The organism is Fulvivirga sp. AWR4_260 (assembly GCF_056158185.1).
The window spans coordinates 700,494-931,179 of record NZ_JBSWSU010000001.1 but is presented as its reverse complement, the minus strand read 5'-3'; the positions used below and the strand labels follow the sequence as shown (position 1 = coordinate 931,179).

General features: G+C 36.1%; 197 protein-coding genes and 2 tRNA genes (2 of these 199 only partly in view). 129 read left to right on the top strand and 70 right to left on the bottom strand.

The features are described 5' to 3' along the window. The 7 genes from ACXACQ_RS03975 to ACXACQ_RS03945 all read right to left on the bottom strand — a co-directional run. A protein-coding gene (locus ACXACQ_RS03975; RefSeq protein WP_474974630.1) for an aminotransferase class V-fold PLP-dependent enzyme crosses the window boundary here: on the bottom strand, nucleotides 1–441 show its 5' end (the start). The gene continues 711 nt to the left of window position 1, outside the view; only the first 441 of its 1,152 coding nucleotides appear in the window; the start codon lies at nucleotides 439–441; its stop codon lies beyond the left edge, outside the window. Nucleotide 442: 1 nt separating this feature from the next. After that, on the bottom strand, nucleotides 443–1,225 hold the full coding sequence (locus ACXACQ_RS03970; RefSeq protein ID WP_474974629.1) for a hypothetical protein: 783 nt from the start codon (nucleotides 1,223–1,225) through the stop codon (nucleotides 443–445). Then, nucleotides 1,218–3,965: a triple tyrosine motif-containing protein gene (locus ACXACQ_RS03965; RefSeq protein WP_474974628.1), complete on the bottom strand. Its 2,748-nt coding sequence runs from the start codon at nucleotides 3,963–3,965 to the stop codon at nucleotides 1,218–1,220. The genes ACXACQ_RS03970 and ACXACQ_RS03965 overlap by 8 nt, the downstream gene beginning before the upstream one ends. 109 nt (nucleotides 3,966–4,074) lie before the next feature. Further along, nucleotides 4,075–5,424, bottom strand: coding sequence for an NADP-specific glutamate dehydrogenase (gene gdhA, locus ACXACQ_RS03960; RefSeq protein WP_474974627.1), 1,350 nt, complete (start codon nucleotides 5,422–5,424; stop codon nucleotides 4,075–4,077). Nucleotides 5,425–5,464: 40 nt separating this feature from the next. Then, the gene (locus tag ACXACQ_RS03955) at nucleotides 5,465–6,769 is read right to left on the bottom strand and encodes a peptidoglycan DD-metalloendopeptidase family protein (protein ID WP_474974626.1); all 1,305 of its coding nucleotides are present in this window, start codon (nucleotides 6,767–6,769) and stop codon (nucleotides 5,465–5,467) included. A gap of 25 nt (nucleotides 6,770–6,794) precedes the next feature. Continuing rightward, nucleotides 6,795–9,611: an excinuclease ABC subunit UvrA gene (gene uvrA / locus ACXACQ_RS03950; RefSeq protein ID WP_474974625.1), complete on the bottom strand. Its 2,817-nt coding sequence runs from the start codon at nucleotides 9,609–9,611 to the stop codon at nucleotides 6,795–6,797. 52 nt (nucleotides 9,612–9,663) lie between these two features. Further along, on the bottom strand, nucleotides 9,664–9,960 hold the full coding sequence (locus ACXACQ_RS03945; protein ID WP_474974624.1) for a hypothetical protein: 297 nt from the start codon (nucleotides 9,958–9,960) through the stop codon (nucleotides 9,664–9,666). Nucleotides 9,961–10,237: 277 nt separating this feature from the next. Between ACXACQ_RS03945 and ACXACQ_RS03940 the strand changes: the two genes are divergently transcribed. Genes ACXACQ_RS03940 through ACXACQ_RS03920 form a run of 5 tightly spaced genes read left to right on the top strand, consistent with a single transcriptional unit; the run spans nucleotide 10,238 to nucleotide 13,952 of the window. After that, nucleotides 10,238–10,837: an RNA polymerase sigma factor gene (locus tag ACXACQ_RS03940; RefSeq protein ID WP_474974623.1), complete on the top strand. Its 600-nt coding sequence runs from the start codon at nucleotides 10,238–10,240 to the stop codon at nucleotides 10,835–10,837. Continuing rightward, on the top strand, nucleotides 10,812–11,048 hold the full coding sequence (locus ACXACQ_RS03935; RefSeq protein WP_474974622.1) for a hypothetical protein: 237 nt from the start codon (nucleotides 10,812–10,814) through the stop codon (nucleotides 11,046–11,048). The genes ACXACQ_RS03940 and ACXACQ_RS03935 overlap by 26 nt, the downstream gene beginning before the upstream one ends. 6 nt (nucleotides 11,049–11,054) lie before the next feature. Beyond that, on the top strand, nucleotides 11,055–11,699 hold the full coding sequence (nth, locus tag ACXACQ_RS03930) for an endonuclease III (protein ID WP_474974621.1): 645 nt from the start codon (nucleotides 11,055–11,057) through the stop codon (nucleotides 11,697–11,699). A 14-nt stretch (nucleotides 11,700–11,713) separates the two neighbouring features. Further along, complete coding sequence (locus ACXACQ_RS03925; RefSeq protein ID WP_474974620.1) at nucleotides 11,714–12,880, top strand: glycosyltransferase family 4 protein; 1,167 nt, start codon at nucleotides 11,714–11,716, stop codon at nucleotides 12,878–12,880. Between the two features lie 34 nt (nucleotides 12,881–12,914). Further along, nucleotides 12,915–13,952: a DUF4421 family protein gene (locus ACXACQ_RS03920; RefSeq protein ID WP_474974619.1), complete on the top strand. Its 1,038-nt coding sequence runs from the start codon at nucleotides 12,915–12,917 to the stop codon at nucleotides 13,950–13,952. Nucleotides 13,953–13,994: 42 nt separating this feature from the next. Here the strand turns inward: ACXACQ_RS03920 and ACXACQ_RS03915 are convergent, their stop codons facing one another. The 3 genes from ACXACQ_RS03915 to ACXACQ_RS03905 all read right to left on the bottom strand — a co-directional run bounded on the left by ACXACQ_RS03915 (nucleotide 13,995) and on the right by ACXACQ_RS03905 (nucleotide 16,998). Then, complete coding sequence (locus tag ACXACQ_RS03915) at nucleotides 13,995–15,545, bottom strand: Rne/Rng family ribonuclease (RefSeq protein WP_474974618.1); 1,551 nt, start codon at nucleotides 15,543–15,545, stop codon at nucleotides 13,995–13,997. Between the two features lie 241 nt (nucleotides 15,546–15,786). After that, on the bottom strand, nucleotides 15,787–16,629 hold the full coding sequence (locus tag ACXACQ_RS03910) for a tetratricopeptide repeat protein (RefSeq protein ID WP_474974617.1): 843 nt from the start codon (nucleotides 16,627–16,629) through the stop codon (nucleotides 15,787–15,789). Between the two features lie 66 nt (nucleotides 16,630–16,695). Further along, the gene (locus ACXACQ_RS03905; protein ID WP_474974616.1) at nucleotides 16,696–16,998 is read right to left on the bottom strand and encodes an HU family DNA-binding protein; all 303 of its coding nucleotides are present in this window, start codon (nucleotides 16,996–16,998) and stop codon (nucleotides 16,696–16,698) included. A 111-nt stretch (nucleotides 16,999–17,109) separates the two neighbouring features. Between ACXACQ_RS03905 and mutY the strand changes: the two genes are divergently transcribed. From mutY to ACXACQ_RS03845, 12 genes are all read left to right on the top strand, one after another. Next, entirely contained in the window at nucleotides 17,110–18,216 is a 1,107-nt protein-coding gene (mutY, locus tag ACXACQ_RS03900; protein WP_474974615.1) for an A/G-specific adenine glycosylase, read from the top strand. Between the two features lie 49 nt (nucleotides 18,217–18,265). Continuing rightward, entirely contained in the window at nucleotides 18,266–18,724 is a 459-nt protein-coding gene (gene ssb / locus ACXACQ_RS03895) for a single-stranded DNA-binding protein (protein ID WP_474974614.1), read from the top strand. A 38-nt stretch (nucleotides 18,725–18,762) separates the two neighbouring features. Further along, nucleotides 18,763–20,106 carry a gliding motility-associated protein GldE gene (gene gldE, locus ACXACQ_RS03890; protein ID WP_474975038.1) on the top strand — a complete coding sequence of 448 codons (1,344 nt, stop codon included), beginning with the start codon at nucleotides 18,763–18,765 and terminating at the stop codon, nucleotides 20,104–20,106. Then, nucleotides 20,078–20,680: a gliding motility lipoprotein GldD gene (gldD, locus tag ACXACQ_RS03885; protein WP_474974613.1), complete on the top strand. Its 603-nt coding sequence runs from the start codon at nucleotides 20,078–20,080 to the stop codon at nucleotides 20,678–20,680. Before gldE ends, gldD begins: the two co-directional genes overlap by 29 nt. A 68-nt stretch (nucleotides 20,681–20,748) precedes the next feature. After that, nucleotides 20,749–22,845, top strand: a complete 2,097-nt coding sequence (recG, locus tag ACXACQ_RS03880) for an ATP-dependent DNA helicase RecG (protein WP_474974612.1) — start codon at nucleotides 20,749–20,751, stop codon at nucleotides 22,843–22,845. A 57-nt stretch (nucleotides 22,846–22,902) separates the two neighbouring features. Next, a complete protein-coding gene (gene tpiA / locus ACXACQ_RS03875; RefSeq protein ID WP_474974611.1) occupies nucleotides 22,903–23,664 on the top strand; it encodes a triose-phosphate isomerase in 762 nt (253 codons plus the stop codon). Between the two features lie 6 nt (nucleotides 23,665–23,670). Then, nucleotides 23,671–24,516, top strand: coding sequence for a 50S ribosomal protein L11 methyltransferase (gene prmA / locus ACXACQ_RS03870; RefSeq protein ID WP_474974610.1), 846 nt, complete (start codon nucleotides 23,671–23,673; stop codon nucleotides 24,514–24,516). Nucleotides 24,517–24,639: 123 nt separating this feature from the next. Further along, nucleotides 24,640–29,412, top strand: coding sequence for a hypothetical protein (locus ACXACQ_RS03865; RefSeq protein ID WP_474974609.1), 4,773 nt, complete (start codon nucleotides 24,640–24,642; stop codon nucleotides 29,410–29,412). A gap of 99 nt (nucleotides 29,413–29,511) precedes the next feature. After that, nucleotides 29,512–30,162, top strand: coding sequence for a glycerol-3-phosphate 1-O-acyltransferase PlsY (gene plsY, locus ACXACQ_RS03860; RefSeq protein WP_474974608.1), 651 nt, complete (start codon nucleotides 29,512–29,514; stop codon nucleotides 30,160–30,162). A 385-nt stretch (nucleotides 30,163–30,547) separates the two neighbouring features. Further along, nucleotides 30,548–33,676 carry a SusC/RagA family TonB-linked outer membrane protein gene (locus ACXACQ_RS03855; protein ID WP_474974607.1) on the top strand — a complete coding sequence of 1,043 codons (3,129 nt, stop codon included), beginning with the start codon at nucleotides 30,548–30,550 and terminating at the stop codon, nucleotides 33,674–33,676. 14 nt (nucleotides 33,677–33,690) lie between these two features. Beyond that, on the top strand, nucleotides 33,691–35,280 hold the full coding sequence (locus ACXACQ_RS03850; protein ID WP_474974606.1) for a SusD/RagB family nutrient-binding outer membrane lipoprotein: 1,590 nt from the start codon (nucleotides 33,691–33,693) through the stop codon (nucleotides 35,278–35,280). A gap of 21 nt (nucleotides 35,281–35,301) precedes the next feature. Beyond that, nucleotides 35,302–36,282, top strand: a complete 981-nt coding sequence (locus ACXACQ_RS03845) for a DUF1735 domain-containing protein (RefSeq protein ID WP_474974605.1) — start codon at nucleotides 35,302–35,304, stop codon at nucleotides 36,280–36,282. A gap of 51 nt (nucleotides 36,283–36,333) precedes the next feature. Here ACXACQ_RS03845 and ACXACQ_RS03840 read toward each other — a convergent pair whose 3' ends face one another. The 5 genes from ACXACQ_RS03840 to fumC all read right to left on the bottom strand — a co-directional run bounded on the left by ACXACQ_RS03840 (nucleotide 36,334) and on the right by fumC (nucleotide 42,666). Further along, complete coding sequence (locus ACXACQ_RS03840) at nucleotides 36,334–37,854, bottom strand: GH3 auxin-responsive promoter family protein (protein ID WP_474974604.1); 1,521 nt, start codon at nucleotides 37,852–37,854, stop codon at nucleotides 36,334–36,336. A 69-nt stretch (nucleotides 37,855–37,923) separates the two neighbouring features. Beyond that, the gene (gene lptB, locus ACXACQ_RS03835; RefSeq protein WP_474974603.1) at nucleotides 37,924–38,655 is read right to left on the bottom strand and encodes an LPS export ABC transporter ATP-binding protein; all 732 of its coding nucleotides are present in this window, start codon (nucleotides 38,653–38,655) and stop codon (nucleotides 37,924–37,926) included. A 14-nt stretch (nucleotides 38,656–38,669) separates the two neighbouring features. Continuing rightward, nucleotides 38,670–40,376: a single-stranded-DNA-specific exonuclease RecJ gene (gene recJ, locus ACXACQ_RS03830; RefSeq protein WP_474974602.1), complete on the bottom strand. Its 1,707-nt coding sequence runs from the start codon at nucleotides 40,374–40,376 to the stop codon at nucleotides 38,670–38,672. 83 nt (nucleotides 40,377–40,459) lie between these two features. Continuing rightward, on the bottom strand, nucleotides 40,460–41,098 hold the full coding sequence (locus ACXACQ_RS03825) for an Ezrin/radixin/moesin family protein (RefSeq protein ID WP_474974601.1): 639 nt from the start codon (nucleotides 41,096–41,098) through the stop codon (nucleotides 40,460–40,462). 167 nt (nucleotides 41,099–41,265) lie between these two features. After that, nucleotides 41,266–42,666 (bottom strand): class II fumarate hydratase, encoded by a 1,401-nt coding sequence (gene fumC, locus ACXACQ_RS03820; protein ID WP_474974600.1) that lies wholly within the window; start codon nucleotides 42,664–42,666, stop codon nucleotides 41,266–41,268. Nucleotides 42,667–42,862: 196 nt separating this feature from the next. On the opposite strand from fumC, the gene ACXACQ_RS03815 reads away from it, so the two are divergent. The 4 genes from ACXACQ_RS03815 to ACXACQ_RS03800 all read left to right on the top strand — a co-directional run bounded on the left by ACXACQ_RS03815 (nucleotide 42,863) and on the right by ACXACQ_RS03800 (nucleotide 47,112). Next, nucleotides 42,863–43,582 (top strand): LiaF transmembrane domain-containing protein, encoded by a 720-nt coding sequence (locus tag ACXACQ_RS03815; protein WP_474974599.1) that lies wholly within the window; start codon nucleotides 42,863–42,865, stop codon nucleotides 43,580–43,582. Nucleotides 43,583–43,593: 11 nt separating this feature from the next. Next, nucleotides 43,594–44,640 (top strand): sensor histidine kinase, encoded by a 1,047-nt coding sequence (locus ACXACQ_RS03810; RefSeq protein ID WP_474974598.1) that lies wholly within the window; start codon nucleotides 43,594–43,596, stop codon nucleotides 44,638–44,640. Continuing rightward, nucleotides 44,637–45,389: a LytR/AlgR family response regulator transcription factor gene (locus tag ACXACQ_RS03805; RefSeq protein WP_474974597.1), complete on the top strand. Its 753-nt coding sequence runs from the start codon at nucleotides 44,637–44,639 to the stop codon at nucleotides 45,387–45,389. Before ACXACQ_RS03810 ends, ACXACQ_RS03805 begins: the two co-directional genes overlap by 4 nt. Nucleotides 45,390–45,579: 190 nt before the next feature. Beyond that, the gene (locus ACXACQ_RS03800; protein WP_474974596.1) at nucleotides 45,580–47,112 is read left to right on the top strand and encodes a S8 family serine peptidase; all 1,533 of its coding nucleotides are present in this window, start codon (nucleotides 45,580–45,582) and stop codon (nucleotides 47,110–47,112) included. Between the two features lie 77 nt (nucleotides 47,113–47,189). On the opposite strand, the gene ACXACQ_RS03795 is transcribed toward ACXACQ_RS03800, so the two are convergent. Beyond that, nucleotides 47,190–47,720, bottom strand: a complete 531-nt coding sequence (locus ACXACQ_RS03795; protein ID WP_474974595.1) for an RNA methyltransferase — start codon at nucleotides 47,718–47,720, stop codon at nucleotides 47,190–47,192. An 89-nt stretch (nucleotides 47,721–47,809) separates the two neighbouring features. Between ACXACQ_RS03795 and mutS the strand changes: the two genes are divergently transcribed. The 3 genes from mutS (at nucleotide 47,810) to ACXACQ_RS03780 (ending at nucleotide 52,293) form a co-directional block, all read left to right on the top strand. Then, nucleotides 47,810–50,419: a DNA mismatch repair protein MutS gene (gene mutS / locus ACXACQ_RS03790; RefSeq protein ID WP_474974594.1), complete on the top strand. Its 2,610-nt coding sequence runs from the start codon at nucleotides 47,810–47,812 to the stop codon at nucleotides 50,417–50,419. Nucleotides 50,420–50,551: 132 nt separating this feature from the next. Next, complete coding sequence (locus tag ACXACQ_RS03785) at nucleotides 50,552–51,490, top strand: acyl-CoA desaturase (RefSeq protein WP_474974593.1); 939 nt, start codon at nucleotides 50,552–50,554, stop codon at nucleotides 51,488–51,490. A 146-nt stretch (nucleotides 51,491–51,636) separates the two neighbouring features. Continuing rightward, the gene (locus tag ACXACQ_RS03780; RefSeq protein ID WP_474974592.1) at nucleotides 51,637–52,293 is read left to right on the top strand and encodes a hypothetical protein; all 657 of its coding nucleotides are present in this window, start codon (nucleotides 51,637–51,639) and stop codon (nucleotides 52,291–52,293) included. A gap of 53 nt (nucleotides 52,294–52,346) precedes the next feature. On the opposite strand, the gene ACXACQ_RS03775 is transcribed toward ACXACQ_RS03780, so the two are convergent. From ACXACQ_RS03775 to ACXACQ_RS03755, 5 genes are all read right to left on the bottom strand, one after another. Further along, a tRNA-Leu gene (locus ACXACQ_RS03775) sits at nucleotides 52,347–52,431 on the bottom strand. Nucleotides 52,432–52,510: 79 nt separating this feature from the next. Beyond that, nucleotides 52,511–52,583, bottom strand: a tRNA-Gly gene (locus ACXACQ_RS03770). Nucleotides 52,584–52,679: 96 nt separating this feature from the next. Continuing rightward, a complete protein-coding gene (locus tag ACXACQ_RS03765; RefSeq protein ID WP_474974591.1) occupies nucleotides 52,680–53,021 on the bottom strand; it encodes a phage holin family protein in 342 nt (113 codons plus the stop codon). Nucleotides 53,022–53,038: 17 nt separating this feature from the next. Continuing rightward, a complete protein-coding gene (locus tag ACXACQ_RS03760) occupies nucleotides 53,039–53,245 on the bottom strand; it encodes a YtxH domain-containing protein (protein WP_474974590.1) in 207 nt (68 codons plus the stop codon). Nucleotides 53,246–53,262: 17 nt separating this feature from the next. Then, nucleotides 53,263–53,763: a YkvA family protein gene (locus ACXACQ_RS03755; RefSeq protein WP_474974589.1), complete on the bottom strand. Its 501-nt coding sequence runs from the start codon at nucleotides 53,761–53,763 to the stop codon at nucleotides 53,263–53,265. A 172-nt stretch (nucleotides 53,764–53,935) separates the two neighbouring features. Here ACXACQ_RS03755 and ACXACQ_RS03750 point away from each other — a divergent pair, with 172 nt between their 5' ends. Beyond that, on the top strand, nucleotides 53,936–55,309 hold the full coding sequence (locus tag ACXACQ_RS03750) for an exonuclease domain-containing protein (protein WP_474974588.1): 1,374 nt from the start codon (nucleotides 53,936–53,938) through the stop codon (nucleotides 55,307–55,309). Here ACXACQ_RS03750 and ACXACQ_RS03745 read toward each other — a convergent pair. After that, on the bottom strand, nucleotides 55,299–55,994 hold the full coding sequence (locus ACXACQ_RS03745; RefSeq protein ID WP_474974587.1) for a metallophosphoesterase: 696 nt from the start codon (nucleotides 55,992–55,994) through the stop codon (nucleotides 55,299–55,301). The genes ACXACQ_RS03750 and ACXACQ_RS03745 overlap by 11 nt on opposite strands. A gap of 206 nt (nucleotides 55,995–56,200) precedes the next feature. Here ACXACQ_RS03745 and ACXACQ_RS03740 point away from each other — a divergent pair, with 206 nt between their 5' ends. The 3 genes from ACXACQ_RS03740 to ACXACQ_RS03730 all read left to right on the top strand — a co-directional run bounded on the left by ACXACQ_RS03740 (nucleotide 56,201) and on the right by ACXACQ_RS03730 (nucleotide 61,792). Beyond that, a complete protein-coding gene (locus ACXACQ_RS03740) occupies nucleotides 56,201–57,193 on the top strand; it encodes an AAA family ATPase (RefSeq protein ID WP_474974586.1) in 993 nt (330 codons plus the stop codon). Between the two features lie 215 nt (nucleotides 57,194–57,408). After that, nucleotides 57,409–58,701: a hypothetical protein gene (locus ACXACQ_RS03735; RefSeq protein WP_474974585.1), complete on the top strand. Its 1,293-nt coding sequence runs from the start codon at nucleotides 57,409–57,411 to the stop codon at nucleotides 58,699–58,701. Nucleotides 58,702–58,915: 214 nt separating this feature from the next. Next, complete coding sequence (locus tag ACXACQ_RS03730; protein WP_474974584.1) at nucleotides 58,916–61,792, top strand: TonB-dependent receptor; 2,877 nt, start codon at nucleotides 58,916–58,918, stop codon at nucleotides 61,790–61,792. A gap of 30 nt (nucleotides 61,793–61,822) precedes the next feature. Here the strand turns inward: ACXACQ_RS03730 and ACXACQ_RS03725 are convergent, their stop codons facing one another. Continuing rightward, a complete protein-coding gene (locus ACXACQ_RS03725; RefSeq protein ID WP_474974583.1) occupies nucleotides 61,823–62,233 on the bottom strand; it encodes a lysozyme inhibitor LprI family protein in 411 nt (136 codons plus the stop codon). A gap of 452 nt (nucleotides 62,234–62,685) precedes the next feature. Between ACXACQ_RS03725 and ACXACQ_RS03720 the strand changes: the two genes are divergently transcribed. From ACXACQ_RS03720 to ACXACQ_RS03655, 14 genes are all read left to right on the top strand, one after another. Next, the gene (locus ACXACQ_RS03720; RefSeq protein ID WP_474974582.1) at nucleotides 62,686–64,278 is read left to right on the top strand and encodes a GAF domain-containing protein; all 1,593 of its coding nucleotides are present in this window, start codon (nucleotides 62,686–62,688) and stop codon (nucleotides 64,276–64,278) included. 156 nt (nucleotides 64,279–64,434) lie between these two features. Then, the gene (locus tag ACXACQ_RS03715) at nucleotides 64,435–65,343 is read left to right on the top strand and encodes a TIGR01777 family oxidoreductase (protein WP_474974581.1); all 909 of its coding nucleotides are present in this window, start codon (nucleotides 64,435–64,437) and stop codon (nucleotides 65,341–65,343) included. Between the two features lie 65 nt (nucleotides 65,344–65,408). After that, a complete protein-coding gene (locus ACXACQ_RS03710) occupies nucleotides 65,409–66,167 on the top strand; it encodes an LOG family protein (RefSeq protein WP_474974580.1) in 759 nt (252 codons plus the stop codon). Nucleotides 66,168–66,304: 137 nt separating this feature from the next. Then, a complete protein-coding gene (locus ACXACQ_RS03705; RefSeq protein WP_474974579.1) occupies nucleotides 66,305–67,276 on the top strand; it encodes a lytic transglycosylase domain-containing protein in 972 nt (323 codons plus the stop codon). 97 nt (nucleotides 67,277–67,373) lie between these two features. Then, nucleotides 67,374–67,709, top strand: coding sequence for an arsenosugar biosynthesis-associated peroxidase-like protein (locus ACXACQ_RS03700; RefSeq protein ID WP_474974578.1), 336 nt, complete (start codon nucleotides 67,374–67,376; stop codon nucleotides 67,707–67,709). 14 nt (nucleotides 67,710–67,723) lie between these two features. Further along, nucleotides 67,724–68,779, top strand: coding sequence for an arsenosugar biosynthesis radical SAM (seleno)protein ArsS (gene arsS, locus ACXACQ_RS03695; RefSeq protein WP_474974577.1), 1,056 nt, complete (start codon nucleotides 67,724–67,726; stop codon nucleotides 68,777–68,779). 51 nt (nucleotides 68,780–68,830) lie between these two features. After that, nucleotides 68,831–69,649 (top strand): purine-nucleoside phosphorylase, encoded by an 819-nt coding sequence (locus ACXACQ_RS03690; RefSeq protein WP_474974576.1) that lies wholly within the window; start codon nucleotides 68,831–68,833, stop codon nucleotides 69,647–69,649. A 5-nt stretch (nucleotides 69,650–69,654) separates the two neighbouring features. Next, nucleotides 69,655–70,626 (top strand): arsenosugar biosynthesis arsenite methyltransferase ArsM, encoded by a 972-nt coding sequence (arsM, locus tag ACXACQ_RS03685; protein WP_474974575.1) that lies wholly within the window; start codon nucleotides 69,655–69,657, stop codon nucleotides 70,624–70,626. Nucleotides 70,627–70,721: 95 nt separating this feature from the next. Then, a complete protein-coding gene (msrB, locus tag ACXACQ_RS03680) occupies nucleotides 70,722–71,198 on the top strand; it encodes a peptide-methionine (R)-S-oxide reductase MsrB (protein ID WP_474974574.1) in 477 nt (158 codons plus the stop codon). 113 nt (nucleotides 71,199–71,311) lie between these two features. Next, entirely contained in the window at nucleotides 71,312–74,173 is a 2,862-nt protein-coding gene (gene uvrA, locus ACXACQ_RS03675) for an excinuclease ABC subunit UvrA (RefSeq protein WP_474974573.1), read from the top strand. Between the two features lie 223 nt (nucleotides 74,174–74,396). After that, a complete protein-coding gene (locus ACXACQ_RS03670) occupies nucleotides 74,397–75,707 on the top strand; it encodes an NAD(P)/FAD-dependent oxidoreductase (protein ID WP_474974572.1) in 1,311 nt (436 codons plus the stop codon). Nucleotides 75,708–75,710: 3 nt separating this feature from the next. Beyond that, a complete protein-coding gene (locus ACXACQ_RS03665; RefSeq protein WP_474974571.1) occupies nucleotides 75,711–75,971 on the top strand; it encodes a hypothetical protein in 261 nt (86 codons plus the stop codon). 99 nt (nucleotides 75,972–76,070) lie between these two features. Beyond that, a complete protein-coding gene (locus ACXACQ_RS03660; protein ID WP_474974570.1) occupies nucleotides 76,071–77,114 on the top strand; it encodes a sensor histidine kinase in 1,044 nt (347 codons plus the stop codon). Further along, nucleotides 77,111–77,830 (top strand): LytR/AlgR family response regulator transcription factor, encoded by a 720-nt coding sequence (locus tag ACXACQ_RS03655; RefSeq protein ID WP_474974569.1) that lies wholly within the window; start codon nucleotides 77,111–77,113, stop codon nucleotides 77,828–77,830. Before ACXACQ_RS03660 ends, ACXACQ_RS03655 begins: the two co-directional genes overlap by 4 nt. Before the next feature lie 4 nt (nucleotides 77,831–77,834). On the opposite strand, the gene ACXACQ_RS03650 is transcribed toward ACXACQ_RS03655, so the two are convergent. Continuing rightward, on the bottom strand, nucleotides 77,835–78,212 hold the full coding sequence (locus tag ACXACQ_RS03650; protein ID WP_474974568.1) for a hypothetical protein: 378 nt from the start codon (nucleotides 78,210–78,212) through the stop codon (nucleotides 77,835–77,837). A 118-nt stretch (nucleotides 78,213–78,330) separates the two neighbouring features. Next, nucleotides 78,331–79,464: a radical SAM family heme chaperone HemW gene (hemW, locus tag ACXACQ_RS03645; RefSeq protein ID WP_474974567.1), complete on the bottom strand. Its 1,134-nt coding sequence runs from the start codon at nucleotides 79,462–79,464 to the stop codon at nucleotides 78,331–78,333. 32 nt (nucleotides 79,465–79,496) lie between these two features. Here hemW and ACXACQ_RS03640 point away from each other — a divergent pair, with 32 nt between their 5' ends. The 8 genes from ACXACQ_RS03640 (at nucleotide 79,497) to porN (ending at nucleotide 88,973) form a co-directional block, all read left to right on the top strand. Further along, nucleotides 79,497–81,206, top strand: coding sequence for a ShlB/FhaC/HecB family hemolysin secretion/activation protein (locus tag ACXACQ_RS03640; RefSeq protein ID WP_474974566.1), 1,710 nt, complete (start codon nucleotides 79,497–79,499; stop codon nucleotides 81,204–81,206). Between the two features lie 30 nt (nucleotides 81,207–81,236). Beyond that, nucleotides 81,237–82,373 carry a DUF4271 domain-containing protein gene (locus ACXACQ_RS03635; RefSeq protein ID WP_474974565.1) on the top strand — a complete coding sequence of 379 codons (1,137 nt, stop codon included), beginning with the start codon at nucleotides 81,237–81,239 and terminating at the stop codon, nucleotides 82,371–82,373. A 30-nt stretch (nucleotides 82,374–82,403) separates the two neighbouring features. Continuing rightward, nucleotides 82,404–83,180, top strand: coding sequence for a uroporphyrinogen-III synthase (locus ACXACQ_RS03630; RefSeq protein WP_474975037.1), 777 nt, complete (start codon nucleotides 82,404–82,406; stop codon nucleotides 83,178–83,180). A gap of 116 nt (nucleotides 83,181–83,296) precedes the next feature. Then, complete coding sequence (locus ACXACQ_RS03625) at nucleotides 83,297–84,253, top strand: PorP/SprF family type IX secretion system membrane protein (protein ID WP_474974564.1); 957 nt, start codon at nucleotides 83,297–83,299, stop codon at nucleotides 84,251–84,253. A gap of 197 nt (nucleotides 84,254–84,450) precedes the next feature. Beyond that, complete coding sequence (gene porK, locus ACXACQ_RS03620; RefSeq protein ID WP_474974563.1) at nucleotides 84,451–85,524, top strand: T9SS ring complex lipoprotein PorK/GldK; 1,074 nt, start codon at nucleotides 84,451–84,453, stop codon at nucleotides 85,522–85,524. Nucleotides 85,525–85,585: 61 nt separating this feature from the next. Then, a complete protein-coding gene (gene porL, locus ACXACQ_RS03615) occupies nucleotides 85,586–86,416 on the top strand; it encodes a type IX secretion system motor protein PorL/GldL (RefSeq protein WP_474974562.1) in 831 nt (276 codons plus the stop codon). Between the two features lie 49 nt (nucleotides 86,417–86,465). Further along, nucleotides 86,466–88,052 (top strand): type IX secretion system motor protein PorM/GldM, encoded by a 1,587-nt coding sequence (porM, locus tag ACXACQ_RS03610; RefSeq protein WP_474974561.1) that lies wholly within the window; start codon nucleotides 86,466–86,468, stop codon nucleotides 88,050–88,052. Between the two features lie 18 nt (nucleotides 88,053–88,070). Beyond that, complete coding sequence (gene porN / locus ACXACQ_RS03605; protein ID WP_474974560.1) at nucleotides 88,071–88,973, top strand: type IX secretion system ring subunit PorN/GldN; 903 nt, start codon at nucleotides 88,071–88,073, stop codon at nucleotides 88,971–88,973. Between the two features lie 53 nt (nucleotides 88,974–89,026). Here porN and uvrC read toward each other — a convergent pair whose 3' ends face one another. From uvrC to porW, 3 genes are read right to left on the bottom strand one after another with little or no spacing between them, the layout of a single operon-like run. After that, nucleotides 89,027–90,823: an excinuclease ABC subunit UvrC gene (uvrC, locus tag ACXACQ_RS03600; RefSeq protein WP_474974559.1), complete on the bottom strand. Its 1,797-nt coding sequence runs from the start codon at nucleotides 90,821–90,823 to the stop codon at nucleotides 89,027–89,029. Nucleotides 90,824–90,829: 6 nt separating this feature from the next. After that, the gene (locus ACXACQ_RS03595) at nucleotides 90,830–93,157 is read right to left on the bottom strand and encodes a transglycosylase domain-containing protein (protein WP_474974558.1); all 2,328 of its coding nucleotides are present in this window, start codon (nucleotides 93,155–93,157) and stop codon (nucleotides 90,830–90,832) included. Between the two features lie 4 nt (nucleotides 93,158–93,161). Beyond that, nucleotides 93,162–95,750 carry a type IX secretion system periplasmic lipoprotein PorW/SprE gene (gene porW / locus ACXACQ_RS03590; protein WP_474974557.1) on the bottom strand — a complete coding sequence of 863 codons (2,589 nt, stop codon included), beginning with the start codon at nucleotides 95,748–95,750 and terminating at the stop codon, nucleotides 93,162–93,164. A gap of 198 nt (nucleotides 95,751–95,948) precedes the next feature. Between porW and ACXACQ_RS03585 the strand changes: the two genes are divergently transcribed. The 17 genes from ACXACQ_RS03585 to ACXACQ_RS03505 all read left to right on the top strand — a co-directional run bounded on the left by ACXACQ_RS03585 (nucleotide 95,949) and on the right by ACXACQ_RS03505 (nucleotide 112,632). After that, nucleotides 95,949–96,818 (top strand): M23 family metallopeptidase, encoded by an 870-nt coding sequence (locus ACXACQ_RS03585; protein ID WP_474974556.1) that lies wholly within the window; start codon nucleotides 95,949–95,951, stop codon nucleotides 96,816–96,818. Nucleotides 96,819–96,833: 15 nt separating this feature from the next. Next, on the top strand, nucleotides 96,834–97,283 hold the full coding sequence (locus ACXACQ_RS03580) for a bactofilin family protein (RefSeq protein ID WP_474974555.1): 450 nt from the start codon (nucleotides 96,834–96,836) through the stop codon (nucleotides 97,281–97,283). Further along, nucleotides 97,228–97,479, top strand: coding sequence for an AtpZ/AtpI family protein (locus tag ACXACQ_RS03575; RefSeq protein ID WP_474974554.1), 252 nt, complete (start codon nucleotides 97,228–97,230; stop codon nucleotides 97,477–97,479). Before ACXACQ_RS03580 ends, ACXACQ_RS03575 begins: the two co-directional genes overlap by 56 nt. Continuing rightward, complete coding sequence (locus tag ACXACQ_RS03570; protein ID WP_474974553.1) at nucleotides 97,476–97,853, top strand: DUF6168 family protein; 378 nt, start codon at nucleotides 97,476–97,478, stop codon at nucleotides 97,851–97,853. Before ACXACQ_RS03575 ends, ACXACQ_RS03570 begins: the two co-directional genes overlap by 4 nt. Nucleotides 97,854–97,968: 115 nt before the next feature. Further along, nucleotides 97,969–99,063: a F0F1 ATP synthase subunit A gene (atpB, locus tag ACXACQ_RS03565; RefSeq protein WP_474974552.1), complete on the top strand. Its 1,095-nt coding sequence runs from the start codon at nucleotides 97,969–97,971 to the stop codon at nucleotides 99,061–99,063. A gap of 36 nt (nucleotides 99,064–99,099) precedes the next feature. Further along, nucleotides 99,100–99,288 carry an ATP synthase F0 subunit C gene (atpE, locus tag ACXACQ_RS03560; RefSeq protein WP_474974551.1) on the top strand — a complete coding sequence of 63 codons (189 nt, stop codon included), beginning with the start codon at nucleotides 99,100–99,102 and terminating at the stop codon, nucleotides 99,286–99,288. A gap of 88 nt (nucleotides 99,289–99,376) precedes the next feature. Beyond that, nucleotides 99,377–99,877 (top strand): F0F1 ATP synthase subunit B, encoded by a 501-nt coding sequence (locus tag ACXACQ_RS03555; RefSeq protein WP_474974550.1) that lies wholly within the window; start codon nucleotides 99,377–99,379, stop codon nucleotides 99,875–99,877. A 5-nt stretch (nucleotides 99,878–99,882) separates the two neighbouring features. After that, entirely contained in the window at nucleotides 99,883–100,443 is a 561-nt protein-coding gene (atpH, locus tag ACXACQ_RS03550; RefSeq protein WP_474974549.1) for an ATP synthase F1 subunit delta, read from the top strand. 17 nt (nucleotides 100,444–100,460) lie between these two features. Continuing rightward, nucleotides 100,461–102,041: a F0F1 ATP synthase subunit alpha gene (gene atpA / locus ACXACQ_RS03545; RefSeq protein WP_474974548.1), complete on the top strand. Its 1,581-nt coding sequence runs from the start codon at nucleotides 100,461–100,463 to the stop codon at nucleotides 102,039–102,041. Nucleotides 102,042–102,088: 47 nt separating this feature from the next. Further along, a complete protein-coding gene (atpG, locus tag ACXACQ_RS03540) occupies nucleotides 102,089–102,967 on the top strand; it encodes an ATP synthase F1 subunit gamma (protein WP_474974547.1) in 879 nt (292 codons plus the stop codon). 105 nt (nucleotides 102,968–103,072) lie between these two features. Continuing rightward, the gene (locus ACXACQ_RS03535) at nucleotides 103,073–103,900 is read left to right on the top strand and encodes a UbiA prenyltransferase family protein (protein WP_474974546.1); all 828 of its coding nucleotides are present in this window, start codon (nucleotides 103,073–103,075) and stop codon (nucleotides 103,898–103,900) included. A 2-nt stretch (nucleotides 103,901–103,902) separates the two neighbouring features. Then, nucleotides 103,903–104,556, top strand: a complete 654-nt coding sequence (locus ACXACQ_RS03530) for a class I SAM-dependent methyltransferase (protein WP_474974545.1) — start codon at nucleotides 103,903–103,905, stop codon at nucleotides 104,554–104,556. 135 nt (nucleotides 104,557–104,691) lie between these two features. Continuing rightward, nucleotides 104,692–107,298 carry a PAS domain S-box protein gene (locus tag ACXACQ_RS03525; RefSeq protein WP_474974544.1) on the top strand — a complete coding sequence of 869 codons (2,607 nt, stop codon included), beginning with the start codon at nucleotides 104,692–104,694 and terminating at the stop codon, nucleotides 107,296–107,298. Between the two features lie 42 nt (nucleotides 107,299–107,340). Next, nucleotides 107,341–108,507, top strand: a complete 1,167-nt coding sequence (locus tag ACXACQ_RS03520) for a GNAT family N-acetyltransferase (protein ID WP_474975036.1) — start codon at nucleotides 107,341–107,343, stop codon at nucleotides 108,505–108,507. Nucleotides 108,508–108,525: 18 nt separating this feature from the next. Then, the gene (locus tag ACXACQ_RS03515; protein WP_474974543.1) at nucleotides 108,526–109,089 is read left to right on the top strand and encodes a YqaA family protein; all 564 of its coding nucleotides are present in this window, start codon (nucleotides 108,526–108,528) and stop codon (nucleotides 109,087–109,089) included. 120 nt (nucleotides 109,090–109,209) lie between these two features. After that, nucleotides 109,210–112,203: an AsmA family protein gene (locus ACXACQ_RS03510; RefSeq protein WP_474974542.1), complete on the top strand. Its 2,994-nt coding sequence runs from the start codon at nucleotides 109,210–109,212 to the stop codon at nucleotides 112,201–112,203. A gap of 84 nt (nucleotides 112,204–112,287) precedes the next feature. Continuing rightward, nucleotides 112,288–112,632, top strand: a complete 345-nt coding sequence (locus tag ACXACQ_RS03505) for a hypothetical protein (RefSeq protein ID WP_474974541.1) — start codon at nucleotides 112,288–112,290, stop codon at nucleotides 112,630–112,632. 22 nt (nucleotides 112,633–112,654) lie between these two features. Here the strand turns inward: ACXACQ_RS03505 and ACXACQ_RS03500 are convergent, their stop codons facing one another. The 6 genes from ACXACQ_RS03500 to ACXACQ_RS03475 all read right to left on the bottom strand — a co-directional run bounded on the left by ACXACQ_RS03500 (nucleotide 112,655) and on the right by ACXACQ_RS03475 (nucleotide 117,492). Continuing rightward, on the bottom strand, nucleotides 112,655–113,161 hold the full coding sequence (locus tag ACXACQ_RS03500) for a TlpA family protein disulfide reductase (RefSeq protein WP_474974540.1): 507 nt from the start codon (nucleotides 113,159–113,161) through the stop codon (nucleotides 112,655–112,657). A 458-nt stretch (nucleotides 113,162–113,619) separates the two neighbouring features. Beyond that, nucleotides 113,620–114,204: a GDP-mannose pyrophosphatase NudK gene (gene nudK, locus ACXACQ_RS03495; protein ID WP_474975035.1), complete on the bottom strand. Its 585-nt coding sequence runs from the start codon at nucleotides 114,202–114,204 to the stop codon at nucleotides 113,620–113,622. Then, nucleotides 114,194–114,550 (bottom strand): DUF4406 domain-containing protein, encoded by a 357-nt coding sequence (locus ACXACQ_RS03490; RefSeq protein WP_474974539.1) that lies wholly within the window; start codon nucleotides 114,548–114,550, stop codon nucleotides 114,194–114,196. The genes nudK and ACXACQ_RS03490 overlap by 11 nt, the downstream gene beginning before the upstream one ends. Nucleotides 114,551–114,624: 74 nt before the next feature. Continuing rightward, a complete protein-coding gene (locus tag ACXACQ_RS03485) occupies nucleotides 114,625–115,104 on the bottom strand; it encodes a Crp/Fnr family transcriptional regulator (protein ID WP_474974538.1) in 480 nt (159 codons plus the stop codon). 491 nt (nucleotides 115,105–115,595) lie between these two features. Then, a complete protein-coding gene (locus ACXACQ_RS03480; protein WP_474974537.1) occupies nucleotides 115,596–116,579 on the bottom strand; it encodes a TlpA family protein disulfide reductase in 984 nt (327 codons plus the stop codon). A gap of 544 nt (nucleotides 116,580–117,123) precedes the next feature. Beyond that, nucleotides 117,124–117,492, bottom strand: a complete 369-nt coding sequence (locus ACXACQ_RS03475) for a hypothetical protein (protein ID WP_474974536.1) — start codon at nucleotides 117,490–117,492, stop codon at nucleotides 117,124–117,126. Nucleotides 117,493–117,927: 435 nt separating this feature from the next. Here ACXACQ_RS03475 and hemH point away from each other — a divergent pair, with 435 nt between their 5' ends. Next, nucleotides 117,928–118,944, top strand: a complete 1,017-nt coding sequence (hemH, locus tag ACXACQ_RS03470; RefSeq protein WP_474974535.1) for a ferrochelatase — start codon at nucleotides 117,928–117,930, stop codon at nucleotides 118,942–118,944. Between the two features lie 41 nt (nucleotides 118,945–118,985). On the opposite strand, the gene ACXACQ_RS03465 is transcribed toward hemH, so the two are convergent. The 4 genes from ACXACQ_RS03465 to ACXACQ_RS03450 form a co-directional block, all read right to left on the bottom strand. Next, on the bottom strand, nucleotides 118,986–119,864 hold the full coding sequence (locus ACXACQ_RS03465; protein ID WP_474974534.1) for a polysaccharide deacetylase family protein: 879 nt from the start codon (nucleotides 119,862–119,864) through the stop codon (nucleotides 118,986–118,988). Between the two features lie 51 nt (nucleotides 119,865–119,915). Beyond that, on the bottom strand, nucleotides 119,916–121,055 hold the full coding sequence (locus tag ACXACQ_RS03460; protein WP_474974533.1) for a cysteine desulfurase family protein: 1,140 nt from the start codon (nucleotides 121,053–121,055) through the stop codon (nucleotides 119,916–119,918). A gap of 9 nt (nucleotides 121,056–121,064) precedes the next feature. Beyond that, nucleotides 121,065–122,456: a phosphoglucosamine mutase gene (glmM, locus tag ACXACQ_RS03455; protein ID WP_474974532.1), complete on the bottom strand. Its 1,392-nt coding sequence runs from the start codon at nucleotides 122,454–122,456 to the stop codon at nucleotides 121,065–121,067. A 305-nt stretch (nucleotides 122,457–122,761) separates the two neighbouring features. Further along, the gene (locus ACXACQ_RS03450; protein ID WP_474974531.1) at nucleotides 122,762–122,989 is read right to left on the bottom strand and encodes a hypothetical protein; all 228 of its coding nucleotides are present in this window, start codon (nucleotides 122,987–122,989) and stop codon (nucleotides 122,762–122,764) included. A gap of 83 nt (nucleotides 122,990–123,072) precedes the next feature. Here ACXACQ_RS03450 and mazG point away from each other — a divergent pair, with 83 nt between their 5' ends. The 7 genes from mazG to ACXACQ_RS03415 all read left to right on the top strand — a co-directional run bounded on the left by mazG (nucleotide 123,073) and on the right by ACXACQ_RS03415 (nucleotide 134,292). After that, a complete protein-coding gene (gene mazG, locus ACXACQ_RS03445) occupies nucleotides 123,073–123,897 on the top strand; it encodes a nucleoside triphosphate pyrophosphohydrolase (RefSeq protein WP_474974530.1) in 825 nt (274 codons plus the stop codon). A gap of 95 nt (nucleotides 123,898–123,992) precedes the next feature. After that, nucleotides 123,993–125,540: a glycine--tRNA ligase gene (locus ACXACQ_RS03440; RefSeq protein ID WP_474974529.1), complete on the top strand. Its 1,548-nt coding sequence runs from the start codon at nucleotides 123,993–123,995 to the stop codon at nucleotides 125,538–125,540. Between the two features lie 3 nt (nucleotides 125,541–125,543). After that, nucleotides 125,544–126,359, top strand: a complete 816-nt coding sequence (locus tag ACXACQ_RS03435) for a zinc-dependent peptidase (RefSeq protein WP_474974528.1) — start codon at nucleotides 125,544–125,546, stop codon at nucleotides 126,357–126,359. A 116-nt stretch (nucleotides 126,360–126,475) separates the two neighbouring features. Next, nucleotides 126,476–127,810 (top strand): deoxyguanosinetriphosphate triphosphohydrolase, encoded by a 1,335-nt coding sequence (locus ACXACQ_RS03430; protein WP_474974527.1) that lies wholly within the window; start codon nucleotides 126,476–126,478, stop codon nucleotides 127,808–127,810. Between the two features lie 158 nt (nucleotides 127,811–127,968). Beyond that, nucleotides 127,969–130,320, top strand: a complete 2,352-nt coding sequence (locus tag ACXACQ_RS03425) for an efflux RND transporter permease subunit (RefSeq protein WP_474974526.1) — start codon at nucleotides 127,969–127,971, stop codon at nucleotides 130,318–130,320. A gap of 24 nt (nucleotides 130,321–130,344) precedes the next feature. Continuing rightward, the gene (gene ileS, locus ACXACQ_RS03420; protein WP_474974525.1) at nucleotides 130,345–133,641 is read left to right on the top strand and encodes an isoleucine--tRNA ligase; all 3,297 of its coding nucleotides are present in this window, start codon (nucleotides 130,345–130,347) and stop codon (nucleotides 133,639–133,641) included. Then, nucleotides 133,642–134,292: a lipoprotein signal peptidase gene (locus ACXACQ_RS03415; RefSeq protein WP_474974524.1), complete on the top strand. Its 651-nt coding sequence runs from the start codon at nucleotides 133,642–133,644 to the stop codon at nucleotides 134,290–134,292. 3 nt (nucleotides 134,293–134,295) lie between these two features. Here the strand turns inward: ACXACQ_RS03415 and ACXACQ_RS03410 are convergent, their stop codons facing one another. The 3 genes from ACXACQ_RS03410 to ACXACQ_RS03400 form a co-directional block, all read right to left on the bottom strand. Then, nucleotides 134,296–134,811, bottom strand: a complete 516-nt coding sequence (locus ACXACQ_RS03410; protein ID WP_474974523.1) for an AAA family ATPase — start codon at nucleotides 134,809–134,811, stop codon at nucleotides 134,296–134,298. Continuing rightward, nucleotides 134,808–135,401, bottom strand: coding sequence for a nicotinamide riboside transporter PnuC (pnuC, locus tag ACXACQ_RS03405; protein WP_474974522.1), 594 nt, complete (start codon nucleotides 135,399–135,401; stop codon nucleotides 134,808–134,810). The genes ACXACQ_RS03410 and pnuC overlap by 4 nt, the downstream gene beginning before the upstream one ends. Before the next feature lie 65 nt (nucleotides 135,402–135,466). Next, the gene (locus ACXACQ_RS03400) at nucleotides 135,467–136,123 is read right to left on the bottom strand and encodes a septal ring lytic transglycosylase RlpA family protein (RefSeq protein ID WP_474974521.1); all 657 of its coding nucleotides are present in this window, start codon (nucleotides 136,121–136,123) and stop codon (nucleotides 135,467–135,469) included. A gap of 125 nt (nucleotides 136,124–136,248) precedes the next feature. On the opposite strand from ACXACQ_RS03400, the gene guaB reads away from it, so the two are divergent. After that, the gene (guaB, locus tag ACXACQ_RS03395; protein ID WP_474974520.1) at nucleotides 136,249–137,718 is read left to right on the top strand and encodes an IMP dehydrogenase; all 1,470 of its coding nucleotides are present in this window, start codon (nucleotides 136,249–136,251) and stop codon (nucleotides 137,716–137,718) included. A gap of 164 nt (nucleotides 137,719–137,882) precedes the next feature. Then, a complete protein-coding gene (locus tag ACXACQ_RS03390; RefSeq protein WP_474974519.1) occupies nucleotides 137,883–140,708 on the top strand; it encodes a T9SS type A sorting domain-containing protein in 2,826 nt (941 codons plus the stop codon). Between the two features lie 67 nt (nucleotides 140,709–140,775). Here ACXACQ_RS03390 and ACXACQ_RS03385 read toward each other — a convergent pair whose 3' ends face one another. Genes ACXACQ_RS03385 through ACXACQ_RS03370 form a run of 4 tightly spaced genes read right to left on the bottom strand, consistent with a single transcriptional unit; the run spans nucleotide 140,776 to nucleotide 145,401 of the window. Continuing rightward, nucleotides 140,776–141,369, bottom strand: a complete 594-nt coding sequence (locus ACXACQ_RS03385) for a NifU family protein (protein WP_474974518.1) — start codon at nucleotides 141,367–141,369, stop codon at nucleotides 140,776–140,778. A gap of 50 nt (nucleotides 141,370–141,419) precedes the next feature. After that, nucleotides 141,420–142,847 carry a dicarboxylate/amino acid:cation symporter gene (locus tag ACXACQ_RS03380; RefSeq protein ID WP_474974517.1) on the bottom strand — a complete coding sequence of 476 codons (1,428 nt, stop codon included), beginning with the start codon at nucleotides 142,845–142,847 and terminating at the stop codon, nucleotides 141,420–141,422. A gap of 15 nt (nucleotides 142,848–142,862) precedes the next feature. Next, nucleotides 142,863–143,942 (bottom strand): chorismate synthase, encoded by a 1,080-nt coding sequence (gene aroC / locus ACXACQ_RS03375; protein WP_474974516.1) that lies wholly within the window; start codon nucleotides 143,940–143,942, stop codon nucleotides 142,863–142,865. Nucleotides 143,943–143,961: 19 nt separating this feature from the next. Next, the gene (locus ACXACQ_RS03370; RefSeq protein ID WP_474974515.1) at nucleotides 143,962–145,401 is read right to left on the bottom strand and encodes a BatD family protein; all 1,440 of its coding nucleotides are present in this window, start codon (nucleotides 145,399–145,401) and stop codon (nucleotides 143,962–143,964) included. Nucleotides 145,402–145,569: 168 nt separating this feature from the next. Here ACXACQ_RS03370 and ACXACQ_RS03365 point away from each other — a divergent pair, with 168 nt between their 5' ends. Both ACXACQ_RS03365 and ACXACQ_RS03360 read left to right on the top strand, forming a co-directional pair. Then, on the top strand, nucleotides 145,570–145,755 hold the full coding sequence (locus ACXACQ_RS03365; RefSeq protein WP_474974514.1) for a hypothetical protein: 186 nt from the start codon (nucleotides 145,570–145,572) through the stop codon (nucleotides 145,753–145,755). A gap of 157 nt (nucleotides 145,756–145,912) precedes the next feature. Then, nucleotides 145,913–146,353 carry a hypothetical protein gene (locus ACXACQ_RS03360; RefSeq protein ID WP_474974513.1) on the top strand — a complete coding sequence of 147 codons (441 nt, stop codon included), beginning with the start codon at nucleotides 145,913–145,915 and terminating at the stop codon, nucleotides 146,351–146,353. A 23-nt stretch (nucleotides 146,354–146,376) separates the two neighbouring features. Here the strand turns inward: ACXACQ_RS03360 and queG are convergent, their stop codons facing one another. Then, nucleotides 146,377–147,312, bottom strand: a complete 936-nt coding sequence (gene queG, locus ACXACQ_RS03355) for a tRNA epoxyqueuosine(34) reductase QueG (RefSeq protein WP_474974512.1) — start codon at nucleotides 147,310–147,312, stop codon at nucleotides 146,377–146,379. 11 nt (nucleotides 147,313–147,323) lie between these two features. Beyond that, entirely contained in the window at nucleotides 147,324–148,352 is a 1,029-nt protein-coding gene (gene ruvB / locus ACXACQ_RS03350) for a Holliday junction branch migration DNA helicase RuvB (RefSeq protein WP_474974511.1), read from the bottom strand. 128 nt (nucleotides 148,353–148,480) lie between these two features. Here ruvB and ACXACQ_RS03345 point away from each other — a divergent pair, with 128 nt between their 5' ends. From ACXACQ_RS03345 to ACXACQ_RS03320, 6 genes are all read left to right on the top strand, one after another. Beyond that, the gene (locus ACXACQ_RS03345; protein ID WP_474974510.1) at nucleotides 148,481–149,518 is read left to right on the top strand and encodes an FAD:protein FMN transferase; all 1,038 of its coding nucleotides are present in this window, start codon (nucleotides 148,481–148,483) and stop codon (nucleotides 149,516–149,518) included. Then, on the top strand, nucleotides 149,518–150,261 hold the full coding sequence (locus ACXACQ_RS03340) for a class I SAM-dependent methyltransferase (RefSeq protein ID WP_474974509.1): 744 nt from the start codon (nucleotides 149,518–149,520) through the stop codon (nucleotides 150,259–150,261). The genes ACXACQ_RS03345 and ACXACQ_RS03340 overlap by 1 nt, the downstream gene beginning before the upstream one ends. 56 nt (nucleotides 150,262–150,317) lie before the next feature. After that, nucleotides 150,318–151,067 (top strand): ZIP family metal transporter, encoded by a 750-nt coding sequence (locus tag ACXACQ_RS03335; protein WP_474974508.1) that lies wholly within the window; start codon nucleotides 150,318–150,320, stop codon nucleotides 151,065–151,067. A 140-nt stretch (nucleotides 151,068–151,207) separates the two neighbouring features. Continuing rightward, entirely contained in the window at nucleotides 151,208–153,106 is a 1,899-nt protein-coding gene (acs, locus tag ACXACQ_RS03330; RefSeq protein WP_474974507.1) for an acetate--CoA ligase, read from the top strand. A 176-nt stretch (nucleotides 153,107–153,282) separates the two neighbouring features. Further along, nucleotides 153,283–154,452, top strand: a complete 1,170-nt coding sequence (locus ACXACQ_RS03325; RefSeq protein ID WP_474974506.1) for a T9SS type A sorting domain-containing protein — start codon at nucleotides 153,283–153,285, stop codon at nucleotides 154,450–154,452. 73 nt (nucleotides 154,453–154,525) lie between these two features. Beyond that, nucleotides 154,526–155,509: an ABC transporter ATP-binding protein gene (locus ACXACQ_RS03320; protein ID WP_474974505.1), complete on the top strand. Its 984-nt coding sequence runs from the start codon at nucleotides 154,526–154,528 to the stop codon at nucleotides 155,507–155,509. A gap of 20 nt (nucleotides 155,510–155,529) precedes the next feature. Here ACXACQ_RS03320 and thrC read toward each other — a convergent pair whose 3' ends face one another. The 6 genes from thrC to ACXACQ_RS03290 form a co-directional block, all read right to left on the bottom strand. Continuing rightward, on the bottom strand, nucleotides 155,530–156,819 hold the full coding sequence (gene thrC / locus ACXACQ_RS03315) for a threonine synthase (RefSeq protein ID WP_474974504.1): 1,290 nt from the start codon (nucleotides 156,817–156,819) through the stop codon (nucleotides 155,530–155,532). A gap of 3 nt (nucleotides 156,820–156,822) precedes the next feature. Beyond that, nucleotides 156,823–157,746, bottom strand: a complete 924-nt coding sequence (locus ACXACQ_RS03310) for a homoserine kinase (protein WP_474974503.1) — start codon at nucleotides 157,744–157,746, stop codon at nucleotides 156,823–156,825. A gap of 6 nt (nucleotides 157,747–157,752) precedes the next feature. Beyond that, nucleotides 157,753–160,203: a bifunctional aspartate kinase/homoserine dehydrogenase I gene (gene thrA / locus ACXACQ_RS03305; protein ID WP_474974502.1), complete on the bottom strand. Its 2,451-nt coding sequence runs from the start codon at nucleotides 160,201–160,203 to the stop codon at nucleotides 157,753–157,755. A gap of 400 nt (nucleotides 160,204–160,603) precedes the next feature. Beyond that, nucleotides 160,604–162,982 carry a ribonucleoside-diphosphate reductase subunit alpha gene (locus tag ACXACQ_RS03300; protein WP_474974501.1) on the bottom strand — a complete coding sequence of 793 codons (2,379 nt, stop codon included), beginning with the start codon at nucleotides 162,980–162,982 and terminating at the stop codon, nucleotides 160,604–160,606. A 45-nt stretch (nucleotides 162,983–163,027) separates the two neighbouring features. Then, the gene (locus tag ACXACQ_RS03295; RefSeq protein ID WP_474975034.1) at nucleotides 163,028–164,005 is read right to left on the bottom strand and encodes a ribonucleotide-diphosphate reductase subunit beta; all 978 of its coding nucleotides are present in this window, start codon (nucleotides 164,003–164,005) and stop codon (nucleotides 163,028–163,030) included. Nucleotides 164,006–164,407: 402 nt separating this feature from the next. Further along, nucleotides 164,408–164,911, bottom strand: coding sequence for a hypothetical protein (locus tag ACXACQ_RS03290; protein ID WP_474974500.1), 504 nt, complete (start codon nucleotides 164,909–164,911; stop codon nucleotides 164,408–164,410). Nucleotides 164,912–165,124: 213 nt separating this feature from the next. Between ACXACQ_RS03290 and rplU the strand changes: the two genes are divergently transcribed. The 9 genes from rplU to ACXACQ_RS03245 all read left to right on the top strand — a co-directional run bounded on the left by rplU (nucleotide 165,125) and on the right by ACXACQ_RS03245 (nucleotide 178,298). Next, nucleotides 165,125–165,439, top strand: a complete 315-nt coding sequence (rplU, locus tag ACXACQ_RS03285) for a 50S ribosomal protein L21 (protein WP_474974499.1) — start codon at nucleotides 165,125–165,127, stop codon at nucleotides 165,437–165,439. Nucleotides 165,440–165,497: 58 nt separating this feature from the next. After that, the gene (gene rpmA / locus ACXACQ_RS03280; RefSeq protein WP_474974498.1) at nucleotides 165,498–165,755 is read left to right on the top strand and encodes a 50S ribosomal protein L27; all 258 of its coding nucleotides are present in this window, start codon (nucleotides 165,498–165,500) and stop codon (nucleotides 165,753–165,755) included. Nucleotides 165,756–166,172: 417 nt separating this feature from the next. Next, nucleotides 166,173–169,412 carry a SusC/RagA family TonB-linked outer membrane protein gene (locus tag ACXACQ_RS03275; RefSeq protein ID WP_474974497.1) on the top strand — a complete coding sequence of 1,080 codons (3,240 nt, stop codon included), beginning with the start codon at nucleotides 166,173–166,175 and terminating at the stop codon, nucleotides 169,410–169,412. Nucleotides 169,413–169,430: 18 nt separating this feature from the next. Then, nucleotides 169,431–170,873 (top strand): SusD/RagB family nutrient-binding outer membrane lipoprotein, encoded by a 1,443-nt coding sequence (locus tag ACXACQ_RS03270; protein ID WP_474974496.1) that lies wholly within the window; start codon nucleotides 169,431–169,433, stop codon nucleotides 170,871–170,873. A gap of 24 nt (nucleotides 170,874–170,897) precedes the next feature. Continuing rightward, nucleotides 170,898–172,220, top strand: a complete 1,323-nt coding sequence (locus tag ACXACQ_RS03265) for a hypothetical protein (RefSeq protein WP_474974495.1) — start codon at nucleotides 170,898–170,900, stop codon at nucleotides 172,218–172,220. A gap of 137 nt (nucleotides 172,221–172,357) precedes the next feature. Then, nucleotides 172,358–175,009, top strand: coding sequence for a TonB-dependent receptor (locus tag ACXACQ_RS03260; protein WP_474974494.1), 2,652 nt, complete (start codon nucleotides 172,358–172,360; stop codon nucleotides 175,007–175,009). A gap of 2 nt (nucleotides 175,010–175,011) precedes the next feature. Beyond that, nucleotides 175,012–176,100, top strand: coding sequence for a DUF4249 family protein (locus tag ACXACQ_RS03255; protein WP_474974493.1), 1,089 nt, complete (start codon nucleotides 175,012–175,014; stop codon nucleotides 176,098–176,100). Between the two features lie 3 nt (nucleotides 176,101–176,103). Further along, entirely contained in the window at nucleotides 176,104–177,195 is a 1,092-nt protein-coding gene (locus ACXACQ_RS03250) for a DUF4249 family protein (RefSeq protein WP_474974492.1), read from the top strand. A gap of 5 nt (nucleotides 177,196–177,200) precedes the next feature. Beyond that, nucleotides 177,201–178,298, top strand: coding sequence for a DUF4249 domain-containing protein (locus ACXACQ_RS03245; protein WP_474974491.1), 1,098 nt, complete (start codon nucleotides 177,201–177,203; stop codon nucleotides 178,296–178,298). Nucleotides 178,299–178,315: 17 nt separating this feature from the next. Here the strand turns inward: ACXACQ_RS03245 and ACXACQ_RS03240 are convergent, their stop codons facing one another. The 4 genes from ACXACQ_RS03240 to ACXACQ_RS03225 all read right to left on the bottom strand — a co-directional run bounded on the left by ACXACQ_RS03240 (nucleotide 178,316) and on the right by ACXACQ_RS03225 (nucleotide 184,749). Continuing rightward, entirely contained in the window at nucleotides 178,316–178,942 is a 627-nt protein-coding gene (locus ACXACQ_RS03240) for a rhomboid family intramembrane serine protease (RefSeq protein WP_474974490.1), read from the bottom strand. Between the two features lie 76 nt (nucleotides 178,943–179,018). Next, nucleotides 179,019–180,422, bottom strand: coding sequence for a dihydrolipoyl dehydrogenase (gene lpdA, locus ACXACQ_RS03235; protein WP_474974489.1), 1,404 nt, complete (start codon nucleotides 180,420–180,422; stop codon nucleotides 179,019–179,021). Nucleotides 180,423–180,469: 47 nt separating this feature from the next. Next, on the bottom strand, nucleotides 180,470–182,005 hold the full coding sequence (odhB, locus tag ACXACQ_RS03230) for a 2-oxoglutarate dehydrogenase complex dihydrolipoyllysine-residue succinyltransferase (protein ID WP_474974488.1): 1,536 nt from the start codon (nucleotides 182,003–182,005) through the stop codon (nucleotides 180,470–180,472). A gap of 23 nt (nucleotides 182,006–182,028) precedes the next feature. Then, nucleotides 182,029–184,749 carry a 2-oxoglutarate dehydrogenase E1 component gene (locus ACXACQ_RS03225; protein ID WP_474974487.1) on the bottom strand — a complete coding sequence of 907 codons (2,721 nt, stop codon included), beginning with the start codon at nucleotides 184,747–184,749 and terminating at the stop codon, nucleotides 182,029–182,031. Between the two features lie 266 nt (nucleotides 184,750–185,015). Between ACXACQ_RS03225 and ACXACQ_RS03220 the strand changes: the two genes are divergently transcribed. The 5 genes from ACXACQ_RS03220 (at nucleotide 185,016) to ACXACQ_RS03200 (ending at nucleotide 189,589) form a co-directional block, all read left to right on the top strand. Next, complete coding sequence (locus tag ACXACQ_RS03220) at nucleotides 185,016–185,561, top strand: 30S ribosomal protein S16 (RefSeq protein WP_474974486.1); 546 nt, start codon at nucleotides 185,016–185,018, stop codon at nucleotides 185,559–185,561. A 9-nt stretch (nucleotides 185,562–185,570) separates the two neighbouring features. Further along, complete coding sequence (gene rimM, locus ACXACQ_RS03215; protein ID WP_474974485.1) at nucleotides 185,571–186,095, top strand: ribosome maturation factor RimM; 525 nt, start codon at nucleotides 185,571–185,573, stop codon at nucleotides 186,093–186,095. 1 nt (nucleotide 186,096) lies between these two features. Further along, on the top strand, nucleotides 186,097–186,774 hold the full coding sequence (trmD, locus tag ACXACQ_RS03210; protein ID WP_474974484.1) for a tRNA (guanosine(37)-N1)-methyltransferase TrmD: 678 nt from the start codon (nucleotides 186,097–186,099) through the stop codon (nucleotides 186,772–186,774). A 148-nt stretch (nucleotides 186,775–186,922) separates the two neighbouring features. Further along, on the top strand, nucleotides 186,923–187,276 hold the full coding sequence (rplS, locus tag ACXACQ_RS03205) for a 50S ribosomal protein L19 (protein WP_474974483.1): 354 nt from the start codon (nucleotides 186,923–186,925) through the stop codon (nucleotides 187,274–187,276). Nucleotides 187,277–187,489: 213 nt separating this feature from the next. Then, a complete protein-coding gene (locus tag ACXACQ_RS03200) occupies nucleotides 187,490–189,589 on the top strand; it encodes a GAF domain-containing protein (RefSeq protein ID WP_474974482.1) in 2,100 nt (699 codons plus the stop codon). Between the two features lie 35 nt (nucleotides 189,590–189,624). On the opposite strand, the gene dusB is transcribed toward ACXACQ_RS03200, so the two are convergent. Continuing rightward, complete coding sequence (gene dusB / locus ACXACQ_RS03195; protein ID WP_474974481.1) at nucleotides 189,625–190,620, bottom strand: tRNA dihydrouridine synthase DusB; 996 nt, start codon at nucleotides 190,618–190,620, stop codon at nucleotides 189,625–189,627. Between the two features lie 425 nt (nucleotides 190,621–191,045). On the opposite strand from dusB, the gene ACXACQ_RS03190 reads away from it, so the two are divergent. The 5 genes from ACXACQ_RS03190 to ACXACQ_RS03170 all read left to right on the top strand — a co-directional run bounded on the left by ACXACQ_RS03190 (nucleotide 191,046) and on the right by ACXACQ_RS03170 (nucleotide 195,056). Continuing rightward, on the top strand, nucleotides 191,046–191,978 hold the full coding sequence (locus tag ACXACQ_RS03190; RefSeq protein WP_474974480.1) for a lysostaphin resistance A-like protein: 933 nt from the start codon (nucleotides 191,046–191,048) through the stop codon (nucleotides 191,976–191,978). Nucleotides 191,979–191,985: 7 nt separating this feature from the next. Next, nucleotides 191,986–192,195: a putative signal transducing protein gene (locus tag ACXACQ_RS03185; RefSeq protein ID WP_474974479.1), complete on the top strand. Its 210-nt coding sequence runs from the start codon at nucleotides 191,986–191,988 to the stop codon at nucleotides 192,193–192,195. Continuing rightward, nucleotides 192,176–193,009 carry a phosphatidate cytidylyltransferase gene (locus tag ACXACQ_RS03180; protein ID WP_474974478.1) on the top strand — a complete coding sequence of 278 codons (834 nt, stop codon included), beginning with the start codon at nucleotides 192,176–192,178 and terminating at the stop codon, nucleotides 193,007–193,009. Before ACXACQ_RS03185 ends, ACXACQ_RS03180 begins: the two co-directional genes overlap by 20 nt. Nucleotides 193,010–193,075: 66 nt before the next feature. Beyond that, nucleotides 193,076–194,350: a Glu/Leu/Phe/Val family dehydrogenase gene (locus ACXACQ_RS03175; RefSeq protein WP_474974477.1), complete on the top strand. Its 1,275-nt coding sequence runs from the start codon at nucleotides 193,076–193,078 to the stop codon at nucleotides 194,348–194,350. 49 nt (nucleotides 194,351–194,399) lie between these two features. Next, complete coding sequence (locus ACXACQ_RS03170; RefSeq protein ID WP_474974476.1) at nucleotides 194,400–195,056, top strand: phosphatidylserine decarboxylase family protein; 657 nt, start codon at nucleotides 194,400–194,402, stop codon at nucleotides 195,054–195,056. A 47-nt stretch (nucleotides 195,057–195,103) separates the two neighbouring features. On the opposite strand, the gene ACXACQ_RS03165 is transcribed toward ACXACQ_RS03170, so the two are convergent. Both ACXACQ_RS03165 and ribD read right to left on the bottom strand, forming a co-directional pair. Continuing rightward, nucleotides 195,104–195,586 carry a GAF domain-containing protein gene (locus tag ACXACQ_RS03165; protein ID WP_474974475.1) on the bottom strand — a complete coding sequence of 161 codons (483 nt, stop codon included), beginning with the start codon at nucleotides 195,584–195,586 and terminating at the stop codon, nucleotides 195,104–195,106. Beyond that, entirely contained in the window at nucleotides 195,579–196,610 is a 1,032-nt protein-coding gene (gene ribD / locus ACXACQ_RS03160) for a bifunctional diaminohydroxyphosphoribosylaminopyrimidine deaminase/5-amino-6-(5-phosphoribosylamino)uracil reductase RibD (protein WP_474974474.1), read from the bottom strand. The genes ACXACQ_RS03165 and ribD overlap by 8 nt, the downstream gene beginning before the upstream one ends. Before the next feature lie 39 nt (nucleotides 196,611–196,649). On the opposite strand from ribD, the gene prmC reads away from it, so the two are divergent. Beyond that, nucleotides 196,650–197,528: a peptide chain release factor N(5)-glutamine methyltransferase gene (gene prmC, locus ACXACQ_RS03155; protein WP_474974473.1), complete on the top strand. Its 879-nt coding sequence runs from the start codon at nucleotides 196,650–196,652 to the stop codon at nucleotides 197,526–197,528. On the opposite strand, the gene ACXACQ_RS03150 is transcribed toward prmC, so the two are convergent. Genes ACXACQ_RS03150 through ACXACQ_RS03115 form a run of 8 tightly spaced genes read right to left on the bottom strand, consistent with a single transcriptional unit; the run spans nucleotide 197,508 to nucleotide 204,364 of the window. Beyond that, entirely contained in the window at nucleotides 197,508–198,104 is a 597-nt protein-coding gene (locus ACXACQ_RS03150) for a hypothetical protein (protein ID WP_474974472.1), read from the bottom strand. The two genes, prmC and ACXACQ_RS03150, sit on opposite strands and share 21 nt — an antisense overlap. After that, complete coding sequence (locus tag ACXACQ_RS03145; RefSeq protein WP_474974471.1) at nucleotides 198,105–198,896, bottom strand: Rossmann-like and DUF2520 domain-containing protein; 792 nt, start codon at nucleotides 198,894–198,896, stop codon at nucleotides 198,105–198,107. Nucleotides 198,897–198,924: 28 nt separating this feature from the next. Continuing rightward, complete coding sequence (locus ACXACQ_RS03140) at nucleotides 198,925–201,462, bottom strand: heme lyase CcmF/NrfE family subunit (RefSeq protein WP_474974470.1); 2,538 nt, start codon at nucleotides 201,460–201,462, stop codon at nucleotides 198,925–198,927. A gap of 23 nt (nucleotides 201,463–201,485) precedes the next feature. Continuing rightward, complete coding sequence (locus ACXACQ_RS03135) at nucleotides 201,486–201,896, bottom strand: cytochrome c maturation protein CcmE domain-containing protein (protein WP_474974469.1); 411 nt, start codon at nucleotides 201,894–201,896, stop codon at nucleotides 201,486–201,488. A gap of 49 nt (nucleotides 201,897–201,945) precedes the next feature. Then, on the bottom strand, nucleotides 201,946–202,200 hold the full coding sequence (locus ACXACQ_RS03130) for a CcmD family protein (protein WP_474974468.1): 255 nt from the start codon (nucleotides 202,198–202,200) through the stop codon (nucleotides 201,946–201,948). A gap of 2 nt (nucleotides 202,201–202,202) precedes the next feature. Further along, nucleotides 202,203–202,853 carry a cytochrome c biogenesis protein CcsA gene (gene ccsA, locus ACXACQ_RS03125; protein ID WP_474974467.1) on the bottom strand — a complete coding sequence of 217 codons (651 nt, stop codon included), beginning with the start codon at nucleotides 202,851–202,853 and terminating at the stop codon, nucleotides 202,203–202,205. A 12-nt stretch (nucleotides 202,854–202,865) separates the two neighbouring features. After that, a complete protein-coding gene (locus ACXACQ_RS03120) occupies nucleotides 202,866–203,522 on the bottom strand; it encodes a heme exporter protein CcmB (RefSeq protein WP_474974466.1) in 657 nt (218 codons plus the stop codon). Next, nucleotides 203,519–204,364: a hypothetical protein gene (locus ACXACQ_RS03115; RefSeq protein WP_474974465.1), complete on the bottom strand. Its 846-nt coding sequence runs from the start codon at nucleotides 204,362–204,364 to the stop codon at nucleotides 203,519–203,521. Before ACXACQ_RS03115 ends, ACXACQ_RS03120 begins: the two co-directional genes overlap by 4 nt. A 113-nt stretch (nucleotides 204,365–204,477) precedes the next feature. On the opposite strand from ACXACQ_RS03115, the gene ACXACQ_RS03110 reads away from it, so the two are divergent. The 19 genes from ACXACQ_RS03110 (at nucleotide 204,478) to ACXACQ_RS03020 (ending at nucleotide 225,334) form a co-directional block, all read left to right on the top strand. After that, nucleotides 204,478–205,500: an NAD-dependent epimerase gene (locus ACXACQ_RS03110; protein WP_474974464.1), complete on the top strand. Its 1,023-nt coding sequence runs from the start codon at nucleotides 204,478–204,480 to the stop codon at nucleotides 205,498–205,500. Further along, nucleotides 205,497–206,750, top strand: a complete 1,254-nt coding sequence (locus tag ACXACQ_RS03105; protein WP_474974463.1) for a nucleotide sugar dehydrogenase — start codon at nucleotides 205,497–205,499, stop codon at nucleotides 206,748–206,750. The genes ACXACQ_RS03110 and ACXACQ_RS03105 overlap by 4 nt, the downstream gene beginning before the upstream one ends. A 5-nt stretch (nucleotides 206,751–206,755) precedes the next feature. Further along, entirely contained in the window at nucleotides 206,756–207,778 is a 1,023-nt protein-coding gene (galE, locus tag ACXACQ_RS03100) for a UDP-glucose 4-epimerase GalE (protein ID WP_474974462.1), read from the top strand. A gap of 43 nt (nucleotides 207,779–207,821) precedes the next feature. Then, nucleotides 207,822–208,688: a glucose-1-phosphate thymidylyltransferase RfbA gene (rfbA, locus tag ACXACQ_RS03095; RefSeq protein ID WP_474974461.1), complete on the top strand. Its 867-nt coding sequence runs from the start codon at nucleotides 207,822–207,824 to the stop codon at nucleotides 208,686–208,688. Then, a complete protein-coding gene (gene rfbB / locus ACXACQ_RS03090; protein WP_474974460.1) occupies nucleotides 208,688–209,716 on the top strand; it encodes a dTDP-glucose 4,6-dehydratase in 1,029 nt (342 codons plus the stop codon). Before rfbA ends, rfbB begins: the two co-directional genes overlap by 1 nt. A gap of 111 nt (nucleotides 209,717–209,827) precedes the next feature. Beyond that, nucleotides 209,828–210,895 carry a GDP-mannose 4,6-dehydratase gene (gene gmd / locus ACXACQ_RS03085; protein WP_474974459.1) on the top strand — a complete coding sequence of 356 codons (1,068 nt, stop codon included), beginning with the start codon at nucleotides 209,828–209,830 and terminating at the stop codon, nucleotides 210,893–210,895. Nucleotides 210,896–210,902: 7 nt separating this feature from the next. Then, nucleotides 210,903–211,835, top strand: a complete 933-nt coding sequence (locus tag ACXACQ_RS03080; protein WP_474974458.1) for a GDP-L-fucose synthase family protein — start codon at nucleotides 210,903–210,905, stop codon at nucleotides 211,833–211,835. A gap of 140 nt (nucleotides 211,836–211,975) precedes the next feature. Then, complete coding sequence (wecB, locus tag ACXACQ_RS03075; RefSeq protein ID WP_474974457.1) at nucleotides 211,976–213,088, top strand: non-hydrolyzing UDP-N-acetylglucosamine 2-epimerase; 1,113 nt, start codon at nucleotides 211,976–211,978, stop codon at nucleotides 213,086–213,088. After that, nucleotides 213,081–214,289 (top strand): UDP-N-acetyl-D-mannosamine dehydrogenase, encoded by a 1,209-nt coding sequence (gene wecC / locus ACXACQ_RS03070; protein ID WP_474974456.1) that lies wholly within the window; start codon nucleotides 213,081–213,083, stop codon nucleotides 214,287–214,289. The genes wecB and wecC overlap by 8 nt, the downstream gene beginning before the upstream one ends. 19 nt (nucleotides 214,290–214,308) lie before the next feature. Then, nucleotides 214,309–215,076, top strand: coding sequence for a hypothetical protein (locus tag ACXACQ_RS03065; protein ID WP_474974455.1), 768 nt, complete (start codon nucleotides 214,309–214,311; stop codon nucleotides 215,074–215,076). Continuing rightward, a complete protein-coding gene (locus ACXACQ_RS03060) occupies nucleotides 215,076–216,584 on the top strand; it encodes an oligosaccharide flippase family protein (RefSeq protein ID WP_474974454.1) in 1,509 nt (502 codons plus the stop codon). Before ACXACQ_RS03065 ends, ACXACQ_RS03060 begins: the two co-directional genes overlap by 1 nt. An 8-nt stretch (nucleotides 216,585–216,592) precedes the next feature. Beyond that, entirely contained in the window at nucleotides 216,593–217,702 is a 1,110-nt protein-coding gene (locus ACXACQ_RS03055; RefSeq protein WP_474974453.1) for a polysaccharide pyruvyl transferase family protein, read from the top strand. Between the two features lies 1 nt (nucleotide 217,703). Continuing rightward, nucleotides 217,704–218,624: a glycosyltransferase family 2 protein gene (locus ACXACQ_RS03050; protein ID WP_474974452.1), complete on the top strand. Its 921-nt coding sequence runs from the start codon at nucleotides 217,704–217,706 to the stop codon at nucleotides 218,622–218,624. A 1-nt stretch (nucleotide 218,625) separates the two neighbouring features. Next, entirely contained in the window at nucleotides 218,626–219,672 is a 1,047-nt protein-coding gene (locus ACXACQ_RS03045; RefSeq protein ID WP_474974451.1) for a glycosyltransferase family 4 protein, read from the top strand. 1 nt (nucleotide 219,673) lies between these two features. Further along, a complete protein-coding gene (locus tag ACXACQ_RS03040) occupies nucleotides 219,674–220,987 on the top strand; it encodes an O-antigen ligase family protein (protein ID WP_474974450.1) in 1,314 nt (437 codons plus the stop codon). Beyond that, a complete protein-coding gene (locus ACXACQ_RS03035; protein WP_474974449.1) occupies nucleotides 220,984–222,081 on the top strand; it encodes a glycosyltransferase family 4 protein in 1,098 nt (365 codons plus the stop codon). The genes ACXACQ_RS03040 and ACXACQ_RS03035 overlap by 4 nt, the downstream gene beginning before the upstream one ends. Beyond that, the gene (locus tag ACXACQ_RS03030; RefSeq protein ID WP_474974448.1) at nucleotides 222,053–223,306 is read left to right on the top strand and encodes an O-antigen ligase family protein; all 1,254 of its coding nucleotides are present in this window, start codon (nucleotides 222,053–222,055) and stop codon (nucleotides 223,304–223,306) included. Before ACXACQ_RS03035 ends, ACXACQ_RS03030 begins: the two co-directional genes overlap by 29 nt. Beyond that, nucleotides 223,254–224,216 carry an NAD-dependent epimerase/dehydratase family protein gene (locus tag ACXACQ_RS03025; RefSeq protein ID WP_474974447.1) on the top strand — a complete coding sequence of 321 codons (963 nt, stop codon included), beginning with the start codon at nucleotides 223,254–223,256 and terminating at the stop codon, nucleotides 224,214–224,216. Before ACXACQ_RS03030 ends, ACXACQ_RS03025 begins: the two co-directional genes overlap by 53 nt. 59 nt (nucleotides 224,217–224,275) lie before the next feature. After that, complete coding sequence (locus ACXACQ_RS03020) at nucleotides 224,276–225,334, top strand: MraY family glycosyltransferase (protein WP_474974446.1); 1,059 nt, start codon at nucleotides 224,276–224,278, stop codon at nucleotides 225,332–225,334. Here the strand turns inward: ACXACQ_RS03020 and cysQ are convergent. Then, nucleotides 225,331–226,095 (bottom strand): 3'(2'),5'-bisphosphate nucleotidase CysQ, encoded by a 765-nt coding sequence (gene cysQ, locus ACXACQ_RS03015; protein ID WP_474974445.1) that lies wholly within the window; start codon nucleotides 226,093–226,095, stop codon nucleotides 225,331–225,333. The two genes, ACXACQ_RS03020 and cysQ, sit on opposite strands and share 4 nt — an antisense overlap. Before the next feature lie 79 nt (nucleotides 226,096–226,174). Between cysQ and cysC the strand changes: the two genes are divergently transcribed. The 5 genes from cysC (at nucleotide 226,175) to ACXACQ_RS02990 (ending at nucleotide 230,634) form a co-directional block, all read left to right on the top strand. After that, on the top strand, nucleotides 226,175–226,771 hold the full coding sequence (gene cysC / locus ACXACQ_RS03010; protein WP_474974444.1) for an adenylyl-sulfate kinase: 597 nt from the start codon (nucleotides 226,175–226,177) through the stop codon (nucleotides 226,769–226,771). A 7-nt stretch (nucleotides 226,772–226,778) separates the two neighbouring features. After that, nucleotides 226,779–227,684, top strand: a complete 906-nt coding sequence (gene cysD, locus ACXACQ_RS03005; protein WP_474974443.1) for a sulfate adenylyltransferase subunit CysD — start codon at nucleotides 226,779–226,781, stop codon at nucleotides 227,682–227,684. Nucleotides 227,685–227,770: 86 nt separating this feature from the next. After that, nucleotides 227,771–229,051 carry a sulfate adenylyltransferase subunit CysN gene (gene cysN, locus ACXACQ_RS03000; protein WP_474974442.1) on the top strand — a complete coding sequence of 427 codons (1,281 nt, stop codon included), beginning with the start codon at nucleotides 227,771–227,773 and terminating at the stop codon, nucleotides 229,049–229,051. Nucleotides 229,052–229,053: 2 nt separating this feature from the next. Beyond that, nucleotides 229,054–230,079, top strand: a complete 1,026-nt coding sequence (gene pheS / locus ACXACQ_RS02995) for a phenylalanine--tRNA ligase subunit alpha (RefSeq protein WP_474974441.1) — start codon at nucleotides 229,054–229,056, stop codon at nucleotides 230,077–230,079. A gap of 120 nt (nucleotides 230,080–230,199) precedes the next feature. Continuing rightward, nucleotides 230,200–230,634 carry a Rieske (2Fe-2S) protein gene (locus ACXACQ_RS02990; RefSeq protein ID WP_474974440.1) on the top strand — a complete coding sequence of 145 codons (435 nt, stop codon included), beginning with the start codon at nucleotides 230,200–230,202 and terminating at the stop codon, nucleotides 230,632–230,634. Nucleotides 230,635–230,643: 9 nt separating this feature from the next. On the opposite strand, the gene ACXACQ_RS02985 is transcribed toward ACXACQ_RS02990, so the two are convergent. Then, nucleotides 230,644–230,686 carry the end of an AAA family ATPase gene (locus tag ACXACQ_RS02985; protein WP_474974439.1) on the bottom strand. 923 nt of this gene lie beyond the right edge of the window, so the window shows 43 of its 966 coding nt (coding positions 924–966); its start codon lies off the right edge, out of view — the gene reads right to left on this strand; it ends in the stop codon at nucleotides 230,644–230,646.

Genomic DNA, 230,686 nt, shown 5'->3' with positions numbered 1-230,686 from the left:
AATATGCGTTAAAGCTATAAGCTTCACTTGCTTTTCTTTACAAATTTTTTCTAAAGCTATTGTGTCTATTTCTCCATCAGCATTAGCAGGCGCTACTATTATATCGATGTTTTTAGTTGCTTTAACTAATAGGTAAGAGATGAAATTACTGGCATATTCACTGTTAGAAGTAACAATAACATCGCCAGAGTGAAATTGAATAGAAGAAAATGCTCGTTGCCAAGCCACTGTAGCGCTTTCTGCGAAAGCAATTTCTTCAGGTTCTGCATTGATTAGCTTTGCCGCTTCGGTGTAAAACTGTTCAAATTCACTATGGTAGGCCGCTTCAGTTTCATATCCTCCATAGTTGGCTTCATCTTGCAAATATTTTATTTCAGCATCCACTGCTTCAGGTAGTATAAGAGAAGACCCGGCATTATTAAAATGTATGTTTTTATTCATGTTAATAACTCGTTTTTTCAAAGGAAGTAAAGACTTCTTCTGGTAACTCGTTGTATACTTTTACATCAAATGGGCCAAGCTCATTGGACCTGTTAGAAGAAAGTAATACACCTTCATATTCTTTGTAATTATCCCATGGCCAAACAGCGGATGCAGAATCTTGTGAAGCTTTATTGTAATAAGCCCACTGTTTTACTAAATGATCATTTACATCTACATATACAAGGTATTTGTTGTCGGGGGTATCTCCTACATTACTGAATGTCAACTGTAGTACATCGGCACTGATGCCTGTAAGTGTAGTGTCCATGCCATTATATTTTAACTGTACACCACTGTCTTTTAATTTAAATGGCATTACTAACCAATAAGAATCATTGATCCATATACTCTTAGCTTCGTTTAAGAATGTTTCTTTCTTGGTTTCGTCAGTCACTTCAGTGCCATTCTCGCTTACCTTTCCTTCCATATTTTCTATGTCTAGTAAATAAACAAGTTGTTTGTCGGGGTTGTCAATTCGTACTTTATTGTCAAACTTATCCCAGATGAGGTGTCTTGTACTTCCGGGCCGGCCGAAATCCCAGCTAATAAAGTGCAACTGATCGTAATTTTTCCTCCCTCCCATGGCTATCATTACACTATCAGCTAGGTCAATGGCTTTGGGGTCTGAGTGTGCTGCATCAAACCCTCTGGCAGCGGGGTTTGCATTTTTTTCGGAAGAGCTGTTCTGGCAGGCACCAGCGGCTATTGCAACGAAAGCTAAGATGGGTATAAGTTTATTCATTTTGGGTTTTCTTTTGTTCTTTTAAATCTTTAACAGAGATAAAGTCTAAAACTCTGACATCTTTTTCTCTAAAAATATATTTTCTTAATAATCCTTCTACAGGTAAAATGATGATGGCTATTATGATTTGTATAATAAAATCAATTACTGGTGAGCTGAGGCTAAATTCATTTTCGGCAGTAGTTTGTATAAATTCTATAATGATAATTAAGGTGAGTAAACCTAGAATTCTACTTAAAATGGGGTATTTATAGCCAATTTTCCTCAGGTTTATCGAGAGTAACAGAATGAGTGAAAGCACACAAAACTCCATGACATAAAACCATGGTCTTTTCCAGTAAGGAGGAATTATTTCAAATGAAATAGGTGCTGAGTTATTAATTTGGCCAAAAATATTTTTTGACCTCACGTGTAACTTATACTTCCCGTCTGGGAGGTACGGAAAATCTATAACATTATAGCTAGGTGACCACTCAGACCATTTCTTATTTAGCCCTTCTAATTTATATTGATATTGGATATCTATAATGCCGGAATATTCGGGCTGAATGAATTCAAACATCAACTGACTATTTTGTTGATCAAATACTAATTCTGGTGTAGGCATTACCTCTTCCGAATTTGATTTTATATCCTTGAGTAGAAGTTGATAATTTTCGTTTGTGAGGTATCCTGAGTTGGTGGCTACTTTGTAAAGGTCTCCGTTATCAGTAATTACCCAAAAATTACCATCTTCTGCGTCCAAATCAATAAATGTGATATCTTTAAAGGCACTCAGCATGTCAATTTTTTGCGATCCAATATTACTTGCCAAGGTCTTCCATTTAGTGCCGTTTTTAACCCAAATATGATCGTTGCTGCCATGCAAATATCGAGCAATACTATCTCCTTTTGTTACCTGTTGAAGTTTTTCGGCTTTAGCATCTAAAGCGTATATGCCATTTTTATTGATAAAAAGTAAGCTGTCTCCATGAGCTACTCCATAAGTTTCGTAGTAATAAGGGTTGTCAATTTCGTACTCATCTAGGCTTTTGATATTGTTGCCCTGCATGCTTATCCAATAAAGCTCGTCCATGCCGCAGAACCAAACCCTATGTTTGGTATCTTCAAAGATATAATGGACATCATCTTTAAAGTCATCAAAAATATTGATTTCTGTATGCGGAGGTGCTAAATCAAATACTTGAAGGCGGTCGTTAAAGGTGCTAGCAAATATCTTATTATAATTTTTACTGATGTACGAGGTCCTTATCGGAGCAGAGCTTATGCGGATCGCTTCATTTGATCTTATTTCAAATAAACCATCTAATCCGGCACAAAAAAGTTGACCATTGGCCTCTTCAAGAGAAAATACATTGGACTCTACGTTATCAATTTTTTTATAGATGTATTGTATAGATTTTAGCTCTTGTTCTATTTCTTTTTTGAGGTGCGTAACCGTTTTGATTTCCGACCTGCTGGTGGCCTCTTGTTTAGCTTCTGGGTGATTTACCTTTTCTGTCTCTTCTTTTTTGTGTAAAAAAGAAAACAGGCCCTTTTTCCTTTTAGAGTCATCATTTTGGCTAGACTCTTCCTTCTCTAGTGTGGGCGTAGCAGGCTTGTTGTGTTTAATGATTACTTGCTCAGAAACTTCAGTATATTTAATGATGTCGTTATAATTCCTGACTTCATCTAAATAAAAGACTCCAGTTGTGGTACCTACAAATAATTTGCCGCGGTGGTTTTTTACACATAAAACCTTGCCTTTCAAACCTGGGTAAAGGTTATAATTTTGAAAAGGCATATAAGGAGAAATACGAGTCATCCCTCTGCTATGAGCTACCCAAACACCCTTATGCGTGTCTACTGCCATGGCCAGCACTTGGTTGTCTGGTAGGCCAGATTGGTAATTAATTATTTTAGTTACTTTTTCTTTTATAGGGTTTATAAACACAATACCTCCTCGAAGTGTGCTAATAGCGCACAAAGTATCTGTTAGCCAAAGGCCATTTTGAATGTCGTTGTTCTGTAAATATTCGTGATCGAGAGATTCAGTAATATTTTTAATGCCTTGCAGTGGAGTATACACAAAAAGCTCGTTCGTAGTAGTGCCTATTAAATACTGCTGTCCATTATTGTTTTTGTTAATAAACCTCAGGTTTAAGCCAGTCAAAGCTTTGCTTTTGGGAGATACTAGTTTTTTATCTTGTAGCAGTTGAAAGCCCCCTTGAGAGCTTTGAATGTATATGTGATTTTCAAATTCAAATAAGTCTTCTAATTCTCCTTGGTATTTGGGAGTTATTACTTCGTGATGGCTATTGGTTAAATTATATCTATAAATGTGCCTTGCATTTATCGCATATAAAAGCCCATCTTTTAAAAGTACTTTGGATATGTCCGTGGCGTTAAATTGGTCAGATAGCGAATGATATTTGAATTTATATTTATCATCCCTTTTTATCATGCCGAAGCCACTGAGGCCCCCTGTATATATATTGTTGCTACTGTCTAGAACTATAGATACAGTGGCTGATGGTGTTTTTATAAAGTCCCAGTTTTTACCATCAAATCGTAATACACCTGTTCTGTTGGCAATACAGATAATGCCATGGCTATCTTGAGCAATGTCAAAATTGATATTGTCGAAAGTTTTACCAGTAGGGGTGTAGTGGGTCAGAAAAAAATTACCTTGCTGGGCTTTTAACTTGCTGAAACCTAGCCCTAAAAGGATTATAAATAAACTAATTAAAGCTCTTTTCACGATGGCTTAATACCTGATTTTGTGTAAAATACAGAAAGTAATCGCATAATATCAATAAAAAACCCTGAACTTATGAGCTCAGGGTTTTTTATTTATGATAATGGCATGCTTATATAATGCCTTGAGCGATCATAGCATCAGCAACCTTTTTAAAGCCATAAATGTTTGCACCTACCATATAATTATCTTTATGGTTGTAGGCTTCTGCTGCAGCTAAACTGTTATCATGAATTTTTTTCATAATGCTTTTTAGCTTTTTATCTACTTCTTCTTTAGACCAGTAGCTGCCCATATAATTTTGCATCATTTCTATGCCTGATGTGGCTACTCCACCTGCATTTGAAGCTTTTCCTGGAGAGTATAAGATATTACTGTCCAATATTACTTCTATGGCATCAGCCTCCAGAGGCATGTTAGCTCCTTCACCAACTAACTTTATTCCGTTCTTTGCTAAATTCTCAGCATCTTTTTTATTCACCTCATTTTGGGTAGCGCACGGAAAAGCTAAATCCGCTTTGATGTCCCATAAAGGGTTGTTTTCTTCTCCCTTTTTAGTTTCGGTGTATTTTGCTGAAGAGTATTTGTCTGCATACTCTTTAATTCTTCCTCGCTTCTTGTTTTTCAATTCTTTGATGAACTCGAGCTTTTCTTGATCTATACCCTCTTCATCATAAATAAACCCAGAAGAGTCAGATGCAGTAACTGGTTTGGCTCCTAAGTGTAATAGTTTTTCAATAGCATGTTGCGCTACATTTCCAGAACCTGAAACTAAACAGGTTTTGCCTTTAACACTATCGTTTTTAGTGTTTAGCATGTTTTCTGCAAAGTAGATAAGCCCGTAGCCAGTTGCTTCCGTTCTTAGCAAACTACCTCCCCAGCCCACTCCTTTACCAGTAAGTACGCCTGTAAATTCGTTGTTAATTTTTTTGTAAGTACCGAACATGTAGCCTATTTCTCTACCGCCTACACCAATGTCTCCTGCAGGTACATCCACCCTATGGCCTACATGATGATTGAGTTCTATAAAAAAGTTTTGGCAAAACCTCATGATCTCGCCATCAGACTTACCTTTAGGATCAAAATCAGATCCTCCTTTGGCACCGCCCATAGGCAAACCTGTTAATGCGTTTTTAAGAATTTGCTCAAACCCTAAAAACTTAAGTATTCCAGGGTATACAGAAGGGTGAAATCTTAAACCTCCTTTATAAGGTCCAAGGGCACTATTCATTTGCACTCTGTAGCCACGGTTAACTTGCACTTCACCATTGTCATCCACCCAAGTAACTCTAAAAGAAACTAACCTTTCAGGCTCTAGCATTCTTTCGAGTATTTTATGTTTTCTGTACTCAGGGTGTTTATCAAGTACAGGTTGTACGGAATTAATTACTTCTTCGGCAGCCTGATGAAACTCAGGCTCTCCTGGGTTCTTTTTCTTTACAAACTCCAGTATATCAGACATATTATTTTTTGTTTTTTTATTAGTAAAGAGCTTTTACTCTTTAAGATATAATTAACCAACCTGTTTGCCCAGACATTGTTTTTACGTATTTAAAATTCTGATATTCAGCAAGTATATCTATATGCTCGTTGGCTTCGATATATCTTATTGGCACAGCATCTTCTTGTATCCCAGACAAAAGCATGTTGGCTTCATCCAATTTTATACGGTGACCATCTCCTAAAGGGTTCAATAAATTTTTGTATATATACCCCTTTAAATGATTGGGTAAAGTTATGAGGTACCAATCATTAGTTTGACCTGTTATTTGTAAAAAAGTATTTTCTGTGATTTGAGAAATGATTTTGGATTTTGTGCTTGGCGAAAGGCGTATATTGCCTTTTGCTACAGTAAGTTTTGAAGGGGATAAAAACCTAGATGTGTCTATATTAAATGACTTAATTTGCGCTGAAGCGGTTTTCACATAAGGTAAAGGATCACGGCTGCCATTCTTATAAATCCCAAAATGAAGATGAGGAGGAGTGTATTTTGCATTTCCGGTATTACCTACCAAGCCTATTGTATCTCCTATATTAATTTTTTGGGCACTACTTACTAATTGCTGGTTTAAATGAGCAAAATAATACGAAAGATTTCTTTTAGAGTCTCTTAGCCATACTACTTTTCCGCCTAGTCCATTGAGGCCTACGCGGGTTATGAAACCATTTGCAGGAGCAATAACAGGGGTATTGGCTTGGGCAAAAATATCTATGCCTTCATGGCTTCTATTGCCTCCATCACGAGGGTCTCCGTAAATACTGCCAATGGAGCTGTTACTGGCACCAGCTACAGGCATCTTTAAGGCAGGGTGAAAGCTAATCTTTAAATCATAGAAAAGGTCAATTAAGAGTTCTGGTTGCACCCGAATAAGGTATTTGCCAGTGCTGTTAATTTCGTAACTGATCTTATGAGTAGAATCAGCATGGGCAACACGTGTCCACTCTTGGCTCTTTAGTTGAAATAAATCTATAAAAAGAGAGCCGGGTTTTTGTGTTGAAACATTGCATTGTACATTGATTACCTGACCTTCTTTGGCTTTTAACTGGTAAGATTTGGCGTCAGGTGATGATGCGCTGAAATAGCCCTTTTCTTGATAAGGTGTGTTTATTTGTAAAGAATCTTGCAGGGCATTATTTCCAGCCTGCAGCCACCTTTTTGCCAAGGCGGTTTTGGTTAAGTCTGCTTTTTCTAGAGACTTGGTGTATTCTTCATAGGGAGAAGTCCTATAAAATGCTTGTTTGATTCCGTTTAATCCACTGCATCCGGTGAGTAAAAGCAGTACAATAACTGAAGTTAATATTCTCATGCTGCTTATAACAGCAGCATGAATTTTAAAGTTTGTCTTTTAAAAAGTCGGCCGTGTAATTCTGTTTTAATTTTGCCATTTCCTCGGGTGTTCCTTCAAAGCAGAGCGTTCCTCCGTTTTCGCCACCTTCTGGCCCTAGGTCTATTATCCAGTCTGCAGATTTAATCACCTCCATATTATGCTCAATAATCAGCACGCTGTTACCTTGTTCAACTAAAGCGTTGATCGAGTTAAGTAATTGGCTAATGTCATGGAAGTGTAAGCCTGTAGTCGGTTCATCAAAAATGAAAAGTATATGATCCTTTTTATCTCTGCTGTTTTTTCCTAAATAATAGGCCAGCTTTACACGCTGTGCTTCACCTCCACTTAAAGAGTTTGAAGATTGGCCTAGTCCGATATAACCTAAACCAACATCAGCTAGTGGTTGTATCTTATTCAGTATACTGGTTTTTCCATTAAAGAAAGTGATGGCTTCTGATACGGTTAGGTCCAGCACATCGGCAATATTTTTCCCTTCGTATTCTATCTCCAAAATCTCTTTTTTGAAGCGTTTTCCTTTGCAGCTTTCGCAGGTGAGGTAAATGTCAGCCATAAACTGCATTTCAATTTTCACTACGCCCTCTCCTTGGCAAGTTTCACAACGGCCGCCATCTACGTTAAAAGAAAAGTGACTCGGCTTGTAACCACGCTGCTTCGCTAAAGTTTGGTCAGCAAATAATTGCCTGATGGCATCATAAGCTTTTACGTAAGTAACAGGGTTGGAACGAGAAGATTTTCCGATCGGGTTTTGATCTACAAATTCAATTTGTGTTACTTTTTCATAATCACCTTCTAGGTGGTCAAATTTTCCTGTAGCATCTGAAACGGTACCTAATATTTTGCCTACTCCAGGGTATAGAATTTTTTTAACGAGGGTGGATTTACCTGATCCACTAACTCCAGTAACCACTGTTAGTACACCCAGCGGGAAATTTACGTTTATGTTTTTGAGGTTATTTTCTCTTGCTCCTATAACCTTAATGCCGTCTTTCCATTTTCTTCTTACGGCAGGTACGGGTACGCCCTCTCTCCCCAACAAATAGTTTGCTGTATGTGAGTTGGAGTTTTCTAGTTCGGCATGTGTGCCTTGGAAAATTAATTCTCCTCCGTGTACCCCCGCATCTGGGCCAATGTCTATAATCTGATCAGCGGCATTCATCACCTCTTCTTCATGCTCTACCACAATTACTGTATTCCCCATGTCACGTAATGACTTGAGAACGCCTACCAATCGTTTGGTATCACGTGGGTGAAGTCCAATGCTCGGTTCATCTAATATATACATAGAGCCAACCAAGGCGCTTCCTAATGAAGTAGCTAATTTAATCCTTTGAAACTCACCACCAGATAATGTGGCTGTCATTCGGTTTAGTGTTAGATAACCTAAACCAACTCTTTCTATATATGATAACCTATTATTAATCTCTTTTAATAGCCTTCTAGCTATGGCTTCTTCGTGCTCTGTAAGGTTGATATTGTCAAAAAACTCAATTACACGCGCTATAGGCATTAATACTAAATCTGTAATTGATTTGTCGTTAAGTTTAACGTAAGATGCATCTTTACGCAAACGTGTTCCTCTACAGTCAGGGCAAACAGTTCTTCCTCTGTATCGAGAAAGCATTACTCTGTATTGAATTTTATGTGTTTTAGATTCTAGAAATTTGAAGAAGTCATTTAATCCTTCAAAGTATTTATTACCAGTCCATAAAACCTCTTTTTCTTTTTCAGAAAGTTCAACATAAGGTCTGTGGATAGGAAAATCAAATTGAATACCATTTTTCAACAATGGAGCTAACCATTTTTTCATGGTTTCACTTCTCCATGGTGCAATGGCTCCTTCATAGACCGAAAGGTTTTTATCAGGTATTACTAGATCAGGGTCAATGCCCAATACTTTACCAAATCCTTCGCACGTACGACAGGCTCCGTATGGGTTGTTAAAACTGAAAAAATTAACATTTGGCTCTTGAAACTTAATGCCATCTTCTTCAAACCTGTCAGAGAATTTCTTTACCTCTATGCCTACTAAGTGAGTAGTACAGTCGCCTATGCCTTCAAAATATGCCGTTTGCACAGAGTCAGCCATTCTGTATTGAGTGTCATCATCATTATGTTTGACTACAGCTCTATCTATAAGTATTTCTACTGCTGATTTTTTAGATATGCTTTTGGGGTTATCTGTCAATTCTTCAATGAATTGCACCTCTCCATCTACCAGCACCCTAGTATATCCCTTGCTCAGTAATATTTTAAGTTCTTGCTCTACAGATCGTTCTTGTTGAGGTTTTAGAGGGCAGCTAATCATCACTTTAGTGCCTTCCTCATGTCCCAAAATATAATTCACTACATCTGCTACACTATCTTTAGATACCTTTTTGCCACTTACAGGTGAATATGTAATCCCTACGCGCGCAAATAATAGTTTGAGATAATCGTAAATTTCTGTGGTGGTACCTACCGTAGACCTAGGGTTTCTTGTATTTACCTTTTGCTCAATAGCAATAGCAGGGCTAACTCCTCTTATGTAATCTACTTCGGGCTTTTCCATACGGCCAAGAAACTGACGGGCGTATGAGCTTAAGCTTTCCACATACATTCTCTGGCCCTCAGCAAATAAGGTGTCAAATGCTAATGAAGATTTTCCAGAGCCGGAAAGACCTGTAACTACTACCAGTTTATTTCTGGGTATAGCTACGCTAAGATTTTTTAAATTATTTACTCTTGCCCTTTTTATGATGATGTTTTCTCGAGGGTCGAGTTGGTCAAGAGCTTCGGTGTTAGTAGGTGTAGTATCTTGCATATTCTTGGGCAAAGATACTACACAAATGATATATTAGAAATGTTTCTAATGTTTAACCTTCAAAATCTGGGTCATAATCATCCCCTACATTGATATCATCATCGTCATTACCATCATTATCATCATCGATATCAAGATCGTATTCGCCTTCACTATTTCGGGTCACTGCAATTTTTACCAGATACATGGTGTCTTCAGTTTCTAAAGGAACAGCAAAAAATGGTTCATTCTTAGCGTTGTTCAAGCGCATCAAGCTGTTCTCGAAACCATCAGGATACCTTTTTTTAAGTAAGCTTTTTAAATCTAAATCTAGACTTTCCAGACTTTTGATTACTCTTCTTTTTTCCATTTTGAGTTAGCCTTGATCTATATCTCGTCAGTTTTTAATTTGAGGTGGAAATGTAGTAAAAGATTTCACTACGACTAAAACTTTACACTGAAAAATTTAATGTTTAATTAAAAAAAAGTTAGGGGAGTAACCTTCAACTAATTAAAAATCTTGAATTTAATATTGCTTGTTATGGCTATTTTTTTTTACATTTGAGATTCAAGTTTTACATTTCCCACAATTAATCTTAAAAGCGACAATATGATATAAACCTCTACGTTAACTAAATGTAATCTTAATGGAGAAGTATAGAATTAGTGATAGCAAATTGGTATCGCTGTATATGCAAGGTAACGAAGAGGCTTTTAAACAGTTGCTTGACAGGCATAAGTCGCGTATTTACACTACTATTTATCTAATAGTAAAAGATAATTACATCGCTGAAGACTTATTACAAGAAACTTTCGTTAAAGCTATAAATACCATTAAAGGAGGCAGGTATAATGAAGAAGGTAAATTTTTACCTTGGATTACCAGAATAGCTCATAACCTTTCAATTGATTATTTTAGAAAGGAAAAGCGTTATCCTACATTAATACTTGAAGATGGGAGTAATGTGTTTAATACACTCGAGTTTTCTGAAGACTCTGTAGAATCGTATCAAATAAAGCAGGATACTCATTCTAAAATCAGAGATTTAATTCAGGAGCTGCCCGAATCTCAGAAGCAGGTCTTAATAATGAGGCACTATATGGATATGAGCTTTCAGGAAATTGCTGAGCAAACTGGTGTAAGCATTAATACCGCCTTAGGAAGAATGCGCTATGCGCTTATTAACTTAAGGAAAAAAGTAAAACAATATAATATTGCCTATGATCAAAACATTTACCCAAGATGATGTAGTAAGATTCATATATAATGAGACATCTGCTGTTGAAACTGAAGAGCTTCAGCAAGCGATTATCTGCGATGCAGAATTAAATGATTTTTACGTAGATATGCTATTGATGAAGAAAGAACTTGATAATAGCATGAAAACCCCTTCGGATAAGGTGGTTAGTAACCTGATAAATTACTCAAAATCTCTAAATTTGCATTCCAATCATTGATGTGGGATGCAGAGAAAAGAAAGATATCAGGCGTTTATAAAATATTTTACTGAGCATCAGCCAGAAGCTGAGACTGAACTCCACTATAGTAACCCATATGAGTTATTGGTGGCGGTTATTTTAAGTGCTCAATGTACCGATAAGAGGATCAATCAGGTCACACCTGCACTGTTTGAGGAGTTTCCTACACCCGAGCATTTAGCAGTAAGTAACTTTGATGAACTGTTTCCTTATATCAGGTCAGTCTCATACCCTAATAATAAAACCAAACATTTATTAGGGATGGCCAAAATGCTTGTAGAAGAGTTTGATTGTGTAGTGCCTGCAGATGTAAAAACACTGCAAAAACTACCAGGTGTGGGAAGAAAAACAGCAAATGTAATTGCTTCAGTAATTTATGATCAGCCAACTATGGCAGTGGACACTCATGTTTTTAGGGTGTCTAAAAGGTTAGGGTTGGTTAATCAGAATTTAAAGACCCCGCTAGAGGTAGAAAAGCAACTTGTAAAACATATCCCTGAAGAATATATTGCTCGAGCACATCATTGGCTTATTCTTCATGGAAGGTATGTTTGTCTCGCCCGTACTCCAAAGTGTATGGAGTGTTCCCTGACTAACTTTTGCCGCTATTTTGAGAAAAATTATAGCTAGGCACATTAGGTCGTATGCGAATCAGAATTATTCACCAGTATTATAAAACCCCTGATGAAGGTGGGGCGTTGCGCTCTTATTACATTTCTCAGTACTTTGCCTCATTGGGCTATACCGTAGATGTAATTACAGCTACCAATGAAGGAAAGTGTTTGAGGGCTATGCATGGAAGTGTAGAGGTTCATTATTTGCCTGTTTATTATACTAATCATCTTACTTTTTGGAGTCGAGTACATGCATTCTACCGGTTTGTAACAAAGTCTTTGTTACTCCTAAAAACTTTGCCACAGGCTGACCTGAACTACGTAATTACCACGCCCCTTACTACAGGTGTTATAGCGCTGTACGCTAAGCGGAAGTATAAAACACCCTATTGTTTTGAAGTGGGGGATTTGTGGCCCGAAGCTCCAATACAACTTGGCGTTATTAAAAACCCATTTTTAAAGAAGCTAGCTAGGTACCTAGAAAAGAAAAGTTATGGGGGCGCGAGTAAAATTGTGGCGCTTTCTCCGGATATAGCTGAGGTTATTAAAAACAGAAATACAGGTAAGCCGCTACAGGTAGTTACTAATATGTCTGATGTTGATTTTTTTAAACCAGAAGTAAAATCCGAACATTTAAAAAAGAAGTATAAAACAACGGATAAGTTTGTAATTACTTATGCGGGCACTGTAGGTATGGCCAACCGGCTTGAATACTTGGTGGCTGCAGCGAGAGCGATGAAAGATAACAATGAAGTAATCTTTTTTGTGGTGGGAGCTGGCGCTCAGTGGGCGTACATGAAAAGTCTAGCTAGTGATTTAAATAATATTAGATTTTTTGAATTTGTAGATAAGCAAGGTGTAAAAGAGATAATGAACGTTACGGATGCTGTATATATTTCATTTGACCAAGTACCAGTATTAGCCACAGGTAGCCCTAATAAGTTCTTTGATGGGATAGCCGCAGGAAAGATTATATTGCTCAACTTTAAAGGATGGTTAAAGCAGTGTGTAGAACAAAATAAATGTGGCACATATATTGATCCTGAAAAGCCTGAGGAGTTTTTCAGTATGATAAAAATGTATGTTGATAATAGTGATTTGCTGGAGAAAACTCAAGCCAATGCTAGAACGCTGGCAGAAACTGAGTTTAATAAAATTATACAGTTAAAGAGATTACAACAATTTTTAAGTTTATAACGTTGTTAATTATTGCTTATTGATTGATTTTCAAATGAATAGAAAGTTTTTGACGTGTGGATTGATGATGATGATTGGGGTGCTGTTCTGTACAGTGTCTTATGGCCAGGGTGATTCCACATTCGTAAAATCTTTTCCTAATAAGTTTAACATGAAAGTCTTTGGTAGTGATAAGATTTTAAGGGTTGACTTAAATAATAACGATAATTCATCAGTCCAATACTTTCCTAATAATCAAGGTGTGCTTGGTGTGGGGGTGTACATGTTTGATATAGGTTTGGAGTTTGCTGTTAAAGTTCCTGATTTTCTTCAGCGTGATGAAAAGCAATTTGGAGTAACTGATTTCACAGATTTTCAAGGGAATATTTACGGTCGTAAATGGTGTTTTGATATCACATATCAAAAATATAAAGGCTTTTACATAAATAACCCTGAAGTTATATTTCCTGACTTTAATAAAACCAGTATCTACCCTTATAGGGGTGATATGGCGGTGAAAAAGATTATTTTAAATGGAATACATATTTTTAATAATGATAAGTTTTCATTCAGGGCAGGTTATAACCAATCAGAAAGGCAAATTAAGAGTGCGGGTTCATTGCTAATGCTTACTTCCTTTAACCGTACTGAATTTAAGGCGGACTCAGCTTTGCTACCTATCCAGATAGAGCCAGAGTATGGTGTAGATGCTGGTTTTAAACAAGGAGATTTTAGTACCTTGTCATTTTTGCCTGGCTACGGTTATACGTATGTGAAAAAATACTTCTATGTTAATGTGAATGCTGCAGCAGGCATAGGTTTGCAATATCAGGAGTATGAGCTAGATCAAAAAGAGCAGAAAGACTTTGTATTGGAGTCTAAAGTAAACCTAAGGGCTTCTCTTGGCTACGACCATGATAACTTCTTTTTTGGTGCGGCAGCTATTTATGATAATGGCAGCATGAATTTACAAGATGCCACAATACAAAGTGCCAGTGGTAATTATAAGGTGTTCTTTGGGTATCGATTTGGTGAGTTCGGTGTTTTGAAAAAGTACAGTATTAGGCAGGCGCTTGAAGCTGTAGGATTATAAAAAAAATGATATCATAGCATCAGTAGCCATGATATCACTTCTTTACATTTCAATTTCTTCTCCAAATTTGTTTAAAAATTGGAATTCTGTTACTCCGAGGGAGGAGTCTTCAATCATTTTTATCCACTTAAAGTATTTCAAGAACCACTTTGTTCTTCTTGAAATAGCCCCTTGTGTGAAATATGCATAAATGAAAGGGTGTAAAACTATCGTGATTCCCTTGTCATTTTGCTTAGTCATTAAATGGTCTACAGTCCTTTCGATCTGATCAGACACTAAAATTGATGCATTTATTTTACCTGTTCCCTGACATGTAGGGCATAACTCACGTGTAGTAATGTTCATTTCAGGTCTTACCCTTTGGCGGGTAATTTGCATCAACCCAAATTTTGATAGAGGTAAAACTGTAAACTTAGATCTGTCACTCACCATTTCTTCTTTCATGGTTTTGTAGATCAGTTTTTTGTTTTCAGCCTTTTTCATGTCGATAAAATCGACAACTATTATACCTCCCATGTCCCTAAGCCTTAGCTGCCGGGCAATTTCTTTAGCGGCTTCTATATTTACAGATACTGCCGTGGCTTCCTGATCTTCTTCGCGATTAGACTTATTACCGCTATTAACGTCAATCACGTGCAGAGCTTCTGTATGCTCTACTATAAGATAGCCACCCCCTCTTAAGCTTACTGATTGGCCAAATGCAGATTTTATTTGGCGCTCAATACCAAAGTTTTCAAAGATCTTTGCTTTGCCATTATATAGTTTAACGATCTTCTCTTTATCGGGAGCTATAGTCTTAATATAAGACCTCACTTCATTGAGAATGTCTTTATCGTCAATGTATATACTGTCAAATGATTCATTTAAGACATCACGAAGTATTGCAGATGCCTTACTCATTTCGCCAATGACTTTTTCTCTTGGCTTGGCGGCTTTCAAGGATTTAATCCCTTCGTGCCAAATGTTTAAAAGATTTCTTAAATCTAAATCTAACTCCCTTACATCCTTACCTTCTGCTACAGTTCTAATAATGACACCGTAATTATCTGGTTTAATGGATGAAACTAGTCTTACTAGTCTTTTGCGTTCTTCACTGCTTGCTATTTTTTTAGAGATATTTACCGTATTAGAAAATGGTACAAGCACCAAATATCTCCCTGCTATTGACAACTCACAGGATAGCCGTGGCCCTTTGGTTGAGATGGGTTCTTTTACAACCTGAACAAGAATTTGCTGATTTTTGGAAATAACACTACTGATTTTTCCATGCTTGTCTATGTCAGGCTTTAAGCTGAATTTTTCCAGCTTACTAGACGTGTTCTTTTTGGAAAGCGCACGTTTTGTAAAATCATGTAGAGAACTGAATTTAGGACCAAGATCAAGATAATGTAGGAATGCATCTTTTTCGTAGCCTATATCTATAAAGGCTGCATTTAGCCCTTGCACAACTTTTTTAACTGTGCCGAGGTATATATCCCCTACATTAAATTGATTTCCATCTTCATCTTGATGGAATTCAACCAGGTTTTTGTCTTTTAAAAGGGCTATACGACATCCATTCTGAGTTGAATTTATTATTAATTCATTACTCAAAACTTTATATTTTGAAGTTAGTCATAACTAAATATGATGTGTATAAAAAAAATTATCCGACCCCAAATTCCATTTAGGGTCGGTTAAAAAAACCTAGTAAGATTATTTTTTCTTATGTCTGTTTTTTCTTAATCTCTTCTTTCTCTTGTGAGTAGCAATCTTATGTCTCTTTCTTTTCTTACCGCAAGGCATATCTTTAAAAGTTTATTTCCAACCTAAGTTGAAATGGTTAAACAATATTTTATTTAAGTTCTTCTAAATAAGAATCAACGGTGGCTTGCACCTCTGGGTCCTTACTTAGCGATTTTACTAATTCAAACTGCTCTTTAGCTTTCTCTCTATTGCCTGTTTCAAGGTAGCTCACTCCTAAGAAAAACTGTCCCTGCATATTTTCAGGGTATTTTTCTGTTAACTGACTAAACCTTTCTACAGCTTTGCCATATTGGTTAGACTGCATTGACAATACACCCAAATTGAAAATAGCATCTTCATTTTCTGGGTCTGCCTGAAGTATTTCTCTCAACATTGTAATCCCTTTCATAGGGTTTGATGTAGAAAGATGAGTCATAGCTACTTTGTTTTTAGCAGCTAAATTATCAGGCGATGCATCTAATACCTTATTTAAATATTCTCTGGCTTTTTCTCCCATTTCGGCTCTTTTTTGCGGGTTCATCGCAAACCCATAAGCCTCATAATAGGTGTTGCCAGCACGTAGCCAATTGGCTTCGTTTGGAATATTCTCAGCAATTATTTCAATGAACTTAGCTGCGCTATCGTATTTATTGATACTTAGATACAGCTCTGCCAAAGAGTCTGCAAAGATAGTATTTTTTTCATTAACATCACTATCGTTGATAGTAATCTTTAATTTATCAATTTTTTTCTGTATTTCAGCAGGCGTTTTTTGCGTGTGTACGTCTGTGAGATTTTCTTCTGAAGGGGTGTTACTGTGGGGGGTGTTTTCAGTAGCACTGTTCTCAGTTAATTTGTTATCTTCATTGTCTACAACAACTTTAGGTAGGCTAAAAATAATAACCACTAGCAGAACAGCGCTTACAAATAAAATTATCCGTGTTTTTAGCATTGCTATATGTTTAAAAATATAGGCAAAAATACAAGGATATTATTCAAATAGGAAAAAAAGAGGCTATTAGCTGTTAGCCTCTTTTACTTTATCACTGGTTTTAATTTTTTCAACAAATACTTTTGAAGGCTTAAAACTAGGAATGAAGTGTTCGTCAATAACTATAGCAGTGTTTTTGGATATATTTCTAGCGATTTTTTTCTTACGCTTTTTGTTTACGAAACTTCCGAAACCTCTTACATATATATTATTGCCCTCAGACATCGCATTTTTTACAATATTGAAAAATGCTTCTACGGTTACTGATACGTCTGACTTGTCAATTCCAGTCTTGTCTGATATTTCTGATATTACTTCTGCTTTTGTCACTTATTTATATGCTTTTGGGTTAACTAAAAATTACTTAAACTGTATATTGGCAGCAAATTTAGGGTGCATAGGGAGATATAAAAATTAAATATGTAAAAAATCTAACGCCCTATGTTTAGCCTAATAAGAGGAAAAATAGGTATTGTGAATAGTAAAGAATTTATAGAAGAAATCACGGATTGGTATAAAAATAATAAAAGAGATTTGCCTTGGCGTCATACTCGAGATCCGTTCAAAATATGGCTTTCAGAGATTATTTTGCAACAAACCAGAGTAGCTCAGGGCTTGCCTTATTATTTAAAATTTATAGAGGCCTTCGAAAGCGTTGAGGGGCTGGCAAATGCTGAAGAACAGGAGATTTTACGGCTATGGCAGGGGCTGGGATATTACTCAAGGGCCAGAAACTTACATAAGTGCGCAAAGGAAATTGTAAAAAATTGTAACAAAAACTTCCCTTCTGACTATGAAAACCTCTTGAAATTGCCCGGAATTGGTAAGTATACTGCTGCTGCTATTGCTTCTTTTTCTTATAAAGAAAAGGTGGCCGTGGTGGATGGAAATGTATATCGTGTGTTGTCCAGAGTATTCGGTATAGACGAAGATATTGCTAGTGGAAGGGGGCAGAGATTTTTTCAAAAATTTGCCAATGACTTAGTGCCTTCAAAAGACCCTGATATTTACAATCAGGCAATCATGGAATTTGGTGCACTGCAGTGTACACCCAAAAGTCCGGATTGTAGTAATTGTATATTTAACGTAGACTGCTATGCCAGACAGAATAAATTACAAAGTGATTTACCTGTGAAAACAAAAAAGGTGAAGGTAAAGGAGCGTTTCTTTAATTATTTTGTCTTTATTAATGAGGCCGGTCATGTACTGATGAAACAACGTTTTGGTAATGATATATGGAAAGGACTTTATGATTATCCTTTGCAAGAAACGGAGAGCTTTATTGATGCTCCTATTGAACTTATAGATTTTCCTTTGGTTCAGGGGATGAAATCGTTTATCGAATCAGTGGAAATAAGTGAAAGTTATAAACACGTACTTACACACAGAAAGATTTTTGCCAGATTTTTTGCACTGAAATTAAAATCTTCTGAAGAACTATATCATATTATTGAAAAAAATGAGCTGAGGTGGTACAGTGCCGAAGAAGTAGATGAATTGCCTAAGCCAGTTTTAGTTTCGCGCTATTTGAATGATGCTAATTTTTAGCTAGATTTAAGAAACATTCTTACTTTTGCTGAAAGTGTAAATTAATAATATGTCAGGAGTAAATAAAGTTATAATAGTAGGAAGATTAGGAAAAGATCCAGAAGTTAGGCATTTAGAAAGTGGCGCATCAGTAGCCAATTTCCCTGTGGCAACTTCTGAGACATATAAAGATAGACAAACAGGTGAGCGTAGAGAACAAACGGAGTGGCATAATGTAGTGCTCTGGCGTGGCCTTGCAGATATAGCTGATAAATACCTTAATAAGGGAGATATGATCTATATTGAGGGAAAACTACGTACACGATCTTGGGAAAAAGATGGAATAACTAGGTATACAACTGAAATTGTAGGAGATAATATGACCATGCTTGGATCTAAAGGCAGTGGTATGGAAGGAGGAAACAGTGGTGGTGGAATGTCATCAGGTGGAGCAATGGGCGGATCTTCTTCAAGCCAGTCTTCTGCTGATATTTCTATGGATGATGATACTGATGATCTTCCATTCTAATTTATTTTTTGTTAAATCTAGATAAGTAATTGGAAAGCATAGACGAACCTCCGAGTCAGATTTTATTAACTGCATTATTTAGCGAACAGGTGTGGGTATACCTTGCCAGTGGATTAACGCTGTTTATACTCATTGTTCTCTCAGCAATTATAAGTGGCTCAGAGGTAGCTTTTTTTTCATTGTCAGCAAAGGAAATTACTGATTGCAAAGAAAGCTCCCTCCCTTCTGATAAGCGGATAGTAACGCTTATAAAAAAACCTCAACAATTATTAGCTACCATTTTAATAGTTAACAATTTTGTTAATGTCGCCTTCGTAACTCTTTCTACGTTTGTGATGTGGGAAATTGTAGGCTCTAAAACTACTGAAGGTAAGGCTGTAGTAGTATTGACATTTGTAACTACGGTAGTTATTGTCTTTTTTGGAGAAATTTTACCCAAAGTATATGCTACTCCAAATAATCTACAGTTTGCCAGGTTAGCCTCATCTTTATTAAGAGTAGCTACAGCTATTTTTTCTCCTTTATCCATTGTGTTAATGTCTATATCTAATGTTATAGAAAAGAGGTTTCACAAAAAAGGGTATGATATATCAGTAGAAGAGCTTCATCATGCATTGGAGTTAACCACTACCGATGAGGAAACCACTGATGAGGAGAAAGACATTCTAAAGGGAATTGTAAATTTTGGTACGCTTTCAGTAAAGCAAGTGATGCGATCGAGAATGGACATTACTGCTTTTGATATTGAAATGGATTTCCATGAGCTTATGGATAAAATTAATAAATCAGGTTTTTCCAGAATACCTGTTTATGCAGAAACCATTGATAAAATTGAAGGTGTACTATATATAAAAGACCTACTGCCCTATGTGGATAATGATGAAAACTTCGAATGGAAGACATTATTAAGACAAGGGTTTTATGTGCCCGAAAATAAAAAAATTGATGCTTTGCTGAGAGATTTTCAGGAAAAGCGTGTGCACATGGCTATTGTAGTGGATGAGTACGGAGGCACTTCTGGGTTAATTACTTTAGAAGACATTATTGAAGAAATAGTAGGTGAAATTAATGATGAGTTTGATGATGATGATGTGGTTTATAGCCAAATGGATGATTTCACTTATGTGTTTGAAGGTAAAACCACATTAAACGATTTTTGTAAGATACTTGAAATAAATCCTCTTACTTTTGAAAAGGTAAAAGGAGAAAGTGAATCGCTGGGAGGGCTATTATTAGAAATAAATAATAAATTGCCTTCTGCTGGTGAAAAGATATATTTCGACCGCTACATATTTACAGTAGTAGCTGTAGATAATAAGAGAATAAAAAAAGTGCGTGTTTTAATAAAGGCAAATGAAGAAGAGGGCGAAACTACTGACTAGTTTATGTTTAGTTGGCTTTACAATGTTGTTAGGATGTGAAAATACCTATATTCCCAAACCCAAGGGATATAACAGGTTTGACTTGCCTCCTCATGAATATCAAACGCTGGCTGATACACTACCCTACTCTTTTGAGTTTTCAAAACATGCTAAAATTTTAAGAGATACTTCGTGGATTTCTGATCGTTTCTGGATTGAAATATATTATCCAGAGTATAAGGCAGATGTTAACATTACTTACAAAGTGGTGGATAACCTTGATTCTTTAAAGGGCTATCTTCACGATGCTTATTTCTTAACCGCTAAGCATCAGATTAAGGCTTCGGCTATTAACGAAACCATTACTAAAACACCTTTAGGCAAAACAGTAGTTTATGCTGAACTAGAAGGTGATGTGCCAAGCCAATTTCAGTTTTTTACTACCGATTCTGTTAAAAACTTCTTTAGAGGAGCATTATACTTTAATACAGAAGTTCAGAATGACTCCTTAAGACCAGCCATTGAATATGTAAAGTATGACATTGTGCATATGATGAATACATTAAAATGGAATGATAGGGTTAATATAGAATAAGCTCATTAATATAGTGGTGGTTTTTGTGCCGCTATGTTTTTGTTTTCATTAGCATATTCTTTTTTCGCATGCAACAAAGCTTCTTCGATACTAAAATAGAGTTCTTAAAAGGCGTTGGTCCGCAAAAGGCAACCCTTTTGAATAAAGAGCTAAATATATTTACCTATGGAGACTTGGTGCAACATTACCCTTTCCGGTACGAAGATAGAACCCAGTTTTATGATATTCGTGACCTGAATGGGAATATGCCCAATGTTCAGATAAAAGGACGAATCAGGCACATTGAAACTATTGGTGCGGCTCGTAAAAAAAGGCTGGTAGTTCATTTTAAGGACGATACTGGAGAGATAGAGTTAGTCTGGTTTAAGGGTATTGACTGGATTTTAAAAAAGCTACAGCCGGGAGTAGAATACTTAGTTTTTGGTAAGCCAAATACGTTTGGATCGAAAGTAAGTATTGCTCACCCAGAAATAGAATTGCTGGCTCAGCAGAAAGAAGGGGAAAGTTACCTGCACCCTGTTTATGCCACTACGGAGTTACTAAAGAAAAAATACCTTGACTCCAAGGCCATAAGTAAACTTCAAAGAACATTATTATTACAGGCTCAGGATAAAATTCATGAAACATTGCCTGATAATATTCGGTCTGATTACAAATTAGTATCGAAGAAACACGCTTTAATAAGCATACATTTTCCTAAAGACCATAATGGTTTACAAAAGTCATTATTTAGGTTAAAATTTGAAGAGCTATTTTATGTGCAGCTGAGGTTGTTAAAGCTGAAAATAGCTCGCTTTGATAAATTTAAAGGCGCTGTTTTTCACAATACAGAACTGCTCACACAGTTTTATAATGACTACCTCCCCTTTCCTTTAACTGGAGCTCAAAAGCGAGTGATTAAAGAGATATATGGAGACATGAAATCTGGTCAGCAGATGAACAGGTTGCTACAGGGCGATGTGGGAAGTGGTAAGACCATAGTGGCTTTTATTTGTATGTTGCTGGTGGTAGGTTCTGGTAGCCAGTGTGCTATGATGGCTCCTACCGAAATTTTGGCCACTCAGCATTATCAGGGACTAAAAGATTTTGCTGAGAAGATGGGCATTACCATAGCACTACTAACAGGCTCAACTAAAAAGAAAGAACGAAAAGTTATACATGAGGCACTGCTCAGCGGTGAACTCCATATTTTAGTAGGTACGCATGCTCTTCTTGAAGATGTAGTTCAGTTTAAATCTTTAGGATTAGCTGTGGTAGATGAGCAGCATCGTTTTGGTGTGGCTCAGCGCTCTAAATTATGGCAAAAAAATAAGTCATTTTACCCACATGTATTGGTAATGACTGCAACGCCAATTCCCAGAACATTAGCCATGACTCTGTATGGAGATTTGGATGTTTCGGTAATTGATGAGTTACCCGCTGGTAGAAAACCGATTAAAACCGTACATCGTTATGATGCCAATCGACTGCGTGTTAATGGTTTTATGAAAGAGCAACTGGACCTCGGCCGGCAAGTCTATGTTGTTTATCCTTTAATTGAGGAGTCTGAAAAGCTTGACTTAAAACACCTGATGGATGGCTACGAGAGCATTGAGCGTGCTTTTCCGGGGGTGCAAATTAGTGTGGTGCATGGTAAAATGAAGCCGGATGCTAAGGATTTTGAGATGCAGCGTTTCTTAAATAAAGAGACAAAAATTATGGTGGCTACCACAGTAATTGAAGTGGGGGTAAATGTGCCAAATGCCTCGGTAATGGTTATTGAAAATGCCGAGCGATTTGGTTTAGCTCAGCTACACCAGTTGCGTGGGCGGGTAGGCCGAGGAGCCGAACAATCTTATTGTATCTTAATGACTGATTATAAGCTCAGTAAAGACGGGCGAGTGAGAATTGATACTATGGTAAGAACTAATAATGGTTTTGAAATAGCAGACATGGATTTGAAATTGAGAGGGCCAGGAGATTTAATGGGGACACAGCAAAGTGGGGTGCTCGATCTCTTAATAGCAGACTTAGGCAAAGATGGAGCTATCTTGCAGGCTGCTAGAGACGCGGCTTCAGCATTGCTAAATGCTGACCCTGAACTTTCAAAACCAGAAAATAGAAATATTAAAAGGCAGGTTGATTCCATGAAAAAAATGGCTATCAACTGGAGTAGAATTAGCTAATATTCTAAATAGATTATAAATATTATCTTTGTATTTCAATATAAAAAGATCAACTAAATGCGACAAAAAATAGTAGCAGGAAACTGGAAAATGAATAATACTTTAGGCGAAGGTTTAAAGTTGACTTCAGAAATAGTAAATATGGTCAATGATGAGGTAAGTGGTGATGTGAAAGTGATTTTAGCACCTCCGTTTCCTTATTTGACAAAAGTAGAAGGTTTGGTGAAAGATGCAGAGAAAATTTCTGTAGCAGCACAAAACTGTAACGAAAATGAAAGCGGTGCATATACTGGTGAAATTGCCGCGCCTATGATTGCTTCAGTAGGAGCTGAATATGTTATTTTGGGGCATAGCGAAAGAAGAGAATATTTTGCTGAGACCAATGAGCAGTTAGCCAAAAAAGTAGATATCGTACTGAAAAATGGTCTTAAGCCAATTTTTTGCTGTGGAGAATCTCTTGAAGTTAGAGAAAATGGTTTATTCAAGGAGTTTGTTAGCAATCAAATAGAAGAGAGCCTTTTTCATTTGCACGAAGATGAGTTGAAGAAAGTAGTAATAGCTTACGAACCCATCTGGGCTATAGGAACAGGAAAAACAGCATCTACAGATCAAGCTCAAGAAATGCATGCTGTAATTCGTGAATTATTGGCAGAAAGATATGGTGCTGATGTGGCAGAGAGCATTTCTATTTTATACGGAGGTAGCTGTAAGCCAGGTAATGCTCCTGAATTATTTGCTTGTAAAGATGTAGACGGAGGACTTATTGGTGGTGCATCATTAAAGTCTCGCGATTTCTTAGATATTATTAAGTCGTTTTAAGCGTAGATGGGAAGAGGAGCAGACTTTATAGGGGTTAGATTTGTTTGTGAAGAACCCTTTACTGAAATATTAGTAGCTGAGCTCGGTGAGCTCGGCTATAATTCCATGATGGAGACTGAAGATGGAATAGAAGGTTATATTGATAAGGATGATTTCATTGAAAACGATGTTAAAGAGTTACTAGAGCGTTATCAGTCCGTGGCCAATATTACCTACTCTTGGGAACAAGTAGTAAGTCGAAATTGGAATGAAGAGTGGGAGAAGAATTACGATCCTATAAATGTGGATGGTCAATGTTTAGTAAGAGCAACCTTTCATCAACCAGATCCTTCTTTTCCTTATGAAATTATTATAAACCCCAGAATGTCTTTTGGAACAGGCCACCATGCCACTACTTACCTAATGCTTAAAACGCAGATGGAAATAGACCACAAAGGCAAGCGAGTTTTAGATGCGGGTTGTGGTACAGCAATTTTGGCCGTGATGGCTGCAAAATTAGGTGCAGAGGAGATACTTGGATACGATAATAATTCTTGGAGTACTGATAATGCTCCTGAAAATGTAGAGCTTAATGGCTGTACAAATATTACCATTCAGGAGGGAATCATATCCACTATAGATATCGAGGGAGAATATGATATTATATTGGCAAATATTAATAAAAATGTTCTTCTTGAAGAGGTAAGTGAATATGTGAAATACCTTAAACCTGAAGGGTATTTAGTGTTGAGTGGGTTTTATGAACACGATAGCGATGATATATTAAACGTTGCAGTGCAAAGTGGATTGAAAGAGATGGGCCGAAAAGAAAGAAATAACTGGATGGCTATCAAATTTCAAAAAACTCAATAATCGTTAATTTTTTTAAATCAGTTCGTGTTACTAATATCATTCATAAATGTATTGCTTTCAGTATATTACAGTTCTGAGTAGATATAATCAAATATGTGGATAAGAGTGCGTTACCTGTTGTTTGTGGCTTTATTTATCAGTTTCAATGTTTTTTCTCAAAATCAAACTGAAGAAGTAAGTCAGGATACTTTGAGAAATTTGTTGAACGATGCAAATGCCAAACAAGTACTTGGAATAAGTAATGAGTTTCAAATGGCTTGGGTGAAACTTCCTGCTGATCAGCAAGATAAAATCATTAAACAGGTAGCTCTCATTTTAAATACCCCTACCATTAATAAGCAAACACGAACTGCTTATTTTGATGCTGTGGCACAAGGAGCTAATGCATCTCAAGAAGGTTTGACGCATATGTCAAACTATATAGAGGTTACCAATAAAGTTTTGGAACACTACTCTCCGGCCCAAATCCTCAGTTATTTTGAAAAAATGAATGTTTTTTTCAAAGAGCGTAGTCTTTTTTATGCCAACTCTAACAAACTACGGGTGGTTGGTGGTAATTATACCCTTGAATACGTAGAGCTGGCAGAACCTGAGCCAGACATCATTTATACAGAGCCTGAAGTAGAAGAGGAAGAATCTGACGATTATTTTGATGATTGGGATGATGAGCCTACAGATGATGATTGGAATACCGAATGGGAAGATGAACCTGAAGATGATTATCTGGAAGATGAACAAATGGTGGATGCCATTAGAGGTGAGGTAGATATGCCAATAATAGAGGGGCCTGTAATAAAATTTACTGATATTGAACTCAACTTTGTAACTCCTTATGATTCTGTTTTTGTTCAGTCTACTGCAGGTACATTTGCGCTAATACCCGGACAGTTTATCGGGGATGGGGGGCGTTTTGATTGGAGCATGGCTGGGCTAAGTGCAGATTCTGTTTATGCAGAATTTAACCAATATGCTTTAGATGTACGCAAGCCTATACTGAAGGTGGAGGGTGCCAAGCTTAATTATAAAGGTAAACTTAAAGAACCTGTAGAAGGAGTTTTTGAATATAGAAGTTCAAAGCACGATACCACTACTGACGCTCATTACCCTAAGTTTATATCTTATTATAATAATATTATTCTCAATAGCTGGGGGCCAGACATGAGTTATATGGGTGGTTTTTCTATGAATGGAAGCAAAATAAATAGCGCCTCCATTATGGACGGGGAGGCTATTATATATGCCAATCATAATGATGAGCGTAGATTTAAAGCGCGTTCACACCTCTTTAATTTTGAAGATTCTGTGGTAACAGCTAAGCGAGCTGCAATAGTCATATACCAAGGTATGGACTCTATTCATCACCCGGCAGTACGCTTTAGGTATGATTATAAGAATAAGAACCTTGTACTACAAAAAGATAAGGGCGGTTTTAGAAATACCGCTTTTACAGCTACATATTTTAATATAGATTTTACTGCAGATATAATCAGGTGGGACTTAAACTCAGATAGTTTAAATGCTTCAATAATGGATGCTCGTAGAATTGTACCTGCCTATTTTGAGTCTACGGACCATTATAATTATGAAGATTACCGTGGGTTAGGAGATGACATTTACCCATTTAACCCCTTAGCAATTGTAGTTTCTTATTCTCAGAAAAAACATGTTCAGGAGTTTTATATCGATGAACTAGCCAGATATACTAAAAGGGACACCAAGGTGCTCAACGGTGCTATGATGTTTTTGGCCCAGAAAGGATTGATTGGTTATGATGCTAAGAAGGGCTACGTAACCATGAAAAGCAAAGCGAGGCACTTATATAACTCTAGGTTTGGACGAAAAGATTATGATAACATAATAATTACTTCAGTAATACATAATGAGCCTAACAGTACTATCAACTTTGCTGATAACTATATGAAAGTTAGAGGAGTAGAGTTTTTTAAAGTAAGTGATTCTTTAAATGTGGTTATTGAACCTGATAGCAGTGAGATTACTATTCAAAAGGACAGAGGAATTTTATTTAATGGAAAAATTACTGCCGGTAATTTTGAATACACCGGTACGGATTTCCGATTTAAGTATGATAGCTTTCTTATTAATATGGATAAGATTAACTCTATCCAGTTTTACGTTCAGGAAGAGAACAGCCGTGGAGTAAAACTCAGAAAGAAGGTAGATAATAATATGGTGGCCGTTCCTGAAGATTCATTAGGAGATGACTCGGGTGCTACATTGGGTACATTATATATTAATAGACCTAATAATAAATCTAGCAAAATAAGAGATACTAATTACCCTAAGTTTAATGCTGGGCAAGGTGCTGTAGTATATTTTGACAAGCAAGATGTACTAGGAGGTGCCTATAATAGAGCATTGAAATTTGAAGTTCCACCCTTTGATATTGATAGTTTGGGAGGTGAAGACCCTTCTTCTATTGAGTTTGAAGGTAAGTTTCAGTCAGGAGGTATATTTCCTGAATTTGAAGAGCGGCTCGGGATCATGAAAGATAACTCCATGGGTTTTGAGCATAATGTTCCTTCGGAAGGGTACCAGCTTTATCATCAGGATGCAAAATTTTATAACCACCTGAAGCTTGATAAAAAGGGATTGCAGGGTAACGGTAAAGTAGAGCATTATACTAGTGATTTAGTAGCTGAGGAATTTATCTTTTACCCTGATTCTGTGGTGACTCAAAATGGTGATTATATGGACACCAAAGAAATGGAGCATAATGGTGTTATATACCCGCAGTTTTCTGCTAAGAATTATAAAATGAAGTGGCTGCCACTTCAGGATAGTATGCACATTAGTAATAACGATGCACCGCTTGATTTTTATAATGAAACCGCTTCATTAGATGGGACAGCCACAGTTACAGGAACCGGTGTTTATGGTAAAGGACTTTTGGATACTAGGCATTCTGAGGCAAAATCAGATAATATTAACTTTCAACATGATCGTTTTTCAGCTCGTCATGCAGATTTTAAACTAAAATCTGATAACCCAGAAAAACCTGCAATGGCGGCTAATGATGTGCTCATTAGGTTTAATTTGGCCGAGAACTATGCTGTTATAAGACCAGAGGTTGAAGGAGAGGCGGCATTAGAATTTCCTTATGCTCAGTTTAAAACATCAATAACAGAAGCAAGGTGGGATTTAAATGAAGAAAAAATTACCATGAAGAAGCCTGATGATGTGCCTTTGGAGAGTTCTTACTTTTATACCACCAGAAAAGAACTAGACTCTTTAAGGTTTAATGCTACGGAGGCCGTCTATGATATTAAAACATCTGACCTAAAGGTGAGTGGTATACCTTATATTGTGGTGGCAGATGCTAAAATCACACCAGATAATAACGAAGTGTTGATCTTAGAAAATTCTAAAATAGGCACCCTTACTAATACAACAATAGTTTTGGATACCTTAAATGGTTACCACACCCTTACGGATGGGGTAATTGATATTATTTCTAGAAATGAGTTTACCGGCTATGCCACATATAGTTTCGTAAATGCATTGAATGATACAGTGCCAGTAAGAATGGAAAACTTCCACCTAGAAGAGATTCCCGTTAAATCTGGTAGAAGAAAAGAAGTTTTAGAAAAACATACCGTGGCCAATGGTTCGGTAGGTGAAGAGCAAAATATCATTATCTCACCAGGAATGTTTTATAAAGGTGATATGATTCTATATGCTCACCGACCTGGTATGGAGCTTAGTGGATACATTAAATTGGATATTCACGAGGCAGGATACAATACTTGGATAGAGCACACTAGTACTGGAGAGCAAAAAGAAGTAATGATTGACTTCTCTAATGGAATTACCGAGGAAGGGCATATACTTGATGCTGGTATCATTTCTTCAATAGAAGATAATAGTCTGTACAATATATTTATTGAGGACAAACGTATTGAAGATGACGAATACTTTTTCAAGCCATCAGGTTTGCTTTTTTATAATAAGGAGAAGAACGAGTACGAAATAGCTGATACTAGCAAAGTTTCTGGAAACACTTTGGCTGGTCGTGTATATGCATATAATCAGGATACTAAAGATGTAAGGTTCGAAGGCCCTGCAACATTCATTAAGCCAACAGAGGATTTTGTGTTGAATAGTGCTGTGCTGGGTTCTGGTAATATGGATGAAGAGAAATTTGATCTTAATGCTTTAATGACTATCAACTTTGCTCCCGTTCCTAACCAGGCATTTGAAATTATGGCTGCGGATATTACCGATGTTATTACAAATTTAGGTGCGCCCGAAGGCCTTGGAGATCAGACAGAGTTGCTGTATAAATTAGCCGAAATTATAGGAGAGCGAGCTACCAGAGAGTATGAAAAACTGTCAAAGGAAGAACATGTGAATTTGGGTGGATTTGCTAAGGAGACTAGTACTCAAATGATGTTTTCTAATATTGATATGAAGTGGTCGCCAGAATATACCTGCTTTTACAGTGAAGGGAACTTGGGGCTTTCTAATATTTTACGAACAAATATTAATGCATCTCTAGAAGGATTTATGGAAGTAGGAAAAACCATTGATGGATTTCCGTTATTTAATTTATTTGTCAAAGCCTCCCCTGCATCTTGGTTCTTTTTTAGTTATGAAGATAACCAGTTGCTAGTTTACAGTTCTAATAACACTATCAATGAGGTCATAAACAAGAAAAGTAATGGTGCTAAAGCCAAAATAGGCGAATTAGTATTTGCTCCTGCTGATGAAACTGAAACTTTGAATTTTATAAACCGCTTTAGGTTGCAGTATTATGGCATCGATGATGTGTACAGTTTAGATGCAGAAATAGAGCAAGATGAAGTAGACTTGCCAGCTGATGGATTTGGTGGAGTAAGTGAACCTGAGGAGTCTTCTGATGACGATGATGGTTTTTAACCAGATTTTGGCAGCTCGATTTTTTTTATATCTTTGAACTTATACGTTAGAAAGTGAGTTTTATAGAACTTGCTTTAATTTTAAACCAAACTTTATAATATGATTGCAGCAATAGCTATAGGATTAATTTTGTCGTATTTCCTTGGATCCGTTCCCTCAGCAGTTTGGCTTGGTAAAGCTATTCATGGGGTTGATGTAAGAGAGCATGGCAGTGGTAATCCTGGAGCTACAAATACATTTCGAGTTTTAGGTAAAAGAGCGGGAATTATAGTAATGCTTGCAGACATAGCAAAAGGTATGGCTGCAACTTCATTAGCTGTGATTCTGATGAATTTGCAATTTATAGAAGCGCAAAACCTTGTAACATATAAACTTGTATTTGGAGTTGTAGCAGTAGTTGGGCACATATTCTCCGTATTTTTGAATTTTAAAGGAGGTAAAGGCGTAGCTACACTGTTAGGAATGATGATTGGCATTCAATACGAAGTAGCACTAGTTTGCATTGTGGTGTTTTTAATCACTCTACTCGTATCTAAGTACGTGTCGTTGTCATCTATTATAGGAGCGCTATCATTTCCTACACTATTACTATTTGTACCTAGGTTCAAAACTAATGAACCCTTGTTGGTTATATTCGGATTCTTCTTATTCATAGTAATTGTTTGGACTCACAACAAAAACATTAGGAGGATAATGGAAGGTGAAGAGAGTAAAACCTATCTGATTAAATCTCAAAAGAGAGACGATTAACATCATTCTAATCATAAGATATTGAAAGGCTGTCCATTAAGGATAGCCTTTTTTGTTTAGTAGTGATTTGTCTCTATAGGATATTGCGTAATAAATAGCTGGTTTTTTACTGAAAATGCATTTAATATATTGCTAAACGCTTTTTGTGTGAAATAAAATTTTCCACATAATGAAATTGCGTTTAAATTTAATCTAACTAATATTTATACTATTAAAATTGTTACTTGAATACAATTAAATTGTATTTAATGCTACTTATGCTTTACTCAATCGATTGATTATCAATCGATTGCAAAAAAAATAAAGGTTAAAATTTTAATCAATTTCTGTTTCTTTTTATAAATTGGTTGCTGCCTTAGATTAAATTTTAACCGAACAAAGCAAAATGAGAAAGATTTTACTAGTTAATCTATTTCTGATTTTTGCACTCTGCTCTGCAGAGCTGCAAGCTCAGTCTAGAACAGTCTCCGGTAAGGTTTCCTCCATTGAGGATGGATCACCTTTGCCTGGGGTTAATGTTATTTTGAAGGGAACTTCTAAAGGAACAGTTACTGATATTAATGGTAGCTATAGTTTAAGTGTTGATGGAGAAAAAACATTGGTTTTTTCCTTTATTGGACTAGCCACTGAAGAAGTTCAGGTAGGCAGCAGATCTGTTATTGATGTACAGATGTCTGCTGATGTGCAGCAATTGGGCGAAGTAGTAATTACTGCTGGTGGCCAAGAAGCTCGTAAAAAGGAAATGGGCTATAATTCCATGACCTTAAAAACGGATGAGTTGACAGTAGCGAAACCTGTGAATGCCGCTCAAGGACTTACAGGAAAAGTAGCGGGACTGCAAATAAACACTACTACAAGTGGTGTAAACCCTAACGTAAGGGTTGTTTTAAGAGGAAACCGCTCTTTAACGGGTAATAACGAAGCTTTAATTGTTATTGATAATGTAATTGTTCCTAATGATGTGCTAGGTACTTTAAATCCTCAAGATATTGAAGAGATGACAGTACTTAACGGGTCAAGTGCAGCGGCAATATATGGTTCTGCTGCTACCAATGGAGCTTTAATTATTACTACTAAGAAAGGTTCTTCAGGAAAACCTAAAGTAACCTTATCACACACGGTTAACCTAGAAAAGGTTAGTTTCTACCCTGAAATGCAAAATCAGTTTGGTTCTGGTTATGCTGGTGGTTACCCTCATCAATATGTTGCTTATGAAAACCAACAATACGGACCTGCATTTGATGGTTCTATGGTGCAAATAGGAAAGCCGTTGGAAAATGGAGATGTGCAAATGGTTCCTTATTCTCCTACTGATGCTAAAAAAGACTTCTGGGAGACAGGTGTTACTAACCAAACGGATTTCTCTATTTCTGGAGGTTCTGAGAAGTCAACACAATATCTATCGGTTCAATATCTAAAAAATAACGGTACTACCCCTGAAGATGAGTATACTCGAGCTTCATTTAGGTTAAATGGTACTCAAGAAATGGGCGATAATTTTGAGGTTACTTATAATGCAAATTATATCAGAAACAAATACGATATAACAACTGCAACATCTTCTATCTACGATAACTTGTTGCAAACTCCAGCTCATATTCCCTTAACAGACTATGAAGATTGGGAAAATAATGAGTTTGCTAACCCTGATGGATATTACAATGCTTATTATGATAACCCATACTGGACTATTGATAATAACAGAGAAAAAAGACAAGACAACTATTTTATAGGAAATCTTCAGTTAGATTACAACCCTTTAAAGTGGTTAGACTTAACTTACAGAATTGGTGTTACCTCTCGTACAAGAACTGCTAAGTTTGAATTTGGCAAGTTTACATTCTCTGATTACACCAAAGAAAATTGGACTAGTAAAACAGACATTGTTGGTGGAGTAAATGACAATAGTTTTTCATCTACTCAGGTATTATCCGATTTACAGGCTCATTTTAAAAAGTCTGTTGGAGATGACTGGTTCTTCGGTCTATTAGTAGGTAATCAGGTAAGAATAAATCAGTCTAAAGCTATAAGCATTGGTGGAACTGGTATTGCAACGCCTGGCTTATATAACATCAGTAATAGGTTGGGACAACCATCGGCAGCAGAAGGTAATTACGAAGCGAGACAAGTGGGAACTTATGGTCAGTTCAAAATTGGATTTAGAGACTATTTATTCTTAGAGGCAACAGGCCGAAATGACTGGGTTTCTATATTAGCGCCAGAGAATAGATCATTTTTCTACCCTGCAGTTAATGCATCATTCGTAGCTACTGATGCCATAGGAGCATTGCAGTCTAGCAATGTATTGGATTTACTAAAGCTAAGAGCTGGCTGGTCAAAAGTAGGCCAGGTTAACTTAGGTGATAGTGAAACAGACTTCGGAGCTTACGCTTTACAGGCTACATTTGGACCATCTAATGGCTTTCCATATGGAAGTTTGCCTGGGTACACTGTGGGGAACAGAATTGTTTCACCAAGTTTAAAGCCTGAGATTACAAAAGGCATAGAAGTAGGTACTGATTTCACATTGCTAGATGGAAGAATTGATGGTAGTTTAACTTACTATAAAACTAATACTACTGACCAAACAGTGCCTACAGGGGTAAGTACTTCTACTGGATATAGCAGCTACTTGCAAAATACAGGTGAGGTGAGTAATCAGGGAGTGGAAACACGTTTAACTGTAGGTGCCTACAGATCAGATAATGTAGAGGTTTCTTTTAGTGGTAATTATACTTATAATAACAATAAGGTAGAATCAATTAGTAGTGACTTAAGTCGACTGCAATTATCTTCTGGAGGACAGGCTCAAGTTTACGCTGTGGAGGGAGAATCGTTCCCAGTGCTGATAGGTACTGTTTATGAAAGAGATGATCAGGGAAGAATTATTGTAGATGCCGAAACAGGATATCCGTCTGCTTCTTCTACCCCGGTTAATTTAGGTAATACAGCTCCGAAGCACAGATTAGGTTTAACTGGTGAAGTAAAATATAAGCAATTCTCATTCTCAGTTTTATTTGAATATAGAGGTGGTTATAACATTCTGTATAACGGAGGAAGCAGTTATGACTTCTCTGGTTCATCAATCACAACAGCTTATTTTAATAGAGAAAGATTCGTGATTCCTAACTCTTCTTACGAAGACCCAGAAAACCCAGGAACTTATATTGAGAACACCAATATCACAGTTGAAGATGGTGGGTCAACTTTCTGGACTAGCGGTAGCTATAGAAGAAATATAGCTGAGAACTATGTAGTATCAGGTGATTATTGGAAGTTAAGAGAAGTGGCTATAAGATATACTTTCCCTTCTGCATTATTAAAAAAGACAAATTTTATAGAAAGTGCCAGCTTAACGCTACAAGGAAGAAACTTGTTTTTGTGGACTCCTAAATCCAACATTTATACAGACCCTGATTTTAACTTTAGTGATGGCAATGCTATAGGTATAGTTACGCTTTCTGCAACTCCGCCTACAAGATTTTATGGAGCTACTTTATCACTAACATTCTAAATGAGATTTTACTGATGAAAAAACTTAAATATATAATTTATGGAGTTCTGCTGATGGCAGTTACTTCCTGCGATGATTTTCTTGGGGATAATGAAAACCCAAACACTCCAACAGAGGCTTCACCAAATATTGTATTACCTAATGCATTAACTAGTACAGCTTCAGTAGTACGATCAATGAATTCTGCTGCAGGTTGGGTAATAGGTAATACCGTAAATGCTGGTGGTTTTGGTGGTTGGGGTGACGTTGTATATTATAACTATACAACAGGTAGTCATTCTGGGCAATGGGCCAGTGTGTATGATGATCTTAATAACTATAAATATATTCTAACACAATCAGAAGGAGAGCCAACACTAGCTTACTATCAGGGAGTGGCAATGATAATGATGGCTTATGATTATCAAATGTTAGTGGATTTTTATGGTGATGTACCTTATACCGATGCACTACAGGGAGTAGATAATTTGTCTCCTGCTTATACAGGACAAGAGGAAGTGTATCAAGACTTGGTTTTAAATTTAAATGAGGCTATTGAAATTCTTACAACTTCTGAGAGTGCTAATTCAATAGATGGAGTTGATGTGATTTTTAACGGGAATGTTAAAAAGTGGGCTCAGTTTGCTAATACACTTAAATTGAGGATGCTGATGAGGATGTCGGATGCAGCTGGCTTGTCATCATTTGTAGATATGCAATTTCAAAATTTCGATCTTTCTTTAGGTTTTATAGAAGACGATGTGCTCGTTAATCCGGGTTATGGGGCAGTAAATGGTCAACAAAACCCATACTGGGAAGCTTATGTACAAAATGCATCAGGTACAGCATCAAGCTCTGGAAGATCACAAATTCCTAGTATTTATATTTTTAGTTTCTATGATGGGACTAGAATTGATGATGCAGGAAGAGGTCAAGTTATTTATAGAGATTTTGATGACACGCCTGTAGGGCAGTTAGGAGAATTGACAGATAACCCTAACGCACCATCTTCTCCTAATCCAGCTTGGCTTATGACAAAAGAGGATGAAGTTCCCGAGAGTGATAGAGTAGGTGTGCTGAAAGGTGCTAACGCTGGTTCTCCTTTAATGCTTGTTGCAGAGGCAAAATTCTTAGAAGCTGAAGCGATACTCGAAAATAAATTGGCTATAGGTGGATCTGTGAAAGATGCGTTTAACGAAGGAATAAAATCTTCTTTCAAATACTTGTATAAAAACTCTTCAAATTCTGTACCTGCTAGATACAATATAGATTCATTATATGATGATTACTTAACGGCAAATGCATCTAATGTATTAGTAAATATAGATTCAGCAATTACTGCAGATCAAAAATTGGAAGCCATAATTACTCAGAAATATATAGCTCTTAATTTTGTTCATGCACAAGAGGCGTGGTCTGAGTTTAGAAGAACTGGTTATCCTTCTATTTCTGAAGGTTCAACCAATGCAGAGGAAACATTTGCTTCAATATTATCTACTTCTACTAGGGAAGATAAGCTTCCAATAAGGTTTTTATACCCTGATACGGAATTTCAATTGAATGGAGCTAATGTTCCTCCGGGCATTAATCAATTTACTTCTGCAATATTTTTTCAGAAAAACTAACCTCTAAACGCATTGATGGATATGAAAAAAATAAGATTAAAATATTTAATGGTTTTATTAGGGGTGACAAGTGTTATTACATCTTGTTTAGATGAAGACCCCTTCGTAGATCCTGCCGATACTGAAGGCATAATTGAGCTTTTTGATATAGGCAAAATTGAGACTAATCCGGGGGGAAGTAGTTTGCCTCATGCTTATCTGAATTCTTATGATATCGTAGAAGAAGGCGATTCATTAGGTATTATAGTTAGTTATTCAGGGGCTTATTCCGCTCCGGAAGATTTAACTATAACTCTAATAGAGGATGATAGTTTATTGGCTCAGTATAATAGAGATAATGAAACAAGCTATGTGAAATTGCCTGATAGCTTGTATGCATTGCCAGCAGGAGGGTATAACTTTAGAATTCCTAAGGGTGAGAAAAAGGCATCTATATCTATTTGGGTTGATGCATTTAATTTTGATCCTAGTGTTACGTACGCGTTGCCTTTGGTGATTGAATCAGCATCACAAGGCACAATAAGTGGTAACTTTAATAAATCACTTTACCTAGTGAATGTTAAAAACAAATATGATGGTATCTATAAGCTGAGATTTTACTTTCAGACTACCAGATCTGGGTTGGATACCACTCAAGTTTGGGAGTGGCCTGGAGATGTTCAATTAAGAACTACGGGTGCTAATACAGTAGACTTATTTGATGATTGGGGATATGAAGAGTTTTATCATCCAATCAGAACTAGTGCTGGTGGGTGGTCTGCCTACGGGTCTGCCTCACCTAAATTTGCTTTTGATTTAGAAACTGATAAGGTAATATCCGTATCTAACCATTGGTTGAATCCATCTAATGGACGTGATTTTACAATAGATGATCCAACAGTGACAAAAGAGTCATATTTTGAGGAATCAACTCATAATGTTTATGCTCAATTTGTAATGACACAATCAGGATATCCGAATGTTAATATTACCGATTCATTAATATATGTAGGTCCTCGTTAGTTGTAACTAACTATTTATAAGACAGCCAGCGCGAGAGTGCTGGCTGTTTTTTTATGCTTTTACCAATTGCAGCAAGCTGTCTATGTACTCTCTGTGGTTAGATAGCCTAGGTACTTTATTTTGGCCTCCTAGCTTTCCTCTTTGTTTCATCCAATTATAAAAAGTACCCATTTCTGCGCTATGTATTATTGGGCGAAGTAGAGCCATATCTTGATACCTCTTGGCATCATAATCTGAGTTAATCTCTCTTAGTTTATCATCTAAATATTGGGTGAATTCTTCCATATCATTAGGTGTGGTCTTAAATTCTATAACCCATTCATGTCCGCCTTTATTTCCTTCATCGAAGTAGATGGGAGCTGCAGTGAAATTATCGATGATTGCATTTGTTTTCTTACAGGCATATGCAATGGCCTGCTCGGCATTCTCAATAATTAACTCTTCTCCAAAAGCATTAATAAAATGCTTTGTCCTTCCTGATATTTTAATTCTATAGGGGGATGTAGAAGTAAACTTTACCGTGTCTCCAATATTATACCTCCATAGGCCTGCGTTAGTAGTGATAAGCATAGCGTAATTCTTTCCTACCTCTACTTGGTCTAAGCTTAATGTAGTAGGGTTTTCTTGTCCATACTCATCAAAAGGAATAAACTCATAGAATATGCCATAGTCTAACATTAATAGTAGCTCATCAGAATCTTTTTGGTCCTGAATTCCAAAGAACCCTTCTGATGCATTGTATGTTTCCAAATAGTTCATGTCTGAACTCGGGATAAGCTTCTTAAACAGCTCTCTATATGGAGTGAATGAAACTGCACCGTGAAAAAAGACTTCTAGGTTAGGCCATACCTCCAGTATGTTTTCTGTTTGCTTCAGTTCTAAAACCCGTTGAATTAAAAGTATTGTCCATGTTGGAACCCCCACTAAGTTGGTCACATTTTCTTCAGCTGTAATTGCCGCCATCTTTTCAATCTTTTCTTCCCACTTGTCCATCAAGGCTACCTCTAGCTTTGGAGTTCTTATTAACTGAGCCCATAGCGGTAAATTTTTCATTATTACGGCAGAAACATCCCCGTAATATGAATTGGCCTTTGGGTCATAATTATTGATTTGATGGCTACCTCCTATCGTAAGACCTTTACCTGTAAACATTCGAGTTTCAGGATAATTATTAACGTAGATGGATATCAGGTCTTTACCTCCTTTAAAGTGACAGTCTTCCAATGCTTCTTGCGAAACAGGGATGAATTTACTTCGGGCATTGGTGGTTCCCGAAGATTTTGCAAACCATGTGGTTTCTGTAGGCCATAGCACATTTTGTTCGCCACGCATTACTTTATCTACATATGGGAATAGCTCTTCGTATGTGTGCGTAGGAACTCTTTCTTTATATTGACTATAGCTCTTTATTTCATTAAAATGATAGCTTTTGCCAAAGCTTGTGTTTTTAGCCTGATCAATTAGTTTTTTTAATAACTCGGCCTGTACATCATGAGGGTATTTGATGAAAAGCTCTATATCATGTATTCGCTTTTTCATCACCCATGTTAATATGGAGTTTAGTATGTCCAATTTCTGGTTAGTTTTAGTAGTAGGTTATTACCTTAAAAATAAGAAATTAGGCACTGTAAAAGTTATGGATTAAACCTTTCTTTTTAATTCAAAATGCTGACCAAGGTATACTCTTCTTACCTGCTCATCGGCAGCCAAGTCTTCTGCAGAACCTGCTTTTAATAGTTTACCTTCAAACATAAGGTAGGCCCTATCAGTGATAGATAACGTTTCATTTACGTTGTGGTCGGTAATGAGAATACCTATATTTTTCTTTTTTAGCTGTGCTACAATGGTCTGTATCTCTTCTACCGCAATAGGGTCTACACCGGCAAATGGCTCATCTAACAGCACAAATTTAGGGTCTACAGCCAATGCACGAGCGATTTCTGTTCTTCGCCTCTCCCCTCCAGATAATACCATGCCTAAGTTTTTGCGCACATGTGTTAAGCTGAATTCTTCTAGTAAAGCTTCGCATTTTTCTTTCTGCTGGGCTTTAGAAATATTGAGCATTTCTAATACTGCTAAAATATTTTCTTCAACAGTTAATTTTCTAAATACCGATGCTTCTTGCGCCAGATAACCGATCCCTAATTTAGCCCTGCGGTACATAGGGAGTTCCGTAATGTTGTCATCTTCTAAGTAAATGTTGCCCTCATTAGGTTTAATGAGCCCCACAATCATGTAGAAAGTTGTTGTTTTTCCTGCTCCATTTGGACCGAGTAAACCTACAATCTCTCCTTGTTCTACTTTAACAGAAACATTATTAACAACAGTACGTTTCTTATATTTTTTAATCAGATTATCTGCACGTAATATCATAAATACAAAATTAACTATTCAAACTTTATATCTCTTAATTTTAATTGAATAGACTTTCGTCCCATGTAATTATTTTCTTCTACTGAGAAAGCCATATTAAAGGGAATTCCATTTTTAATAACGGGTTCGTGTTCAGCAAGGTTAAATCCAATTACATCAAAAGTACTTTTATTACCCGCCTGCTCGGCTATGAATTTAAGGTGTTTGCTTTTCAAAATTCTCAAAGACCTTGCCACTTTTACTTCTTTGGCCAGAAAAACGGGGGTATGATTTTCAGGGCCAAAAGGGGCCATTTGTTTTAAAATGTTAACAAACTTTGAGGTGATGTTATCAAAATTTAGTTCGGTGTCAATTTCTATAAGTGGTGTTAGCAATTCTTCAGGTATTGTATTTGAAACCACCTCTTCGAACTTTCTTTGGAAATCAGCTACTTTATCTATCTCTAAAGTAAGGCCAGCGGCATACTTGTGACCCCCAAACTGGTTTAATAATTCACTGCAGCTAGAGATGGCTTCGTACACATCAAAGCCTGGCACTGACCTGGCTGAGCCCGTAGCTTTCCCGTTAGATTGTGTCATGATAATTGTTGGCCTATAGTATGATTCAATACAGCGCGAAGCCACAATGCCTATTACTCCTTTGTGCCAATCATCTTTGAATAGAACGGTGGTTTTGGCCGTTTTAAGTAAATCATTTCCTTCAATCATCTGTAATGCCTCTGCAGTAATTGACGAATCAAAATCTTTTCTTAGCTCATTTTTTAAATGAAGTTTATCTGCAAAATGTAATGCCTCTTCTTCTGAGTCTGCCAACAATAGTTCTACTGCAGTGGTAGCATGTGAAATTCTACCAGCTGCATTTATTTTGGGGGCTAGACCAAAAACTATACTTGTGATAGTAATATCGTCTTTCATGTTAGCCAGGCGCATTAGAGCTTTGATGCCTGGTCGAGCGTGCTTTTCTAAATACTTAATACCTAGTGCTGCTAATGTTCTGTTTTCACCTGTTATGGGCACTATATCAGAAGCAATACTAACTACTACTAAATCTAGAAAATTATATGGGTCTGTGTGCCAAGTAGGGTTTTTGCTTACCAGAGCTTGCATCAGTTTAAAGCCAATGCCACATCCTGGAAGCTCTTTGTAAGGGTAATTGCAATCACCTCTTTTAGGGTCTAACACGGCCACTGCCGGAGGCAAAGCTTCTCCTGGGTTATGATGATCACATATTATAAAATCAATATTGTAAGACTTAGCTCTAGCAATGAGATCAACAGATTTGATTCCGCAATCTAGGCATATGATTAAGTCAATGTTGTTTTCATGGGCCCATTCTATTGATTGAGCTGAAATACCATAGCCTTCTTTATATCGATCAGGAATATAAAATTCACAGTGGTTATAGAATGAATTCAGAAAGTGGAACATCAAAGCCACAGAGGTGGTACCGTCTACGTCATAATCTCCATAGACAAGTATATTTTGTTCATTAGCTATGGCCGCTTCTACCCTTGCTACTGCCTTATCCATGTCTTTCATTAAGAAAGGATCATGAAGCATAGCCTTAGTAGGGCGAAAAAAGTCTTTGGCCGAATCGAAATCGGTGATGCCACGCTGAGCTAGGATAGTGGCAATGGGTGTGCTTACATTAATGCTGGCGGACAATTCTGAAGTTATAATATCATCTGGTTGTTGTTTTATTTCCCACCTATTGTCTAGCATGTAATAATATAAATTTTAAAAAATAAAAAAGCAGCACAATTGTACTGCTTTTTATGATATCAATAATTAAAGCTTTCTATTTATTATTCTGCAGGGCTGTCAGAAGCAATTACACCTTCTAAAACATCTTTAATAGGCACTCTTACACCGTCTTTGTAGGGTACAATCCAAGCATCTTTTACACCCATTTCTCTTAGATATTTCTTGAAAGTATCAGCTTCCCAGTAATCTCTAAACTGGCCTAAAGTAATTTTCTGCATTCCATCTTCACTTTCGCCACTGAAATTCTCGTTGTTATCAAAGTATTTAGATAAGTCTTTATTTCTAAAGGCTCCTACCTGTACTTTAAATACAACGCCATTCACCATTTTACCACCAGCATCAGCAGGGGCAGAAGGGTTGGCTTTTAAAGATTTTAGCTCGCTACGTGCAGCAGAAAGATCACTTCTTAGCTTAGACAGGTCATCCTGCATTTCACTAATTTTAGCATCTTTATCGCTTATAGTTGACTGTAAGCTGCTGTTTTCACTTTTTAGGCTGTTTACCTGAGCTTCTAACGCTTGGCCATTCTCCACAATTTGCTTTAGTTGCTCTGGGTTTTTCTTGTACTCTTTCGCTTTATTCTTCCATTCTTTAGCCTCATCTTTAGAAAGCTGCGCTTTGGTTTGTACCGTAGCAGCTATCGCTAGTACTAAAGTGAGCAATACAGTTAACTTTTTCATTGGTATCTAATTTAGTTTAAAAGCCTCCTGAAGTTGTTATTTTCTTAGTTTAGTTATGCTTTTTGTGAAATAAAAATTCAACTTCGGCTTAATTTTCAGACTTTGAATACTTTAGTTTGAATCAAAAATCTCGAAAATATAGTCAATATAATTAAAATATTAAAAAATTACTTTTTTAAGCTGCCAACCATGTCTTCGGGTTTTACCCATTTTCCGAACTCTTCTTCGGTCACATAGCCTGATTTTACAGCTTCTTCTTTTAAGGTAGTGCCATTTTGGTGCGCTGCCTTTGCTATTTTTGCTGCTTTCTCATAACCGATGTGTGTGTTCAAAGCTGTTACTAACATTAAGCTATTATTAAGGTGTTGCTCAATGTTTTTGTAGTTAGGCTCAATGCCTACAGCACAGTTTTCATTAAATGAAATACAAGCCTCTCCTATTAGTCTGGCAGACTGTAAGAAGTTATAAGCCATTAATGGTTTGAAAACATTTAGCTCGTAGTGGCCTTGAGTTCCACCAACGGTTATAGCTACATCGTTACCCATAACCTGAGCACAAACCATGGTTAAAGCTTCGCACTGTGTTGGGTTTACTTTACCTGGCATGATAGAAGAACCCGGCTCATTGGCAGGGATGTTGATTTCGCCTATGCCAGCTCTTGGTCCTGAGGCTAAAAGACGAATGTCATTAGCAATTTTGTTAAGAGAAACTGCCAGTTGCTTCAATGCACCGTGAGATTCTACAATGGCATCGTGAGCGGCTAAAGCTTCAAATTTATTTTCTGCACTGATAAATGGTAGCCCAGTGAACTCAGCAATTTTTTCAGCTACCAAATCAGCATAACCTTCTGGTGTGTTAATTCCTGTACCTACAGCTGTTCCTCCTAGAGCTAACTCAGATAAGTGCGCTAAAGTATTTTTTAATGCTTTAATACCATGTGTTAGTTGAGATACATAACCAGAAAATTCTTGCCCAAGAGTTAAAGGAGTAGCATCCATCAAGTGAGTTCTACCGATCTTAACTACATCTTTAAATTCTTCTGATTTTTGCTTTAAAGTGTCTCTTAAAGTTTCAACACCAGGTATAGTTGTTTCAATCACCATTTTATAACACGCAATGTGCATTCCAGTAGGAAATGTGTCGTTAGATGATTGAGACTTATTTACATCATCATTCGGGTGAATGATTTTTTTATCATCATTAAGGTCTCCACCGTTTATAACATGAGCTCGGTTAGCAATTACCTCGTTGGTGTTCATGTTAGACTGTGTGCCAGATCCAGTTTGCCAAATTACTAACGGAAACTGGTCATCATGTTTCCCTTCTAATATTTCATCACAAGCTTTAGAAATAAGATCCCTTTTCTCCTCACTAAGTACACCTAAAGCATGGTTAGTATGTGCTGCTGCTTTTTTAAGATAAGCAAAACCATACACTACTTCCAATGGCATACTTGCCGCTTCTCCTATTTTAAAGTTATTTCTGGAGCGCTCAGTTTGTGCTCCCCAATATTTATCACTGGGTACTTTTACTTCCCCCATAGTGTCTTTTTCTATGCGATATTCCATGATTGATAGGGTTCTGTTTTAATCTGCGGCAAAAATATGAAATTATTCCTACCTATGATTTAGAATCGCTTTTATATAACTGATTTACTCTAAAAAGTTCGATGTTTACCGGTATCTCTCCGTTGTTAGCCGATTGGCTCCAACTTATTAACTATTTTATGGGTAAAATTGAATAAGAATTTAAAACACTAATACTATGAGTGAACCCGTAAGAGATCGCAGATTTTGGCTAGGTATCATATTAATAATTGTAGGAGGTACTTTGCTTTTGTCTAATTTAGATATTGTGCCATACTATATTAAGCACATGGTTATTAACTGGAAGACCCTTTTAATGGGCATTGGGTTATACCTGATGTTGGCTAAGAAAAAAGTGGAGTCTGGTTTAGTGGTATTTTTAATTGGAGCAGTTTTTTGGGCAAGTGATTATGACTTATTCGATATTAGCAACATATGGCACATCTTCTGGCCGGTAGTCATTTTGGCGGTGGGTATCTCGTTGGTAATGCGGAAAACATTATCAGGAGGCTCATCTCACACAGATTATTCCGATGAAAAAAAAAACGACTTAAACTACCTGGATGATTTTGCGATTTTTGGTGGACATGATATAGTTATCGATAGTCAGCAATTTAGAGGAGGTAGAATTACGGCTGTCTTTGGAGGTTCTAATATTGATTGTAGAAATGCAGAACTAGCCGAAGGTAGCAATGTAATAGATGTTTTTGCCATGTTTGGAGGTGCTTCTATTGTGGTACCTCCCGATTGGACAGTAATTGTTGAGGTGTCTGCAGTGCTGGGTGGTTTTAGCGATAGGAGAAATAGGGCTTTGAGGGTAGTGCCCGATTCAAGTAAAGTTTTAGTGATTAAAGGTTTTGTGTTGTTTGGTGGAGGAGATGTGAAGCTTACTAAATAACACTTGGCCTTATGAAACATCCTCTAATAGGCAAAGCATTATTTATATATGCATTGGTGTGGCTGGTTATTATTCTGGCACATACTTCTATTCTGCATTTTCATTATAAGATACCATTATTAATATCTGGTGCAGATGCCATACTAGCCAATGTGCTTATGGCAAGTATTGGGCTAAGTTACTGGTATGTAACTCAATTTGTTTCTCCTTCTAATCAAGGAATGACAGGGAGTATAATTAGTCATGCACTAGCAGTATTAATTACTATCTCTGCCATTAATGTAGGAAGCGTTACTCTTCTTACTCAAATATTTTCCTCGCAGTCTTCTTATATTCTTTTTTTGAATGGAACCATAATTGGGAGAATAGTAATAGGTACGCTTTACCTGTCTTTAGTATTGTTGGTGTATTACTTGCTCGATTACAACTCTGACCTTAAAGAAAAGGAAGAGCATGAGCTGCAAATGCAGCATTTGCTGAAGCAATCGGAATTGGAAATGTTAAAGTTTCAGATTAACCCCCATTTTATATTTAATAGTCTTAATTCCATTAGCTCATTAACTATTACCGATCCTGAAAATGCAAGGGAAATGGTGATTAAGCTATCAGACTTTTTGCGTTCATCTTTGGGTAAAAATGCTCCTGAAAGCCACACTTTGCGTGATGAGCTTTATCAGATGTCACTTTACCTCGATATTGAAAAAATAAGGTTTGGAGAAAGGCTTAAAGATAATAGAGAGGTGGAAGATAAATGTCTGGATATGAAGCTTCCTAATATGATATTGCAGCCTCTTTATGAAAATGCTATTAAATTTGGAATCTACGAAAGGCTTGGAGATTTGCATGTGACTACTGAGTGTAGCTGTGAAGATGGTAATTTGAGTATATCAATTTCTAATGATTATGATTCGGAGTGTGTGCCGCAAAAAGGGAAAGGTATTGGTCTGAAAAATGTGCGTAACCGGCTGGAGTTGATTTATGGACTTAATGGTTTAGTTACAATTAAGAAGCAACGTAAAATTTTTACTGTTAAAATATTAATTCCTCAAACCTTATGATTAGAGCGATAATTGTAGACGATGAAAAACTAGCCAGAGATGTTATTAATGCTTATTTGAAAAAGCATACTGATGTTGAAGTTGTAGCCCAATGTGATAATGGGTTTGAAGGTATAAAGTCAGTAAATGAACTAAAGCCCGATTTAATTTTTCTGGATATCCAAATGCCTAAATTAACCGGCTTTGAAATGCTTGAGTTACTAGACCATAAGCCGGTGATAATTTTTAGCACCGCTTTTGATCAGTTTGCTTTACAGGCTTTTGAGAATAATGCTTCTGATTATTTATTAAAGCCGTATAACCAATCACGGTTTGATGTTGCCCTCGAAAAAGCAAAAGACAAATTGAAGGGAGGGCAGGATAAAAGTGAAGATAAGATACTGGATGATTTGGCGCAGGTGAGAGAGGCTAGTGGCGAACTGATGGATAGAGTGGTGGTAAAGTCAGGTAATAAGATTGTAATTATACCTACAAGTGATATCGATCATATAGAAGCTCAAGACGATTATGTGGCTTTTTATAGTAAAGGTAAAAAACACCTAAAGCAAATGACTATGAAGAGACTGGAGGCCGGCTTATCTAAAGATGAGTTTATTAGAGTCCATCGTTCACATATTGTAGCTGTTAATAATATTGATAGGCTAGAGCCCTATTCTAAAGACTCTTACGTAGCTATTTTGAGGAGTGGAGAAAAGGTGCCTGTTAGTAGATCGGGATACAACTCTCTCAAAAGTTTACTCGATTTTTAATTATTGCATTCTTGATTTTATACTTTTTCCGAGAGTAAGTGGTGTTTTTTTCTTGTTTTTTAGATTGAATACGTTTTCGTAGATCAAAATCTCATTTATTACTGATTAGTTAGTTGATTTTATATCAAAAATTCACCATATTAAATTATGGAAACGATTTAAATTTTAAAAACTAACCTAAACCCCACCCATGAAATCTTATTATTTAATTTTATTGTCAGCCTTTGGGCTGTTCATAAGTTGTGCAGATGAGATACAGGAAGAAGTGAAGCCCGAAGTATCCGATAGTATGAGTTTGATCCCAAGAGATAAGCTTGATGACATGGTGATCAATTCTTTAAAGGCTAATGATGAGTTTTATTGGAATAACATGTCTGATGAGGCTGTTTGGAGTGCGTTAATGCATAGCGATAGTATTCTTACCGTTGGCTATCAACCAGAAGATGTTGACAATGCTTCATCTAAGTTAGCTTCTATTGATATTAACTCGAGGGTATGGATTAATGCCAAAGGTCAGCTGGTAGAAAATATAAGAGAGCAAACCAATAAGCTGAATCATACAGACTATACTACCGAGGATATATTAAATACAGAAGGTGCACATCTTCCATTTATAGATATTAAAGTAACGGATTTATCTGTTTTACAAAATATCAGAAAAAGTGCTTTGGTAAGATATGTTGAGCCAAAGAGCTATGTCGTTAATGTTTACCGATACTCTAATAACCGCCAACAAAGTGATTTGGGTTGTTGGAATGACCCAGATAATAGTTTGCCTACTTCAGACTATACCATTATTGAGCCCAATGCAAAATTGTCTTGGAATTATAGTTACATGCATATTCCTGAGGCATGGCAGTATAGTACTGGGCAAGGTATTACAGTTGGTTTGATCGATACAGGTGTTTCTGCAGACCAATCAAAATATAGCGATGGATTCAATTCTGGCTACTCTTCAGGAAGGTTTATAGATAAATATGGCTTTTATGTAAGTTCTATTTGGCCTTGGGCTTCGCCTGATGGGCCTAACGATCAGTGCGGTCATGGTACCGCCATGGGTAGTGCTATTGCGGCTCCAAGGTCGTCATCTGGTTCAATGGTAGGCGTGGCGTATAACTGTAATTTTGTTGCAGTACGTGGCACTGGCGATGTGGTAATTGGAGATCCTCGTGAGAAATCTGGTGTGGCAGACGCCTTGGTTTTTCTTGCAGATAGAGCTGATGTAAAAATAATCAGTATGTCTTTAGGGGATGTATTTAGTAGCTCAAAGGTGGCCGATGCTATACGATATGCTCATGGTAAAGGTAAATTAATTTTTGCTGCTGCCGGAACGAGTACTTCTATTACGAATTGGTTTGGGGTTATTTTTCCTGCAAACATGGATGAAACGGTAGCCGTTACTGGCACAAAAGAAGGTAGATATGAGAGGTGTAACATATGTCATTCAGGAAGTAAGGTAGACTATACCGTAGTGATGGAAAGAGACCAAACGGATAGGCATCCTTTAACATTAGCTTTAAGTGGTGACCAGCCATCTACTACAGGAGGCTCGTCTATAGCCACGGCTACGGCTGCAGGTATTGCGGCATTGGTTTGGTCCAAACATCCAAGCTGGACTCGCGAACAAGTATTACAAAAACTTACTACTACAGCTGAGCTGTACCCCAATAGAGACGAAGACTTTGGTTGGGGGACTTTAAATGCTCTTGATGCAGTGAATTAAAATATCATTCTCTGGTTTGATTTGATCGGCTGGTTTGGTTATGCTAGCTAAGAGGTGGCTCTGGAGGGGGGTCACCTCTACTTTTTTAACTTGCTATAAAAATCCCAAACTACTATCCCAAGACTTACAGAAATATTAAGGCTATGCTTGGTGCCGTGCTGCGGGATCTCTACGCAATAGTCTGAGTTTTTAACTATATTTTCATCTACTCCAAAAACTTCATTCCCAAATACTAGACAATATTTTTTATCAGTTTTAGGGGTAAATTCAGCTAGTGAAATGCTTTTATCTACTTGCTCAATACTTATTATAGTGTAGCCATTTTCTTTGAGCTCTTCTAAAGTTTTAATGGTGTCAGGTGCATGCTCCCACTCTACCGATTCGGTGGCTCCAAGTGCTGTTTTGGTAATGTCGCGATGAGGAGGTGTGCCTGTTATTCCTCCGAGGTAAAGCTTTTCTATTAAAAAAGCGTCAGAAGTTCTAAATGCTGAACCTACATTATTTAAGCTTCTGATATTGTCAAGCATAATAACAATAGGTAGTTTTTCTACTTCTTTAAACTCTTCTACTGATAATCTATCTAATTCCTCGTTGGCTAATTTTCTCATAAATGCAAAAATGCAACATTTCCTGATATATGCTAAGTTGCTAATACTATCAAAAAAATTAATCTTTGTGCCTGAAATCCAACCTTAAGATGGCAAAAAGTAAAGAAGCGAAAGAAACCCCGTTAATGAAACAGTATAATGCAATTAAGGCCAAGTATCCTGGCGCTTTATTGCTATTTAGAGTAGGGGATTTTTATGAAACGTTTGGTGAAGATGCGGTCAGAGCTAGTAAAGTGTTAGATATTGTACTTACGAAGCGAGCAAACGGGTCGGCCTCTCATATCGAGTTGGCTGGTTTTCCTCATCATTCTTTAGATACATACTTGCCGAAGTTGGTTCGTGCAGGTAATAGAGTGGCCATTTGCGATCAGCTTGAAGACCCCAAGTCTGTGAAGGGTATTGTAAAGCGTGGTGTGACCGAGTTGGTGACCCCAGGGCTTTCATTTAATGATAACGTGCTGGAGAAAAAAGCGAATAACTTTTTGGCTTCAGTTCATTTTAATAAAGATACTGCTGGTGTCGCTTTTCTTGATTTGTCTACCGGAGAATTTATGTCGGCCCAAGGCTCGATAAGTTATGTCTCTAAATTGTTTCAAGGCTTTTCCCCTTCGGAGGTTATTTATTGTAAGGGTGCTAAGCAACAAGCGCATGAATTTTTACGAGACGAGTATATCACATTTAGTCTAGATGAATGGATATATGCCTATGACTTTGGTTATGAGAAATTAATAAATCACTTCCATACATCATCGCTTAAAGGTTTTGGTATTGAGGGAATGGATAGTGCAATTATTGCTGCGGGAGCAATTTTACACTATTTGGAAGAAACAGAGCACAAAGAGGTTAATCATATTTCAGCTATATCGCGTATAGATGAGGATAAATATGTGTGGCTCGATAAGTTTACTATTCGCAACTTGGAGTTGATCTACCCGCAGCACGATGGTGGCGTGCCTCTTATAGATGTTTTGGATTGTACAGTTACTCCAATGGGGTCTCGGATGCTGAAAAAGTGGATGGTACTGCCCTTAAAGGAGCTTTCGGCTATCCAACACAGGTTGAAAACAGTAAATGGATTTTATCAAAACCCTGAATTACTTGAAGAGGTTCAGTCTAGCTTAAAACAGATTGGTGATTTAGAAAGGTTAATCTCTAAAGTGGCGGTAGGTAGAATAAACCCTCGTGAGATGAATCAGCTGCGTAAGGCTATGCAGAATTCCTTACCTATAAAACAAATTCTTAAGGATAGTGATTTTGATGAGTTAAAAACCTTAGCAGATCAAATTAACCCATGCGAATTTTTATTAGAGAAAATTTCCACAGAGCTAAAAGAAGAGGTTCCTATAACTTCTAATTTGGGAGGGTTAATAAAAGATGGAATAGATGAGGAGCTAGATGAATTAAGGAAGATAGCCTATTCTGGAAAGGATTATTTAATTCAAATACAGCAAAGAGAAAGTGAGCGAACTGGCATCTCTTCATTAAAGATCGCATATAATAAAGTCTTTGGTTATTACTTGGAAGTTAGTAATGCTCATAAAGATAAAGTGCCACAAGAGTGGATTCGTAAGCAAACTCTGGTTAATGCAGAGCGATATATTACCGAAGAATTAAAAGTTTATGAAGAGAAGATTCTGCATGCTGAAGATAAGCTTTTTGTTATAGAGCAGCGCATTTTTAATGAATTGGTTTTAAAGGCAGCTGAATACGTAACTCAGATTCAGCAAAATGCACGAGTACTATCTGTGGTAGATTGTTTGAGTTCGTTTGCCGCAGTGGCTAAGGCCAATAAATACGTTATGCCTGATGTTAATGATACTACAGTACTTGATATTAAAGAAGGGCGTCACCCTGTTATTGAGAAACAGTTGCCTATTGGCGAAAGCTACATTCCAAATGATGTTTATCTTGATAATGACCAACAACAAGTAATTATAATCACTGGGCCCAACATGGCGGGTAAGTCTGCTTTATTAAGGCAAGTGGCATTGATAACTTTGATGGCGCAAATGGGATCTTTTGTGCCCGCAAAAGAGGCTTCTATTGGTATTATAGATAAGGTATTTACACGTGTAGGAGCTTCTGATAACTTGTCTAAAGGTGAGTCAACTTTTATGGTGGAGATGACTGAGACCGCAAGTATTCTTAATAATTTAAGCGACAGAAGCTTGGTGTTAATGGATGAAATTGGGCGCGGAACCAGTACTTACGATGGTGTTTCTATAGCTTGGGCTATTGTTGAGTTTTTGCACAATCATACAGATTGTAGGGTTAAAACATTGTTTGCTACTCACTATCATGAGTTGAATCAATTAACTGAAGATTTTCCTAGAATTAAAAACTTTAATGTATCAGTTAAAGAGGTTGCGGATAAAATTATTTTTATGCGTAAGCTAAAAGAAGGCGGTAGCGAGCATAGCTTTGGTATACATGTGGCTCAGCTGGCTGGCATGCCTAATCAGGTGGTGATTAGGGCAAATGAGATCATGCATTTCTTGGAGAAGGATAAGAATAAGGCAGATACAAAAGCAAGACTTGAGGAGGTGCCGAAAGCTAATTATCAAATGAATTTGTTTGAAGCCGACCCAAGATTTAAAGAGGTAGAAGAAATGTTAGGATCTTTAGATATAAATACCATTTCCCCTGTAGAGGCACTTTTAAAACTTAATGAGATAAAAACTAAGTTGGAAAAAAAGTGATTGGTAAGGAACGAATAATTTAAAAGAGTGTTGAATAAAAGTAGTTATTCAGATTTAGTATAAATAGTTAATGTATTGAACAAAATACATAAAATAGAATTGTGTATTTTTGGTCAATAATCAAAAGACAACATGTCAGAAGTAGTTTTAGAAAAAAGAAATAAGCCCGTTGTTAAGCAGGAAATTGCTTTTGCGGTGGTGCATTTGCTTCCTTTAGCAGCTATCTGGACAGGGGCCACTTTGTTCGATTGGATTGTATGTATCATATTGTATTTCGGGAGAATGTTCTGGATCACCGGAGGGTATCACAGGTATTTTTCACATAAGTCATACAAAACATCAAGATGGTTTCAGTTTGTAATAGCCTTCATGGCTCAAACATCTGCGCAGAAAGGGGCGCTTTGGTGGGCGGCTCACCATAGGCATCATCATAGGCATAGTGATACACCTGCAGATCCTCACTCTATGAAACTTTATGGTTTCTGGTACTCGCATGTGGGGTGGATTATTGGTCCGGATTACAAAGAAACAGACTTTAAGGTAATAGGTGATTATGCCAAATACCCAGAGTTGGTGTGGTTAAATAAATATCACTTGGTGCCTCCTGTTACCTTGGCGCTGGCAGTAACAGCACTAGGAGCTTGGGTAAATGGCGGTAGTCCTTTATTAATGTTTACTCACTATGGTCTATCTACTTTGTTTATTGGGTTTTTCTTAAGTACGGTAATTCTTTATCATGGTACTTTTAGTATTAACTCTATCATGCATAAGTTTGGTAAGCAGCGTTATGAATCTGGTGACGAATCTAAAAATAGCTTGTGGTTGGCTTTACTTACTATGGGAGAAGGTTGGCACAATAACCATCATTATTACCAAGTGTCTGCCAGAAATGGATTCTTCTGGTGGGAAATTGATTTTACTTATTATGGCTTGAAAATGTTGAGTTGGGCGGGTTTAATTTGGGAGTTAAAAGGAGTGCCTAAGCATATATTACATTCTAAAAATATGGAGCACGCTAAGGAGTTGAGGTTGAAGTATGAAAAGGAAGATGATTTGAAGAAATCGGCTTAAATTAATAGATGTTATAACAAAAAAAGACCAGTATGAATCCCTTGCTGGTCTTTTTTTGTTATAATATTTGGCAAAACAAACTAATTTTAATATTAATAGGTTACTAAATAGGTCTTGATTTAATAAATTAAAAAACTGTATTTGATTTGAGTAAATATTTTTTAACTGCCGTTTTATTAATAGTTCTGTTCTCTATTTCATTCATTGCTCATTCGCAAGGCTTGCCTTCAGGTGATGAGACTTATGCTAATAAGCGATACCCTAAGGAGCTGGAGTACGAAGTGAAGGAAGCCTTATCCTATTACCCTGAGTTAAATGATGTGGCTATTGATTTTATTTTTAAAGATAATATTAACCATGCTGTTATGCAGGCTCAGCCGCGTGTACGTAGCCTGATGAGGAGTAAGGGCAAGAGGCGGTACAAGGTGAAGATGCAGAGAATGCTTTTTTTAAATCATTCTGTTATGTCTATAGAGGAGCTTCCTCATGATATCATTGTGGGTTGGCTAGCTCACGAATTAGGCCATATAATAGATTATAAAGAAAGAAGTTCAATTAATATGGTCGGGTTTGGCGTTAGGTACTTCACTTCAAGAAACTACCTTAAATCAGCCGAGAGAAGGGCTGATACTTATGCAATAGGTCATGGGTTTGCGGATCACCTCATCAAGACTAAAAATTATATATTACACAAGGGAGATTTAACGGAAGAGTATAAAGCCCGAATTGATGAATTGTATATTTCTCCCGAAGAAGTAAAGGATATAGAGGCTGGTTTTCAGGCTAAGCAGGAGAATAATTAAAAAAGCCTTAAAACAAAAAATCCCTAGAAGTAAATACTGCTAGGGATTTAAAGTACCCGGGGCGGGACTTGAACCCGCACGACCACAATGGTCACAGGATTTTAAGTCCTGCGTGTCTACCAATTCCACCACCCGGGCTTGGACTACTAGGTAGTCGAAAGCCTTTAAAAATAAAGCCTGCTACTTTTGCAGGCAATTTCTCTGCTTTTCAGAGTTGAGCGAGAAACGGGATTCGAACCCGCGACCCCGACCTTGGCAAGGTCGTGCTCTACCAGCTGAGCTATTCTCGCTTGTTTTTCCATCGCTTTATCGCTGAATGGAGTGCAAATATAATGGGGCGCTTTTAAAATGCAATGGCTTGGTCAATTTTTTTTTAATTTTTTTTTCTAAAACTTATTTCCAGGGAATAAATAGCGGCTAAATTCTTTCGCCTTTTCGAAGATAATGTCCTTGTTTCGCGTAAAAAAGAGGATTAAGAAGATTCCTACATAAATTGCTGCAACTATTAAAAAACCTGAAATTTCTGAATCTAAATTTTTATTAAGGTATATAGCGAGACCTATGCTGCCAAAAAGTACAGCAAAACATAGCATTACCAGCATCACTACTACTAAAGCAAGTTTAGAAATGGCCTCTGAGGCTTCTTCCTTTACTTGATCTTTTAGTTTTTCGATTTTGTGTTCTACAATATCTACCGGTTTTCTCGCTATACGACCTAATAATGACATAATTGTGTGTTTTTAACTTAAGGCTGTGTGTTTTCAGCTTCTTTTTTTAATGCTTTTGCTTTTTCAGATCCAAATTCTATTAAGTCATTGGCCGCATCTTTAATGGCTCCTTCTACTTTTTTATAAGTTTCACTTCCTTTTTCTGGAGCTAGTAATATACCAAATACAGTGCCTATGCCTAATCCTGCTGCCAGGCCTGCAAGAAATTTTGCGTTGTCATTCATTATTTTATTAGTTTTAGTTAATCTTCAATATTAATAGCGCTTATTGATTCCCATCTTTCGAAATCATCTATGTGCTCTTTTACACCGTTGTATATCCAAACGATAACTGCTATATCATCAGCTAAACCCAGTACGGGTATAAAATCGGGTATAAAATCTAATACCCATACAAAATACACTAACCCTCCTACTATTCGTAATATAACTCCGGTAGGTATTTTTTTATACTTACCATTGTAATATGCCTTAATCATCCTGATGAGTACCTGTGTTTTATGCTTAAACTCGTGACGTACTGAGTGCCTCGTACTTTGCTCTTTTAATTTTTCAAAAGCATGCTGAAGTAGCCTGAATATTTTACTTTTACTATAGGCCACTTTTTCAGCCACGCTCATAGCTAATGAAAATGCTCGGGACTCTAATACAGCGCCTAAAGTTGAATTTTCTTTATGGCTTATTTGTTCATCATTTCTGGGCATTGATTTAACGGTATCATTATGTGTGTCAGTTGTAGTCATGCTTTTATTATTTAAAATATCATGCCCAATTTGTTTATGAATGGATATGTCAGGCATATCATTAAGTTAAGCTGGTTTTTTATTTTATAACAGTTTTTTAGTGTAGATGTTTGGTGGAATTAGGAGGAACATCTGCCACATCAAGTATAATTTTTTGGATTTTTACTAGATCATGAATTACGCAATTGTCGATATTGAAACTACTGGTGGGTATTCTGGTAGTGGAAGAATTACTGAAATAGCCATTTTAATATTTGATGGAGAAAAAGTGGTGGACAGGTTTGAGTCTTTGGTGAACCCAGAGGCTGATATTCCTCCGTATATTACTGGGCTTACTGGTATCTCTCAGCAAATGGTGGAAAATGCACCCACATTTTCTGAGCTAGCCGATGAAATCAATGATTATTTAAAAGATTCAATATTTGTAGCGCATAATGTTTCCTTTGATTATTCTTTTATTAAAAAAGAATTGGAGGTAGCAGGTTATTCTTTCAACCCTAAGAGGCTATGCACGGTTCGTTTGAGCAGGGCTATATTTAAAGGTCATAAGTCCTATAGCCTGGGGAATTTGTGTGAGCAGTTAGACATCCAGATTGAGAATAGGCATAGAGCAATGGGAGATGCTGAAGCCACCGCAGTACTGTTCGAAATGCTACTAAAGTCTAATCCTGATTTTGTATCTTCTGCGCTAAAAAGAAATTCAAAAGAGAAGACTCTCCCACCCAATTTATCGAAAGATGTATATGAGGCTTTGCCAGAGGAGGCTGGGGTGTATTATTTTCATGACAATCATGGCAATGTAATTTATGTTGGTAAGGCCATTAATATCAAAAAAAGGATTACGGGTCATTTTTCTGGTACTAGTAAGAATAAAAGAAACCAAGCTATTAGAAATGAAATTCATAACATAAGTTATGAGCTGTCAGGAAATGAACTTATAGCACTTTTACTAGAGTCTCAAGAAATAAAAAGGTTATGGCCAAAATATAACCGTTCTCAGAAAGTGAAAACTGAAGCTTGGGCTTTGTACCGATATGAAGATATGGATGGTTATGTGCGGTTTAATATTGGTAAAAAAGTAAAAGGTATAACTCCTGTTTTAGGGTTTCATACGCACGCAGAGGCTTGGCAGTTTTTACTGGACTTGGTCAAAGAATTTAAGCTATGTCCTAAATTATCAGGTATTCAGAAAAGTGCTTCGGCTTGTTATGATTTTCCTCAGGGGCAATGTTTAGGAGCTTGTGATGGGCAAGAAATGGCAGGGAGCTATAATGGACGGGTTAATGAGGCGCTTCAAAAGTTTACTAATACAGGAAGATCTTTTGGGATATTGGGGACAGGAAGACACCGTGAAGAGTGCTCTATTATTTTGGTGGAAAAAGGGACATATCAAGGATTTGGGTACTTTTCTGTAGATGAACAATTAACCTCTATTGATGAAGTAAAGCCGGTGGTGAAAAAATATCAGACTACAGCTGAAATTGATAATTATATATTAAACTATCTAGCCACCAATGATGCTCATGTGATTGAGTTTAGTACTTAATTCTACCGCTACCAGGTGGGTATAAGGTGTCTACTTTGTCGCTAGTGAAAATTTCTTTGCTATTAATGTCCATTAAAGAAAGTACGCCATCCCAGCCGGCACCTGTGTCCATAAGCCATACTTCGCAGGCTTGTATAGGTTGGTTGTAATTGTAGTTATGTATAGGGGTATGACCTATATAAATTTCATCAAATTGAGATAGGCTTTCTTCATTGCCATTTATCGAATTGTTGTATGCTAGTTTAAATAAGCTTCTATCCCACAAAAATGTATCAATAGATTGCTGCTCTATAGGCTTATCTAATTGTATGCCCCCATGGACAAAAAGTCTATTGTTTTGAATTAAGTATGGTATTGCATTATATAATAACTGTCTGTGTGTTGGGCTCATTAATGAGCCGTTATAGCTGGCCACAGTATTTGCGCCTCCTTGTTTTAGCCACTCTTCATTTGTGATTCCGGTTTTGGCCCATTTTAATGCCCAGTAGTCATGGTTTCCAAGAATAAAAGAGAGGTGATTAATTTTTAATAATTCGCTAATGGCTTCATTAGTTTGAGGCCATCCATCGCACACATCGCCAAGGCAAATGAGCTCATCTTTTGTGTAATCAAATTTTGCTCTTTCAAGGCATTGAATTAATGCTTTGTAGGCTCCATGAATATCTCCTATAACAAAATGCCTCATTTGATATTATTATTTAACGTACGATTCAACTTCATCTAAAATGAAAATGGAGAGTGTTTGTTATAAAAGTTAGTTAATATCTTAATAAAGGTTAAAAAATTAATCTTATTTGTAGGTGGCGTAACCCTTTATAAAAAAAATCGCTTTAAATATATATTATTGTAATAGTTTTACAGTTTTACTATTAAACTTAACCAATCTTAGGAATGGAAGATTCAGTATCTACAGTAGAAAAGAAGAGAGAGCATCAGGACAAAATAAAAGCAGTATTTTCAGAAGTAGGAAAAGTGGTTGTTGGTCAGGAGGCCATGCTTAATCGATTATTAATAGGCTTATTTACCCAAAGTCATATACTACTAGAAGGTGTACCTGGAATAGCCAAAACCTTAACCGTAAGTACACTAGCCAAAGTTTTGCATTTAGACTTTCAAAGAATTCAGTTTACCCCGGATTTATTACCAGCAGATTTGATTGGTACTATGATATACAATCAAAAGCTTTCAAACTTTGAGGTAAAACAAGGACCAATATTTGCAAATATTATTTTGGCCGATGAGATAAATCGTTCTCCAGCAAAAGTGCAGTCAGCTTTGCTAGAGGCCATGCAAGAGAAGCAAGTTACTATTGGAGAAACTACCTTTGAGCTTGACAGGCCTTTCTTAGTTTTGGCAACTCAAAACCCAGTAGATCAGGAAGGTACTTACCCTTTGCCAGAGGCGCAAGTAGATAGATTTATGATGAAGGTGCATGTAGATTATCCTACCAAAGACCAAGAACTGGAGGTGATGAGAAGAATCTCTAATATGCAGTTTGATTATACCGTAAATACTGTGCTTTCTAAAGAAGATATTTTTGAAATCAGAGATGAGATTAATAAAACCACTATATCAGAATCTTTAGAGAAATATATTGTAGAACTGGTGTATGCCACCAGAGATCCCAAGGCTTACGGTCTGAAAGATGAAGCTGAATATATTCAGTTTGGAGTCTCTCCTAGAGCAACTATTAATTTGAATAGGGCTGCAAAGGCTATTGCTTATTTTGATGGTAGAGACTATGTGCTACCTGAGGATATAAAAGAAGTTGCTGGTGATGTGCTAAACCACAGGATAATATTGAATTATGAAGCTGAAGCTGATAATATAAGTACATATAAAATAATTGAATCGATATTGAATAAAGTGCCGATTAACAATTAATTAATGTGCGATAAATAGACTTCTTTCACGTACAGAAAGTATTATTAGCCACTGCAGAAATGTAGTGGCTTTTTTGTTAACAATTACTTAAAAAAGGGTTGTCATTGTTTAACAAATGATTAATACGCTTGCCTCTTTGACTTAACATTTATTATTCACCTTTGAGGCACAAATTGAACCAAGACAGTAATTTTTACTATTTAATTATTAGAGCAATGAAAAAAATCTTATCGCTTGCGGCTGCTTTCGGAATGATGTTTTATTTATCATCATGTAGTGATGATGATGATTCTTCTACTCCGAGTAATCCCGAACCAGAGAACCCTGAAGAAGTGGTTGTAACACAAAATATAACTTCAAATACAACATGGACAGCATCATCAACTTATGTGTTGGCTGGTCGTATCGTTGTAACAGAAGGAAATACATTAACAATCGAGCCTGGTACAGTAATAAAAGGACAACAAGGAACAGGATCAAATGCTAAGGCACTTCTTATAGCAAGAGGAGCAAAAATTATGGCTGAAGGAACTGCTTCTAAGCCTATCATCTTTACCTCTATTTCAGATCAGCTTACTAAAGAAGATGTAGCTGCTGGTGACTTTGAGAGTCCTAACTTACAGCCTGATGTAAGTGGTTTATGGGGTGGTTTATTGATATTAGGAGATGCTCCTATTACTGCTGCTAGTACTACAGACGATAATGTAGATAACTTATCAGAAACTAACGTAGAAGGTATTCCTTCATCTTCTGAGGGTAGTCTTTACGGAGGAACTGAGGCTGAAGATAACTCAGGTGTATTAAGCTATGTTTCTATTCGTCATGGTGGAGCTAATATAGGTTCAGGAAATGAAATTAACGGTATCACTTTAGCTGGTGTTGGTTCTGGTACTTCTATCAGTAACATTGAAATCGTTGGTAACCAAGATGATGGTATCGAGTGGTTTGGTGGTAATGTAAGTGTTTCAAATGTAGTAGTTTGGAATGCTGGAGATGATGGGTTGGATACTGACCAAGACTGGGTAGGTACATGTTCTAATTTTATTATAGTTGCTCCTGATGGAAGTGCTTTTGAATTAGACGGTCCTGAAGGTGAAAGAAAAAGAGGTGTACCTCATAAATTTGATAAAGGAACTGTTTATGCAGGAGACAAGATTGATCGTCTTGTAGATTGGGATCCTTCTACTAACGCTCAATTGACAAACATATATTTCTACGGTATATCAACTACATATGGATACATCGAAGATGAAGATCCTGAAACTGAAGGTAATCAAGAGTTCTCTCCTATTGAGTCTTTTGGAGGTGACGAAAGCGGTACTTCTTCTAACTGGGAGTATACTTTGCTTGAAGGATCAAGAGAAGCATCTGATATTTTCTATCAGGTTCCTTCTGAAATCTTAAAAAGTGTTGAGGCTAACCAAAATTCAGTAGGTGTTCAATCTGAAACTGGTTTTGAGTGGACATTTGCATCACAAAGCGGAGCATTAAGTAACATCGGATTATAAGAAATAAAATGATCCTCATATTTAAAAGAAGGAGACACTAGCATTAGCGTCTCCTTCTTTTGTTATAGGATGTTAATCATTAAATATCTTAATGTTAATTCAATATTAATAAGTGAGGTTGTGGCTGTTAAATGTTAATATTTTAGTAATTAAATCTATTCAAATCTCTATTTCCCTAAATATTAATTTTGCAAAAAATTTAAGGTACGTCATTATGAAAAGAATAGCAGTGCTGTTAGCTTTCGTGGGCTTGGCATTTACAACTTTCGCGCAAAAAGGTACAATTAGAGGAACCGTATTCGAAGATGCTACAGGAGAGCCGATGATAGGTGTTTCAGTAGTAATAAAGGGAACTACCATAGGGGGAGTGAGTGATTTTGATGGAAAATTTCAAATTCAAGTTGCTCCAGGTGCATATGATGTACAAGCATCTTTTGTGTCTTATGAAACTGTAACTATCACCGGTATTGAGGTTAAGGAGGGAGAAGCGAATGTTTTAGACCAGATTCGTATGAGAGAAGCTGTATCAGAGCTACAAGAGGTTGTTATAACTGCGGAAGTATTAAAAACTAATGAAGCGGCACTGCTTACTGTAAAGAAAAAATCTGCCAACCTTATGGATGGTATTTCTGCTGCTAACTTTAGAAAAATAGGAGATTCCGATGCTGCTGGGGCAGTGAAGCGTGTTACGGGAGTTTCTGTTGAAGGAGGTAAATATGTATATGTAAGAGGTTTGGGAGACAGGTATACAAAAACTATGTTGAATTCTATGGATATACCCGGTTTAGATCCGGATAGAAATAGTTTGCAAATAGATATTTTCCCAACCAACCTAATAGATAACATGGTTGTGCTTAAATCTGGTTTAGCTGAAATGCCTGCAGATTTTACCGGTGGTGTTGTAGATATAGAAACAAAGGATTTTCCTGAAGAAAAGATTTTGGACGTTTCATTTGGTATGGAGTATAACCCATCTATGCATTTTAATAAAGATTATGTTACCTATGAAGGGGGCAATACTGATTGGCTAGGCTTTGATGATGGCGCTAGAGATTTGCCTAATGGAGCAAAGAATTATGTTCCTGCACCAGGTATAGATTCAGATCAAGATGTTTATAATTTCACTAAGCAAATGAGCCCTGATTTGGGAGCAGAGAATAAAACAAGTCCAATGAACTATAGCCTTGGTTTAACCTTTGGAAACCAAAAAGAGCTTAAAAATGGAAATAGCTTAGGGTATATTTTTTCTGCTACTTATAAGAGGAAAACTGAGTTCTACGATAACATTATTTATGGCGAGTATCAAAAGCCTCAAGGAGCTGAAGATACTGAGCTAATCACTGCTACTATCAGACAAGGTAGCCAGGGCTCTGAAAACGTATTATTAGGAGGTTTAGGAGGATTAGCCTATAAAACTCAAAATTCAAAGTACAGACTTACAGTGATGCATTTGCAAAATGGAGAAAGCACTGCTGCACGTTTAAATATTTTGGATGATCCTGATGATAAAGCATATGGAAAGTCGGGGTATACCGCTTATTCTGATAATCTTGCTTATTACCAAAGAGGTATGACTAACTTGCTTTTAAATGGTGAGCATCATATAAATAATGATGATTGGGTAATTGGCTGGAAAATATCGCCTACATTCTCTTCATTGAAAGATCCGGATATTAGAGTTTCACCTTTCTCTTATAGCCAAGGTCAGCCAGGAATTGCAGCAGGACAAGGAGGTATGCCTTCTCGTACTTGGAGATATTTGGATGAAGTAAATGTATCTAATAGAATTGATGTTACAAGAAATTTAACATTGTTTGGTGCTGATGCTAAATTTAAGGCCGGATTAAACTATGTATATAAAGAGCGTGATTATGAAATATTAAATTATCAGTTGGCATTCTTTGGTTCTCAGCCAGAGTTGTCTGGGGATCCGAATGAATTGCTATACGATGAAAATATATATCCTAACGCAGGTAATGTTTATTATCAGTCAGGAAACCAAAAACCTAACCCTAATGAATATAATTCAAATGTGAATAATATTGCAGGGTATGTGTCTGCGGAATTCTCCCTTTTTCCTAAACTTAAAACCGTTTGGGGTTTGAGAGCTGAGAATTATGTACAACGACATACCGGTAGAGATTTAGAGTATGCGCAGTCTGGGGTAAATGGTAATAATTTGGATAATACAAAGGTGTTAGACGAACTTAAGTTATTTCCTTCGGCTAACTTAATTTACTCTTTAACAGAAGAGCAAAATTTAAGGTTCAGTTATGCCCGTACTATCGCAAGACCATCTTTCAAAGAGTTGTCTTATGCTCAAATAATTGACCCAATTTCGAATAGAATATTTAATGGAGGTTTTTTTAAGTATTCAAACTGGGATGGTAATTTACATTCTACTTTAATAGATAACTTTGATTTAAGGTGGGAGATGTTCCTTCCTAAAGGGCAACTAATTTCATTAAGTGGATTTTATAAAAGTTTTGATGCTCCTATTGAGTTGGTAAGAATATCTACGGTATATACAAGTAGTGAATTTCAGCCAAGAAACGTGGGTAGTGCTAAAGTGTATGGATTGGAGTTAGAGTTTAGAAAATCATTAGACTTTATATCTCCGGCTTTATCAAAGTTTAAATTTAATGGTAATATAACCTATACCAAGTCTTTATTAGATATGACTGAGATGGAATATAACGCAAGAAAGGCTTACGAAAAAACAGGTGAAAATATAGATGATCAGCGAGACATGGCAGGTCAGGCTCCATATGTGGTTAATGCAGGTATAGCCTATGAAAATATCGAAAAAGCATTTGAGGCAGGCCTTTACTATAATGTGCAAGGAGAAACTTTAGTTGCTGTAGGTGGTGGTTTGTTTCCTGATGTTTATTCAGAGCCTTTTAATAGCCTTAATTTTAATGTAAACAAAAAGTTTGGTAAGGAAGATAAGCTATCACTTAACTTAAGTGTTGAAAATATATTAAATGATGATAGGGAAGAGTTTTATCACGGTTATCATGCCGCTGATCAGTACTTTACCAAAAAATCACCTGGTACTACCTTTGGAGTAGGCGTTGGATATTCATTTTAAAAATAAAAAAGCAAGTAGGAGCTTCCGCTCTTACTTGCTTAATTCACTTCTTGTGCTAGGGCACTCTTCTTGATTCACAATATCATTTTTTAACCATGATGACAGTTCTTTAATTCTTAAATCTGTCATTCTCTTTAGCTCTTTACATTTACAGGTATTAAATGTTTCGGGGTTAAATTCCTTACGATAGTAGATGTCCCAGTCATGTGGGTAGAGTGCTCTTAGATGCCTGTCTCTGTATTGCACCCAATATACTTGAGCCATTTCAAACCTACGTAAAAAGTCTTGGTCAGAAGATTTTCTTTTGATTTGCTCAATTAGTTCTAACAGCTCTTTATCTGCATCGTCAAAACTTTCGCAAGGAGGTTTTTCAGTAGTATTGCTTTCTTGGCAAGAAGTGGCATATATACAAATTATTATGCCTAATAGTAAGTGTCTCATTTTCTTATATTTTGCTATGTAAATATATTGAAAAGAGAAAAATTACGGGCACTTAAACACGCTGTAGTATGACCATTTTATAAAATTATTTTTAGTAAAGAAGAGGATTGCTTTAGTAGGTAGAAGCTTTAAATTAAGATTCTCTTATACTTTCTAAGGAAGAAATTAATAATAAAATATTAAAAGCCTTTTCATTTCGAAAAGGCTTTTTTATTTGCTTTATTGTGGTTACAATAAAAACATCTTTGTTATCTATACGAACAATGTTTACAATGGATTATGACTGATTGGATATCTTTAGTTTATACTTTTTTGTTATTCTCTGACAGAGAAGAAGTTATATAATTCTATTTTTTTAAAGTCTTGCGAGGCAAGAATTTTTTGTTTGAATAGCTGACTTTGTAGGCTTATTGTTGTATAATTAAGATTATTTTCATCAAAAAATTAATAATGTGAAAGTAGGTATTATTGATTTTATCAAGCGAAACTACATCACTGTTGCTTTGTCCACCCTAATGGCTTTAATATTAGTTGGTGCTGCGTTTACAATTTACAACAGAAAAGTAATGGTAGAAAACACCTTTTTGCAAAAGCAAACTGAGTGGACCAAAGAAAACCTTGGTAACATTTTTGACAGCGACCTAAGAAGAATGGATCTTGGACTTAGGGGCTATGCTATTACTCAAAATGAGCAAGTATTAAATCCATACAAGGATGGTATGAATGAGATCAAATGGACTATACATAATATAGATAGTGCATTTCAAGTTCAGAAGCTAGATACACTTGCCGAAGCATTCAATAGATTTAAAGTGAATCTTGATGAGTACATAGGAGTAACCAAGCAGCTTAAGGAATATGCAGATCAGGGAGACTTAGAAAGTTTTAAGGGGCTTTTGGCTGAAGACCGTGGCTTTGACTTATGGGAAGCATGGTCTCCTATATTCTTTGCGGCCTCAGATCATCAAAATATGCTAATAGAGCAGGCTCGAAATAATTATCAGAGGGCCTTAAATAGAAATATTACCATTCAGATAGTTTTAATACTTTTTAGTATTCCTACTATAGCCTCAGTGATTTATCGTTTAAGAAAAGACTCTAAGATGAGGTCTAACTTGCTGGAAGAATTTTCAAAACATAATAAGCGGTATGTCTATAACTCTGGAGATGATGAGGATGAAAAGAATCAAGAGAGTATTATTGCTAATTCAGTTGAAAACTTAAAGAAAGCCTCTGCTTTTATAAAGGAAATTACCAAAGGCAATTACGCTATTACCTGGAGTGGGCTTACAGAGAAAAATGCGGATCTAAATCAGGGCAACCTTGTGGGTGACTTGGTGAAGATGAGAGATCAGATGAAGGAGGTAAAAGCCGAGAGCGACCAAAGGTTGTGGAGTACGGATGGGTTAGCTCAATTCTCTGATGTGGCGAGAAATAACCAAAGCAATAATGAGCAATTGACGAACGAAGTGGTTAAGTTTTTAGCTAACTATTTAGATGCTCAGCAAGGATCTCTGTTTGTGCTGCAAGATGAGGATAGTGAAGACCTTCATTTGAAATTAATGGCTTGCTATGCTTTTGATAAGAAAAAATATGTAGAGAGAAGAATAGATATTGGAAGTGGATTGGTGGGACAAGCTTACCTAGAGGGGGGAACAGTAATGTTGACAGAGCTGCCACAAGGGTATATTAATATTACTTCTGGTTTAGGAGACGCTACACCTGAGTGTGTAATCATTGTACCAATGAAGTATAATGAGCAGGTAGAGGCTGTACTTGAGTTAGCAAGGTTTGAAGATTTTGAAACGCATGAAATTGAGTTTTTAGAGAAGGCCGGAGAGGTATTAGCTTCTGCCATTTACTCTACCAAAATTAACGAAAAAACAAGTTTGTTATTAGAGCAGTCCAGAGAGCAGGCTGAAATATTAAGGGCTCAGGAAGAAGAGCTAAGACAAAACATGGAAGAGATGCAGGCCACGCAAGAAGATATGAGAAGAAGAGAAGATGAGTTGCGAAGAGCCACTGAGGCACACAATAACAGTTAAACTACTTTGAATTATTTGCATTGGCCATGGCTGTGTTTCAGTCATGGCTTTTTTTTGGTCAATAGTTTTTAGTATACTTTGTTTAGGTTAATCAAATAAATAGAATAACCTTTTATTTATTTGAATCGTTTCTATTTTGCACTAATTATAAAAGAAATGAAAGGCACGGTTTTAATCACAGGTGGCACGGGGTTGATTGGTAAACATTTGACACAATTGTTGAGTGAAGAGGGCTATGACGTTCAATATTTATCGAGAAATCCAAAAGGAGTTAAAGGTATTAAGGCCTTTAAATGGGACATAAAAAGGCAGGAGATAGACCCTGAGGCTTTGGTTAGTGCTGATTATATTATTCATTTGGCCGGTGCTGGTGTGGCAGATGAGCGATGGACCAAGGAGAGAAAAGGCATAATTTTAGAAAGTAGAACGCAATCAACAGCGCTCTTAAGAGAAGCGCTAAGGAGTCAGGCTCATAATGTTAAGCAAGTGGTTAGTGCATCCGCTATCGGTTATTATGGTTTTGACACGGGTAATGTTTGGATGAAAGAAGAGGATCAGCCTGGCAACGATTTTTTAGCCGATGTTACCAAAGCTTGGGAAAATGAGATTAGCTTAATTGAGGGACTTGGAGTTAATTGTGCGCAAATTCGAGTAGGATTAGTGCTGGCTAAGGAAGGAGGAGCAATGAAGAAGCTATTAATACCTGCCAAATTAGGAGTAAATGCTCCTCTAGGTAACGGTAAACAGTATATGAGTTGGATACATATTAATGATTTATGTAGAATGTTTATTCATATCATAAAAAATAATCTTTCCGGACCATTTAATGGAGTAGCCCCTAACCCTGTGACTAATAAGGAGTTTACTAAGCAAATTTCTACTGCAGTTAATAGACCAGCATTTTTACCCAATGTGCCTGCATTTGCCTTAAAGTTAGTTTTAGGTGAGATGGCCAATATGTTAATAGGAGGAAACAGATGCTCCTCAAAAAAAATAGAACAAACAGATTTTATCTATCAATTTAGAGAATTGACCCCTGCATTTCAAGATTTACTGAAAAAGTAAAAAACTGAAACGTTTGCAAAATAATTAAGATTCTTTAAGTTTATTAGTTGATTAAATTTTTTAATATGAAGGGAAAAAAGAGAAAGTTAGATAATATTGAGGGGGTAGACACCCTGTCAGAAGACGAAAAAAGAATTATTAGAGCTTTTGAAGAAAAAGATTGGAATGAAATAAAGAGTTATGACTCTTGGGTCATCTTTAAAGTGATGTCAGAGTTTGTTGAAGGCTTTGAGAAATTAGCCAAAATAGGCCCGTGTGTTACTATCTTTGGTTCAGCACGTACTAGAAATGACCATAAATATTATAAAATGGCCGAAGCCATAGCTTCTAAGTTGGTAAGGCACGGTTATGGTGTAATTTCAGGTGGCGGACCAGGTATTATGGAGGCAGCTAATAAAGGAGCCAAAGCAGAAGGTGGTAAATCTGTAGGGCTTAATATTATACTTCCTTTTGAGCAAAAAGGTAACGATTATATCGATCCTGATAAATTAATAACCTTTGATTACTTCTTCGTGAGAAAAGTAATGTTTACAAAATACTCTCAAGGTTTTATCGTGATGCCTGGAGGTTTTGGTACGCTCGATGAATTATTTGAAGCCTTAACACTTATACAAACTAAAAAAATTGGCAAATTTCCGATTGTATTGGTAGGTAAAGAATACTGGGGCGGCTTACTTGATTGGATAGAAAATACTATGCTAAATGCGGCCAATAATGTAAGTAAAGATGATCTCAACTTATTCAAAATAGTAGAAACAGAAGAAGAGGCTGTAGCCGTAATCGATGATTTCTACAACAAGTATTTACTCTCACCAAATTTTTAAGCTACAACTCGTTTTGTACATTCGCCCATAGTTTTTGTGACTTGGGCGACCCTATCTTTGTTCAGCATATTTATGCTGAACTATTTTTATATATAGCTCATTAGTAATAAATAACTAATAATTTTTTAACTCCCCCTATGAAGTATTTCCCTCATGTAATTTCTGTTTTGGCACTTATCATCATCTGTGTTTATATAAAGTTTGATAACGGGCGCTCACAGGTAAATGCACCTTCAGCAGCTACTGCTACGGTTCCACCAGCATATGAGCAAGGACACGCACCCGGAGGAGAGTACAAAGAATACTTAAATGCGGTATCGTTAGATATACCACAATCGTTAACTTTTGCAGGAGAAAGAGTACCATTGGAAATCCCTGACGTAAAAGAGAGGTTGGACAGAGAGCTTTTAATAAATACTTACTGGCATAGTAGTACCATCTTTTTAATAAAAAGAGCCAATAGGTGGCTGCCTCAAATAGAAAAAATCTTAAAAGAAAATGGCATTCCTGATGACTTCAAATATATACCAGCCGTAGAAGGAGGTTTTGTAAATGCAGTTTCACCACGCGATGCAGTGGGCTTTTGGCAAATATTGGAATCCTCTGGCGAGGAAAATGGCCTTGAAATAAATAAGGAGGTAGATGAAAGGTATGATCCTTTGAAGTCAACATTGGCTGCATGCAAATACTTGAAGCAATCATACAACAAATTTGGAAACTGGACCAACGTAGCAGCCTCTTACAACAGAGGTATGGCGGGCCTGCAGCGAGCTTTAAATAATCAAAAAGTTGATAATTATTATGATTTATTGCTCAATGATGAAACTTCGAGGTACGTATTTAGAATTTTAGCTATTAAAGAAATAATTGAGAACCCTAAAAAGTACGGCTTCAATGTAGAGAAGAAACACCTTTATGGACAAGAAGAATTAAGGTATGTAAAGGTTGAAGATGATATTAAAGATTTGGTGGATTTTTCTAAAGAACAGGGCATCAATTATAAATTGCTAAAGAGGCATAACCCGTGGTTGAGAGATGACCACCTTGATGTAAGAAGGAACAAAACTTATCAAATAGCTATTCCGGTATTGCCCAATAAACAAGACTGATCTATTGTCAGTTGTATGACATTGCTTTGATTTGTAAAGATATTAACACCCTTTCGAACAATTTTTAACGTAACTATACTTACTAATTAAAAGCATTATGGAAAAGACATATTATGATCCGGCAGATTTGAAAAAGTTTGGAGATGTGGCTGAATTTGGCCCCGAGCTCGCTAAAAAATTTTTTGATTACTACGGAGACGTTTTTAAAGAAGGCGCATTAACAGCTAGAGAAAAATCACTGATTGCCTTGGCGGTAGCACATGCCATACAATGTCCTTATTGTATTGATGCTTACACTTCTGACTCTATGGAGAAAGGAGTAACTGAAGAACAAATGATGGAAGCGGTGCATGTAACTACTGCCATTAGAGGAGGAGCTTCATTAGTGCATAGTGTACAAATGATGAACAAGGCTAAGAAGCTTTCAATGTAAAGAAGTTTCAATCTATGTTAAAATCACTAAAGGCTACTCGTCATAATCTATCTGATACAAAATATCAGTTGCAAGTCTTATCATCTGGTAGGTTTGAAACCGGTGAGTGGCCTAGCTTTAAAGATCAATTATCCCATCTGGAACAATTTCCATTAAAACCTCATCAGATAGAAATTTTTCAGGTTAATCTCGGGTACATGTGTAATCAGGTATGTAAGCATTGCCATGTAGATGCGGGGCCCGATAGAAAAGAGATTATGACCAAAGATACCATGCGGCAGTGCTTGCATGTGTTGAAAAATAATAACATCCATACTTTGGATCTAACCGGAGGTGCTCCTGAAATGAACCCTGATTTCAGGTGGTTTGTGCAGGAAGCGAATAAAGTTGGAGTAAAAGAAATAATAGTAAGGTCTAACCTAACTATTATTTTGGCTAACCCTAAATATCATGACTTGCCCTCATTCTTTAAAGAGAATAATGTTCGAGTAGTTTCTTCTTTGCCGTTTTACCAAGCCGGTAAAACTGATCGGCAAAGGGGCTCTGGGGTATTTGATAAATCTATAGAAGCATTGAAGCTGCTAAATGAAGTTGGTTACGGAGTGCAAAATAGTGGGCTTATTCTCGATCTGGTTTATAACCCTGGCGGTGCCTTTTTGCCTTCTGATCAAGCAGCTTTAGAAAGAGACTTTAAAAAGGAGCTTGATGCTAATTTTGGTATTTCATTCAATAGCTTATTCACTATTACCAACCTTCCTATCAGTCGTTTTTTAGAGTTTCTCATAAGAAGTGAAAATTACGATGAATACATGGATAAATTAATTGGAGCTTTTAACCCTGCAGCAGTGGATGGTATTATGTGTAGAAATACAATTTCTATTGATTATGATGGCTATATGTATGATTGTGATTTTAACCAAATGCTAGGGCTGAAAATAGCAAAAACTGCAGGCCAGCACATTAGTGAGTTTTCGTTGGAGAGCATTTCAAAGAGAAATATTGTGGTGAGTCAGCATTGCTATGGCTGTACTGCTGGGGCTGGTTCGAGCTGCCAAGGTACTGTGGCGTAGTGCTATATTTTATCTAATTTTAAGGGCACTGATGTTTAAGACTTATTTAAAATGACGATAGAGCAAATACAAGAAACCGCTAATTTTTTAAAAAATGAAGGTTTTGAAGCTCCTCAAGTAGGAGTTATTTTGGGTACAGGACTTGGTAAAGGTTTTGTATCTGAAATAGAAATAGAAAAAGAATTGGCTTATGCCGATATTCCTCACTTCCCTATTGCTACAGTGGAGTTTCACAGTGGTAAATTAATATACGGTACTGTTCATGGTAAAAAGGTAATGGCTATGAGTGGCCGCTTTCACTATTACGAAGGTTATACCATGCAGCAAGTAACATTTCCTGTAAGGGTGATGAAAATGTTAGGGATCAAGCATCTATTGATTTCTAATGCTGGAGGCAATATGAACTTAGCTTGGAAAAAAGGCGATCTAATGCTAATTGAAGATCATATTAATTTACAGCCAGAAAACCCATTAGTGGGGCCGAATATTGATGAGCTAGGGCCTCGTTTTCCGGATATGACAGAGCCTTATGATGTTACTTTAAGGCATACTCTTTCTGACTTGGCTTATGATAAGGGCATTACATTACATCGGGGAGTTTATGTGGCTGTTACAGGACCTAACCTTGAAACTAAGGCAGAGTATAGATATTTAAGAAAAATAGGAGCTGATGTGGTAGGGATGTCAACTGTGCCAGAAGTTATTGTAGCCAAACATATGGATTTGCCATGTTGTGCTATTTCTGTGTTAACTGATGAGTGCGATCCCGATAACCTTCAACCCGTTAGTTTAGAAGAAATAATAGCTATAGCCAGTAAAGCCGAAGTGAAGTTAACGGAATTGTACATTTCGCTTATTGAGAAATTATAATGGATATGAGTAGCTATCATCAAACAACTCATGATGTATATAAACGTGCGGCAGAGTCACCAGACATAGGGCTATGCTGTACCACTACACCCATTTGGCAACTGCCTGGCTTGGATATGCCTAAAGTTATGCAGGAAATGAATTATGGCTGTGGCAGCACTGTGCATCCTCGCGACCTTGTTAATAACCCATCAATATTATATGTTGGAGTAGGTGGAGGAATGGAGCTTTTACAATTCGCATACTTTAGCCGAAAAGAAGGAGGAGTAATTGGTATAGACGTAGTTGATGAAATGCTGGAAGCCAGCCGCAAAAATTTCGGAGAAGCGGAAAGATTAAATGGTTGGTTTAAAAAAGATTTTGTAGACCTGAGAAAAGGTAATGCGCTAGATTTACCCGTAGCTGATGAATCGATTGATGTGGCAGCACAAAATTGTTTGTTTAATATTTTCACCACAGATGACTTGAAGCTGGCGCTATCTGAAATGTTTAGGGTGTTGAAACCTCATGGACGATTAGTATTGTCAGACCCTGTCTGTGAAACAGAAATGCCTCAAAACCTAAAAGATAATGATAAACTTAGGGCACTGTGCTTAAGTGGAGCACTTCCCCTAAAGGAATATGTTCAACTTATTACTGATGCAGGTTTTGGCACAGTGGAGATCAGAGCTAAAAGGCCTTACCGCATTCTGTCACCCAATAAATACGATACAGACACCGAGATCTTTATCGAAAGTGTAGAAGTATGTGCCATTAAAGATCCCATGCCTGAAGATGGGCCATGTGTATTTACTGGTAAAACAGCCATTTACTTTGGAGATGATGAGTATTTTGATGATGACAAAGGACATGTGCTAATGCCGAATCAGCCACTTGCTATATGTGATAAGACAGCATCAGCCTTAAGTACCCTCAACCGTGAGGATATCTTTATTTCACCATCCACTTATTTTTATGATGGCGGTGGTTGTTGTTAATTAATATGGAAATATTAAATACTTATGGGTTTTATTTTCGTATATGAGTTATGAGGTTAAAAGTAGTATTTAGTTTAATAATAACAATATTCATTATGTGCACACACTCTAATGCTCAAAATGAGCACAGAAATGTTGCCAACCCTTATTACTCCAAAACTGATACTTCAAAACTGGAGGTGTCTAATGTGGAGTGGAAAAAAATATTATCTTCTGATTTATATGCTGTGGCAAGAGAGGCCGCTACTGAGCGTGCCTTTACTGGTAAATATTGGGATACAGATATAAAAGGAGTCTATTATTGTGCAGTATGTGGTAATAAATTATTTTATTCCACAGCTAAGTTTTCCAGCAGTTGTGGTTGGCCAAGTTTTTATGAGTCGGTAAGAGATAATAGTGTAATTTATAAAGAGGATCACTCTTTTGGAATGCACAGAGTTGAGGTGCTTTGCGGAAGGTGCGATTCACACCTTGGACATATTTTTGACGATGGTCCCCCTCCTACTTATAAAAGATTTTGTATGAACTCAATATCGTTAGATTTTGAGCCTGAATTAGCTGTAGATAAGTAAATAGCATGCTTTAATATAAAGGCCTCTAAAAAGAGGCCTCTTTTTTTTGATCTATTGCATTTAAACAAAGTAAGCCTCAATTTTGTGTTTTATAAAAATCAAACCAATAGCCTATGATAGCAGAAGAGGAAGTAATGAAAGATAGTGAAGGATACGATATTACAGGCTATGATAGTATTGAGATTTTAGGTGCTCGTGAGCATAACCTGAAGAATGTTAACCTTACTTTTCCTCGTAATAAACTTATCGTTATTACCGGGATAAGTGGTAGTGGTAAATCCTCATTAGCTTTCGATACTATTTATGCTGAAGGGCAGCGCAGGTACATGGAAAGCTTTAGTGCCTATGCCCGATCTTTTATTGGAAACCTTGAAAGACCAGATGTAGATAAGATAAACGGACTTAGTCCTGTAATTTCTATTGAGCAAAAAACAACTTCTAGAAATCCCAGATCCACTGTAGGTACAGTAACAGAGATTTACGATTTTATGAGGCTGTTATACGCAAGAGCTGGTGAGGCATACTCATACAAAACTGGTGAGAAAATGGTTAGGCAGTCTGAAGATCAAATATTAGATCATATTATTCAGGCTTTCGATAACCAAAAGCTTACTATTCTTGCTCCTGTGGTAAAGGGTAGAAAAGGACATTACAGAGAGCTTTTTCAACAGATAAGAAAAAGCGGATATACTAAAGTAAGGGTTGATGGTCAGCTACAGGAACTTGTTCCTAAAATGCAGGTAGACCGTTATAAAACTCATGATATTGAGGTGGTGGTTGACCGTATTGTAGCAGTGGAAAAAGATCGCTATCGAATAGGCCAATCTATAAATTCTGCCATGAAGCAGGGCGAAGGTATTATCATGCTTTTAGATCAAGATGATAATATTCATCATTTCTCTAAATACTTGATGGATCCTGTCTCTGGTTTGTCATATGATGAACCCGCCCCTAATACGTTTTCTTTTAATTCACCCTATGGTGCTTGCCCTAAGTGTAATGGTTTGGGCGTAATTGAAGAAATTACAGAAGACTCTATTATACCGGATAGAACAATCAGTATTAGCCGAGGGGGAATATTACCACTGGGTGAGTTCAGAGATATTTGGATTTTTAAGAAAATAGAGGCTATTCTTAAACGCTACAAAGTAGGATTATCTACCCCTATCAATGATATACCTAAAGAGGTTCTTAAAGTATTATTATATGGAGATGATGTGCCGGTAGCTGTGGAGTCAGTAAAATACCCTGGCACAGACTGGAATACCAAGTTTGAAGGGATAATCAAGTTTCTTGAAAAGCAGAAAGAAGGAGGATCGGAAAAAATACAACAGTGGGTAAATGATTTTACTGTCATAAACACCTGCCCCAGCTGTAAAGGAGCAAGGCTTAAAAAGGAAGCACTTCACTTTTTAATAGATGGGCATAATATATCGCAGCTTGCTGGGTTTGACATTCAAAATTTAGGAAACTGGTTTGAAAATTTAGAAAGTAGGCTCAGTGAAAAGCAGAATGTAATAGCTGCCGAAGTGCTGAAAGAGATACGTAAAAGGATAGGTTTTTTATTAGATGTAGGTTTAGATTATTTACATCTCAATAGGCCATTAAAGACACTTTCTGGTGGAGAGGCACAGCGAATAAGGTTGGCTACCCAGATAGGAACCCAGCTTGTTGGAGTGCTATATATTCTTGATGAGCCCAGTATTGGACTGCACCAGAGAGATAATGTGAAACTCATCAATGCATTAAAGGACTTAAGAGATTTAGGTAATTCTGTTATTGTGGTAGAGCACGATAAGGATATGATGCTGGCTTCTGATTATATCATTGATATAGGCCCTGGAGCTGGAAGGCACGGAGGGCAAGTAGTGGCTCAAGGACCTCCAGAGAAGTTTTTGCAGCAATCTAGCTCTACGGCTGATTATTTAAAAAACAAAAAGCAAATAGAGATACCCGCTGAGCGTAGAAGCGGAAATGGAGAAAGCTTGAAGCTGACGGGAGCTAAAGGGAATAACCTCAAAAATGTAAATTTAGAAATACCATTAGGCACTTTGTCTTTAATAACGGGTGTCTCTGGTAGTGGTAAGTCTACATTAATCCATGATACCTTGTTTCCGATACTGAATCAGAAATTTTACAGATCTAGAAAAGAGCCCTTGGAGTATGCCAAAGTGGAAGGTTTAGAGCATTTGGATAAGGTTATAGAGGTTGATCAATCACCAATAGGACGCACACCACGATCTAACCCAGCTACTTACACGGGAGTATTTACAGATATTAGGTCACTTTTTGCAGAACTTCCAGAAGCGAAAATTCGAGGGTATAAGCCCGGAAGGTTTTCGTTTAATGTGAAGGGCGGCAGATGTGATACTTGCGAGGGCGCTGGCCTAAGGTTGATAGAAATGGACTTTTTACCTGATGTGTATGTGCCTTGCGAAACCTGCAAGGGAAAACGTTATAATAGAGAAACGCTAGAGGTAAGGTTTAAAGGAAAGTCTATTTCTGATGTTTTAGATATGACTGTGGAAGAAGCTGTTGAATTTTTTGAGCATCAACCAAAAATAGTGAGAAAGATACAGACGCTAAATGAAGTAGGTTTGGGGTATATCTCATTAGGACAACATGCTACTACATTATCAGGAGGTGAGGCTCAGCGAGTTAAATTAGCAACAGAGCTTTCTAAGAAAGATACCGGAAAAACATTCTATATTCTTGATGAGCCAACTACAGGGCTACATTTTAAAGACATACAGCACCTTTTAGATGTAATAAATAGGTTGGTAGATAAAGGAAATACTGTTTTAATTATAGAGCATAACCTTGATGTAATTAAAGTAGCAGATTATATCGTTGACCTTGGACCTGAAGGCGGCCGTGGAGGAGGTGAAATAGTGTGTAGTGGAGTGCCGGAAAAAGTGGCAAAAAATAAAAAGAGCTATACCGCTAAGTTTTTGAAAATGGAGCTAGAGGCTTAATTTTTAAGTAAAAATATAATAAGGAAGAATAGAAAATGCCGCTCAAGAGCGGCATTTTCATTCAACCAAAACCTTGAAAATTATCAACTATGAATTATTGCTTATTCATACAATGATTATTGTCCGAAAAGAGTTCCTTTACTCTTATTAAAATTTAAGGTTCTGATTCTTTATTTCGTTACTTGGGGTGTAATATTGCAGTGTCAAATCAAATCACACGGTCATGCCTAAAGAAATTAATAATTTCGTCCCCATACCGGAGTCTAAATTCCCCCGTGTAGTAGTTATAGGAGGAGGTTTTGCAGGAGTAAAACTGATCAAAAAATTAAGTAAAGCTCCGGTTCAAATTGTACTTTTTGATAGAAACAACTATCATACGTTCCAGCCACTGTTATATCAGGTGGCTACTGCAGGCCTAGAGCCTGATTCCATAGCTGATCCGCTGAGGAAACAGCTAGAGCCCGTAAAAAATTTCTTTTTCAGAATGGCAGAAGTGTATTCGGTCCATCCTGAAGAAAAAATAATAAAAACGGAAATAGGGAAAATGTCTTATGATCACCTGATTATAGCCACAGGCTCCAAAACCAATTATTTTGGTAATCAGTCCATTATGGAGCATGCTTTTCCGCTTAAACAAATTTCGCAGGCGTTAGACTTAAGAAGTCATATTCTTCAAAACTTTGAGGCAGCTACCATTACCACTAATGAAGAGAAGCTGCTTTCTATGATGAACATTGTGATTGTTGGTGGTGGGCCTACAGGAGTGGAAGTAGCAGGAGCACTGGGAGAACTGAAGTCTAACATTCTACCCAATGACTATCCTGAGCTAGATTTTTCTAAGATGAAAATTACCTTGCTAGAAGGTACTCCTTCGTTGCTTGGTGCCATGTCTGACTTTGCCTCTAACAGGGCTTTGAAATACTTGAAAAAGTTTGATGTAGAGGTTAAGCTCGGCACATTAGTTACATCTTATGACGGAAGAGTGGCCAAGCTTAATAATGGAGAAGAAATAAAAACGGCCACGCTTATCTGGGCAGCAGGAGTTCAAGGAAACTACCCAGATGGCATCGATGACGCTTCTATAGACAGAGGTCGTTTAAAAGTGGATCAATATCAGCAAATATTAGGGTATGAGAATTTATATGCTATAGGAGATATTGCTGTTATGGAGGGAGATCCTGGGTACCCTAAAGGACATCCAATGCTTGCACCTGTAGCGATTCAGCAAGGTGATTTATTAGCAGAAAACCTAAAAAGAAAGTTTAATGGCAAAGCTCCAAAGCCCTTTAAATATAAAGACAAAGGATCTATGGCCACCATCGGTAGAAACAAAGCCGTTGTAGATGTTGGAAAACTTAGATTTGGTGGTTTCTTTGCATGGATGATGTGGATGTTTGTTCACCTAATATCAATTATTGGTTTTAGAAACAGACTCATAGTATTTAGTAATTGGGTGTGGAACTACTTTACATATGATAAAGGCACCCGATTGATCATCAGAAAATTTATACCAAAAAATAAAATCAAAGAATAAACAATGAAAGGTCCGAAATTACAATACTTCTTAGGCTCGCTATTACTGTTGGTAGGAGGTTTTCAGGTATATAAGCAAGACTTTTGGGAGTGTAGTTTGTATTTTTCAGCCGGGCTTTCTTTCATTGTAATGGCTTTAGTGCGGGAGAAACGTTTCCCGCGCTATTCTAAAGTCTTAGACATCCTTTCTTGGACATTAATAATTATTACTGGCCTTATCTTTCTTTATCTTGTACGCACTGATCAAATGGTGGCTGGCCATTAAGAAAGTAAAATACCCACTGGTAAAATTTGACTGTTAATCAGCATAGTAATTATTAGTTTTACATACGTGCGTTGTGTTGCTTTAATACTTTAATATAATTTGAATAAAACTAAGTTATACTGGACTTTACAGGTTGGAGGCTGGCTATTATTTGCTAGTGTGCAGATAATTGCATTTATCTTTTTAAGAAAGAACCTTACAGGAATACAGGTTTTATTCTGGCTTTTAGAAGCCAGTGTATTTTTACTGTTTACACATCTTTACAGAAATCTTATTGTAAATAGGGGTTGGTTGGCGTTAAGCATGAAACGGCTTATACCACGAGTGATTTTATCGGTGGTGATACTTCCTCTTTTGGTATATTGTGCGCGTATGCTCATTAGTGTGCCATTGCATATGTATGACCCCCAAGTGGCTTGGAAATGGTCTAATGTAATAGGCCTATCACTAGTTTATTCCTTGATATTCTTTTTGTGGGTGGTATTGTATTTTATTTATCACTACTTTGAAAAATATAATTTGTCTCTGCAGCATGAAGCTGCAGTGCATGAGATAGAACTGAATAACTTAAAATCTCAATTAAATCCGCATTTTATTTTTAATGCATTAAATAGCATTAGGGCACTGGTAGATGAAAATCCGATGAAATCGAAAAATGCCATTACACAGTTGTCTAATATTCTTAGAAATTCATTAATATCGGATAAAAAGAGGCTAACAAAATTTGAAGATGAGCTTAATACTGTAAAGGATTATCTTGGTCTTGAGAGTATTAGGTTTGAAGAGAGGTTAAGAACAACTTTTGATATTGCGCAAGATTCTTTTAAATTTCTGGTGCCGCCACTAATGCTACAAACTTTAGTTGAAAATGGGATTAAGCATGGCATTTCTAAACTTAAAGAAGGTGGTTTTGTGCAACTAAAGACTTATGTCTCTGAATACGAACTGAAGGTCGAAATTAGAAACAGTGGTCAGTTTGAAGATGGTAGTGAACATAATTCATTACAAGAAGAAAAAGTGGGGTTAGGTTTGAAAAATACCCGAAAAAGGTTGGCCTTACTGTATGGAGATAGAGCGTATTTAAATGTCTCCAATGAAAATGAAAATACTGTATTAACAGAGTTAGTTATACCAAAGGAATGAAAGCATTAATAATTGATGATGAAAGATTAGCTCGTAAAGAGTTGATGAATTTATTAAAAAGCTATAGTCAGGTAGAGGTAGTAGGAGAAGCTGCCAATGCAGATGAGGCGTATGAATTAATCAATAATCTTCATCCTGATTTGTTATTTCTGGATATACAAATGCCAGGTAAAACAGGGTTTGAGCTGTTGGAGATGCTTGATAATGTACCTAATGTGGTATTTACTACTGCTTATGATGAGTTTGCTTTAAAGGCATTTGAGGTTAATGCATTAGATTATTTGCTAAAGCCAATACAGACCGAAAGGCTGAATGAAAGTATTAATAAACTTCTTGCAAAGTTTACAGCTAACCCTCAACCTCAAAAAGGAGATAAAAAGCTAAGCCTAGAAGATCAGGTGTTTGTAAAAGATGGAGATAAATGTTGGTTTGTAAGTTTATCTAATATTAGGCTTTTTGAATCTGATGGCAATTATATTAAGGTTTACTTTGATAATAATAGACCTATGATTCATAAGTCATTAAATGCGCTTGATGAAAAATTAGATAGTAGAAGCTTTTTTAGGGCCAGTAGAAAACACATTGTGAACTTAAGCTGGGTAGAGAGTATAGAGCCTTGGTTCAATGGAGGACTGATGGTGAAACTCAAAGGAGGAGATAAGGTAGAGGTGAGCAGACGCCAAGCTGCTAAGTTTAAAGAAATGATGAGCCTGTAATGTATTAAGAACCAGTTCCCCCTCTTATAATAGAAATAAGGTCTGCTTCTACATGCCAGTCTCGTGCTAGTTTTAACATGGCAGTTGCTTCTAGTTCAGTTACATACCCCTTTAGGTTATTGGCTTTCCATACCATATCTATATAGAAAATTTTCTTTTCTTCAGGGTAGTTGCCTATAACTTGGTTTAAGTAGTCTCTAGCTCTTTCAAACGAGTTGAAGTAATCTTCTGCAATAAAACTATTGGCCCATTCTAATTCCGAATGACCATCTAATTCTTCTGCGGTTTCTTCAAGGTTAAGCCTTTCCCCTTCATCTAATCCATGATAATGGAAAATCACAGATTTTAGAAGTAGGTATGCCTTTTTTTCTTCACTACTCATTTTTTGTGCGTTGACTTACAAAAAAAGTAAATTATTTGAATAAAACTGATTTTGCGTTCAATATTTGGTAATTATTTATTCGGATAAATTAACGGATAAAATCCAGCAATAAAAAAAATTAGTCTTCATCTAAAAATAGATCTGCACTTATCTGGTCAGCGAGCAAAAGCCCTGATGCTGTTAGTATTAAGTGATCGGTGCTAATTATTGCGTATCCTTTTTCTATTAAATTATCTATATACAATTTATGAAGCTGAATAAGATCTATATCATACTTCTTTTTCAAATAAAGTAAATCAACACCCCAGTTAGTTCTTAGTGATATTAATAGAAATTCGTTGACCTGATCCGTTATGTTTAAACGATCTATTTCTGCAGGTATTTCACCGTTATTGATGGATTTAATGTATTTATGGTTATTGCTAATGTTGAACTGGCGGTATACTCCATTGTAAGAATGGGCAGCAGGGCCTACTCCTAAATATTTTTTTTGTTTCCAGTAACTTGAGTTGTGCCTTGAATACTTTTCTGGAAGTGAAAAATTGGAGACCTCATAATGTACATATCCTGCTTTTTTTAACTCTTCAGTCAGTATTTCAAACTGTTCTGCTGCAAACTCTTCATCTATTTCAGGCAATAACTTTTTCTTTTGTTGATGTCCAAAAACTGTATTTGGTTCTATAGTAAGGCAGTAAGATGAAATATGCTCAGGCTTTAAAGCTATAATTTCTTTTAGGTTATTTCTCCACATGTTATGGTCTGTATGCGGTATAGCATAAATTAAATCTATGCTTATATTTTTAAACCCCACTTCTCTTGCCTGTGATATAGAGGCCAAAGCTTGGGACCTGTTATGAGCTCTGTTGAGAAAGTCTAATGTTTTTTCATCAAAAGATTGAATGCCAATACTTAATCGATTGACACCCGCGGTATATAACCCTTTTAACTTATGATAATTTAGATCATCTGGGTTAGCCTCCAGTGTAATTTCCGCATTCGCATTTACTTTGTGTACTAGTTTTATGGTATTTAAAATGGCATCCAACTGATTAACACTTAATATAGAAGGTGTACCTCCACCAAAGTAAATAGTGTCTATCGGTTCATTATGTAAAAAGCTTTGTTGTAAGTCTATTTCTTTGCAAATAGCCGAAGTCATATCTTTAATATAAGATTGATTAGTGCTAAAATGAAAGTCACAGTAATGACAAGCCTGTTTGCAAAACGGAATATGTATATAAATGCCAGCCAAGTTGTTAGTTTTGTTTACAAACTTAAAATTATTTGAGAAGTATATACCTATATATAATATGTGCCTTTTTGCTATTCGTTCAAAAAGTTGATGCTCAAGTTGCGGGAGTACATGTAGAAGTTATTGGTGAAAAAAACGAAGTATATGATAGTAAGGTTGCTGATTCATTACAGTTGAGGTTATACATCAACAAACTTTTAAATACATATTATCAAGAGGGTTTTTTGGCGGCTAATGTAGTTAAAGCCGATTTGCGTGATTCAAGTTATTATTATACCATACATAAAGGTTTTGAGTTTAAATGGGCAAATTTAAATAAAGGGTCACTCCCTGAATATTTGCTATCACGGTCGGGATATAGAGAAAGGTTTTTTCAAGATAAACCCTTTAGTTACACTGAAGTATCTAAGCTGTTTAATAAAATCATTAAAATAAGTGAGAATAATGGATACCCATTCGCATCTGTATTTTTAGATTCCCTTAAGTTAAATCAAAGTGGGGTTTACGGTGTTTTAAACTATAGTTCAGGGCCGGAGATAACCCTAGATTTAATAAAAATAGAAGGCAACGTAAAGGTGAAAAGAAAGTGGCTGGCAAGCTATTTACAATTGGCCATGGGAACCCCATTTAACCAGCAAAATATTTCTAATATACCCAGTAAAATAACACAGTTAGAGTTTGCAGAACTTGCTAAGCCTGTGGAAGTGACTTTTCAAAACAGCCAAGCTATAATTACTATCACCTTAAAAAGTAGGTCTTCCAGCTCTGTTAATGGTGTCATTGGCTTTTTGCCGAATGCGCAAAATGATAACAAATTACTGGTGACCGGTGAGTTTGATCTTTCTATCGATAACCTATTTCGTAGTGGCAAAGAGTTTAATGCACACTGGCAAAGGCTAAAGCCATTATCTCAGGTTTTAGATTTAAATTACAATCAGAGAAATGTACTCAATTCGCCCTTAAACATAGAAGCGGGGCTTTACCTGCTAAAAGAAGACACTACTTTTTTGAATCGTAATACCAATATTAATTTCGGATACCAGAAAAATAAGGCCTCTTTTTCAATATTTAGTGAATTTCAGCGCTCAAGTGTGTTAAATAATAATGTTCAGGATTCAGCTACGTTAGCAGATTTTAGATTAACCTATTATGGGGTTAGTAATGGCTATCGTAATTATACTTCGTCAAGGTTAAAATCATTTGGGTGGGGGTATAATCTGTCTGTTGCTGTTGGAGATAAAAAGATTACAGAAAATACCGCCTTGTTAGAGGCTGGCTATAATAATTTGCCCAGCAAAACACGGCAATACAAAACTATGGCAGATCTACGGTATTATATTAAGCTGTCCAAGCATTTAGTGTTGAGTAATAAGTTTTCTCTAGCAAAATTATTTAATGACTATCTTTTTACTAATGACCTTTTTCGGTTAGGAGGGCTAAGTACAATCAGGGGATTTAATGAAAATGAGTTTTTTGCATCCACCTATGCCTATTCAAATTTAGAACTTCAATTACTATATGCTGCGGAATCATATGTGTTTGTGTTTTATGATCAAGGATACTTAGAGCAAGCTGTAGCCTCAGTGAATCATACAGATTATCCTTTAGGAGTTGGACTTGGACTAACTTTAAAAACCAATGCAGGCTTATTAACTTTGGCGTATGCCGTTGGTAAATCCAACAATCAGGATTTTAGCACAAGACTCTCCAAGTTTCACTTCGGTTATGTGGCTAAATTCTGATAACTTGCAAAGAATTAAATAATCGAAATATTGAAAAGGGTATTACTACTTGTATTGATTCTTCAGGCAAATCATGCCTGGTCTATGCTGGCTGACACAGTAGAAATTAGAAATCTTAATTACGATTGGTTTTTTTACGATGAAGACGATGGCTTTTTACCATTAGTAGATAAGTCTGTTTTTACAGAGAATACTATCCATTTTGATATAGGTTCAGGAGATTATTCAGAGAGTATTTTGTCTATATCAAGCAGTGATAAAATAAACATTTTTATAAATGGAATGCTGGCGGCAGGGATGAAGGGTAAAATCCTATGGAATATTGATAGTTTAAGGCGGAGTTTTAATAATGATTTACACGTTACACTGTATCGACCATTGATAAACCCATATAATATTACTGCTAAGATTATTCGCCTCGAACCAACTGCAGAGAAAAAGCCATTAATACAAAACCCCGTTTTAATAAAAAGTAGAAACACCCAAAAGGAATACAACAACTTTATAATCGTAGCCAGCATATTGCTTTTAATGATATTAGCAAGTTTGAGAAACTTCTTTCCACGTACTTTAGCAGATTTCTTTAGGCTAAGAAGAGTATTAAGTACAAGAGATATTGATGAGAATCTTTTTAAAACAAGACCACTAAATCAAATCCACTTATTAGTATATGCATTTTTAAGCTTACTGATCAGCCTTACTATCATGCTGTTTGTTCGGTTCTCAGAAATACATCAAGATGCGGCCATATTCTATCCCATAGGTTTTTCCTCAGCCATATTGAGTTGGCTGAAAATAGGACTTGTAGTTTTCGTTTGGTATCTGGTTAAATACCTGCTAATAGCAAATTTAAGTGCGTTGTTTAAAATATCTTTTTTTCAAAATTCGCATTTTTATACCTATACAAGGCTTTCTTTTTTAATTTTCAGTATTTCTTTAATACTAGTAATAATTTCATTTTTTGGTTTTCATGCCATAAACCCATCATATTATACTTACTTGTTTCATTTTCTGCTAATTATGATGATTCTAAGAGTATTAATATTGTTTTTTAGATTATTGAATACAGGGGCCTATAAATCTTTGCATTTATTTTCCTACCTTTGCGGCACAGAAGTAATACCCTTGGTTGTGCTTCTTTATTTAGGACTAAATCAACCATTCTGATTATTTAAGAAGTAATAGTTGAGTGAATATATGACTGATCAAGCGAAAGAAAGGATGCAGCCAGTAGCGAGTATCCTGGTTTCTCAGCCAAAGCCCGGTGATGAAAATTCCCCATATTTCAAGCTGGCAGAAAAGTATAACCTTAAGGTAGATTTTCGACCTTTTATTCAGGTTGACCCTGTGTCAATTAAAGAATTTAGGCAACAGAAAATTGATATACTCAATCATACAGCGGTGATTTTTACCAGCCGCAATGCTGTGGACCACTTTTTTAACATCTGTGAGCAACTTAAAATTGAGATGCCAGCGGATATGAAATACTTTTGTATTTCTGAACAAACTTCTAATTACTTACAGAAGTATATCGTAATTAGAAAAAGGAAAATTTTTACTGGCCATAGAACAGCTATGGATCTTATTGAAATCCTTAAAAAACATAAGAACGAAAAATATCTTTTCCCATGTTCTGACATTAGGAAAAACGATATTCCAGATTTCTTAACCGAAAATGGATTCAATTTCTCAGAAGCTGTAATTTATAGAACAGTAGCAAGTGATTTATCAGACTTGGAAGATGTCTATTATGATATATTAGCATTTTTCAGTCCGTCAGGTATTAACTCATTGTTAGTTAATTTCCCTGATTTCAAACAAAACAACACCAGAATAGCAGCCTTTGGCCCTACTACAGCTAAAGCTGTAAGAGAGGCAGGTTTATTCCTTGACATTGAGGCACCTCTGCCTAATGCACCCTCAATGACTGGAGCTATTGAGGTGTATATTAAAAAGGCAAACGGACTTAAATAACGAGATTTGACATTAAATAATTGTGAAATCGAGATTATATTACACCTTTTTAATAGGAAACGCTTGAATCTATTGTCAAAATTATCTTATATTTAAGACTGCTTTTGACAATAGATATGCGTAGATACATTTTTTACATATCAATAGGGGTACTTATTTTTTGTGCAACTACTGTAAGTGCCCAGCAAGATGCACAGTTTTCTTACTATATGAAGAACATGCTCTTCTATAACCCTGCCTATGCAGGAGCGGAGGGTGTGACAGAAATTACTTTGCTTCACCGTACTCAATGGGCAGGGTATCAAAGTACTTTCGATGATGGAGGAGCTCCTACTACACAAGTTTTTAGTATGAACACTCCTATATATAGAATAAGAAGTGGATTCGGTGCTCACGTGGTAAACGATAATTTAGGTCCTTTGAATAACCTCGAGGTACAACTATCCTATGCGTACCATTTAGGACTTAAAAATGCTAAGTTAAGCTTCGGTGTTAGAGCCGGGTTATTTTCCCAATCAATAGATAAAGGACAATATAGGTACATAGATCAGGGTGATGATCTAATTGTAAATGCTGATGAGTCTCAAATTAGACCTGATATGGCTTTAGGGGTATACTTGCGGTCAGAGAAATATTATGCAAGTTTAAGCTTTAACCATATTTTAAAGTCTGAATTTAACTTTGGTCAGGATGCTGTTAAGAATGCATTGGAAAACCACGCCTATTTCTCTATGGGGTATATTCATGAAGTGAATTTCGATGTTAAGATTTCACCATCATTAATGGTGCAAACTGACTTTAATGAATATAGCTTCATATTAGGTGGTTTGGTCTATTATAAAGACCAGTTATGGTTCGGAACTTCGTTTCGACAGTCTGATGATGTAAATTTACTATTGGGTTATAATTTTTTAAAGGATAAATCGTTAAGCTTTGGCTATTCATTTGGTTATGTAGTGAAAGACCAAGATGCGAAAAAGGCCACTACACACGAAATAATGGCTAGTTATAGATTGCCCGTTAACCCTGGTAGTGGAAAGAAAATAATTCGAACACCTAGGTTTAGACATTAAGAGCTAAAATATTTTGCTTTTAAAGATAATTTATACAATTTGTGAGACAATATTTTTTAAAAGAAGCAGGCTAAAAACTTTCATCGAAGATTTTAAATTGATTTTTTTTTATATATTTCCACTTCAAAAATTAAAAACAAACAAAATGGTTGGCTTTAACTTAGTATTTAAGTTAAAGAGTTTTAAAGAAAAGTGTTATGCGTAAAGTTACAAGAAGATTCCTCTACTCATTGTTGTTGTTGGCACCAGCAATATTAGGAGGTTGTGGACTCTTAGGCCTGGGAGGCGGAGGAGGAGACCAAGGAGAGCTGGTCGGTGTGCCTGGTCGGGAAGGTTGGGTGATGACGCTCCCTTACGGTATGGTTCCAATTCCTGCTGGTACCTTTCACATGGGACAAGCTGATGAAGACCCTGCCTCGACCCAAATAAATTTCAATAAGCAAATTACTATTGGGTCATTCTACATGGATGATACAGAAATCACTAACAATGAATATCGTCAGTTCGTTAATCACTTATTTGATGATTCTGTAAGTGTATTAGGAGAGGACAAGATAATGAGTGATTACTATCCCGATACAACAGTATGGGTGCGTGACTTCGCTCATCATATGGGTGATCCTGTTCAGGATTACTATTATTGGCACCCTGGTTATGATGATTATCCTGTAGTAGGGATAAACTGGGAGGCTGCTGTTTATTTTAGTAAGTGGAGAACCAGATATTGGGCTGATTATAGAATAAGTGTTGGTGATGTTCCAATGCCTTCTTTCAGATTGCCTAACGAAGCTGAGTGGGAATACGCTGCTCGTGGCGGACGTGATATGGCAAAGTATCCTTGGGGTAACCCTTACATCCGTAACGCTAAAGGTTGTATGCTTGCTAACTTTAAGCCTGGTCGTGGAAATTATTATGATGATGGGTTCTCTTATTCAGCGCCTGTGGCTCAGTATTTCCCTAATGACTATGGTTTATATGATATGGCAGGAAACGTATCTGAATGGTGTTTAGATGACTTTAGTCCTGTTTCAGTTCCTACTGTGTGGGATCTTAACCCTCAGTTTATTGATAAGAGAACAGACCCTAAAAGTGTACAGTACAATCCAGAGATTCTTCCTAAGAAGGTTATTAGAGGAGGCTCTTGGAAAGATGTTGCTTACTATTTAGAGACTGGAACTAGAACTTTCGAATTTAAAGATTCTGTAAGAGCATATATCGGATTCCGAAATGCAATGACTCATCTGGGGAGATCATCTGGTGCAGAGTTTTAAAATTATTTTTTAATATTTCAAACCCATTAAAATTAACTTCATTAATTAAAACCTTAAGACAATGAGTAAAAAGAAAGGCGGATTTGCAGAGCTATTATATAGAACCATTATGCCAAAAGTATATGGTATTGGTGGTGCAGTAGTTATCGTTGGTGCTTTGTTTAAAATTTTGCACTTAAAAGGTGCTGATATTATGTTGATTGTTGGTTTAACAACTGAAGCACTGATTTTCTTTTTAAGTGCATTCGAGCCTCCTCACGCTGATCCAGATTGGTCTAAAGTTTACCCTGAATTAGCAGATGATTTTGAAGGAAGTGCTGCTCCAAGAGCTAAAGTTCCAGCAAAAGCATCAGGACCAAGTGCTACTCAACAATTAGATAACATGTTAGAGAAGTCTAAAATCGGTCAAGATTTAATAGATAGCCTAGGAAAAGGCATGAAAAACTTGGCTGATTCTGCATCAAAAATGTCCAACTTATCTGATGCAGCTGTTGCTACTAATGATTATGCAAAAAATGTAAAAACTGCTTCTCAAGCTTTAGGAGAAATGAATAAGTCTTATGCAACTACTGCACAAGCTCTAACTTCTATGGCAAGCGCTACTAAAGATTCTAAAGAATATCATGCACAAGTTCAGGCAGCTACTAAGAATTTAACTGCTCTTAATACAGTGTATGAAATGGAATTGAAAGATGCTGATAGCCACGTGAAAGCAATGAGTAAGTTCTATACCAATATGGCAGGAGCTTTAGAGGGAATGACAAAAGCTGGTGAAAAAACCAAAACTTTTGCAAATGAACTTGATAAGCTTACTACTAATTTAACTTCTCTTAATACTGTATATGGAAACATGCTTACAGCTATGAGAGGTGATAGTCCTAAAAAAGGATAAGTAAATATTGATATGGAAATGAATTATTCATTAAAAATACGATTGTAATATGGCTGGAGGAAAGGAAACCCCAAGACAGAAGATGATCGGTATGATGTACTTAGTATTGTTAGCTATGCTAGCATTAAACGTAAGTAGTGCCGTTCTGGAGAAGTTTGTATTTATAGATGAAACTTTGAAACAAGCAGGTGAGGCTATGGTAGAGAAAAATAGCCAAACCTTAGGAAGTATTACTGCTGAAATAGCAAAGAAGGGAAACAGAGGGGACGATGTTAAGGTTTTAACTAGAGCTAAGGAAGTCAATAAAATGACTAGCGATCTATTGTCATATATGAATGGCCTTAGAGAGCAGATGGTAGAAATCACTGGCGGTAAAGATGAACAAGGTACACTTAAGGGTGCTAAGGATACTGAAGGTGTTGCTAACCTTATGATTCGTCAGAAGGAAGGTGAAAAACTAAAGGAAAAGTTAAATGAGTATTCTTCTAAACTTAGTTCTATAACTGGTACAGAATTTACTCCATTGGCAAGGGATGCTAAGGATATACCTTTAGCTGCAAAAGATCCTAATCAAGCGAAAAAGGATTTCTCTGAGTATTATTTTGGCGAATCTCCGACCGCTGCTGGTATGGCAACAATTAGTCAATTAGAAAACGAATTGTTATCATATGAAACTAAAGCACTGGAACTTTTGGCAGAGAAAGTTGGAGCAAAAGACATTACATTTGACAAAGTTGTTCCTTTGATTAGACCTTCTTCAAATGTGGTTGCATCAGGAGCTGACTTTGAGGCAGATTTATTCATTACTGCAGCGGCTAGTGGAATGAACCCGACTTTCATGTATAATGGAAAGTCTGTTCCTACTGAAACCAATGAACAAGGAATCAAATTTGGTAAAGTTTCGTTTGCAGCTAAAGCAACAAATTATGATTCCAAAACTAATATGTCTGAGCAGAGTTTTAAAGCTCAAATTAGTATAAATGACACTACTTACACCATTAACCACACTTATTATGTTGTAAAGCCTGTTATTCAGGTTAGATCAGCTGCTTTACAAGCATTATATATGAACTGTGGAAATGAGTTGGATATTCAAGTTCCTGCTTTAGGTACTAGTTATAGTCCTTCATTCTCTTCTAGTGAAGCAACAGTGGTTAAAGGTAGTCGTACAGGTTTAGTAACAGTTATTCCTAAAGGTAGAAGTAAAGTTAAGTTAACTGTTAGCAACGGTGGAAACGTATTGGGAACTGAAACGTTTGATGTTAAGAAGGTTCCGCCTCCATCAATTGAAATCACTTCAAGAAACAGACCAGTTGATTTTGAAAAAGGTGTTAGTGCTGCAGCTCTTACAACTCTTAAGGTAAGTGCAGAGCCTGATGAAAACTTTGCTAGAGAAGTACCTAAAGATGCTAGATATAGAGTGACTAAAATTAATGTTAAGTTAGCTAGGTCTGGTAGACAAGTAAAAGCTGGAGATTTCACATCTGAGAATATTGACTTAAGAGCTTGGAGAAGTGAATTCAGAAAAGGGGACAATTTGATTATAAAAGTAGAGAATGTAGTAAGAAGAACTTATCAAGGAGAAAACGAGAGAGTGAAACCTGCTACAGCTATATATAGTGTTCCTATAGATTAATTTTAATAAGGAGATTAAATGAAGAGTTTAAACAAAATTATACTGGTTGTCTTATTGGGGTTGTTGGCTACTCCTATGTATGCGCAGGTGGATGAACTAGAACAGTATAACCCTAATTCAATAGAGCCGATTCCGCGCTATGAGCATTTGTTTAAAAGAACTGTGTGGAGAACTATTGATTTGAAGGAGAAACAAAACAAAGGTTTCTTTTCAAGAGGGGGTGAGTTAACAGCATTTATTTTAGATGCCATTAAATCTGGAGAATTAGCGGATCTTTATGCGAATGATTCTTTGACAAAGAAAATTAGCAAGGATGAATTCATGCAGAGATTGGTTTATCAAGAGGGATTGGAGGTTCCTGCATGGGAATCTGGTATAGAGTATTATGAAGGTGACCAAGTTAAATATAATGGAGTGGTTTACTCTGCAATTTTCGATGAGGTTATTTCAGTACCTTCTGAATCTCCTGATGATTGGGAAGAAACTCCCGGTGTTGGGGATGCAATCTTATTCTTACCAAGACAAATCAGTTTGATCAGATGGAAAGAGGATGTGATTTTTGATAAAAGAAGATCAAGATTATATTTTAAGCCACAATCTATTCAGTTGATTATTCCTGGGTCTGAGACTTTGGATGGAGTTGAATTACCATTGGTTGTACTAAAATATAAGGATCTGTTCCAAATTTGTAAGGAGCATCCTGATAAGGCACGTTGGGTAAACAGATATAATAGTGCTGAGAACAAAAATTTCGCTGAAGCATTTCAGTTAAGATTATTCAGAGCATCATTATTTAAATTTGAAAACCCTGATGATGACCCAATAGTTGATATGTATGACTCACGTATGGAGGCTGTAATGGCTGCTGAATGGTGGGAAATGCAATTAATGGAAAAGGAACATAACCTTTGGGAATTTTAAGATCTAATTAATGAAGGTCAGTTTTACTGATAAAAAAAGCCTTAAAGTTTACTTTAAGGCTTTTTTGCGTTATTAAAATAATCAAGAATTATTTTGGCTTTAGCTTTTCCTACATCCTGTTCTAATTGTGCTAAGTCTAATTCTTTTATTTTTTTTACTGATTTATATTCTGACAGTAATTTATCCGCGGTAGATTTTCCTATCCCAGGTATAGTTTCTAACTCTGTTCCAAAAGAGTTTTTGCTTCTCTGATTCCTATGAAATGTAATAGCGAACCTATGAGCCTCATCTCTTATTCGTTGTAGTAGAAATAGGGATTGTGATTTTTTATTGATGTGTATTGGAATGGAGTCTTCAGGAAAGTAGATTTCTTCTAACCTCTTGGCTATACCTACTATCGGAATAGAGCCATATAATCCAATTCCTTTTAGGGCTTCACAAGCGCTGCTAAGCTGTCCTTTTCCTCCATCTATTACGATGAGCTTAGGTAGAGGGAGATCTTCTTTTAAAAGCCTACTATAGCGTCTGTGGACAATCTCCTTCATAGAGGCAAAATCATCGGGTCCAACTACCGTCTTAATATTGAAGTGCCTATAGTCCTTCTTTGATGGTTTACCATCTTTAAAGTAAACCATAGAAGCTACTGGGTTTGTTCCTTGCAAGTTACTGTTATCAAAACATTCAATGTGGTCTGGCAAGTCAGGTAGACGTAGGTCTTTTTGAAGCTGTTCTAAAGTCTCATTCGACCTTTGTTTACCAGATTTACTGATTTTATCTCTTTTATATTCTAGTGCATTTTTAAGGGATAGGTCCAGCAACTTTTTCTTATCTCCTATCTGAGGAATGGTGATAGTAACCTGTTCTCCTAGTTCAATTTCATAATTAGAAATGATTTCTCTGTTCAAGCTTTGATGTTCCTCTCTTAGGTGTACCGCGGCTTGCTCTAATACAGTTTCATTGCTTTCTTCTAATTTCTTTTTTATCTCTACTGTTTTAGCCAATATTATGGATCCGTTTTTTACCTGCATGTAATTAACGAAGGCCTTTTGCTTTTCGCTTACTATTGAAAAAACATCTAACTGACTAAGCTTAGGATTAACGATGGTGGATTTGGACTGGAACTTATCCAATAACAGTAGTTTATCTTTAAATAACTGAGCTTTTTCGAACTCTAATTTCTCCGCGGCCTGCATCATGTGCTCTTTAAAGTATGTCTTCGCTACAGATAAATTACCTCTTAGTATTTGTTTTGCTTGTTCGATTTCGTTTTGATAATTATCCTCTTCTTGTAAACCTTCACATGGGCCCTTACAATTACCAATGTGATATTCGAGACAAACTTTAAACTTGGCTTGCTGTATATTTAATGGAGATAAATTCAGTTTACATGTGCGAATGGTATAAAGTTTCCTTATCAAGTCCAGTATGTTTTTCATCGCTATTACGCTAGAAAATGGCCCGAAATATTGACCATATGTAGGGTCAAAATTCCTTGTTGAAATTATCCGAGGAAACCTTTCATTAACAACACAAACATATGGGTATGTCTTATCGTCTTTAAGAAGAATATTATACTTGGGCTGATTTTGCTTTATGAGGTTGTTTTCCAGCAGTAAAGCATCAAACTCGGTGTTGGCCACAGCATATGCTATTTCCTTAATTTCTGAGATTAGTTTTCGAGTTTTTCTGTTCAGCTGATGGGATTTTGTGAAATAACTGCTGACCCTTTTTTTTAGACTCTTGGCTTTTCCTACGTAAATTAACTCATCCTGGGTGTTGTAAAATTTATACACTCCAGGAGAGTTAGGTAATAAGTTTCTGTCTTGAACTAATAACTTAGGTTCTTGCATTAAGTATTACTGAAAATTATCATCGTTCCACTGTTCTTCTTTAGTATCATCGCCTTCTTCTTCATTGGGATCGGGTGTGTTATATCGACTACAGTCTAGATTAACATCTATACCTCCTGTTGGACGATCAAAATTTCCTTTCTTGATACCTATTTCTTTATCTCGATAAACTTTTAGCATAAATTTCTCCCAAATTGGTCGGGCTGTTTTAGCGCCTTGCCCCAATGTCCAGTTTCTAAAATGGATGCCACTCTCTTCTCCGCCTACCCATACTCCGGTAACCAAATCTTTCGTAACTCCCATGTACCAACCATCTGAGGCACTGTTAGTAGTACCAGTCTTACCTCCTACTTCATTATTAAGTTTGAGTTCCATATTAATACCTGCTGAGGTACCTCCCCTTTCTTCAACTCCACCTTTTAGCATATATAACATTTTATATGCTGTTTGTTGACTGATGGCTTGCCTTGTCTTAGGAACAAAGTTTTCTATTACATTACCATTCTTATCTTCAATTCTGGTTATATAATAGGGTTGAGTATATATTCCTAAATTGGCAAATGTGCTATATGCACCAACCAATTCATAAATATTAACGTCACTTACTCCTAAACATAACGAGGGTACAGGGTCAAGGGCACTTTGAATACCAACACGGTGAGCAAAGTCTACCACGTTTTTTGGCTTAACCTCTTTCATTAAGTAAGCTGTGATGGTATTTACAGACCTAGCCATCCCTTGCCTAATGGTCATCTCTTCGCCAGAACCATAAGTACCGTCAGCATTTGGTGGAGACCAAGTTGGAGGATCTCCCGGCACTTGGAATGTTACCATTACATCTCTGACTTTATAACATGGAGGGTAACCTTGCTCAATAGCTGTACCGTAAACAAATGGTTTAAATGTAGAACCAGGTTGTCTTTTTCCTTGCTTTACGTGGTCAAATTTGAAATATTTTTTATTTATACCTCCTACCCAAGCTTTAATGTGGCCGGTATGTGGATCCATGGCCATTAAACCTGTATGTAGAAAATGTTTGTAATAACTCAATGAGTCTAGCGGGCTCATGGTGGTATCTACTTCTCCTTTATATGAGAATACCGTCATTTTCTTCGGGGTATTCATTATAATATTGATGGAGTCATTTCCTTTACCATATTTTTTTACCAGTTCTCTATAGTATGGCAATCTCTTAAAACTGTTTTCGATATAGTTTGGTTTTTCCCTTCCGTCAACGCTGCGCCATGGGTTTCTGCCCTCCCAGTGTCTATTGAATACTTCCTGTAGTTCACTCATGTGCTCATTCACCGCTTCTTCAGCGTAGCGTTGCATACGGCTATCAATGGTAGTATATATTTTTAAACCATCTTCATATAAATCGTAGCCATGGTTTTTACACCAAGTTCGAAGATAATTTCCTATTACTGTTCTGAAATATGGCGCTAAACCTTTGTTTTGGTTAGCAACATTGTAATTATCAAGATTGATTCGTGTTTCTATTAAAGAGTCGTATTCCGTGTTAGACAAGTGACCATGACGATATACTTTTCCTAATACTTGATTACGTTTCTTTACACTTCTATCGTAATGGTAAACAGGACTAAAGGCAGTAGTTCCTTGTAATAGCCCCACTAATACGGCTGATTCATCATAATTCAATTCACTAGGCAATTTCCCAAAGAAAGTTTCTGCAGCTGTTTTTATTCCAAAGGCATTACTACCAAAAGAAACTGTATTGAAATACATGGCTATAATTTCTTCTTTAGTGAAGTTACGTTCTAAATGAACGGCTATCATCCACTCTTTGGTTTTGATAATTATATCTCTTACACCTCCAACTTTATATAGCTTACCTTCATTTTCGGTCATGGTATTAAATAAGTTTTCAGCTAACTGCATAGTAATGGTACTACCACCACCAGCGTAGTTAAATGTTAATTTGCCTACAATAGCACGAATAAGCCCTGTAAAGTCTATACCTGGGTGAAGGTAAAAACGGTGGTCTTCGCTAGATAATAAAGTATTAACTAACTGTGGAGATAACTCTTCGTAAGTAACATTACTTCTGTTGTTTCTAAAATATTTACCTAATGAAACTCCATCACTTGAGAGTAGCTCTGAGCTTAAATCATTTTCCGGATTTTCTAGTGTTTTTAGGCTAGGCATGCCTCCATAAAGCCCAAACATATCAGCACTTACAGTTGCAATATATGTAGGTATACCTATCACAAACAGGAAGAAGCATATCCATAAAAAAATTGACATTACTTTCAGCACTTTGCTCTTCTTGCTAATGATGTCTTTAAATGTAAAGTTGCTTTTCTTAGCGTCCATTCAATTAATAGTGTTTATTAAAAAAGCTTAAATAAGCTTCAATGTCTTTGCTTTCGTAAAGTATATTAAAATTATCTTTTGTGATTACAAATTTATATAATTTAAAGTTACTCTCATTACTTTTTAATACATCAGAGCTAATAATAGCTTTATAATATTTATTAGCCTCTGGTTTTTCGTTTAATGGGCTTACCATTACGAGGTGATGCTCTTTGTCTAAAGAAAGGCTACTAACGTTTAAATTTAGCTCATTAAAATGACTGGTATTATATTCCTTCAACAGTTTTAGGTACTTATCTGTAAGGCCTTGCTTGGCATCAAAAATTAGTACAAAATAGTGTGGCTGTTCAAAGTAATTACTAAACTTAGTACCCAATAAACGTTGTTGCTTCTTCTGAAATTTCTTCGATGCCTCTAATAGCTCTTTAGCATATGGAGTTATTTCATTATCAGGTTTTTTGCTTATAAAATTATTGAGTTCAAACTGATATACATTGATGTTTTCTGTTTTACCAATTATCATTATTTTCAATAACTCTAAGCGGGCAGAGAACAAGGTTTCGTCATATTTATTTAAACCTGAATCAAGCACATAGTTGGCATATTGAAAATCTTCTTGTTTATAAAGCTTGTAGGCTTTTTGATATACAATTTTTAATTGTTCTGTAGCCGCTTGGCTTTCTTCAGTATAGTTAGGGTTAAGGATTAATTTGGCATAAGTACTGTTAGGATACTTGCTTAATAGCGTGTCTTTATACTTACTAGTGTCTTTGCCTAAGGCCTTATTAATCAGATAAAGTTGGTAAAGAGCTTCCGGTTCATTTTCTGTTTCGGGAAATCTACTCAATAAAGTTTCAAAGGTTTCAGAGGCATTTTCTAACTCTTTTAGGTCGAAATAATAGATGTTGCCCAGCTTAAAATAAGCACCTTCAATTAAATCTAATGCACTTTGTTTTGCTTCGGCAGAAAACGGAAGCTGTGAGTATAATTGAGCTGCTCGGCTAGCAATATTGTCAGCCGAATTGGCTTGTTGCTGCGCCTGATTTCCTCCAGGTGCATTCGGAAGATTGGGTGCATTTTGACCTGCCATGGCTGTACTGTCAGCGGCTTGATTATTATTGCCTATGTCACCTGCGGCCAAACTAGAAACACGCCAGTTATCTTCCAGAGGTCTATCGCCCCAAACACGCTTAAATTCGTTTTGTCCCATTGCTACAGATGCAGGGTTGCCAAAATACCAGCTAACACCCCCAATGCCTCCTTGTGAGCTGTTTAGCATGCTGAACTGTTGCCTTCTTTGTTCTCTTTTTTGCTTTTCTTCTTCTTTTCTTTTCTTTTCTGCTTCTAATTCCAGCTGCGCAGTAATTTTGGCTATAACTACCGAAGAGTCTAGTTCTGATAGCGCCAAAAGGCTGTCTTGCTCTTCAATGGTGTTAAGTTGCTCAACGAAATTCGAGAGTACTTCTTGTCTCTTTTTAATTTCATCATAGTTATCATAGTCTTGAGGTAAGGTGCTAACAGCGCTATCATAATACACTTTTGCTAGTTCATAATTTCTTAGACTATCGTATTGTAATTGACCCACTGTTAAATATGATTGCCCTTTCTGCCTATTGTTATCGATGCTTGCTCGAATGGATTCTTCAAGGTACTCTAAGGACTTGTCAATATTGTTTTGACGTAGCTCAAAAAGAGCCATTTCATAATAAATTTTGTCTTTATATTCTTTGTTCTTTTTATCCCTCAGCAGTTTTTCGAATAGTCTACGAGCAGCTTTGATATCACTACTCTTGTTTAAGTGTGTAACTTGAGCCATGTAGAGTCGAGCATAGAAATCAAGCTCATAAGGAGGATTAGTTTTTATACACTTTTTATAATACTCGTACGCCTCTTCATCATCTCCAAGTTTTTGAAAAAGCTGGCCAATGATGAAAAAATACCTGCTGTTGTTGTCTTTTTTCTTTAACAGAGGTGCGGCTATCACAAGGCTTTTCAACATATTGGCGTCATCACCTTGTATTTGATAGTAATGTGCCTTGTTCAGTGCTAAAAGTTTTTCATTGTCTTTATTTAGCTTCTCTTTTTTAAGAAAGTCCGAAACTGAAATCGCATTATTGTATTCTTGATAATCGGTAAATGTTCTGAATAGGTGTGCAAGTGCTCTGAAACGAGTCTGATCATCTTCACTTTTGGTATTAACAAATTTGAATGTTTCTATGGCATTTACATAATCGAGACTATAAAATCTAGCCAACCCTACCAATACATAGCTATCATCTACCCATTTACTGTTTTTGTGGTTTTGAATGGCAAGTGAAGCTTTTTTTAAGCAATCTTCAATTTGTTCTTTATAGCTATCGGCCAGTGTAGAATCTACTTTCGGGTATATCTTTAAAACTTTATTGTAGTCATTAACGTAGCTATCATTCAGTATTTCTTTTATTTCTTCTATGTCATTTTTAGCATAGAAATAAGCGTTATACCTCGCAGTGGTGTTATGAAAGGTTTTACTGATAATGTTTTTGCGGTCGGCAGAACATGATGCCAGCAAGGCCAATGAAAGGATCGTTAATGAAAATGAAAAGTGTTTCAATTGTAACAAAGCTAAATAAATTCGTTTTACAGTTAAGGTGCTGCAATAAACTTCAAAATTGCTTATTTTTTAGTGTATAGTAAGCTTATAAAGCTTAAAAAAATACGCAGCACGATTAAAACGTAAAAATTATGATAATTAATACAATAATAGTTTATAATATCTATTTTTGTTCCCCAAATTTAACCTACAGCAAAATTGAAGGCTAGAAAGACACTTTCGAGTTGGTTGGTGAATCGTTATCTGCTGATAATAAGAAATGAGGAAAACTTTGCTGAGAAATCCACATTCAGTTTTACCTATGCAAAGATAATACTGTTAGCCGTAACAGTATTTATAATCTTAATGGTGCTGAGTTTATTCCTTGTAAAGACCTTGTTGGCACAATGGTTTGATCCAAGACACGCACAAATAGAAGCTAACAAAAAACTTTATGAACTTACCCTTAAAGTGGACTCCTTGTCATTAGAGGTAGATCAAAAAGATAGGTTTATAAAAAACTTTCAGCATTTACTTAGTGGCGATACTACTGATGTTTTTGAGGAGTATCAAAACGTATCTTCAGGAGACGAAGTAGTAACTGAAAATATTGATGTGAGCAAGCTCTCACCAGTAGACTCACAGTTTAGGCAAGAATTTGAGCAAACTGACTTGTCTTTAGTGAATTTTTCTTCGGTAGGTTATGGTAACGAGCTCCAAGAAATATTTTTCTTTTCCCCAATTAGCGGTTTTGTGTCTTCACCGTATAATGTTCAAGAAGGTCATTATGGTGTTGATATCGTATCAAAAAAGAATGAACCCGTAAAATGCATTGCAGATGGTACCGTTATTATGTCATCTTGGACTCAGGATTCTGGTAACGTAATAGCAGTCCAGCATAGAGGCAACCTTATTTCAGTGTATAAACACAATGCTGAAATTCTTAAGAAAGTAGGTAGTTTTGTAAATGCAGGAGAAATTATTGCCATCATAGGCAATACAGGTGAATTAACCGATGGGCCACACCTTCATTTTGAACTATGGAATAACGGAAACTCTGTTAATCCTGAAGAATTTGTAACTTTTTAAATAGTACAGAAGAACATGTTTAATTCAAAAGAGCATAAGAAAGAGGCGGATATTATTAGTAATTCCAGTAATATAATAAGTGAAGGTACTGTACTAAAGGGCGATATAGAAACCTTTGGAAATATAAGAGTTGAAGGAGAAGTAATTGGCAATGTAAGAACTAAGTCTAAGGTGGCTATAGGCCATTCGGCTCGTGTTCAAGGTAACGTGCTTGCTCAAAATGCCGAGATTGAGGGTGAACTTATTGGAGATATTGAGGTTACTGATATACTTATTCTTAAGCCCTCTGCAGTAGTTCATGGTAACATAAGAACTAATAAACTTATTGTAGAAGCTGGAGCAACCTTTGACGGTGGCTGTAAAATGGGGATGAGTACAAAAGAAATCAAGATAGAGGAATTTAATAAAAATGGAGCAGAGTCAGCACCCATCCAGCAACAACGAGAAGAAGCAGAAGCCTTATAATTCCTACATAAGGTACTCTGGCTTGGCCATACAAATGGCTGTTACTATTTATTTAGGGCATTTGTTAGGTACTTATATTGATGAAAAAACTGGCAATGACTCAGAGCTGTACTCAAAGTTAGTTACGCTCATATTTATATTTCTTTCTATTTTTATGGTGATTCGCCAAGTGATAAAATCCAGCAACGAAGAATGATCAAGAGAATATTACTTTTTTTAGCTATAGCACTACTTGGCGGAGCAATAGCCTATTTTTTAAATACTACATTAATTTCACCAGATGCAGTAATTCCATTTTCTTTACTTGGAATGTATGCTTTTCATTTGGTAGCGTTTCTTGTGGTAATTGTATCTATAGAACTTCTCAATACTATTTTGCCTAACCAAGTAGGGTATGGATATTTAGCTTCTATTTTTATCAAGGTAGGGGTATTTGTGCTTATATATAAAGAAGTTATCTCCAATCTGGAAAATTATGACATGCCTATTAGGTTGAGTATTGTAGTCCCTATGTTTATTTTTTTGGCCATTGAAGCGGTATATTGTGGCCGATTAATGAATAATCAGTAGTCACAAAATACTAATGATCTGAAATTTGATAAAAAACCACATTAAAAATGTTGATCTTATTCAGAAATGCTTAGCTTTGCACCCAAATTCATAGCATATTCGTTTAAGTATGGGAATGTCCAAAAAAACTGTAAGCTTTTTATCATTAATTGCGTTTTTATTTCTATCACAGTTCACTTTCGCCTCATCGGAGCATGGCGAAAAAGAGCCTAACCATGGGGGAGCTGTAGATACTAAAGAAGAAATAAATGAGTATATCCAGCACCATTTAAGAGATGCGCACGACTATACCTTTTTCTCTCTGGGAGAATCCGGTACTCATGTAGGCTTCCCTCTTCCCGTAATATTATGGGATAATGGCTTACACGTATTTATGTCGTCAAGGTTTCATCATGGAACAACAGTTGCAGAATCTGATGGCAATTATTATAAGATTTTCCACGGAAAAATATATAAAACTAACGCAGAGGGTGATTTCGAATTTGATGAACACCACCACCCTACTAATACTCGTCCTTTAGATTTATCAATCACTAAGAACGTGGTAGGTATGTTGTTTGCCTCTGCATTAATCTTTTTCTTATTTACTGCTTTGGCTCGTAACTATAAAACTAAAGCAATTCCTACTGGTGTAGGTCGAGTTTTAGAGCCATTAGTAATTTATGTGAGAGATGAGATGGCCAGACCAAATATCGGAGAGAAGAAATATGAAAGGTATATGCCTTACCTTTTAACGGCTTTCTTTTATATCTGGATCTTAAACTTATTAGGTCTTACGCCACTAGGATTTAACGTAACAGGTAACATAGCAGTTACGGTATGTTTAGCACTATTCACATTCATTATAGTGCAGTTTAGTGGTAACAAAGATTATTGGAAACATATTTTCTGGATGCCAGGTGTGCCAATTCCAATGAAAATAATCTTAGCACCTATTGAAGTATTAGGTATGTTTACTAAGCCTTTCGCTTTATTAATTCGTTTGTTTGCAAACATTACAGCAGGTCACTTTGTAGTAATGAGCTTAATAGCATTAACGATAATAATGAAGGCTCAGTTTGGAGTATATGCAGCAACGGGTATTTCCTTAGCGCTGTCATTATTCATATCAATCATAGAAGTATTAGTAGCATTTCTACAAGCATATATTTTTACAATGCTTTCAGCGTTGTTTATAGGTATGGCAGTAGAAGAGCACGACCATCATTAATAAAGAGTTTTTGTTTAATTATTTAAATCAATTCACATGTACAATTTACTTGGAGCAGGATTAATCGTAATTGGTGGAGGTATTGGACTTGGCCAAATCGGTGGAAAAGCAATGGAAAGTATTGCTCGTCAGCCTGAAGCAGCTGGAAAAATCCAAACTGCCATGATTATCATTGGAGCATTATTAGAAGGATTAGCATTCGGTGCTTTAATCTTAGGAAAATAATGTAAAAAATTGAAAACACATCTTGTTGCGGTAGGCGCAAGATGTGTTTCATTTAAATTGACTAGATAAAACGACAAAATAATATATAATGGATCAGTTGTTAAATGACTTTTCACCCGGCTTGTTTATAATGCAAGCTTTGATTTTCTTAATCCTTCTTTTATTGTTAGCGAAGTTTGCATGGAAACCCATCATTCAATCGTTAAGAATCAGAGAGGAGTCTATTCAAAATGCATTGGACTCTGCTGAGAACGCCAAAAAAGAGATGGCTCAATTAAAAGCTGAGAATGAGAAGTTATTGCAAGAGGCTCGTCAGGAGCGCGATGAAATATTGAAAGATGCAAGACAGATTGCAACATCAATAAAAGATGAAGCTACAGCTGATGCGCAAAAGCAAGCTACAAAAATGATTGAGGATGCACGTGTTGCTATCAACATTGAGAAGAAAGCAGCTCTTGCTGAAGTAAAAACTCAAGTGGCTACATTGTCGTTACAAGTAGCTGAGAAGTTAATGAGACAGAACCTTAGTAATGAGGCATCTCAAAAAGAGTTGATAGAAAAGTTTGTTAAAGACGCTAAGCTTAATTAATAAAAATGTCTGAATATAGAGCCGCTACCCGTTATGCTAAGTCTTTGCTAGAACTCTCTGAAGAAAGAGGTGTTTTGGAGGAAGTACATGCAGATATGAAAGTTTTCGACTCTATTTGTCACAGTAATCATGATTTCGTGCTTATGCTTAGAAATCCGATTATTAGAAACGACAAAAAGAGAAATATTTTAAAGGCTATATTTGAAGGAAAAGCAAATGAGCTAACACTTTCAATTTTTGAAATATTATCTCGCAAAAATAGAGAAGGTTTACTACCTGCTATTTCTAAAGAGTTTCATATCCAGTATAATGCTCATAAAGGAGTTGAAATGGCAAAGGTTACTACTGCTGTGCCTTTGACTGCGGAGTTGAGAGCAGAGATGGAAGCACTGGTAAAAAAGATTTCATCAAAACAGAACGTTGATTTAGTAGAAAAGGTAGATGCCGATATTATTGGTGGTTATATCTTAAAAGTGGGAGACCAACAGATTGACGATTCAATAAGAAGTAAAATTAAAGCACTAGAACATAAGTTCAGTCAAAATCCATATATCAAAGAATTTTAAATTAGATCACATATACAATGGCAGATGTAAGACCAGACGAAGTTTCAGCTATACTTAGGGAACAACTATCGGGGGCGAAAACCGAGGCCGAGCTCGAAGAAGTAGGTACCGTACTTGAGGTAGGTGACGGTGTTGCTCGTATTTATGGTTTGTCTAAAGCACAATCAGGTGAACTTCTTGAATTTGAGAATGGTTTGAGAGCATTGGTTCTTAACCTTGAAGAAGACAATGTTGGTGCTGTTATATTAGGTGAGTCAAAAGGAATTAAAGAAGGTGATACAGTTAAAAGAACTGGTAGAATCGCCTCTATAAACGCAGGAGAAGGATTGGTTGGTAGAGTAGTAGATACTCTTGGTAACCCAATAGATGGTAAAGGACCTATCGAAGGTGAAACTTTCGAAATGCCTTTAGAAAGAAAAGCTCCTGGGGTAATTTACAGACAACCTGTAAATGAACCTTTACAAACAGGTATCAAAGCAATTGACTCAATGATTCCTATTGGAAGAGGACAGCGTGAGTTAATCATTGGTGACCGTCAGACTGGTAAGACTGCCGTAGCTATTGATACTATCATAAACCAAAAAGAATTTTACGACAAGGGCGAGCCTGTATTCTGTATTTATGTAGCTGTAGGTCAAAAGGCCTCTACAGTTGCTGGTGTGGTAGCAGCTTTAGAAAAGGCTGGTGCTATGGACTATAGTGTAGTTGTATCTGCATCTGCTGCAGACCCTGCTCCTATGCAGTTCTTCGCTCCATTTACAGGTGCTGCTATTGGTGAGTATTTCCGTGATACAGGAAGACCTGCCTTAGTAATATATGATGATTTATCTAAGCAAGCAGTAGCTTATAGAGAAGTATCTTTATTATTAAGAAGACCTCCTGGTCGTGAGGCATACCCTGGAGATGTATTCTACTTACACTCTAGATTATTAGAAAGAGCTGCGAAAATCACTAAAAATGATGATATCGCTGAAAATATGAATGACTTACCTGAGTCATTAAAAGGTAAAGTTAAAGGTGGTGGTTCATTAACTGCACTTCCTATTATCGAGACTCAGGCTGGTGACGTTTCTGCATATATTCCTACCAATGTAATTTCAATTACTGACGGACAGATATTCTTAGAAACTAACTTGTTTAACTCTGGTATTCGTCCTGCAATTAACGTTGGTATATCTGTATCACGTGTGGGAGGTTCTGCTCAGATTAAATCAATGAAAAAGGTTGCTGGTACATTAAAATTAGATCAAGCACAATTTAGAGAGCTAGAAGCGTTTGCTAAGTTTGGATCTGACCTTGATGCAGCTACTAAGTTAACTATTGAAAGAGGTAAGCGTAACCTTGAAATCTTGAAGCAAGCACAGTATTCACCTGTGTCTGTTGAAGAGCAAGTAGCTATTATATTTGTGTCTACAAAAGGTATGATTGATGATGTACCTGTTAATAAAGTAAGACACTTTGAAGCTAACTTCTTAGATATATTAAAGTCTAAGCACCAAGATGTGTTAGATGCTTTAAGAGCTGGGAAATTAGATGATAACGTTACAGCAACTTTAGCTTCTGTAGCGAAAGATTTAACGAAAGAATACGCTAACTAAAAATAAGCAATTAGGCAGCCTTTTGGCTGCTTAACATATTCGACAATATGGCGAATTTAAAAGAAGTAAAAGCAAGAATACAGTCTGTAACTTCCACGCAGCAAATAACCAAAGCTATGAAAATGGTGGCGGCAGCTAAGCTAAGAAGAGCTCAGGATAATATTATCCAGATGCGTCCTTACGCTGAGAAGCTAAATGGTATTTTACAGAACTTGTCATCTATATCATCTGAAGACGATAGTTTAAGCTTTTCTGAAGTAAGGCCTGAGAATAATATTCTAATTATAGTAGTTACTTCTGATAAAGGTTTATGTGGAGCTTTTAATACTAACATATTTAAAGCTACTACAAGAATTATCAAGGAAAAATACCAGTCTCAGTTTGATAAGGGAAATGTTACTATTCTGGCTATTGGTAAAAAAGCATTGGATTACTACACAAAAAGAAATTACAATGTGATTACTGATTACTGGAGTATGTTTACCCCTGTATCTTTTGAAAAAGCTACTGAAGCTGCTGAATATGCAATGAATGGCTTTTTAGAAGGTACTTACGATAAAGTTGAGTTAATATATAACGAATTTAAAAACGTGGCTACTCAAATTTTGAGAGAAGAGCAGTTTTTACCAGTATTGCCGGCAGAGGGTACTGAGGAAAATACCACGGATATCGATTATATATTCCAACCTTCAAGGGAAGAGATTGTAAAAGATTTGATACCTAAATCTTTACATATACAGATATACAAAGCAATTTTGGAATCTAATGCGTCAGAGCATGGTGCTCGTATGACAGCTATGGATCAGGCTACTGATAATGCCGGAGAGTTGCTTAAAGAGCTTAAATTAACTTACAACAGAACGCGTCAGGCAGCCATCACTACTGAAATCTTAGAGATTGTAGCGGGTGCTGAGGCTTTAGGTTAATAACAAGTAAGTTATGCTATAAATCATTAAAAAGGCGAATCAATCGATTCGCCTTTTTCGTTGTAACATATTGTAACTTATTTTAGCAGGTATTGTAACGTTGGTATGATCTGGAAGCTATATAAATATCTCAATATATTAAGCCTTGATGTAGTTGTCGGAGCATGTGTATGCTCGGTTTTTGTGCAGAAACTACTGCATGTTCAGCAAGGCTGGCCTTCGCTTTTATCATTAGGTTTAACGGTGTGGGTAATATATACTTATGATCATATTATGGATGCTCGCAATGTGTCTCATGCGGCATCATCAGAGCGGCATCGATTCCATCAGAAACATTATAAGATGCTCGCTACCTTAGTAATAATTATTCTGCTCGTTATTGCCTTCCTTGTGTCTCAGTTGCCTGTACTCACTTTAGAGTGGGGCGCATCTTTGGCTTCTTTAGTCTTGGTGTATTTTGTGTTATTATACATTTTAAAGCTGAAGTCATCATATCATAAAGAGATTCTGATAGCACTACTATATGCATGTGGAGTGATGATAGGGCCGGTAAGTATCTATCAAGGAGATAACATTAGTGTAGTGTTAGTAGCCTATTTACAGCTTTGCTTGCTTGCTTTTTCTAATCTTATTATTTTTTCTTTGTATGAATGGAATATTGATAAGCAGGACAACTTTCCTTCTATTGTAAGAATATGGGGCTACAACGGGGTTGAAAGGCTAGCTAAGTCATTAATAATAATTCAATTAGCTATAGTTCTGATAGTTTTATTAAAATTAGACATGGCTTGGTTTGAATATACTTTACTAAGCATGTTAATTATTTTTACTGCTCTAGTATGGCGCAAATCATTATTTGCTCAGCGTGAGTATTACCGGTTTCTTGGTGATGCTGTTTTTCTTTTTCCTCTAATACCTTTATTATTTAGCTAGTGATGAAAGCTAAGCTTTCTGAAAATGATTTTAATAGCGTAGCTCGTGTTTATGATACCTTGGCTACCCTTGTTTATGGAGGAGCGCTGTATCGTGCGCAGATTGCATTTCTGAGCTCTATAAAACCTAATGCTAAGGTGCTATTCGTAGGTGGCGGTAGTGGCAAAGTGTTGAGCTATTTAGATTCACTAGGCATACCTCTGGAAATTTACTATGTAGACGCAGCAAAAAACATGGTAGCGCTGGCGAAGAAAAGGGCTCCCTTTAAAAATATCAAAGTTACTTTTAAGGTTGGGTTGCATTCAGATGTAAATACGGGAGAGAAGTTTGATGTTATTCTTACATTTTTCTTCTTGGATTTGTTTACCGATATAACATTGCCTTTGGTAATAAAGGAGCTAGATGCCCATCTAAAAGATGATGGACTTTGGCTTGTTACCGATTTTTACCCTACTACATTATTTTGGCACAGGTGTTTGACAGGGTGCATGTACCTTTTCTTTAAGATTTTTTCAAAACTTCAGTCCACAAAATTACTTGATTTGGATTTGTTCTTGAATCAGGCTCATTTCTCTTTGTTGCACGAGAGGCGTTACTATTATAATTTAATACAGAGTAAAGTTTTTAGTAAGCGAACATTTTTTCAAAAAAAGTAGTTTAATTATTTGAGTACTTCAAATGCATGGAGCGGGTTGATAACGGAAGTTGATGAGCTATTTTTGCGCTAAGATATAAGTGTTTAATTTATTGAAAATGTGTAAATTGCGGTTGTTTGAGGGGTTAGGTTAACTATGAAAAATATAACGTCTGGCGTAATAGATATAGAGAAGTTGTTTGAGGAGAATGCAGATGCAATTGTTATTTTGGATTCTCACCTTAATATAATCTGTTGGAATAAAAGAATGTCTAACATTTCGGGGATAGACCGAAATGCTGCGTTAAGTACAGATTTTATAAGTTTATTTCCAGGGAGTAGGCGTGAAGAATTCTTAGATTATATTCAACGAGCTATTAGCGGTAAAGCTACTTTACCGAAATCACCATATTTATTGAATGTAAGTAATGCTGTTGTTTTTGTGCAAATTGGCTTTTCTTGCATAGCCATTTCGGAAGAAATGGTAGGCTGTATGCTTACTATTCGGCCCACGGATATTTCTTCGGTCCATCATAAATTAAATTTATCCATTGATCATTCTCCTGTAGCTACTGCAATATTTAAAGCAAGCGGCAATGCCCAATATGCGAATAAAGCTTTTAAAAACTTATTCTGCCTGCAACGGGGTATTGATGCTTTTATGGATTACTATAATATATTTTCAGATGATCAGATAATAGATTCTGGCTTAATATCATATGTGCATGATGCCTTTAATGGCCAGAGTCATGAGTTGCCTCCAGTGTTTTATTTACCGGGCAATATTTCTGACTTTAAGAGGGAGAGACAAAAGGCAGGAATGCATTTAAAGGGATATGTTTACCCTTTAAATAATGATGATGGTAATATTAAAGAAATAGTTTTGATGCTGTTTGATATTACCATACAAAAGGAGGCGGAAGAATACTTAACTAACAACCACTTCAAGTTTCATATGCTTACTTCAGGCTTGCCTGGCGTAATTTATGAATTGGAACAAAGAGAAAATGGCCAAGCCAAATTTAAGTATATCAGTCAGGGGTGCGAAGAGCTATTTGGATACACAGAGTCACAGCTTGTAGAAGACCCGAGCTTATTTAAAAATATTGTTCATAGCGAAGATTATAAAGCTTTTATAGCGCCAAGTTATAATAATGCAGAACGTGATTGGCACTGGAAGGGGAGAGTGATAATAGATGGCAAAGAAAAATGGATAAAGGGTAAATCTAATATTGCCCGTAGAACGGAAAATTCTGTCATTCGTTATGGTTTGTTGATAGATGTCTCTGACTCGAAAGAAGTAGAAGAGCGGTATAAACGCTCAGAAGAAAGGTTGCAAATGGCGCTTCAAGGGGCAGAAATTGGACTTTGGGAATGGGAGCTTGATGGAAAGAAAGTGCTGTTTAATAAAACTTGGGCAACCAAGTGGGGCTATGATAGCCAAGACCTTGAACTCCGGCTAGACGAATGGCTGGAACTGATTCACCCTGAGGATGTAGCAAAAGTGAAAATGTTGCTGGCAGATTACATGCATGGAAAACCCTCATATTTTGAAGCTGAGTACAGGCTGAGGACCAAAACAGGAGTTTATAGATGGATACTCGATAGAGCAAAAGCAACCAGCAGGTCTGAGAGTGGTGCAGTAGTAAAAATGGCTGGCACTTATTTGGACATTAATGGAAAGAAAAGTAATCAATTACTGATACAACGAAACGAACTACTGTTTACTCAGCTATTTGATAACTCTCCTTTAGGGATAGTGCTGCTTGATGATAAGCATAGGGTAGTGCAAATGAATCAGGGCTTTGGCAACATCTTCGGTTATTTGGAAGACGAGATTATAGGCAACCAGCTAAATGATATATTGGTGCCTGATGAACTTAAGGAAGAAGGCTTAAAGTTAAATTTGCTCAGCACTAAGGGGAAAGTAAATAGGACAGAATCATTTCGAAGGCATAAAAATGGAGACCTGATTCCTGTAATTATCTATGGAGTACCTGTTAACTTTGGTAATAAGACCCTTGGGATATACGGTATTTATGTTGATATCACTGAGCGTAACCGAATTGAAGGAGAGCTGCAAATAAGAAATAGTGAGCTAGATAACTTTGTGTATAAAGTGTCTCATGACCTGAGGGCTCCGCTTTCATCTGTATTGGGTTTAATTAACCTCGCTAAGCTAGAGCAAAACGAAGATGACGTTCGGGATTATCTTAAGCTAATTGAGGGAAGTGTTAAGCAGCTCGATAATTTTATTAGCGATGTTTTAAGTCATTCTAAAAATCTCAAACTTGATGTAACTTCTGAACTGATAGACCTGAAGAAAATTATTAATGACACATTCGCTGATCTCGGTTATTTAACCAAAGCCGGTATTATAAATAAAGAGGTAAGAATCTCTGGAGAAGATTTTTATAGTGACCTGTGGCGGGTAAAAGAGGTATTTAGAAACCTTATTTCAAATGCTATCAAGTACTATAATCCCCATTTGGACAATCCGTATATTAAAGTTTTAGTATATGTAAATGATGAAAATGCCATTATGCGGATAGAAGATAATGGTATTGGTATTGAAGCAGCATCTCAAGATAGAATTTTTGAAATGTTTTATAGAGCTACAGAATACTCACAAGGGTCTGGTATTGGGCTTTATATTGTGAAAAATGCTATCGAAAAACTAGGAGGAAAAATATCTGTAGAAAGCGAGCCGAATAGAGGAACTCTCTTTGAAATAATACTTCCCAATAAAAAGAAGATTGACTAAAACAGGGTAAAAAATACAGAAACGCTTTATTATTGCGGAATGATGAAGTTGTTAGAAGTTAATTCAAAAAACCTGGAAAAAGAGTTTATTAAATTCCCTGTAAAACTCTATAAAAAAGAGGCCCATTGGATTAGGCCTTTAGACGAAGATATCAACGCTGTTTTTGATACTAAAAAAAATAAAGCTTTCAGAAATGGTGAATGTATCAGGTGGGTTTTGCAAAATGATTCCGGTGAAACTATTGGAAGAATAGCAGCTTTTATCAAAAAAAAAACAGTTAATAAAGGCAATGAACAACCTACTGGTGGGGTCGGTTTTTTTGAATGTATTAACGATAAAGATGCCGCATTTAAATTATTTGATGCCGGTAAAGAATGGCTCGAGGCACGAGGAATGGAGGCCATGGATGGACCAGTAAACTTTGGAGAGAGAGACAAGTGGTGGGGATTATTGGTAGATGGTTTTGAGCTAGATCCCAATTATAACTGTAATTACAACTTCCCTTATTACAAAGAGCTTTTTGAAGCCTATGGATTTCAACTATACTTCAATCAATATACATTTGGTAGAAAGGTAAGAGATCCATTTTCTCCTAAACTTATGGAGAAAGGCGAGAAAATGTTGAATGCGCCTGGTTATTCTTTCAGGCACATGGATATGAAAAATATGGATAAGTACACCGAAGATTTCAGAACGGTGTATAATAAAGCATGGGCACGCCATAAAGGGGTGGCTCAGATGTCTTCATTACAGGCCAAAACCATAATGAAACAAATGAAACCCATTATGGATGAGAAAATCGTGTGGTTTGGTTACTATGAAGAGGAGCCTGTAGCTTTCTACATTAACTTACCAGAAGTAAACCAGATATTTAAGCACGTAAATGGTAAAATGGATTTGATAGGTAAGTTAAAATTCTTATACCATAAGTGGACCAAGAGCTGTAATAAAATGCTTGGCTTAGTGTTTGGTATTACCCCAGAGCATCAAGGAAAAGGGCTAGAAGGTGCGTTAGTGTTGGCTACTGCTAAAATGGTACAAGACGAATACCACCGATATCCTTACTTGGAAATGAACTGGATAGGAGATTTTAACCCAAAAATGATAAGAGTGGTGGAACAAGTAGGTGGGGAAATCGTAAAAACCCATGTTACCTACAGAAAATTGTTCGATGAAACCAAGCCATTCAAAAGATGTCCTATGCAGTAATGCTAAAATACTTGGTCTATGATGCTCAGTTATAAAACTAAGTTTCTGATCAAGAATTTGTCAAGAGGCTTTGCTGCACTAGCAGTAATAGTTATAGCCTATATTTTATTGCAAAAATATACGAACCTAGAAGGTTTTATTGATAGCATCGGTCAGTGGCCGGTGCTTGTTTATTCTGTATATGTTATTAGTGAGTTGCTTTTCGGTATTATTCCACCAGAGCTATTCATGATATGGTCCATTAAAAATGGCATATTTGGTAACTATATATTAGATGTATTCTTTTTGACCTGTATTTCCTATTTGGCAGGTGTAGTAGGTTATTTCATAGGGCAGCGAGGGAGAAAATTGCCATTTGTAGATAAAATATTTACTAGGTACGTAAGTAAATATAATAATATGCTTAATAGGTTTGGAGGCTTTCTCATTCTGGTCGGAGCTGTTACTCCTATCCCCTTTTCAGGTATTTGCATGTTGGTAGGTGCCACTAACTATAAGTTCTCAAGATTTTTGCTTATCGCTTCTTCCCGTTTTCTACGGTTTGCAATAAATGGCTACATTATTTATCAGGCACATTTATAAAAAATGCTTTCTTGCCACAAAATGTCTTGGGTATATTTTAAATCTTAAAATCAGATATTCATTTTTAAGATTTATTTGTAAAACATAATTTTAAACTGTTTAAGCTAGCGAATACCTTTCATGAACAAGCTACTGCGTTTATTAAAAATTTCAGTTATCAGTTTTGTAATACTTCTTATTTCATTGATAGTAATTGCTTGGAGTATGGAGGAGAAAATAACAAAATTGGCGTTGGAAGAAATGAGTGATTACCTAGAGGTGCCTTTTAGTACTGAAAAGGTAAATTTCACTTTGCTGAAAGAGTTTCCTCTTGCTACCGTAAAATTTACCAATGTGTGGTTGGGCATGCCTGTTGGTGATAGTGAAATTGATACCATTGCCCGGTTTGATCATCTCTACCTTTCTGCAGACGCTAAGCTTTTGTGGAATAATATTTTTCAGGTAAAAGAGGTGGAGTCTGAAGGCGGATTTGTTAAATATCAAGTAGACTCTTTGGGTATGTCTAATATAGATTTTCTTCTGTCCACGGATTCATTAAACGCTGATACCTTAGATCAATCCTCTACATTTTTTGAGTTACAAAAACTTACTATAAATGGTCTCGCGGCTTATTATGCAGATGAGGCCCATCAAATTAACGTAAAAGGGATAATTAATAATTTAGAAGGAGATTTAACCTTAGATAGCCTACAGACTTTGATTGATGCCGATGCTGATTTACAAGTGCAACATTTTGATGTTTATGCAGGAGATTTTTATGAGTTAGACAATTCTGATCTGAAATTCCATGCTCAATGGAGAACGGATACCTTGCTTGTAGATCAACTTTCTTTGTTAACAGAAGGTGTGAAAATAGCCACTAGTGGCCAAATGTGCTTTAAAGATAATACTAATATCAAAGCTAAGTTGGAAGCTTCCAATTTAGACCTTGTAAGGGTAACTAATCACTTGCCAAAACGATGGTTAAATGATTTTCAGATTAGTGATGTGGCGGGAGTAGTTCAATTGAATGGAGAAATTGAGGGTAATATAAATGATGGTCAATTACCCTATTATGCGGCTGAGGTTTCTTTAACTAATGGTGCCGTTATGTACAGTAATTATCCCAAAGTGCAGCGTATTGAATTAGTTGGCTCTATTAACAACGGTACTCAGCATACTAATGCTACTACTTCTATTAATGTTAAAAAGCTAAACTTCACTACTGGCCAAAATTACTTAAGTATAACAGGGGCGTTGCACAACCTAGATCGTATGGTATATGATGTTAAGGCCAGTGTTAATGCAGACCTAAAAGATTGGAGGTCATATGTGCAGTATGAGGGTATACAAGCCCTTACAGGTGGAGTAAAAGTTAATTTGATCAGTAAAGGAACATTGCCCGAGTGCTATGACATTACTTTTGTTGATAATCTACTCAATGGTTCAGAGATGAACCTGATGCTTAACGATGTACAGTTTGAAGCCGATTCTATTGTCAACTTACAGCACTTGCATGGCAGCATATCTTATAGAAATCATCAGGTGAATGTAGATAGCCTTGATATTACTTTACCTGATTATAATTTAGACCTTAAAGAAACCAGTATTGTTGTTGGCTGGGAAGGTAAACTCAATCAGTTAGATTCTTTATTGTTGAATGTTGATATCAAAAATCTATATACCGATGGTATTGGCTATACTGGGAATGCTAAAATTAAAAATTTAAAACACCCGAACTTCACTATATCTAATTCGGAGTTAGATATAGACCTTACTCAAGCGAAAAGATTTATTCCTGATAGCCTTGTTAATGATGTTTCAGGTGTAGTTAGGGCTAAGTTTAGTGTGCAGGGTAAGTTAAATTATGACTCTATTGCCAATCAATTACCACCTATAATTTATAACCAAAGTGAGCTTGATCTGGTGTTAGACCATGTGGATTTAAGCATGCCAGATACTTTACTTAACATACAGAGTTTATCAGGGCATGTGCATGCTGCGCAAGACACAATTTTATTTGATCAGATAAGAGGGAAATACGCAGGTATTGATTTTAGAGTAGATACCACCTCCATCGAAAATTTAATTCAGACTTTGGTAAACGATCAGCCGGGCAAGTTAAAAGTAAAAGGGGTGTGGAGGGTGAGCCATTTAGATTATAAAATGTTGGCCGCATATACTGCTTTAGAAGGTGAAAGTTCTGCTGATTTACCTGATGAAAAGCCTCAGGGAAGCGGTAAGACGAAATGGGATGGTGATATTGACATTAAAGGGAAGGTGTTTATTGCTGGGGTGAAGTATGGAAAAGCTGAAATTGAAGATATCTCGACATTGGTTAGCATAAAACCGAATAATTTTGTGATCGATGAATTGAAATTTAAAGCCTTTGAAGGAGAATTGAATTCCTCTCTCAACATAGCATTGGATGGAGATAAAATAGAGATAGACATGAAAAACCAGATTGATCATGTTAACATGCGAAAGCTCCTTGCTGATATGGATAACTTTGGTCAGAATGAAATGACTTATAAAAATATCAGTGGCATTTTGTCTACAGATTCGTTTTTTTCTAGGATAGTCATGAATGGAGACTCTCTTTTACTACCAGAGCTTAGAATGGCTGGAGACTTCACCTTACAGAAAGGTGGTATTTTTATGTATGCACCTGTTCAGGATTTAGCGCCTTCCATACCAGGAGTCAAAAGCCTAGATACTTTGGTTTTCAAAACCATAAGTAGTAATGTGTTTATATTAAAAAATGCTATTTATGTACCCAAAACCTATGTTGTGAGTAATGCATTTGATATCTCGGCAGTAGGGATGCAGAGTTTTGGAGATGATTATGAATATCACCTACAAGTACACTTAGGTGAAATATTGCTGGGGAAATCAAAAAAGAGATTGAAAAAACAAGCTAAAGCCGGTGAAGAAGTAGGCGAAAATGATCGAAGATCAGTTTTTGTAAAGTCTTATAGCTTAGATGGTAAAGAAAAGTCGGGCTTAGATAATAAGAAAGACAGGAGTTTGATGGAAGTGACCGTTAAGACTCAGAATAAATTGTTAGACTTGATTTTTCACCCTCATTTGGTGAGTTTTGAAACTGGTGTGCCAAATGAGTTTCGCACTGATTAAATTTTATCTATTTTGCGCATGTATACTAAGGTGTATTTTGCGTTACCCTTTTAATTGACTAAATCTTTAATTTGAAAACAGATTATGAAAAGAAATAAGCTTATCGGATTGTTTTTCTCTTTAGCTGCGGTAGTATGTTTTTTTGCTTCTTGTGATGATGATGATGAGTCATTACAAACTTGTGAGCAGGCTGAAATATGTGATGCTGAAAGTGTAACTGCTTGCTGTGATGGAGCTACTAACACATGTGTGTATCAGTTTAATGACAAGGAATACTCTGAAGATCAATTAGACCAACTGGCTGTTGACTTAGGGTGTAGCAATGGGCAATCTGGTGATAATACTGGTCGTGTCAGCTCTGCGAATGAAGGTGTAAAAGAGCAGTTAAAAAACTTGATGTTAAAAGCACGTAGTGCTACTAATAAATAATTTTAAAAAAGGAGCTTAAGAGTTATCGCTTTTTGCGGAATTTTTTGAGCTCCTTTTCTAATTTATCTCCTCTGGGGTTAATGCTTATAATTTTTCCCTCTCCATCTATTAGATAGCTTTGTGGTATACTTTTAACACCATACAGTAGCGCTACTTTGTTTTTCCAGCCTTGTAGGTCGCTTACGTGGTTACTCCAAACCAAGCCATCTTTTTTGATAGCATTTAGCCATGCTGGTTTGCTTTTGTCTAGCGAAATACTCATTACGGTAAAACCATTTCCTTTTTTAAAGCGCTCGTTTTTAAACTCATTGTAAGCAGCCACTAAATAGGGGTTTTCATACCTACAAGGTTTGCACCATGAGGCCCAAAAATCGATCAATACCACTTGCCCTTTTAATGATGATAGCTTTGCTGTTTTGCCTTGAGTATTTGTTATGCTAAAGTCAGGGGCAATATCACCGATTTTTAGCTGCTGAGCAGATAGCCCGTAGCTTATAAACAGAAAAAAAATAAATAATTTTAATCGCATATATTAAAAAAATGACCTTTTATAAAGGTACAGTATAACTCTATAATTATAGTAAATTTAATTATTACTGTGAATAAATAGTAATAAACATTTAATTGAAAGATTATCCACTCGTTTTAAGCTATGACTCATAAGAATGTTCCTATTTCCATCGGAGTAAAGCTTAGCGCTCCTTATGTGCGGGAGTTGTGTAGCTGAAGCATTAGCAAGATGGTTTGATGTGAGGCATGCACTGAAGGACGCGAGAGTGCATATCGCGGTTTCTGCAAACAGCCTCAAGCCAAGCATATGATGAACATCTTGTAAAATAAGTGCAGCAGTGACTAAACTGAGGGCTATGGCAGTAAGGTTATGAAAGCATGCTGAATTATTACCGAAAGGTTCAACCCGAGATTCACCTACGGTTCTGTGAGAGGCAAAGGGGTGGGACTCTCCTTTGCCTACTCAACTAGGCCCATTTACTTAAGAATATTCTCGATTTTTAGGTGTTGAAGAAGCATGATGGTTTTACCGTCTTTGATTTCACCTGTCCGAATCATTTCAAGCGATTTTTCAAAATGTAATTCAATCACTTCAATGTTTTCCTGTTCCTCTTCCAGCCCACCTCCTTTGCTTACTTTCATGTCGTCCGAATATTCTGCAATGAAGAAATAAAGGATTTCAGTTACTGATCCTGGAGACATGTATGATTCAAACACTTTTTCGACATTATCTAGACGATACCCTGTCTCTTCTTCAGCTTCTCTTTTGATGCAGTCTTCGGGGTTATCCTTGTCCAATAGACCTGCGCAAGCCTCAATTAGAAAACCGGATTCGTTACCATTGATGTAGGTTGGAAGACGGAATTGCTTTGTCAGTATTACTGTTTTCTTTGATAAGTTGTATAGTAGAAAGGTAGCGCCATTCCCTCTGTCGTAGGCTTCTCTTGTTTGAGATTGCCAATCACCACTGTTTAATTGGAAATCATAAGTAACCTTGTCAAGCCTATACCAATTATCGGATAACAATTCTCTACGAAGATTCTTAATTCTGTTATTCTGCATTTGGAATTTCATCGAGGTTATAGAAAATTTTGAGCCCTTTTTGCTTAGCAATTTCTACATCTTGATCTGCACCTTTTGATTCACCAGGAATTCTCAAGATGGCATCACATTTTTCTAATAATTTATGCGCCACCGGGTATTGAATTTCATTCCAAATATCATCCCCCGGCTTTTTTGATCCTGCTAATTTCAATAACGGCAGTGCCACCCATTCACCAATCAAAGGAATATGTCCTTTTTTGAAAATTGGGAGTGCCATAGCTTCAAGGTTATCAAGGTTTTTCTTGATTAATTTGGGGTCATCATTGGTGCCTCCTCTGTAGGGGCCAGCTATCAAAATAAACATATCTTTTTTTATAAAGAAGTTAATTCTTTAGGATGAAAAAAATAAGATATATTAAGAAATAAGAGGAGTGAAAATTAATGCTTGTTAGATCTTATGGCGCTTAAAAACTCAGGAGTGATTCCCAGATAGGATGCAATCTGTTTAAGAGGAACCTGACGCGCAATTTGTGGATATTTGTTTAAAAAGATTTCATATCGGTCCAATGCGGGAAGGGATAGGTTATGAATTGTTCTTAGCTGTTCTCTGCAGTAGGCATTTTGCATGAGTATTCTAAAAAATTTATTGAAGGCAGGGATTTTATCATAAAGTTTATCCATATTATTTTTCGTCAATTGAATTACACGGCTTTCTTCCACCGCTTGGATATTAACCATAGCAGGTAATTCGTTTAGAAAGCAATACATATCCGTAATCCACCAATTTTTGACAGCAAACATCATGGTAGACTCTTTCCCATTGGGATCTACGTAGAATGCCCTGAGTGTTCCTTCATTAACAAAACTAATGTGATGGCATGCTTCTCCCTGTTGAAGAACAAATTCTTTTTTCTTCAACGTTTTTTCTTCTAATAAACTCGATACGTACTCCTTTTCCTTATTCTGAAGGTCTATATGTTGTGCAATATTGGAGAAAATCAGATTGATGATAATGAAATCTAAATATGAAGTGTTTGATTGAGCCTAACCGTCTCGGCTATTATTTCGTTGCAGAAAAATCTGCAGGATTCTTTCTGCCGTGATAGAAAGATAGCAAAATTGCGGTGAATTCCGATCAGAAATTCAGTCGCAATGAATTATAGCTATTGGGGTGCGCCCAGCATAGGTATCAGTTATGAAATATACCAAATTACCCCAAAGGATGCGTGTCTCGAAGTATTAGCAAATCGCAAAGTGGTTTTGGGTGAGGCAGAAAGGTTATGAAATACTGCCAAAACTTCATTCTAGATTCAATGAGCCGTGTAGTACGAGAGCCGTATACTACTTGGTGCGAGAACCTCATCCTGAGTCACATTTTAACTCAGGTCGGGTTACTCTACTGTAAACAATTATTTTTTTAATGCTTTAATGGTATCTGCTATGTTTGAATAATTACCTAAAATATTATTCTTGTTATCAAGAATTATGTAAGTTGGGAATGACCAAATCCCTAAATCTGTATCCAAGTTACCTTTGTCTAATCGGTAGTTGTCCCAATTAATATTCTTTTCCACTAAATAATTAACCCATTTTTCTTGATTTGTGTCAGTCGATATTCCAATTAGTACTGCATTTAAATTATTGAAGATATTAGGACTTGCTAAAATCTCCTTATGTTCTTTAATACAGGGAGGACAACTTGTAAACCAAAAATCTAAAACAGTATACTTTTTATTTGATTGATTCCTTATTTTTGAAATTTCCCCTTTTGTGTCTATTAAGGAGTAATCAGTTAATTTAATTTGGCTTATTTCTCTTAATTTCTCAAGCCTACTTTCTATCATTTCATAGATGCTATGTTCTTTAGTTGACTTCGGTTGCTTGTCTAAAACTTGTTCAATAAATTTTAGTTCTTTTTTATTGTTTTGATTAAGTTTTAAATAATCATTTATAGGGACTAAAATAAATGCATCTTGGTCATTTTGTATGATAGCACTTTTTATAAAACCTGTACCAATTGACTTGTCTTTTAAAAACTTCTTATAATCATTGAAGTATTCTATTTGATGTTCGAAAACGGGTGTGTTTATTGTCTTTAAAACGGTAAGATTGTTGTCTTTAAAGTCAAGATAAATGTCAATCTTTCCAGTGTTGAACCAGCCGTTAACTATTTTATTCTCTATTAGAATTGAATATTGATCAGACGATTGAGAAGGTATTTTAACAATCGCAATTCCATTTTCAAATTCAGATGTGAACTTCTTTGATAAATTATAACTACTTACTGAAACCTTATCAATATCTATATCTGATTTCAGGTGAATATAAAATTCTGTTTGTCCATAAGTTAGATTTGAAATCAACATTAAAAGTAGACTAAATATTTTTCTCATATTATTTACAAAGCCCCCGTAAGGCGCGTTTGTTTACTTATTTTACAGGTTATAAAAATATCATAATTTGAGTTTAGAACCAAGCCTGCCAGAATGAATAGGCGGTCGCAATACAAGCAGCTTAAGACACCCCGTCAATACAAATAGCCAAAAATTGAGAGATGAAAAGTAGATGTGAAATACGAACCCAAACAGCCTTACCAAAGCATTTAGTGTTTCGTGTAGTGGGTTTCAAAATACGCTCTTAAAGCATTTGTGTGTGCCCAGCATAGGTATCAGTTATGAAGTATACCAAATTACCCCAAAGGGTGAGTGTCCCTTATGAGCACGAGTCGTTTCCCGAAGCATTAGGAAGTTGCAAAGTGGTTTTGGGTGAGGGGGCACTCTGGCCCATTTGGAATCAGAGTCGTCTACTCAATTGTGTGAAGTTTTTTCATTCGTCCAAGCGAAGTGAAATCTGCCATAATTTGGGTAGGCGTGCCAATAAGAAACAGTACTATTATTGATGAAAATAGAGTTTTTTGCTATGTATACTGTAAAGTTTTTAATTAAAGTTTGAACCACCGCATCCAAGGTTTTTGCTATGAGGCTGAATATATTCCCAAAATGCCTTACCTGCACTATTTAGGTAATTCATTGAGTAATACATTTTCGTATTAGAGGCAACTTGGTAAATGTATTCAGAACAACCATAAGAGTATTCCTTTTTAAAACAAACAATGGCGAAATAATAGGTCTTGTAATTAATACTCACATTGTAGAAAGTAACTTTTGAAATGGCGTCACTATTATAACTTGTATATGTTGTTCCATTACTTTTGGATTTTACAAACTTCATATACTCCTCGCAAGTTTGAGCTTTAGTTGAATGGGTTGCAATCGTCAGAAATATAATCAATGCCATTCTTTTCATATCGGTTGGTTTAAATTGCACTATAGCATCCATACATGAGACTATTTATGTCTAATATAAGATTAAGTTAATTAAAAATGTTATTTTATTGTGTGATCTGATGATTTTTAAATTAATTAGGTCATATATTATTGTAGATGAGAGATTTAAGAACTGAATATTATAAGCGTAATTTTCACTTAATTAATGATGCTGCTTGAGCCTGTATTTATTTAAGGTTATGCCATTTATTTATAAGTCACCTTCAGGTTAATTTGCTTGTCTGATGGTTTCAGTATTTTTTTTAAACATTAGCAAATACTTAGCAAAGTTGCTGATAAGGATGTGGTTTAAATGTTTTTTGCATTGTAATGTATTGATGTATGGTGCTTTTTGGGTGTTATGATTGTATTCACTTTCATTTATTAATTACCTTTGCAGCCGATTAATACACTTATGAATTCAGTAAAAGGAAAAACAGGAGTTTTATTAATAAATCTGGGAACCCCAGATAGTCCATCAGTATCGCACGTGAGGTCTTACTTGTCTCAATTTTTAAATGATCCACGAGTGATTGATATCCCGTGGTTAGCCAGAAAAATGCTGGTTAATTTAATCATTGTTCCTTTTAGGGCGCCAAAGTCAGCAAAGGTGTATAAGGAGTTGTGGACAGAAGATGGGTCTCCATTACTTCACTATAGCGAAAAGGTAAGAGGCCTGCTAGAGCAGTCTTTGGGAGATGATTTTAAAGTGCACTTAGCTATGCGCTATAAAAACCCATCTATTCCCTCTGTTTTGGATGAAATGCGCAAAGAGAACTACAAAAAAATTGTGGTATTGCCCATGTTCCCTCAGTATGCAAGTGCTTCTACTGGCTCTGCTTTAGATGAGGTTATGAAGCACATGAGAAAGTGGTGGGTTATTCCAGAAATAAAAATGATCAGTCAGTATTACGATCATCCCAAATTCATCGATGCCATTGTTGAGAGAGCTGCAAAGTATAATTTTGATGATTACGATCATATATTATTTTCATACCATGGACTGCCTACCCGCCAAGTAGACAAAGTTTATAATAACGGGCTGTGTGAAGAAAGAGATTGTGAAGAGACCATTACTGATGAAAACCAGTATTGCTATAAAGCCACTTGTTTTGCTACTACAAGGATATTGGCAGAAAAATTAAACTTACCAGAAAGTAGATATACCGTTTGTTTCCAATCCAGGTTAGATAAAAACTGGCTGGAGCCGTTTTCTGATAAAGTGGTAGAGCAAAAAGGAAAAGAGGGAGCTAAAAAGCTGTTGGTTTTTTCTCCTGCATTTACGGCCGATTGCTTAGAAACTATAATTGAAATAGGAGATGAATATCAGGAGATTTTTGAAGAGCATGGTGGTGAAAAGGTTCAACTGGTAGAAAGCTTGAATGATCACCCATTATGGGTAGATTGCCTTAAAGACTTAGTAATTAACTAATAGTAAAAAAGGTTCAGTAATTATTTGCTGAACCTTTTTTATTATTGAATGCCCGAGTATTGTCTTATGAAACTAGGGCACTTACGCTTGTCTTTAAGATAGTCAGGTGATTTTTTATCAGTAATTGCCCATCGATCCATCCAGCAAATACCCCACGGTTCGTAAACAGTATCTTTATGTTTATAGGCTTTGTCTTTTAGAGCTGTTTTTAAAGATATAAATGTATATCCATCTTCTTTGATCTTTTGCAATAGCTTATCTAACCACTTGCTGTTCAGTAGGTTGTCATGCACTAACAATACTTGAGGTATCTGTCTGGAAAATAGCTGTTTAGAAGCTCTTTCACTATCATGTATTTTGTCCAGCATATAAGTAAGGTAGCTATTGCCTATGCTGTCGAGCATTATTTGGTCATTTAGGTCAAATGCTTTTTTGTATGCAGCAGCGTAGATCCATTCAGCATTGTCAATAGTTACAGGTGCTTCTACGTATTTATTTTTCTTTAAATATTGTTCCAATGCCTCTACCTTTTCTTTGGTATCACCCCTGTGGAGGTATGGGTGTCTGAAGTATTTTACCCGTTTGGTACTTGGCAATATCTGGTTACATATGATTTCTCCCTTTTCAATCTCCTCAAAGAAAGTTTTAGGACTTACCGTGTTGTAATCTGTATGCCCGAAGGTATGGTTGCCTAGTTCAAGGTGATGATCAACCCAGTAGCTTAGTGCTTTTAATTTAGTGCTATCAGGTGCATTGTCTGTGTATAGATTTACCTCATTTACGAAGCCAATAGCTGGAGCTTTATGTTTTACACAGGCATCAACTACATTTTTGTTTACTTCTAAAATCAGTGATATATCATTTCCCACAGACATATGGGTGAGGTCATCGATGGTAATAACCATTTGCTTTTGTGCCATGCAAACATTTGCGCATACGCAAAGGATAGTAGTAATATAAAACAGCTTCATTTATTCCTTTTCATTATAAAACTCTGCTAGCTTTTCTATGGTATAATCTATCTCTTCTTCAGTATTATACTTGCTGAAAGAAAATCTGATAGCACCTTTATTTGGATCAGCGTTAATGTTAGTTAATACATGCGACCCTGTAGAAGCTCCGCTGCTGCAAGCACTGCCTCCTGAGGCTGAAATACCATTAATATCTAAGGTGAATAATAGCATGTCATTCTGGGCCGACTCCGGCAAACAGACATTTAGTACTGTATATAAGCTATTGTCAAGGTCAGATGAAGTGCCGTGGTATGAAACACCAGGTATGGTGTTGTTGAGCTTATTAATCATTCTGGCTTTTAACCCTGAGATATGTGATGAATGAGCTTCCATATCGCGGTAGGCAATTTCTAATGCTTTTGCAAAACCAACAATACCTGCAACGTTTTCAGTGCCAGCTCTTAAATTACGCTCTTGAGCTCCACCATGAATAAACGGTTTTATAGGCGTGTTTTTATTGATATAAATAATACCAGTGCCTTTTGGTCCATGAAATTTATGCCCAGCGGCAGAAATGGAATTAATATTCAACTCATTTAGATGATGCTCATAATGACCTACAGTCTGCACGGTATCTGAGTGAAACAAGGCTTTTGCTTGTTTTGTCAAATAAGAAATGTGCTCTATATCTGTAATATTCCCTATTTCATTATTTCCATGCATTAATGATACTAATGACTCAGGGGTTTTGTCTAATAGCGTTTCTAAGTGCTTATAATCTATGCTGCCGTCCTCCTGTAAGTCAACAAAGCTGAGAGCTATTTTTCCAGAATCTCGCAGTTGCTCTAGTGTATGTAGCACCGCATGGTGTTCTATAGTAGAGCTGATAACATGCTTAATGTTATAGGTATTAATACTGCTTACTAAAAAGGTGTTGTCAGCTTCTGTACCTCCTGAAGTGAAGAAAATTTCGGCCGGTGTGACATGTAAAAGCTCTGCCACTTTTTTACGAGCCATTTCTATGGCTGTTTTAGCCCTTCTTCCATGAGCGTGCGTGGAAGAAGGGTTGCCATAATTTTCAAAATAGAAAGGTTTCATTGCATCAAATACTTCCGGGTCTAGCGGAGTAGTTGCTGCATTATCTAAATAAACCTCCATTGATGTTATTTATTTTTTTGTGGTAATAACTTCTCTAATGTCCGAAATCAATTTATTAGCTAAATAATCGGCAGTAGCCTCAGAGTTAGATTCAGAATATATCCGAATGATAGGCTCGGTGTTAGATTTACGCAAGTGTACCCACTCATCTTCAAACTCTATTTTAACACCATCAATAGTATTTATTTTTTGATTGGCATATTTCTTTTGAATTTGAACCAAGACCTCGTCTACATCTATTTGAGGGGTAAGCTCAATTTTATTTTTAGAGATGTGGAAGTTAGGGAAAGTGCTTCTTAGCCTTGATACACGGTAATCTGATTTGGCCATGTAGGTTAAGAATAATGCTATTCCTACCAAAGCATCTCTTCCATAATGTAATTCAGGATAGATGATCCCACCATTTCCTTCCCCACCAATTACTGCATTGGTAGCTTTCATGGCTTCTACTACATTTACTTCACCCACAGCCGAAGCGGTGTAGCTTCCTCCTCTTTTTTCGGTCACTTTTCGTAGTGCCATGGTAGAAGAAAGGTTAGAAACCGTGTTGCCTTGCTGTTGTGACAATACATAATCAGCTATGGCTACCAGAGTGTATTCTTCACCAAATGGCGTTCCGTCTTCTTGGATTAATGCAAGCCTGTCTACATCAGGATCTACCACTATGCCCAAGTCAAATCTGCCTTTTGAAATCTCACCACAAATTTGAGTGAGGTTTTCAGGCAAAGGTTCTGGGTTATGCGGAAAATGCCCCGTAGGTTCACAGTAAAATTCCTTTACGGTTTCTACACCCAAAGCTTTTAATAATTTAGGTACAGCTATACCACCTGTAGAGTTAACACAATCAATGGCCACTTTAAAATCTTTGGCTTTGATGGCTTCTACATCTACTAATGGTAGCGCTAATATTTTCTCTATGTGCTTATCTATGTAAGTATCATCAGTGGTGTACGAGCCTAAAGCATGCACATCGGCAAATTCGTATTTGCTATGCTCAGCTATTTCGAGTACCTCTGCTCCATCAGCTGCAGATATAAATTCACCCTTACTGTTTAATAGTTTTAGGGCATTCCACTGCGCAGGGTTATGACTGGCCGTTAGTATAATACCTCCAATAGCACCCTCTTCAGGTACGGCTATTTCTACAGTAGGTGTTGTAGATAGGCCAAGATCTATTACATCAAGCCCAAGGCTAATTAATGTATTGCTCACTAAACCACTTACCATTTCCCCGCTTATTCTTGCGTCTCTACCGATAACGATTTTATTGCTTTCTCCTTTTGTCTGTGCCCAGGTTCCGAAAGCGGCAGCATATTTTACAATATCTAATGGGCTTAATCCTTCTCCTGAACGTCCTCCTATAGTTCCTCGGATTCCTGAAATTGATTTTATTAAAGTCACTGTATGGTTAAGTTTTTCAATGATGCTAAATTAAGAAAATTCAAAGCTTGATAGTATTCATTAGCTCTGGTCAATATTGGTGATTTATATTGAGATGTTATAAATAAAACTATAAAAAGTTCCTTTAAAGAAAAATAAATACACCGAATAAAAGGTGACGTTTTACACCTTTATTTGAATAACAAAAAACATAGCTTCTTGGTATCAAGTCGCTTGATATTTTTTGTATGAGGCACATAAGATAGTGCCTTAATATACATTGATATTAAAGAATAGAATGAATTATGGGGTGATGGTGCTTGTTCCTATTGGAACTTAGACATTACTTTGTTAACCTCCGAATCAGCGTTTCCACATTCTCCTTCTCCTACCTTTTTTCCACAGAAGCCACAAGTGGTACCTTCTTTATTTAAGTATGGGCTTTGAGAGGCACAAGTTCCTTTAAATTCACCGTTTTTCACAAAGATTAGCCTTACTGACATAAGGACGAAAAACACTGCTATTAATCCGATTCCCAATAATAAAGTGGTCATGATTATTTATTTTTGTACAAATCTAGGTAATCACTTTAGAAACGTAGTTACTTTATCTAAAGTTTCTTAAACTCATTTTATTCATGCCTGAAATTAAGACTACCCCTGACCTTAACAGAGAAGAAAAGCTCAAAGCTTTTGATCGCCTGCTTACCATTATGGATGAGCTTCGAGAAAACTGCCCATGGGATAAAAAGCAAACGCTTGAAAGCCTGAGACACTTGACCATTGAAGAGACCTACGAGCTTAGTGATGCTATTATAGAAGGAGATTTGGAGGAGGTGAAAAAGGAACTGGGAGATCTGATGTTGCATAATGTGTTTTACGCACGAATAGCTTCTGAGAAAAAGGAATTTGATGTGGCAGATGTTTTGAATTCGGTGTGCGATAAGTTGGTGAACCGTCACCCTCATATTTATGGAGATGTAGATGCTACCGATGAAAAAACAGTAAAAGAAAACTGGGAGAAGATAAAGCTAAAAGAAGGTGGAGGAGATAAGCCCAAGTCTGTTTTGGGAGGAGTGCCTAAATCTTTGCCAGCCTTGGTGAAGGCCATGCGCATCCAGGAAAAGGCCAGAGGAGTAGGGTTTGACTGGGAACACCCAGAGCAAGTGTGGGAAAAGGTAGAAGAGGAAATAGGTGAATTTAGGGCGGAGTTTAACCCAGAAGATGGTAAAGAAATAGACAAAGAGAAAGCACAGCAAGAGTTTGGTGATATGTTATTTTCATTAATTAACTACGCCAGGTTTATAGATGTTAACCCAGAAGAGGCTCTCGAAAGAACCAATAAGAAATTCATTAAAAGATTTCAATATCTTGAAAGTCAGTCTGCTAAAGAGGGTAAAAATATAGCGGATATGAGTTTGGCTGAAATGGATAAATACTGGGAAGAAGCTAAAAAGCTTTAATTGTTATTTGCTTGCTGTTGTTTAGCGCAAGATCTTCTTTCGTATTCGTTTTATAATCAATTTTTCATAAAAATCATTTTATTATCTTTGCGCCCATGGCACAGCAAGATGACAACCTTTTGAAAAAAATAGTAGCTCATGCTAAGGAGTATGGGTTTGTATTCCCTTCTAGTGAAATATATGATGGCTTAGGTGCTGCATATGATTACGGTCAGAATGGAGTAGAGCTAAAAAATAATATTAAAAACTACTGGTGGAAATCAATGGTGCAAATGCACGAGAATATAGTAGGCCTTGATGCTTCTATATTTATGCACCCTACCACTTGGAAAGCTTCCGGTCACGTGGATGCATTTAATGATCCCATGATCGATAACAAAGACTCTAAGAAGAGATATCGTGCTGATGTTTTAATAGAGGAATATATTGCGAAAATAGAAGCTAAAATTGATAAAGAAGTAACTAAAGCGGCTAAGCGTTTTGGCGATGCTTTTGATAAAGATCAATTTATAGCTACTAATGATCGTGTTAAAAAATATAATGAGCAGATTGATGATATCAATAATAAAATGAAATCTGCCATTGATAGCGGTGAGTTATCAGGATTAAAGGCATTAATAGAAGAATTAGGTATAGCTGATCCTGTTTCTGGTTCTAAAAACTGGACAGACGTAAGGCAGTTTAACCTCATGTTTTCTACTGAGTTAGGATCTTTGGCTGAAGGCGCTAACAAAATTTACTTAAGGCCAGAAACCGCTCAAGGTATTTTTGTGAATTTCCTTAATGTGCAGAAAACAGGTAGAATGAAAATACCTTTCGGTATAGCTCAGATAGGAAAAGCATTTAGAAACGAAATTATTGCCCGCCAGTTCATCTTCCGTATGCGTGAATTTGAGCAGATGGAAATGCAATTTTTTGTGAAACCTGGTGACGAGTTGGCTTGGTACGAAGACTGGAAGCAGAAGCGTATCAAATGGCATAAGACTTTAAATTTAGGGGAAGAGCATTATCGTTTTCACGATCACTTGAATTTGGCGCATTATGCTAATGCTGCTTGTGATATAGAGTTTAATTTCCCAATGGGCTTTAAAGAGTTAGAAGGTATTCACAGTAGAACTGATTTTGACCTTAAAGCGCATGAAGAATACTCTGGTAAGAAGCTGCAATTCTTCGATCCGCAAGAGAACAAAAGTTATGTTCCTTATGTAATTGAAACTTCTATAGGATTAGATAGAATGTTCTTAGCAGTGCTTTCTGCCGCCTATACTGAGGAAACTTTAGAAGATGGTAGTGAAAGAGTAGTGTTGAAAATTCCTGCTGCTTTAGCACCTAGCAAAGTGGCTGTATTGCCGTTGTTGAAAAAAGATGGTCTACCTGAAAAGGCAAGAGAAATCATTGATGAATTGAAGTTTGATTTTACTTGTCAGTATGATGAAAAAGATGCCATTGGTAGAAGATATAGAAGGCAAGATGCTGTAGGTACTCCATACTGTGTGACGGTAGATCACCAAACGCTTGAAGATAATACCGTGACTTTAAGAGATAGAGACACCGCTCAGCAAGAAAGAATAGCTATCAGCGAACTAAGAAACAGAGTGGAAGGCTTAGTGTCTTTAACAGGTTTGCTAAAGCAATTGAAATAAAACTTGAATGAAAATAATGTTCCTGAAGCAGGAGTTGTTTTTCTCCTTTTAGGAATCATATACTTACTGTTTAACCGAAGGTTTGGCTTTTCTATTTATGGAGAGGCCGAACGCTTGGTTAAAATGCAGATGCCTTTACCTGCTAAGCACAAGCAAATACTCCAGACACATTGTGCTTACTACCTTTCTTTATCTTCTAAAGATCAGTTGCGCTTTCAGAAACGAGTGCAACGTTTTATATGCTCTAAGCAATTTGTGCCCAGAGGTTTTAAAAAGGTAACGGATGAAATGAAGGTTTTAATTTCTGCTTCGGCTACTCAGCTTACCTTTGGCCTTTCTCCTATTTACTTAGCACATTTTAAAAGGATTTTAATATACCCAGATTCTTACTATTCTCAGATTACGAGAAAATATCACGTAGGGGAAGTAAATCCTAAAATGGGTGTAATTGTTTTGTCGTGGCGAGCATTCATTGAAAGTCACGAATCTAATGATGATTATAATGTTGGCATTCATGAAATGGCTCATGCTATTCACTTGGAAAATCGGATAAGAAACGAGGAGTTTGATTTTCTGGATAAGAGAGCATTGGCTAAATTAGATTTGTACACTCAAATAGAAATGGGGAAGCTCAATAGAGGGGAGCCGCATTTATTCCGTTCATATGCTGGTGCTGATGAGTATGAATTTTTCGCAGTTGCGTTAGAATGCTTTTTCGCCAGCCCATCAAAATTTAAAGCTCAGTTGCCTGATTTATACAATACATTGGTTGCACTTTTAAATCAAGACCCTGAAAATAGAGGACTTTTACAAGGATAAAGTACAGCATACATAATTATTTTATAGTCTTTAGCATTCTCTGGCATAATAAGTTTATCAATCAAGCAAATTGGGCTACCTTAGCTGTTTATAGTTTCAATATTGAATAAACAGAGATGAACTGGGAACAGTTACTTTCAAATCAACGGTTAGGGAAAAAGTCTTACCAGCATGAGATTAGTCGCAGTGCCTTTGAGCAGGACTATGATCGTATTATCTTTTCGCACCCATTTAGGCGACTTCAGGATAAAACGCAAGTGCACCCATTGCCAGAGTATGATTTTGTACATACCCGATTAACGCACAGCCTGGAAGTTAGCAGTGTGGGAAGGTCTTTAGGTAAGCGTGCCGGAGAGGTAATAATACAGAGGAATAAAGCACTCCAAGACAAGTTTTCTATCCATGATTTTGGCTCTATTGTAGCTACTGCTGCACTTGCTCATGATATTGGTAATCCACCATTTGGGCATTCGGGAGAAGACGCTATTTCAGAGTTTTTTAGGTATAATGAGGCAGGTACACGCTTTAAAGAGCACGTTTCTGATTGGCAATGGAAAGATTTAACCACATTTGAAGGCAATGCCCAGGGCTTCAGGATATTAAATAAAGAAAGATACCAAGGACTAAAACTCACCTATGCTACTTTGGCAGCATTCAGTAAGTATCCTAGGAAATCCTTACTGCCCGATGCTAATGCGGAATTGAGGAGCCAGAAGAAATACGGTTTTTTTCAGTCAGAGCATGAAATATTCAGTGCTATAGCTACTAATGTAGGCTTGATAGATAGAGGGGATACGGTGTGGAGTAGACATCCGCTGGCATTTTTAGTAGAAGCTGCTGATGATATCTGCTATCAATTAATTGATTTAGAAGATGGCTGCAGGCTCGGCTTGGTCAGCTATGATGATACGGTAGATTTATTTGCCAGAATAATTGGAGAACGTTTTCAGCCCGAGAAACTAGAGCAGATTAAAAGCATTGATGAGCGCATAGGCACTTTAAGGGCTATGGCTATAGGTAAATTGATAGATGAGTGCACGGCACTGTTTTTAGATGCTGAGAAAGAATTGCTAAGTGGTGATTTTGATACTGCTCTGGCCGATGTTATTCCATCTGCTGAAGTGTTGGGCGATATATGCGATATTTCAGTGAAGCAAATATACCGCTCTCGTACTGTAACTGAAACAGAAGCTGCAGGATTTGAAGTGTTACCAGGGCTTCTGGAGATATTTACAACAGCCACCTGTGGATATTACTTTGAAGGGATACCCTCAAAAAGGAACAAATCTATCTTGAGGCTGTTACCTATCGAGATTCAAGATGAAATTAAAGACCATATAGATGTGTATGACATGCTTATGAGTTGTATAGATTTTATCTCAGGCATGACAGATACTCATGCTATTTCTCTTTATAGAAAAATTAAAGGCATTTCATTACCAAATTCTTAGTATAACGTAATGATTTAGGTTTGCAATAATATAATTATTCTTTACATCTAAAATCATTACCTTTGTGACCTTATTTTGACATGTGGACTAAACTCGCCCATATTATAATTAAATATCGCCTATTGCTAGTGGCAGTACTCGCGATAATAACTGCTGTCATGGCTTTCTTCGCTCGTGATGTAGAGATGAGCTATGACTTTGCCAAAACGGTTCCTACCGATGATCCGGATATGGTGGTGTTTCAAAACTTCAAAAAGCAATTTGGAGAAGATGGAAACATCATTGCGCTGGGGATAAGAGACAGCTCGGTTTATACAACAGAAAAGTTCGAAGAGCTTAGAAAGTTAAGCGAGGAGATTTCTCATTTTGAAGGGGTGAAAAATGTTATTTCACTTCCTTTTATTCAAAGACTCAAAAAAGATACTGTCAATAAAAAGTTTGATATGGAGCCGATTTTTGAAAAGTCGGTTAGAAATCAACATGACCTTGATAGCTTGTTAGGGTTGGCCTTAGATCAAAAGTTTTATACCGGAAGGGTGTTGAATCCTGATAATGGAGCTACACTACTTTTGGTTTCTATCGAAAAGGAAGTGCTCAATTCTCCAAAAAGACAAGGGCTAACGAATCAGCTAGTAGAAGCGGGATCTAAATTTCAGGAAAAAACGGACATCAAAGTACATTATGCCGGGCTACCATTTGTAAGGGCCGTAGTAGCAGGTAAAGTAAGTAGAGAAATGAAGCTCTTCTTACTTTTATCAGTATTAGTTACAGCTTTGATACTATTTCTTTTCTTCCGTACGTGGGATGCAGTGGTTTTCCCTATGACCATTATTGCAGTGGTTGTTATCTGGGTCTTAGGCTCACTAGTGCTTTTCGGATATAAAATTACTTTATTAACAGGGCTAATACCGCCTGTGATTGTAGTTATAGGCATACCTAATAGTGTTTATCTATTAAATAAATACCATCAAGAGTTCAAAACACATGGTAATAAAATCATGGCGGTTAGCCGTGTAATTCGAAAAATTGGTTTAGTTACTTTAATAACCAATTTTACTACTGCTATCGGATTTTTGGTGTTGGCCTCTACTGATATTGTAATACTCAAAGAGTTTGGTATTGTAGCCGGTTTAAATATTATGGCTACCTTCTTGGTAAGTATCATTCTTATACCAGCTGTTTTTTCATGGCTACCAGCGCCAAAGGGTAAGCAGCTAAAGCATTTGAAATTCCAAATGTTGGATAAAGTGCTTACCAAGATGGACCTAATGATTCATAGGTACAGAAGTTATATATACATTGTTACGGCTATTATTGTAGTGTTATCGGCCATAGGGTTGATGAAAATAAGAGCGGTTTCTTATATGGTAGATGACATACCTGAAGAAAGTGATGTAAGAAAAGATTTGGCCTTTTTTGAAAGGAACTTTAGTGGTATCATGCCATTGGAGATAGTGGTAGATACTCACAAAAGAAAGGGAGTTATTAATAACCCTAGGAATTTGAAGAAGATTGATGAGTTTGAGCAGTTCTTGGCCTCAAACCGTGATATCTCAAATCCGATTTCATTAGTGAGTTTTGTTAAAGCGTCTAAACAAGGTTTTTATAAAAATAACCCTGCTAAGTATTCATTGCCAGATAGAAGGGAGAGAAAGTTTATTCTTGCTTATATGAAGGGGCAGTCTGATAATAGTGGGTTGTTCAATTCATTTGTAGATAGTACATTTCAAAAAATGAGAGTTTCTATGCAAGTGGCGGATATTGGTTCACATAAGATGGATTCATTAATTAACAATGTGATTAAGCCAGAGATAGACTCCGTATTTGCAGGTACTGATATTACTGTGGACATCACTGGTACTACACCATTGTTTATCAAAGGGAATAATTTCTTAATTCATAACTTGAGAATGAGTCTTATATTGGCATTTGTAATTATTGCTATCATCATGGCAGCGCTATTTGCTAATGTAAGAATGATATTGATATCACTTATACCCAACCTAATACCGCTTATGATTACAGCCGGAATTATGGGGTATGCTGGTATACCATTAAAGCCAAGTACAGCGCTTATCTTTAGTATTGTATTTGGTATTTCAGTAGATGACTCTATTCACTTTTTAGCAAAGTATAGACAAGAGTTATTTGCTAATAAATTCTTTGTTCCTTTAGCGGTAAGCAAAAGTTTGCGTGAGACCGGAGCCAGTATGATGTATACTTCTATTATCCTTTTTGCTGGATTTGGAGTGTTTGCAGGTTCTGAGTTTGGTGGTACTATAGCATTAGGTATCCTAACATCTACCACGTTGTTGATAGCCATGTTCACTAACTTAATTTTGCTTCCAAGCTTATTGTTAACATTTGACGATGGCAAGAGGGATAAAAATGCTCATCCACTTATTGAGCAGTATGACGATGGTTTTTATCAAGAAGATGAAGATGAGGAAATTGATCTTGATCAGATAAAAGTTATTGGTTCAGACAACATTTCTAATAAGATTGATTAATTACACATTTTAAAAGGAGCAACGGTGAAATACAAAGAGTATAAAGGGCTCAATTATGCCGAAGTAGCTGATAATATATTTGATTTTTGGAAGAAAAATCAAATATTTGAAAAGTCTGTAAGCAGTAGAGAAGGTAACGAAACATTCACATTTTTTGAAGGACCTCCATCTGCTAATGGTACCCCTGGTATTCACCATGTGATGGCGCGTGCGGTAAAAGATATTTTTTGTAGGTACAAAACCTTAAAAGGATATCAGGTAAAGCGTAAAGGCGGCTGGGATACACATGGTCTTCCTGTAGAGTTACAGGTAGAAAAAGAGCTAGGTATTACCAAAGAAGATATTGGCAAAACAATCTCCGTTGAAGAATACAATAAGAAGTGTCGTGAAACGGTAATGCGTTTTAAAGACCAGTGGGATGACCTCACCCGTAGAATGGGATATTGGGTTGACCTTGATGATCCTTATGTAACATTTAATAAGGATTACATGGAAAGCTTATGGTACTTATTAAAGCAACTTTATGATAAAGGATTGCTTTATAAAGGATACACCATTCAGCCATACTCTCCTGCTGCTGGAACGGGATTAAGCTCTCACGAACTCAATCAGCCAGGAACTTACCGTGATGTAAAGGACACTACAATCACTGCTCAGTTCAAAGTAGTAAATGAAGAAAATACATTTTTCCTAGCATGGACTACTACGCCATGGACATTGCCAGCTAACACTGCCTTGGCCGTAGGTGAGAATATTACCTATGTAAAAGTAAAGACTTTTAATGCCTATACTTTTGAGCCTATTCAGGTGATTCTTGCAAAAGATCGTTTGTCAACTTATTTCAATGACAAAGCGAAAGCAATAAACATTGAAGACTACAAGGAAGGTGATAAGCTTATCCCTTTTGAAGTAGTGGAAGAGTACAAAGGAAAAGATTTAGTGGGTATGGAGTATGAGCAATTGATGCCATACATTGCCCCAGATGGCCCTGCTTTTAAAGTTATTCCTGGTGACTATGTAAGTACCGAAGATGGTACTGGTATAGTGCATATATCACCCACCTTTGGTGCTGATGACCAGAGGGTGGCGAAGCAAGCCGGTATAGGAGCTATTTTAGTGAAAGATGCCGAAGGGCAGCCATCGCCTATTGTAGATAAGCAAGGAAGGTACGTGAAGGAGATTACAGAATTTGCTGGTCTATATGTTAAAAATGAATACTATGCAGATGGTGAAGAGCCTGAAAAGTCGCTCGATGTACTTATAGCTATAAAATTAAAAGAAGAAAACAGAGCCTTCAGAGTAGAGAAGTATGAACACTCTTACCCTCACTGTTGGAGAACTGATAAGCCAATTCTTTATTACCCATTAGATTCTTGGTTTATTAAGACTACTGCTATGAAAGATAAGCTGGTAGAGCTTAATAAAACCATTAACTGGAAGCCAGAATCAACAGGAGTTGGAAGGTTTGGAAACTGGTTGGAGAATCTGGTAGATTGGAACCTTTCAAGATCAAGGTTCTGGGGCACACCATTACCTATTTGGGTGTCAGAAGATAAAACTGAGCAGAAGTGTATTGGCTCTATTGCTGAGCTGAAAGAAGAGGTAGAAAAATCAATAGCTGCAGGTTTTATGACTGAGTCTATTGGTGAAGATTTCGATCTTCATAGACCTTATGTAGACGATGTAGTATTGGTGAGTGAGAGCGGTAAAAAAATGTTCCGTGAACCAGACCTAATAGATGTTTGGTTTGACTCAGGAGCTATGCCTTACGCGCAATGGCACTACCCATTTGAAAATGAGGACATCTTTAAAGCTAACTATCCTGCTGACTTCATAGCTGAAGGGGTAGACCAAACACGTGGTTGGTTCTTTACTTTGCATGCTATAGCAGGTATGTTATTCGATAAGGTGGCGTTCAAAAACGTTATTGCTAACGGATTGGTGTTAGATAAAAATGGAAACAAAATGTCTAAACGTTTAGGCAATGCTGTAGATCCATTTAAAACACTGTCAGAGCACGGGCCAGATGCTACGCGCTGGTACATGATCTCCAATGCTAACCCTTGGGATAACTTAAAATTCAATATTGATGGTGTTATTGAGGTACAAAGAAGATTCTTAGGTACACTACAAAACACTTATTCATTCTTTGCACTTTATGCTAATCTCGATGGCTTTAATTACCAAGATGGTGATGCCGCTGCTGCAAGAACAGAAAGTGATCGCTGGGTATTGTCTAAATTAAATAGCTTAATTGAAAAGGTGGATGCTGCATATAATGATTATGAGCCAACCAGAGCTGCACGTTTAATTCAAGATTTTACTATAGATGATTTAAGTAACTGGTATGTTCGTCTTAACAGAAAGCGTTTCTGGAGAGGTGAATATAATGAAGATAAAAAGGCTGCATACCAGACATTATACACTTGCTTGATGACTATTGCTAAACTTGGTTCACCAATTGCACCATTCTACATGGATCAGTTGTATCAAGATTTAAATGCAGTAACCAAGCAAGACGCTCAGGAATCTGTACATTTAACCAGCTTCCCTGTTAAAGATGATAGCGTAGTGGATACTGATTTGGAGCAGAGAATGGCCTTAGCGCAAAATGTATCTTCATTGGTGCATTCATTGCGTAAGAAACACAAGGTTAAGGTTCGTCAGCCATTATCTAAAATTTTATTACCCGTGCTAAACGATCAGTTTAAGCGTCAGGTAAGTGCCGTGGAGGAGCTCATTCTTTCTGAGGTGAACATCAAAGAAATAGAATTTGTAGATGATGAGTCTGGTGTTTTGGTAAAAAACATAAAGCCTAACTTTAGAAAATTAGGACAGGAATATGGTCCTAAAATGAAAGATATAGCAGCGAAGATTAATCAATTTTCACCTGAAGATATTGCTCAGCTAGAGGCCGAAAATAAACTTGCTATTCAAATAGCAGATGGTGAAATTACCTTGACTATGGAGGATGTGGAGATCAACTATCAGGATATTCCTGGCTGGTCTGTGGCTTCTGAAGGTCGATTAACTGTAGCACTGGATATTACTATTTCTGATGATTTGAAGAAGGAAGGTATTGCTAGAGACTTGGTTAACCGTGTGCAAAATTTGAGAAAAGACATGGGCTTAGAAGTGCAGGATAAGATCAAGATTAATATAGAAAAGAATACTGACTTGGTTAATGCTGCGTTAGAAGCCAACAGAGAATATATCTGTAATGAAACTCAAGCTTTATCTTTAGATATTATCGATAGCGTAGCTGATGGTAATGAGCTAGAGATGGATGAGCACAAGTTAAAGGTTAAAATTGAAGCTTAAATGAAATTATACAGGTATTATCTACTCGCGCTGGGTGTAATTTTATTAGACCAACTGGTTAAACTTTTGGTTTATTACAATATGGAAATGGGTACCGCTGGTGAGATTTCTGTTATTGGAGACTGGTTTAAATTACATTATTTGTTAAACCCGGGCATGGCCTTTGGTATCAAGTCCAACCACATTTATGGTAAGTTGGCATTGACAGGTTTTAGGTTACTCGCTACAGGAGGTATTGGTTATTACCTTTATTACTTGTATCAGAAAGGAGCTAAGCCTGGATTACTTTGGTGCCTAGGGCTTATTTTGGGAGGTGCTGTAGGCAATGTAGTGGATAGTACTTTTTATGGGGTGTTTTTAGGTAATGCCCCTGATGGAGCTCCTACGCCTTGGTTCAATGGTCAGGTGATAGATATGTTGTTTTTCCCTTTGTTTGATGGGTACTACCCTGACTGGGTGCCTCGTGTAGGTGGTGATTATTTCCTATTCTTTAGTCCAGTGTTTAACATTGCTGATTCGTGTATTTTTATTGGGGTAGTGATAATTCTATTATTCCAAAAAAGATATTTAAAGAATAAAGATAATTCTGAGGTTATCATGGGTGAGCAGGGCGAAGGGCAGCTAGCAGAAAACGAAAAAATAATATCTTAATATTCAGGAAAACAACAGTGCATCAATAGCTTTGATCGCTGTTGTTTTTCTTTCTTCAAAATCTCCTTTTATCTCCACAAAAGGAGTCCCTGTTTTTAATATCTCTTGCTTAAATAAGTTATAGAAATATTCTCTTAATTCTGGGTTTTCTCTTTGAGGATCTTCCTCCCACGGTATGTCAATGTAGGTAAGAAGGTATAGATCGTAATTACGTTCTTTAATGATCTCTAGTATTTCTTCCGAACACTTGCCGTATTTGTGCTCAGCCCAAATTTTAATTACTATAAGGTCTGTGTCGCAAATTAATAATTTAGAAGCCTCTGCTGCTAAATTATCTTCTGAGGCTAGTTGACCTTTAGCAATGTTTAATAAATCATTTTCTTCATACTCTCTATCCAATTGGTCGATATACTCTCTGGCATATTCTGGCACCCATTTAGTTTTGTAGTGCTCAGATAGCAATTGTGATAAGGTACTTTTTCCGGTAGATTCTGGGCCTATTACCACTACTTTTTTCATTGTGCAAGCATGGTTTTTCTCCAGGTAAGGTAACCTGAAATAGCAAGCCCTATATAGATTAAGTATAATAATCCGTAGAACTGTATTCCTTTATAAAAATAGATGCCAGTGGCCAGTACATCTACAATGAACCAAAAGTACCAATTGTCTATTTTCTTACGAGCAGTTAACCACATACCAAATAAACTTAATACGGTAGTAGAAGCATCCCAATAAGGCATTAAGTTATCTGTCCATCTCTCCATGATGTAGCCAAATACTATAATACCCAGAATAGATAATAATGATGTTATTACTAAATATTTGGTAGAGCTATGAGTAATGGGTACTTCCTCTTCACTCTTTTTGCTTCCTGCTACCCAAAACCACCAGCCATAAATATTGAGTACCAAAAACACTATATGAAGAATAAAGTCTCCATAAAGTTTTTCTTGCCAAAAGATTACAAACGAAACTAGTACATAAGCTATGCCTGCTGGCCATGTCCATATATTTTCCTTTATCAGAAATATTACTGAAAGTAAGCCAAATATTAAACCCGCAGCTTCATAGGGGTTGATGGTGAGGATGTAATCTATTACTTGAGTCATTTTGAGGCTGTAAAGTTATTAGATAATAATTACTCCTTTACCGTTATTAATATAATAATCGCAGATTATTTAAATTTAGAAAAATCTATCACATAGCAATCAGGGTAAGATTTGAGTAAGCTTTCTTGGAGTTTAACGGCCCCTTCTCTTGTTTTATACTGCCCCAATATGATGGCATGTACTTTTTGTCCTTTTACGGTTTTAGACTGTAGTAGTATATCTTCTTTTTTGTAGGTTTCTTGTAAGTCTTCTACGAAAGCAACATAATTGTCCATTTGAGCAAAGCTCATGATCTGAACTCCAAAGCCTGTTGGGCGCAGTTTGGTTACTTCAATCTGGTAAAACGAGGGTTCATCTTGGTCGCCTACATTGTCATTAATAGTTACCACTTCTATGCTTACATCGGCTACGCCAGCTTTAATAATGCCTGTAGATTTTGCTGCTGCATAAGAAAGGTCAATTATTCTGTTCTTAACAAAGGGGCCGCGATCATTAACTTCTACTACTATCGATTTTTCGTTTTTAAGATTTGTAACTTTTACATGAGTACCAAAGGGCAGAGACCTATGGGCTGCGGTAAATTTACGGGCATCATAAGGAGTGCCGCTGGCTGTAGGTCTTCCTTGAAACTTATTTGCATAATATGATGCTTTTCCTGATTGTGTTTGTGCTATTGCTGTGCCTGCAAAAAGTAAAAAAATAACAAGTGAAAATATTCTCATGAATGAAATAATGGGGTAAATAACAATTTGATCATCTAAGTTAAAATTAATTAACTACGATTCGTTTTTTATATTATCGAATCTCTTTAGTTTTGTCCGGCAAATAACACTAACGCTTATTTGCTATGTCTTTAGACCAATCCAAATTTCTTTTTGAGGCTTTAACATATGATGATGTACTGCTTCAACCCGGTTACTCTGAAGTTCTTCCCAGAGACACACAAACCAAGACTCAATTAACTAAAAATATAGAGTTAAATATTCCATTTGTTTCAGCAGCTATGGATACTGTTTCCGAAGCTGATTTGGCTATTTCTATGGCCTTAGAAGGCGGACTTGGTTTTATTCATAAGAATATGACTAAGGAAGCACAAGCACAGCAGGTGCGTAAAGTAAAAAGATCACAAAGTGGGATGATTCTTGACCCTATTACGCTCAACATTAATTCTAATGTGGCAGATGCGGAGTCAATCATGAGAGAGTATAAGATAGGTGGTATTCCTGTGGTAGATGAAGACCGTAAGCTCATTGGTATCATTACCAACCGAGATTTGAGGTTTCACAAAGATATGTCTACGCCTATAGATAAAATCATGACCAAGAATGACCTGATCACGGCAGAGGAAAACATTGGTCTTGATAAGGCAGAAGATATTCTTCAAGAGCACAAAATTGAAAAATTACCTATTGTAAATAAAGATGGTATTCTTACAGGGTTAATTACTTATAAAGATATTCTTAAGAATAGAAATAAGCCCAATGCTTGTAAAGACGAGTATGGTAGACTAAGAGTTGGTGCTGCAGTGGGTGTTACTCCAGATTTATTAGATAGAGTAGAAGGCTTAAAAGCAGCCGGTGTTGATGTGATTAGTATAGACACTGCACATGGCCACTCTAAAGGTGTTATAGATGCTTGTAAGCAAGTGAAGGCTAAGTTTCCTGATCTTGACATAATAGTAGGTAATGTAGCCACTGCAGAGGCTGCAAAAGCATTAGCTGAGGCAGGTGCTGATGGTATAAAAGTGGGTGTAGGACCAGGTAGTATTTGTACTACAAGGATTATTGCAGGTGTAGGTGTTCCTCAATTATCAGCCGTTTATGAGTGTGCCAAAGCTGTAAAAGGAATGGGCGTGCCAGTGATTGCCGATGGAGGAATTCGTTTTTCAGGAGATGTGGTTAAAGCCATTGCCGGTGGTGCAAGTAGTGTAATGATTGGTTCGCTTTTAGCTGGTACTGAAGAAGCTCCTGGTGAAGTGATCATATACGAAGGAAGAAAGTTCAAGTCATATAGAGGTATGGGATCTGTAGAAGCTATGGAAGATGGTTCTAAAGATAGATATTTCCAAGATGCTGAAGATGATATAAAGAAATTAGTGCCTGAAGGTATTGTGGGTAGAGTTCCTTACAAAGGACTGGTTTCTGAAGTGCTATATCAATTGGTAGGAGGCCTTAAAGCGGGCATGGGTTACTGTGGTGCAAGCACCATAGAAGGGCTTAACGATGCTAAGTTTGTGAAGATCACTGCTGCTGGTGTGCAAGAGAGTCACCCTCACGATATATTCATTACAAGGGAAGCTCCCAATTATAGCCGATAAGTACCAAATTGGGACGAGTGCGGGTGTAGCCTCGTTCCAGTTTTAATTTTTTTATATATTATAATCGATAAGCCGTAGGGTTTTATCGATGAATGACATTTTCTGTCGTTAATCGGCAAGGTTTGTGTTGTGGCGGATTTGAATCCTAACTTAACTCAACCCTAATGTCAAAGTATCTAATAACCATCCTATTGCTGATGTACTCATATCAGCATACTATTGCTCAGTCAGTTATATGGAATGAAAACTTTTCAGGATATAACAATGCCACTGTAGGGCGAAACAAGAATACAGCAAACCCTGCCCCAGATTGGGAAATTACTTATAATGGTAATGGTGATGTATTTGCCTCCGGTAATAGGTTCTTAGTTAGAAATTCTGAAACTGAGGCCATTTGGACATCTGAAGTAATAGATATTTCTAATTATAATTATGTAGAAGTAAACGCGCAGTTAAGCTGGTTTTGGAGTACGTTTAGAAACCGTGATTATGTTCAATTCTATTATAAACTAGACGGGGGACCAGAGACTTCTTTCTTTGAACGTGAGAGTGAATTTATTGATGCAGATGAAACATCAGAGCAATTGGAGCAAGTTTTTTCAGGTACTTCACTTCAAATCATTGTTAAAATTCAAGTAGACTATTTTAGAATCATATTCTTTACTTTAGAAGAATACGTTGAAATCGAAAATATTAGTGTTAATGAAGTGGTTTCGCTCTATTCTAGGAAAAATGGGAGGTGGAACGATGGTACCACCTGGTCAGCTAATGATTTTTCTGAGGCGCAGCCACCGTGTAACTGTACGCCTACAGCTTCAGAGGCAGCAGTAATTGGTAATAACAATACAGTCTCTATTACCTCTAATGCCGAGGCAGGTATAGTAGATGTTTACAATACCGGAAACTTAACATGGGGAAATGATAATAACCTTTCTATAGCGCGTGGGATTTTAAAGGTAAGAGATGGGGGTGAAATTTATTCGTCAGGGAATACATCCCAATTATGGTTTACTAACCCTAATGTTTTGTATGCCTTATCTAATGATGGGAGTATTCGGTTAACCAATATGGTTTTACGAGAAGGTGTTAGTGTTGTTGATGCAGGTACGGGAGAATTCATTATCGATAATTTGATGACTTTGTATGAGGGGGATGCCCAATATACTCACAATGCCACAGGAGTTTTTAATACTGATTATCTATACTTAAATGATGCGAATAATTTATTTATCAATAACGCTGAAATAACAGCAACTAATAGCCTATTGGTTAATGGTAATGATTCTCAACTAGATAATAACGGTATTTTAACATTCAATGCTTTAGACCTCAATAACAGGAGGTTTAACCTTAATAACAATGGTGTATTAAATCAAACTGGTGATTTTCTGAATATCCCAAATAGTGGGGCTCTTAATAATAATGACCAAGCAGTGTGGAATTGGTCTTTTGCTTCTACAAATATTGATGCTGATGTAAGGCGAATATTAACTACTAATGAGGGGGATAATTTGTTCGAGTACAGTAGTAATGGAAATCAAAATATTATACCGGTAACCTACAGTAACATTCGTTTGTCGGGAAATGGTATTAAATATACTACTAATGATCTTAATGTAGAGCGGGATTTGATGATTGCTGCTAGTGCCATTCTGGATGTTAATAGAAATAGGGATGATATTAATTTGGGAGGAGACTGGAAGAATACCAGTGATGAGGCTGATGCTTTTGTTGAGGGCAATAGGACTGTGATCATTAACGGTAATCAAACTCAATATATTGAGGGAGATAAAGCACAGACTTTTTATAATTTAAGATTAGACAAAGACAATGCTAATTTAATCCTAGGTCAGGACGTGCGGGTAACTAACCAATTCCGGTTGGACCAAGGGTTGTTGGAGGTTATAGATAATAATGTGACTATTGCCGAGTCTGGAAATATAATAGGAGGTGATAATAATAGCTATGTTAAGGTCTCTTATGAAGGAGCATTGGAGCAAGAAGGCTTAGGGAGTGGTGGTCGTACGGGCAATGTTAAGTTTCCTGTTGGTCTATCAGATTATGCACCCCTTTCTATTAATAATAGTACAGGTGTAAAGGATGTTTTTTCTGTAAGAATGTGTAATGGTATTAGCTTGTTAGGTGCATGTATAGGAGAAAATATTTTTGAAAAAGTTGTAGACCTTACTTGGTATATCGATGAAGGAACTAAAGGTGGATCTAATGCCAATTTAAACTTTCAATGGAATAAAAATAGAGAGCTTCAAGGCTTTGAACGTTCAGCTATTAATGTGATGCACTATAATGGTAAGCTATGGGAGGCAATAGCAAAAACATCCGCAGCGGGTAATGGGCCTTATAATGCAGGGGCTATGGGCGTTCAAGATTTTTCTCCTTTTGGAATTCAATATGATGATGGGCCACTACCAGTGGAATTAAGATCTTTTGAGGCGAAGATTACTGAACAGGATGCGGTACAGTTAAAGTGGATTACAGACTCTGAGTTGAATAATGATTTCTTTACCGTAGAAAGAAGTGGAGCTGATTTAAAAGCTTTTGAGGCACTCAAAACTATTCAAGGCAAAGGCACCACTACCGAAGTAAATAACTACGTTTGGGAGGATCAGAATCCATTAGCGGGGGTGTCTTATTATAGGCTTAAGCAAACAGATTACGATGGTACATTTACTTATTCTCAGGTACAGCGCGTTAATTATATTCCTAGTGCAGAAGATGTAACAATATTTCCTGTGCCTAGTAATGGTGAAAACATTAGAGTTCAGTTTACATTGCCAGGTATCTCTAGCGGTGAAGTTACACTTAAGGTTATAGATGTGTATGGTAGGCAGCTGCTACTTCAGCACCATGAAGTACAGGCAGGTAAAAATGAATTGGAACTTAACTTTAATCAAAAGTTAGGAGCGGGCAATTATATTTTGTCAATTACAGGAGGTGTTACGAGTCACTATAACTTTATAGTCTCAAATTGATAAAATTAAAAAGCCTGCTTTGGAAGCAAGCAGGCTTTTTAGATTATAATAAAATGGCAAGTTAATATTATACTCCTTCGGCTTCTACGGTTTGTATTTCATTAGGTAACATTCTTTTTAGCAAGTTTTCAATACCGGCTTTTAATGTTACTGTACTTGACGGGCAGCCACTACATGAACCTTGTAGCAATACTTTCACTACGCCATCGTGGTACGAATGGAAAGAGATTGCTCCTCCATCTTGCTCAACCGCAGGTTTTATATATTCATCAAGAATACCCTTGATTTTTTTAACGGTTTCAGAATCATTTTCATCAAATAACTCTTCCTCCTTAATTTCATTTAGGATAGGCTTTGCAGCCTCTAAGTGGTTTTTTATATGTTCTTTAAGTGTTCCTTTAATCTCCTCCCATTCTGTACCTTCTTTTTTGGTTACAGTTATGAAATTCGCCATATAAAACACTCTATCCACAAAATCATACTGGAATAACTCCTTAGCTAATGGAGCTTCTTCAGCGCTCTCTACACTAGGAAAATCATGACTAACACCAGTTGGTAGTAACATGAAGTCTACTACAAATTTTAAAGAGTTGGGGTTAGGGTTAGCCTCCATGTATACATGCACTAACCTGTTTTCCTTATTTACTTTTTCTGCTTCCATATTCTTTATTTTAAGGCTAATAACTGTTACGTAATTTCTTCCTATAACGTTTAAGAATATTTAGGAAGTTCACCTTCTGACTTAGCAATTAATGTTGAAACAGCAACATCGCCTGTAACATTTACTACGGTACGGCACATGTCAAGGATTCGGTCTACCGGGAAAATAATTGCTATCCAAGCTGGGTTTAACCCTACAGACTGTAAAACGATAATCATCATTACCAAGCCTGCACTAGGCACTGCGGCAGAGCCGATAGAGGCTAATGTGGCTGTAAGTACAATGGTAAGTTGCTGTCCTAGGGTAAGATCTACCATGTGTAGCTGAGCTAAAAAGATAACGGCTACTGCTTGGTATAAACTAGTGCCGTCCATATTTACAGTAGCACCAATTGGTAGTACAAAACTACTTATGTTTTTCGATACGCCCATGTTTTCTTCCACACACTCCATGGTTACAGGTAGTGTAGCTGCACTTGAGCTTGTAGAAAATGCTAAAAATTGCGCAGGGCTTATATTAGAAAAGAATTCCTTATAACTCAGTTTCTTAACGAAAATTAATACCAGAGCAGGGTAGAATACAAAGATCATAAAGCCTAGGCCCACAATCAATGTGATAGAGTAAGAACCTAGCCCCTTAAATATTTGTATCACTTCAGCCGGTGTATCGGCCATTTTTGCTATCACGCCAGAGAGTAAGGCAAATACAAAGAAAGGAGCTCCTTTCATTACAATATCTACCATTTTTAAAAACACTTCATTAACGCTATTAACCAATGTTATAATGGGTTGGCCTATTTCAGCAGGTACCATAGCTATACAAATGCCAAAGAATATGGCGAAGAATATAACTTGCAGCATAAGGCCATTATCGCCTAAGGCCTGAAAAATGTTTTCAGGGACCATTTCAACTATAAATTGTAACGGAGGAGCATTTTTGCTGGCTTCAGCAGACTTTAATTTATCTTCTACATTAACGTTTGGTTGATTGTTTTTGGCGCTTTCTATAGTTTCCTCACTAGCTATTGCCTCAACCTTGTCTTTATATTTAGGGTCTGTTAGTACACTTTTATTATCTTTTACACTTTCTACATCATCAGTAGCATGTACCCATTTTTCGTATTCTATTCTATTCTTTAACCTTTGAGTGTCATCTAAGAAGGTGCCAGGCTTAACTAAGTTGACCAACGCTAGTCCTATACCCACGGCTATAATTGTAGTAAGTAAATATATGCCTAAAGTTTTAGCACCCAACCTGCCAAGTTTCGAAACATCGCTAAGTCCAGAAACTCCTCCAATAATAGAGAACAAAACTAGTGGTACTGCAATGAACTTCAATAGTCTGATAAAGATGGCTCCAAAAGGATCGATCCAGTCAATGGTGAACTGGTTCCAGCCCAATGAGCTCGAGATGAAGGCCCAAATAATACCAGCGACAAGTCCGAGAATAATTTTTACGTGCAGTGGGAGTTTTTTCATAAAAGGTAAAAAAATTTAAGCCCCTAATTTAACCGTTTGGTTAATTAAATAAAAATCAGCTATTACCAACGCGGCCATAGCTTCCACAATCGGTACTGCTCTGGGAACAACGCACGGATCGTGCCGCCCCTTACCACTTACTGTGGTGGCCTCACCTGACTGATTTATTGAAGGCTGGTCTTGCATAATAGTAGCCACAGGTTTAAAGGCTACATTGAAATATATATCTTCTCCGTTAGAAATACCACCTTGGATTCCGCCCGAATAATTTGTTTTTGTTGATACTTTGTCAGCATCTGCTTCGAAATGATCGTTATGTTCAGATCCCCTCATTTTGATTCCCTCAAAGCCGCTTCCATACTCAAAGCCTTTTACCGCGTTAATACTTAGCATAGCTTTCCCTAGCTCAGCATGCAGTTTGTCGAAAACAGGCTCGCCCAAACCAACCGGTGCTTTGGTAATTACCCCTGTTACTAATCCACCAATAGTATCTCGGTCTTTTCTTACCTCATCTATTAATGAGATCATTTTTTCAGCAGTTGCGGCATCTGGGCATCTTACTATATTATCTTCCGTTTTAGCAAAATCTAATTCGGTATAATGCGGAGCTTTAATTTCACCAACTTGCGATACATACGCATTGATTTCTACTCCAATATGTTTTAATAACATTTTGGCAACAGCGCCAGCAGCTACACGAGCAGCGGTTTCTCTGGCACTGCTACGTCCTCCACCACGGTAGTCTCTTATGCCATATTTAGCATCATAAGTATAGTCTGCATGGCTAGGACGATATTTGTCTGCAATGTGGGAGTAATCTTTACTCTTTTGGTCTGTATTCCTAATGACAATACTGATAGGAGTGCCGGTAGATTTACCTTCAAAAACACCAGATAGAATTTCAAAACTATCGTCTTCTTTTCGTTGAGTGGTGATTTTTGATTGTCCAGGTTTACGCCTGGTTAATTCACTCTGGATGAACGCCTCATCTATCTCAAGCCCAGCAGGGCAACCATCAATAGTTACGCCCAAGGCCTTGCCATGAGATTCGCCAAAAGTTGTGATTTTAAATAATGTACCGAAAGAGTTTCCCACAGTAAAAAAAGTTGGTAGGTTATTTTTTGAATATGATTACAGCTGATACCGCTAACATAGCCAAAATAAAAATGTTGACAAAGATTTTAGTCCATTCAAAGCTAGTTGTGCTGTGCAAGGTGTTATCTTCTAAACTTATAGCATCATAGAATGAGCCCAAGTCATTAGCTTGTATAGATTCATTCTTTTTGCTCTCCCCTGTTACTACTACATGCTTTTGAGATGATAAGGTATCGTATTTTTTAGTCTTAGGGTTGAAGAAAATCCACTCAAAATAATTTTTGAAATCGTAATTGCCGGGTTCTTTAGGTATTCCATAATAATGGAAAGATTTAGCTCCGGTTACACGATTATTCTTTCTGTTGATGTTTTGAGTGACATTAGGATCATAAAAGTCGAAGTTTTCGCCTCCGTCCACAGTTGGTTCGGTAATGGCTGAAATGTTACCTTCACCATAGATATTAAACTCGTAAGAGAAGCTTTCTCCAGTTTTTAAATCCGTTTTATTTACTCTTTCATCAAGTTTATAATCTCCTACTGCCACTTGGTCTTTTAATGGGTGAGGGGGTAATTTCTTAACGTCTATAGTCTTTGCCTTGCTGTAAAAAGTTTTGAAATCTTCCTGACGATTGCGCCCAAAGAAAGATGGGTTTTTGGCTACTTTATATTTAATCATCTTTAACCCTACACTAGGAAATGTAATAGGCTCAGCATTTAATGGGTAGAATACTCCCTGATATATTTTATACTGAGAGTATGACTTTCCATTGATTTGAATCCTTTCAGCATTAATGTTTTCTATATTGAAATTTTCTTCCCAGGCGTTTTGGGGTCTTAATTTTTTAAGTATGTCTGACAGCTGCTTGCCTAAATCACTAAATTGAAGAGGTGCTCTATTGCTTTCAGCTACATAAAAAGCTAAAGTAGTTGTTAGCCCTTCACCCACATATACGCTTTGCTTGTCGGTGGTAAGTGCTAAAAATGCTTCATCTTTTACATCCACAAATTCGGTTTCTTTTTCTTCACCAAAGAAATTATCAAATGGGTCACTTCTGTCAAAAAAGTTTTTGAAAGGGTCGTTGCGTTGTTGGCGAGTTACTGCATCGCCAACCGTAATGGTTTTGCCCGGAGAGCTGACCATTTTGCCATTAATTTCCATTTGAAATGCTTTAAGCGTAAAGCTGCCTTTTCTGGAGGGAGAGTAGGACATGGTTACGCTCTGTTTTGAGGAAATTTGCCCATTAATTATTTGAGTGGATGAAGAGGACGAGGTTCCTCTTTTTTGAAAACCATCAATATCAGGAAAATCACCATAACCTTTGAGCCTCTCGTTAGATGCTGTGACGGTAATTGTCCATACTTGATTTTCTCCGATTTGATCTGGCCCTAATTCTATGCTTATTTCTTGCGCGAATGCTTGGTTAAAAAACATCGCTGAAACTGCAATTAGTGCCAGCATGTATAGCCTGCGATATATCATACCCATAATTTTTTTAGAACCTTATGCCTTCTATAACGTACAAATCTAGGGCAATACTTTAATAAACTGTAATTATTTTGTATATTAAAAAAGCCGCTTAAACCATAAAGATGGTTTATTATATTAATTTTTAAACTACGAACCCTTATGTTAGAATATGTTAAAACCATACTCATGAAGGTGAGTTTTGATGCTAAACTTTTTGAAAAAGAGTTAAAAAAAGCTATCCACACCTTAATAGATGATGAGGTTCATGAATTGAAAAGCTGGTGTTACACCAAGTTTAATGAAGAGTACCCTTATGTGCTCAGTCGCTGCTTTGTAGTTAATTAAGCATTTCCATTAGTTGGATTTAACGATATTAACCCTGATTATTTTGTCAGGGTTTTTTTTATGCCCAAAATAAAGCAGATAATTAATTTGTAAACTCACTAGTTTTTTAATCAACTTTAGGGTACTGTGGTTGTTTAGTGATAAACCAAATTAACTTATGAAAAACCTACTTTATTTAAGTATTGCATTGTTGGGGCTAGTGTCGTGTTCTAAGAAAAGTGCCAGTCAAGCCACTGATAATGTATCAATTAGCAAAACTGTGGAGGTATATCAATTAACAAAATTTATGGGGCGTATGAGAGGCTCCCAGCTGGAAGGTGCCAACTTGCCTTATCAGGAGGTGATCAGATTGTACCCCGAAGGTAACTTTGTTAAAACCAGAAAAACGGCAGGTGAAGAGAAAAAAGCAAGTGGAAGTTATACTCTCAAAACCTTGTCTGATGGTGAGTATCTTGAGTTTGAATATGAACAAAAAAGTGAGTTGATAGGTAACTGTACTGGTGATTTAAAAGAAATGTTTAGGGTGCAAGATGAGGAACATATTGCAGGAACTTGGCAAATGTGTGACGGCCCTGGGCTGGTATATAAAAAATTATAAGTAACAAAAAAGGGTAAGTGATCTTACCCTTTTTTGTTTTTTGTAGCGGTTATTATATTTTTTTTAAAACCGTCATATTTAGCTCTTTTTACAGCGGACTTCCGAAAAACTTCATTAAAAACTTCATGGGTTATTTCTTCCCAATCGCGTTTGCTGTATTCTAACAGGTTTTGATGAGGTTGAAAAGCTGGCTCATTGTGGGCTTTTGAAAATCTATTCCAAGGGCATACATCTTGACAAATGTCACAACCAAAAATCCAATCTTTCATTTTATTGTTGAATTCTTCGGGTATTTCTTCCTTTAACTCTATGGTTAAATAGGATATGCATTTGTTAGAATCAATTACATATGGTTGGGTAATGGCATCTGTAGGGCAGTTGTCAATACAGGCTGTGCATGTGCCACAATAATCTTTCACTGGACCATCGGCCAATAATTCTAAGTCAATGATTAGTTCTGCCAGAAAAAAGAAACTGCCTGCTGTTTTGTTCAGTAATAAGCTGTTTTTGCCTATCCAGCCAAGGCCACTTTTTTGAGCCCAAGACCTTTCCATTACCGGTGCTGAATCTACAAATACGCGACCATCAACATCACCAATTTCCTCTTTTATTCTTTCCATAAACTGGTTAAGACGATCTTTTATTATAAAATGGTAGTCTTTCCCATATGCGTATTTGGCTATTTTGTAAGTGTCATTTGATTGCTGTTGCTCTGGGTAATAGTTGTAAATTAGTGAAACTACAGATTTGGCGCCTGGCACTAACAGGGTTGGGTCAAGGCGTTTGTCAAAATGGTTTTCCATATAAGCCATTTTTCCATTCAAGCCTTTGTTTAGCCATTTTTCGAGCTTGGGAGCCTCATCTTCTAAAAACTCTGCCTTGGCAATGCCGCAGTGCATGAAGCCCAGCTCTTGCGCAATTTTCTTAATTATTATACTTCTATCTGCTGCCGATTGCACGCTGAAAACTATTAATCAAATAAGCCTCTAGCCTTATTAGGAGGCACAATATTCAAGTGTTTATAGGCTAGTTCTGTAGCTTCCCTTCCTCTTGAAGTTCTTTTTATATAGCCTTCCTGTATTAAAAAGGGTTCATAAACTTCTTCTATGGTTTCGGCTTCATCACCACAGGCAGTAGCTATGGTGCTTATGCCCACAGGTCCACCTTTAAATTTTTCAATGATGGTAGTGAGTATGCGGTTGTCCATTTCGTCAAGGCCGTGCTCATCTACATCTAGTGCATCTAGTGCTATTTGGGCTATTTCTTTGGTGATGGTTCCGTTGCCTTTTATTTCTGCAAAATCTCTGGTTCTACGAAGTAAATTGTTGGCGATACGTGGAGTACCTCTGCTCCTTCGTGCTATTTCATAAGAAGCGTCTTCATCAATTGGGCAACGCAAAATGTGACAAGATCTCTTAATGATTTTAGAAAGTAATTCTGCATCGTAGTATTCTAGGCGAGCATTGATGCCAAAGCGTGCGCGAAGAGGAGATGTTAATAGTCCTGCTCGGGTGGTGGCTCCAATAAGCGTAAACGGTGCAAGTGTTATTTGCACTGTTCTGGCACTGGGCCCTGAGTCAAGCATAATATCAATCTTAAAATCCTCCATGGCAGAGTATAGGTACTCTTCCACAATAGGGTTTAAACGATGGATTTCATCTATAAATAAAACATCGTGATCTTCAAGGTTGGTTAATAAGCCGGCCAAGTCGCTTGGCTTATCTAATATGGGCCCAGAAGTGATCTTTATATTACTTTCTAATTCGTTGGAGATAATATGTGAAAGTGTGGTCTTTCCTAGTCCGGGAGGTCCGTGAAGTAAAACATGGTCCAAAGGCTCTCCTCGTTTTTTTGCAGCGCTAACAAAGATTTTTATGTTTTCAACCACCTTTCCTTGGCCAGAAAAATCATCGAAACTAAGTGGGCGTAATGCCTTTTCTATTTCTCTTTCTGCAGAGCTCATGCCCTCTCCTTCTCCACTTAAATAATCTTCTCTCATATATAAATTAAAAGATAAAGAAATTTCTTTGTTAAAGTGTGAAGTTAGTAATTATCGCTGAATTATAATTTCTGTTATCCGTTTTAAGAAGGTCAATTTGATTACTTTTGGGCCAAATTTTAATAAAAATGAGTAATAGGTACAGAAATATTATTTACACAGTGGTACTGCTGGCAGCTGTTTTTGGTGTTTGGAAATACCGTCAGGGCAAGAAAAACCCTCCGGTTCACTTCTCTGGAAAAACCATGGGGCCCATTAAATATAATGTTACCTATTTTGATGATGAGGGTAGAGATTTTAAGAAACAAGTAGATTCTATACTTGTAGATTTTAATAATGCTTTAAGTACTTACATCCCTAGTTCAGATATATCCACTTTCAATACTGAAGCAAGTTTTACATTTAAGAGCCCGTACTTTTTACCTGCATTACAAGAGAGTACTGAAATTTCGGAAATGACAAAGGGTGCATATGACCCTACGGTGATGCCGGTAATAAATGCATGGGGGTTTGGTCCTGAAGAGGGCATTCATAATGACAGCTCCAGAATAGACTCACTAATGAGCTTTGTTGGTTTTCATAAAATATCATTTAACTCTGACAGCGTATGGAAGAAAGATGCCAGAGTGCAGTTGGATTTTAGTGCTTTGGCAAAGGGTTATGGAGTAGATGTGGTTGCTAAGTTTTTAGAAGATCAGGGCATTCATAATATGCTTATTGAAATAGGAGGAGAGGTAGTGACCCGAGGTGAAAATCTACAAACAGATAAACCATGGACAGTTGGGATATTGGATCCTAATTCTGATGAAATCAATCAATATTATTATGCTGTAGTAGGTTTGGAAGATGTGGGAATGGCTACTTCAGGTAATTATTTTAATTATCACATTATTGATAATGTGAAGTACGGACATACTATTAATCCAAAAACGGGATTTCCGATTGAGCATTCACTATTAAGTGTTTCTGTGTTTACAAAAGATTGTGGTAGGGCTGACGCGTTAGCAACAGCATGTATGGTGCTTGGGTATGATCAGGCTAAGTCACTAGTGGAGAGTAATGATGGTGTTGATGCATTTTTCATTTATAGTAAAAAGGATGGTACATTGGATGCTTATGCCACTAAAGGGATTAAGGAAAGAATTAAAATATTAGATAAAGAGTGATGGAGAAGTTGAAGAAGGAATGGTTTGGAGAGTGGTTTGATTCACCTTATTATCACGTACTTTATAAAAATCGAGATAAAAACGAAGCTAGTGTTTTTATTAATAACCTAATTAGTCATTTTAAAATAGAGACTGACCATAAGGTGCTCGACTTGGCTTGTGGCAAAGGAAGACACAGTATATTTCTCAATAAAAAAGGCTTTGATGTAGTAGGGGTAGATCTTTCTGAGCAGAGTATAAATTATGCTCGCCAATATGAGAATGATAAACTTCACTTTTTTATTCATGACATGCGAAAGGTTTTTGTGGAGGAGGAATTTGATTTCATTCTTAACCTTTTCACAAGTTTTGGCTATTTTGAAACTGACCAAGAGCACGAACAGGCCATTTGTGCAGTAGCTAAAGCTCTTAAGCCTGGGGGTGTTTTTCTCATTGATTTTCTCAATTCTTATAAAATAAAGCGTGATTTTGTGCCAGTGCTTAATAAAGAGGTGGATGGTATTCACTTTCATATTACTAAAGAGCTGACTTCAGACGGATACATTAAAAAGAATATTGCATTTGAAGACAATGGGCAAGAGCACAATTTTTATGAAAGGGTCAAATTGGTTACACAACAAGAATTTGAATCATATTTTAAGAAAGCGAATCTGCAGACTATAGCTATTTTTGGCGATTATGATTTACGTCCATATGATCCTGAGACTTCTGATCGTATGATTTTTATTGCCAGAAATTCGTAAGTAGATGATATAAATGCAACAGAGTTGTATATTTGTCTTTTATCCAATCGAGAGAAATGATAATTAATGCAATTCTGCTTTTTTTGGCAGCAATGGGGGCGGGCACAATGGCTTTATGGTTTCCTACCATTAAAGAAAGCCGATATAAACTAACATTAGTTTTTGCTGGATCTTATTTATTCGCAGTAACAATTGTTCACATTTTACCAGAGTTATTTTCTCAGGCTGAAGATGTGTATAACGTGGGGCTTTTTGTGTTGCTGGGCTTCTTTTTGCAAATGATTTTGGAATATTTTACAGCAGGCGTGGAGCATGGCCATGTGCATAAGCACAGCCATAACCATAGTCATGGTGCTACAGCATCTTTATCGGTTTTAATAGCACTATCATTGCATGCATTGTTAGAAGGTGCAATGGTGGCGCACCCTACAGGTGGACATGGCCATGTTCATCATGAAAATTCCTCTTTGCTGGTCGGTATTTTATTGCATAAGGCACCTGCCGCTTTTGCATTGGTTTCAATACTTACTTGTCAGTTGAAAAGCAAACAAAAAGCTTTGTTGTTTTTGAGCTGTTTTGCTCTTGCATCTCCCGTAGGGTTGCTAACCGGTCATTATTATGTAAGTAATAACCTACTTTCTACGAAAGCCTTCGAAATCTTATTTGCTCTAGTAAGTGGAAATTTTCTCCATATTTCTACTACAATAGTTTTTGAAGGTAGTGTTGACCATCATTTTAATGCTAAAAAGTTAGGGGTGGCTATTTTGGGAGCTTCCGTTGCTTTGGCGGCCCAATATTTATTTTAGAGCCAAAGATTCTTTGGAGTTGACAACATTTATTTATTGTAAACGTTTGCAAAGTGTGTTTTATAATAAGTGATTTTTTTGCAATTTAGTCACTACGCCATAAAATCTACATATTTGTTAACCCCTATCAACTCTAAACTATGATGAACAAACTCCAAACTCTTAGCGGCTATATATACGAGTATCAAAAAAGTGTGCAAGATCCCGAACATTTCTGGGACCGTGTGGCTGATTCTTTTTACTGGCATCAGCGCTGGGATAAGGTCGTTGAGTATGACTTTAAAAAGCCAGAATTTAAATGGTTTACTAATGGTAAACTTAATATCACTGAGAATATATTAGAAAGACACCTTTTCTTATTGGGAGATAAGCCGGCTATCATCTGGGAACCTAATGATCCTCAAGAAGACAATAGAATAATTACTTATAAAGAACTGTATGAGATGGTTTGTCAGTTTGCTAATACACTAAAGCAAAACGGCATTCAAAAAGGAGATAGGGTAGTTATTTATATGCCTATGGTGCCAGAGGCTGCAGTAGCTATGTTGGCATGTGCTCGTGTAGGTGCTGTTCACTCTGTTGTTTTTGCAGGTTTTTCAGCACAATCGCTTACAGACAGGATCAGCGATTGTGAAGCTAAAATGGTACTTACTTCTGATGGAAACTTTAGAGGGAGTAAAACTATACCGGTAAAGGCAGTGGTGGATGAAGCATTACAAACAAGCCCTTCTGTTGAAAGAGTGATTGTTTATCAACGTACACATCAGGATGTGGAGATGATGGCGGGCAGAGACCTTTGGTGGCATGATGCTATTAGCGGTGTTTCTCTTGATAATAAAGCGGAAGTGGTAGACTCTGAAGATATGTTGTTTATTCTGTACACTTCAGGCTCAACAGGAAAACCCAAAGGTGTAGTGCATACTTGTGGGGGCTATATGGTTTATACCAATTATTCTTTTAAAAATGTTTTTCAATATAATATTGGAGATGTCTACTGGTGTACTGCAGATATAGGTTGGATTACAGGTCATTCTTACATTGTATACGGTCCATTACTGGCTGGGGCTACTAGTGTGATGTACGAAGGCGTGCCTACATTTCCTGATGCAGGAAGGTTTTGGGAAATATGTGATAAATATAAAGTAAACCAATTTTATACTGCTCCAACAGCCATTAGAGCATTACAGGCATATGGCACTGATCCGATAGAGCCTTATAAGTTAGATTCATTACGCGTACTAGGCTCAGTGGGTGAGCCAATAAATGAAGAGGCGTGGCACTGGTATCGTGACCACGTAGGGCGAGGTAAATGCCCCATTGTGGATACTTGGTGGCAAACAGAGACCGGAGGCATTATGGTTTCGCCAATAGCAGGTGTTACGCCTACTAAGCCTGGGTATGCCACTCTGCCTTTGCCAGGTATTCAATTAGCTATACTTGATAATGATGGCAATGAGTTGAAAGGAAACAGTGTGGAAGGAAATCTTTGTGTTAAGTTTCCTTGGCCTTCTATTTTAAGGACTACCTATGGAGATCATGAAAGGTGTAAGCAGACCTACTTCAGTAGTTTTGAAGGATATTACTTTACGGGTGATGGTGTAAAGAGGGATGAGGACGGATACTATAGAATTTTAGGTAGAGTTGATGATGTAATCAATGTTTCTGGTCATAGAATGGGAACTGCCGAAGTTGAAAATGCAATCAATGAGCATCCTAAAGTGGTAGAGTCAGCAGTGGTTGGTTATCCGCACGAAATTAAAGGGCAAGGAATATATGCCTATGTAATTTGTGATATGGAAGGTAGATCTGAAGATAACCTGAAGGAAGAAATTAGGCAGACCGTTAATAAAATTATTGGGCCAATAGCTAAGCCAGATAAGATTCAAATTGTACCAGGTTTGCCTAAAACAAGATCTGGAAAAATTATGCGTAGAATACTGAGAAAGATCGCTAGCGGAGATGCAAGTAATCTGGGAGATACCAGTACTTTGTTAAACCCTGAGGTTGTGGGTATTATAAAAGAAAATGTAGTTGAATAATAAAAAGGTTAAAATATATCAATAAACTTACGTAAGTTTACTGTTCAATAGATAGAAAAGAGTCCCGAATAGGGACTTTTTTTTTGATATCTCTCTGTTTTTTGATCATTTAAGCCGCGTTTGTGTTTTGGCATTAGATTTTCATGTGTAAAATTGTCTGTTAAATTACATATGTTATGAAAGTTGTTTATTTTAATCTGTTGGTTGTTTTTTTGTTTGTTGTTTCATGTAAGTTTTCGTTCGCTCAGATCACTTATACGAGTAATGATAATTTTACTGGAAATTGGGAGGCTGTAAGCACTTGGTCTTCTGTAGGTGGCTGGTCATCAGCGCCTCAATCACCTGGAAACCCTACTAATTCTAATGCTAATGGTATTAACATATATGGCTACATAAGGGTGAATAGTACACTTAATGTTAACAATGCTAACCCTGTAATAAATGTGTATGATACGCTATGGGTTGACGGAGATATGAATGTAGGTTCTGGAGCTCAAATTAATATTTATGGTCAAGGAGTGTTAGTAGTTACAGGAAACTATACATCGAGCGGTGGTTTTAGAACTAATAATGATGGTAGGGCAGTGGTGCTAGGTGATGTAAACATCAACTCAGGAACAACAGTAAGTACAGACGATGAGTTTTATATTTTCGGAGATTTAAATAATAATAACGGTTATGTAGGAGACAGAGATGGTAACTCATGTTATACTTGGGGAGGTTGTGATCCTACTCAATATACTTCTACAGAAAGCGACCTTTATAATAATGACCGACAGCTATATGAATTCGCTACAAATGGAGGGGTATTGCCTGTAGAGGTGGAAAATTTCCAGGCTGTAGTTGAAAATGGAGCGGTATTTATTTCATGGGCAACTTTAACAGAATTGAACTTTGATTACTTTTCTATAGAACGTTCAATTGACGGACAAATTTTTGAAGAGATAGGCACTGTAGCAGGTAACGGAAATACCACAACAAGAATAGAGTATCAGTGGGCTGATTACTCTCCAGAAGCGGGTGTAGCATATTACAGATTGAAGGCTACGGACTATGATGGGTTTACAGAGTATCATGGAGTAATTAGAGTTGAGTATGAGTCAGCATCATTAAACTATAATGTATACCCTAATCCAATAGTTGATAACAAAGTGTATATAGAGTCTACACAGGGACTGCAAAATGTTTCTCTTATCAATATAAATGGTCAGCACGTTACGGTTGATTATAACCAGGTTGGAGCTACTACAGAGGTTAATGTAGGAAGAGATGTGGCTCCCGGCTACTACTACTTACAAATGACTTTTGATGTAGAGGTGAAAGTTGAAAAGGTATACGTTAGATAATTTCGAATATTTAAGATTAGTTAGAATTTTAATACAAGAGCCTTTAGCTTTACAGACCACAAAATAATAATGAATGTTAGAGGTTAAAGGCGTATCATTTTCTTACCTAGAAGATGAAGAATCAACAGTACGAGATGTTAATTTCTCCTTAAAAGAAGGAGGACATATGACCCTTTTAGGAGCTAGTGGATGTGGGAAAACAACTTTATTAAAAATTATTTATGGGTTGTTTGCTGTAAATAAGGGGCAGGTATTTTGGAAGGGGCAGGAGTTAAAAGGCCCTGAAGACAGACTGATACCAGGTGAACCTTTCATGAAATACGTATCACAGGACTTTGACCTGTTTCCTTTCCATTCTGTTACTGATAATGTTGCTAAGCATTTGCCGCCAAATCTTACTTATGAAGATAAGGAAGAGCGTATTTATGAACTACTGCAAATGGTAGAAATGTTAGATTATGCTGATGTTAAAGGTAAGTTTTTAAGTGGTGGTCAAAAGCAACGAGTAGCACTTATTCGCGCTTTGGCCAATGAGCCTGAGGTGTTATTGTTAGATGAGCCTTTTAGTCATATAGATCATTTTAGAAAAAATGACCTTAGGCGAGAGTTATTTAGTTACCTAAAGAAAAAAGGCATTACCTGTATAGTAGCCACACATGACAAAACTGAAGCCCTCTCTTTTTCTGATTATGCTGTGGTGATGAAAGACGGTGAAGTGGTTGATAAAGGCACGCCCATTGAAATTTATCAAAGTCCTAAAAATAAGTATGTGGCTAACTTATTCGGAGAGGTTAACCAAATTCCTTTAAAAGATTTGAGGGCAGGAGAAGCAGGAACAGTATTGATATATCCGCATGAATTCTTTATTACTAATGAGAAAGCAGGTATAGAGGTGGTTGTTGATCAACCCTATTTTCAAGGAGGCAATTATTTAATAAAATCCCAATACAACAACGATTCCTTGTTTTTTGAGAGCTCTTCTTATATAGAGCCCAATACAAAAGTGTTGCTTGATGTACCAGACGAGGTGATTGAAAATAGAAAAAAGCGTGTTTAATTAAACACGCTCTTCAATATTTATCTGGATAATAAATAGGTCTTAAATGAATCAAATTCATTGTCCATTTCTATGCTTTTCTTCTCTAATTCGGCATATTTAGCTAGTCTTTCAGGTATTTCTATCTTGCCAATTACCTCTTCAACCGTATCCTTAAACTTAGAGGGGTGTGCTGTTTCAAAAAATACACCGGTTTTTCCTGAGGCTTTACTGAGAGATTTTTGTAAACCTAAATAACCAACAGCACCATGAGGGTCAAGCACATAGCCAGATTCTCCATGTACTTTGGCCATTACCTTTTTGGTTTCCTCATCGCTAAAGCTGTATCCTTCAATAAAAGCTTTCATGCTCTCCCAGTTTTTATCAAATAATTCAAACATTCTGTAAAAATTACTTGGGTTTCCTACATCCATCGCGTTGGATATTGTAGCCTTGGAGTCTGCAGGTGTGTATTTACCTGTAGTTAAATAGTTAGGAACTATGTCGTTGATATTAGATGAAGCGACAAATCCCGATACTGGTAGTCCCATTTTATAGGCTAATAAGCCTGCTGTTAGGTTGCCATAGTTGCCACTAGGTATAGAAAATACAAGGTCTTGCTCAGGGAGTTGCGCTTTAGTCCAGAAATAATAAAATGACTGAGGAATTAGCCTTGCTATATTTATAGAATTGGCCGATGTCAACTGCATTTTTTTATTTAACTCTTCATCTAAGAAGGCTGATTTTACTAGCCGCTGACAATCATCAAAATTACCATCAACCTCTAGTGCAGTAATGTTCTGACCTAAAGTGGTCAACTGCTTTTCTTGTAATAAGCTCACTTTGTTTTTAGGATATAGAATGACTACATCCACATTGTCCACGCCTAAAAAACCATGGGCTACAGCTCCTCCAGTGTCTCCAGAGGTGGCTACTATCACGGTAACTTTCTTGTCACTCTTGGTAGAGAAATGACTTAAGCACCTTGCTAAAAATCGAGCTCCGATATCTTTAAATGCTAAAGTAGGGCCATGAAATAACTCCAATGAATAGATATTGTCCTCTACTTTTACTGCGGGTATTTCAAAACTTAACGTATCGGCAATGAGTGCTGATAATTTATCTTCAGCAATGTCATCTTTAACAAAAGGTAAGGCTACTTGTGTGCCTATTTCTGCTAATGAGTAGTTGGTAAGGTTTTCAATAAATGCTTTAGGAAGTGCAGGTATTGTTTCGGGCATAAATAGTCCGTTGTCATCAGGAAGCCCTTTAACAACTGCTTCTTTGAAGCTTACCGGATTAGTTTTGCCATTGGTACTGTAATATTTCATGGTTTATAAAACTTTTGCGCCCTCTGCATTTATGGCAGAAACGTATACTTTATGATCTATATCTATTTTTGAGTAATACTCTGAAAAAATGCTACCTATGTTTTCTGCTGCAGCTTTGCCTTCAGTTAATGCAAATATGGATGGACCAGAGCCAGAGATGCTGCAGCCTAATGCCCCGTTTTCTATCGCTAATGCTTTTGCTTCTGCATAGCCTGGTATTAATACCGAGCGGATAGGTTCTACAATGTAGTCATCCAAAGACCTACCGATCAATCCATAATCGTTGGTTGCAAGGCCGGTGATTAGACCCGCAACATTTCCCCATTGGGCTACGGCAGTTTCTAGGCTCACATCCTTTTTTAGTATTTTCTTTGAGTCTGAAGTTTTTACTTCTATTTGTGGATGTACCACAGCTACAAATAAATCTTTAGGAAAAGGAACATTTACCACATCTAAAGGAGAGTAACTTCTTACTATGGTAAACCCGCCTAATAATGCAGGGGTTACGTTGTCGGCATGAGCTTTACCTGATGCACAGCGTTCTCCTTCCATAGCATATTTTACCAATTGAGCCTTGCTAAATGGCTTGCCTATTAATTCATTGGCCGCAAATACTGCAGCGGCTGAACTAGATGCACTGGAGCCTAAACCGCTACCAGGCATTACTCTTTTGAGAACAGTGATTTCAAATCCTTGTTGCATACCGGCATCTTTTAGTAAAGCTTCAATCGCAACTCCAATCACATTCTTTTTAGGGTCCGTGGGAAGATCTTCAAATCCTTCTATTGGGTGAATGGTGATGTTTCCAGTATCGTTTTTTTTCACCTCTAGCTCATCTCCGATTCCGTCTAATGCTAGTCCTAAAACATCAAAGCCAGGGCCAACATTAGCTACTGTAGCTGGTGCAAATACTTTAATATTGTCCATGGCCCTTTAGTTTGCGTTAGCTATTCTCATAATATCAGCGAAAATTCCAGAGGCTGTTACCTCAGCACCCGCTCCAGCACCTTTGATTACTAGAGGCTGTTCTGGGTATCGTTTCGTGGTAAATAATACTATGTTATCCTTTCCTTCAAGGTTGTAAAGCGGATGTGAACTTTCTATTAATTGTACTCCAGTTTCTGCTTTTCCTTTATTGAAAGTAGCTACGTATTTTATTTTTTTATTTACTTTTTTGGCATCTGCTATCATTTTTTGGAAGGTAGCCTCATGCTCTTTTAGTCTTTCAAAGAAAGTGTCGATGTCAGGGGCATCCATACACTCTTGTGGAATAAATGGCTTTGATACTATGTCATCTATTTCCATGTTGAGGCCACTTTCTCGCAGTAATATCAATATCTTTCTTTTTACATCAACACCGCTCAGGTCTATTCTTGGGTCAGGTTCAGTGTAGCCTTCCACTTGGGCTTGTTTTACTATATCAGCAAATGTGGTTTCTTCACTGAAATTGTTGAAAATGAAGTTAAGACTTCCTGATAGCACCGCTTGTATTTTAAGTACTTCATCACCACTTTTTATTAAATCATTTAGCGTGTTGATTACTGGTAGCCCAGCACCTACATTGGTTTCAAATAAGAATTTGGCCTTATACTGTAGTGCTGTTTGTTTAAGGTCAAGATACTCCTGAAATGAATTGGTACAAGCAATTTTATTAGGAGTTACTACAGATATACTTCTTCGTAGTATTCCTTTATATAATGAGGCTATGTCAGCATTAGCTGTATTGTCAATGAAGATGCTATTTCTTAAGTTTAGCTCTTCCATTTTTGCAAGAAACTTAGAAGTTTCCATTACCTCAGCCTCGGTGTCAAGTTTAGCTTTCCACTCTTTTAGGTCTATGCCTCTCTCCTGAAAATACATTTTTCTGCTATTAGCAAGTGCCACTACACGTAAGTCTATATGATGATGGTGTGCTAAGTAGCTTTTTTGCTTTTTCAACTGCTCTACTAGTGCGGCTCCTACGTTGCCTACACCTATCATAAATACATTAATCACCTTTTTCTCTGAGAGGAAAAAGCTTTCGTGTAAGCTGTTCAATGCCTTTTTTATCTCTCTTTCATAGATAACCACTGAAATATTTTTCTCTGAAGACCCTTGAGCAATAGCTTTTATATTCACTCCATTTTGGCCAAGCACGCTAAACATTTTTCCGCTAACACCAATTTGTTCTTTCATATTAGAGCCAACCAATGCAATTACCGCTAGTTTTTTTTCTACTTCTACAGGGTTGATTTTCCTTGTAGTAAGCTCAAATGAAAATTCTACTTCTATGGCAGCTAAGGATTTTCCAACATCAGAAGCATCTATACCAACACATATAGTGTGTTCAGATGAGGCCTGAGTGATAAGCACTACATTAACGCGAGCAGAGGCTAAAGCTCGGAACAGCCTGTGTGAAAAATTGGGTATACCTACCATTCCACTTCCAGAAAGGTTGAGCAAGGCTATATTTTGTATGCACGATAGTCCCTTTATTAATTTACCATTTTTGGAAGAAGTGCCAGAAATTAAAGTTCCGGGATCAGCTTTTTTAAAGGTGTTTTTTATGCGTATTGGAATGTTTTTTTCTAACGCAGGTTGAATAGTAGGAGGATATATCACCTTGGCGCCAAAGTGAGAAAGCTCCATGGCTTCATCATACGAGATTTCATTAATAACATATGCAGATGACACTAAACGTGGATCTGCTGTCATCATACCACTTACGTCTGTCCAAATTTCAAGTTCTGGAGCCTCCAAAGCTGATGCAATAATGGCTGCCGTATAATCAGAGCCACCTCTTCCTAAGGTAGTAGTTTCTTTTTGCTTAGAAGACGCTATAAAACCAGGACATATTTGAATATTAGTTCTGTTTTCGAAGTATGCCTTAGTTTTTGGTATGGTTATTTCAAAATCTACATTAGCCCTGCTGTATAAATCATCAGTAATGATGAAAGTTTGAGGGTCAACCAAATCGGTTTTATGGCCACAATCTGTTAAGAAGTCCGTAATTATGGTAGAAGATAATCTTTCGCCAAAGCTGGAGATTTTATCACTGGTTTTGGTGGTTAACTCGTGTATTAAAAATACTCCCCTGCATATATCTTCAAGGTCATTTAGAAGTATTTTTATTTTACCCTGCGTTTTGCCTTGGTTTTTAACTGATATAAGCTCTTGAATGGTTTTTATGTGTTTTTGCTCTATTTGATTTAAGATTTTTAAATAGTTTTCATCTCCATTAGAGGCCATTTCACTGGCTTCTATTAATTGTGATGTAACACCTCCAAGTGCAGAAACTACTGCTATTACATTTTGCTGTTTAGATTTTTCAAGAACAATGTCCTTAACAAGAGTGATGTTTTTAGCAGAGGCTACAGAAGTACCTCCAAATTTTAAGACCTGCATAAACAGATAAGGTTATGTTATCGATGAATTTTTTGATTCTGATTTGATTAGAAATGGAGCCCTGCTCCGGAAAGCGATATGTAAATTACAACCCCATTAAGGGGTAATAATTGTAATAATAGAAGTAGTCGTCCCTTGGGTAGGGCCGAAAGTGAAAAGAGAAGAAAATGTGATATTTAAATCCACTTGTTTACTTGTATTATTACTAATGTGAACCAAAGGTAAGGCTTAAATTTAAAAACGCAAGAAAGAAATGAAATTTTATATAGCTTGAATGATTTAATGTAGATATAAAATATTGGTTAAGTTGCTGATGTGTAGAATATTATTTTGCTTAAATAAAAAAGCCTTGATCAAAATTTTGATCAAGGCTTTGACTAAAACCAACCAGAACTAAAATTTAGCTACCACATGCCTCGCAAGCATCAGGGTTATCTAAAGAACAAGCCATATCAGAGCGGTTTTGCTCATCGTTAATTTCAGCACTTCTTTGTACAGTTTCAGTTTTGGCAGACTTATCAACTGTAAATTGAATTGCAGAAGCTGCGGCTTTAGTTCTTAAGTAGTACATACCTGTTTTTAAGCCTTTTTTCCAAGCATGGAAATGCATAGAAGTTAACTTACCAAAGTTAGGCTCTTGAATATGTACGTTCATACTCTGACTTTGACAGATGTATGCCCCTCTGTCTGCGGCCATGTCTATAATTACTTTTTGGGAAATTTCCCAAACAGTTTTATATCTATCTTTTATGTTTTGAGGAATTTCAGGGATGTTTTGAACAGATCCATTAGCTTCAATAAGTCTGTTTTTCATAGCGTCATCCCAAATACCTAGCTCAATTAGGTCTTTCATCAGGTGCTTATTCACTACAATGAATTCCCCTGATAAAGTTCTTCTAGTATAAATGTTAGAAGTGTATGGTTCGAAACATTCGTTATTACCTAATATTTGAGAAGTTGAAGCTGTAGGCATAGGAGCTACTAACAAAGAGTTTCTCACTCCGTTTTTCTTAACTTCTTTTTTCAGGTTATCCCAATCCCATCTGTTAGATTCTGGAGTTACTCCCCACATATCAAATTGGAAGATACCTTTTGATACAGGTGATCCTTTAAATGTTTCATATGCTCCGTCTACTTTTGCTATTTCCATAGAAGCAGTCATAGCTGCGAAGTAGATAGTTTCATGGATATCTTTGTTTAATCCTTTTGCCTCTTCTGAATCGAATGGCATTTTTAACATTAAGAATGTGTCGGCTAAACCTTGAACTCCAATTCCAATAGGTCTATGTCTTCTATTAGAATACTCAGCTTCTTTTACTGGGTAGTAGTTTACATCAATAACTTTGTTTAGGTTTCTGGTGATTACCTTAGTTATTTCGTATAGCTTTTGGTGGTCAAACTTGCCGTCTTCAGAAACAAATTTAGGTAATGCTATAGAAGCTAAGTTACACACAGCTACTTCGTCAGGAGCAGTGTATTCCATAATTTCAGTACATAAGTTACTAGACTTAATAACACCTAAATTCTTTTGGTTTGACTTTTTATTAGCGGCATCTTTATAAAGCATATAAGGAGTACCAGTTTCAATTTGTGCTTCAAGAATTTCAAACCATAAATCTTGTGCTTTTATTTGTCTTCTGTATTTTCCTTCGTTTTCGTATTTGGTATATAGTTTTTCAAACTCTTCACCATATACATTTTCTAAGCCAGGAGCTTCATTAGGGCAGAATAATGACCACATTTCATTGTTTTCTACCCTTTTCATAAATAAGTCAGATATCCATAAAGCATAGAATAAATCTCTAGCTCTTAGCTCTTCCTTACCATGATTTTTTCTTAGGTCGAGAAAATCGAATATATCAGCATGCCAAGGCTCTAAATATATTGCAAAACTTCCTTTTCGTTTACCTCCACCTTGGTCCACATAACGGGCTGTCATGTCGAAGTTACGCAACATAGGAACTATACCGTTAGAAACACCCCCAGTTCCTTTAATGTATGATCCTGTAGCTCTGATATTGTGTATGCTTAGTCCAATACCTCCAGCAGACTGTGAAATTTTAGCACATTGTTTTAATGTGTCATATATACCATCAATGCTATCATCTTGCATTGCTAGTAAAAAGCAAGACGAAAGTTGTGGCTTAGGAGTACCAGCGTTAAATAACGTAGGAGTCGCATGCGTAAACCACTTTTCACTAAGTAGATTATAAGTTTCAATTACAGATTCTATATCATCCATATGGATGCCGACAGCCACACGCATCAACATATGCTGTGGTCTTTCCACTATTTTACCATCAATTTTCATGAGGTAAGATCTTTCTAGTGTTTTGAACCCAAAGTAATCGTAGCTAAAATCTCTGTCGTAAATGATAGATGAATCTAATAAAGCAGCATTTTTCTTTATAACCCCATATGCTTCTTTTGATATTAGTGGTGCATTTTCTCCTGTTTTAGGATCTACATAAGTGTATAGCCTTTTCATGGTATTTGAAAATGACTTGCTAGTTACTTTATGTAGGTTAGAAATTGCCATTCTAGCGGCTAGGAGAGCAAAATCAGGATGCATTGTAGTCATAGATGCAGCTGTTTCTGCAGCTAAGTTATCTAGCTCTACTGTAGTTACACCATCATATATACCATTGATAACCTTCTTTGCAATATCTACAGGCTCAATATAGTTCATATCAAGTCCATAGCACAATTTCTCTATTCTAGATGTAATTTTGTCAAACTTAACAGATTCGCGTCTACCGTCTCTTTTTATTACTAGCATACTCTGGGTTATAAATTAGGGGTTAAAATGAAATTAAAGAATAAATTAAAAGTCTTCGTCTAATGAGAACTTAGGAGATGAAGAATCGTCATTTTTCTTCATAACTCCGGCTTTTTGGTAGTCGCCTACTCTTTTTTCGAAGAAGTTTGTTTTTCCTTGAAGAGAAATCATTTCCATGAAATCGAACGGGTTAGTGGCTCCGTATACTTTCTCTCCCACTAGTTCCACAAGCAATCTATCTGCCACGAATTCAATATACTGACACATTAGCTCGGCATTCATTCCTATAAGACTTACCGGTAGCGCATCGGTTACAAATTCTTTTTCTATAGCAACAGCATCTTTTATTATATCAATAACTGTTTCTTTAGGTAATTTATTTTCTATGTGATTGTTATAAATTAAACAAGCAAAATCACAGTGTAATCCTTCATCTCTAGATATTAATTCATTAGAAAAGCTTAAGCCAGGCATTAATCCTCTTTTCTTTAACCAGAAAATAGAGCAAAAACTACCAGAGAAGAATATGCCTTCTACTGCGGCAAATGCAATAAGTCTCTCTTGAAAAGAACCTTTGTCAATCCACCTTAAGGCCCACTCTGCTTTTTTCTTTACGCAGTCCATGGTATCGATGGCGTTGAAAAGCTTATCTTTCTCTTGATTGTCTTTTATATAAGTATCTATAAGTAAAGAATATGTTTCTGAGTGAATATTTTCTACGGCAATCTGAAATCCATAGAAAAATTTTGCCTCTGTATATTGTACTTCAGCAACGAAGTTTTCTGCTAAGTTTTCGTTTACGATACCATCACTTGCAGCAAAAAAGGCTAATACATGAGATATGAAATGTCTTTCTCCATCATTTAGGCTAGCCCAATCCTTTAAATCCTGACCTAGATCGATCTCTTCAGCCGTCCAAAAACTGGCTTCCGATTTTTTGTAAAATTCCCAAATATCATCGTGCTGGATAGGGAATAAGACAAAGCGATTCTTATTTTCTTTTAAAATGGGTTCTAAAGGCATTTGTGCGTTGTCACTCATCTTTGTATTCGAGTTTAATAATTATGAAACTTCTAGAATCAAAAAATGTTTACGCATAATAATATAGCAAACCTTTTTTGAATTGTTGAAATTTTGTTAAAAAATTACAGGGAAACCTGTTCTGGACAATTGATTGAGTTTAAATCAATAGGCACCACAAAATTAGCAATAGATTTATAAAAACAAAGTGCCGAGACTATGTCATAGAAGAATACAATTTATCCATTTAAATAATTGATAATCAGTATTTTATGACTATTTCTTCAATTTGAAATTAACCTTAAAAACGCTGGAAATGAAGTTGAGTTTATTTTGAAAAAGTTTTCCACATGAATAAGCAAAGTTGTGAAATTGTATTATGAATGGACAGCAGATTTCTTACATCTACTTATTACTTAATAAGCGCTTCTTTAAATCGTTTGGAACATATGTTAGATGGGGCTCTTGTGGGTTTAAAAACCATTCTGGTGGGCCATAATAAGCTGTATTGGTAACTGGGTCTACGAATTTGATGTAATCGCCTGACCGATGTTTGTTAGATAATGCTGCAGAAACGCTACTTCTGACTTTATTTTTATCCAATTCCGACTCTTTTTCTAGTATATAAGTTACCACCTCAGCTGAAGTCATTAGTTGTTTAGTTACTTGTTCGTAATAGGTGATTTTTCTTGTCCAGGGCCATTCTGGCCTATAACCCTTATCACTTTTTAACTGACTGGCATATTGTGTTTCCCCAAAAATAGGCATGCTTGTTAATGATTTCATGTGGTTGTCGATTTCATCAATTTCCTTTTGAAATTCAGCAATTTTAGCTTCGAGCATTCGCTTTTTCTCGCTTAATGCTTTAACATATAAATCAGCATACTTTTCTGGGATGTTGACCTTCATTTGTCGGTTTTTAGCTTAAATTAATAGAGTTTGCGAATATCAAGCATGTCAAGCAATATAAGCAAGCAATTGCAGCAATAACAGCAATTATTTTATTTAAATTCATTTGTGATAGAGGTGCTTATAAAAAATGTGTATATATAAAAACTATTATTTGATAATTAATTTAAAAGAGTTAAATTTGCAGTCCAATTTTTAAAAATAATTAGTTACATGTACGCAATAGTTGAGATAGCCGGAAAGCAGTTCAAAGTAACAAAAGACCAATTCGTTTATGCTCCAAAGATGGAGGGCGAAGAAGGCGCTTCCGTAGAATTCGGCAACGTATTATTATATGGTGATGATAATACAGTCGAAGTTGGTGCACCATTAGTGAAAGGTGCAAAAGTATCAGGTAAAATCCTGGGACATGTTAAAGGTGATAAAGTAATCGTCTTCAAAAAGAAAAGAAGAAAAGGTTACAAAAAGAAAAATGGTCACCGTCAAGATTTCACGAAAATTCAAATTGAAGACATCGTAGCTGGATAAGTTCAGTAGGGTTTTCAATCAATAAAAAATTATTTAGTACTATTAATTAACTAAAGAAATGGCACATAAAAAAGGAGTAGGTAGTTCCAAGAACGGTAGAGAATCGGAAAGTAAACGATTAGGAATTAAGATATATGGAGGCCAGAAAGCTATTGCTGGTAACATACTTGTAAGACAAAGAGGAACTAAGCATCACCCAGGAGCTAATGTAGGAATCGGAAAAGATCATACATTATTTGCTTTAACAGATGGTGTTGTTACATTCAAAAAAGGAAGAAACAATAGATCTTACGTTTCAGTAGAAGCTCAGGCTTAAGGTTTTAACTTTTTTTAAAATATTTTGAGAAGCACAGACGAAAGTCTGTGCTTTTTTTATTATATTTCATGGTGTGAATAATATTTTAACATTGGCCAATCGCTTTTTCACTCAAATCACCCATGTGTAAGACTTATCGAAAAAAATAACTTTTATTTTCATGCTATTGATATTTTATTAGGAATAATGAGAAAAACTTATTGATTCCGTAGAATATGAACAGGAAATAAAATATTATTACAATTACTGATTGTGCTTTAAATTATAGCCAAGAGTAATTTATTCGAAATTTTATGAACTATCTGTCGTTTAAAAGCAAATAGAATTTTGTTTTTAGACATGGGTATCTTAAATTGGCGGATTCAAGTCCTTTGTTGGATATGTTAGTTACAACAAAATAACCTAAAACAACTAATTATGAGGAAACTATTACTATTTATGGGTTTTTTCATGTTCTCATTTGTTACATGGGCACAAGAAAGAACTGTAACTGGTAAAGTTACTTCTGTGGAAGACGGAAGTACACTACCAGGAGTAAATGTTATTTTAAAAGGTACGTCCACAGGTACCGTAACTGATGTGGAAGGTAATTTCACTGTTTCTGTACCTAGTGATGAAAGTACATTAGTATTTTCTTTTGTAGGTTTAACAACTCAGGAAATTAAAGTTGGTACGAGATCAGTCGTGAACGTACAAATGTCTTCAGATGTAAAGCAGCTTTCTGAAGTAGTAGTAACTGCGATGAACATTTCTAGAGAGAAAGCTTCATTAGGTTATTCACAACAAACATTAGATTCTGATGCTGTTGGAAAAGCAAAAGAAAGTAACTTTATCAATTCACTTTCTGGTAAAGTTTCTGGTGTGCAGGTGAGAACTAATAATACAATGGGAGGTTCTACTAATATTACTATTCGTGGTAACTCTTCTTTTAGTAACAACCAACCTCTATTTGTAATAGACGGTGTGCCTGTAAGTAACCAAACAAATAATACAGCTAATCAGCAATCAGGGGGTTCAGGTTACGATTATGGTAATCCTGCAGCGGATATTAACCCTGAAGATATAGCTTCTATGTCAGTACTTAAGGGTGCTGCTGCTACGGCACTTTACGGTTCAAGGGGTCAAAATGGTGTTATTTTAATAACAACAAAAAAAGGTACAAAGAAAAAAGGTATCGGTGTTGATTTCTCTACTGGTGTAACTGTAGGTAAAGTAAATAAAAAGACATTACCAGAATACCAAAAACAATATGGAGCTGGTTATGTGCCTTCTTATGGTGAAAATGGAGATAGCTATTTCAAACAAGCCGATATTGATGGTGATGGAACATTAGACTGGGTTGTTCCTACTAATGATGATGGTTCATACGGAGCAGCTTTTAACCCTAATTTAATGGTTTATCAGTGGGATTCTTTTATTCCTGAATCTGATAACTACATGCAAAAGCAACCTTGGGTGGCTGGTGAGAATACTCCTAATGATTTCTTCGAAACTCAGGTTACTATAAATAACAGTATTGCTTTATCTGGAAGTACAGATAAGAGTACTTTTAGATTAGGTTATACTAATATGGATGTTGATGATATCTTGCCAAACTCATCAATGAAGAAACATACGTTAAATTTTACGGGATCATCACAATTAACAGATAAATTATCTGCTGATGTGTTATTCCAATATAATAAGCAAGATATAACAGGGTTATTCTCTACAGGTTACTCTGATAACATCATGACTCAGTTCCGTCAGTGGTGGCAGGTAAATACTGATATTAAAGATTTAGAGTATTGGTATAAGAAAACAGGTAAAAATTATACTTGGAATGCCGGAAACTATGATGATCCTACTTCACCAATATTCTGGGATAATCCTTATTGGACAAGATATGAAAACTATAGTAGTTCAACTCGTGACCGTACTTTATCAAAAGTAGGGTTGTCATATAAGTTTAATGATTGGTTGACATTCTCAGGTAGAGCATCAATTGACCACTATACTGAAGTAAGAGAAGAAAGAAGAGCTGTAGGAAGTATTCCAAGTTCTTTTGGTGTTACTTTGAATGACGTGGGGTCAGGTTATCAAAGAACTAATATAGTAAATACAGAATATAACTATAATGGTATTTTAAGTTTTAACAAGGAATTAAATACTGACTTCTCATTAGCTGGTTTAGTAGGTTTTAACTTAAGAAAAGAAAGTTATGACTATAGCCAAAAATCTACTAGTGGTGGATTAGCTGTTCCTGGTTTATATGCGCTAAGTAATTCTGTTAACTCTAACCCTTTCCCTTACGAATTTTTATGGGAGAAAGAGGTATATGGATATTTTGCTAACGTAAACTTAGGTTATAGAAACTTCTTGTATTTTGATGGTAACTATAGAGTAGATGTTTCTTCAACACTTCCTCTTGACAACAATCAGTACGATTATTACTCATTGGGTCTAGGTTTTGTGTTTACAGAATTAGTTGATATTGATTGGTTAAACTTTGGTAAGTTAAGAGCTAGTTATGGTACTGTTGGTAATGATACAAGAGCTTTAAGAGTAAAAGATTATTATTTAAGAGAAAATAATTTTGGTAACTCAATCTTAACTACGTTACCTAGCACTAAAAACAATGATGTGCTTGAGCCAGAGCAAACTAAAGAATATGAGTTTGGTCTTCAAGTAACTGGTTTAGATAGAAGAGTAAACTTGGATTTTGCTTACTATAATAGAAAAACTTCTGATCAGTTGTTAGATGTTGATGTTTCTGGAGCTACAGGTTATACTAAAAAGTTTGTTAATGCTGGTGAAATCCAAAATAAAGGGGTGGAGATAGTACTTTCAGGTGATATTGTTAGAAGTAATGATTTCAAATATAACATGGCCATCAATTTCACGAAGAACAAAAGTGAAGTATTAGAATTATTAGGAGGTACAGATAACTTCGTGATCCAAAGTTTCCCAGGTAGTGTAACTTCTAATGCTACTGTAGGAGAGCCATTTGGTGTTCTTAAGGGAACTGGTTACACATATTTAAATGGTGAGAAGGTTGTAAATGAAGACGGATATTACATTTCTAATCCTAACCAAATAATAGGAGATCCTAACCCAGATTGGAATGGTGGTGTAACTAATACTTTCTCATACAAAGGTGTTTCTTTAAGTTTCTTAGTGGATGTACAAAAAGGAGGAGATGTTTACTCTTTAGATATGCATTATGGTCAAGGAACTGGATTATATGAAAATACAGTAGGGTTGAATGATAAAGGAAACCCAGTAAGAGACCCTGTTGCTGCCGGTGGTGGTGTTTTAAATCCTGGAGTTAATGAAGATGGATCAGTGAATACGACTTATGCTGATGCTAGTTACTATGGTGGAGCCTTTTATTGGGGAAATAGTGATTACAACCCTGGGGCAAGAACTGTATATGATGCTTCTTATGTGAAATTAAGAGAATTGTCAATAAGCTATCGCTTACCTACTAAGTGGACTGATTCTTTTGCACAAAGTGTGGATTTATCAATTGTTGGTAGAAACTTATGGATAATACATAAAAATGTACCTTATGCTGATCCAGAATCAGGTTTAGGTGCAGGACCTGCTCAAGGTTACCTTGTAGGATCTTATCCAACAGTTAGAACTTTAGGTTTCAAAGCAGATATTAAATTTTAATTTTTGAACTAGAGACACATGAAAAAAATATTATATATATCAATGATCGCACTCTTTTTTATGGGGTGTGATGATAGACTTGATGATCTAAATACGGATAAAAGAAACCCTGCAACCGTAGGAGCAGAAAGTTTATTTACGCAAGCATTGCGTGAGACTTATGATAATATGGTGAATACGAGCGTGAACGAGAATGTGTTCAAGTTATATGCTCAGTATTGGTCACAGACTACTTACCCTTCTGAAAGTCAGTTTGACTTAACGAGCCGTAGTTTGCCAAATGCATTTTGGGTAAATTCATATAGAGATGCGCTAATTGATTACAAAACAGCTAAGGATATAATCAAAGCTGAATTGGCAACTGGCGAATCTACTCAAGAAGATGTATTGACTAACCAGTTAGCTGTTACTAACATAATGATGTCGTATGTATACCTAACGTTAGTAGATGTGTTTGGAGATGTGCCATATACTGAGGCGCTTAATCCAGATAATTTGGCTCCTGTTTATGATGATGCAAAAACTATATACTTGGCATCTGTTGACTCAATTGATGCAGCTATTGCTTCTATTGATAAAACTGCAGGTGCATTTTCTGCTTCTCAAGACCCTGTATATGGAGGAGACGTAGAGGCATGGGTGAAATTTGCTAACTCATTGAAGTTACGTGTAGCTATGAGATTGGCAGATGAGGATAAAACAACATCTGTATCAATTTTTAATTCTGCTATTAAGGGAGTTTTCACAAGTAATGCAGATAATGCTTCGATTACTTATTATGGAAGTGCTCCAAATACTAATCCATTGTATGAGGATTTAGTATTAAGTGGAAGAAATGATTTTGTGGCCTCTAATACTTTCGTAGATATATTAAACGGTCTAAAAGATCCAAGAAGATCTGTATACTTTGCAGACAACTTAGGAGCTGATACATATAAAGGCGGTGTTTACGGTACTTCAAATGGTTTTACTTCATTTAGTCATATTGGAGATCTTTTTTATACTGCAGATTTAGAAGGTACAATCCTAAACTTAGCAGAAGTAGAATTTTTACAAGCAGAAGCTGCAGTAAGAGGTGGATATAATGTAACAGGAAGTGTTGAAGAACATTATAATGCAGGTATAAAAGCTTCTTTTGACCAATGGGGAGTGGAAGGCTATGATAACTACATCGCGCAATCTAGTGTGGCTTATGGAAGTGCATCTGGTGATTACAAGCAGAAAATTGGTATCCAAATGTGGATAGCTTTATATGTACAAGGATTTGAAGCATGGAACACATGGAAAAGGTTAGATTTTGCTGCATTTAATGCACCTCCTGGTAAGGAATTATCTGATATTCCTGTTAGATTCATTTATCCTTTAAAAGAGGCTCAATTGAATGGAGCTAATTTGAAGGCTGCACAAGATAAGCTAGGAAAAGATGAAGTTTCTACTCATATATTCTGGGACGTAAACTAAGCACAAAAGATTAATAAGATTAATATGAGAAAATTAACACAATTTTTGATTTTATCACTACTTGTTGCTTTTGTGGTAGCATGTAATGATGACGATGATTTTAATGGTCCATATAGGGTTAATATAGATGGCCCACCAAGTATAGCACCAAATGAAAGTGCGTCTTATACCCTTGGTGAAATTGCTAATGCTGGTGATTTTAACTGGGAAGTTAGTGGTCCAGCTGAAATTGAAGGTTCTGCAACTGGAGGTTCAATTAGTGTATTCTTCAGAGAGGTAGGAACTGTAATTTTGACCGTTACTAATGGGGTTGAAACTGGTAAATATGCTGTTGAAGTGGAAGCAGTTGACCCTGGGGTTGAAGTTGTTTTTGGAGATTATAGTGCATTAAAGAGTGGAGAAAAAGATTCTATCTATTTCCAATTCTCAGCACCTATTAATGAAGATTCGGTAATGTTTACATTAAATACTACTGATACTACAGACTTCAACGAAGGCAAACCATTTATAAATGCTACTTTAGGAGATGTAGAACGTGTAGAAGGATCTACTACATTATACCGTGGATTATTTACTGCCGGATCAGGTAATGGTACTCCTGAAATCAGAATTGAAAAGATAATCAATACTGAAGCGTATGGTGGAGATAGAGTAGATACTGTTTATGTAAGAGGATATAGAGTTGATAATATAGACCCAGTTGCTAGACTATCATTTGATCCTTCTTATATTTCAGATGGTGATAGCGTAGTAGCTACATTGACTGCTACATTAAGCGAAGAAATCAGATCATGGACTAAAACTGTTATTAACGAAGACGGTGAGGAGGAAGATCACCAATATATTTTGTTTAACTTAAGTTCTGATGGTGATGTTTATAGAACAGACACATTGTGGCAAGGCGGAACCGTTACTACATATGAGGCCAGTTTATTATTTTATGATACAGAGCTAAATGATGGTGAGATAGAAGCAGAACTCTTAAATGTTGCTGATATCGCAGGTAACGAACTTGAAACTCAAATTACAGTTAGTCCATTAATATTGGATAATACTAATCCTGTAATAAGTGCAAGTAAGCCGTCTGTAAATGGTACAGTTGTTTCTATATCTAATACTGTAACAGATACTAATGGAGCTACTATATATTATTCTATATTGGAAGAAGGTTCTCCTGCAATTTCTAATATCGCAGATTTTGGAGGTGGAGTAGCTAGTGGATCTGGTAATAACTCAATTAATGATGTTGTTACTATTCCTGCTGGAGATTATACTATATATTACATTGCTCAAGATATGGCTGGTAATGTTAGTAATGTAGCTACAAGCGATTTTACGGTTAATTAATTAACTATTAAAATAATTGAAACCCCTCTATTTTATAGAGGGGTTTTTTTTTGATTATATTCTAATAAATGATTATAAGCAATAGTAATTTCTGTGTTTATTTTATAACTTTAGTTACTTAACCAAGCCTCCTTCCTGTGAAAATTTTATACTTATCTCTTACGCTATTTATTAGTGTAGTATCATATGGACAAAACTTAAAAAGCGTTGTTATTGATTCTAATGACAATGGCAAAGTCCTCAGTGATCTTCTTTATGAATTAGAAAGTCTGCATAAGCTTGATATTGTATTTGATAAGAATGCTATGGAAACTTATACAGTACAAGGAATTACGAGTAAGATTCGATTAATTGATTATTTGGAATATTACTTAGTTCAGTATAGGATAATTGAATTTGAAGATCACGTTATTGTAATAGTGCCTAGAAATCAGGCTCCATCGTTTATTAAAGAACACGTGAATTTATTTGTTATTAATAGCAACTTGATTCAAGGACAGTTAATAGACGGTAGCAACGAACAAGCTGTAATGGGGGCCCAAGTATTTCTCAATGACCGAAGTAGTAATGGCACCTTGAGTGACGCTCAAGGAAAGTTTACAATTAGTAATTTATCAGAAAATTATAACATGATTATGGTGAATTATGTGGGCTATGAAAGTTTGTCTGTACTAGTGGTTCAAAGTCAGAAATTTGGTACTAATGAGAATATCCATCTAGAAATTTTTCCAGAATCAAAAGAGCTTGATGGTGTAGTAATATCAGCTAAGAGAGAGGATGTAAATGTAGAAAGTAAGATAACCGGAGTGGAAACTATGGGGATAGAGACTATTAAAAACTTACCTTCTTTTTTGGGTGAGGTTGACCCTATTCGTGGTATTACTACGCTACCTGGTGTAAGCTCTGTTGGAGAGGTTTCTTCTGGTTTTAATGTTAGAGGAGGGGAGACAGGACAAAATCTAATCTTACAAGATCAGGCTATAATGTACAATCCTTCTCATATGTTTGGTTTCTTTTCAGGTTTCAACCCAGATATGGTAAGTGATATTGCGCTTTATAAAGGGGGGGGACCTGCAAATTTGGGAGGTAGATTATCCTCGGTGCTAGATGTAAAACTTAGAAATGGCGTATTAGATGATTACGTTGTAAGCGGTGGAGTAGGTTTAATATCAAGTAGATTAAGTGTAGAGGGACCATTAAATTCTAAGATGTCTTTTTTAGTCGGGGGCAGGTTGTCATATAGCAATTGGTTATTGCATGCTAATGATGATAGGCAGCTTCAACAGAGTTCGGCTAATTTTAATGATGTTACTGCTAAATTTTTATACAATGTCAGTGATAGAGATATTGTCACTTTAACAGGCTATCGTAGTTATGACGATTTTCAATTGGCGAGTGACTCTACATTTATTTGGGAGTCGGATAATCTTGCTTTAAGCTGGGATCATGTGTTTAATGACAAGCTTTCGTCTAATTTTACTTCATCTTATAGTTATTATAAATCTGAGGTGGACAATCCGCATCCCATTGATGGTTTCAATTACTTTAACAGCATTGAAGACATAAAAACAGACTTCAGTGTTGAATGGCTTTATTCTGACGATTTCACTGTGAAATCAGGAGTAGATATTTTATATAACAATATTGAGCCCGGGAAGCAGAATGTAAGTCCTAATGTTGAGAATAACCGTCCTGCAGACATGCATGATCAACATGCGTTAGAGTCTGCTTTATTTTTACAAACGGATTGGGACATAAATGAAAAATTATCTTTGGCTGCTGGGTTGCGTTATTCTCACTTCGCAAGATTAGGAAATGACGTAATTTATCAATTTGATTATTCTAATATAGAGTCTCGTTATCCGGTGATTTCTGATTCGGTTACTTATAAGAAAGGGGAGAAGATTACAACTTACCATGGGTGGGAACCTCGAATTTCTCTTAGGTATTTACTCAATAGTTCAACTTCTTTTAAGGCCAGTTATTATCGTACTTATCAATATTTACATTTAATATCCAATACAGCAACCACAACGCCTCAAGATTATTGGGTTAATAGTGGACCCTATTTGAAACCAGAGATAGGAGATCAATACTCTGCAGGTGTATTTAAAAATTTAAAGGATAACCGATATGAGCTTTCTATGGAGGTGTATTATAGAAACACAGATAACGCTATAGATTATATTGATGGTGCGGATCTTACTTTGAACCCTTCTTTAGAAGCCGGGTTAGCAAGGGGAAAGGGAAAAGCATATGGAGTGGAATTAATGCTAAAGAAAAATACAGGTAAATTGTATGGCTGGTTATCTTATACTTATTCGAGGAGCAAAAGGAAGTTTTCTGATAATAGTCGTGGGGATCAATATGTTGTCAATAATGGTAATTATTATGCAGCGGCATATGACCAACCTCACAATGCTTCATTAGTTCTTAATTATAGAACAGGATTGAGAGGAGTATTATCTGCCAATTTTAATTATAGTACGGGGAGACCAATTACCATCCCAGTTTCAAAATTTTCATATGAGGGCTATTTGGCAGTGTTAAATTACTCTAATCGAAATGCATACCGAATACCTGATTATCATAGGTTAGATATATCTTATACATTGAAAGATAGAAGGTATAAAGGGAGAAAGGTTACCGGTGAGTGGGTCTTCTCTCTCTATAATGTCTATGGAAGAAAGAATGCCTATTCAATAACGTTTGATAAATATGGCAAGGCTAGTAAATTATCTGTGTTAGGAAGTGCCTTTCCTTCTATTTCATACAACTTTAAGATATAAACATGAGGGGGAAATACGTATATATAATTATTATTTCACTTCTACTTTTAGGCTGTATTGAACCCTATGATTTTGTAATTGAGGATGATACCAATGGGGTAGTTATAGAGAGTATTTTGACAGACAAAAGCTATAACGATACAAAAAACTACCCTTCTGATGGCAGGTATTTTAAAGTCAAAATTTCAAGGACTAGTGAGGTTAACAATGTATTAAATGATCCTATTTTGGGGGCAAATGTTTACTTGCTAACAAGTGAGAATGATTCAGTTTATTATAATGAAGTTGGAGATGGTGTTTATGAAATTCGAGATGCTGAATTTAAAGCTAGATGTGGAATTATGTATCAATTGCATGTGGAATTAGCAGACGAAACCAATATTGAGAGTTCTTGGAGTAAGTTGCCTACGGAAGTTGAGCAGTGTGGTATACAACTTGGGAATGTTTCCTTAGAAGAGGATGTGCAGAAGAGAATGGTGGTTATCTCTGGTGAAGAGAAATTAAAAGAGGTAAAAGGCTTGAGTGTGGTAATAGATTTGCCTGTAATTTCAAGTCCTAAATACTATGTTTGGAATTTTGAATCGATGTGGGTATATGAATCTATTCTGAATCCAATAGTAAATAAACGATGTTGGGTGAGGAATAATCTTAATTCAGCTTATTTAGGAAATTACGTTTTACATAAGGATTTAAATGGAGGTTATGATTATAAGCTTTTGTTCTTAGAATTGAATGATATGTTTGTACATGAATATTCTATTATGACTACTCAATATTCGGTAGATGAGAACTATTATGGTTTCTTAAATGATATACAACAGCGAAATTCCAATGATCTTATTGGTACAACACCATATAACTTGAAATCTAACTATGTGTCTAATACTGATATTTCGGTCTATGGGTATTTTTCTGTAGCCAATGAAAGTGCAAATCGTAGGTATTTTGATAGGTCTCAACTTTCTTATTTCTTAGATGATTATGGTGCTGCTGCATGCCGTATGGACGAATTTCCTTCTGTATCATGTTATGATTGTTTAGAATACCCTAAAGGTATTCCATCACTTAACCCGCCTAGTTGGTGGCATTAACATATGAGTGGAAAGATTCGTTTTATTATGCTTCTTTTATCAGTTGTTAGCTGTGTGGAGCCTTATGATTTTGTAATTGAGGATGATACCAATGGTATAGTAATAGAAGGAATTTTAACTAATCAAAGTTATAACGACACTAGAAACTACCCTTCTGATGGTAGATATTTTAATGTGAAAATTTCTAGAACTAGTGAAGTTAGCAATGTATTAAATGATCCTATCTTGGGGGCAAATGTTTACTTGGTAACAAGTGATAACGATTCAGTTTATTATAATGAAATTGGAGATGGTGTTTATGAAATTCGAGATGTGGAATTTAAGAGTATTTGTGGAGTCCAGTATCAATTACGACTAGACTTAATGGATGGGACTCATATAGAAAGTGCCTGGTGTTCATTGCCATTAAGGAACGAAGAATGTAATATGTCACTTGGAGATATTACGTACAAAGAGAACATTCAACAGCAAATGGTAGTGGTGGCAGGAGAGGAAAGTTTAAAAGATATTAAGGGGCTTGATTTGTTAATCGATTTGCCAAAAACTCAGATGCGTAAATATTACGTGTGGAAATTTGAACCAATCTGGATATATGAAGCTGTATTACCTCCCATAATAAACAAACGGTGCTGGATTAAGAATAATATTAAGACGACATATTTGAATAAATATACTTTGCATGAAGATAATTCAGGTGGATATAATGAGAAGTTGGTGTTTATAGAAGCGGATGACCACATTGTTCATAAATACTCTTTATTGATAAAGCAATTTTTGGTTGAAAGGGGATATTTTGAGTTTTTAAATGATATTCAAAAAAGAAGTGCCAACGACATAATAGATTTTACCCCTTACAATATAAATTCGAATTTCGCATCAAGTGATGGAACTCCTGTTTTTGGTTATTTTACAGTTGCCTTAGAAGACGCAAAGCGTTGGTATTTCGATAGAAGTCAATTGTCTTACTATTTACCTGATTTGGGTGGTGAAGCTTGCAGAAATGATATGGATCCTGGTGTCTCTTGTTATGATTGTTTAAAATATCCTAAAGGTATTCCATCACTTAACCCACCTAGCTGGTGGAAGCATAACTAAATAAAATGAGGTGTATTATTTTAATTCTTTTAATATCGGTAGGCTTTATCTTGAGTTGTGTAGAACCGTATCAATTTACTGTTGAGAATCAGGAAAGTAATCTTGTAATTGAAGGGACTATATCGAATAAATCTTTTAATGACACAAAAGCTTATCCATCTGACGGTAGATTTTTCCAAGTGAAGTTATCTTTAACAGGTAATGTTGAAAATACAAAAGCACAATTTGTCAACGATGCTTCAGTATTTTTAGAACTATCGGACAGTTCTCGTATCTATTACGATGCTTCGGGAAATGATGATGGAATTTTTTATCTGAAAAGGGAAGCGTTTAAAGCTGTAAGTGGCATGGGCTACCGGTTAAAGGTATATTTTGAGGAGACGGAATACGTATCATCTTGGGAGTATTTACCTCTTAATTTAGATAAGGATGACATAGATACTGTAACTTTTAGAGAAGAGGTTCGGAAAGTTATACCTGCTAACTCATTAGATCAGCATATAATTGACTTGGATGGTATCACCGCTAATACTGAAATTAAGGCTAATAGTGATAATAAAGAGTATTACCGGTGGAGATTTATCCCTACATGGATTTTTAAAGCGGCTATTGCTGAAGAAGGAGATCCAAACAAAGTGTGTTGGGTTACAAATCAAAGCTATTTAAGTTCTTATGTAATGAGTGTGGTTGATGGTAAGAATTTTACTCAGGATTTATTTTTTATAGAAACAAAGATGAATGAGAAGATCTATTACAAGTACTCAGTATTGTTTTTAAAAGAGCACCTAAATAAAGCTGCTTATAACTTTTGGGATGAGATGCAAAAATCTGCCAATAACGATGGTGTTATTTCGGCCCAACCTTTTAATGTGCCAACTAACTTCACCGCCAATAAACCAGTTAATGGGTACTTTTCCGTTGTAGGAGAAAGTGCATATCGCTGGTATTTTGATAAGAGCGAATTATCTTATTACGTAGAGGATGATCTCAGGTATAATTGCATTTACTATAAGGATAATGGACCATACGGTGCGACCTGTCTAAGTTGCCTTGCTTATCCTGGTAAACCTATAAATGTTAAACCTAGTTGGTGGAAGGACTAAGAAAAAGTATTCAAGGCCTAAAACAACCTTAAATACTTGAGTTCATTTATAAAATGACTAATTACTTCTGGATATGCGAATAATGTGAAGGCTATTCCAAATAGGCCACCCCAGAGGTGAGCATCGTGATTTACATTGTCGCCACCTTTTTTACCCATGTAAATGGAGTATAAAACATAGATTACAGCCCATACTACTCCCGGTAAACCGATAAGTCCGTAAAGGTATATTTTATTAGTAGGGTCGAATAATACATAACTGAATAGAATAGCAGATACCCCACCAGAGGCGCCTAATGCATTATAATATATATGATCTTTGTGCTTGGCATATGATGGTATGTCAGCGGCAATTATAGCTAGCAGATATAAAGCCGTATATAGAATGTACCCCGTTGGCGCACCGCTGCTCATTTGTAGAAAGATATTTTCTATATGCCTTCCAAACATCCATAAAACAAACATATTGAAAAAGAGATGTAGATAATCATTATGGATAAAACCGGAGGTAATGAAGCGATAGTATTGCCTATATTTATTTACACTATATGGATTAAATATCCATTTGTTCATAATGTCTGGCTTTTGCCAGGCATAAAAACTGGCAGCTACATTGATTATTATAAATATTACAGTTAATGACATATGAAAATGATAATGGCCACTGTATTAAATATTAATTCAGTGGCCATTGTTTAAATGTGTTGAAAATTATAATCCTTTATACATGTATGGCTCTGTTGTCCGTAGCAGCAAGACAAGCTTCTTTTACTGCTTCCATGTAAGTAGGGTGAGCATGTGACATGCGTGATACATCTTCCGCTGCAGCTCTGAATTCCATAGCTGTTACACCTGCAGCAATCATATCTGCGGCCCTTGGACCCGTAATGTGTATACCAAGTATTTCATCAGTGGTTTTGTCTGCTAATACCTTTACTACACCATCAGTGTCCATACTTGCTCTCGCTCTACCTAATGCTTTAAAAGGGAACGAGCCTACTTTAAACTCTTTTCCAGAGTCCTTTAATTCTTCTTCAGTGTAACCTACACTAGCTACTTCTGGCCATGTGTAAACTACTCCTGGAATCAATTTATAATTGATGTGAGGCTTTTGTCCAGCAAATTGCTCTGCTACCATGGTGCCTTCTTCTTCGGCCTTGTGAGCTAACATTGCACCTTTAACCACATCACCAATAGCATAAATATTGTCTACAGAAGTTTTCAGGTGTTCATCTACTTCAATTCTACCTCTTTCATCAACTTTAACTCCTACATTTTCAAGGCCTAAACCAGCAGTATAAGGCTTTCTTCCGATAGCTACCAAACAGTAATCGCCTTTAATCTCTACTTCCTGACCTTTCTTATCTTCAGCTTTTACAATCACTTCATTTCCAGTGTTTTCTACTGAAGTAACTTTGTGACTAGTCTTAAAGTCTATTTTAAGGTGTTTTTTGCTGGTTCTGGTAAGTTCTTTACTCATCGTACCATCCATAGTAGGGATAATCCTGTCTAGGTACTCTACTACAGTTACTTTGGCTCCTATTCTTGCATAAACAGAGCCTAATTCCATACCTATAACACCACCACCCATTACGATTAAGTGCTTAGGAATCTCTTTTAACTCAAGAGCTTCAGTGCTACTGATAATTCTTTTTTTGTCTATTTTGGCAAAAGGAAGATCTGCAGGCTTAGAACCTGTAGCAATGATTACTTTGCCTGTAGTGATTTGCTTAGCATCTCCTTCAGAAGGTGTAATCTTAATAGTATTTTTATCTATAAAAGAACCTACTCCATGATGAACATCAATTTTGTTTTTGTTCATTAAAAAATCGATACCATCACAAGTTTGCTTTACCACATCTGATTTTCTTTTAATCATCTGTGCTAAATCTGCCTTGGGTTCATTTATTTCAATACCATGTTCTTTAAAGGTATTCTGAGCATTATAAAAATGCTCAGTAGAATCTAACATGGCTTTTGAAGGAATACAGCCTACATTTAAACATGTTCCTCCGAGTGTATTATATTTTTCTATTATGGCTGTTTTTAAACCTAACTGTGCGCATCTAATAGCTGCTACATAGCCTCCAGGTCCTGAGCCAATTACGGTTACATCGTAATCCATTGTATTAATATTTTATAGTGAGTGACCCACTAGTGAAAACCATTTATTTATATTCCCAACATTAATCTTGCAGGGTCTTCTAATAATTCTTTAACTCTTACTAAGAAGCTAACTGATTCTCTTCCATCAATTATTCTATGGTCATAAGATAAGGCTACGTACATCATAGGTCTTACTTCTATTTGACCGTTTATTACTACAGCTCTTTCCACAATGTTGTGCATGCCTAAAATTGCTGATTGTGGAGCGTTGATGATAGGAGTTGATAACATAGATCCGAACACACCACCATTTGTAATAGTAAATGTTCCTCCACTCATTTCATCTATTGAAAGTTTACCATCGCGCGCTCTTTTAGCAAGTCTGATGATTTCACTTTCAATTTGCTGGAAGTTCATGGCTTCGGCATTTCTCACTACAGGTACAACTAACCCTTTTGGAGTAGATACCGCAATAGAAACGTCACAGTAATCATGGAATACCATTTCGTTACCATCAATAAGAGCGTTTACAGCAGGCCACTCTTGCAATGCTTGGCAACAAGCTTTGGTGAAGAATGACATAAAGCCTAACCCTACACCGTACTTCTCCTTAAACTGGTCTTTATATTTTTTTCTTAGGTCCATGATCGGCTTCATGTCTACTTCATTAAATGTAGTAAGCATTGCCGTTTCATTTTTTACAGATACTAACCTCTTAGCAATTGTTTTTCTAAGGTTAGACATCTTTTCTCTTCTGTCATTTCTAGATCCAGGAACTGGAGCTGCAGAAGCTGCACTTGATTCTGTCGCTTTAGGAGCTTCTTTCTTAGCTGTTTTTTGAGCCTTTTCTGCATCCTCTTTAGTAATGCGGCCGTCTACTCCCGTACCCTTAACATCTTTGGGATCGATACCTTTTTCGCTTAAGATTTTTGCTGCTGCAGGAGAAGCATGACCTGTTGCATAGGTCTCATTGGCAGAAGTACTGTTACTAGCAGTAGCTTCACTAGTAGGAGTACTTGCTGCTTTTGCAGGAGCGCCACCTTCCATTACTTCAATTTTGCAGATTAGTGCGCCAATTTCAAGGGTATCACCTTCACTTGCTACTAGTCTTAAAATACCGTTAGCTTCAGCTGGTAATTCAAATGTGGCTTTATCAGATTCTATTTCAGCAATGGTTTCATCTATTTCTACATAATCGCCATCTTCTTTAAACCAAGTTGCAAGTACTACTTCTGTGATAGACTCACCTAGTTCAGTTACGTGCATTTCTTTAGTTTCACCTGTTGCTTTTGGCCCTTCTGAGCTTTTGGCTTCAGCTGCAGGTGCTTGAGCTTCAGGAGCGCTTGGGCTACTGGCTTCAGCTTTAGCATCTGTTTCTATTGTAGCTATTACGGCACCTACCTCTACAGTATCGCCTTCTTCTGCTTTTATTTTTAAAATACCTGAAGCTTCAGCAGGAAACTCCTGAGTAGCTTTGTCGGTTTCTATTTCAGCTATTATTTCATCCTGGTTAACAAAATCTCCATCGCTTTTTAACCATGAGCCGATGGTCACTTCTGTGATAGACTCTCCTACTGCAGGAATTTTTACTTCTAAACTCATTGGAATATACGTTTATTTCTTTTTTATTTTTTGAAGGCAGTTTCTACAATTCTGTTTTGTTCATCTTTATGAACTTTAGCATAACCGGTAGCAGGTGATGCACTTGGCTTACGAGATACGATCTCAAGTTTATGCTCTGTCATAAATCTTAATACAAAGCTGTAGTATCCCATGTTAGCAGGCTCTTCCTGTACCCATGCAACAGATGCATTTTTATAAGAGGCAAGTATTTTTTCTACTTGCTTTTTAGGGAAAGGATAAAGCTGTTCTAGTCTAACGATAGCTACATCTTTAATTTTATTTTGCTCTTGATATTCTTGTAAATCATAATAGATTTTACCTGAGCATAACAATACTTTTTTAACAGCTTTTGCATCTACATAATCATCTCCAATTACTTCCTGAAATCTTCCGCTGGTTAACTCACTTAATGGAGAAACCACTTTTGGATGCCTCAATAATGATTTAGGAGAGAATACAACACATGGCTTTCTGAAATTCCAAGTTACTTGTCTTCTAAGTAAGTGGAAGAAGTTTGCAGGCGTAGTGATGTTTGCAGCTATTAAATTTTCTTCAGCGGCCAATTGTAAAAACCTTTCAGGACGCGCATTAGAGTGCTCTGGTCCTTGTCCTTCATAGCCATGAGGTAACAACATAACAAGACCATTCATTCGCTGCCATTTAGATTCGGCACTTACTATAAATTGGTCAATCATTACCTGTGCACCGTTAGCAAAGTCACCAAATTGAGCTTCCCAAACTACTAATGCATTAGGAGTAGCCATGGCATAGCCATATTCAAAACCTAAAACTGCAAACTCTGATAAAAGTGAGTTATAAATTTTGAAACTTTTCTGGCCATCTTCGATGTGGTCTAAGTTACAGTATGGTTCGTTTGTGTTGGCATCAAATATATAAGAATGGCGGTGCGAGAATGTGCCTCTTTTCACATCCTGTCCAGACATTCTCACTTGTTTTCCTTCTGTAAGTAAAGAGCCATAAGCTAATAATTCTGCATCGGCCCAGTTTACTTCTTGTTTTTCGAAGAAATTAGCTTTTCTGTCTTTAAGAAGCTTTTCAATCTGCTTCAATGGCTTAAACCCATCTGGGATGGTAGTTAATGCCTTCGCTACTTTATCTACAGTTTCTTTTGAAACTCCTGTTTCAGGAGATTGATCAAAATCTTCAGGTTTAGACCTAGTGAGTAGTTTCCACTCTTCTTCTACTTTTTGAGGCTTATAAGGAAGTGGCTTTTGTTTCACTTCATTAAGTCTGTCTTGTAGTAAGTTTCTAAATTCTTTATCTAATTTTTCAGCTTTAGTTGCATCAATATCGCCTCTTTCTACTAATGTTTTCACATAAAGCTCTCTTGGGTTAGAGTGCTTTGCAATGAGGTTATATAATTTAGGCTGAGTAAATTTTGGTTCGTCACTCTCGTTGTGTCCATGTCTTCTGTAGCATAATAAGTCAATGAAAATATCCTTACCGAATTTTTGGTTATACTCTACCGCTAAGTTAGATGCAAATACTACTGCTTCAGGATCATCACCATTAATATGTAAAACAGGAGCATCTATGATTTTTGCAATATCAGTACAGTAAATACTTGATCTCGCATCGTCATAATCAGTGGTGAAACCAACTTGGTTATTGATAACAAAGTGAATGGTTCCTCCTGTTCTATAACCTGGCAATTGTGACATTTGAGTGATCTCATATACAATACCTTGGCCAGCAATAGCTGCATCTCCATGTATTAGTATAGACATTGATTTTTTCAAATCTCCACCATACTCATCGTCTATTTGACCTCTGGTGTATCCTAATACTACAGGATCTACAGCTTCTAAGTGAGATGGGTTCGGGGTCAACTTCACGTATACCTGCTTTTTAGAAGGTGTGGTCAGGTGACTAGAGTATCCTAAGTGATATTTAACGTCACCGTCACCCATGGTTAAATCTGGGTCGGTGGTGCCTTCAAATTCACTGAAAATTTCTTCATATGTTTTACCCATGATATTGGCCAAAACGTTTAGCCTACCACGGTGTGCCATACCTATCACTACTTCTTTAATGTCAAAATCAGCAGCAGTATTTATTATAGTATCAAGGGCAGGGATAGTATTTTCTCCACCTTCTAGTGAGAATCTTTTCTGACCTAAAAATTTTGTGTGCAAGAAGTTTTCGAAAACAACTGCCTCGGTAAGTTTGGTTAAGACTCTATCTTTAGTGTCTTGTGAAGGAGACATGTTTAAAGCTTCCTTTTCACATTTTTTCTTAAACCAATCTAAAGTTTCTGAGTCACGGATATGCATATATTCAAATCCGATGTGTCCCAGATATATTTTATTTAGTGTATCTACAATCTTTCTAAGAGTAGCTTTGCCAATACCAATGATTTCCCCTACAGCAAACTCCTTATCTAAGTCAGCTTTTGTAAGGTTGAAGTCTTCAATATTTAATGGTACGTGGTGATCCCTTCTTTTTCGAACAGGGTTAGTATCTGATTTAAGGTGCGCACGAGACCTATACGCATGTATTAGGTTTCGAACTTGCATTTCTTTAGAAGAAATGTTGTCACCAGTTGAAGTGCCGTTCTCTCCAAATTTAGTTTGTGAAAATTCAAATCCTTCAAAGAATTTTTGCCAGGATTCGTCAACGGAGGCTGGATCTTGCTGATATGCTTCATAAAGCTCGTCCAGATAATGCCCGTGAGCATTGGAGATGTAGGAGTATTTATCCATGGGTTAATCTGTTCTTATTTTTAACAAATGTATATAACATATATACAAATCAAAAACCGTAAAACCGCATTAACAAATAAACTTGATTTTCAGCAAATTAGGATGTTGTGCTGCATGGTTTTTACGATTCTTCTCATAGGTTAACGTTATTTATAGCTAAAAGATAAGAAAATCATAGCTAAATGAATGGGTTATTAAAAAAAGAGTTATATTTGCCCTCTTTTAAATAACGGACGCGTTCCGAAATTTTAAAATAATAAACAAAAATGGCAGTAAAAATTAGATTAGCGCGCAGAGGCCGCAAAAAAAGAGCAATGTACGATGTAGTCGTAGCAGATGCTAGAGCACCACGTGATGGTCGCTATATTGAGAAGATTGGAAGATACAATCCAAACACAGACCCTGCAACTATCGAGTTGAATGAAGAAAAAGCATTTGACTGGGTGATGAAAGGAGCGCAACCAACAGATACAGTAAGAGCAATGTTGTCTTACAGAGGTATTATGTTGAAAAAGCACCTTCAAATAGGTGTTAACAAGGGAGCTATCACTCAAGAAGATGCTGATAAGAAATTTGAAGCTTGGTTAGCAGATAAAGAAGGTAAAATTACTGCTAAACTTGATAAGCTTTCTAAAGAAGCTCAAGATAGCGCTAAAGCTAGAAAAGATGCTGAAACTAAAGTTAAAGAAGCTAGAGCGGAAGCATTGAAAAAGAGAAACGAAGAAGCTACAGCTAGCGCTGAGGCAGAAGAAGCTTCTGAAGAAGCATCAGCTGAAAGTGCTGAAGAAACAGCTGAGGGCGAAGAAAAATAAAATTAAGCTATGAATGCTGATGAGTGTTTCCAACTTGGTTACGTCATCAAAAGACATGGCTTAAAAGGTGAGGTTAATTTACTGTTTGATGTAGATGAGCCTGACTTTTATAGAGATTTGGAATCAGTTTTTATTGAAATCAATAAGAAACTGGTTCCTTTTTTTATTGAAACCATAAGTCTTAAAGGCAATAAAGCGCTTGTTAAGTTTGAGGATGTTGATGATGCGGAACAAGCCGATACTATTAAAGGATGTGGGTTATTTTTGCCGCTAACTGTGTTGCCCGATCTGCAAGACGACCAATTTTACTACCATGAAATAATGGGGTTTAATGTAGTCGATGAGCATAAAGGTAAAATAGGTGAGGTAAAAGATGTGTATGCATCGCCACAGCAAGATTTGCTTGCCATTGATAGTGATGGAAAAGAAGTGCTAATGCCAATTAATGATGACATCATAGTAAAATTGGACCGAGAAGAAGAGGTTCTTTACGTTAATTTACCTGATGGTTTACTGGATATTTATCTAGAGTAATATGCGAATAGATATTATTACATGCCTCCCAAGATTGTTAGATAGTCCTTTTGGTGATTCTATTTTAAAGAGAGCACAAAATAAAGGGCTTGTTACTGTTGAGGTGCACGATCTTAGGGAATATAGCACTGATAAACATAAGCGTGTAGATGACTACGCATATGGTGGAGGCGCTGGCATGGTAATGATGATTGAGCCTATTCTTAATTGTATCCGGAAGTTGCAGTCAGAAAGGGAATATGATGAAGTAATTTACATGAGCCCTGATGGCGAACGTTTTTCTCAGGCGATAGCCAATGAGCTATCCTTAAAGAAAAATCTTATTATTTTATGTGGACACTATAAAGGTGTGGATGAAAGGATAAGAGAGCATTTTATAACCAGAGAGATTAGTATTGGAGATTATGTGTTGTCAGGAGGTGAGCTTGCTGCAGCGGTAGTTTCAGATGCTATTATTCGTCTTTTGCCTGGCGTTTTGTCAGATGAGACTTCTGCGCTAACAGATTCATTTCAGGATGGATTAGTGGCGCCACCGGTGTATACCAGACCTGCAGAGTATGAAGGATTGAAAGTTCCGGATGTCTTGCTTAGTGGTAACGAGAAGCTTATTGATGAATGGCGATTTAACCAGTCAGTAGAGAGGACTAAAAAACGTAGACCAGATTCATTTTCAGCTTAACTATGAGCTGACAGTATTTGTAAAAGTTCCCTTTAAGGGAGAAGTAAAACTTGTTAACAATTATTTTCAATCGGACTATATAATATTGGAAAATATTATTTATATTTGCAGTCCGTTTTGGAATTGAGACTTTTTAGCGATATAAATCATGAACGATATTATCAAATCACTAGAGGAAGAAAATAAAGAAAGAAGAAATTCATTTCCTTCCTTCAAAGCTGGAGATACGGTGAACGTGCACGTGAAAATTACTGAGGGAAATAAAGAAAGAATCCAGCAGTTTCAGGGTACCGTAATTCAGAGAAAGCACCCTAATAGCAACGGTGAGACTTTTACGGTAAGAAAAGTTTCTAACGGAGTAGGTATTGAAAGAATCTTCCCTCTCCTTTCTCCTAGCATCGAAAAAATTGATGTGTTAAGAAAAGGTAAAGTGAGAAGAGCTAGACTTTATTACTTAAGAGGCAGACAAGGTAAAGCTGCTAGAATTAAAGAGAAATTATAATCTTAGGATTATAGATAATATTAAAAGCCACTACATTGTAGTGGCTTTTTTATTTATAAGATTTTGATTTTTAATACTTAGTTAAAATCTTTACTTACAGGTAAATGTAATATCTGAACTTTGTCTGATTGTAATTAATTAGATTAGTATATATCTTAAGAAGATAAAATCTATTAAATTGGTGAATCATTTCTGGTAAACTTTTTTTGATATATGCTTAATAAAGACAAGGCTCAAAAAGAAAAGCTCAAGGCTTTTCACGAGCAAGTACAACAAGAAGCAGATGGCATAGTAAAGTATTTTATTCTGGGTTACTATGTTTTTGGTATTCTAATATCCTTTTTTTATTCTTCATGGGAGCTGGGAGTGGTGATGGGAAGTGTCTCCTTAGGAATTTATTACCTGTTTCAAGCCTTAATGAAAGGTACTTACACATCAAGACTCGTTACAAGTGCTTTGATGTGGAATTTTCCTCTTCAATTCATATTGCAATTACACGGTGGATATGAAATGTATTTCTTTTATTTCGTGTCATTAACTGTGCTGCTTTTCTACGAAGAGTGGGAGGTGCTAATGCCTGCTGCAGTTTACGCTTTGCTAACATTTATATTCATCTATCATAGTCAAACTAATGATGACGATTTATTGAAATATTTGGATAAACTTCCTCCGTTGGCTGATGATAATGCATTTCTTCATTTGATAGTGGTGCTCGGTTATGGCGCTTTATGTGTGCTGTGGGCTAATATACAATTTAAGCAAACTGAGAAGAATGGACTGAGGTATATAGAAATGGAAAGTCAGCTTTCTTTGATGGATGTTAATATAAGTTTTGCTAACAACATTAGTCAAGGGCAATTGGGAGCTAATTATGATGCCGAGGAGCCAGATAGGTTGGGGCGTGAATTAATGAATATGCGCGAAAGTTTGGTGGAGGCTTCAGAAAGGGAGGCAAAGGAGAAATTTGTGAATGTGGGCTTGGCCTCTATAGGTGAAATATTAAGAAGGTATAGTGACGATCTTGATGTTTTGTGTGATAAGGTGATTGAAAAGTTGGTGAATTATATGAGCGCCAACCAAGGAGGTGTATTTATTATTCAAGGTGAGGAGCATGAAGAGAAGTATTTGCAGTTGATGTCCAGTCGGGCTTATGAGCGTAAAAAATATTTGAATAAACGCATAGAAATTGGCGAGGGATTGATAGGTCAGGCTGCTTTGGAAAAGAAGTCTATTTACATGACTAAGCTGCCGAGCAATTATATCAATATTACTTCTGGTTTGGGACTCTCTGTACCTAAAGCATTATTAATAGTGCCATTACAGTCTAATGAAGAATTAGTTGGAGTTATTGAAATGGCGGCATTTGAGGAGTTTAGTGAAACGGAAATAGAATTTTTAGAAAAAGTAGGTGAGAGTATAGCTTCTACTATTATTTCGGCAAAAACAAACCAAGCTACTAAAGAGCTGCTAGAAGAGTCAACTCAAATGAGTGAAGAGATGAGGGCGCAAGAAGAAGAAATGCGTCAGAATATGGAGGAGATGCAGGCGACCCAAGAAGAAATGGGAAGAACACAGCGAGAGCTTGCTGCTAAGGAGTCGGACTTTAATGCCTTAATTAATAACACGAGCGATTCTATTGTTACCATAGATAAAAATTACAGAATTCTCATAATGAATGAGGTAATTAAAGCAAGGTATAAGGGAACCCAATACGAAAGTATTAAAGAAGGTTCAGATCTTTTGGGTAATATGACTGGTGATATACGAGAAGAGTGGAAATCTTATTACGACCGTGCATTTGGAGGAGAAAGATTGAATTTTACCATAAAGAGTACGGTGCATGGCGAAGATTCTTGGAGAGAATATTATGTTAATCCGGTAAGGGATGCCTCTAATGAGATTAGTGCTGTATCAGTTTTCTCACGCGATGTAACCAACAGAATGAAGTTAGAAATTGAGCGGTCTGAGAAAAACCATATTGTAAGAACGCTTCTAAACAATGCTGATGATATGCTTATGGCTATTGATAGTAACTATACTATAGTTGAAATCAATGAAAAATACCGAGAGTCCATTCATCAAATATATGGGTCTAATTTGCAGGCCGGATCTAAGGTGTTAGATTCAATAGGGGAAGATCAGAGAGCTTCTGTGCGAGCGCAGTACGATAGGGTGCTGGCAGGGGAAAGTGTAGACACGAGATATGAAGTGGAGGGAGGTGTTTTCCATAGCCGTTACGAACCTATTTATAATGATGAACACGAAGTGTTCGGGGTCGCTGTCTGTAGTAAGCTAATGGCTACAAAAAAATAAAAGCATAAAAAAAGAGGAGTTTCGACTCCTCTTTTTTATGCTATAGGTTTTGCAGAGGCAAATTGCTCCTGTACTTCATCCAGTATGCTTATTAATTCTTCGTGCGATACGGATTCAACTAGTCTTGTTCTAAAGGGTTTGAAATGTGGTAAACCTCTGAAATAGTTAGTGTAGTGTCTTCTCATTTCAAAAATCCCCTTTTTCTCTCCCTTCCATTCTACAGAAAAGTTTAAATGTCTTTTTGTTACATCTACTCTATCTTGTAATGTAGGTGGTGGCAAGTGTTCGCCTGTTTCAAAAAAATGTTTTATCTCATTGAAAATCCAAGGGTAGCCTATGGCCGCCCTTCCAATCATGATGCCATCTACACCATACTTGTTTTTATATTCTAAAGCTTTTTCTGGCGAATCAATATCGCCATTTCCAAAAATAGGTATATGTATATCGGGGTGATTTTTAACCTCTGCTATTTTGGTCCAGTCAGCAACTCCCTTATACATTTGCTTGCGGGTACGTCCGTGTATGGTCAATGCCTGAATGCCTACATCCTGAAGTCTTTTGGCTACTTCTACAATTTTAATAGTGCTGTCATCCCACCCCAAGCGAGTTTTAACTGTTACAGGTAAATTGACTTGCTTCACTATCTCTTCAGTCATTTTCTGCATCTTAGGGATGTCTAGCAATATGCCAGCTCCGGCTCCTTTGCATGCTACCTTTTTTACTGGGCATCCGTAATTAATGTCAATCATTTCGGGGCCTGCTTCCTCAGCAATGGTAGCGGCCTCACGCATAGATTCTATCTTGTCACCAAATATCTGGATGCCTATAGGTCGTTCGTAATCATAGATATCTAGCTTTTCTACGCTTTTGTCAGCGTTTCTAATTAAACCTTCAGATGAAATGAATTCCGTATACATAAGGTCTGCGCCATTTGCTTTGCAGACAGCTCTAAATGGAGGATCACTTACGTCTTCCATGGGGGCTAATAATAAAGGGAACTCTCCAATCTCTACATTTCCTATCTTAACCATCGTATTAAAGATTTAAATTTGCTAACTACTTCATTGTTATAAAGGTATAAGCTTACTCTTTATGCTATGTGCATTAATTCAGTAGTTTAACTACAAAAATACCTCTAAAATGCTATCCTTACGAATAAAGTTCAATATTTCTATTGTTTATTCTGGTCTATTGGAGTGGTGAAATGATTTTGGCTAATGAAAAAATAATGTATACAATAAGTGTTTAATTAACACTAGAGGCATATCTGTTATAATCGACTGATATCAATTAAATTATGTGTTAAAATATCCTTACTTTTGCAATTGAATATAAAAATTATTCAAAATGCATGTGCTCTATAGTGGCATTTGATGAGTCATATTTAAAATTATATAATAAGTGATAATAAAACTCAGGGCAAATATTCATCTAAACTGTAATTTAGCAGGGCATTATGGATATATACAATAATAAAATTGACTTGCCAGAAAATAGAAGTGGAGCGGGGTCAGCTTTGCTGGTTTTATTTTTTGCTTTATTTGGTTCATTTGTCGGTTCATTCCTCGGGTTGCTTTTAGCCATACCGTTTTATCCTGGCTCTTTTACTGAACTTTCACAAGCTATACAAACTCCGCTTCAGCACCCTGAAGTTAAACTGCCTTTGTTTTTGAGCCAAGGCGTAGCTACGGGACTAGGAATGATATTCTTCCCTTATTTATATGTTAAAATAAGAGAAGAACGTGCGTTGAAAATATTTTTTGATCGCTCGGTTTCTGTTTTGCCGTTAGTTTTGACCTTTTTTATTGTACTCGCCTTTATGCCAGTTAATGCTTTGTTTATTGATTGGAACGCCCACATACATTTTCCTGAGTTTTTGAGTGGGTTTGAAAATTGGGCCAGAGAAAAGGAAGATAGCCTGGCGTTATTAACAGAGTTTCTAACTCAGTTTGATCATCCTTATGAGTTTGCTGTCGCGTTTTTGGTCATTGCAATCATAGCACCAATTGGAGAGGAGCTATTATTTAGGGGCTGTTTACAAAACTATTTGTTTCTTTCATCAAGAAATGTACACGTAGCTATTTGGGTTACTGCTTTAATTTTTAGCACGTTTCACTTGCAGTTTTTTGGGTTCATTCCACGCTTGTTATTAGGTGCACTGTTCGGGTATCTCTATTATTGGTCTGGCAACCTGTGGGTGCCTATAATAGCGCATTTGGCTAACAATGGATTTACATTGGTGTTAGTCTTATTTAAGCAAGGGCAGACAAATGCCGAAGTTTTGGAAAATACAAACTCTGTTCCTTTGCCTACTGTGTTAATATTCGCTATTATTACCACAGTACTTATTTATTATTTTAGAAATATTTTTCTTAAACAAAAGTCATAGTACAATAATGAGTGGCTGGCAAAAAATTTATAGTACTGAGCAATATTATAATGCTGAACTAATTAAAAACTATCTTGAAGAGCATGACTTTAAGCCGGTGATTATAAATAAACGCGACTCATCTTATAATAATTTTGGACTGTTCGAAGTGCACGTGATTTACGATGATGTGATGCGCGCACTACATTTAATAAAAAATGACATCGATTTTAAATAAATATAGCAATCTTACCCAACGAATAATAGCAGCTTCAATAGGTGCTATCATTATCATTTCTGGTTTGTGTTTCAGTCAATGGAGCTACTTCATCATCTTTTTTCTTATATGCACTATTACTCAGTTGGAGTTTTATAAACTGGTAGGGCTCGATGGTATGTTGCCGTTGAAAACCTTCGGAACTATTTGCGGTAGTAGTTTATTCATGCTTTCATTTATGATTGAAAGTGGCCGAATAGATGCAAAATACTATTACGCCATTTTTCCTGTGTTAACGTGCGTTTATTTAATATATCTCTATCGCAGACGAGAAGTGAAGCCTTTCAGGGGTATTGCATTTACGTTTTTGGGAATACTTTATGTAGCTATCCCTTTTTCATTACTTAATGTAATAGCTTTTCAGCCTGGAGGTTATACCTTTGAACTGATTTTAGGGTCATTGCTCATACTTTGGGCCAATGATACCGGAGCTTATTTTGCAGGTGTACGGTATGGACGCAGAAAACTTTTTGAACGTGTATCTCCTAAGAAATCATGGGAAGGTAGTATTGGAGGTTTAATTTTAGCCTTATGTATGGCATATGTTATACATTATACTACTAATGATGTGCTGGCCTTATGGCAGTGGATGGGGATCGGATTTATTATAGTAATTGGTGGTACTTATGGAGATTTAGTAGAATCGCTATTTAAACGAAGTATAGAAATAAAAGACTCAGGTCGTCTCATACCGGGGCACGGAGGTTTTATGGATCGTTTTGATGGATTACTCTTAAGTGCACCATTTATCACTACTTTTTTAAAAATATTTTAAATTAATATAATCATTATTAATTTATTTAACTTTGCAATCGATTTAATAATTTAAAAAGCCACAAATATGGGTTATATAGAACCTGCTCCGATTAAGGATGAGAAAAATCCCTTTGAGGCGATGATGTCTCGATTTCACATCGCTTCTCAAATTTTAGGTTTGGATGATGAAATATATAATGTATTGAAATCTCCGGCTAAACAAGTGACTGTATCATTACCAATAACAATGGATGATGGGTCAATTAGGGTATTTGAAGGTTTTCGTGTTATTCACTCAAACATATTGGGTCCCTCAAAAGGTGGAATTCGATTTGATCCAGGTGTGAATATAGATGAAGTTAAAGCTTTAGCTGCTTGGATGACTTGGAAATGTGCTGTAGTGGATATTCCCTATGGAGGTGCAAAGGGTGGTATCACCTGTAATCCTAGAGAAATGTCATCAGGGGAGATAGAAAGGTTAATGCGTGCTTATACTTTATCTATGATTGAAATATTTGGTCCTGATAGAGATATTCCTGCGCCTGATATGGGTACTGGGCCAAGGGAAATGGCTTGGCTAATGGATGAATATTCTAGAACTCAAGGTATGACTGTCAACTCTGTAGTTACAGGTAAGCCTTTAGTATTAGGAGGATCTTTAGGTAGAACGGAAGCCACAGGACGTGGTGTGATGGTTTCTGCCCTTGCAGCCATGGAAAAACTGAAAATTAATCCTTATAAGGCTACTTGTGCAGTACAAGGTTTTGGTAACGTGGGTTCTCATGCTGCCTTGTTACTTGATGAGCGTGGCGTTAAAGTGGTAGCGGTAAGTGACCTTTCTGGTGCATATTATAATGCCAATGGGATAAACATACAAGAAGCTATAGAGTATAGAAACTCTAATAACGGATCATTAGAAGGATATGGCGGTGCCGAAAAAATATCTGGAGATGAAATATTGACCTTAGAAGTTGATGTTTTAGTGCCTGCGGCTACTGAAGACGTTATCACTTCTCAAAATGTGGATAAAATCAATGCTAAGCTTATAGTTGAAGGTGCTAATGGGCCTACTTCAGCAAAAGCAGATGCTGTGATAGCTGAAAAAGGTATTATGGTGGCTCCTGATATTTTGGCTAATGCGGGAGGTGTTACGGTATCTTATTTTGAGTGGGTACAAAATAGGTTAGGGTATAAGTGGACTGGCGAGCGTGTAAATCGTAGGTCTGATAGGATTATGAAAGATGCGTTTGATAATGTTTATCGCACTTCAAAAGAATACAATGTGTCAATGAGAATAGCGGCCTACATAGTGGCTATCGATAAAGTTGCTAAAACATACAAATATCGTGGTGGATATTAAATTTTAAATGACGAAATTTGCATTTTAGTAATAACCAAATTTAGGACCATTGACAATACATAAAGAAGGACGTGTTTTACTTGTTGTACTATTAGTACTTTTAGCTGTAGTTAATATAGCCGTGTATATCGGCCTACCTGAAAAGCCAATTGTATTTAATATCGTGTTGGCAGGAAGCGTAGTTTTGTTTTTGTTGATTTTACAATTCTTCAGAAACCCGAAAATAGTTACGCCTATAAACGATAAACACGTAGTAGCACCTGCAGATGGTAAGGTGGTAGTAATTGAAGAAACCACAGAAACTGAGTATCTGAAGGATAAAAGAATTCAGATTTCTATTTTTATGTCACCTGTAAATGTGCACGTTAATAGAATGCCTGTAAAAGGAATGGTGGAGTTTTTTAAATACCATGCAGGTAAATATTTGGTAGCTTGGCACCCTAAGTCGAGTACTGAAAACGAACGCACTACAGTAGTGATAAAAACAGATAAAGGAGTTTCGGTTTTAATGAGGCAGATTGCTGGTGCTTTAGCCCGTAGAATTAAATGGTACGTTAAAGAAGGTCAGGAATTTGAGCAAGGTGAAGAGTTTGGATTTATCAAATTTGGATCAAGAGTAGATGTTTTCCTCCCTTTAGATGCAAAAGTAAAAGTTAATATTGGAGAGAAAACCAAAGGCGGGAGAACGGTTTTGGCAGAGATTTAACTAAATGATATATAACAAAAAAGCCCAATGAAAATTGGGCTTTTTTGTTATAGTGTCTTTTCTATAATGGTCATTAAATGTTCTAGATGTTTTTTGTCCCTTTCATCAAAAGCATTGAGTTGGTCACTGTCAACATCAAGAATTAGCTGTACCTCATTGTTTTTAATGGCTGGTAACACTATTTCAGACTTAGAGGCAGAGCTACAAGCTATGTGTCCAGGGAACTCATCTACATTAGGTACTATAATGGTCTCTGCTTGCTCCCAAGCACTTCCACATACACCTTTTCCTTTTTTAATTCTGGTACACGCTATAGGTCCTTGAAATGGCCCCAGAACAAGTTCTTCATGTTTTACAATATAAAAACCTACCCAAAAGAAATTTAATCCTTCTTTTAGTGCTGCAGCAATGTTTGCTAAGTTCGCTACTAGATCATCTTCTCCGGTTATTAAACCTTCTATTTGAGGTATTAAACCTAAGTAAATTTCATCCTTTGATGCTTCTTTATTGATGTGTAATTCTTCAGCCATTTTTTAAATTTTTATAAATTAACAACTCGTCATCCTCCAGATTTTGTTGGGCTGACAAGCCAGAAATTTTAGGGGCAATAATACCTTCTTCAAACACTTGAGGAGAACGAAAAACTCTTGCTTCATCCCAAAGCTCCAATTCTATAATACTATGCAGTAGGCTGCTGCCTCCTTCAATAAATATGGAGTGCAAATTACGCTTGTATAAATCAGTGAATAAAGCCTTTAAGAAATTATTTTCTGGCAGTAAGATGTATTCTAAGTTATTGGACGAGCCTTCTCTTAATATGTTATAGCATAGCGTTGGTATAGATCCGTCAAATAAATTTAGTTCCTTGTCTAGCTTTAGTTTTTTGTCAATTACTACACGCACAGGGTCTTTTCCTGTCCATGACCTTACATTTAGTGTAGGGTTGTCATGCCTAGCCGTGTTAGTGCCCACCATTATGGCATCTTCCTCAGCTCTCCATTTATGAACTAGTTTACGACTATGTTCATTGCTGATCCATTTTGAATCAAAGTTTTTTCTGGCAACAAAACCGTCTTTAGTCTCAGCCCATTTTAAGATGATGTATGGCCTCTTATGTTTTAATTGAGTAAAGAATCTTTTGTTGAGCTCCTGCCCTTCATGCTCTAAAACACCAGTAACCACTTCTATGCCGGCCTTCTCAAGTATACTTATACCTTTACCGCCTACTAGTGGGTTGGGGTCTATTGTAGATATAACCACTTTTTTAACCTTATGATCAACTAAGAGGTTTGCGCATGGTGGAGTTTTTCCAAAATGAGCGCATGGTTCAAGGTTTACGTATACCGTAGCCTCGCTAAGCAATGTCTTATTCTTTACAGAATTAATAGCATTAACTTCTGCATGAGCTTCACCATACTTCTTGTGCCATCCTTCACCTATTACTTTGTCATTATGAACAACTACGCACCCTACCATAGGATTAGGACTTACCTGGCCTATTCCTAATTTGGCTAAATCAAAAGTACGCCTGATATATAGTTCATCTTTATTCATTAGCTTTGTTTTTCTGTAATACTCTAACCTTTACCTTATATGTCCTCTAGTTTTCCAGATTCGTCTAAAAAGCTTCTGCAGTATATCATTAGTGCTATTCAACTAAAGGAATCTGATAATGAAATCTTAAGCCTTGCTCATATTATTATGGAAAACATTATGGGCATTAACCAAACAGATATTATCGTTGATCGTTCGGTAAATGTTTCTAGCTCCAAAGGTAAAGAATTAAACAAGTTGATTGCACGTATTAATGACAATGAACCCATTCAGTATATTTTAGGAGAAACGGAGTTTTATGGAAGGAAGTTTTTTGTAGGCCCCGAAGTTTTAATTCCAAGGCATGAAACGGAAGAGTTGGTACACCTTATTATTGCAGAAAATAAGAAGAAGAAAATAAAGCTATTAGATATAGGTACAGGAAGTGGTTGTATTCCTATTTCGTTGATGAAGGAGATTAATGGTGCCAAGGCTACGGCTATTGACTTTGACCCGAGGGTAATAAAAATGGCGCGGAGAAATGCTGATTTTCATAATGTGGCTGTGGACTTTATGCTTATTGATATTTTGGAAGAGCCCATACCTTTAACAGGGTTAGATGTAATAGTTAGTAATCCTCCATATATAGGTGAAAGTGAAAAGTGGCAAATGAAGGCTAATGTTTTGGATTATGAGCCACACCGAGCATTGTTTGTGAAAGATTCAGAACCGTTAATATTTTATATTAGAATAGCCGAGTTAGCACATACAAGCTTAAAGGAAGATGGGGTATTATACTTCGAAATAAATGAAAATTATGGTCAGGATGTTGTTAATATGTTGGTGGAGTTAGGCTATTCTGATGTTAAGCTTTTTCAAGATTTAAATGGTAAAGATAGAATGGTAAGAGCCGGAAACTCACCCAATATATTCTCCTAACCAGAATTGTTCTTTAGAGGTGAATGTGACAGTTCCATCTTCTTCTAATTGAATATTCTTGTCTGCTATTTCTCGATAGTTTCCACTAATCCCTACTTCTTTTGACATGAGTTTAAAAACACTTCCCTTTGTAACCCATTTTTTAAACTCCTTCTTTTTGCAAAATACCCATTGCCAAGAGCCGTTTGACCAAATTAAATCCATGTTAGTTTGCTCTGGTAAAATGGTGAATAATTCGGGTTGAATTTCGCCTACAATATGGACAGCTGGATAGTTAGCATTAGTTAAAAAATTAATCCCTTCTAAGAGAATTCCATGTTGTAAACTTTCAAAGGATAATATTTTAACTGGCGCTTGAAACTGTAAATCTTTCATTACCTGTACTGATTCACTGCTTAAACATATTGCTAGATCTATTTTAATGCCTAAGTCTATTAGCCAGTCAATACAATTAGTGCCAGCAATAATGGTAGGGCTCCATTCTAATAATTGAAACAAGTGCTCAGTGTTTTCAATGGCAGAGTTAATTAATACTGCTGGTTCCTGATCGTCTTTTACTATATGATGTGAAGACATTTAATCTTGTGGGTATGAGTCTATAATGTTTTGTGATATTGTTTTATAAAGTTCTGCCAGCTCTTCTTGTTGAGCTAAGTAATCCATGTGGTGGTCTAGTGTTTCAAAGTCATGTCTTTTAGCAGGGCCGGTTTGTGATTTTTCAGGGCCAATGGCTATTGCTTTATTGATGGTTTCTAAAATTAGCGGGTGCAATAGGTCAAAGTTAAGCTTTTCTTTATTCAGTATGTTGCCGGCTATTTTAAGAAAATGGTTGGTGAAGTTGCAGGCAAAAACAGCAGCCACATGCAGAGCTTTTCTATCGTTGCTCGACATTTTTACTACTCTGTTACTAATGGCAAAGCCCATTTCTTTTAAGGCGCTTCGTGTTGTTTTGTTTTCAGCTTCAATGCAAATTGGGATTTCTTCCCAATGAATTTTGGAAGCCTTACTGAATGTTTGTAACGGGTAAAAAACTCCAAAATTTTCGGTGGCACTATACGCCAATGTACTCATTGGCTTGGCCCCAGAGGTATGCACTATTATAGCATTTTCTGGTAATACTATTTCTTGAGCAACTTCAGAAATGGCATCATCAGAAACTGCTACTATGAAAATTTCCGAGTTACTGGTAGAGAAATCTAAATCGGACTTTAACTCTGCTTGGTAAAGCTTTTTTATTAGAGCCTCTGCATTTTTAGGGTTTCTGCTATAAACTTCTTTTACTACATAACCAGCATTATCTAAAGCTGGAGCTAAGTGCCAGGCAATATTTCCTGAGCCTATAATAGAGACATTGGTAGAAAACGACATGCTGAAAAGATAAAAAAAAAGGTATGGATTATTCCATACCTTTCTCTCTCATTTTTTTAAATTCTGAATAACGCCTGTTAATAGCTATACCAAACCCTGTAAGTAATAGTAGAGTGCCAATCCATAAAAGATTAATAAGAGGCTTTTCCATGGCTTTAAGTACTACCCAATCTTTCTGGCGGGTCTTTACACCAATAGAGAATTTATTTTCTTCAGGGTGAATGTTTAGCACGGTAAATTGTACGCCTAATTCACTGATTTCATCAGGGATGCGGCCTACCATTCCCCCTTTAATTACAAAAATAGGTTGAGCCAGGTAATCTTTTTCTTCTCCTTGTACAAGTATATCAATTTGAACAGCTACATCTTCTGGGCCTAAATCAAGGCCATCAACACCCGGCAATCTGTCTACCTTATCTATTCTGCTAACATAGTCGTTGGCAAAGAAATTTTGATCAGGCTCTATACTTAGTTCTTCCATCTCGCTCCATTGCACATCGTCAGTAGGATTTCTGATCGATGACACATGGGTGTATAAATCTCTTGATAAACTTCTCTTGATATCTGGTGAAGCAAGTAAGCCTCCCATGGATTCATTTACTTGCGCACGAGGGTACAAAGTGAATTTATTACCATCGTTATCAGTGTATTCTATTTCGTAGTAAGTGTTTTCAGGGTATATCTCAATGGTGTCATTCTTATGAAATATAATTTCATTATCAACTTCTATGTCTCGCTTAGCCACTACTAAATAGTCTGTAGCAGTTTCCTTAACATCGTTTTTTTGAATATATTCTGAATGACTTACTGTTTCTATTCTTTCACCTTTGTATTTAAGCTCGTAATCAGCCATTTTTTTTGGCTCATTAATAAATAATAGAAGGTTCTCATTATTGAACTCGCTAGATGATTCTTTCGAAATTAACATGCCCGTGGTGTTTAAGGATACCACGTTTGAATATCCAGAAGAGAACATAATTCCAATTAGCATTAAACCCACTCCAATATGAGTAATAGCACCACCCGAGAGGCTTGGGTTTTTGAAGAATACTCCTATCAAAATTTTACCATTGGCTACAATAGTAAATATTCCTGAAATGAGTAAAACTATGTATTTTGGTTCAGCAACGTTTTTAACTAATACGGCAATTGTAGTTAAAGCTAAAGTGATAATTAAAGGGATAACTAAGCTGTTTTTTAGCTTTTCTTTATCCATTTTTTTCCACCAGAAGAATTGGCCTATACCAGAAAGTAACGCCACTCCTGCCGCAAACCATATTTGAAATTTGGAGTAGAAAACTACTTGGTCTGCTGGAGGTGCTAGATTTGAAACGCCACCAAATAGCTCTACTATTTTGTTCCAAACAGGGATAGATGTTGGGATCAATACCTGAAATCCCATTAAGCACAGTACTAATGCTCCTATAAAAATCCAAAACTCACGCGAATAAGTTGAGGCTTCTTTTTCAGTTGATGGCATTTGTTTCCATCTGATAGCAGCAAGTATAATGGAAATGATCGTGAAAAATAGTAAGTAGATTAAGAGCTGACCAGAAAGACCTAAATCTGTAAAAGAGTGAACTGATGATTCTCCTAGTATTCCACTTCTGGTTAGGAATGTAGAATAAAGAATTAGAATAAAGGTGGTAATATTAAGTACTACACTAGCTTTTAAAGCTGTTTCACTATTTCTGAAAGTAATCATGGTGTGAATGGCAGCTACTAAAAATAACCATGGTACGTATACTGCGTTTTCAACAGGGTCCCAGTTCCAGTAACCTCCAAAGTTTAGCGTTTCATATGCCCAGTAGCCTCCCATTAAAATACCTAATCCTAAAACTGCTCCTGCTACCAATGACCAAGGTAGTGCAGGACGCACCCATTCTCTATATTTTTTCATCCATAGCCCTGCAATACAATAAGCAAAAGGTACGGTGCATAGAGCAAAGCCTAAGAATAATGTAGGAGGGTGAATGACCATCCAATAGTTCTGTAATAATGGGTTGAGGCCAGTGCCATCTTTAGGTACAAAGTTGGGCTGATCTACAAAGATTGGAGCATTAATGGCGTCTCTTAACAATATAAAAGGAGAACTACCTATTTTTATGTTTATGGCAGGAATTACTACTCCCATAATCATTGAAGCCAAAAATGCCTGCACTAATGAGAAAACGGTCATTACAGGAGATTCCCAGAATTTATTGGTAAGCATAATAATTACCCCTAGTAGAGCATGCCAGAATAACCAAAGTAGAAAGCTTCCTTCTTGACCTTCCCAAAAACATGAAATCATATAATGACCTGGGAGTCTTCTAGACGAATGACTCCATGCATAATGATATTCAAAATAATGATTGTAGATAATAGTAAATAGACTAGCTACAATGCCTATAACTGCAAGAGAATGAATGTAAAAAAATATTCTCCCTGTGGTTTTCCAAGATTCAATAGAAGAAAGCTGATCTTTGGTAGTAGAGATGAAAAAACAACCAGCTGCAAAAAGTGCAGCTATAAAAGCTATAATAACAAAAAGGTGACCCAAGTCACCAATTAAAGTATGTATCATAAAGTAATATACATTTTAGGAAATTACATGCTGGCCTTTACCGTAGTTTCCTGATATTTTGAAGGACATTTCATAAGTATTTTATCGGCTACAAACATGTCTTGGTTGTAAGATCCAATAACCACTACCTTTTCTGATCTTGTGAAATCAGGCGGCATAGGCTCATTATAAAATACTGTTTGTTTCTTTTGGTTGTCATCTACCATTACGAAAGAAAATGATAGCTTGTCTCCTGATGGCTCAATACCTACTATTTCTCCATGAGAATCTTTCAATAATTCGCCAACCACGTGTATACTGTTGTCATTGCCATTAGATGCCATTGCGTAAGCTTCATCGAAAGTTACGTATGAACTGGCGTCTCCTGCGGTAGTAATTATTATACCGATGGCAACAGCAATAATTACAATGCCTATAATATGTGAAGCCTTCATAAGATTTTTTTTGATCTGTTATGCTACAAATTTAGGCTCAAAAAGGTTTCTAACCGTTATTATTTGGTAATTGTTTCTCTATTTTTCCAATCTTTCTGTCTACCGTAACCATATACCCAACCAAGCCACCTAATATTACTAATATTACAGCTGTTAGTACATAAATTTTCCCTTCAGCCCTGAAGTTATCGGCCATGGGTACTTCGCTATTTGTGTAGTCTTCCTGAGTAATTTGTTTCTTTTCTTGAGCTTGACTAAAAAATGCAGAAAGACAAAGCAATGAGAGTATTATAAATTTTTTCATGATTAGTTTAATGTCAGTTTTTTAATTCTGATTCTTAATGAAGCAATCCATACGCCAAGTAATGACCAGCCAATAACAGCGGGGTAAAATACAAGACGGAGTTTACTGTCTAAGTCATAGGCATTAAAACCTGGGTTGCCCCCATTACCTGGATGAAGAGAATCTGTAAGTCTTGGTAATATAAATAATAAGGGGATTAGAGCTGCAAAAGCAAAAATGTTGTATACAGCGCTTATTCTGGCTCTTTGGTCTTCATTTTCGAATGAGCCTCTAAGAATGAAATAGGCAAAATATATAAAAAGGCCTATGGCAGCGCCATTTTGCTTTGGGTCCCCACTCCACCAGTCGCCCCAAGTAAATTGAGCCCAAACCATACCTGTCGTGATTCCTAAAATTCCGAATAGAATGCCTACATTGCTAAATTCTACGGCTATAATATCATGTGCAGCTTTTCCCGAGTTTAAGTATTTAATGCTATAAACTACAGATACGGTAAGCATAATAATCATTCCAAACCACATAGGAACATGAAAATATAAAGCCCTAATGGTTTCGTTAAGAATGTTTAGTCTCGGTACATCAAAAAGTAGTCCGCCAGCTACTGTAAAAGTTAATAAAATTACGGTTAAAATTTTCCACCAGTTTTTGCCCATGCTGTCATCAATTTAGCTGCGCCAAAGATAGGGGAATAACAGGTAAGATACTGCGCCCACTATTAGATTAATTGCTCCTAATGTTATCATTTCATCATAGCTCATACTTACATCCAAGCCATCTAATGCATTTTTTGATATTTTAATAACCATTAACAGCATTGGTAATATAACAGGGAATCCGAGTATAGCCATTAAAGTTTGATTGTTATTGGCCTTGGAAGTAATGGCTGAAATCATGGTGAGTGATGAGGAGAAAGATATGGAGGCTAAAATTATATTAATAATAAATAGTGTAGGGTTTTGGACAGGGTTGCCCAATATTAAAGCATATATTGCAAAACCAGCTAGCGCTAGAATGATCATTAAAATGCTATTATAAATCATTCTGGCTACAATTAAGGTTTGAGGTTTAATTAGCCAATAGTAATATAGGTAACGTTCTTGCTTTTCTTGGATAAAGCTTTTAGCAATAGCATTGATAGAAGTAAACAGGATAATTATCCAGAAAAGCGTATTCCAAGTGAGTGGATTCAGTTGATCACTTTTTACATTAAAGCTTAAGTAGCAGATGAAAATAGTACTCACTAGATAAAGTAAAATACCATTGATGGCGTAGCGCTGACGCCATTCAATGGTTAATTCCTTTTTAATGAATTCTAGTATCAAACCGTGTGAGTTTTTTCGTAGTTTTTGATGTATGCGCCTAGTTCTATCATAAATACAATACCTAGTGATATTACAAAGCCAATTGCAAAACCTATTACTGCTGATTTTACAACTCCGGCACTAACTGGTTTTTCGTAAGAAACGCTATCAATCACTTCAATCGCATCTGTCAATTCTATGTTTTCATCTGTGGTGAGCTTTAATTTGTATAGATTAATTAAGGTCTCATATGTTGATGATGGAGTGCCGATGTAAAATTCACCTTTGTTACTGTTACTAACTCCAAGTAAGTTGAATTTTAAACTGTCAATTTGATTTAGTTGAGTGTTAATTTCTTTAGATAAGTTTTGATAGGTTTTTAGCTGAGCATTTTTCCTTTTCTCAACGAATTTATTAGAAACAAGGTAATTTATGATGCCTGAATTAATATCCTCCCAGTTCTCATTACTTTCTGCATTTATCAGTATTGTGAAAAATGCTCCTGTTTCTTCATCATCATTACTTTTTTTCTCCTCTTTCTTGAGAGATAGTTCAATTGATGTAATAGAGCTAGCTACGCCTGGAGTTATATTTAACTTCTTTGATAGGTTTTCGTAATTTTTTTCACTTACTATTTTGTTTAGACTCTCACCTATTGCCTCTATTAAAGGCTCTTTAATGATTTTTGAATAGATTATCATTTCACTTTCAAATACTTGAGGAGTATTTTTGAACCTTGAAACCCCTAAAGTGATACCTATAATTGGAGCAATAATTAAAATTAATTTATTTTTAAATAGAGAATTTTTGATTTTGACAATTAATTCCCCTAGATCAATTTCATCCTGATTTGTTTCTTTCACTCTGATTACGGTTTAAATGATTTACAAATATATTTAAAGAATTAATAACAGCTTAAATAAATAGTTAGCTTTACGCACTTTCTTATATTTACTTTTTTATTAAATAAATAATAATGGTATCAAAAAAAGTACTTGTTACTGGTGCAGCGGGATTTATTGGATATCATGTGTCAGCAGAGTTACTAAAAGAGGGGTGTGAAGTAATAGGAATAGACAGCCTAAACAAATATTATGACATAGATTTAAAAATATCTAGAAAGCAAGAGTTACTCAAGAATACTAATTTTAAATTTTTTCAGCTTGATTTAAGTGATAGGCTTAATGTTGAAGAACTTTTTAGAAATGAAAAATTTGAATATGTAATTCATTTAGCGGCTCAAGCAGGCGTACGTTATTCTATAACTAATCCTCACGCTTATATTTCAAGTAATATAGATGCATTTTTGAATATTCTGGAAGGGTGTCGACATCATGAAATTAAACACCTTGTATATGCATCTTCAAGTTCAGTGTATGGTGGAAACGAAACCATGCCATTTTCTGTGCATCATAATGTAGATCATCCTATTTCTTTGTATGCGGCTACGAAAAAGTCTAACGAATTAATGGCGCATACTTATTCTCATCTATATAATATTCCTACTACAGGATTACGCTTTTTTACGGTATATGGGCCGTATGGAAGACCTGATATGGCTCTTTTTCTGTTTACAAAAGCCATTGTAGAAGGAAAAGCTATAGATATATATAATGAAGGAAAGATGAAACGTGATTTCACTTATATTGATGATATTGTCAATGGAATAGTGAGAGTAATGAGGAAAATTCCTGAAGGAAATCCTCAATGGGATAAATCTCAACCCGATTCAAGTTCAAGTTGGGCCCCTTATAAAATTTTTAATATTGGGAATAACAAGCCTGTAGAACTTATGGAGTTTATCGAAACTATTGAAGAAGCTCTTGGAAAGAAGGCTGAGAAAAACTTTTTGCCTATGCAAGCTGGAGATGTGCCGGCTACTTATGCCGATGTTCAAGATTTAGTTGATGCGGTTGACTTTAAACCTTCAACATCGTTAAAACATGGTATACAAAAATTTGTTGATTGGTATATTGATTATTACAAAGTAAAAATATGAATAAGAAAATAGCTGTTATAGGCTTAGGTTATGTTGGCTTACCGTTGGCGGTAGAATTCGGGAAGAAATTCGATGTTATTGGCTTTGATATTAATACTTCTAGAATAGATGAGTTGAAAAAATTCTATGATAGGACACTAGAAGTTGATTCTGAGGAATTGCAACAAGCAAAAAAATTAACTTATAGTTCTACGTTGGAAGAGCTGCAGAAGGCTGATATTTATATAGTTACTGTACCTACTCCAATTAATGAATATAAAAAACCAGACTTGACTCCCTTAGAAAAGGCTAGTGAAACAGTAGGGAAGGTGCTTTCTGAAGGAAACATAGTAATATACGAGTCTACGGTGTTTCCAGGATGTACAGAAGAAATTTGTGTTCCAATTTTGGAAAAATATAGTAACTTGAAGTATAATCAAGGGTTTTATTGTGGGTATTCTCCAGAAAGAATAAACCCTGGAGATAAAGTGCATAGGTTGCCTTCAATAAAAAAAGTGACTAGTGGAAGTACGGATGCTATCGCTCAAGAAGTTGATGAACTGTATCTTGAGATTATTACTGCTGGTACTCATAAAGCCAGTTCTATAAAAGTAGCTGAGGCTGCAAAAGTTATAGAAAATTCTCAAAGAGATTTAAATATTGCTTTTGTAAACGAGCTTGCTTTAATTTTTGATAAAGTAGGAATCGATACTCACGAAGTATTAGAAGCTGCTGGGACTAAATGGAATTTCTTGCCATTTAAACCTGGATTAGTAGGAGGACATTGCATTGGTGTTGATCCATATTATTTGACTTATAAAGCCGAGGGGCTTGGGTATAATCCTCAAGTTATCTTATCGGGTAGAAGAATTAATGATAATATGGGGGTTTATGTGGCTAATAAGGTGATTAAACTTATGACGAAAAATGGTCATCCTATTAGTAATAGCAATGTTTTGGTGCTAGGGGTCACGTTTAAGGAAAATTGCCCAGATATCAGAAACAGTAGGGTGATTGATGTTGTAAAAGAGCTTGATGACTTTGGTGCAAATGTGGAGGTGTATGATCCGTTGGCAGATAAGGCTGAGGTTAAGCATGAGTATGGAATAGATTTAATTGATGAGCCCAATAAGGTTTATAGTGCAATTGTACTGGCTGTAGGGCATGATGAATTTTTGTCTTTAAAAATAAATGAAATAAGTGATAACAAAACCGCTATCTACGACATTAAAGGGTTTTGGGATAAGGAATTAATAACTGCTAGATTATAAATAAAGTGAAAGGTAAAATATTAGTAACTGGTGGGGCCGGATATATCGGCTCTCACACTTGTGTGGAATTAATCAACTCCGGTTTTGAACCTATTATTATAGATGATTTTTCTAATTCAGAAAAATTTATAATTGATAGACTGGAAGAACTCACGAAAACAAAAATTACGGTTGAAGAGGGCGATTGTGGAGACTATGATTTTGTTACTAATGTATTTAAAAAATACTCTGATATTTCAGGGGTGATTCATTTTGCTGCTTTTAAGGCTGTAGGTGAATCATCTGCATTTCCATTGAAATATTACTCTAACAATTTGATGTCTACCATTAACATGCTAAAAGTAATGGAAGAGCAAAAGGTTACCAATTTTGTATTTTCATCTTCATGTACTGTCTATGGTCAACCAGATCAATTGCCCGTGACTGAAGATACTCCTACCAAACCTGCTGAGTCTCCTTATGGAAGAACTAAGCAGATGTGTGAAGATATCATTAGAGATTTTTCTAAGGTTTCGGATGGATTTAAGGGTGTTTTCTTAAGATATTTTAACCCTATTGGGGCACATCCTACGTCATTAATTGGTGAATTACCATTAGGTACTCCAAATAACTTGGTGCCATTCATAACACAAACAGCAGCGGGTATAAGAGAAAAACTCACCATTTTTGGTAATGATTATGACACAGTGGATGGCACTTGTATCAGAGATTATATACATGTAGTGGATTTAGCTAAGGCTCATATTGCAGCGTTAGAAATGCTCTTGTTACAAGATGGAGCCATACTAGAAACCTTCAACGTAGGCACAGGTAATGGCAACTCGGTGCAAGAGGTGGTAGATACTTTTATGGAAGTGACAGGCGTAGCGTTAAACTATGAAGTAGGACCGAGGAGAAGTGGAGACGTTGAAAAAGTATATGCTGATGCCAGTAAAGTTAATAAAGGACTAAACTGGAAAGCGGAGTTGTCTTTAGCTGAATCTTTGAAGGATTCATGGAATTGGCAAAAATCTTTGGAAGTAAAATAAACCATAGACCAATTATAATAAGACCAACAAACCGAGAAACACTATGAAAGGAATTATTCTGGCCGGAGGTTCTGGCACTAGACTCTATCCATTAACGAAGAGCGTATCTAAACAATTAATGCCCATTTATGATAAACCGATGATTTATTACCCTCTATCGGTTTTAATGTTGGCTAATATCAAGGAAGTTTTAATTATAACTACTCCTGAAGATTCGGCTGCATTTAAAAACTTACTATCAGATGGTAGTCAGTTTGGTATTAAAATAGAATACGCCATACAACCATCACCTGATGGTTTGGCTCAAGCTTTTATTATTGGAGAAGAATTTATTGGTGGGGATTCGTGCTGTTTAATTCTTGGAGACAATATTTTTTACGGGTATAATTTTTCAAAGACTTTGGTTCAGGCATCTAGCATGGATTCAGGGGCTACAGTTTTTGGTTATTATGTAAAAGACCCAGAAAGATATGGTGTGGTTGAATTTACTGATGATAATAAAGTAGTGTCTTTGGTAGAGAAGCCGAAAGATCCAAAATCCAACTATGCGGTAACGGGGCTTTATTTTTATGACAATACTGTAAGTGAAAAAGCAAAACAAATAAAGCCTTCACCTCGAGGGGAGCTTGAAATTACTGACCTCAATAACATGTATTTGGAAGAGGGAAGTTTAAGGGTAGAGCTTTTAGGTAGAGGCATGGCATGGCTTGATACTGGTACACACCAGAGTTTAATTCAAGCAGGCAACTTTGTGGAATCAATAGAAGAAAGGCAGGGATTAAAAATTGCTTGTCTTGAAGAGATAGCTTATAGAAAAGGATATATAGGTAAGGAGCAATTGATAGAAGCAGCCAAGCCGCTACTTAAAAATCAGTATGGTCAATATTTAATGAAAATAGCAGGAGAATAATGTCTAAAAATATATTAATAACTGGAGGAGCTGGTTTTATAGGCTCTAATTTTGTCCCTTACTTTCTTGAGAAGTACTCTGATTACCATTTGGTGAATTTAGATAAGTTGACCTATGCCGGAGATCTTTCAAATTTAAGTGAAGTAGAAGGAGCTGATAGATATACCTTTGTACAAGGTGATATTTGCGATAGAGTTCTAATAGAAGAATTGTTTGATAAATATCAATTTCAAGGTGTAATACACTTTGCAGCAGAATCACATGTTGATAATTCCATTTCAGGGCCAGAAGCATTTATTAACACCAATATTAATGGAACATTCACATTAATCGATGTAGCCAGAAATACTTGGATGTCATCCCCCTTTGAGAAAAAGGCTGGGTTTGAAGATGCAAGATTCCACCATATCTCTACAGATGAAGTTTATGGAACTTTAGGTGAAACAGGTCTTTTTACAGAAGAGACTCCTTATGCGCCTAATAGTCCTTATTCAGCTTCAAAGGCTTCTAGCGATATGTTGGTGAGAAGTTATTTTCATACTTATGGAATGAATGTAGTTACTACCAACTGCTCTAATAACTATGGCCCTAAGCAGCACGATGAGAAGTTGATTCCTGTAATTATCAGGAAGGCATTAGGAGGAGAGAACATCCCTATTTATGGAGATGGTAAAAATATAAGGGATTGGTTATATGTATTAGACCATTGTAAAGGGATTGATATTGTTTACCATACTGGTAATGTAGGTGAAACCTATAATATTGGAGGTAGAAACGAAAGAAACAACAATGAAGTAGTATCTACCATTTGTGAGATTTTAGATGAAGTTAAACCAAAGTCAGGTGGAGCTTCTTATAAAGATCAAATTACATTTGTAAAAGATAGGGCAGGGCATGATAGACGGTATGCTATTGATGCCACCAAGCTAGAAGATAAATTAGGTTGGAAGGCTGATGAAAATTTCGAAACTGGAATTAAAAGAACAGTAGATTGGTATTTGAAAAAATACGCAGAGGCTACTGCATAATAAATTAATAAGTTACAAAAAGCCCTGAGGTATTATTTATCTCGGGGCTTTTTGTTTTACTCTGAGATTAAAAGCACTAGTTTATTAGCTTTGGGCTACATAAATAATGTTATGAAAACTGCATTAATTACAGGTGTTACAGGCCAAGACGGAGCATATTTGGCTGAATTTTTATTAAATAGAGGTTATACTGTTCACGGGATTAAGCGAAGAACTTCCTTATTTAATACCGAAAGGATTGATCATTTATATCAGAATCCTTGGGACGTAAATGTTAAATTTAAATTGCATTTTGGAGATGTAACTGATTTCTCATCCATAATGCGACTTATCAAAGAGATTGAGCCCGATGAAATTTACAATTTGGCTGCGATGTCGCACGTGAAGGTAAGTTTCGAAATGCCTTATCATACTGCAGAAGTGAATGGTTTAGGCGTATTAAATATATTGGAGTCTGTGCGTATTTTAAATCTCAGTAAAGAAGTAAAAATATATCAGGCATCTACTTCGGAATTGTTTGGTAATTGCAACGTTTCACCGCAAAATGAAGCAACTAGATTCTACCCAAGGTCTCCTTATGGAGTTTCAAAATTATTTGCTCATTGGAGTGTGATTAATTATAGAGAGGCGTATCAAATGTATGCGGTAAATGGAATTTTATTTAATCATGAATCTCCCAAAAGAGGCGAGACGTTTTTAACTAGGAAAATAACTAGGGCTGCAACAGCTATCTTTTTAGGTTTGCAAGATAAGGTCTACTTAGGTAATCTGGATTCTGTAAGGGATTGGGGGCATGCAAAAGATTATGTTAGGGCGATGTGGTTAATGCTTCAGCAAAAATCGCCTCAGGATTATGTGATTGCTACTGGTCAAGCCTTCTCTATTAGAGATTTCCTATATAAGGTTTTTTTATATCTAGGTGTAGAAATTGAATTTGTTGGCACCCAATTGAAGGAAAAAGGGGTAGTGAAAAAGTTGAACGTTGATAATACTCACCTTTCAGAGGGTGATATAATCTTAGAGGTGAACCCTAAATATGAAAGACCAACTGAAGTTAATTCTTTGAAGGGTGATTCTTCTAAAGCTCGAATAGAGTTGGGTTGGGAGCCTGAATATAATATAGATAAGCTAATAGCAGAGATGGTAGAAGCTGATTTGAAGTTTCATCAACAACACTAAACTTTGAATGAAAAAGAGCGATTCGATATATATAGCGGGACATACTGGGTTGGTTGGCAGTTCTATTTTGAATAAGTTAAAGGCGGATGGATATAGTAACTTAATACTTAAATCATCAAGTGAATTAGATTTGCGTAGTCAGTTAAGTGTAGATGCTTTTTTTTCTAGATATAAGCCCAAATATGTTTTTGTTGCTGCGGCAAAAGTAGGAGGGATAAAGGCTAACTCAACTTACCCTGCTGAGTTTATTTATGATAATATAATGATTCAATCTAATATTATTCATAGTAGTTACATTCATAAAGCTCACAAACTGTTATTCCTAGGGTCCTCTTGTATCTACCCAAAATATGCACCTCAGCCAATTAAAGAATCTGATTTGTTAACAGGTTTACTTGAACCTACCAATGAAAGTTATGCTATTGCCAAAATAGCAGGAGTGAAGATGTGTGAAGCTTACAGAAACCAATATGGTTGTAATTTTATATCAGTGATGCCTACTAATTTGTATGGTGTTAACGATAATTTTGATAAAGAAACTTCACATGTTATTCCAGGTATTATTTCCAAATTTCTTGAGGCAAAAAGGACAGGGGAAAGGGAGGTGAAACTATGGGGCAATGGGCAAGCATTACGCGACTTCTTGCATGTAGATGATTTAACGGAAGCTTGTTTGCTTTTAATGAATTCAGACTTTAAGCATACTTTGGTTAATGTAGGTAGTGGAAAAGAAATAAGTATTAAAGAGTTAGCATTATTGATCAGGGAGTTAATGAATATGGACTGTAAGATATTATGGGATGAAGATATGCCCAATGGCACACCTAGAAAATTAATGGATCATACACTTATAACAGAATATGGCTGGAAGCCAGAGGTTGATTTGAAAAGAGGAATCATCAAAGTAATAAAGGCTTTGAGTCTCGAGGATGAGATTTGACTTTTTTCTCTAACGATGAATAGGGGTTAGAGTCTATAGTATTGTCTATCTTTGAGAAAAATTATAAATCAACTCTGCTATATTTCATCTAGTATGGTTGACGTTATATTCGTTAAACGAGTATTTTAAACAATTTGCTTTTGAAACACCTATTTGTTTTTGGCACCCGACCAGAGGCTATTAAAATGGCTCCTCTTATCAAACTATTCAAAAAGGAAGAAAGCTTTGACGTAAAGGTTTGTGTTACTGGTCAGCATCGTGAAATGCTTGATCAGGTTTTAAACTTTTTTGAAATAGAACCAGATTACGACCTGAATCTAATGTCTAAGGATCAGACATTATTTGATATTACGTCAAAATCATTAACTGGTATCAATGAAGTAATTGCCGATTGTAAGCCAGATAATATAATTGTTCAGGGAGACACTACTACAGCTTTTGTCGGAGCTTTGGCAGGTTACTATCACAAAGTAAAAGTTTCGCATATTGAAGCTGGCTTAAGAAGTAATAATTTATATTCTCCTTTTCCTGAAGAGGGGAATAGGAAGCTGGTGAGTACTATCACTGATTTTCATTTTGCTCCTACAAAGAGAGCCAAAGAAAATTTGGTAGGTGAAGGTGTAAAATCTAATATACATGTTGTTGGAAATACTGTAATTGATGCTCTTCTTCTAGGTTTAAATATCATAAAGACTGCAGGTGAATCTGCATATCAAGAGTATTTTAAATTCATTGACTTTAGTAAAAAGGTGATTTTGGTGACGGGGCACAGAAGGGAAAGTTTTGGGGAGCCATTCATCCAAATGTGTGAAGCAATAAAAAACATAGCCCAAAATAATGATGTAGAGGTGGTTTACCCAGTGCACTTAAATCCAAATGTAAGGCAAGTGGTAAAGGATATATTATCAGATATACCGAATGTGAAACTAATAGAGCCTCTATCTTATCCCTATTTGATATGGTTAATGAATATGAGCTATTTTGTGCTTACGGACTCTGGAGGTATACAGGAGGAAGCGCCAAGTTTAGGTAAGCCAGTATTGGTGATGAGGGAGGTTACAGAAAGGCAAGAAGGGGTTGAGGCAGGTACAGCGATTTTAGTTGGTACAGATAAGGCGAAGATCATTGAGGAGTCAACAAAGCTTATTATTGATGAAGCGCATTATAAAAATGTAGCTAATGCTATCAACCCTTACGGAGATGGTACTACAAGTGAAAAAATTCTAGATGTTTTATTGAATAATCATGGTTAAAAGAGCTTTAGGAGTGAATGCAGTTATGGTAGGTATGGGATACATTGGTTTACCCACAGCTGCTTTGATGGCAAGTAAAGGTATACATGTTCATGGGGTTGATATTAACCAAAAAACCATAAATACTATAAATGATGGTCATATACATATAGTGGAGCCAGACTTAGAAGGCTTAGTACATCATGTAGTGAAAGAAGGTTATCTTAAGGCGGATCTGAAGCCGGTTCAAGCAGATGTGTTTTTAATTGCGGTCCCTACCCCATTTAAAGAAGGACACCTTCCAGATATATCTTATGTGGAAGATGCTGCAAAAAGTATAGCTCCATATTTAAAAACTGGTGACTTAATCATTTTAGAATCTACTTCACCTGTTGGAACCACAGAAAGAATAAAAGAAATAATAGATGAAAATCGTACTGATTTAGCGGGCGATTATTTTTTGGCTTACTGCCCAGAAAGGGTATTGCCAGGAAATATTATTTATGAATTAGAGCATAATGACCGGTCAATCGGTGGCGTGAATGCAGAGTCTACCAAGAGGGCGATAGAGTTTTACAGGTATTTTGTTAAAGGAGAGCTAATTGCAACGAATTGTAGAACGGCCGAAATGTGTAAACTGGTTGAAAATTCATACAGGGATGTGAATATTGCATTTGCGAATGAATTATCCATGATATGTGATGAAGCTGAAATAGACGTTTGGGAATTGATAGAGTTGGCGAATAAGCATCCAAGGGTGAACATCTTACAGCCAGGGACAGGCGTAGGCGGACATTGTATAGCTGTGGATCCTTGGTTTATTGTTTCTAATTTTCCTAAGCTGGCGAAAATAATAAGAACGGCTCGAGAGGTAAATAACTATAAAACCGATTGGGTGATGGAGAAAATAAAAAATGCAGCACTCAAGTTTGAATTGACCAATAAGAGAAAACCGAAAATTGCATGTATGGGGTTGGCTTTTAAGCCGAATATTGATGATTTGAGAGAAAGCCCTGCTTTAAAGATTACTCAAACCCTGATAAATGACGGTTTAGATATTATGCCAGTTGAACCTCATGTTGACTCTTCTGAGTATTTTAAGATCTTTTCGATAGAAGAGGCATTAAGTAAAGCTGATTTGTTGATGTTTTTAGTTGGACACAGACAGTTTCAGTTACTAGATACATCTGACCGAGAAGGTGTCTATAATTTTTGTGGTTAGTACAGCAATAAATTTTAATATGCAGAGAGGAAAAGTGGTATATATGATATTTCAAGTTAAAAACCTTCAGGTTTTTTTTGCCTTGCTTTCATATGTTGAAAAACATTTGTCAAACGTTTTTCTTATTGATGATAAAAATGAGTCATTAATAAAAGAATGTCAACGTTTTTTTAAGTTTAAGACTTCCTATAAGGTTAATTATAAAGGGGAATATGAAGAGAATATAATTACGATTAATCATAAACTACCTAAAACGGAAATTGATGGGGTAGGAAATTATGATTTAATATTCCCTAGGATGATAGCCAAGAAATATTGTAGTGATTTAAATAAGAAACATAATCAAATTTACTTCAGAGGTTTGTTGACCAAAAGCAGGCTTGTGGAGTCATTGACATTTTTTATTAAAATAGGAGATATTAGGGCATTGATGGTAGCAATTTTCAGTTTAATTTTTAAGGGTAAATCTTATAAAATAAATACTAAACATATTTGTTTTGTGTATACTGACAGGGGTAGAAAGGCAGGATCTAAATATTTGGATCACGAGTATTATGAGGAAATGAGCAAATATAAGTATGTTTTTTGTCCTAAAGGAGATTTTATATGGACATATCGCTTTTTTGAAGCTATTCAGTTGGGGGCGATACCCGTTTGTAATTACAATATTCTTATTTATTCTGATTTTAAATACTTAAATAAGTTTAAGGAATTAACAAACCCTAAGTTAAGTGAATTTGTGGAATTTAATAAGGAATTATTTAAAAGGAGGTTTTATATCAATTAATGTCATTTTTAAGAAACCTAACGAGCAACCTATTATTGTTTTTAGTTAATATTTTTATTGGGCTTTGGCTTCCTCCCTTTATTACTCAAAAATTGGGGGTAGGTGCATATGGTTTAATCCCATTAGCAAATTCGGTTAGTAACTATGCACTTATAGTTGCAATTGTAATAAATGGTTCTATTGCCAGATACTTAATGTTAGATTTGTCATCTAAGAATTATACTTCCGCAAACAGGACTTTTAATACCTGTTTAGGAGGACTAAATTTATTAATACTATTTATTATTCCTTTTTTATTTCTATTTGTTTATAACATAGGATACCTGCTTAATATACCTTTAGCATTTTTAGACGACTCTAAATTCTTATTTGGCAGTGTACTCATGTATTTCGTTTTAGGAACTTATACATCCCTATTTAATACTTCTACATATGTAAATAATAGGTTGGATTTAATAAATTTAACTAATCTTGTAAATGTAATAGTAAGGTTGATCGTTATTCTTATTCTCTTTTACATATTCGATGTATCTCTTAAAAATTTTGGCTTTTCTTATATTGTTGCGGGAATAATTACTCTAGTCGTAAGCGTTTTGATTTTTAAAAGGCAAACGCCCTACTTAAAGGTTAATTTTTTTAAAATTGATTTTGAGGTTTTAAAGGAAGTTTTATCAATGGGGGGATGGCTGTTAGTTAGTCAAATCGGAGCATTATTGTTTCTCCAAGTAGATCTTTTCTTGATCAATTTATTGAAAGGGCCTGATGCATCAGGTACTTATGGCCTATTATTGCCATGGAATATGTTGATACGAACTTTTACAGCAGTGATTGCAGGTGTTGTCGCCCCGATAATATTAAAATATTATACAGATAATAATTTAGAGGGGATATTGAATGCTGCTACGTCTTCAATAAAATATCTAGGTATATTAATATCTACTATTGTTGCAATTCTTTCCGTATATGGTGAGGTGCTAATAAAATTATGGGTTGGTGATGATTATACAAAATATAATATATTGTTTGTTTTGTTAATAATTCACTTAGGAATTAACCTTTCAGTAATTCCCCTTTTTGCCATTTCAAATGCATATAAAAAAGTGAAACTTCCAGGTATTATTACTCTTCTGTTAGGAGGTGCTAATGTGTTATTAGGATATTATTTCTTAAAAGAAACTAATTTAGGCTTATATGGGGTTGCATTAGCAGGTATGATAGTACTTTCTATTAAAAATATAGTATTTGCAGCACCATATACAGCATCTTTTTTAGGTCTAAGTAAGTTGTATTTTTTGAAATATATGCTCTATGGTATTTTTTCATTGATTATTTCTGGCTTATTGGCCTATTTAATGAAGTGTATTATTGTGCCAACAGATTGGGAGGGGTTAATTGCATCTATGCTTTTAGTTGGTATTGTTAGTGTGGGAATGGCTTGCATTCTTTTTGTCAGTAAAAAGGATAAGAAGTATTTTTTGACAATAGCCACTTCTTTTTTAAATAAATAGCTTTATATATGAATGTTACATTTTCTGGATATTACGGACAATTAAATACTGGAGATGATTCTTTTTGTGTGGTATCAGATTGGGGAGCAAAAAAATTCTGGCATGCGAAAGATGTTAAATTTATTGGAGGAAAGTTGCCTTATAGTATAAATGGAGAGGTCTTAAGTAATACTGTTTTTAATAAAAAATATTTTAGAGGGCAACATTATATTGAGAGTTTAGTTCAACCAGTATTTTCACGAAATTTAATTTATGCTGGAGGATCTATATTTCACAAAGAAATAAAAGTGTTTTCCCGTGAATCAATTTTTCAGAATTATAATGATTTAGGTTTCTTAAGCTTGGCTGCTATAGGGGTTTCTGTAGGCCCTTTTAATAGTAAAAAGGCTAAAGAAAGTTTGAAAAATTACTTGTCTAAATTTTCGTTTATATCACTTAGAGATGAGAGATCTTATAATGAAGTAATTGATATGGATTTAGATATACCGGTTGCTCATGCTTTTGACTTGGCAGCTCTTTTACCTATGATATACAATGCTGAAATTGGAACTAAAAGGGATTTAGTGTTAGGCATAAGTCCTTGTTATTACGAACGGTATATAGGTGGAGATGAAAATAAAGATTATGTTAGATTGCATAAAATGATAAACACACTTGAACTTTTAATTAAGCGTATTCCTAACTTAAAATTGAAAATTTTTGTTTTTAATGCGCATGAAACCTATGGTGATAATGAAATAGCTGATGTTATAGCTGATCATTTTGATAATAAAGTTGAAGTCGAGAAAGTAGGATATGAAAGGAATACTGAGAAAATGTGGAGACATGTATCTCAGTGCAATGCTATGATCTCTACTCGTTTACATGCAGGGATTTTTGCATGTTTTGCGGGGGTTCCTTTTATACAAATTGAATATCATAAAAAATGTACTGATTTCCTCAATGAAGTCGGTTATGAATCTGATTATTTAATTGGAGATTTTGAAAGTGGAGTGAATCATGTTGCGTCTTTGCTTGAAGGGTTGCTTCTAGGAGATCGTATTCCATCTGTCACAAAAATCAATGACTGCAAGAATAGAGCTTTACTAAATTTCACGGAGTTTACTGAATATTTATAATATGTTTACTGTTGTCATTCCTCTTTATAATAAAGAATCAAATATTCGAAAGACTATTGATTCAGTGTTATGTCAATCTTATACCAATTTTCAGTTAGTAGTTATTAATGATGGGTCAACAGATAATAGTTTGAAAATAGTATCTCAGTATGAGGACCCACGGTTGGATGTTTATACAATAAAGAATTCAGGTGTCTCAGCTGCTAGGAATTATGGAATAAGTAAAGCAAAATTTCCATATATAGCTTTGTTAGATGGGGATGATTATTGGGATATAAATTATTTGGAAGTAGCCAAGCAAGCCATTTATGAAAATTCAAATGTTCAATTATTTTCGTCTGCCTATAGCATAGTTAAAAATGGGAGAATAGAAAAATTGGATTTTGGATTAAATAATGCGAGTCGATTTAATTTGATTGAAGATTATTTTGAACTAATGCTGAGAAGTTCTTTTTCAACAATCACGGCTTCAAGTGTTATTATATCAAAGTACTTGCTTGATGAGGTTAAGGGGTTTAATGAAAAATTGAAATATGGAGAAGATTTAGATTTATGGTTTCGTTTGTTAATGCGAACAAATTATATTTTTATAAATGAAGTAATGGTATATTATAACTTTGATGGGCAAGAGAGGGCTTGTGATAAGGTTTTTGATTTTGAAACTGATATCATATTTCATTTAGATGCATTCAAAAATCTAGAGCTTAAAAGTCAATCAGCTAAAAGGTATTTTAACTTATTTAGATTACAAAAACTGAAGACATATCATTTAAATGGTCAATATATACAATATGTCAAAAAATGTCTTTCTGAAATTGATGAGAATGATTTCGGTATAATTTGGAAGGTGTTTTATTACTCACCTAGAGTAATTATAAAACCTCTTTACAAATGTTTTTTTTATTTTAAACATAATTTTTGAATTGGAGCAAAAGGAAAATATAAATAGGACATTGGTTGTTTTTACTAAGAATTTTGGTGTAGATTTTTCAGGAGCGACTATAGCAACATGCAATCTTTTAAATTATTTTGTTAAAGATTTTAAAGAGGTCATAGTTCTATGTCAAAATGTTGGTTGCTTTACTGAACAACCAAATCTGATAATTCAACAATACTCTAACTTGTTTAATGGGGTGAGTCTATTAAGGGATATGCCAAATGATGCTGTATTCTTGTCTGATGATCACTATGGTTTTATTTTAAGCTTGGCTCGAAAAAAATATTATCATATATATCATGGTAATTGGCCAAATGCAATGTTCCTTGATTTATCCTTCTTCATTAAAGGCTTGTTTTTTTTACCTATTTATATATTTACTATAAGAAAAGCGTTTTTAGTGTTTAATGTGTCTTTTTTTATGGAAAAATTTTGTCGCATATTTAATAAAAATACAGCCTTAATAAGAAATGGAGTTGGACAGAATATTGAATTTAATTCTTCACAATTTATTTTAAGTAAAAAAGTCAAGATATTAATGGTTGGGAATGTGGATGTAAGGAAGTATAAAAGTGCGGTTAGAATTTTTGAACAAATAAACCACAAAAGATTGTCTGATTTTTATGATATTACTATATATGGCAATATCAAGGATCAAAAATTGGCAAAAAAACTAGAAATTTTTGATTTTGTTAAAATTGTAGGTTTTCAGTCAATAATAGAATATCATAAATATGATTTGTATTTGTCCACTTCATATTTCGAAAATTTATCAATAGCTGTTTGTGAGGCTCTACTTTCAGGAAGGCCGGTTTTTGCGTTTAATGTTGGTGGTCTTAATGAAGTTGTTAAGCAGTATGATAATGGGTATTTAGCTCCTGTAAAGGATATAGAAGCTATTCTAAAGAATCTTGAGCTATTTAGAAAAGGAGAATTAAACTTAAAGCCTACATTAGCCCCTTTAAGAGAGTTTTCTTGGGAAATATCTTCTTCTCGTTATTTGACATATTTTAGGCGATCTGAACTGTACTAATTTGCAAAATATAAAGGAGGGCAATCATTTTTGTCGATTATTTCTAGTTGTATCATCTATAATAAATCCCGCTGTACTTATTTATATTCCAGATTTTTTGGTTTGGATTATTTTGGCAGAGGTTTTAATTTACATTACTCTCACTAGGAGTGAAGAAGAAATGCCTTTTATAGTTTATTTTTTTTCTTTTCAATTTTATGGGGTAAATTTATTTGGTATTAAGCTCTATGATTTATCATTTTTATTGATTGTGTTTTTTTTTCTCTTAAGGGAGAAAAAAATAAAAAAATTGAACATAAAGTCTTTCCCTGCTTCGATTATATATTCAATAATATTAATTATATATCTAGCAATTATTTTATTTAGTAAATTCAATATATTAATTGAGTTTAGCGAGTCTCTCTTAGAATCTATAAGATATATATTTTGTTTGTGGGTCTTATATTTTTTTAAGCATATTAAGCTTATTAACTATAACCGTTTTATAAAAACTTTAGGCTGGATATGTGTATCGAACTTTATTAATGGGATTTTAATATTTTTTTTCATTAAAGAGGGTTTAATTCAATGCAATTACAAACAAACAATATATAGTATTGATTTATACTCCCCTTTAGAAGAGGCACGTTTAGCTGGATTTTTCTCTGATCCTAATAAGTACTATCTGTTTTTTGCATTTATTCTACTTATTTATGAAATGTGCAAAGCTCATGTTAAGTCCAATTATTTTTTGCCTATCATTTGTTTGGTTGGTTTAATTTCATCTTTGTCTAGGATTGCACTAATATCAGTATTTTTGTATCTGGGCTATAAGTTTGTTGAAGCTATTATTATTAATAGGTGGAAGCCTATAATTAATTTGTCTACCATTGTCTTAGTTGTATTAGCTATAACAACGCTGCCTTTATTAATTGATTATTATGATGTTTTTGTACATCAAATTACCGTTTTAGTTGGAAGAGAAGATAGTTTGAGGTATTCAGCTTCTTTGTCGGATGATAGTAGAGTTCATGCATGGTTATTAGCGCTTTTACATATTAAAGAAGCATGGTTATTTGGTAATGGAATATATTTCTGGAGATCATTTTACTATATGCCTCCTCATAATACTTTCCTGTCGTTATTATTAGATTTAGGGTTGATTGGATTAGGTATTTATATCGCCATATTTTATTCAATTTTAAAGTTTTGGTATAAATATTATATTTTAATTTTTTTTATAATACCATATGCAATTTTAGATTTACAAACTTTTAGATTGTCTTTTTTAATATTAGCATTCTGTTTGAATGAATTAAAAAATGGAAAAAAATGAATGTATTGATAATAGGTCCGGTTCAATCGGATAAATATTTTGGAGGTGTAGCGACATTTACGGAGTCATTAGCAGATGGATTTATTCAGTTGGATCATCAGGTTGAAATTATAACTGATTATTCTATTAAAAACTTTACTTACTTAGGTTGCAGGATTTCCTCAATTTATAAAGCTCCAAAAAGGAGAAATCCATTGATCTTCAAGAGGTTAGCAAGGGAGATAGATAAAAGAAAAAGTGACTTAATAATATCTTCATTGGAATATGGATTATCATTAATTTTTATTAAGCCAAATTTGGCTGTTAAAATACATTATTTGCATGCTTTTCCTGCCAAAACTATGGCAGGTTATTTTAAAACTAAAGGGCTAAATAGAGCAATGAAATTGATATCACATAAGGTCGATTTTATGATTTCTAACAGTTCTTTAACTAGCGTTGTTAATAAAGAGATTTTTGGCATCAAATCTGATAACGTTATACCAATAGGGCTTGGTTATGAATTTATGGGGAGAGTTGAAAAAATGATGCAAAAGGGGGCAACTAATTTTTTAGACTTAAAGAAAAGAGGACAAATTTTATATGCAGGTCGAATAGCTTCTGAAAAAAATATATATAGTATATTAAAGGCGATTGAAGGCTTAAGATCTTTGACTGATATTAGCTTTAATTTTATTGTTATAGGTGGGGGAAATGATTTAGACGAATTAATAGAAAAGTACAATTATAATGGTTCAAGAATAAACTTTCTTGGAGCCAAAAGTCAGGAAGAAATTGTTAAGTATTATATAGAGTCTGAAATCTTTATTTCTATGAATCCTCATGAGCCATTTGGTATAACTTATTTAGAGGCGTTATATACTAACTGTAAAATAGTCTGCCCTATGTCAGGTGGACATTTGGATTTTTCTCACTTTTTTTCAAATCATTTTTATTTGACTAATCCATATCAGGTTAAGGCTATCTCCGAGAGTTTAAAAGAAGCATTGATTGCTGATGTTCCGGCATTTAATAAAAAAATAGAAAGCTATAACTATAAAAGAGTATCCAAAGATATAATAAGTTATGTTAGTGATGAAAAAGACATATTGTGAGGGTGGTTTGACTCTATTTTTACTTACATTATCATTTACTTTGTGTATTTTTCAAAAAATATCATCTGTTATTTTTGGATTATTTTTTATAAGTTTATTTGTGTCTGGTTTTCAGATTAAACAAAGTAAAAAGGTATATGTTTATTCCGGTTTAATAATTACATATTTTATATATATGGTTATTAGGGATTTTTGTGATTATTCACCTGCCGTATGGAAAGATATAGAAAAAAAGCTTCCTATTATACTTTCAATACCGTTTCTCTTTTCTAGGATTTCTTTGGATAGAAATAAATTAAGGTTTGTTTTTTATGCTTTAAGTGGTTTCCTTTTTACGGTTTGTATGTCATCATATATTTTTGCCGTTTATAAAAGTGGTTATTTATATCCAATTCAAGATGGAACTGAATTTTACTACTCTAATGAATTTTCGCGCATCCAATATACTAGTTTATGGGGGAGTCCACACCCCGGGTACTTGTCTATATTATTGATAATAAGTATTAATTTTTTAATAGACTTGTGTTGCTCATACGTTAGAGGTAAGAATCGATATTTTTTAGTTGTCGTAATCCTTTTCTTTTGTGTCAATTTGTTAATACTAGCATCAAAAATATGTTTGTTAATATTATTAATAACCTCTATCATTCAATGTGTTAGGTTTTTAATTTTGATAAAGTTTAATATAAGGTATATACTGTTTTTATTTTGTGCTAGTTTATTATTAGTCTTTCTTGGAATTAATGATAAACAATTAAATTATCGATTCAAGAATGAAGAGAGTATAAGTTATAAATATAAGGTAGAACAATGGACAGCTACTACAGAATTAATTGAAAAAAGTCCCATTTTTGGAGTGGGTGAAAATGAATTTCAAGAAAAATTAAACAATGAATATCTTCGCTTAAATTATCAATTAAGTTTAGACGAAAACTTAAATCCTCATAATCAATATTTGCATACTTTTGCAAAGTTCGGTGCGGTAGGTGGTATTCTATTGATATCTATATTTGTATGCTCATTGTACTTCGCTAAAGATGATATCTTTTATATACTAATTTTGATATCATTTATGGTGTTCTGTATGTTTGAATCTGCATTTGAGCGATATTTGGGTGTTTTCCCTTTTTTTATATGCAATGCATTAATGATTAAAAATAATATAAGTTATAATGGCAGTTCTGATAACAGGAGGTTCTGGCTTCATAGGAAGTCATTTTCATAGTAAACTAAAAAATGAAAGTCTTATTAATTTAGATTTACAAGAACCTACTTTTAACTACCGCTCTAAATTTGTTTTAGGTGATATAAGAAAGTTGAATGATGTGAATCGAGCACTTGAACACGGTGTTGATACGATAATTTCGTTAGCAGCTATGCATCATGATTTTGGTATTTCTGATGAGGAATATTTCGAAACAAATGAATATGGCACCAAGGTTTTATGTGATGCGGCATCAAAAAACAATGTAAAAACTATTGTTTTTTATAGTTCAGTTGCTGTTTACGGAGCCAACGAGAGTAAATCTACGGAGGAGATGGCTCCAAATCCTAATATGCCATATGGAGCATCTAAATTGGCAGGTGAAAAGGTTTTATATTCTTGGGCTGAAGAGGATCCTTCTAGACGTGTTTTAATAATTAGACCTGCTTTAGTTTTTGGTATTAATAATACCGCAAATATGTATAAGTTGATTCATCAAATAAATCTTGGAATATATTTTCATGTTGGAAGAGCAAACAACATAAAATCAATAGGGTATGTGGAGAATATTGTAGCTGCTACATGTTGGCTATTGAAAGACTTACAGACAGGTGTTTCCATTTATAATTATGCTGATGAACCTCATTTGACCAGTAGGGAGATAGCAAACACAATATCAAAAAAGTTAAAGAAAAAGGTCAGGATAACAATTCCAAAATATTTGGGAATTATGATGGGGTTACCTTTTGACTTAATTATTAAAGCAACAGGAAAAAATTTGCCGATTTCAAGTGCAAGAGTCAAAAAATTAGCAACTGAAACTTATCACTCAGGTGAAAAACTGTTTAGTAAAGGCTTTGTACCAAAATATTCAACGAAGGAAGGTTTAGAGAAAATGGTGGAATGGTATTTAAATTCGAGAAAGAATTAACAATTTGGCATTTCACTAATGATTTTCCATACCTTTGCCCAGCTAATTAATTTTATTGGATGACTGCAATAGCGTTAGCGATAGCTACTTCTTTTATAATAACATTTTTGGTAATACCAGTAATCATTAAGCTTTCTCGTAGAAGAGCGAAGTTGATGGATACTCCTGGACGAAGAAAGATTCACAAGAAAATAACTCCATCTTTAGGTGGAGTCGGTATATTCTTAGGCTTTTTGGTGGCTCTTGTAGTGTGGCTGCCAATGGATGGATTTCAGGATTTTAAGTTTATTCTGGCTGGTGTTACTATCATATTTTTGGTGGGCATTAGAGACGACATGGTTCCTTTAAGGCCATTATATAAGCTAATCGGTCAGCTGATTGCCGCTACATTGGTAGTGATGCTATCAGGTATCAGGTTAGAATCTTTATATGGCCTCTTCGGTATTTATGAATTGCCGGAGATTATTAGCTACCTCATTAGCGTATTTACTATCATTGTAATTACCAATTCATTTAACTTAATAGATGGCTTGGATGGCTTAGCAGGAACTATTGCTTTGATAGCATTATCAAGTTTCGGTGTTTGGTTTTACCTTATAGGCCAGCCATGGATAGCCCTTTTAGCTTTGAGCATGGTAGGGTCAGTATTAGCTTTTCTGACATTTAACTGGGAGCCCTCAAAGATATTTATGGGTGATACAGGAGCATTGGTTATTGGATTTTTGTTTTCTGTGTTGGCTATTAGTTTTATAGATTACAACTATAATTTGCCTGTAGGTAATCCTTTTAAATTCAGAGCTTCTATAACAACAGCAATTTGCGTAGTAATTATTCCTTTGTTTGATACCCTTAGAATTTTCATATTGAGACTTTCAAAAAAGCAGTCTCCATTTACTCCAGATAAGAATCACGTGCATCATGCATTGATGAGGCTAGGGTTGAAACATTCACAAACAGCTATTGCACTTGGCATATTGAATGCTATATACATAGCAATGGCAGTAGCTTGCATTCACTTTTCTGATGCGTTATTACTGCCACTATTATTGATTTTTTCAGTATTGTTATCTTTAACACTAGACTTCCTAATAATTAGAAAGCTAAATAGGCCTTCTTAAAATCCAAGGCCTAAAAATCCAGTATTGAGTAAACTCTCTTTGTTATACGTGAAGGGTTCGGGGCCTGTTTCTTTTAACACCTTTCCTCCAGCACTCTCTAAAACGGCTTGGCCTGCTGCAGTGTCCCATTCCATGGTAGGACCATGTCTATAATACAAGTCAGCTTTACCCTCTGCTACCATGCAGAATTTCAAAGAACTGCCTACCGAAATGCTATCTTTTACATCATACTCTCTTAATACTACTTCTTCTTCTGGAGAAGCGTGAGATTTGCTTCTAACTGCAATTCTATTTCCTTCAGAGTTGTTAACCTTTAGAGGCACTTCCTTTCCGTCTACTACTTTGTAAGCCTTTTCTCCTGTGCCTACATATACTGTGTCTAACACAGGGGCGAATACCACACCGAATACGGGCTTGTTATGGTTGATTAAAGCAATATTTACAGTGAACTCCCCATTCCTGTTAATAAATTCTTTAGTTCCATCTAAAGGATCTACGAGCCAGAATGCACTATAGCTTATTCTCTTCATATACTCTACTTGCTCACCTTCTTCGGAGATCACAGGTATGTCTGGGTACATCATGCTAAGACCATGCATGATAACTTTATGAGAGGCCTTGTCTGCTAATGTCAACGGTGAATTATCACTTTTATAGTCAACATCAGTTGAAAGATTAGGATCATTGTATATATTTAAAATCGCTTGGCCTGCCTGGAGGGACAAATCGATCAATTCTTGGGTCTTTATTTCTTTAATCATGGTAACAAAACTACACAAATACGTTTATGTTTATAAAATAAGTTAATTAATCGTATTTTTGGCCTTTAAATTTGAAGACATGTCAGAGAATATACACCCCATATTTGATAAAATTTTAACAACTCAGCAAAAAGAGGAGTTACTAGAACAACGTTCTTTAGTAATTTGGATGGTGGGGTTGTCAGGATCAGGCAAGAGCACAATAGCAAAAGCGCTCGAAAATCAGCTGCATGAAGAAGGTTTTTTGACTGCGTTGCTAGATGGCGATAACTTAAGAACCGGTATAAATAATAACCTGGGCTTTAGTGATGACGATAGGAAGGAGAATATTAGACGAGCAGCAGAGGCTTCTAAACTTTTAGCCAGTAATGGTGTTATTACAATTTGCTCACTAATAAGCCCTACTGAAGAGATTAGGGAAATGGCCAAAGGAATTATAGGAGACAAATACTGTGAAGTTTATATAGATTGCCCTATAGAAGAGTGTGAAAAGAGAGATGTAAAAGGCCTATATGCAAAAGCCAGAAGAGGAGAGATAAAAAGTTTCACAGGAATAGACTCTCCGTTTGAAGCACCACAAAACCCGAATGTTAGATTAAAAACAGCAGAAGGTTCTGTGGAGGATAACTTAAATGAATTATTAGAATATATTTTGCCCAAAATAAAAACCAAGTAAGAAGTAAATGAAAGCTTACAATTTAACTCACTTAAAGGAGCTGGAAGCCGAAGCGATTTATGTAATTCGTGAAGTAGCAGCTCAATTCGAAAATCCTGCAATATTGTTTTCAGGAGGTAAAGACTCCATTACTGTTGCACACTTGGCTAAAAAAGCCTTCTTCCCAGGAAAAGTTCCTTTTCCATTAGTGCATATCGATACTGGGCATAACTTCCCTGAGACTATTGCCTTTAGGGATAAATTTGTTGAAGAACTAGGTGCTGAATTAATCGTTGGTTCAGTGCAACAATCAATTGATGAAGGAAAAGTAGTAGAAGAGAAAGGCTATAACGCCAGTAGAAACGGTTTGCAAACCGTTACACTTCTTGATACTATTGAAAAACATAAGTTTGATGCGTGTTTAGGTGGAGCTCGTAGAGACGAGGAGAAAGCCAGAGCTAAAGAAAGATTTTTCTCTCATAGAGATGAGTTTGGCCAATGGGACCCTAAAAACCAAAGACCTGAGCTATGGAATATTTTCAATGGCAAAAAGCATTTTGGTGAAAACTTTAGAGTATTCCCTATCAGTAACTGGACAGAAATGGATGTATGGCAATACATTTTAATGGAAGGTATTGAATTGCCTCCTATCTATTTCGCACATGAAAGAGAAGTATTCATGAGAGATAACGTAATCATGGCTACATGCGATTTCATTCAACAGAGAGAGACTGAAACTACAGAGAAGAGAATTGTACGTTTCAGAACTATCGGAGATATGACCTGTACTGGTGCTGTAGAGTCTAATGCCTCTACTTTAGAAGATATTATTGATGAAGTAGCAGCTGCAAGATCTACCGAGCGTGGTACACGTTCTGATGATAAGCGCTCTGAAGCTGCTATGGAAGACAGAAAGAAGCAAGGATACTTCTAAAATCATCTTACTTTAAATTATTCATCAAACTAAAATCTAAACAAATATGACTGTGCGTCATATTTGTTATTCATAATAGAGAAACAATGAGCGACAATAACACAGAAGCCAAGGGTTATTTAGATATGGAATTACTACGCTTCACTACAGCTGGTAGTGTTGATGATGGTAAAAGTACACTTATCGGTAGGTTATTATACGATTCTAAATCAATATTCGAAGATCAGTACGAGGCTATTGAAGAGTCTAGTAGAAGAAAAGGTGACGAAAATGTAAACCTAGCACTTCTTACAGATGGTCTTAGAGCTGAAAGAGAGCAAGGAATTACTATTGATGTAGCTTATAGATATTTTGCTACTCCTAAAAGAAAATTTATTATTGCTGATACTCCAGGACATATTCAGTACACAAGAAATATGGTAACTGGTGCATCTACAGCTAACCTTGCATTAATATTAGTAGATGCAAGAAACGGTGTAGTAGAGCAAACACACAGACATACATTTATTGCTTCTTTATTAGGTATTCCTCACGTTGTATTTTGTATTAACAAAATGGACTTGGTGGACTATGATGAAGATGTTTATAACAGAATAAAAAGCGAAGTGGAGTCATTTGCTTCTAAATTACAGGTAAAAGATATCCGTTTTATTCCTATTAGTGCATTAAAAGGTGATAACGTAGTTAACGATTCTGAAAACACTCCTTGGTATAAGGGTGGTACGTTATTATACTTATTAGAAAATATCCATATCGGTAGCGATCATAACCATATCGACTGTCGTTTCCCTGTACAGTATGTTATTAGACCTCAGTCTGATAAATACCATGATTACAGAGGGTATGGCGGTAGAATTGCAGGAGGAGTATTTAAGCCTGGCGATGCCGTAACAGTGTTACCTTCAGGGTTTAGTTCAAAAGTAAAAAGTATTGATAGTTATGATGGAGAATTAAGCGAAGCTTTTGCTCCAATGTCAGTAACTTTACAGCTTGAAGATGACATAGATATCAGCCGTGGTGATATGATTGTTAGAGAAAACAATAAGCCAAATGTAGGTCAGGATATCGAAATGATGTTATGCTGGATGAATGACAAGCCATTGGTGCCAAGCGGTAAATACGGTATAAAGCATACTACCAATGATGCGCGTTGTATGGTGAAGACTATTCAATACAAAGTAGATATTAATACTTTGCATAGAATTGAGGATGACAAAGACATAAAAATGAATGACATAGCAAGGGTAACGGTAAGAACTACCAAGCCTTTATTCTATGACAGATATACCAGAAACAGAATAACTGGAAGTGTGATTTTAATTGATGAAGCTACTAACGAAACTGTAGCTGCAGGAATGATCATATAAATATGCAAGAAAAAGTAAAGGAGTTACTTAATGAAATTGCTCAAGCGGATGCTGAAAATCAGGATCAGCTTGAGCAATTTCGCTTAAGATATATCAGTAAAAAGAGTGTTATAGGAGAGCTCTTTGCTGAAATGAGGAATGTTCCAAATGAAGAAAAAAAGGCATTTGGGCAACAGGTAAATGAGGTGAAACAAGCCGCTCAGGATAAATTTAAGAGCCTGATCGATAAACTTGAAGATAAACAAAGTGAAGATGCTGGAGATCATCCAGATTTAACTTTACCTCCGGCTGGTCATGAGCTTGGTGGCATGCACCCTCTTACTTATATTAGAAATAAAATTATTGAGATTTTCGAAAGAATTGGCTTCAGTGTAGCTGATGGGCCTGAAATTGAAGATGATTTCCATAATTTCACGGCCTTAAATTTCCCCGAAAATCACCCTGCAAGAGAGATGCAGGATACCTTCTTTATTGAGAAGAACCCTGATATTTTATTAAGAACTCATACATCTGGAGTTCAGGTAAGGTTGATGGAAAGACAAAAGCCGCCTTTAAGGTCTATTATGCCTGGGCGTGTTTATAGAAATGAAGCTATCTCTGCGCGTGCTCATTGTGTTTTTCACCAAGTTGAAGGTCTATACATTGACAAGAACGTAAGCTTTGTAGACCTTAAGCAAACGCTATATCACTTTGCTAAGGAAATGTTCGGCCCGGAAACTAAAATCAGGTTCAGGCCATCTTATTTTCCTTTTACAGAGCCTAGTGCAGAAATTGATATTTCATGTCAGATATGTAAAGGCGATGGGTGTCAGCTTTGTAAATACACTGGCTGGGTAGAAATAGGTGGTGCTGGTATGGTTGATCCTAACGTGCTAAAAAGTAGCGACATCGATCCTGAGGAGTATACTGGTTTTGCTTTCGGAATGGGAGTGGAGCGTATATCTCAATTAAAATTCAGAGTGAATGATTTAAGGTTATATACAGAAAATGATGTACGCTTTTTAAAGCAATTTCAGACCCTACATTAATCTTTAAAAACATATTAGAATAAATAAAAGCAGAAGATAAGGTGAAATGAAAAGCCCGATTATCTTCTGCTTTTTTGTTGATGTTTTGAAATTTAAGAGGCTAATACCCGTTTAGTTATCATGAAAAAAATATTTTTATTTTTTGCCTTATTTGCATGCTTTGCTTGTGACGAAAATGTTAGGCAAATTGATATTCCCTACGTTCCTTTCAATGATATTTATATCAATTTAAACTTACCTCAATATAAAGATTTAAGCATCGATGGTGGTTATTATGATGGATTGAGTCAAGGGGTAAGAGGCATAATACTTTACAGATTGAGCCCTATGGAATATAAGGCGTTTGAGAGAGTTTGTGCATATCATCCTAATGAAGCATGTGCTACAATTAGTGTACACAGTTCAGGGTTATATATGCAGTGCCCTTGCTGTAAAAGCTCTTATAGTTTTGAAAATGGATACCCTACTGGCGGGCCTAGTCAATTTCCTTTAAGGCAATACGAAGTAACCTATATAGACAGGAAGTTGACAATTACAGATGAGGAGGTGTATTGAAGAATTGGCTTATAGCAATTCTTCAATAATTTTATCTACAGACATACCTTCT

What these genes read in the sequence shown, in the direction of transcription:
- ACXACQ_RS03970 (WP_474974629.1), bottom strand. Translation starts at nt 1,225, where the DNA reads ATGAATAAACTTATACCCATCTTAGCTTTCGTTGCAATAGCCGCTGGT.
- gdhA (WP_474974627.1), bottom strand. Translation starts at nt 5,424, where the DNA reads ATGTCTGATATACTGGAGTTTGTAAAGAAAAAGAACCCAGGAGAGCCT.
- ACXACQ_RS03955 (WP_474974626.1), bottom strand. Translation starts at nt 6,769, where the DNA reads ATGAGAATATTAACTTCAGTTATTGTACTGCTTTTACTCACCGGATGC.
- uvrA (WP_474974625.1), bottom strand. Translation starts at nt 9,611, where the DNA reads ATGCAAGATACTACACCTACTAACACCGAAGCTCTTGACCAACTCGAC.
- ACXACQ_RS03945 (WP_474974624.1), bottom strand. Translation starts at nt 9,960, where the DNA reads ATGGAAAAAAGAAGAGTAATCAAAAGTCTGGAAAGTCTAGATTTAGAT.
- ACXACQ_RS03940 (WP_474974623.1), top strand. Translation starts at nt 10,238, where the DNA reads ATGGAGAAGTATAGAATTAGTGATAGCAAATTGGTATCGCTGTATATG.
- ACXACQ_RS03935 (WP_474974622.1), top strand. Translation starts at nt 10,812, where the DNA reads ATGATCAAAACATTTACCCAAGATGATGTAGTAAGATTCATATATAAT.
- nth (WP_474974621.1), top strand. Translation starts at nt 11,055, where the DNA reads ATGCAGAGAAAAGAAAGATATCAGGCGTTTATAAAATATTTTACTGAG.
- ACXACQ_RS03925 (WP_474974620.1), top strand. Translation starts at nt 11,714, where the DNA reads ATGCGAATCAGAATTATTCACCAGTATTATAAAACCCCTGATGAAGGT.
- ACXACQ_RS03920 (WP_474974619.1), top strand. Translation starts at nt 12,915, where the DNA reads ATGAATAGAAAGTTTTTGACGTGTGGATTGATGATGATGATTGGGGTG.
- ACXACQ_RS03910 (WP_474974617.1), bottom strand. Translation starts at nt 16,629, where the DNA reads ATGCTAAAAACACGGATAATTTTATTTGTAAGCGCTGTTCTGCTAGTG.
- mutY (WP_474974615.1), top strand. Translation starts at nt 17,110, where the DNA reads ATGTTTAGCCTAATAAGAGGAAAAATAGGTATTGTGAATAGTAAAGAA.
- ssb (WP_474974614.1), top strand. Translation starts at nt 18,266, where the DNA reads ATGTCAGGAGTAAATAAAGTTATAATAGTAGGAAGATTAGGAAAAGAT.
- gldD (WP_474974613.1), top strand. Translation starts at nt 20,078, where the DNA reads ATGAAGAAGAGGGCGAAACTACTGACTAGTTTATGTTTAGTTGGCTTT.
- recG (WP_474974612.1), top strand. Translation starts at nt 20,749, where the DNA reads ATGCAACAAAGCTTCTTCGATACTAAAATAGAGTTCTTAAAAGGCGTT.
- tpiA (WP_474974611.1), top strand. Translation starts at nt 22,903, where the DNA reads ATGCGACAAAAAATAGTAGCAGGAAACTGGAAAATGAATAATACTTTA.
- prmA (WP_474974610.1), top strand. Translation starts at nt 23,671, where the DNA reads ATGGGAAGAGGAGCAGACTTTATAGGGGTTAGATTTGTTTGTGAAGAA.
- plsY (WP_474974608.1), top strand. Translation starts at nt 29,512, where the DNA reads ATGATTGCAGCAATAGCTATAGGATTAATTTTGTCGTATTTCCTTGGA.
- ACXACQ_RS03855 (WP_474974607.1), top strand. Translation starts at nt 30,548, where the DNA reads ATGAGAAAGATTTTACTAGTTAATCTATTTCTGATTTTTGCACTCTGC.
- ACXACQ_RS03850 (WP_474974606.1), top strand. Translation starts at nt 33,691, where the DNA reads ATGAAAAAACTTAAATATATAATTTATGGAGTTCTGCTGATGGCAGTT.
- ACXACQ_RS03845 (WP_474974605.1), top strand. Translation starts at nt 35,302, where the DNA reads ATGAAAAAAATAAGATTAAAATATTTAATGGTTTTATTAGGGGTGACA.
- lptB (WP_474974603.1), bottom strand. Translation starts at nt 38,655, where the DNA reads ATGATATTACGTGCAGATAATCTGATTAAAAAATATAAGAAACGTACT.
- recJ (WP_474974602.1), bottom strand. Translation starts at nt 40,376, where the DNA reads ATGCTAGACAATAGGTGGGAAATAAAACAACAACCAGATGATATTATA.
- ACXACQ_RS03825 (WP_474974601.1), bottom strand. Translation starts at nt 41,098, where the DNA reads ATGAAAAAGTTAACTGTATTGCTCACTTTAGTACTAGCGATAGCTGCT.
- fumC (WP_474974600.1), bottom strand. Translation starts at nt 42,666, where the DNA reads ATGGAATATCGCATAGAAAAAGACACTATGGGGGAAGTAAAAGTACCC.
- ACXACQ_RS03815 (WP_474974599.1), top strand. Translation starts at nt 42,863, where the DNA reads ATGAGTGAACCCGTAAGAGATCGCAGATTTTGGCTAGGTATCATATTA.
- ACXACQ_RS03810 (WP_474974598.1), top strand. Translation starts at nt 43,594, where the DNA reads ATGAAACATCCTCTAATAGGCAAAGCATTATTTATATATGCATTGGTG.
- ACXACQ_RS03805 (WP_474974597.1), top strand. Translation starts at nt 44,637, where the DNA reads ATGATTAGAGCGATAATTGTAGACGATGAAAAACTAGCCAGAGATGTT.
- ACXACQ_RS03800 (WP_474974596.1), top strand. Translation starts at nt 45,580, where the DNA reads ATGAAATCTTATTATTTAATTTTATTGTCAGCCTTTGGGCTGTTCATA.
- ACXACQ_RS03795 (WP_474974595.1), bottom strand. Translation starts at nt 47,720, where the DNA reads ATGAGAAAATTAGCCAACGAGGAATTAGATAGATTATCAGTAGAAGAG.
- mutS (WP_474974594.1), top strand. Translation starts at nt 47,810, where the DNA reads ATGGCAAAAAGTAAAGAAGCGAAAGAAACCCCGTTAATGAAACAGTAT.
- ACXACQ_RS03785 (WP_474974593.1), top strand. Translation starts at nt 50,552, where the DNA reads ATGTCAGAAGTAGTTTTAGAAAAAAGAAATAAGCCCGTTGTTAAGCAG.
- ACXACQ_RS03765 (WP_474974591.1), bottom strand. Translation starts at nt 53,021, where the DNA reads ATGTCATTATTAGGTCGTATAGCGAGAAAACCGGTAGATATTGTAGAA.
- ACXACQ_RS03760 (WP_474974590.1), bottom strand. Translation starts at nt 53,245, where the DNA reads ATGAATGACAACGCAAAATTTCTTGCAGGCCTGGCAGCAGGATTAGGC.
- ACXACQ_RS03755 (WP_474974589.1), bottom strand. Translation starts at nt 53,763, where the DNA reads ATGACTACAACTGACACACATAATGATACCGTTAAATCAATGCCCAGA.
- ACXACQ_RS03750 (WP_474974588.1), top strand. Translation starts at nt 53,936, where the DNA reads ATGAATTACGCAATTGTCGATATTGAAACTACTGGTGGGTATTCTGGT.
- ACXACQ_RS03745 (WP_474974587.1), bottom strand. Translation starts at nt 55,994, where the DNA reads ATGAGGCATTTTGTTATAGGAGATATTCATGGAGCCTACAAAGCATTA.
- ACXACQ_RS03740 (WP_474974586.1), top strand. Translation starts at nt 56,201, where the DNA reads ATGGAAGATTCAGTATCTACAGTAGAAAAGAAGAGAGAGCATCAGGAC.
- ACXACQ_RS03735 (WP_474974585.1), top strand. Translation starts at nt 57,409, where the DNA reads ATGAAAAAAATCTTATCGCTTGCGGCTGCTTTCGGAATGATGTTTTAT.
- ACXACQ_RS03730 (WP_474974584.1), top strand. Translation starts at nt 58,916, where the DNA reads ATGAAAAGAATAGCAGTGCTGTTAGCTTTCGTGGGCTTGGCATTTACA.
- ACXACQ_RS03725 (WP_474974583.1), bottom strand. Translation starts at nt 62,233, where the DNA reads ATGAGACACTTACTATTAGGCATAATAATTTGTATATATGCCACTTCT.
- ACXACQ_RS03715 (WP_474974581.1), top strand. Translation starts at nt 64,435, where the DNA reads ATGAAAGGCACGGTTTTAATCACAGGTGGCACGGGGTTGATTGGTAAA.
- ACXACQ_RS03710 (WP_474974580.1), top strand. Translation starts at nt 65,409, where the DNA reads ATGAAGGGAAAAAAGAGAAAGTTAGATAATATTGAGGGGGTAGACACC.
- ACXACQ_RS03705 (WP_474974579.1), top strand. Translation starts at nt 66,305, where the DNA reads ATGAAGTATTTCCCTCATGTAATTTCTGTTTTGGCACTTATCATCATC.
- ACXACQ_RS03700 (WP_474974578.1), top strand. Translation starts at nt 67,374, where the DNA reads ATGGAAAAGACATATTATGATCCGGCAGATTTGAAAAAGTTTGGAGAT.
- arsS (WP_474974577.1), top strand. Translation starts at nt 67,724, where the DNA reads ATGTTAAAATCACTAAAGGCTACTCGTCATAATCTATCTGATACAAAA.
- ACXACQ_RS03690 (WP_474974576.1), top strand. Translation starts at nt 68,831, where the DNA reads ATGACGATAGAGCAAATACAAGAAACCGCTAATTTTTTAAAAAATGAA.
- arsM (WP_474974575.1), top strand. Translation starts at nt 69,655, where the DNA reads ATGAGTAGCTATCATCAAACAACTCATGATGTATATAAACGTGCGGCA.
- msrB (WP_474974574.1), top strand. Translation starts at nt 70,722, where the DNA reads ATGTGCACACACTCTAATGCTCAAAATGAGCACAGAAATGTTGCCAAC.
- uvrA (WP_474974573.1), top strand. Translation starts at nt 71,312, where the DNA reads ATGATAGCAGAAGAGGAAGTAATGAAAGATAGTGAAGGATACGATATT.
- ACXACQ_RS03670 (WP_474974572.1), top strand. Translation starts at nt 74,397, where the DNA reads ATGCCTAAAGAAATTAATAATTTCGTCCCCATACCGGAGTCTAAATTC.
- ACXACQ_RS03665 (WP_474974571.1), top strand. Translation starts at nt 75,711, where the DNA reads ATGAAAGGTCCGAAATTACAATACTTCTTAGGCTCGCTATTACTGTTG.
- ACXACQ_RS03655 (WP_474974569.1), top strand. Translation starts at nt 77,111, where the DNA reads ATGAAAGCATTAATAATTGATGATGAAAGATTAGCTCGTAAAGAGTTG.
- ACXACQ_RS03650 (WP_474974568.1), bottom strand. Translation starts at nt 78,212, where the DNA reads ATGAGTAGTGAAGAAAAAAAGGCATACCTACTTCTAAAATCTGTGATT.
- ACXACQ_RS03630 (WP_474975037.1), top strand. Translation starts at nt 82,404, where the DNA reads ATGACTGATCAAGCGAAAGAAAGGATGCAGCCAGTAGCGAGTATCCTG.
- ACXACQ_RS03625 (WP_474974564.1), top strand. Translation starts at nt 83,297, where the DNA reads ATGCGTAGATACATTTTTTACATATCAATAGGGGTACTTATTTTTTGT.
- porK (WP_474974563.1), top strand. Translation starts at nt 84,451, where the DNA reads ATGCGTAAAGTTACAAGAAGATTCCTCTACTCATTGTTGTTGTTGGCA.
- porL (WP_474974562.1), top strand. Translation starts at nt 85,586, where the DNA reads ATGAGTAAAAAGAAAGGCGGATTTGCAGAGCTATTATATAGAACCATT.
- porM (WP_474974561.1), top strand. Translation starts at nt 86,466, where the DNA reads ATGGCTGGAGGAAAGGAAACCCCAAGACAGAAGATGATCGGTATGATG.
- porN (WP_474974560.1), top strand. Translation starts at nt 88,071, where the DNA reads ATGAAGAGTTTAAACAAAATTATACTGGTTGTCTTATTGGGGTTGTTG.
- uvrC (WP_474974559.1), bottom strand. Translation starts at nt 90,823, where the DNA reads ATGCAAGAACCTAAGTTATTAGTTCAAGACAGAAACTTATTACCTAAC.
- ACXACQ_RS03595 (WP_474974558.1), bottom strand. Translation starts at nt 93,157, where the DNA reads ATGGACGCTAAGAAAAGCAACTTTACATTTAAAGACATCATTAGCAAG.
- ACXACQ_RS03580 (WP_474974555.1), top strand. Translation starts at nt 96,834, where the DNA reads ATGTTTAATTCAAAAGAGCATAAGAAAGAGGCGGATATTATTAGTAAT.
- ACXACQ_RS03575 (WP_474974554.1), top strand. Translation starts at nt 97,228, where the DNA reads ATGGAGCAGAGTCAGCACCCATCCAGCAACAACGAGAAGAAGCAGAAG.
- ACXACQ_RS03570 (WP_474974553.1), top strand. Translation starts at nt 97,476, where the DNA reads ATGATCAAGAGAATATTACTTTTTTTAGCTATAGCACTACTTGGCGGA.
- atpB (WP_474974552.1), top strand. Translation starts at nt 97,969, where the DNA reads ATGTCCAAAAAAACTGTAAGCTTTTTATCATTAATTGCGTTTTTATTT.
- atpE (WP_474974551.1), top strand. Translation starts at nt 99,100, where the DNA reads ATGTACAATTTACTTGGAGCAGGATTAATCGTAATTGGTGGAGGTATT.
- ACXACQ_RS03555 (WP_474974550.1), top strand. Translation starts at nt 99,377, where the DNA reads ATGGATCAGTTGTTAAATGACTTTTCACCCGGCTTGTTTATAATGCAA.
- atpH (WP_474974549.1), top strand. Translation starts at nt 99,883, where the DNA reads ATGTCTGAATATAGAGCCGCTACCCGTTATGCTAAGTCTTTGCTAGAA.
- atpA (WP_474974548.1), top strand. Translation starts at nt 100,461, where the DNA reads ATGGCAGATGTAAGACCAGACGAAGTTTCAGCTATACTTAGGGAACAA.
- atpG (WP_474974547.1), top strand. Translation starts at nt 102,089, where the DNA reads ATGGCGAATTTAAAAGAAGTAAAAGCAAGAATACAGTCTGTAACTTCC.
- ACXACQ_RS03535 (WP_474974546.1), top strand. Translation starts at nt 103,073, where the DNA reads ATGATCTGGAAGCTATATAAATATCTCAATATATTAAGCCTTGATGTA.
- ACXACQ_RS03530 (WP_474974545.1), top strand. Translation starts at nt 103,903, where the DNA reads ATGAAAGCTAAGCTTTCTGAAAATGATTTTAATAGCGTAGCTCGTGTT.
- ACXACQ_RS03525 (WP_474974544.1), top strand. Translation starts at nt 104,692, where the DNA reads ATGAAAAATATAACGTCTGGCGTAATAGATATAGAGAAGTTGTTTGAG.
- ACXACQ_RS03520 (WP_474975036.1), top strand. Translation starts at nt 107,341, where the DNA reads ATGAAGTTGTTAGAAGTTAATTCAAAAAACCTGGAAAAAGAGTTTATT.
- ACXACQ_RS03515 (WP_474974543.1), top strand. Translation starts at nt 108,526, where the DNA reads ATGATGCTCAGTTATAAAACTAAGTTTCTGATCAAGAATTTGTCAAGA.
- ACXACQ_RS03510 (WP_474974542.1), top strand. Translation starts at nt 109,210, where the DNA reads ATGAACAAGCTACTGCGTTTATTAAAAATTTCAGTTATCAGTTTTGTA.
- ACXACQ_RS03505 (WP_474974541.1), top strand. Translation starts at nt 112,288, where the DNA reads ATGAAAAGAAATAAGCTTATCGGATTGTTTTTCTCTTTAGCTGCGGTA.
- ACXACQ_RS03500 (WP_474974540.1), bottom strand. Translation starts at nt 113,161, where the DNA reads ATGCGATTAAAATTATTTATTTTTTTTCTGTTTATAAGCTACGGGCTA.
- nudK (WP_474975035.1), bottom strand. Translation starts at nt 114,204, where the DNA reads ATGCAGAATAACAGAATTAAGAATCTTCGTAGAGAATTGTTATCCGAT.
- ACXACQ_RS03490 (WP_474974539.1), bottom strand. Translation starts at nt 114,550, where the DNA reads ATGTTTATTTTGATAGCTGGCCCCTACAGAGGAGGCACCAATGATGAC.
- ACXACQ_RS03480 (WP_474974537.1), bottom strand. Translation starts at nt 116,579, where the DNA reads ATGAGAAAAATATTTAGTCTACTTTTAATGTTGATTTCAAATCTAACT.
- ACXACQ_RS03475 (WP_474974536.1), bottom strand. Translation starts at nt 117,492, where the DNA reads ATGAAAAGAATGGCATTGATTATATTTCTGACGATTGCAACCCATTCA.
- hemH (WP_474974535.1), top strand. Translation starts at nt 117,928, where the DNA reads ATGAATTCAGTAAAAGGAAAAACAGGAGTTTTATTAATAAATCTGGGA.
- ACXACQ_RS03465 (WP_474974534.1), bottom strand. Translation starts at nt 119,864, where the DNA reads ATGGCACAAAAGCAAATGGTTATTACCATCGATGACCTCACCCATATG.
- ACXACQ_RS03460 (WP_474974533.1), bottom strand. Translation starts at nt 121,055, where the DNA reads ATGGAGGTTTATTTAGATAATGCAGCAACTACTCCGCTAGACCCGGAA.
- ACXACQ_RS03450 (WP_474974531.1), bottom strand. Translation starts at nt 122,989, where the DNA reads ATGACCACTTTATTATTGGGAATCGGATTAATAGCAGTGTTTTTCGTC.
- mazG (WP_474974530.1), top strand. Translation starts at nt 123,073, where the DNA reads ATGCCTGAAATTAAGACTACCCCTGACCTTAACAGAGAAGAAAAGCTC.
- ACXACQ_RS03440 (WP_474974529.1), top strand. Translation starts at nt 123,993, where the DNA reads ATGGCACAGCAAGATGACAACCTTTTGAAAAAAATAGTAGCTCATGCT.
- ACXACQ_RS03430 (WP_474974527.1), top strand. Translation starts at nt 126,476, where the DNA reads ATGAACTGGGAACAGTTACTTTCAAATCAACGGTTAGGGAAAAAGTCT.
- ACXACQ_RS03425 (WP_474974526.1), top strand. Translation starts at nt 127,969, where the DNA reads ATGGCTTTCTTCGCTCGTGATGTAGAGATGAGCTATGACTTTGCCAAA.
- ACXACQ_RS03415 (WP_474974524.1), top strand. Translation starts at nt 133,642, where the DNA reads ATGAAATTATACAGGTATTATCTACTCGCGCTGGGTGTAATTTTATTA.
- ACXACQ_RS03410 (WP_474974523.1), bottom strand. Translation starts at nt 134,811, where the DNA reads ATGAAAAAAGTAGTGGTAATAGGCCCAGAATCTACCGGAAAAAGTACC.
- pnuC (WP_474974522.1), bottom strand. Translation starts at nt 135,401, where the DNA reads ATGACTCAAGTAATAGATTACATCCTCACCATCAACCCCTATGAAGCT.
- ACXACQ_RS03400 (WP_474974521.1), bottom strand. Translation starts at nt 136,123, where the DNA reads ATGAGAATATTTTCACTTGTTATTTTTTTACTTTTTGCAGGCACAGCA.
- guaB (WP_474974520.1), top strand. Translation starts at nt 136,249, where the DNA reads ATGTCTTTAGACCAATCCAAATTTCTTTTTGAGGCTTTAACATATGAT.
- ACXACQ_RS03390 (WP_474974519.1), top strand. Translation starts at nt 137,883, where the DNA reads ATGTCAAAGTATCTAATAACCATCCTATTGCTGATGTACTCATATCAG.
- ACXACQ_RS03385 (WP_474974518.1), bottom strand. Translation starts at nt 141,369, where the DNA reads ATGGAAGCAGAAAAAGTAAATAAGGAAAACAGGTTAGTGCATGTATAC.
- ACXACQ_RS03380 (WP_474974517.1), bottom strand. Translation starts at nt 142,847, where the DNA reads ATGAAAAAACTCCCACTGCACGTAAAAATTATTCTCGGACTTGTCGCT.
- ACXACQ_RS03370 (WP_474974515.1), bottom strand. Translation starts at nt 145,401, where the DNA reads ATGCTGGCACTAATTGCAGTTTCAGCGATGTTTTTTAACCAAGCATTC.
- ACXACQ_RS03365 (WP_474974514.1), top strand. Translation starts at nt 145,570, where the DNA reads ATGTTAGAATATGTTAAAACCATACTCATGAAGGTGAGTTTTGATGCT.
- ACXACQ_RS03360 (WP_474974513.1), top strand. Translation starts at nt 145,913, where the DNA reads ATGAAAAACCTACTTTATTTAAGTATTGCATTGTTGGGGCTAGTGTCG.
- ruvB (WP_474974511.1), bottom strand. Translation starts at nt 148,352, where the DNA reads ATGAGAGAAGATTATTTAAGTGGAGAAGGAGAGGGCATGAGCTCTGCA.
- ACXACQ_RS03345 (WP_474974510.1), top strand. Translation starts at nt 148,481, where the DNA reads ATGAGTAATAGGTACAGAAATATTATTTACACAGTGGTACTGCTGGCA.
- ACXACQ_RS03340 (WP_474974509.1), top strand. Translation starts at nt 149,518, where the DNA reads ATGGAGAAGTTGAAGAAGGAATGGTTTGGAGAGTGGTTTGATTCACCT.
- ACXACQ_RS03335 (WP_474974508.1), top strand. Translation starts at nt 150,318, where the DNA reads ATGATAATTAATGCAATTCTGCTTTTTTTGGCAGCAATGGGGGCGGGC.
- acs (WP_474974507.1), top strand. Translation starts at nt 151,208, where the DNA reads ATGATGAACAAACTCCAAACTCTTAGCGGCTATATATACGAGTATCAA.
- ACXACQ_RS03325 (WP_474974506.1), top strand. Translation starts at nt 153,283, where the DNA reads ATGAAAGTTGTTTATTTTAATCTGTTGGTTGTTTTTTTGTTTGTTGTT.
- ACXACQ_RS03320 (WP_474974505.1), top strand. Translation starts at nt 154,526, where the DNA reads ATGTTAGAGGTTAAAGGCGTATCATTTTCTTACCTAGAAGATGAAGAA.
- thrC (WP_474974504.1), bottom strand. Translation starts at nt 156,819, where the DNA reads ATGAAATATTACAGTACCAATGGCAAAACTAATCCGGTAAGCTTCAAA.
- ACXACQ_RS03310 (WP_474974503.1), bottom strand. Translation starts at nt 157,746, where the DNA reads ATGGACAATATTAAAGTATTTGCACCAGCTACAGTAGCTAATGTTGGC.
- thrA (WP_474974502.1), bottom strand. Translation starts at nt 160,203, where the DNA reads ATGCAGGTCTTAAAATTTGGAGGTACTTCTGTAGCCTCTGCTAAAAAC.
- ACXACQ_RS03300 (WP_474974501.1), bottom strand. Translation starts at nt 162,982, where the DNA reads ATGCTAGTAATAAAAAGAGACGGTAGACGCGAATCTGTTAAGTTTGAC.
- ACXACQ_RS03295 (WP_474975034.1), bottom strand. Translation starts at nt 164,005, where the DNA reads ATGCCTTTAGAACCCATTTTAAAAGAAAATAAGAATCGCTTTGTCTTA.
- ACXACQ_RS03290 (WP_474974500.1), bottom strand. Translation starts at nt 164,911, where the DNA reads ATGAAGGTCAACATCCCAGAAAAGTATGCTGATTTATATGTTAAAGCA.
- rplU (WP_474974499.1), top strand. Translation starts at nt 165,125, where the DNA reads ATGTACGCAATAGTTGAGATAGCCGGAAAGCAGTTCAAAGTAACAAAA.
- rpmA (WP_474974498.1), top strand. Translation starts at nt 165,498, where the DNA reads ATGGCACATAAAAAAGGAGTAGGTAGTTCCAAGAACGGTAGAGAATCG.
- ACXACQ_RS03275 (WP_474974497.1), top strand. Translation starts at nt 166,173, where the DNA reads ATGAGGAAACTATTACTATTTATGGGTTTTTTCATGTTCTCATTTGTT.
- ACXACQ_RS03270 (WP_474974496.1), top strand. Translation starts at nt 169,431, where the DNA reads ATGAAAAAAATATTATATATATCAATGATCGCACTCTTTTTTATGGGG.
- ACXACQ_RS03265 (WP_474974495.1), top strand. Translation starts at nt 170,898, where the DNA reads ATGAGAAAATTAACACAATTTTTGATTTTATCACTACTTGTTGCTTTT.
- ACXACQ_RS03255 (WP_474974493.1), top strand. Translation starts at nt 175,012, where the DNA reads ATGAGGGGGAAATACGTATATATAATTATTATTTCACTTCTACTTTTA.
- ACXACQ_RS03250 (WP_474974492.1), top strand. Translation starts at nt 176,104, where the DNA reads ATGAGTGGAAAGATTCGTTTTATTATGCTTCTTTTATCAGTTGTTAGC.
- ACXACQ_RS03245 (WP_474974491.1), top strand. Translation starts at nt 177,201, where the DNA reads ATGAGGTGTATTATTTTAATTCTTTTAATATCGGTAGGCTTTATCTTG.
- ACXACQ_RS03240 (WP_474974490.1), bottom strand. Translation starts at nt 178,942, where the DNA reads ATGTCATTAACTGTAATATTTATAATAATCAATGTAGCTGCCAGTTTT.
- lpdA (WP_474974489.1), bottom strand. Translation starts at nt 180,422, where the DNA reads ATGGATTACGATGTAACCGTAATTGGCTCAGGACCTGGAGGCTATGTA.
- odhB (WP_474974488.1), bottom strand. Translation starts at nt 182,005, where the DNA reads ATGAGTTTAGAAGTAAAAATTCCTGCAGTAGGAGAGTCTATCACAGAA.
- ACXACQ_RS03225 (WP_474974487.1), bottom strand. Translation starts at nt 184,749, where the DNA reads ATGGATAAATACTCCTACATCTCCAATGCTCACGGGCATTATCTGGAC.
- ACXACQ_RS03220 (WP_474974486.1), top strand. Translation starts at nt 185,016, where the DNA reads ATGGCAGTAAAAATTAGATTAGCGCGCAGAGGCCGCAAAAAAAGAGCA.
- rimM (WP_474974485.1), top strand. Translation starts at nt 185,571, where the DNA reads ATGAATGCTGATGAGTGTTTCCAACTTGGTTACGTCATCAAAAGACAT.
- trmD (WP_474974484.1), top strand. Translation starts at nt 186,097, where the DNA reads ATGCGAATAGATATTATTACATGCCTCCCAAGATTGTTAGATAGTCCT.
- rplS (WP_474974483.1), top strand. Translation starts at nt 186,923, where the DNA reads ATGAACGATATTATCAAATCACTAGAGGAAGAAAATAAAGAAAGAAGA.
- ACXACQ_RS03200 (WP_474974482.1), top strand. Translation starts at nt 187,490, where the DNA reads ATGCTTAATAAAGACAAGGCTCAAAAAGAAAAGCTCAAGGCTTTTCAC.
- dusB (WP_474974481.1), bottom strand. Translation starts at nt 190,620, where the DNA reads ATGGTTAAGATAGGAAATGTAGAGATTGGAGAGTTCCCTTTATTATTA.
- ACXACQ_RS03190 (WP_474974480.1), top strand. Translation starts at nt 191,046, where the DNA reads ATGGATATATACAATAATAAAATTGACTTGCCAGAAAATAGAAGTGGA.
- ACXACQ_RS03185 (WP_474974479.1), top strand. Translation starts at nt 191,986, where the DNA reads ATGAGTGGCTGGCAAAAAATTTATAGTACTGAGCAATATTATAATGCT.
- ACXACQ_RS03180 (WP_474974478.1), top strand. Translation starts at nt 192,176, where the DNA reads ATGACATCGATTTTAAATAAATATAGCAATCTTACCCAACGAATAATA.
- ACXACQ_RS03175 (WP_474974477.1), top strand. Translation starts at nt 193,076, where the DNA reads ATGGGTTATATAGAACCTGCTCCGATTAAGGATGAGAAAAATCCCTTT.
- ACXACQ_RS03165 (WP_474974475.1), bottom strand. Translation starts at nt 195,586, where the DNA reads ATGGCTGAAGAATTACACATCAATAAAGAAGCATCAAAGGATGAAATT.
- ribD (WP_474974474.1), bottom strand. Translation starts at nt 196,610, where the DNA reads ATGAATAAAGATGAACTATATATCAGGCGTACTTTTGATTTAGCCAAA.
- prmC (WP_474974473.1), top strand. Translation starts at nt 196,650, where the DNA reads ATGTCCTCTAGTTTTCCAGATTCGTCTAAAAAGCTTCTGCAGTATATC.
- ACXACQ_RS03150 (WP_474974472.1), bottom strand. Translation starts at nt 198,104, where the DNA reads ATGTCTTCACATCATATAGTAAAAGACGATCAGGAACCAGCAGTATTA.
- ACXACQ_RS03145 (WP_474974471.1), bottom strand. Translation starts at nt 198,896, where the DNA reads ATGTCGTTTTCTACCAATGTCTCTATTATAGGCTCAGGAAATATTGCC.
- ACXACQ_RS03140 (WP_474974470.1), bottom strand. Translation starts at nt 201,462, where the DNA reads ATGATACATACTTTAATTGGTGACTTGGGTCACCTTTTTGTTATTATA.
- ACXACQ_RS03135 (WP_474974469.1), bottom strand. Translation starts at nt 201,896, where the DNA reads ATGAAGGCTTCACATATTATAGGCATTGTAATTATTGCTGTTGCCATC.
- ACXACQ_RS03130 (WP_474974468.1), bottom strand. Translation starts at nt 202,200, where the DNA reads ATGAAAAAATTTATAATACTCTCATTGCTTTGTCTTTCTGCATTTTTT.
- ccsA (WP_474974467.1), bottom strand. Translation starts at nt 202,853, where the DNA reads ATGGGCAAAAACTGGTGGAAAATTTTAACCGTAATTTTATTAACTTTT.
- ACXACQ_RS03110 (WP_474974464.1), top strand. Translation starts at nt 204,478, where the DNA reads ATGGTATCAAAAAAAGTACTTGTTACTGGTGCAGCGGGATTTATTGGA.
- ACXACQ_RS03105 (WP_474974463.1), top strand. Translation starts at nt 205,497, where the DNA reads ATGAATAAGAAAATAGCTGTTATAGGCTTAGGTTATGTTGGCTTACCG.
- rfbA (WP_474974461.1), top strand. Translation starts at nt 207,822, where the DNA reads ATGAAAGGAATTATTCTGGCCGGAGGTTCTGGCACTAGACTCTATCCA.
- rfbB (WP_474974460.1), top strand. Translation starts at nt 208,688, where the DNA reads ATGTCTAAAAATATATTAATAACTGGAGGAGCTGGTTTTATAGGCTCT.
- gmd (WP_474974459.1), top strand. Translation starts at nt 209,828, where the DNA reads ATGAAAACTGCATTAATTACAGGTGTTACAGGCCAAGACGGAGCATAT.
- ACXACQ_RS03080 (WP_474974458.1), top strand. Translation starts at nt 210,903, where the DNA reads ATGAAAAAGAGCGATTCGATATATATAGCGGGACATACTGGGTTGGTT.
- wecC (WP_474974456.1), top strand. Translation starts at nt 213,081, where the DNA reads ATGGTTAAAAGAGCTTTAGGAGTGAATGCAGTTATGGTAGGTATGGGA.
- ACXACQ_RS03065 (WP_474974455.1), top strand. Translation starts at nt 214,309, where the DNA reads ATGCAGAGAGGAAAAGTGGTATATATGATATTTCAAGTTAAAAACCTT.
- ACXACQ_RS03060 (WP_474974454.1), top strand. Translation starts at nt 215,076, where the DNA reads ATGTCATTTTTAAGAAACCTAACGAGCAACCTATTATTGTTTTTAGTT.
- ACXACQ_RS03055 (WP_474974453.1), top strand. Translation starts at nt 216,593, where the DNA reads ATGAATGTTACATTTTCTGGATATTACGGACAATTAAATACTGGAGAT.
- ACXACQ_RS03050 (WP_474974452.1), top strand. Translation starts at nt 217,704, where the DNA reads ATGTTTACTGTTGTCATTCCTCTTTATAATAAAGAATCAAATATTCGA.
- ACXACQ_RS03035 (WP_474974449.1), top strand. Translation starts at nt 220,984, where the DNA reads ATGAATGTATTGATAATAGGTCCGGTTCAATCGGATAAATATTTTGGA.
- ACXACQ_RS03030 (WP_474974448.1), top strand. Translation starts at nt 222,053, where the DNA reads ATGTTAGTGATGAAAAAGACATATTGTGAGGGTGGTTTGACTCTATTT.
- ACXACQ_RS03025 (WP_474974447.1), top strand. Translation starts at nt 223,254, where the DNA reads ATGGCAGTTCTGATAACAGGAGGTTCTGGCTTCATAGGAAGTCATTTT.
- ACXACQ_RS03020 (WP_474974446.1), top strand. Translation starts at nt 224,276, where the DNA reads ATGACTGCAATAGCGTTAGCGATAGCTACTTCTTTTATAATAACATTT.
- cysQ (WP_474974445.1), bottom strand. Translation starts at nt 226,095, where the DNA reads ATGATTAAAGAAATAAAGACCCAAGAATTGATCGATTTGTCCCTCCAG.
- cysC (WP_474974444.1), top strand. Translation starts at nt 226,175, where the DNA reads ATGTCAGAGAATATACACCCCATATTTGATAAAATTTTAACAACTCAG.
- cysD (WP_474974443.1), top strand. Translation starts at nt 226,779, where the DNA reads ATGAAAGCTTACAATTTAACTCACTTAAAGGAGCTGGAAGCCGAAGCG.
- cysN (WP_474974442.1), top strand. Translation starts at nt 227,771, where the DNA reads ATGAGCGACAATAACACAGAAGCCAAGGGTTATTTAGATATGGAATTA.
- pheS (WP_474974441.1), top strand. Translation starts at nt 229,054, where the DNA reads ATGCAAGAAAAAGTAAAGGAGTTACTTAATGAAATTGCTCAAGCGGAT.
- ACXACQ_RS02990 (WP_474974440.1), top strand. Translation starts at nt 230,200, where the DNA reads ATGAAAAAAATATTTTTATTTTTTGCCTTATTTGCATGCTTTGCTTGT.